212 protein-coding genes, 4 tRNA genes and 2 pseudogenes (1 of these 218 running past the window's edge) are annotated in these 226,301 nt (G+C 67.2%); 134 read left to right on the plus strand and 84 right to left on the minus strand.

From position 1 onward, the window contains the following. Positions 1-97 precede the first annotated feature (97 nt). The 9 genes and pseudogenes from HNO81_RS20040 to HNO81_RS00040 all read left to right on the plus strand — a co-directional run. A pseudogene (locus HNO81_RS20040) lies at positions 98-252 on the plus strand (MBL fold metallo-hydrolase); the annotation flags it as partial. A gap of 50 nt (positions 253-302) precedes the next feature. Next, the gene (locus HNO81_RS00005; RefSeq protein WP_175316129.1) at positions 303-446 is read left to right on the plus strand and encodes a hypothetical protein; all 144 of its coding nucleotides are present in this window, start codon (positions 303-305) and stop codon (positions 444-446) included. 119 nt (positions 447-565) lie between these two features. Next, positions 566-2,587 carry a cellulose biosynthesis cyclic di-GMP-binding regulatory protein BcsB gene (locus HNO81_RS00010; RefSeq protein ID WP_175316130.1) on the plus strand — a complete coding sequence of 674 codons (2,022 nt, stop codon included), beginning with the start codon at positions 566-568 and terminating at the stop codon, positions 2,585-2,587. Next, a complete protein-coding gene (locus HNO81_RS00015) occupies positions 2,577-4,283 on the plus strand; it encodes a glycosyltransferase family 39 protein (RefSeq protein ID WP_175316131.1) in 1,707 nt (568 codons plus the stop codon). The genes HNO81_RS00010 and HNO81_RS00015 overlap by 11 nt, the downstream gene beginning before the upstream one ends. Then, a complete protein-coding gene (locus HNO81_RS00020) occupies positions 4,283-6,304 on the plus strand; it encodes a glycosyltransferase (protein ID WP_175316132.1) in 2,022 nt (673 codons plus the stop codon). The genes HNO81_RS00015 and HNO81_RS00020 overlap by 1 nt, the downstream gene beginning before the upstream one ends. After that, complete coding sequence (locus HNO81_RS00025; RefSeq protein WP_371818121.1) at positions 6,301-6,684, plus strand: Hpt domain-containing protein; 384 nt, start codon at positions 6,301-6,303, stop codon at positions 6,682-6,684. The genes HNO81_RS00020 and HNO81_RS00025 overlap by 4 nt, the downstream gene beginning before the upstream one ends. Before the next feature lie 113 nt (positions 6,685-6,797). Continuing rightward, entirely contained in the window at positions 6,798-6,950 is a 153-nt protein-coding gene (locus HNO81_RS00030) for a hypothetical protein (RefSeq protein WP_175316134.1), read from the plus strand. 357 nt (positions 6,951-7,307) lie between these two features. Then, entirely contained in the window at positions 7,308-8,576 is a 1,269-nt protein-coding gene (locus HNO81_RS00035; protein ID WP_254703231.1) for a MinD/ParA family protein, read from the plus strand. Positions 8,577-8,671: 95 nt separating this feature from the next. Then, entirely contained in the window at positions 8,672-8,878 is a 207-nt protein-coding gene (locus HNO81_RS00040; RefSeq protein WP_254703232.1) for a hypothetical protein, read from the plus strand. A gap of 293 nt (positions 8,879-9,171) precedes the next feature. On the opposite strand, the gene HNO81_RS00045 is transcribed toward HNO81_RS00040, so the two are convergent. From HNO81_RS00045 to HNO81_RS00060, 4 genes are read right to left on the minus strand one after another with little or no spacing between them, the layout of a single operon-like run. Further along, entirely contained in the window at positions 9,172-10,362 is a 1,191-nt protein-coding gene (locus HNO81_RS00045; protein WP_371818123.1) for an alpha-hydroxy acid oxidase, read from the minus strand. A gap of 8 nt (positions 10,363-10,370) precedes the next feature. After that, on the minus strand, positions 10,371-11,135 hold the full coding sequence (locus HNO81_RS00050; protein ID WP_305791412.1) for an amino acid ABC transporter ATP-binding protein: 765 nt from the start codon (positions 11,133-11,135) through the stop codon (positions 10,371-10,373). Next, positions 11,132-12,094: an amino acid ABC transporter permease gene (locus tag HNO81_RS00055; RefSeq protein WP_175316137.1), complete on the minus strand. Its 963-nt coding sequence runs from the start codon at positions 12,092-12,094 to the stop codon at positions 11,132-11,134. Before HNO81_RS00055 ends, HNO81_RS00050 begins: the two co-directional genes overlap by 4 nt. A gap of 4 nt (positions 12,095-12,098) precedes the next feature. Then, positions 12,099-12,929, minus strand: a complete 831-nt coding sequence (locus tag HNO81_RS00060) for an ABC transporter substrate-binding protein (RefSeq protein WP_175316138.1) — start codon at positions 12,927-12,929, stop codon at positions 12,099-12,101. 299 nt (positions 12,930-13,228) lie between these two features. Between HNO81_RS00060 and HNO81_RS00065 the strand changes: the two genes are divergently transcribed. The 4 genes from HNO81_RS00065 to HNO81_RS00080 all read left to right on the plus strand — a co-directional run bounded on the left by HNO81_RS00065 (position 13,229) and on the right by HNO81_RS00080 (position 15,447). Next, the gene (locus HNO81_RS00065) at positions 13,229-13,930 is read left to right on the plus strand and encodes a GntR family transcriptional regulator (RefSeq protein WP_175316139.1); all 702 of its coding nucleotides are present in this window, start codon (positions 13,229-13,231) and stop codon (positions 13,928-13,930) included. 239 nt (positions 13,931-14,169) lie between these two features. Further along, on the plus strand, positions 14,170-14,565 hold the full coding sequence (locus tag HNO81_RS00070; RefSeq protein WP_175316140.1) for an Hpt domain-containing protein: 396 nt from the start codon (positions 14,170-14,172) through the stop codon (positions 14,563-14,565). Positions 14,566-14,917: 352 nt separating this feature from the next. After that, positions 14,918-15,061 (plus strand): hypothetical protein, encoded by a 144-nt coding sequence (locus tag HNO81_RS00075; RefSeq protein WP_175316141.1) that lies wholly within the window; start codon positions 14,918-14,920, stop codon positions 15,059-15,061. 26 nt (positions 15,062-15,087) lie between these two features. Beyond that, a complete protein-coding gene (locus HNO81_RS00080) occupies positions 15,088-15,447 on the plus strand; it encodes a hypothetical protein (protein ID WP_175316142.1) in 360 nt (119 codons plus the stop codon). A gap of 41 nt (positions 15,448-15,488) precedes the next feature. Here HNO81_RS00080 and HNO81_RS00085 read toward each other — a convergent pair whose 3' ends face one another. Beyond that, the gene (locus HNO81_RS00085; protein WP_254703233.1) at positions 15,489-16,766 is read right to left on the minus strand and encodes a glycoside hydrolase family 26 protein; all 1,278 of its coding nucleotides are present in this window, start codon (positions 16,764-16,766) and stop codon (positions 15,489-15,491) included. Positions 16,767-17,444: 678 nt separating this feature from the next. Between HNO81_RS00085 and HNO81_RS00090 the strand changes: the two genes are divergently transcribed. The 3 genes from HNO81_RS00090 (at position 17,445) to HNO81_RS00100 (ending at position 20,713) form a co-directional block, all read left to right on the plus strand. After that, on the plus strand, positions 17,445-18,239 hold the full coding sequence (locus HNO81_RS00090; RefSeq protein ID WP_371818126.1) for a response regulator transcription factor: 795 nt from the start codon (positions 17,445-17,447) through the stop codon (positions 18,237-18,239). Positions 18,240-18,547: 308 nt separating this feature from the next. Then, positions 18,548-19,039, plus strand: coding sequence for a hypothetical protein (locus HNO81_RS00095; protein WP_175316143.1), 492 nt, complete (start codon positions 18,548-18,550; stop codon positions 19,037-19,039). Positions 19,040-19,249: 210 nt separating this feature from the next. Then, positions 19,250-20,713, plus strand: a complete 1,464-nt coding sequence (locus tag HNO81_RS00100) for a DUF4832 domain-containing protein (RefSeq protein WP_371818128.1) — start codon at positions 19,250-19,252, stop codon at positions 20,711-20,713. A 10-nt stretch (positions 20,714-20,723) separates the two neighbouring features. Here the strand turns inward: HNO81_RS00100 and galE are convergent, their stop codons facing one another. From galE to HNO81_RS00145, 9 genes are all read right to left on the minus strand, one after another. Next, on the minus strand, positions 20,724-21,779 hold the full coding sequence (galE, locus tag HNO81_RS00105; protein WP_175316421.1) for a UDP-glucose 4-epimerase GalE: 1,056 nt from the start codon (positions 21,777-21,779) through the stop codon (positions 20,724-20,726). After that, complete coding sequence (locus tag HNO81_RS00110) at positions 21,775-22,857, minus strand: putative glycoside hydrolase family 15 protein (protein ID WP_175316144.1); 1,083 nt, start codon at positions 22,855-22,857, stop codon at positions 21,775-21,777. The genes galE and HNO81_RS00110 overlap by 5 nt, the downstream gene beginning before the upstream one ends. Further along, positions 22,854-24,587, minus strand: a complete 1,734-nt coding sequence (gene pelF / locus HNO81_RS00115; protein WP_175316145.1) for a GT4 family glycosyltransferase PelF — start codon at positions 24,585-24,587, stop codon at positions 22,854-22,856. Before pelF ends, HNO81_RS00110 begins: the two co-directional genes overlap by 4 nt. An 80-nt stretch (positions 24,588-24,667) precedes the next feature. Then, entirely contained in the window at positions 24,668-26,128 is a 1,461-nt protein-coding gene (locus HNO81_RS00120; protein ID WP_254703235.1) for a hypothetical protein, read from the minus strand. 734 nt (positions 26,129-26,862) lie between these two features. Continuing rightward, positions 26,863-27,420, minus strand: a complete 558-nt coding sequence (locus tag HNO81_RS00125; RefSeq protein ID WP_175316146.1) for a copper resistance CopC family protein — start codon at positions 27,418-27,420, stop codon at positions 26,863-26,865. A gap of 9 nt (positions 27,421-27,429) precedes the next feature. Next, positions 27,430-28,164 carry a YcnI family protein gene (locus tag HNO81_RS00130; protein ID WP_175316147.1) on the minus strand — a complete coding sequence of 245 codons (735 nt, stop codon included), beginning with the start codon at positions 28,162-28,164 and terminating at the stop codon, positions 27,430-27,432. A gap of 129 nt (positions 28,165-28,293) precedes the next feature. Next, positions 28,294-28,884 carry a hypothetical protein gene (locus tag HNO81_RS00135; RefSeq protein ID WP_175316148.1) on the minus strand — a complete coding sequence of 197 codons (591 nt, stop codon included), beginning with the start codon at positions 28,882-28,884 and terminating at the stop codon, positions 28,294-28,296. Positions 28,885-29,078: 194 nt separating this feature from the next. Then, the gene (locus HNO81_RS00140; protein ID WP_175316149.1) at positions 29,079-29,285 is read right to left on the minus strand and encodes a hypothetical protein; all 207 of its coding nucleotides are present in this window, start codon (positions 29,283-29,285) and stop codon (positions 29,079-29,081) included. Between the two features lie 324 nt (positions 29,286-29,609). Next, positions 29,610-30,071, minus strand: a complete 462-nt coding sequence (locus HNO81_RS00145) for an Lrp/AsnC family transcriptional regulator (RefSeq protein WP_175316423.1) — start codon at positions 30,069-30,071, stop codon at positions 29,610-29,612. Between the two features lie 160 nt (positions 30,072-30,231). On the opposite strand from HNO81_RS00145, the gene pdhA reads away from it, so the two are divergent. From pdhA to HNO81_RS00175, 6 genes are all read left to right on the plus strand, one after another. Continuing rightward, positions 30,232-31,458: a pyruvate dehydrogenase (acetyl-transferring) E1 component subunit alpha gene (gene pdhA / locus HNO81_RS00150; RefSeq protein WP_175316150.1), complete on the plus strand. Its 1,227-nt coding sequence runs from the start codon at positions 30,232-30,234 to the stop codon at positions 31,456-31,458. Continuing rightward, the gene (locus HNO81_RS00155; protein WP_175316151.1) at positions 31,455-32,567 is read left to right on the plus strand and encodes an alpha-ketoacid dehydrogenase subunit beta; all 1,113 of its coding nucleotides are present in this window, start codon (positions 31,455-31,457) and stop codon (positions 32,565-32,567) included. Before pdhA ends, HNO81_RS00155 begins: the two co-directional genes overlap by 4 nt. Positions 32,568-32,569: 2 nt before the next feature. Next, positions 32,570-34,003 (plus strand): dihydrolipoamide acetyltransferase family protein, encoded by a 1,434-nt coding sequence (locus HNO81_RS00160; RefSeq protein ID WP_175316152.1) that lies wholly within the window; start codon positions 32,570-32,572, stop codon positions 34,001-34,003. Positions 34,004-34,234: 231 nt separating this feature from the next. Continuing rightward, on the plus strand, positions 34,235-34,645 hold the full coding sequence (locus HNO81_RS00165) for a GntR family transcriptional regulator (protein WP_175316153.1): 411 nt from the start codon (positions 34,235-34,237) through the stop codon (positions 34,643-34,645). After that, positions 34,642-35,562, plus strand: a complete 921-nt coding sequence (locus HNO81_RS00170) for an ABC transporter ATP-binding protein (protein WP_175316154.1) — start codon at positions 34,642-34,644, stop codon at positions 35,560-35,562. Before HNO81_RS00165 ends, HNO81_RS00170 begins: the two co-directional genes overlap by 4 nt. Next, entirely contained in the window at positions 35,559-36,293 is a 735-nt protein-coding gene (locus tag HNO81_RS00175; RefSeq protein WP_175316155.1) for a hypothetical protein, read from the plus strand. The genes HNO81_RS00170 and HNO81_RS00175 overlap by 4 nt, the downstream gene beginning before the upstream one ends. Before the next feature lie 261 nt (positions 36,294-36,554). Here the strand turns inward: HNO81_RS00175 and HNO81_RS00180 are convergent, their stop codons facing one another. The 3 genes from HNO81_RS00180 to HNO81_RS00190 form a co-directional block, all read right to left on the minus strand. Continuing rightward, a complete protein-coding gene (locus HNO81_RS00180; RefSeq protein WP_175316156.1) occupies positions 36,555-37,796 on the minus strand; it encodes an RNA polymerase sigma factor in 1,242 nt (413 codons plus the stop codon). Continuing rightward, entirely contained in the window at positions 37,796-38,131 is a 336-nt protein-coding gene (locus HNO81_RS00185; protein WP_175316157.1) for a YciI family protein, read from the minus strand. Before HNO81_RS00185 ends, HNO81_RS00180 begins: the two co-directional genes overlap by 1 nt. Positions 38,132-38,250: 119 nt before the next feature. Next, positions 38,251-38,799 carry a hypothetical protein gene (locus HNO81_RS00190; RefSeq protein WP_175316158.1) on the minus strand — a complete coding sequence of 183 codons (549 nt, stop codon included), beginning with the start codon at positions 38,797-38,799 and terminating at the stop codon, positions 38,251-38,253. 158 nt (positions 38,800-38,957) lie between these two features. Between HNO81_RS00190 and HNO81_RS00195 the strand changes: the two genes are divergently transcribed. Then, positions 38,958-40,406 carry an FAD-dependent monooxygenase gene (locus HNO81_RS00195; protein ID WP_175316159.1) on the plus strand — a complete coding sequence of 483 codons (1,449 nt, stop codon included), beginning with the start codon at positions 38,958-38,960 and terminating at the stop codon, positions 40,404-40,406. 362 nt (positions 40,407-40,768) lie between these two features. Here HNO81_RS00195 and HNO81_RS00200 read toward each other — a convergent pair whose 3' ends face one another. Then, the gene (locus HNO81_RS00200; RefSeq protein ID WP_175316160.1) at positions 40,769-41,506 is read right to left on the minus strand and encodes a GAF and ANTAR domain-containing protein; all 738 of its coding nucleotides are present in this window, start codon (positions 41,504-41,506) and stop codon (positions 40,769-40,771) included. A 230-nt stretch (positions 41,507-41,736) separates the two neighbouring features. Between HNO81_RS00200 and HNO81_RS00205 the strand changes: the two are divergent. After that, positions 41,737-42,651, plus strand: a pseudogene (locus tag HNO81_RS00205) (acyltransferase family protein); the annotation flags it as partial. Positions 42,652-42,853: 202 nt separating this feature from the next. Here the strand turns inward: HNO81_RS00205 and HNO81_RS00210 are convergent. From HNO81_RS00210 to HNO81_RS00225, 4 genes are all read right to left on the minus strand, one after another. Then, on the minus strand, positions 42,854-43,777 hold the full coding sequence (locus HNO81_RS00210) for a cation diffusion facilitator family transporter (protein ID WP_175316161.1): 924 nt from the start codon (positions 43,775-43,777) through the stop codon (positions 42,854-42,856). A gap of 3 nt (positions 43,778-43,780) precedes the next feature. Beyond that, the gene (locus tag HNO81_RS00215; protein ID WP_175316162.1) at positions 43,781-44,539 is read right to left on the minus strand and encodes a cation transporter; all 759 of its coding nucleotides are present in this window, start codon (positions 44,537-44,539) and stop codon (positions 43,781-43,783) included. Further along, positions 44,536-44,862 (minus strand): helix-turn-helix transcriptional regulator, encoded by a 327-nt coding sequence (locus tag HNO81_RS00220; RefSeq protein ID WP_175316163.1) that lies wholly within the window; start codon positions 44,860-44,862, stop codon positions 44,536-44,538. The genes HNO81_RS00215 and HNO81_RS00220 overlap by 4 nt, the downstream gene beginning before the upstream one ends. A gap of 65 nt (positions 44,863-44,927) precedes the next feature. Then, positions 44,928-46,451, minus strand: a complete 1,524-nt coding sequence (locus HNO81_RS00225; protein WP_175316164.1) for an LCP family protein — start codon at positions 46,449-46,451, stop codon at positions 44,928-44,930. Positions 46,452-46,653: 202 nt separating this feature from the next. Between HNO81_RS00225 and ftsW the strand changes: the two genes are divergently transcribed. Further along, positions 46,654-47,964, plus strand: a complete 1,311-nt coding sequence (gene ftsW / locus HNO81_RS00230) for a putative lipid II flippase FtsW (protein WP_254703237.1) — start codon at positions 46,654-46,656, stop codon at positions 47,962-47,964. 28 nt (positions 47,965-47,992) lie between these two features. After that, complete coding sequence (locus tag HNO81_RS00235; RefSeq protein ID WP_175316165.1) at positions 47,993-49,195, plus strand: MFS transporter; 1,203 nt, start codon at positions 47,993-47,995, stop codon at positions 49,193-49,195. Here the strand turns inward: HNO81_RS00235 and HNO81_RS00240 are convergent. Continuing rightward, positions 49,192-49,338, minus strand: coding sequence for a hypothetical protein (locus HNO81_RS00240; protein ID WP_175316166.1), 147 nt, complete (start codon positions 49,336-49,338; stop codon positions 49,192-49,194). The genes HNO81_RS00235 and HNO81_RS00240 overlap by 4 nt on opposite strands. 338 nt (positions 49,339-49,676) lie before the next feature. Beyond that, on the minus strand, positions 49,677-50,429 hold the full coding sequence (locus HNO81_RS00245; protein ID WP_175316167.1) for an ANTAR domain-containing protein: 753 nt from the start codon (positions 50,427-50,429) through the stop codon (positions 49,677-49,679). A 234-nt stretch (positions 50,430-50,663) separates the two neighbouring features. On the opposite strand from HNO81_RS00245, the gene HNO81_RS00250 reads away from it, so the two are divergent. Together HNO81_RS00250 and HNO81_RS20045 are read left to right on the plus strand one after the other, a co-directional pair. Next, entirely contained in the window at positions 50,664-51,182 is a 519-nt protein-coding gene (locus tag HNO81_RS00250) for a MarR family winged helix-turn-helix transcriptional regulator (RefSeq protein ID WP_175316168.1), read from the plus strand. A 62-nt stretch (positions 51,183-51,244) separates the two neighbouring features. Further along, entirely contained in the window at positions 51,245-51,742 is a 498-nt protein-coding gene (locus HNO81_RS20045) for a hypothetical protein (RefSeq protein ID WP_254703238.1), read from the plus strand. Between the two features lie 167 nt (positions 51,743-51,909). On the opposite strand, the gene HNO81_RS00260 is transcribed toward HNO81_RS20045, so the two are convergent. Next, positions 51,910-52,233, minus strand: a complete 324-nt coding sequence (locus tag HNO81_RS00260; protein ID WP_175316169.1) for a hypothetical protein — start codon at positions 52,231-52,233, stop codon at positions 51,910-51,912. A gap of 202 nt (positions 52,234-52,435) precedes the next feature. Between HNO81_RS00260 and trxB the strand changes: the two genes are divergently transcribed. Beyond that, positions 52,436-53,413, plus strand: a complete 978-nt coding sequence (gene trxB / locus HNO81_RS00265) for a thioredoxin-disulfide reductase (RefSeq protein WP_175316170.1) — start codon at positions 52,436-52,438, stop codon at positions 53,411-53,413. Positions 53,414-53,437: 24 nt separating this feature from the next. Here trxB and HNO81_RS00270 read toward each other — a convergent pair whose 3' ends face one another. Next, positions 53,438-53,779, minus strand: coding sequence for a hypothetical protein (locus tag HNO81_RS00270; protein WP_175316171.1), 342 nt, complete (start codon positions 53,777-53,779; stop codon positions 53,438-53,440). Between the two features lie 289 nt (positions 53,780-54,068). Here HNO81_RS00270 and HNO81_RS00275 point away from each other — a divergent pair, with 289 nt between their 5' ends. The 3 genes from HNO81_RS00275 to HNO81_RS00285 all read left to right on the plus strand — a co-directional run bounded on the left by HNO81_RS00275 (position 54,069) and on the right by HNO81_RS00285 (position 56,546). Then, positions 54,069-54,497 carry a hypothetical protein gene (locus tag HNO81_RS00275; RefSeq protein ID WP_175316172.1) on the plus strand — a complete coding sequence of 143 codons (429 nt, stop codon included), beginning with the start codon at positions 54,069-54,071 and terminating at the stop codon, positions 54,495-54,497. Between the two features lie 72 nt (positions 54,498-54,569). After that, positions 54,570-55,787, plus strand: coding sequence for an MFS transporter (locus tag HNO81_RS00280; protein ID WP_175316173.1), 1,218 nt, complete (start codon positions 54,570-54,572; stop codon positions 55,785-55,787). A 57-nt stretch (positions 55,788-55,844) separates the two neighbouring features. Next, the gene (locus tag HNO81_RS00285) at positions 55,845-56,546 is read left to right on the plus strand and encodes a triacylglycerol lipase (protein WP_175316174.1); all 702 of its coding nucleotides are present in this window, start codon (positions 55,845-55,847) and stop codon (positions 56,544-56,546) included. On the opposite strand, the gene HNO81_RS00290 is transcribed toward HNO81_RS00285, so the two are convergent. Continuing rightward, positions 56,515-57,684 (minus strand): NAD(P)/FAD-dependent oxidoreductase, encoded by a 1,170-nt coding sequence (locus HNO81_RS00290; protein ID WP_254703239.1) that lies wholly within the window; start codon positions 57,682-57,684, stop codon positions 56,515-56,517. The genes HNO81_RS00285 and HNO81_RS00290 overlap by 32 nt on opposite strands. Positions 57,685-57,789: 105 nt before the next feature. Here HNO81_RS00290 and HNO81_RS00295 point away from each other — a divergent pair, with 105 nt between their 5' ends. The 7 genes from HNO81_RS00295 to HNO81_RS00325 all read left to right on the plus strand — a co-directional run bounded on the left by HNO81_RS00295 (position 57,790) and on the right by HNO81_RS00325 (position 62,404). After that, a complete protein-coding gene (locus HNO81_RS00295) occupies positions 57,790-58,443 on the plus strand; it encodes a TetR/AcrR family transcriptional regulator (RefSeq protein ID WP_175316175.1) in 654 nt (217 codons plus the stop codon). Between the two features lie 159 nt (positions 58,444-58,602). Beyond that, the gene (locus tag HNO81_RS00300; protein WP_175316176.1) at positions 58,603-59,166 is read left to right on the plus strand and encodes an alternate-type signal peptide domain-containing protein; all 564 of its coding nucleotides are present in this window, start codon (positions 58,603-58,605) and stop codon (positions 59,164-59,166) included. Between the two features lie 75 nt (positions 59,167-59,241). After that, complete coding sequence (locus HNO81_RS00305) at positions 59,242-59,853, plus strand: SipW-dependent-type signal peptide-containing protein (protein WP_175316177.1); 612 nt, start codon at positions 59,242-59,244, stop codon at positions 59,851-59,853. Further along, positions 59,843-60,487, plus strand: coding sequence for a signal peptidase I (locus HNO81_RS00310; RefSeq protein WP_175316178.1), 645 nt, complete (start codon positions 59,843-59,845; stop codon positions 60,485-60,487). The genes HNO81_RS00305 and HNO81_RS00310 overlap by 11 nt, the downstream gene beginning before the upstream one ends. Beyond that, the gene (locus HNO81_RS00315) at positions 60,488-60,976 is read left to right on the plus strand and encodes a hypothetical protein (RefSeq protein WP_175316179.1); all 489 of its coding nucleotides are present in this window, start codon (positions 60,488-60,490) and stop codon (positions 60,974-60,976) included. It begins immediately after the preceding gene. Between the two features lie 398 nt (positions 60,977-61,374). Continuing rightward, positions 61,375-61,752: a VOC family protein gene (locus HNO81_RS00320; protein WP_175316180.1), complete on the plus strand. Its 378-nt coding sequence runs from the start codon at positions 61,375-61,377 to the stop codon at positions 61,750-61,752. 325 nt (positions 61,753-62,077) lie between these two features. Further along, positions 62,078-62,404 carry a hypothetical protein gene (locus HNO81_RS00325; protein WP_175316181.1) on the plus strand — a complete coding sequence of 109 codons (327 nt, stop codon included), beginning with the start codon at positions 62,078-62,080 and terminating at the stop codon, positions 62,402-62,404. Between the two features lie 36 nt (positions 62,405-62,440). Here HNO81_RS00325 and HNO81_RS00330 read toward each other — a convergent pair whose 3' ends face one another. Then, the gene (locus HNO81_RS00330; RefSeq protein WP_175316182.1) at positions 62,441-63,346 is read right to left on the minus strand and encodes a phosphatase PAP2 family protein; all 906 of its coding nucleotides are present in this window, start codon (positions 63,344-63,346) and stop codon (positions 62,441-62,443) included. A 36-nt stretch (positions 63,347-63,382) separates the two neighbouring features. Beyond that, the gene (locus HNO81_RS00335) at positions 63,383-64,567 is read right to left on the minus strand and encodes an MFS transporter (RefSeq protein ID WP_175316183.1); all 1,185 of its coding nucleotides are present in this window, start codon (positions 64,565-64,567) and stop codon (positions 63,383-63,385) included. Between the two features lie 53 nt (positions 64,568-64,620). On the opposite strand from HNO81_RS00335, the gene HNO81_RS00340 reads away from it, so the two are divergent. From HNO81_RS00340 to HNO81_RS00385, 10 genes are all read left to right on the plus strand, one after another. After that, positions 64,621-65,610 (plus strand): ABC transporter ATP-binding protein, encoded by a 990-nt coding sequence (locus tag HNO81_RS00340; protein ID WP_175316184.1) that lies wholly within the window; start codon positions 64,621-64,623, stop codon positions 65,608-65,610. A gap of 1 nt (position 65,611) precedes the next feature. After that, the gene (locus HNO81_RS00345) at positions 65,612-67,234 is read left to right on the plus strand and encodes an ABC transporter permease (RefSeq protein ID WP_254703240.1); all 1,623 of its coding nucleotides are present in this window, start codon (positions 65,612-65,614) and stop codon (positions 67,232-67,234) included. Next, on the plus strand, positions 67,231-67,758 hold the full coding sequence (locus tag HNO81_RS00350; RefSeq protein ID WP_175316185.1) for a GbsR/MarR family transcriptional regulator: 528 nt from the start codon (positions 67,231-67,233) through the stop codon (positions 67,756-67,758). The genes HNO81_RS00345 and HNO81_RS00350 overlap by 4 nt, the downstream gene beginning before the upstream one ends. Beyond that, entirely contained in the window at positions 67,755-68,771 is a 1,017-nt protein-coding gene (locus tag HNO81_RS00355; protein ID WP_175316186.1) for a magnesium and cobalt transport protein CorA, read from the plus strand. Before HNO81_RS00350 ends, HNO81_RS00355 begins: the two co-directional genes overlap by 4 nt. Before the next feature lie 39 nt (positions 68,772-68,810). Continuing rightward, positions 68,811-69,848, plus strand: a complete 1,038-nt coding sequence (locus tag HNO81_RS00360) for an o-succinylbenzoate synthase (protein WP_254703241.1) — start codon at positions 68,811-68,813, stop codon at positions 69,846-69,848. Positions 69,849-70,054: 206 nt separating this feature from the next. Beyond that, positions 70,055-72,133 carry a PhoX family phosphatase gene (locus HNO81_RS00365; protein ID WP_175316187.1) on the plus strand — a complete coding sequence of 693 codons (2,079 nt, stop codon included), beginning with the start codon at positions 70,055-70,057 and terminating at the stop codon, positions 72,131-72,133. A 272-nt stretch (positions 72,134-72,405) separates the two neighbouring features. Beyond that, positions 72,406-73,827, plus strand: coding sequence for an extracellular solute-binding protein (locus HNO81_RS00370; RefSeq protein WP_175316188.1), 1,422 nt, complete (start codon positions 72,406-72,408; stop codon positions 73,825-73,827). After that, on the plus strand, positions 73,824-74,813 hold the full coding sequence (locus tag HNO81_RS00375; protein ID WP_175316189.1) for a carbohydrate ABC transporter permease: 990 nt from the start codon (positions 73,824-73,826) through the stop codon (positions 74,811-74,813). Before HNO81_RS00370 ends, HNO81_RS00375 begins: the two co-directional genes overlap by 4 nt. Before the next feature lie 8 nt (positions 74,814-74,821). Beyond that, a complete protein-coding gene (locus HNO81_RS00380) occupies positions 74,822-75,724 on the plus strand; it encodes a carbohydrate ABC transporter permease (RefSeq protein ID WP_175316190.1) in 903 nt (300 codons plus the stop codon). A gap of 33 nt (positions 75,725-75,757) precedes the next feature. Beyond that, positions 75,758-77,137, plus strand: a complete 1,380-nt coding sequence (locus tag HNO81_RS00385; RefSeq protein ID WP_175316191.1) for a glycoside hydrolase family 32 protein — start codon at positions 75,758-75,760, stop codon at positions 77,135-77,137. Between the two features lie 32 nt (positions 77,138-77,169). Here HNO81_RS00385 and HNO81_RS00390 read toward each other — a convergent pair whose 3' ends face one another. After that, on the minus strand, positions 77,170-78,258 hold the full coding sequence (locus HNO81_RS00390; protein WP_175316192.1) for a LacI family DNA-binding transcriptional regulator: 1,089 nt from the start codon (positions 78,256-78,258) through the stop codon (positions 77,170-77,172). A 273-nt stretch (positions 78,259-78,531) separates the two neighbouring features. Between HNO81_RS00390 and menD the strand changes: the two genes are divergently transcribed. After that, a complete protein-coding gene (gene menD / locus HNO81_RS00395; protein ID WP_371818129.1) occupies positions 78,532-80,292 on the plus strand; it encodes a 2-succinyl-5-enolpyruvyl-6-hydroxy-3-cyclohexene-1-carboxylic-acid synthase in 1,761 nt (586 codons plus the stop codon). A 99-nt stretch (positions 80,293-80,391) separates the two neighbouring features. Here menD and HNO81_RS00400 read toward each other — a convergent pair whose 3' ends face one another. From HNO81_RS00400 to HNO81_RS00415, 4 genes are all read right to left on the minus strand, one after another. Further along, a complete protein-coding gene (locus HNO81_RS00400) occupies positions 80,392-81,168 on the minus strand; it encodes an amino acid ABC transporter ATP-binding protein (protein ID WP_305791413.1) in 777 nt (258 codons plus the stop codon). Then, positions 81,165-82,124, minus strand: a complete 960-nt coding sequence (locus HNO81_RS00405) for an amino acid ABC transporter permease (RefSeq protein WP_175316194.1) — start codon at positions 82,122-82,124, stop codon at positions 81,165-81,167. The genes HNO81_RS00400 and HNO81_RS00405 overlap by 4 nt, the downstream gene beginning before the upstream one ends. A 35-nt stretch (positions 82,125-82,159) precedes the next feature. Further along, on the minus strand, positions 82,160-83,113 hold the full coding sequence (locus HNO81_RS00410; protein WP_175316195.1) for an ABC transporter substrate-binding protein: 954 nt from the start codon (positions 83,111-83,113) through the stop codon (positions 82,160-82,162). A gap of 187 nt (positions 83,114-83,300) precedes the next feature. Further along, positions 83,301-84,701, minus strand: coding sequence for an isochorismate synthase MenF (locus HNO81_RS00415; RefSeq protein ID WP_175316196.1), 1,401 nt, complete (start codon positions 84,699-84,701; stop codon positions 83,301-83,303). A 114-nt stretch (positions 84,702-84,815) separates the two neighbouring features. On the opposite strand from HNO81_RS00415, the gene HNO81_RS00420 reads away from it, so the two are divergent. From HNO81_RS00420 to HNO81_RS00435, 4 genes are all read left to right on the plus strand, one after another. After that, positions 84,816-85,592 carry a demethylmenaquinone methyltransferase gene (locus HNO81_RS00420; protein ID WP_371818130.1) on the plus strand — a complete coding sequence of 259 codons (777 nt, stop codon included), beginning with the start codon at positions 84,816-84,818 and terminating at the stop codon, positions 85,590-85,592. A gap of 3 nt (positions 85,593-85,595) precedes the next feature. Continuing rightward, positions 85,596-86,927: a geranylgeranyl reductase family protein gene (locus HNO81_RS00425; RefSeq protein ID WP_175316198.1), complete on the plus strand. Its 1,332-nt coding sequence runs from the start codon at positions 85,596-85,598 to the stop codon at positions 86,925-86,927. After that, positions 86,924-88,024: a polyprenyl synthetase family protein gene (locus HNO81_RS00430; RefSeq protein WP_175316199.1), complete on the plus strand. Its 1,101-nt coding sequence runs from the start codon at positions 86,924-86,926 to the stop codon at positions 88,022-88,024. The genes HNO81_RS00425 and HNO81_RS00430 overlap by 4 nt, the downstream gene beginning before the upstream one ends. 460 nt (positions 88,025-88,484) lie before the next feature. Next, complete coding sequence (locus tag HNO81_RS00435; protein ID WP_175316200.1) at positions 88,485-89,336, plus strand: type IV toxin-antitoxin system AbiEi family antitoxin domain-containing protein; 852 nt, start codon at positions 88,485-88,487, stop codon at positions 89,334-89,336. Between the two features lie 101 nt (positions 89,337-89,437). On the opposite strand, the gene HNO81_RS00440 is transcribed toward HNO81_RS00435, so the two are convergent. Together HNO81_RS00440 and HNO81_RS00445 are read right to left on the minus strand one after the other, a co-directional pair. Continuing rightward, the gene (locus HNO81_RS00440) at positions 89,438-89,866 is read right to left on the minus strand and encodes a hypothetical protein (RefSeq protein WP_175316201.1); all 429 of its coding nucleotides are present in this window, start codon (positions 89,864-89,866) and stop codon (positions 89,438-89,440) included. A gap of 50 nt (positions 89,867-89,916) precedes the next feature. Continuing rightward, positions 89,917-90,570 (minus strand): trimeric intracellular cation channel family protein, encoded by a 654-nt coding sequence (locus HNO81_RS00445; RefSeq protein ID WP_175316202.1) that lies wholly within the window; start codon positions 90,568-90,570, stop codon positions 89,917-89,919. A gap of 60 nt (positions 90,571-90,630) precedes the next feature. Here HNO81_RS00445 and HNO81_RS00450 point away from each other — a divergent pair, with 60 nt between their 5' ends. The 12 genes from HNO81_RS00450 (at position 90,631) to HNO81_RS00505 (ending at position 103,903) form a co-directional block, all read left to right on the plus strand. Beyond that, positions 90,631-91,488 (plus strand): sirohydrochlorin chelatase, encoded by an 858-nt coding sequence (locus HNO81_RS00450; protein WP_175316203.1) that lies wholly within the window; start codon positions 90,631-90,633, stop codon positions 91,486-91,488. A 54-nt stretch (positions 91,489-91,542) separates the two neighbouring features. Then, positions 91,543-93,288 carry a nitrite/sulfite reductase gene (locus HNO81_RS00455; RefSeq protein WP_175316204.1) on the plus strand — a complete coding sequence of 582 codons (1,746 nt, stop codon included), beginning with the start codon at positions 91,543-91,545 and terminating at the stop codon, positions 93,286-93,288. Beyond that, complete coding sequence (locus HNO81_RS00460; RefSeq protein WP_371818131.1) at positions 93,285-94,130, plus strand: phosphoadenylyl-sulfate reductase; 846 nt, start codon at positions 93,285-93,287, stop codon at positions 94,128-94,130. Before HNO81_RS00455 ends, HNO81_RS00460 begins: the two co-directional genes overlap by 4 nt. After that, entirely contained in the window at positions 94,127-95,071 is a 945-nt protein-coding gene (cysD, locus tag HNO81_RS00465) for a sulfate adenylyltransferase subunit CysD (RefSeq protein WP_175316205.1), read from the plus strand. Before HNO81_RS00460 ends, cysD begins: the two co-directional genes overlap by 4 nt. Continuing rightward, positions 95,071-96,477 (plus strand): sulfate adenylyltransferase subunit 1, encoded by a 1,407-nt coding sequence (locus HNO81_RS00470; RefSeq protein WP_175316206.1) that lies wholly within the window; start codon positions 95,071-95,073, stop codon positions 96,475-96,477. Before cysD ends, HNO81_RS00470 begins: the two co-directional genes overlap by 1 nt. Positions 96,478-96,690: 213 nt before the next feature. Continuing rightward, complete coding sequence (locus tag HNO81_RS00475) at positions 96,691-97,464, plus strand: hypothetical protein (protein WP_175316207.1); 774 nt, start codon at positions 96,691-96,693, stop codon at positions 97,462-97,464. A gap of 190 nt (positions 97,465-97,654) precedes the next feature. Beyond that, on the plus strand, positions 97,655-98,782 hold the full coding sequence (locus tag HNO81_RS00480) for an ABC transporter substrate-binding protein (RefSeq protein WP_175316431.1): 1,128 nt from the start codon (positions 97,655-97,657) through the stop codon (positions 98,780-98,782). A 28-nt stretch (positions 98,783-98,810) separates the two neighbouring features. Next, positions 98,811-99,536 carry an ABC transporter ATP-binding protein gene (locus HNO81_RS00485; protein ID WP_175316208.1) on the plus strand — a complete coding sequence of 242 codons (726 nt, stop codon included), beginning with the start codon at positions 98,811-98,813 and terminating at the stop codon, positions 99,534-99,536. After that, complete coding sequence (locus HNO81_RS00490) at positions 99,526-100,464, plus strand: ABC transporter permease (RefSeq protein WP_175316209.1); 939 nt, start codon at positions 99,526-99,528, stop codon at positions 100,462-100,464. Before HNO81_RS00485 ends, HNO81_RS00490 begins: the two co-directional genes overlap by 11 nt. A gap of 89 nt (positions 100,465-100,553) precedes the next feature. Beyond that, the gene (locus HNO81_RS00495) at positions 100,554-101,000 is read left to right on the plus strand and encodes an SRPBCC family protein (RefSeq protein WP_175316210.1); all 447 of its coding nucleotides are present in this window, start codon (positions 100,554-100,556) and stop codon (positions 100,998-101,000) included. A gap of 86 nt (positions 101,001-101,086) precedes the next feature. Then, entirely contained in the window at positions 101,087-102,349 is a 1,263-nt protein-coding gene (gene cobA, locus HNO81_RS00500) for a uroporphyrinogen-III C-methyltransferase (protein WP_175316211.1), read from the plus strand. Positions 102,350-102,436: 87 nt separating this feature from the next. After that, complete coding sequence (locus HNO81_RS00505; protein ID WP_175316212.1) at positions 102,437-103,903, plus strand: FAD-dependent oxidoreductase; 1,467 nt, start codon at positions 102,437-102,439, stop codon at positions 103,901-103,903. A 75-nt stretch (positions 103,904-103,978) separates the two neighbouring features. On the opposite strand, the gene HNO81_RS20050 is transcribed toward HNO81_RS00505, so the two are convergent. The 3 genes from HNO81_RS20050 to HNO81_RS00520 are packed head-to-tail and all read right to left on the minus strand — an operon-like array spanning position 103,979 to position 106,344. Then, positions 103,979-105,193, minus strand: a complete 1,215-nt coding sequence (locus HNO81_RS20050; RefSeq protein ID WP_254703242.1) for an SRPBCC family protein — start codon at positions 105,191-105,193, stop codon at positions 103,979-103,981. Between the two features lie 29 nt (positions 105,194-105,222). Continuing rightward, the gene (locus tag HNO81_RS00515) at positions 105,223-106,050 is read right to left on the minus strand and encodes a DUF1206 domain-containing protein (protein WP_175316213.1); all 828 of its coding nucleotides are present in this window, start codon (positions 106,048-106,050) and stop codon (positions 105,223-105,225) included. Between the two features lie 3 nt (positions 106,051-106,053). Next, positions 106,054-106,344 (minus strand): hypothetical protein, encoded by a 291-nt coding sequence (locus tag HNO81_RS00520; RefSeq protein WP_175316214.1) that lies wholly within the window; start codon positions 106,342-106,344, stop codon positions 106,054-106,056. 158 nt (positions 106,345-106,502) lie between these two features. On the opposite strand from HNO81_RS00520, the gene HNO81_RS00525 reads away from it, so the two are divergent. After that, a complete protein-coding gene (locus HNO81_RS00525) occupies positions 106,503-107,042 on the plus strand; it encodes a hypothetical protein (RefSeq protein WP_175316215.1) in 540 nt (179 codons plus the stop codon). A gap of 100 nt (positions 107,043-107,142) precedes the next feature. On the opposite strand, the gene HNO81_RS00530 is transcribed toward HNO81_RS00525, so the two are convergent. After that, entirely contained in the window at positions 107,143-107,823 is a 681-nt protein-coding gene (locus tag HNO81_RS00530; RefSeq protein ID WP_175316216.1) for a FadR/GntR family transcriptional regulator, read from the minus strand. Positions 107,824-107,827: 4 nt separating this feature from the next. Next, positions 107,828-109,090, minus strand: a complete 1,263-nt coding sequence (locus HNO81_RS00535) for a CynX/NimT family MFS transporter (protein WP_175316217.1) — start codon at positions 109,088-109,090, stop codon at positions 107,828-107,830. Positions 109,091-109,226: 136 nt separating this feature from the next. Between HNO81_RS00535 and HNO81_RS00540 the strand changes: the two genes are divergently transcribed. Continuing rightward, the gene (locus tag HNO81_RS00540; protein WP_175316218.1) at positions 109,227-110,807 is read left to right on the plus strand and encodes a CYTH and CHAD domain-containing protein; all 1,581 of its coding nucleotides are present in this window, start codon (positions 109,227-109,229) and stop codon (positions 110,805-110,807) included. A 12-nt stretch (positions 110,808-110,819) separates the two neighbouring features. Here HNO81_RS00540 and HNO81_RS00545 read toward each other — a convergent pair whose 3' ends face one another. Next, positions 110,820-112,256, minus strand: a complete 1,437-nt coding sequence (locus tag HNO81_RS00545) for a PucR family transcriptional regulator (RefSeq protein WP_175316219.1) — start codon at positions 112,254-112,256, stop codon at positions 110,820-110,822. Positions 112,257-112,423: 167 nt separating this feature from the next. Between HNO81_RS00545 and HNO81_RS00550 the strand changes: the two genes are divergently transcribed. The 7 genes from HNO81_RS00550 (at position 112,424) to HNO81_RS00580 (ending at position 122,962) form a co-directional block, all read left to right on the plus strand. Next, a complete protein-coding gene (locus HNO81_RS00550) occupies positions 112,424-113,854 on the plus strand; it encodes a gamma-aminobutyraldehyde dehydrogenase (protein WP_175316220.1) in 1,431 nt (476 codons plus the stop codon). A 57-nt stretch (positions 113,855-113,911) separates the two neighbouring features. Beyond that, entirely contained in the window at positions 113,912-115,282 is a 1,371-nt protein-coding gene (gabT, locus tag HNO81_RS00555; protein ID WP_175316221.1) for a 4-aminobutyrate--2-oxoglutarate transaminase, read from the plus strand. Positions 115,283-115,809: 527 nt separating this feature from the next. Further along, positions 115,810-116,253 (plus strand): hypothetical protein, encoded by a 444-nt coding sequence (locus HNO81_RS00560; protein ID WP_175316222.1) that lies wholly within the window; start codon positions 115,810-115,812, stop codon positions 116,251-116,253. A 3-nt stretch (positions 116,254-116,256) separates the two neighbouring features. After that, positions 116,257-117,597: a glycosyltransferase gene (locus HNO81_RS00565; protein WP_175316223.1), complete on the plus strand. Its 1,341-nt coding sequence runs from the start codon at positions 116,257-116,259 to the stop codon at positions 117,595-117,597. Next, positions 117,587-119,401 (plus strand): polysaccharide deacetylase family protein, encoded by a 1,815-nt coding sequence (locus HNO81_RS20335; RefSeq protein WP_175316224.1) that lies wholly within the window; start codon positions 117,587-117,589, stop codon positions 119,399-119,401. The genes HNO81_RS00565 and HNO81_RS20335 overlap by 11 nt, the downstream gene beginning before the upstream one ends. 56 nt (positions 119,402-119,457) lie before the next feature. After that, complete coding sequence (locus tag HNO81_RS00575; protein ID WP_175316225.1) at positions 119,458-121,242, plus strand: polysaccharide deacetylase family protein; 1,785 nt, start codon at positions 119,458-119,460, stop codon at positions 121,240-121,242. A 37-nt stretch (positions 121,243-121,279) separates the two neighbouring features. Continuing rightward, positions 121,280-122,962, plus strand: a complete 1,683-nt coding sequence (locus tag HNO81_RS00580; RefSeq protein ID WP_175316226.1) for an endo-1,4-beta-xylanase — start codon at positions 121,280-121,282, stop codon at positions 122,960-122,962. Positions 122,963-122,991: 29 nt separating this feature from the next. Here HNO81_RS00580 and rarD read toward each other — a convergent pair whose 3' ends face one another. Then, positions 122,992-124,017 carry an EamA family transporter RarD gene (gene rarD / locus HNO81_RS00585; RefSeq protein WP_371818142.1) on the minus strand — a complete coding sequence of 342 codons (1,026 nt, stop codon included), beginning with the start codon at positions 124,015-124,017 and terminating at the stop codon, positions 122,992-122,994. Positions 124,018-124,120: 103 nt separating this feature from the next. Here rarD and HNO81_RS00590 point away from each other — a divergent pair, with 103 nt between their 5' ends. The 7 genes from HNO81_RS00590 (at position 124,121) to HNO81_RS00620 (ending at position 132,931) form a co-directional block, all read left to right on the plus strand. After that, on the plus strand, positions 124,121-125,116 hold the full coding sequence (locus tag HNO81_RS00590; protein ID WP_175316227.1) for a DNA topoisomerase IB: 996 nt from the start codon (positions 124,121-124,123) through the stop codon (positions 125,114-125,116). A 45-nt stretch (positions 125,117-125,161) separates the two neighbouring features. Next, entirely contained in the window at positions 125,162-126,622 is a 1,461-nt protein-coding gene (locus HNO81_RS00595) for an FAD-dependent oxidoreductase (protein ID WP_217508944.1), read from the plus strand. 81 nt (positions 126,623-126,703) lie between these two features. Further along, entirely contained in the window at positions 126,704-128,065 is a 1,362-nt protein-coding gene (locus tag HNO81_RS00600) for a GAF domain-containing protein (RefSeq protein WP_175316228.1), read from the plus strand. 136 nt (positions 128,066-128,201) lie between these two features. Further along, positions 128,202-129,725 carry an aldehyde dehydrogenase family protein gene (locus HNO81_RS00605; RefSeq protein WP_175316229.1) on the plus strand — a complete coding sequence of 508 codons (1,524 nt, stop codon included), beginning with the start codon at positions 128,202-128,204 and terminating at the stop codon, positions 129,723-129,725. Positions 129,726-129,764: 39 nt separating this feature from the next. Then, positions 129,765-130,787: an alcohol dehydrogenase AdhP gene (adhP, locus tag HNO81_RS00610; RefSeq protein ID WP_175316230.1), complete on the plus strand. Its 1,023-nt coding sequence runs from the start codon at positions 129,765-129,767 to the stop codon at positions 130,785-130,787. Further along, positions 130,787-131,194 (plus strand): DUF779 domain-containing protein, encoded by a 408-nt coding sequence (locus tag HNO81_RS00615; RefSeq protein WP_175316231.1) that lies wholly within the window; start codon positions 130,787-130,789, stop codon positions 131,192-131,194. Before adhP ends, HNO81_RS00615 begins: the two co-directional genes overlap by 1 nt. 174 nt (positions 131,195-131,368) lie before the next feature. Then, entirely contained in the window at positions 131,369-132,931 is a 1,563-nt protein-coding gene (locus tag HNO81_RS00620; protein ID WP_175316232.1) for an amino acid permease, read from the plus strand. 70 nt (positions 132,932-133,001) lie between these two features. On the opposite strand, the gene HNO81_RS00625 is transcribed toward HNO81_RS00620, so the two are convergent. The 3 genes from HNO81_RS00625 to HNO81_RS00635 form a co-directional block, all read right to left on the minus strand. Then, positions 133,002-133,637, minus strand: coding sequence for a DUF2461 domain-containing protein (locus HNO81_RS00625; RefSeq protein ID WP_175316233.1), 636 nt, complete (start codon positions 133,635-133,637; stop codon positions 133,002-133,004). Between the two features lie 137 nt (positions 133,638-133,774). Further along, a complete protein-coding gene (locus HNO81_RS00630) occupies positions 133,775-135,271 on the minus strand; it encodes a catalase (RefSeq protein WP_175316234.1) in 1,497 nt (498 codons plus the stop codon). 7 nt (positions 135,272-135,278) lie between these two features. Beyond that, entirely contained in the window at positions 135,279-135,764 is a 486-nt protein-coding gene (locus HNO81_RS00635) for a Fur family transcriptional regulator (RefSeq protein ID WP_141182171.1), read from the minus strand. An 80-nt stretch (positions 135,765-135,844) separates the two neighbouring features. Here HNO81_RS00635 and HNO81_RS00640 point away from each other — a divergent pair, with 80 nt between their 5' ends. Both HNO81_RS00640 and htpX read left to right on the plus strand, forming a co-directional pair. Beyond that, entirely contained in the window at positions 135,845-137,116 is a 1,272-nt protein-coding gene (locus tag HNO81_RS00640) for an MFS transporter (RefSeq protein WP_175316235.1), read from the plus strand. Positions 137,117-137,144: 28 nt separating this feature from the next. After that, positions 137,145-138,011 (plus strand): zinc metalloprotease HtpX, encoded by an 867-nt coding sequence (gene htpX / locus HNO81_RS00645; RefSeq protein WP_175316236.1) that lies wholly within the window; start codon positions 137,145-137,147, stop codon positions 138,009-138,011. 168 nt (positions 138,012-138,179) lie between these two features. Here htpX and HNO81_RS00650 read toward each other — a convergent pair whose 3' ends face one another. Beyond that, positions 138,180-138,671: a YajQ family cyclic di-GMP-binding protein gene (locus HNO81_RS00650; RefSeq protein WP_159631240.1), complete on the minus strand. Its 492-nt coding sequence runs from the start codon at positions 138,669-138,671 to the stop codon at positions 138,180-138,182. 186 nt (positions 138,672-138,857) lie between these two features. On the opposite strand from HNO81_RS00650, the gene HNO81_RS00655 reads away from it, so the two are divergent. From HNO81_RS00655 to HNO81_RS00665, 3 genes are all read left to right on the plus strand, one after another. After that, positions 138,858-139,112, plus strand: a complete 255-nt coding sequence (locus tag HNO81_RS00655) for a hypothetical protein (protein ID WP_175316237.1) — start codon at positions 138,858-138,860, stop codon at positions 139,110-139,112. Positions 139,113-139,278: 166 nt separating this feature from the next. Then, positions 139,279-139,360, plus strand: a tRNA-Tyr gene (locus HNO81_RS00660). Positions 139,361-139,544: 184 nt separating this feature from the next. Next, on the plus strand, positions 139,545-139,970 hold the full coding sequence (locus HNO81_RS00665) for a CBS domain-containing protein (RefSeq protein WP_175316238.1): 426 nt from the start codon (positions 139,545-139,547) through the stop codon (positions 139,968-139,970). A 74-nt stretch (positions 139,971-140,044) separates the two neighbouring features. On the opposite strand, the gene HNO81_RS00670 is transcribed toward HNO81_RS00665, so the two are convergent. Both HNO81_RS00670 and HNO81_RS00675 read right to left on the minus strand, forming a co-directional pair. Further along, positions 140,045-141,061, minus strand: a complete 1,017-nt coding sequence (locus HNO81_RS00670) for a LysM domain-containing protein (RefSeq protein ID WP_175316239.1) — start codon at positions 141,059-141,061, stop codon at positions 140,045-140,047. Positions 141,062-141,405: 344 nt separating this feature from the next. Next, entirely contained in the window at positions 141,406-142,140 is a 735-nt protein-coding gene (locus HNO81_RS00675) for a potassium channel family protein (RefSeq protein ID WP_175316240.1), read from the minus strand. Between the two features lie 72 nt (positions 142,141-142,212). On the opposite strand from HNO81_RS00675, the gene HNO81_RS00680 reads away from it, so the two are divergent. Beyond that, positions 142,213-142,767 (plus strand): acyl-CoA thioesterase, encoded by a 555-nt coding sequence (locus tag HNO81_RS00680; protein WP_175316241.1) that lies wholly within the window; start codon positions 142,213-142,215, stop codon positions 142,765-142,767. A 93-nt stretch (positions 142,768-142,860) separates the two neighbouring features. Beyond that, positions 142,861-143,295, plus strand: a complete 435-nt coding sequence (locus tag HNO81_RS00685; protein WP_175316242.1) for a co-chaperone YbbN — start codon at positions 142,861-142,863, stop codon at positions 143,293-143,295. Between the two features lie 66 nt (positions 143,296-143,361). Here the strand turns inward: HNO81_RS00685 and HNO81_RS00690 are convergent, their stop codons facing one another. Then, positions 143,362-143,640: a putative quinol monooxygenase gene (locus HNO81_RS00690; protein WP_175316243.1), complete on the minus strand. Its 279-nt coding sequence runs from the start codon at positions 143,638-143,640 to the stop codon at positions 143,362-143,364. Between the two features lie 92 nt (positions 143,641-143,732). Between HNO81_RS00690 and HNO81_RS00695 the strand changes: the two genes are divergently transcribed. Continuing rightward, a complete protein-coding gene (locus HNO81_RS00695; RefSeq protein WP_175316244.1) occupies positions 143,733-145,406 on the plus strand; it encodes an AMP-binding protein in 1,674 nt (557 codons plus the stop codon). On the opposite strand, the gene HNO81_RS00700 is transcribed toward HNO81_RS00695, so the two are convergent. The 3 genes from HNO81_RS00700 to HNO81_RS00710 form a co-directional block, all read right to left on the minus strand. Further along, positions 145,403-145,990, minus strand: a complete 588-nt coding sequence (locus HNO81_RS00700) for a hypothetical protein (RefSeq protein WP_175316245.1) — start codon at positions 145,988-145,990, stop codon at positions 145,403-145,405. The two genes, HNO81_RS00695 and HNO81_RS00700, sit on opposite strands and share 4 nt — an antisense overlap. Positions 145,991-146,134: 144 nt before the next feature. Next, positions 146,135-147,121 carry a DNA-3-methyladenine glycosylase gene (locus tag HNO81_RS00705; RefSeq protein ID WP_175316246.1) on the minus strand — a complete coding sequence of 329 codons (987 nt, stop codon included), beginning with the start codon at positions 147,119-147,121 and terminating at the stop codon, positions 146,135-146,137. A 95-nt stretch (positions 147,122-147,216) separates the two neighbouring features. Further along, a complete protein-coding gene (locus HNO81_RS00710; RefSeq protein WP_175316247.1) occupies positions 147,217-148,404 on the minus strand; it encodes an SLC13 family permease in 1,188 nt (395 codons plus the stop codon). 59 nt (positions 148,405-148,463) lie between these two features. Between HNO81_RS00710 and HNO81_RS00715 the strand changes: the two genes are divergently transcribed. Genes HNO81_RS00715 through HNO81_RS00735 form a run of 5 tightly spaced genes read left to right on the plus strand, consistent with a single transcriptional unit; the run spans position 148,464 to position 153,735 of the window. Further along, a complete protein-coding gene (locus tag HNO81_RS00715; RefSeq protein ID WP_175316248.1) occupies positions 148,464-149,849 on the plus strand; it encodes a cystathionine beta-synthase in 1,386 nt (461 codons plus the stop codon). A 25-nt stretch (positions 149,850-149,874) separates the two neighbouring features. Next, positions 149,875-151,038 (plus strand): cystathionine gamma-synthase, encoded by a 1,164-nt coding sequence (locus HNO81_RS00720; RefSeq protein WP_175316249.1) that lies wholly within the window; start codon positions 149,875-149,877, stop codon positions 151,036-151,038. Positions 151,039-151,089: 51 nt separating this feature from the next. Next, positions 151,090-151,596, plus strand: a complete 507-nt coding sequence (locus HNO81_RS00725; RefSeq protein ID WP_175316250.1) for a helix-turn-helix domain-containing protein — start codon at positions 151,090-151,092, stop codon at positions 151,594-151,596. Continuing rightward, entirely contained in the window at positions 151,593-152,939 is a 1,347-nt protein-coding gene (locus HNO81_RS00730; RefSeq protein WP_371818132.1) for an MFS transporter, read from the plus strand. The genes HNO81_RS00725 and HNO81_RS00730 overlap by 4 nt, the downstream gene beginning before the upstream one ends. Positions 152,940-152,964: 25 nt before the next feature. Further along, positions 152,965-153,735 (plus strand): SDR family oxidoreductase, encoded by a 771-nt coding sequence (locus tag HNO81_RS00735; RefSeq protein WP_175316251.1) that lies wholly within the window; start codon positions 152,965-152,967, stop codon positions 153,733-153,735. Positions 153,736-153,764: 29 nt separating this feature from the next. Here the strand turns inward: HNO81_RS00735 and HNO81_RS00740 are convergent, their stop codons facing one another. From HNO81_RS00740 to HNO81_RS00755, 4 genes are read right to left on the minus strand one after another with little or no spacing between them, the layout of a single operon-like run. Continuing rightward, positions 153,765-154,940 carry an acyl-CoA dehydrogenase family protein gene (locus tag HNO81_RS00740; RefSeq protein ID WP_175316252.1) on the minus strand — a complete coding sequence of 392 codons (1,176 nt, stop codon included), beginning with the start codon at positions 154,938-154,940 and terminating at the stop codon, positions 153,765-153,767. Then, positions 154,937-156,430, minus strand: coding sequence for an APC family permease (locus tag HNO81_RS00745; RefSeq protein WP_175316253.1), 1,494 nt, complete (start codon positions 156,428-156,430; stop codon positions 154,937-154,939). Before HNO81_RS00745 ends, HNO81_RS00740 begins: the two co-directional genes overlap by 4 nt. Next, positions 156,427-157,638 (minus strand): glutathionylspermidine synthase family protein, encoded by a 1,212-nt coding sequence (locus tag HNO81_RS00750; RefSeq protein ID WP_175316254.1) that lies wholly within the window; start codon positions 157,636-157,638, stop codon positions 156,427-156,429. The genes HNO81_RS00745 and HNO81_RS00750 overlap by 4 nt, the downstream gene beginning before the upstream one ends. 3 nt (positions 157,639-157,641) lie before the next feature. Continuing rightward, positions 157,642-158,247 carry a Tat pathway signal protein gene (locus HNO81_RS00755; protein ID WP_175316255.1) on the minus strand — a complete coding sequence of 202 codons (606 nt, stop codon included), beginning with the start codon at positions 158,245-158,247 and terminating at the stop codon, positions 157,642-157,644. Positions 158,248-158,426: 179 nt separating this feature from the next. On the opposite strand from HNO81_RS00755, the gene HNO81_RS00760 reads away from it, so the two are divergent. From HNO81_RS00760 to HNO81_RS00785, 6 genes are all read left to right on the plus strand, one after another. Next, positions 158,427-159,080, plus strand: coding sequence for an MOSC domain-containing protein (locus HNO81_RS00760; protein WP_175316256.1), 654 nt, complete (start codon positions 158,427-158,429; stop codon positions 159,078-159,080). A gap of 407 nt (positions 159,081-159,487) precedes the next feature. Next, positions 159,488-161,572, plus strand: a complete 2,085-nt coding sequence (locus HNO81_RS00765; RefSeq protein WP_175316257.1) for a DEAD/DEAH box helicase — start codon at positions 159,488-159,490, stop codon at positions 161,570-161,572. Between the two features lie 302 nt (positions 161,573-161,874). After that, positions 161,875-161,946: transfer RNA gene (locus HNO81_RS00770), tRNA-Thr, on the plus strand. 61 nt (positions 161,947-162,007) lie between these two features. Continuing rightward, positions 162,008-162,081 (plus strand) — tRNA-Met (locus tag HNO81_RS00775). A 93-nt stretch (positions 162,082-162,174) separates the two neighbouring features. After that, complete coding sequence (gene yidC, locus HNO81_RS00780; RefSeq protein ID WP_175316258.1) at positions 162,175-162,972, plus strand: membrane protein insertase YidC; 798 nt, start codon at positions 162,175-162,177, stop codon at positions 162,970-162,972. Positions 162,973-163,044: 72 nt separating this feature from the next. After that, a complete protein-coding gene (locus HNO81_RS00785; protein ID WP_175316259.1) occupies positions 163,045-163,599 on the plus strand; it encodes a dihydrofolate reductase family protein in 555 nt (184 codons plus the stop codon). Here HNO81_RS00785 and HNO81_RS00790 read toward each other — a convergent pair. From HNO81_RS00790 to HNO81_RS00810, 5 genes are read right to left on the minus strand one after another with little or no spacing between them, the layout of a single operon-like run. Continuing rightward, entirely contained in the window at positions 163,584-164,804 is a 1,221-nt protein-coding gene (locus HNO81_RS00790) for an MFS transporter (protein ID WP_175316260.1), read from the minus strand. The genes HNO81_RS00785 and HNO81_RS00790 overlap by 16 nt on opposite strands. A gap of 37 nt (positions 164,805-164,841) precedes the next feature. Next, a complete protein-coding gene (gene narI, locus HNO81_RS00795) occupies positions 164,842-165,639 on the minus strand; it encodes a respiratory nitrate reductase subunit gamma (RefSeq protein WP_371818133.1) in 798 nt (265 codons plus the stop codon). A 2-nt stretch (positions 165,640-165,641) separates the two neighbouring features. Beyond that, entirely contained in the window at positions 165,642-166,292 is a 651-nt protein-coding gene (gene narJ, locus HNO81_RS00800; RefSeq protein ID WP_175316261.1) for a nitrate reductase molybdenum cofactor assembly chaperone, read from the minus strand. Beyond that, a complete protein-coding gene (gene narH, locus HNO81_RS00805) occupies positions 166,289-168,013 on the minus strand; it encodes a nitrate reductase subunit beta (protein WP_175316262.1) in 1,725 nt (574 codons plus the stop codon). Before narH ends, narJ begins: the two co-directional genes overlap by 4 nt. Beyond that, positions 168,013-171,723 carry a nitrate reductase subunit alpha gene (locus HNO81_RS00810; protein WP_175316263.1) on the minus strand — a complete coding sequence of 1,237 codons (3,711 nt, stop codon included), beginning with the start codon at positions 171,721-171,723 and terminating at the stop codon, positions 168,013-168,015. The genes narH and HNO81_RS00810 overlap by 1 nt, the downstream gene beginning before the upstream one ends. Positions 171,724-171,827: 104 nt before the next feature. Here HNO81_RS00810 and HNO81_RS00815 point away from each other — a divergent pair, with 104 nt between their 5' ends. Next, positions 171,828-172,484, plus strand: a complete 657-nt coding sequence (locus HNO81_RS00815; RefSeq protein WP_175316264.1) for an SDR family oxidoreductase — start codon at positions 171,828-171,830, stop codon at positions 172,482-172,484. An 18-nt stretch (positions 172,485-172,502) separates the two neighbouring features. Beyond that, on the plus strand, positions 172,503-174,074 hold the full coding sequence (locus HNO81_RS00820; RefSeq protein ID WP_175316265.1) for a Na+/H+ antiporter: 1,572 nt from the start codon (positions 172,503-172,505) through the stop codon (positions 174,072-174,074). Here HNO81_RS00820 and HNO81_RS00825 read toward each other — a convergent pair. After that, positions 174,061-175,272, minus strand: coding sequence for an ROK family transcriptional regulator (locus HNO81_RS00825; RefSeq protein ID WP_175316266.1), 1,212 nt, complete (start codon positions 175,270-175,272; stop codon positions 174,061-174,063). The two genes, HNO81_RS00820 and HNO81_RS00825, sit on opposite strands and share 14 nt — an antisense overlap. A 96-nt stretch (positions 175,273-175,368) precedes the next feature. On the opposite strand from HNO81_RS00825, the gene HNO81_RS00830 reads away from it, so the two are divergent. The 6 genes from HNO81_RS00830 to HNO81_RS00855 all read left to right on the plus strand — a co-directional run bounded on the left by HNO81_RS00830 (position 175,369) and on the right by HNO81_RS00855 (position 183,375). After that, complete coding sequence (locus HNO81_RS00830) at positions 175,369-177,081, plus strand: glycoside hydrolase family 13 protein (protein WP_175316267.1); 1,713 nt, start codon at positions 175,369-175,371, stop codon at positions 177,079-177,081. Positions 177,082-177,127: 46 nt separating this feature from the next. Continuing rightward, positions 177,128-178,069, plus strand: coding sequence for an aldo/keto reductase family oxidoreductase (locus HNO81_RS00835; protein WP_175316268.1), 942 nt, complete (start codon positions 177,128-177,130; stop codon positions 178,067-178,069). A gap of 111 nt (positions 178,070-178,180) precedes the next feature. After that, positions 178,181-181,147 (plus strand): hypothetical protein, encoded by a 2,967-nt coding sequence (locus tag HNO81_RS00840; protein ID WP_175316269.1) that lies wholly within the window; start codon positions 178,181-178,183, stop codon positions 181,145-181,147. A gap of 113 nt (positions 181,148-181,260) precedes the next feature. Continuing rightward, positions 181,261-182,124: a CoA ester lyase gene (locus tag HNO81_RS00845; protein WP_175316270.1), complete on the plus strand. Its 864-nt coding sequence runs from the start codon at positions 181,261-181,263 to the stop codon at positions 182,122-182,124. Positions 182,125-182,149: 25 nt separating this feature from the next. Then, complete coding sequence (locus HNO81_RS00850) at positions 182,150-183,091, plus strand: DUF2797 domain-containing protein (RefSeq protein ID WP_175316271.1); 942 nt, start codon at positions 182,150-182,152, stop codon at positions 183,089-183,091. A 59-nt stretch (positions 183,092-183,150) separates the two neighbouring features. Then, a complete protein-coding gene (locus HNO81_RS00855; RefSeq protein WP_175316272.1) occupies positions 183,151-183,375 on the plus strand; it encodes a DUF3188 domain-containing protein in 225 nt (74 codons plus the stop codon). Here the strand turns inward: HNO81_RS00855 and HNO81_RS00860 are convergent. Then, positions 183,365-185,053 carry a SulP family inorganic anion transporter gene (locus tag HNO81_RS00860; protein ID WP_371818134.1) on the minus strand — a complete coding sequence of 563 codons (1,689 nt, stop codon included), beginning with the start codon at positions 185,051-185,053 and terminating at the stop codon, positions 183,365-183,367. The two genes, HNO81_RS00855 and HNO81_RS00860, sit on opposite strands and share 11 nt — an antisense overlap. Further along, entirely contained in the window at positions 185,050-185,430 is a 381-nt protein-coding gene (locus HNO81_RS00865) for a metalloregulator ArsR/SmtB family transcription factor (RefSeq protein ID WP_175316273.1), read from the minus strand. The genes HNO81_RS00860 and HNO81_RS00865 overlap by 4 nt, the downstream gene beginning before the upstream one ends. A gap of 128 nt (positions 185,431-185,558) precedes the next feature. On the opposite strand from HNO81_RS00865, the gene HNO81_RS00870 reads away from it, so the two are divergent. The 7 genes from HNO81_RS00870 to HNO81_RS00900 all read left to right on the plus strand — a co-directional run bounded on the left by HNO81_RS00870 (position 185,559) and on the right by HNO81_RS00900 (position 191,127). Continuing rightward, entirely contained in the window at positions 185,559-186,020 is a 462-nt protein-coding gene (locus tag HNO81_RS00870) for a MaoC family dehydratase N-terminal domain-containing protein (protein ID WP_175316274.1), read from the plus strand. Positions 186,021-186,022: 2 nt separating this feature from the next. Continuing rightward, positions 186,023-186,460: a MaoC family dehydratase gene (locus HNO81_RS00875; RefSeq protein ID WP_175316275.1), complete on the plus strand. Its 438-nt coding sequence runs from the start codon at positions 186,023-186,025 to the stop codon at positions 186,458-186,460. 10 nt (positions 186,461-186,470) lie between these two features. Then, positions 186,471-187,751 (plus strand): sugar MFS transporter, encoded by a 1,281-nt coding sequence (locus HNO81_RS00880; protein WP_371818135.1) that lies wholly within the window; start codon positions 186,471-186,473, stop codon positions 187,749-187,751. Between the two features lie 49 nt (positions 187,752-187,800). After that, the gene (locus tag HNO81_RS00885; RefSeq protein WP_175316276.1) at positions 187,801-188,868 is read left to right on the plus strand and encodes a UDP-N-acetylmuramate dehydrogenase; all 1,068 of its coding nucleotides are present in this window, start codon (positions 187,801-187,803) and stop codon (positions 188,866-188,868) included. A gap of 39 nt (positions 188,869-188,907) precedes the next feature. After that, a complete protein-coding gene (locus HNO81_RS00890) occupies positions 188,908-190,011 on the plus strand; it encodes a winged helix DNA-binding domain-containing protein (RefSeq protein WP_175316277.1) in 1,104 nt (367 codons plus the stop codon). Between the two features lie 151 nt (positions 190,012-190,162). Next, positions 190,163-190,366, plus strand: a complete 204-nt coding sequence (locus HNO81_RS20340; RefSeq protein WP_175316278.1) for a type IV toxin-antitoxin system AbiEi family antitoxin domain-containing protein — start codon at positions 190,163-190,165, stop codon at positions 190,364-190,366. Then, positions 190,351-191,127, plus strand: a complete 777-nt coding sequence (locus tag HNO81_RS00900) for a hypothetical protein (protein ID WP_175316279.1) — start codon at positions 190,351-190,353, stop codon at positions 191,125-191,127. The genes HNO81_RS20340 and HNO81_RS00900 overlap by 16 nt, the downstream gene beginning before the upstream one ends. Positions 191,128-191,139: 12 nt before the next feature. On the opposite strand, the gene asd is transcribed toward HNO81_RS00900, so the two are convergent. The 11 genes from asd to HNO81_RS00955 form a co-directional block, all read right to left on the minus strand. Then, positions 191,140-192,270 (minus strand): aspartate-semialdehyde dehydrogenase, encoded by a 1,131-nt coding sequence (asd, locus tag HNO81_RS00905; RefSeq protein ID WP_175316280.1) that lies wholly within the window; start codon positions 192,268-192,270, stop codon positions 191,140-191,142. 104 nt (positions 192,271-192,374) lie between these two features. Next, entirely contained in the window at positions 192,375-192,833 is a 459-nt protein-coding gene (locus HNO81_RS00910; RefSeq protein WP_175316281.1) for a hypothetical protein, read from the minus strand. Between the two features lie 53 nt (positions 192,834-192,886). Then, positions 192,887-193,111, minus strand: coding sequence for an NF038396 family protein (locus HNO81_RS00915; protein WP_175316282.1), 225 nt, complete (start codon positions 193,109-193,111; stop codon positions 192,887-192,889). Between the two features lie 4 nt (positions 193,112-193,115). Next, positions 193,116-193,700 carry a dihydrofolate reductase gene (locus HNO81_RS00920; protein ID WP_175316283.1) on the minus strand — a complete coding sequence of 195 codons (585 nt, stop codon included), beginning with the start codon at positions 193,698-193,700 and terminating at the stop codon, positions 193,116-193,118. Beyond that, on the minus strand, positions 193,697-194,500 hold the full coding sequence (locus HNO81_RS00925; protein ID WP_175316284.1) for a thymidylate synthase: 804 nt from the start codon (positions 194,498-194,500) through the stop codon (positions 193,697-193,699). The genes HNO81_RS00920 and HNO81_RS00925 overlap by 4 nt, the downstream gene beginning before the upstream one ends. Before the next feature lie 9 nt (positions 194,501-194,509). Continuing rightward, positions 194,510-195,007 (minus strand): DUF1648 domain-containing protein, encoded by a 498-nt coding sequence (locus HNO81_RS00930; RefSeq protein ID WP_175316285.1) that lies wholly within the window; start codon positions 195,005-195,007, stop codon positions 194,510-194,512. 2 nt (positions 195,008-195,009) lie between these two features. Continuing rightward, positions 195,010-196,668, minus strand: a complete 1,659-nt coding sequence (locus HNO81_RS00935; protein ID WP_175316286.1) for a hypothetical protein — start codon at positions 196,666-196,668, stop codon at positions 195,010-195,012. A gap of 79 nt (positions 196,669-196,747) precedes the next feature. After that, entirely contained in the window at positions 196,748-197,716 is a 969-nt protein-coding gene (locus HNO81_RS00940; RefSeq protein ID WP_175316287.1) for an NUDIX hydrolase, read from the minus strand. Positions 197,717-197,727: 11 nt separating this feature from the next. Continuing rightward, the gene (locus HNO81_RS00945; RefSeq protein ID WP_175316288.1) at positions 197,728-199,974 is read right to left on the minus strand and encodes an RNA degradosome polyphosphate kinase; all 2,247 of its coding nucleotides are present in this window, start codon (positions 199,972-199,974) and stop codon (positions 197,728-197,730) included. Positions 199,975-200,105: 131 nt separating this feature from the next. Continuing rightward, positions 200,106-201,074 carry a mycothiol synthase gene (mshD, locus tag HNO81_RS00950; protein ID WP_175316289.1) on the minus strand — a complete coding sequence of 323 codons (969 nt, stop codon included), beginning with the start codon at positions 201,072-201,074 and terminating at the stop codon, positions 200,106-200,108. A gap of 32 nt (positions 201,075-201,106) precedes the next feature. Continuing rightward, positions 201,107-201,805 (minus strand): response regulator transcription factor, encoded by a 699-nt coding sequence (locus HNO81_RS00955; RefSeq protein ID WP_159631339.1) that lies wholly within the window; start codon positions 201,803-201,805, stop codon positions 201,107-201,109. Positions 201,806-202,145: 340 nt separating this feature from the next. Between HNO81_RS00955 and HNO81_RS00960 the strand changes: the two genes are divergently transcribed. The 6 genes from HNO81_RS00960 (at position 202,146) to HNO81_RS00985 (ending at position 207,579) form a co-directional block, all read left to right on the plus strand. Next, positions 202,146-202,913 (plus strand): permease, encoded by a 768-nt coding sequence (locus tag HNO81_RS00960; RefSeq protein ID WP_175316290.1) that lies wholly within the window; start codon positions 202,146-202,148, stop codon positions 202,911-202,913. 173 nt (positions 202,914-203,086) lie between these two features. Next, the gene (locus HNO81_RS00965) at positions 203,087-203,695 is read left to right on the plus strand and encodes an FABP family protein (RefSeq protein ID WP_175316291.1); all 609 of its coding nucleotides are present in this window, start codon (positions 203,087-203,089) and stop codon (positions 203,693-203,695) included. Positions 203,696-203,738: 43 nt separating this feature from the next. Beyond that, positions 203,739-204,476: a flavodoxin family protein gene (locus tag HNO81_RS00970; RefSeq protein ID WP_175316292.1), complete on the plus strand. Its 738-nt coding sequence runs from the start codon at positions 203,739-203,741 to the stop codon at positions 204,474-204,476. A gap of 22 nt (positions 204,477-204,498) precedes the next feature. Further along, positions 204,499-205,581: a folate-binding protein YgfZ gene (locus HNO81_RS00975; protein WP_175316293.1), complete on the plus strand. Its 1,083-nt coding sequence runs from the start codon at positions 204,499-204,501 to the stop codon at positions 205,579-205,581. Beyond that, positions 205,581-206,003: an ankyrin repeat domain-containing protein gene (locus HNO81_RS00980; protein WP_175316294.1), complete on the plus strand. Its 423-nt coding sequence runs from the start codon at positions 205,581-205,583 to the stop codon at positions 206,001-206,003. Before HNO81_RS00975 ends, HNO81_RS00980 begins: the two co-directional genes overlap by 1 nt. 52 nt (positions 206,004-206,055) lie before the next feature. Further along, positions 206,056-207,579, plus strand: coding sequence for a DHA2 family efflux MFS transporter permease subunit (locus HNO81_RS00985; RefSeq protein WP_175316295.1), 1,524 nt, complete (start codon positions 206,056-206,058; stop codon positions 207,577-207,579). Here HNO81_RS00985 and HNO81_RS00990 read toward each other — a convergent pair. The 5 genes from HNO81_RS00990 to HNO81_RS01010 all read right to left on the minus strand — a co-directional run bounded on the left by HNO81_RS00990 (position 207,541) and on the right by HNO81_RS01010 (position 211,528). Next, complete coding sequence (locus tag HNO81_RS00990; RefSeq protein ID WP_175316296.1) at positions 207,541-208,257, minus strand: GNAT family N-acetyltransferase; 717 nt, start codon at positions 208,255-208,257, stop codon at positions 207,541-207,543. The two genes, HNO81_RS00985 and HNO81_RS00990, sit on opposite strands and share 39 nt — an antisense overlap. 27 nt (positions 208,258-208,284) lie before the next feature. Beyond that, the gene (locus HNO81_RS00995) at positions 208,285-209,310 is read right to left on the minus strand and encodes a 6-phosphofructokinase (RefSeq protein WP_175316297.1); all 1,026 of its coding nucleotides are present in this window, start codon (positions 209,308-209,310) and stop codon (positions 208,285-208,287) included. Positions 209,311-209,508: 198 nt separating this feature from the next. Further along, the gene (locus tag HNO81_RS01000) at positions 209,509-209,766 is read right to left on the minus strand and encodes a PspC domain-containing protein (protein ID WP_175316298.1); all 258 of its coding nucleotides are present in this window, start codon (positions 209,764-209,766) and stop codon (positions 209,509-209,511) included. A gap of 3 nt (positions 209,767-209,769) precedes the next feature. Further along, positions 209,770-210,027, minus strand: a complete 258-nt coding sequence (locus tag HNO81_RS01005) for a hypothetical protein (protein ID WP_175316299.1) — start codon at positions 210,025-210,027, stop codon at positions 209,770-209,772. Between the two features lies 1 nt (position 210,028). Next, on the minus strand, positions 210,029-211,528 hold the full coding sequence (locus tag HNO81_RS01010; protein WP_175316300.1) for a PspC domain-containing protein: 1,500 nt from the start codon (positions 211,526-211,528) through the stop codon (positions 210,029-210,031). Positions 211,529-211,653: 125 nt separating this feature from the next. Here HNO81_RS01010 and HNO81_RS01015 point away from each other — a divergent pair, with 125 nt between their 5' ends. Next, entirely contained in the window at positions 211,654-212,991 is a 1,338-nt protein-coding gene (locus tag HNO81_RS01015; RefSeq protein WP_175316301.1) for an ATP-binding protein, read from the plus strand. Continuing rightward, positions 212,988-213,668, plus strand: a complete 681-nt coding sequence (locus HNO81_RS01020) for a response regulator transcription factor (protein ID WP_175316302.1) — start codon at positions 212,988-212,990, stop codon at positions 213,666-213,668. The genes HNO81_RS01015 and HNO81_RS01020 overlap by 4 nt, the downstream gene beginning before the upstream one ends. A gap of 139 nt (positions 213,669-213,807) precedes the next feature. Here the strand turns inward: HNO81_RS01020 and HNO81_RS01025 are convergent, their stop codons facing one another. Then, positions 213,808-215,025, minus strand: a complete 1,218-nt coding sequence (locus HNO81_RS01025; protein ID WP_175316303.1) for a pyridoxal phosphate-dependent aminotransferase — start codon at positions 215,023-215,025, stop codon at positions 213,808-213,810. Between the two features lie 277 nt (positions 215,026-215,302). Here HNO81_RS01025 and HNO81_RS01030 point away from each other — a divergent pair. The 8 genes from HNO81_RS01030 (at position 215,303) to rplL (ending at position 220,825) form a co-directional block, all read left to right on the plus strand. Further along, a tRNA-Trp gene (locus HNO81_RS01030) sits at positions 215,303-215,375 on the plus strand. Positions 215,376-215,457: 82 nt separating this feature from the next. Continuing rightward, positions 215,458-215,742, plus strand: coding sequence for a preprotein translocase subunit SecE (gene secE / locus HNO81_RS01035; RefSeq protein ID WP_175316304.1), 285 nt, complete (start codon positions 215,458-215,460; stop codon positions 215,740-215,742). Positions 215,743-215,856: 114 nt separating this feature from the next. Continuing rightward, positions 215,857-216,681: a transcription termination/antitermination protein NusG gene (nusG, locus tag HNO81_RS01040; RefSeq protein WP_175316305.1), complete on the plus strand. Its 825-nt coding sequence runs from the start codon at positions 215,857-215,859 to the stop codon at positions 216,679-216,681. 128 nt (positions 216,682-216,809) lie between these two features. After that, positions 216,810-217,241, plus strand: a complete 432-nt coding sequence (gene rplK / locus HNO81_RS01045) for a 50S ribosomal protein L11 (RefSeq protein WP_018760472.1) — start codon at positions 216,810-216,812, stop codon at positions 217,239-217,241. A 177-nt stretch (positions 217,242-217,418) separates the two neighbouring features. After that, positions 217,419-218,126: a 50S ribosomal protein L1 gene (gene rplA / locus HNO81_RS01050; RefSeq protein WP_175316306.1), complete on the plus strand. Its 708-nt coding sequence runs from the start codon at positions 217,419-217,421 to the stop codon at positions 218,124-218,126. A gap of 251 nt (positions 218,127-218,377) precedes the next feature. Continuing rightward, the gene (locus HNO81_RS01055) at positions 218,378-219,493 is read left to right on the plus strand and encodes a GNAT family N-acetyltransferase (protein WP_175316307.1); all 1,116 of its coding nucleotides are present in this window, start codon (positions 218,378-218,380) and stop codon (positions 219,491-219,493) included. A gap of 295 nt (positions 219,494-219,788) precedes the next feature. Beyond that, complete coding sequence (gene rplJ, locus HNO81_RS01060; RefSeq protein WP_018769122.1) at positions 219,789-220,370, plus strand: 50S ribosomal protein L10; 582 nt, start codon at positions 219,789-219,791, stop codon at positions 220,368-220,370. 77 nt (positions 220,371-220,447) lie between these two features. Then, positions 220,448-220,825, plus strand: a complete 378-nt coding sequence (gene rplL / locus HNO81_RS01065; protein WP_018760467.1) for a 50S ribosomal protein L7/L12 — start codon at positions 220,448-220,450, stop codon at positions 220,823-220,825. Between the two features lie 72 nt (positions 220,826-220,897). On the opposite strand, the gene HNO81_RS01070 is transcribed toward rplL, so the two are convergent. Together HNO81_RS01070 and HNO81_RS01075 are read right to left on the minus strand one after the other, a co-directional pair. Beyond that, positions 220,898-221,395, minus strand: coding sequence for an aminoacyl-tRNA deacylase (locus HNO81_RS01070; RefSeq protein ID WP_175316308.1), 498 nt, complete (start codon positions 221,393-221,395; stop codon positions 220,898-220,900). Continuing rightward, on the minus strand, positions 221,395-222,594 hold the full coding sequence (locus HNO81_RS01075) for an acetyl-CoA C-acetyltransferase (RefSeq protein ID WP_175316309.1): 1,200 nt from the start codon (positions 222,592-222,594) through the stop codon (positions 221,395-221,397). Before HNO81_RS01075 ends, HNO81_RS01070 begins: the two co-directional genes overlap by 1 nt. 268 nt (positions 222,595-222,862) lie before the next feature. On the opposite strand from HNO81_RS01075, the gene HNO81_RS01080 reads away from it, so the two are divergent. Next, positions 222,863-223,348: a hypothetical protein gene (locus tag HNO81_RS01080; protein WP_175316310.1), complete on the plus strand. Its 486-nt coding sequence runs from the start codon at positions 222,863-222,865 to the stop codon at positions 223,346-223,348. A gap of 307 nt (positions 223,349-223,655) precedes the next feature. Then, positions 223,656-226,301, plus strand: the 5' portion of a protein-coding gene (gene rpoB, locus HNO81_RS01085) for a DNA-directed RNA polymerase subunit beta (RefSeq protein ID WP_175316311.1). The gene runs 864 nt beyond the window's last position; only the first 2,646 of its 3,510 coding nucleotides appear in the window; its start codon is at positions 223,656-223,658; its stop codon lies off the right edge, out of view.

Below are 226,301 nucleotides of genomic sequence, written 5' to 3' on the forward strand. Positions count from 1 at the left end.
GCAGGTCAAACCCTAGTTAGAGACCAGACCCTTACACACTCTATGAAACACCCTCTCTCCTTATTGAACCTGTCAGACCCACAAAGCTCTTTAAGAGCTGCCGACTTGCGTCCACCAGGTCCGCCAGTCCATCCGCGACACCCCAAACGGCGCCACCAAAGCCATTCCCGTGCTGCCATACGGACCCGAACAGTCCCGTGGTTCATCAAACGGCTCCAGGAGAGTTGGCGCAGCAGCCACGACGCTTCGTAACAAACCGCCGTTCACAGCCAATCTTGAGGTTTGCTCCCTATGGTCAGCGCATGAGCCGGCACGGGGGAAGTTACGACGTTCGCTATTCGAAGCGGGATGTACGGCAGCGCAGGCTGCGGTTTATCTCCTACGTGGCACTGGCTGCCTTGGCCGTTGCCACTATCGGGGTGGTCCTGATGGCGGTGGAGCGCTAAGCGCGCCACCGGCACGCAGAGCCAAGAAAGTACCCCTGACCTGCGCTAACACCCATTCTTGAGTCAACCTTGAGGGTAGACCGCAGGGTAAATTGAGTTCGCCCCGCCAAGGTGGAGGCATGCTCTCACGTCTCCGGGCAGGGAGCGTTGTTCTCACCTGCGCCCTGCTTGCCGCCGTCCCATTCCAGCCCGCCACCGCCGCAGCCGCCGCTCCCGCCGCAGCACCCGCGGAACGCGTCGCCGCCACCCACACCAACCCGACCACCGCCAACGCCAGCCTGGGCTCCGTCTCGGCCATGCCCGGCCAGTCCGGGCAGGAGCTCGCGGTCCCGGTGGCCCCCGGCCTGCAGCCCGCCCGCATCACCGGCAGCATCGCCGTCACCGGCCAGCCCACCACCGGCACCATCCGCGTCAGCGCTCAGGGCAGGACCCTCCTCGAAGCACCCGCCAAGGGAACCATCGCACTGGACGCCCCCGTCAGCGCGGCGGACCTCACCGACCACCAGCTGGTCCTGGCCCTCGAATACAACCCCGCCGTCCGGGACGTCTGCACCGCCACCCAGTCCACCGCCACCCTCAGCAGCCTCAGCCTCACCACCCAGGGCACCGAAACCGCGCCCACCACCGTGGCCGAATTCCTGGCCCCCTCCGTACCGGCCATCCTCATCCCCGTCCCGGCCGAACCCGCCACGGACGTCTCCGCCGCCGTCCTCGCCGCGTCCGCCGCCATGGCCCACCGTTACCCTGACGCCGCACTCAAGCTCGTGCCGCCGCAGGACGTGGACGCCCAGGCCGCTGCCCTCCCCGCCGGCTCCCGCATCATCACCCTCAGCAGCACGGACGGCCCCGCCAGCACCACGCTCGGCACCCAGGCCGGCCGCCCCGCCCTCACCATCACCGGCACCGGCGAGGGCCTCCGCACCGCTGCCCGCGCCCTGGCAGACACCAAATCCGCCCTGGCGGACAGCGCCACCGTCACCGGCATGACCGCCACCGTCCCCGCCGCCGCCGGACCCGAACAAACCTTCACGGACCTGGGCGCCCAGTCCATCCGGCTGGCCGGCTACGGAACCCAGGAAACGTACCTGGGCGTCAACCAGTCCCAATTCGGCGGCCCCGTCTCCGCCATCAGCCTCCAGCTCCGCGGCACCCACACCGCCATCCCCACCGGCGGGCAGGCCGCACTCTCCGTCTACTGGAACGACTACCTGCTCAGTTCCCAAACCCTGGACGGCGACACCTTCGACCTCACCGCCGACGTCCCCGCCGGCCACATCCAGTCCCGCAACGGACTCCGCCTGCGCCTCACCGCCCTCCCCGCCGGCGGCGACTGCTCCGGCCCCGCGGGCCTGCTCCCCATGGAACTGACCGTGGACACCACCGGCAGCAAACTCACCGCCCAGCGCGGAGACTCCATCAAGCCCGGCTTCGCCCGCTTCCCCCAGGTCCTGGGCACCACCCTCCCCATCGCGTTCGACGCCGGCGCTACCGCCCAGCAAAACACCATCAACGCCGCCACGCTGGCGTTCTCCCTCCAACGCGACAACGACGCCCTCCTGGACGTCCGCCTCACCACCCCCGCCGCCCTGCTGGACTCCAGCGACTCCGGGCTCCTGGTGGGCGCCACCCCCTCCACCGCCGACCAGGCCGGCGCCCCGCTCCGGCTCGCCGGGTTCCGCACCGTCTCCAGCAAGGACATCGAATACGGCGTAGGCACCACCGCCCCCTACGGCGCCCTGGAAGCCTACGAACACAACGGCCGCAACCTCCTGCTCCTGGGCGGCTGGGCCCCGGACACCGCCGACGCCACGGCGAAGGCAGCAGCCACCCCCGGAACCCTGCAGGCCAGCCTGGCCAGCTACATCCAGCAGCAGCCCGGCGGCTGGAGCTCCCTGTCCCGCAACCTCCTGGTCACCCAGACCACCGGCACCCCCGTGCTGCTGGAGACCAACGCCATCACCCCGCAGGCCGAAGTCACCGACGGCTTCCGGCCGCTGGCACTCTGGCTCGCCGCCGCAGCCGCCGCGCTCATCCTGGCCGCAGGCACCCGGGTGCTGCTCCGCCGCAAGCACCGCCGCACCGCCCGGGCCCACGCCGACGCCCTGGAACAGGCCGCCGCGGACACCGCCCATGGTCAGTGACCTGCAGGCGGCGCCCGCACCCCTGACGGTTGCCCCGGCCGGACCGGCCGCACCGGCGGGGGAGCGGACCCCATGGCTGCGCCGCACCTGGACCGCCCTCGGGGCACCTGCTGCCGGGCGCCGCGTCCCCGGGACGGCCGCCATCGCCGTGGTGGCGGCCGCCGTCGGCTTCCTGGCCTGCCTCTACACCACCGGGCAGGGCAGCAACCTGGATTATTCGGACGCGCAAAGCCACCTCACCATCGCAAGGCGCGTGTTCGACAGTAAAGCGCCCGGGTTCGAACAGCTCGGCACCGTGTGGCTGCCCATGCCGCACCTGCTGCTCATGCCGTTCATCATCAATCTCTGGATGTTCAGCAGCGGCTGGGGCGCCTGCGTGCTGGGCATCATCGCCCTCGCCGCCACCGCCTCCGGGCTGTACCGGATCTGCGCCCGCCTGGGCTACGGGCGCACCGGCCGGCTGGCCGCCGTCCTGGTCCTCCTGGCCAACCCCGCCATCCTCTACACCTACACCACCGCCCTCACCGAACCCGTGCTGCTCATGTGCCTGGTGGCCGGCATGGCAGGGCTGGCGCACTGGGCCACCAGCCGCCGCCGCATGAGCGCCGGCGAGCTGGCCGTGTTCGCCGGGATCCCCTCCGGCGCCGCCGTGCTCTCCCGCTACGAAGGCTGGGCGCTGGTCCTCACCGGCACCTTGTTCGTCCTGGTCACCGAGCTCCGCCGCTCCCGCCAATGGCGGGAGGCTACCAAGATGGCCGCCGCCTACGCCATGGTCCCCGCCGCCGCCGTCCTCTGGTGGCTCTCCTACAACTGGGCCATCTACGGCAACCCGCTGGAATTCATGTTCGGCCAGTACTCCGCCTACGCCCAGCAGAAGAACATCACCGACGGCGGCCTGCTCCCCACCAAGGGCAACCTGGGCCTGACCCTCTGGACGTTCCACTGGTCCCTGCTCGAAACCCTGGGCGTGGTGGTGCTCGCCGCCGCGGCGTGCGGTGCCCTGGTGGTGGTGTACCGGCGCGGGCTGGCCACCAGCACCCTGCTGGTGGCCGTCACAGGCAGCGCCTACGCCTTCGCCCTGGTCAGCCTCTACTTGGGCCAGACCGCCATCAACAACGACCATTCGCTCCCCAGCACCTGGTGGAACAACCGCTTCGCCCTGACCGCGCTGCCCCTGGCCGCGGTGCTGGTGGCAGCGTTCGTGCACCAGGTGACCCGCCGCCGTCGGACCCGTTCCTGGGTTGTGGCGTTCCTCCTGCTCGCCCTGGCGGGGCAAAACGCGTGGTGGCTGCAGGACCCCGCCGGCAGGATGGCCATCCTGGCCGAGGGCCGCATGTCCCACGACTCCAACACCTACTCCTTCGCCGCGGCCCGCTGGCTGAAACAGCATTACGACGGCGGCGGGATCCTCCTGGACGAAAGCGCCCGCGGGAACGCCGTGCTCCCCATGATGGGCATCCCGCTCGCCAACATCTTCAACCGGGCCGCCGGCGACCACTTTGGCCCCGCCCTGCAGGACCCGGCCAAGTACGCCAAATGGGTGCTGGTGAACGTCGAAGGCGAGGACGCGCCCCTGGACTCCGGGTTCACGGACCTGGTGCACCAGGCCATCAGCGCCAGCCCCACGTTCAACGCCCGCTACGCCGTGGTGTTCTCCAGCCCCACGCACCGGATCTACGAAAGGACCGTCAACTGATGGCAGAGCACGCCCCGGTCCTCTCCACCGCCCGCGCCGGTGGTCCCGCCGGTTCCTACGACGACGGCGTGGGCGTGCAGTCCGTGGCGCTGGGCCAGTCCCTGCTCCTGGCCGGGCTGATCACCCCGGAGCAGCTGGACCGCGCCCTGGACCGCGCCAACACCGAAGGCGGCCTGCTGGGCCGGCACATCATCCTGGAAACCGGCCTGAACCGCCGGCACGTCTACCAGGTGCTGGCCGAACAATGGGATGCGCCCCTGGTGGACCTGGTGCATCACCCCTCGGACGACGCCCTGCTGGAGCAGCTGAGCTTCACCGAGGTGTCCGAGCCCGGCTGGCTGCCGTGGCACCTGGAGGACGGCGTCCTCACCGTGGCCACTGCCGTCAAACCCAGCGACGAGATCCGCCGCGCCGCGCTCCGCATTCCCGGGGCCGAACAGGTGGTGTTCCGCACCACCACCGACTGGGACATCAACCACTCCATCCAGCGTGCCTTCCGCAACCACCTGCTCTACGAATCCGCCGAACGCCTGGCCGAGGAACAACCGGATGGCTCCGCCCGCACCGCCCTGAACCTGTGGCAGCGGCTCCTGCCCGCCGTCCTGCTCAGCTGCCTGCTGGGCGGGCTGCTCCTCGATGCGCAGCTGACCGTGATCGTGCTGCTCACCGCCGTGAACGTGGTGTTCCTGGTGAGCATCGGCTTCAAGACCCTGGCCAGCCTCCGCCAGCCGTTCGACGCGCTGCATGACAGGGCCGCCGCCAGGGCACAAGCCCGGGAACTGGAACGGCGCGGCGTGGGCACCGGGGCTTTGGGGGACCCGTCCGGGCTGGCGGGGCGGATCCCGGACGGCGAACTGCCCGTGTACACCATCCTGATCCCGGTGTTCCGCGAGGCCAACATCATCAACAAGCTGCTGGCCAACCTGGGGCAGCTGGACTATCCGCGCTCCAAGCTGGACGTGCTGGTGCTGCTGGAAGAGGACGACACCGAAACCATCGAGGCCGCCAAGCGCTCCCGGCCGCCCGAATACGTGCGGATCCTGGTGGTGCCCCGCGGCGAGCCGCAGACCAAGCCCCGGGCCTGCAACTACGGCCTCACCTTCGCGCGCGGCGAGTACGTGGTGATTTACGACGCCGAGGACCGGCCCGACCCGGGACAGCTCCGCGCGGCCATTGACGCGTTCCGGCAGGACGCCTTCGAACGCCGTTACCTGGCCCCGGGCCGGCGCCCGCTGATCTGCGTGCAGGCCGCCCTGAACTACTTCAACGCGGACCAGAACGTGCTCACCCGGCTCTTCGCCATCGAATACACGCACTGGTTCGACTCCATGCTCCCGGGCCTGGACCGCTCCGGCATCCCGCTGCCGCTGGGCGGCACCTCCAACCACTTCGACACCCGGCTGCTGCGGCTCGTGGGCGCCTGGGACCCGTGGAACGTCACCGAAGACGCGGACCTGGGGCTCCGCGCCGCCGTCGAAGGCTACCGGGTGGGCGTCATCAACTCCACCACCTGGGAGGAAGCCTGCTCGCAGGTGCCGGCCTGGATCAAGCAGCGCACCCGCTGGATCAAGGGATACATGGTCACCGCGGCCGTGAACACCCGCAACACCGTCCGGTACGTCAAGCGCACCGGGGTGGCCGGCGCCGTCGGCTTCCTGGGCCTGATCCTGGGCACCCCGCTGGCGTTCCTGGCCTACCCGCTGGTGCTCGGCTTCACCATCGTCACCTATGTGGGCTACAACTTCGTGGGCCTGGTGCTGCCCGAGTGGCTGCTGCTGGGCGGGGTGGTGTCCATGCTGTTCGGCAACGCCATGATGATCCTGGTGTCCGGCATCGCCACCTGGCGGCGGCATGGCTGGCGGATCGCCATCTTCGCGCTGCTCAACCCGGCGTACTGGGTGCTGCACGCCGTGGCCGCGTGGCGTGCAGCCTGGCAAATGCTCAGCAGTCCCCACAAATGGGAGAAGACACCCCACGGCCTGGACGAGGAATACCACGACGATGGGCGGTGGTCCGCGTGAACGAATACCTTCCCATGCAGAGGCTGCCGGTGCTGGACCCTCGACGCCTTGCGGATCTGGGGGAGGAGCTGGAGAGTCACCCGGGGGCGCTTTCCTTCCTGGGCAGCTACCTGGAGCTGCTGCCGGACCGGCTGGCTTCCGTTTCCGCCGCCGTCCGTGCCGGCGACGAAGCAGCCGCCATGGACCGGGCGCTGAGCCTCAAAGTCACCTCCACCATGGTGGGCGCGCTCCAGCTGGCAGCGGTGGCCGAGGCCTTGGAACCGCTGGTCTGTGCCGGTGACTGGAACGCCCTGGACGGGGTGCTCCAGGACCTGGCACCCGCCGTCGCCGCCGTCCAGAAAGCCGGGACCGCCGTCGTGAACGGCGTCCTGCATCCATGAACCGGGGAGCCGCGAGGCAATCAAATCTGTTGACTGGATTTGTCAAATGCATTTACCCGTGATTGGGTGAATAGGGACGGGGATGGAAAGACTGCTTACCAATGGAGGTTTCTGTGGCTTTTTCGGACTACGCCCTTGCACTGACCTCTTTGCTGGGCACCCTGCTGGTTCCCTTCACCGTCCTGTACCACATGCTGCGGCTCAAGCGCCGCGCACTCCGGATCCCCGTCCGGTCCGCTCCCGCACCCAGAGGTTATCAACGCTGACCATGCCGTATGTCGACATCAACCCCCATAAAGGCCGTCCCCGGTGGGTGGGGTACATCATTCTTGCCGTTCTCCTGGTGCTTACGGCAGCGGTGGTCTCCGCCGCGCTCATTCACCACTGACCTGCACTGCTGATCTGACGGATCCTGGCAGGCCCACCTTCCGGACCCCCTAGACTTACTGATTGAACAAGTGCCGCATAACCGTTTGCCGAGAACGTCCGGGGGGACAGACATGCCACATCCGGCGGAACAGAATGCAGGCGCCCCAGCAGAGGATGCAGGGCAGCCGCAGCTGCGCCGACGCCGCGACCTTCGTCGTGCCGACGGCTCAGTGGACGATGCCTGGACAGGAACCATGCCAGCAGTAACCCCCGAAATGTCCAGTTCCAGCGACGCCGGCAAGCCGGTGACACGCCGGTCCTCCTGGGCGGAAGCGGCGGCCGCCGCCGACGCCAACAAGCCGTCCCGCGCACCGTCGGCGGCAGCCCCCACTGCTCCGGCAGGTGCGGCTTCTCCAGCCCCGGCGGCGCCGGGCCCTATCTCTTCCGTTCCCGCTCCCGCTCCCGCGCCGCCGGCCTCCGCCCCCGGTGAGCCAGCCGCCCAAGCTGTTGCCCCGGCGTCGGACGCTCCCGCCGGGACCCCGGCCTTCCGCCGCAGCCGGCCCACCGTGGCTGACACCATCGCTGACAGCCCCATGCCGGACTTCATCAGCTCACCCGGCCTGTTCGTCAAAGAGCAGAAGCCGCGGCCCAAGGGCGGCATCCGCGGCGCCCTTTACAACATGACCGGCGGCGCCTGGAACCTGGGGCCGGGCCCCAAGCAGCGCCAGGAGGACGAGCTGGCCCGCCGCATCTCGCGCCAGCTCCAGGGCAGCTACAACACGGCGATTCTCAGCCTCAAGGGTGGTATCGGCAAGACCTCCACCACGGTGGGTGTGGGCCTGACCCTGGCCGAATACCGCGGGGATGCGCCCTGCGCCATTGATGCCAACCCGGACTCCGGTGACCTGGTGGAGCGGGCCCTGGGTGAGGGCATCTACCAGCAGTCGTCGCCGCGCACCATCACGGACCTGCTGGAGAACATCGAGTCGATCGACTCGCTCACGGCCCTGGCCCGGTACATGCACCACGCCGGCCGGCTGCACCTGATCGCAGGGGAGCAGGACCCTGAAGTCTCGGACTCGCTGACAGCAGAGGAGTACCTGCGGATCCGCAAGCTCATCTCCAGCTATTACTCCGTGGCGCTGACGGACTGCGGAACGGGTGTAACCCACAATGCGATGAGCGGGATCCTGCAGTCGGCGGACAACTTGGTCATCGCCGCCGGCTACGCCGTGTCCGGCGCCAAACGCGCCCGCAGCACCCTGCACTGGCTGGCCAGCCACGGCTACGAGGACCTGGCCCGCAACGCCATCGTGGTGATCACGGACAAGGACGAGGTCTCCTCCCGCGTGGACAAGGACGCCATCGAAGAGCACCTGGCCGGGATCTGCCGCGAACTCATCGCTGTGCCGCACGACCGGGGCGTTGCCGACGGTGACCTGGTGACCCTGGACGTCCTGAAGCCGGAGACGCGGCGGGCCTACAAGGAGATCGCCGCGGCCATTGTGGACGGGTACCGGTAGGACTAAGCCAGCCCGGCCGCGCAAGTAGCCCAGGGTTCCAAATTCAGGTAGCCGATACCGGGGAAAACACCTCTGGCGGGTCCTACCCTCGCATCATGATGGAACTAATGGACGGTGGACGCCGCCGTCGCCGTTTGCCGAAGAGGGAAACGCTGGAGCTTGTTGGATTCACTGCGTTGTCGGTGAGCGCTGCGGCAGTGTTGCTGCCAGCGATTGGTATCAAAGCCGTGGTGGACGCCTTGCCCTTTGTGAAGACACCCGCCGCTTCGGCTACGCCGGAGGATTTCTACCTCATCAACTAGCGCTGCCAGGGCGGCGAGTTCGGCTGATGTCTCAGCTTATCGATGCCCAGGTAACCCCTCGGCGCGCCGGCCTGATCTCGCAGCGTATGTCCTCTTTCGATGCGCGAGCCTGTTACCGCTGCTCGTAGCGCCTGACGCGGCCCGAATGCGGGTGTCGAAAAGGACTGCCCGCGTCAATGGCGACCGTGCGCGTCGCCAAGAGCTGCCACCTGCCGTCGTCCGTCAAACTCGCACCACACGCAAGGTGCCCGCCCCAAACGAACGGGGGCGGGCACCTTCGGTACAGCGGGGGACTAGACGAGCACGCTCTCGGCCGGTGCCCCCTGCGCCTGCCCAGCGAAGATGCTGGGGTCCAGGTCCGCCACCGACGACTTGCCCACGAAGCCCATGGCGCCCTTGAACTCCTCTTGGAGGATCCCGAACACCCGGTCCACCGCAGGCTCGCCTCCGGTGGCCAGGGCGTACGCGAACGGTCGGCCGGCGAGGGCCGCCTTGGCGCCGAGGGCCACGGCCTTGACGATGTCGTGCCCGCGGCGGATGCCGCCGTCGAGGTAGATCTCCGCCCGGCCGCCCACGGCGTCCACGATGGAGGGCAGGACGTCGATGGTGGCGGGCTGGGAGTCGAACTGCCTGCCGCCGTGGTTGGAGACGAAGATGCCGTCCGCGCCCTCGTCCACGGCCCGGGCCGCGTCCTCGGCGTCCATGATGCCCTTGATCACCAGGTTCCCCTTCCACCCGGAACGGAGCCTGGCGAAGTCCTCCCAGTTGGCGCCCGGGTTCTTGTTGGAGGCCATCCAGTTGTTCATCTCATCCATGCGCAGCGGCCGGCCGTTGATCTGGTAGTTCCCGTACGTCATCTTCCGGCCGGTGAGCCACCGCCACAGCCACGCCGGGCGGGTGGCGGCGTTGAAGTAGTCCGCCACCGGCGGGCGCGGGGGCATGGACAGCCCGTGGTGGAGGTCCCGTTCGCGCTTGCTGGAGGACCCGACGTCGCCCGCCACCACCAGCGTCTCCACGCCCACGGCGCGGGCCCGGTTGATGTAGCTGGCCGTCTCCGCCGGGTCCTTCCAGAACGCGATCTGCGCCCACAGGTTGTCCGGCGCCACCTTGGCCACCTCCTCCAGGGAACAGCCCGCCCAGGCGCTGTGGATGAAGATGGACCCCGCCCGGACCGCGGCGCGGGCCACGGCCGGATCGGACCCCGGGTGGAAAATGGTGAGCATGCCCATGGGCGCTACCATCAGCGGCATGGCCAGGGAATGGCCCAGCACGGTGGTGGAGGTGGTCAGGCCGCGGAGGTCCACCATGGAACGCTGGCGGAGCATCAGGGCATCAAACCGGTCCTCGTTGGCGCGCATGGTGGTCTCATCCAGCGCGCCGCCCTCCAGATAATCCGAAATCATCCTGGGCAGCTGCCTCCGGGACGCCCGGCGGTAGTCATCAATGCTGACAATCCATTTGTTTCTCAACGGTCCTGCTCCCACGTGTTGGTCTAAATTACTTTCGCCAGAAATTGTTTGGTGCGTTCATGCCGCGGTTCCCGCAGGACCGTCCGGGGGTCTCCCTGCTCCACGATGCCGCCGCCGTCCATGAAGATCAGGTGGTCTCCCACTTCCCGGGCGAAGCCGATCTCATGGGTCACCACGATCATGGTCATGCCGCCGTCCGCCAGCTTGCGCATCACGTCCAGCACCTCGCCCACCAGCTCCGGATCCAGCGCGGAGGTGGGCTCGTCAAAGAGCATGAGCCGCGGCTCCATGGCCAGTGCCCTGGCGATGGCCACGCGCTGCTGCTGGCCGCCGGACAGGGACGCCGGGTACGCGTGGACCTTCTCGGAGAGCCCCACCCGCTCCAGCAGGATCCGTGCCCGGTCCTGCACAGCCTTCCGGTTCTCCTTCTTCACCCGGACCGGCGCCTCGCAGATGTTCTCCAGCACCGTCATGTGCGGGAACAGGTTGAAGCTCTGGAAGACCATGCCGATGTTCTCGCGCATCCTCGCCGCCTCGGCGTTGTTCTGCGCGTGCAGCCGGCCTTTCCTGACCTTCACGCCAACCGGCTGTCCCTCCACAAGGATGTACCCGCCGTCGAGCGTTTCCAGCTGGTTGATGCAGCGAAGGAACGTCGACTTGCCGGACCCGGACGGCCCGATGATGCAGGTGACGCTGCCCTTGGGGACGGTGAGGTCGATGCCTTTGAGGACTTCAAGGTCCCCGAAGCTCTTGGTGACGCCCTGGGCCTCGATCATCACGTTGCTCATGGCTGGACCTCCTTTGGGGTGATGCCGGGGCTTGCCGGTTTGGCCTTGCGCGGGCGCCTGATGCCGCGGCCCGGCGTGATCCCGCCGCGGTTGAAGTGCCGTTCGATGAAGTACTGCCCCAGGCTCAGGATGCTGGTGACCAGCAGGTACCACATGCTGGCGGCGATGAGCAGCGGGATGGTCTTGAAGTTGGCGCTGTACACGAGCTGCGCTGAGTACAGCAGTTCCGGGAAGGCCAGGACGCTGACCAGGGAGGTGGTCTTCAGCATGGAAATGGTCTGGTTGCCGGTGGGCGGGATGATGATCTTCATCGCCTGCGGCAGCACAACCCGGGACAGGATGGCGAACCGCCGCATGCCCAGGGCCGTGGCCGCCTCCGTCTGCCCGCGGTTAACGCTCAGCAGCCCGGCCCTGACGATCTCCGACATGTAGGCGCCTTCATTCAGGCCCAGGCCCAGGATTGCCGCCATGAACGGGGTAATCAGCACGTTGGCGTCCACCGAGAAGAACTCCGGCCCGAACGGCACTCCCACGGCAATCCGCGGGTAGATGGCGGCGATGAAGCCCCAGAACAGGAGCTGGACGAACACCGGAACCCCGCGGAAGAGCCACACCAGGAACGCGGCGGTCCCGGCCACGATGGCGTTCGGCGCCAGCCGGGCCAACGCCAGCAGGACGCCGACGACGATTCCCACGGCCATGGAGATGGCCGTCAGTCCCAGCGTGCGCAGGAGGCCCGTGAACAGCCGCTCCGAGGTGAACCAGCCGAAGACGATGTTCCACTCGAACCGCGGGTTGGTGACCAGGGAGTAGCCCACCAGGAAGATCGCTGCCAGGACGATCGCGGCAGTGAGCCACAGCCCGCCGTGGCGCTGGTGCGGACGGCCCATCAGGAGCTGCCGGTCCAGTGTTTCGCCGGCCGGTGCTTTGGCGTTTGGTTCCGTGGCGGTGTTGGCCATGGGGCTACTGCGCTTTGTTGAAGGCGAAGTCAGAGATGGCACCGCTGCCTACACCCCACTTGTCCAGGATTTCCTTGTACTTGCCGCTCTTGGCCAGGGACTGCATGCCCAGCTCGATGGCTTTCTCCATGCCCGCGCCCTTCTTGAAGCCGATGCTGACGGGGGAGACGTCCTTCTCGCCGAGCAGTTCAATCTGGCCGCCCTGCTTGATGGCGTAGCCCAGGGTGGGTCCGTCGATGTAGACGGCGTCAATGCGGCCGGCGGTCAGGGCCAGGTTGGGGGCCTGCATGTCCGGATAGGTCATGGCTTCAATGGCCGAATTGCCGGCGTCCGTGCACGCCTTGGAAAGGGCCGGGAGCCGCTTGAGGTCCTGGAAGGAGCCCTTCAGCACGCCCACGCGCTTCCCGCAGAGGGTGTCGATGGTGAGCTTCTGCGGGTTGCCGGGGGCCACGCCGATGCCGCTGCCGGACTGGTAGTAGTCCACGAAGTCGAGCACCTTCATGCGTTCGGTGGAGGGGGACATCTGGGAGATGGCCATGTCGAACTTGCCAGCGGAAATGCCGGGGATGATGCCGTCGAACGGGCCGCTTTTGACCTCCGTCTTCAGGCCGAGGGTCTGCCCCAGGGCCATGGCGATCTCCGGGTCCACGCCGATGGTGGTGGTTCCGTCCGGGGCCATGAAGTGCAGGGGAGGGGAGCTCTGGCTCATGGTCACAGTGAGCGTTCCCTTGTCCTTGACCTCCTTGGGGAGGGCTGCCGCGGCGGCTTCGTCGACCTTGACGGCTTCCGCGGAGGTTGAGGGCTTGGGGGCTTCTGACTGGGGGGTGGAGCTCATCTCGGGATTGGAGCATCCGGAGAGAAGTGCGCCTGCCATGGACATTGCGGCGACGGTCACCAACATCGATCGAAACTGAATCATCTATACGCCTTCGAAAGTGGGGGGTGGTGGGGCTTCCAACCTGGTGGACAGCATCCGTTGTGGTGTAGATCACTTTGCTGTCCGGTATCATGTACCGTACATCATGCACGATTTTCTGCAAACACCCTTTCCGGCCTGAATCGTTTGTGACGGGACGCTTCCGGAGCAGGTGCTGGTGCCGCCTCCGCTGACAAAAATTCACATAGGATTCCGAAATGAACGCCGCTTCGCCCGAAGAAGAAGTCCTGATCCCCGGCCGGCCCATGCTGGTGGACCAGGTGTTCGAGGCCATCCTGTCCCTGCTGCTGGATGACAAGATCTCCACCGGCTCCCCGCTGAGCATTGACGGGCTGGCCAAGCGGTTCAAGGTCTCTTCCACTCCGGTCCGGGAGGCCCTGGCGCGGCTGGAGACCACCGGGATGGTGCGGCGGGAAGCGCTGCGCGGCTACAAGGTGGCGCCGGAGCCCACCGCGGAAGACGTCGCGGCCCTGCTGACCTCGCGGCAGATCCTGGAACCTGCGTGCACCAGCCTGGCCTGCACCAACTCCAGCGAAGAACTGGTGGCGGACCTGGAACGCTTCCACCGCGACCTTGAGGCCTCCCGCCACGGCGGGGACACCTTCGCCGGCTACCGCACCTACTGGCAGGCGGACGAGAACTTCCACCGGCGCATCGTGGAGGCCACCGGCAACGAGTTCCTGCTCCGGGCCTACGGCTCCATCGAAGGGCACATCCAGCGGTTCCGGCTGATGGTGCACAACGACATGAGCGGGGACCACACCGTGCAGGAGCACCAGGCCATCATCGACGCCTTCAAGGCTGGGGACTGCGCCGCCGCCACCGCCGCGATGACCAGCCACATCGAGGGCATCAGGTCCCGCTCGCTGAGCCTGGACAAGTTCGGCCACCAGGGCTGAACCCGGGATTTAGCCCATCAATTTGAATTCGAGTACACACTACTCGTGTGCCCTCCCGCGCCCGCGGCATAGCGTCGGAGTTGGTTCACTAAGGGACTGACACATGCAAGGGGGAGCATAAAAATGGGTGGAAAGCCGTGGGCACCAGGTGCCCGGAATCAAGGACAGTACGACGGCGGCGCGTGCTGCCCGCCGCTGGGCCGCGGAGACATTGCCGGTTGGCGGTCCTGGAGGCATCTGTGATCCAGGGGGACGGCCACGAGTTGCCCCTGCTGGATAGTTCCGTGCTGGCACGGCTGCGCGATGAAACCGATGACGACGACGGGATCTGGCGTCTCTTCGTGCGGAACTTCATTGATCAGATGCCGCCCCGGATCGAGAAGCTGCGCAGCACGCTGACCAGCGGCGACGCCAAGAGCGCGATGACCGCCGTCCTGAGCCTGCGGACATCGGCGCAGATGGTGGGCGCCGAGCTGCTGGCCGGCCTGGCCCTGGAGCTGGAACGTGCGGTGCGCAAAGCCGCCGCCGGGCCCGATCCGGCCGGCGTGCTGCCGCACCTTGCCGCACAGCATCTGCGCAGGATCCTGCATTCCGGGCAGCGGACCAAGGACCATCTGGAGGCGGCCATAGCGTAGCGTTTCCGGCGTCTGGGGGACGGACTATTCGGCAGCCTCTGCCGCCCCGCCGGCAGGTATCCGTGCGGGGAAATTCAGGTATCGCTTACTGGTCACATGCGGCCATGGCGCGCTTAGCCTGCATCCATGTTTAAAAGTGTGATCAGCATCTTTCGGCCTGCACCGAAATGCAGGTACTGCGGCCAGGTGCTGCCCCAGACGCCCGACGCGATGTTTTGCTCCCGTGACTGCTATGACCATTACCAATACCTGGAAAACGCCGCCGGCCCGGACCGCTAGTGTTGGTGCGCCCGCCACTTCACAATGCGAATGTCTTGAGCGAACGTTGAGCTTGCTTTCCTAATGTATGGCCATGGGTAAATATGGGGGAACGTACGATGTCCGCTATTCGCGCCGGGAACTGCGGCGGCGCCGCCTGCGGACGCTGTCCTACATTGGTTTGGTCCTACTGGCCGTTGCCACCGTTGCGGTGGTCCTGATGGCCATGGCGCGCTGACCCGGAGCGGCGATTATGCTCGAAACATGGCGATTCAAGATTCTGTGAAGCCCGGTACCGCCCGGAACCAGGGGCTCTGGCAGCGGCGGACCTGGCTGCTGGTTGTTGTAGCGGGATTCATCGTCTACATCCTCGGCTTTGTCATTGGGCTGCAGCCGTCAGGACCCCTCTGCGGCAGCCCCTTGCTGCGGGACAGCCATGCGGCGGAACTGATGGAACTGCAGCAGGCCGGCATCGGAGCGGCGGCCGCGTGCTACCGCAGCATTGACTCCGAATCGGTCCCGGTGTGGACCCTCATGGCTGTGGGCGTCGCAGTGGTAATGGCAGGGGTGGCCGCACGGATCATCAGCATCCGGCGCGCGCAGGGATCCGCCGGCGTCGAATAATTCCGGGACGTCCGTACCAGCTGTGACTTGGAGAGTAAGTCCTAGGATCCCGCAGGGCGGCAGCTGGTCCCGTTCCCATATTCCAGCCAGTCAGGCAGCGCAGCAATGAACGCGTTGCGGATGGCGGGGGTGTTGGTGGTGGTCCAGTCGATCCGGCCGTTGATCTCAACCTCGTTCTTGTCCCACTCGAACCAGTTGATCATTTTCAGGTTGGGGAACTGGGCGTGGGTCTGGGCGCCGAACACCTGTTCCCACCACGTCCGCTTAATGTCCGCTTCCGCGGCGCCGCCGGCCGTGGGGTTGTAGAGGGCGGCCGTCTCGGGGATGGCGACCGGTTTGTTGTGCTCTGTGCCGTACACGCCATAGAAGTCGGGCAGGAGGCTGTCATCGCCGTTGGCCCCGACATAGTTGCCGGTGAGTTGGTCGGCGAACTTGTTGGCCTCGGGGACCTCGTTTTCGCCCCACGGGTACGTGGCGCCCCAGTGGTACAGGGACATGCCCACCCAGTCCACCACGGCGTCCCCCGGGTAATACGGGGCGTACGGATCGTCCGCCATGGTGAGGGCGCCGTCGTGATCCGTGTCCAGGGCCGCGAAACCGGCGCTGCCCGCCTTGGCCTCGAACTGTCCACCGGCGAACGGGTACCCGCCGGCGTAGTTGGGCGCCCACATCATCGCCGAGCCCGGCGCACCCGTGTGGACAGCGTCGGCGACCTGCTTGAACATGGCCTTGTATTCGACCGGCTGCTGGGACCAGGGGTACCAGGACCCGTTCATCTCGTGGGCCAGGCGGACGATCACCGGGACACCCTGGCCGTTGATCGACGCCAGATCCTTCACCAGGGCGTCGATGACGTCCGGGGTGACGGCGGCCAGGCCCTGCTTGGGTTCCAGGGTCAGGAGCATCATGTGCCCGTCAGCCCGGATCTGGGCGGCGGCCTGCATCAGGTGCGTCCGTTCCTGGGCTGTGTACGGGAAGTCGGCGAAGGACACGCTGACCGCCGGTTTGTGGCCAAGGTCCGACGCGTACTGGGCCAGCGGCTTGGCGTCCAGATTGAGATTCACCCCGAACAACGCGCCCGACGGCGGGACCAGGCTGCTCCGGTCCACCACCTCGCAGGCCGGGGTTGCGGCGTGGCTTTGGCTGTTCGCTTGTTCCTGGGCTTTACGGTCCCGGTCCGCCAGGCCACCGGCGATGCTGGCAGCACCCAGTCCTGCCGCCAGCACGGCAACACCCACCGGCAGCGCCCAGTCCTTCAGCCGGCCCAGAACAAGGTCGCGGCGCGTGGCGACGTTCGTTGAGGATACTCGGTCGGGCAAGGCGGAAACCCCCTGTTGGCCTGCGGCTTTTCCCCGATCATATGTCCCGGTCCATGGCCGCCGTTCCCACCACGCCCGCGGCCAACGCGCAGACCGGTGGGTTGGCTTCCTTCCTGGACGTATTTCATTCTCAATAGAGGGCGAAAATTTATCCGACTAATCAACGCAGAAGGCGTGAAAAAAAATTCCTTTTCGAGGGGAGTTCCCAGCTAATTCCCAGTAACTGAAATGCGGACCCCGGTTGCCCGCGCCGCCGACTGCCGTGGACGCCAGGCCGACATGCTTCCCGTCCGCCCCGTCATATATTTCCCCCAAGTAGTAACCCTGCTTACCATTGTGGTAACTGCTTCCTGACCTGCTGGTTTGCTGGTGCGGCGGGTCCCGGACAGGTAGTGCCCTCTCGGAAAACAGGTAGTCGCTACCGGGGACGTTCCGGGCAAGCGGCCCTTATTCTGCAATTCGATGGAGATCCCTGGCGTGCACCGAACAGGGACTGCGATGGCTGCGGAATGACGAATTGGGTGAGTTGCATAACTTTATACCGATCCACCCCAGGAACGGCTCCGAATACCTACTACCGTATAAAGAGGCCAAAAACGCTTGGCCGCGGGCACATTGGATTTGGAATTTGTGGTTTGCGGTAAAAGCCGGGTTTGGCCAAGGATTTGATCGGGGGCAGTGTTGGAGCGCGGGACGGTAGTGGTTGTCGAGGATGACCCGGACATCAGTGTGGTGGTGTCCGGGATCCTGCGGGAGGCAGGATTCGGCATCCACGCCTTTGACCAGGGGCAGGCCGGTGTTGACGCCGTCAACAGGCACATGCCCGAGGTAGTGGTGGTCGACCTGGGGCTGCCGGATATTGACGGGTTCGAAGTGACCCGGCGCATCCGGACCTTCAGCAACGCCTACGTGCTGATCCTGACGGCCAGCAGCCAGGAACTGGACACCATTCTGGCGCTGGAGGCCGGTGCCGATGACTACCTCACCAAGCCTTTCCGCGCCCGCGAGCTGCGGTACCGGGTGGAGGCACTGCTGCGCCGCCCCCGGCTCCGGACGGACACGCCCCACCTCACGGCGTCGTCCCTCATGCTGACCGCAGCACCGGAACAGGCGCCGGCCGCCGAAACCCCGGACGCGCCGGAATCGCTGGCCCACAACGGCCTGCGCCTGAATGTCTCCACCCGGACGGTGAGCGTTGACGGGGCCGAAGTCCGCGGACTGACAGCCTCCGAATTTGAGCTGCTGCACACCATCCTGGTCAACGGACGGGTTGTCCAGAGCAAGGAGGACCTGGCCCAGTCCATGCGCGGTGGCGTGGAGGACCTGGACCGCGCACCGGATGAACAGGTGATCCAGGTGCACATCGCCAACCTCCGGCGGAAACTCGGCGACAGCGCCGCCAAACCCCGCTGGATCGAGACCGTGCATGGGTTCGGCTACCGGCTCGCGGCACCCCTGGAACCGGAGAACTAAATAACGTTCCCAACGGGCTGCTGGGACTCTGCCTATAGGGCTAGCCTGTGAGTGAGCCGGCAAGTCCATTCGCCTTTCCAACAAATACCTGTGCGGCAGGAGACTGTTCTTCTTCTCGTGGTGGGCCAGAGTGGCAACAGGAGAGCTTTTCCGACGGGGTTTGCGGAGGCTGCTGGAGGTGAACGGGTTCAGCATTGCCGATCTCTCGTGGCGCTGATGGAACCATTCGGTGTGTGCTGATGACGGGTGAAACTGACGAAGCGGTGCCCCTGTGACCGAAAGGGAGCCGGGCGGGGCATAGTTGGAGTATGGCAACCTACGATTCCCGGAGTTTTTACACGCGCGGTGATTCCTTCAGTGTTGGAGCTTCGCGGGAACACGTGGAACGCTCGCTTCTTGACTTCGGGGCAACCGATGTTCTCTTCAGCCAACGTGGCCACCTCAACGCCATCTCGTTCAGAGCCAGTGGAAGGCAATTTCGGATCGTCCTCTCTTTGCCGCAGACCGAGCGAAGCCCCGCTGTTCCGGGTGGAGTGTCCGATGTCCCCGGCGTGGAGGTTAGCGCAAAAGTGCTCGAACTCGATGCCCGGAGGTTCTGGCACGCCTTCGCCCTGTCGACCGACGCTAAACTCGCAGCGGCGGCAGCCGGTGTTGCAACACTCGAATCCGAATTTCTGGCCCATGTGGTGCTCCCCGGGAACCATACGGTGATGGACGAACTCGAACCCGTCATAGCCTCTGCCTACAGGTCCGGGCAGCGTCCCTCCATCAGTGCTGCTGCTGGACCACGAACCGATTGAAAAATGGGCAATGGCCCGGCCAGGAAGGACCACCGGCAGGCCGGAAGGCTCATCTTATTGAGGACCGGGGCGCGTTGAGAGATGACGGAAACCCAGTGGCCTCTTGTGGAGCCCTGCGTTTTCAGCTTGAATTAGCGCCGTCGCACTGGGCGATTTTGTGCAGTTCTTGGTCTCGCAGGTGCCTGGCACCGCCTTTAGGAAGAAGCTTCAGTGAAAGCGTTGCACTGGCTGGGTGCCGTCCGGACAATGGCCCGTCCGCGCGGCAGGGCACGGGTCATGACCAACGCTGCCGCGGCATTGACCCTGCTGGCGGGCCTGTTCTCCCTCAGCCTCACGTCCGCCGCCACCGTTCCGAGCGCCACGGCCGCGGACATCAAGCCGGGGGAGTGGGTTTCCCTGGCCTCCGGCCCGGTCCCGGCCACCAACCCGCTGCAGGGATTCGTCCCGTACGCCGGACAGTACAACTCCCTGCCGTATTCCATGGAATGGTTCTACCTCCCGGTGAACGCAGTGGCCACCGGGCCGGGGACCTACGACTGGTCCGCCCTGGAAGCGCAGCTGAACGCCATTGCCGCGCGCGGCCATCAGGCCGTCTTCAGGTTCTACCTGGACTACCCCGGCAAGCCCACCGGCGTTCCCGCCTACCTGCTGGACGCCGGCCTGGCCACCCACGCCTACACCGACTACGGCAACCAGGGCATCAGCGTTTCCCCCGACTACAACGATCCGCGCCTGGCCCAGGCGGTGGACAGCTTCATTGCTGCCTTTGGGTCACGGTACGACGGCGACCGGCGCATCGGCTTCATCCAGGCGGGCCTGCTGGGCTTCTGGGGCGAATGGCACACCTACCCGCACGACGGGTGGGCTACGCCGGAAAACTGGTCCGCCTCGGCCACGGGACAACAGCTGGTCCTGCAGGCCTACACGGCCGCCTTCACCAAGACCAAGGTGCAGGTGCGGTACCCCTCCACGGCCAACAGCAATATGAACGTGGGGTACCACGACGATTCGTTCGCCGCCGAAACCCTGCCCGGATCCGGCTGGAGCTTCGTGGACAAACTGCAGCAGGCCGGCGCAACGGGTAAATGGCTCACCCAGCCGGTGGGCGGGGAACTCCGGCCCGAACTTCAGCAGTGCCTGTTTGACGCGAATCCGTGCTCCTGGGCCGCTCCGGAGCAGCGGGACTTCACCGGGAGCGTGGCGGCGACGCATGCCTCCTGGCTGCTCAACCAGTACGCCTTCAGCCCGGCCTACGTGGGGACCGCGCAGGCAACTGCCGCCGCGGCGTCCCAGTCCCTGGGCTACCGGTTCCAGGCCACCGGCTTCTCCCTGGCGCCGGGAACGGTGGCTGGGCAAAGCACCCTCAGCGTCACCATCCGGAACACCGGGGCGGCGCCGTTCTACTACGACTGGCCGGTGCAGGTGGCTGCGGTGGGCGGCGACGGGAAGATCGCCAGGACCTGGACCACGTCCTGGCGCCTGACCGCCATCAAACCCGGCATGGCACCCACCCTGGCAACACCGCTTAGTACCGGAGGGCTCCCGGCAGGTCCCTACACGCTGGTCCTGCGGCCGGTGAACCCGTTGGCCAACGGCGTCCCGCTGCGCTTCGCCAACGCCGGCCAGGACCAGACCCTGCCTGGCTGGCTGACGCTGGGGCGCACGTCCGTTTAGGCTTCTTGGGTCAGAGCAGTGCCGGGGCGGCCTGCGGGATGGCGGCTGCCGCCTCTTCGCGGTAGCCGTTGGGATTGTTCTGCTGCCACCGCCAGGCGTCGGCACACATGTTTTCCAGCGTTTCGGACGCCTTCCACCCCAGGTCGCGGAAGGCCGCCGTCGGATCCGCCAGGCTGACCGGGGCGTCACCCGGACGCCGCTCCGCCACGCTGTAGGGGACCGGCGTCTGCGCCGCGTGTTCAAAGGCGCGGATGATCTCCAGGACCGAATGGCCGCTGCCGCTGCCCAGGTTCCAGGTGTGCACACCGCGGTGGGCGGCCAGGTAGTCAAGGGCCGCCAGGTGTCCGGCGGCGAGGTCCATCACATGGATGTAGTCCCGGACCCCGGTGCCGTCCGGCGTGGGGTAGTCCCCGCCGAAGACGTTCAGCTTGTCCCGGCGCCCTACGGCCACCTGCGTGACGTACGGGAAGAGGTTGTTCGGCGGGCCCTGCGGGTCCTCACCGATCAGGCCGGACGGGTGCGCGCCCACCGGGTTGAAGTAGCGCAGGAGGGCCAGCCGCCACCGCGAGTCGGAGGCCTGCACGTCCGTGAGGATTTCCTCGATCTGCTGCTTGGTCCTGCCGTAGGGGTTGGTGGCCCCCAGCCGGCTGTCCTCCGTCAGTGGCATCTGCGGGTTGCTGCCGTAGACCGTGGCGGAGGAGCTGAACACCAGGGTCCGCACGCCGTGGGTGTCCATGGCCTCCAGCAGGTTCAGGGTGCCGGTGACGTTGTTGCGGTAGTAGCGCAGCGGCTGGGACACCGATTCGCCCACGGCCTTCAGGCCCGCGAAGTGGATCACCGCATCAACCTGCGCGGCAGCGAACACCCGGTCCAGGGCCGCCGGGTCCGTGATGTCCGCATGGTGGAAGGCCAGGCTGCGGCCGGCGAGCTGCTGGACGCGCAGCAGCGATTCCTCCTGGGAGTTGCTGAGGTTGTCCACCGCCGTGACGTCATGCCCGGCCTGGAGCAGCTGGAGGATGGTGTGGGAGCCGATGTACCCGGAACCGCCGGTAACCAGAACTTTAATGTCTCTGCCCTCGCTGATAGACAACCCCGCTCTGCGGAGCCAGAACAACATGGTGGGGTGCCGGCTGCCCGGCGGCGTCAACCAGCCCGGAAGGGACCTTGACGCGGCGACGGCTGCGGCCGTCATTGTTGAAGTTCACTGCCGCCCAGCCGCCGCTGAACGTCCGCTGCCACACGTGCCGGCGGCCCTGGGGCTGCCCCTGCGGATCCCCCAGGGGCCAGTCCAGTTCCGCGATGTGCTGGGTGCGGCTGTAGTCGTCGTGGCCCGTGGCCGTGTAGGAGCCCGCGCCGCCGCCGAAGATCCAGAACGCCGCCAGGCCGTACCTGAAGTTGGGGTGGGCGTCGTCGCCGTCGGTGGGGACGCGAAGGATGGACAGGCCGGGCCCGTCCGCCTGGGCCAGCTGCGCCTCGGCCGTGCGGGGATCGAACAGGTGGGCCGGCCCGTAGCCCAGCCACACTTCCTCGAAGCCGCCGCCGTACGCCGCGTGGGAGTCCCAGCGGCCCGGCAGGCGCCGGGATTCGGCAATGTTGGGCACCAGCACCTTGCCAACGCCGTTCAATGCTGCGCCCGCCGCGTGGACCAGCGTGTCCAGGCCGTCCCGGAAGTCGGCCATGGAGGCTGCCTCCTGGACCGGGGGCCGGATACCGTAGTAGTCCTCGAAGACGTCGTTGTCCGCCATGACCCCGTCAAAGGGGGAGCCGTCCAGTTCGGTGGTGACGTTCTGCACCCAGCGGGCACGGTAGGCCGGGTCCCAGACCTTCATCTGCCAGTGCCCGCCGTAGCCGTTCCACTCGATGCGCCCGCCGTTCAGCCGCGTGGCGAACCAGGCGCCGCCGTCGTCCTCTGCCTCCCGGTACGTCACGCCGGAACTGTAGATGGGCCCCGGTTCGTAGGCGCGGGTGGAGGACAGGCACTTGTAGCAGAGGACCGTCATGTCCGGGCGGCGGCGCTTGAGCTCCGCCGCCGCATCCAGCTCCCACGGCTGCAGGATGGCCGCACGGTAGTGCTCCGCCGCGAAGTCGATCTGCTCCCGGGAGATGGGATCCCCGTAGCGGATCCACGCACCCACACCGGTCACAGCGGAACCACGGTGAGGGCCTCGGTGGGAAGCTGGTTGGCCGTGTCCAGGTCCGCCGGTTCCGCTACCGGGAGGTCGCCCAGCGCGCGGTAGATCTGGTTGTAGGAGGACATGACCTCGTGCATCTGGAAGAACTCCTGCACGCGGGTGCGGGCGTTGGCCGCGTAGGTGCCGTAGGCGTCCAGGTTGCCGATCACGGCCTGGACGGCGTCCGCCATCTGCACCACGTTGCCCGGGGTGACCGTTTCGCCGCACGCGCCGATGGTCTTCCCGGCCGTGGTCAGCAGGTCATCGGCGATCAGCTGGGCCACGCCGCCAACATCGGAGCCCACCGTGGGGATGCCGGCCGCCATGGCTTCCAGGATCACGATCGGCTGGCCCTCGTTGTAGCTGGGGAGCACCAGGAGGTCGAACTGGTCCAGCATCTCGCGGACGTTGACGGTGCCGTGGATGGTTACCTTGTCCTGCAGGCCCAGGGCCTCGATCTTGGCCAGGCAGGCCTCGTAGTATTCGGGCACGTGCTCGGTGGGGCCCAGCACGTCCAGGTGCAGGTTGGGGTACCCGCGCTCCACCAGGACCTCCATGCTGGAGAGCAGGTCAAGCAGGCCCTTGATGGGCACCACGCGGGCAATGTAGACCAGCCGCCACACGTGGTCCGCGGCGTTTTCCCCGATGGTCTCCAGGGCCTGCCGGCGGGCCCGGAACTTCTCGTCGAACTCCTCGATGACCATGCCGTTGGGCACCACCACGGACTTGTCGATGTCGGTGCCCAGGCGGGCAGCCTCGGTGATGGCGGTGGGGTACAGGTAGGTGATCAGGCGGGCGCTGGGGTAGCAGAAGCGGCCCATTTCCGTCCACCAGGCCATCCAGGCGCGCTGCTCTGCCGTGACGTCGAAGGTCCGGTAATCCTCTGCCGTGATGGACAGGGCCATGTTCCGGTCCAGCAGGGTGTTCACGGTGTCCCGGACGTACAGGTTGTGCTCGGTCAGCAGGAACGCGGTGTCATGGTCCCGTGCGGCCGCCGCGCCCAGCAGGGAGGCGTAGCCGGTGGTGTGCGCGTGGTAGACCTTGGCCCGGGGCATGGTCTCCCCGGTAATGGCGTAGGCCAGGGAGAAGAAGTTCCGCAGCACCCAGAAGGATTCGGCCAGCGGCAGGTTCAGCTGCGGCATCCGGTCCTGCAGGGCCTGCATGAATTCCCGGGACCCCAGCAGGGCCCACAGGGGGAACTGCCGGGTGCGCCGGTTCAGGCCCTGGTCAATCAGGTCCCACAGCGGCTCCACCTCGCCGCGTTCAGACAGGGCGTAGATGGCGTCGAACAGGCGGTGGGACAGCTCCTCGCGCTGCCTGGAGTCCATGCCCAGGTCCTTGACGGTGGCCGCCATGTAGTCGTGCCGGTGCTCCTCCATGCTGAGGAACACGGTCCGGACCCAGAGCACGTTGGCGGGCATGCCGTAGAGGTCCGTCAGCGGCGCGCTGGAGTCCCAGGTGATGTGGATGATGCCGTAGCTGAGGTCCGGGTTGTGGGTGACGATGTCGTGCACCACGGCCGAGACGCCGCCCTTGAGGTACGGGTAGGTGGACTCCATCACGATGGCCACGTCAACGTCCTGGTACTCGAGCTCCCGGGCCGCGGCAACCGGGCCCGCCGCAGCTGCCGGTGACGCGGAGAGCGCCAGCGGGGCCGGGTTGCTGTTCCAGCGGGTCTTAAGGTTCTTTAGGGTCGAGTACATGGTTGTTTCCTCACCTGGTGTTCTGAAGGCTCAAGAGTTTCGGACTGACGGAGGGACGTGCTGCGGCGGCGGGAGCCGGGTCACCACGTGGTGGCGTGCCGCCAAAAGAGCGTGTATTCGGGCTGGCTCCAGTGCCGCTTGTAGAGCGTCCAGCCGACGGCAATGAGGACGAAGTCCGCAGCGCCCAGGATCAGGTAGCTGGCCGAGTGCAGCGACGAGCCGATCAGGGAGGCGCCGCCGGCGAAGGCTGCGATGCACGCGGCAAGGTGCACGGCGCCCAGGATCTGGGGCGTGACCTGCTCCCCGATGAAGTCCAGCTCGTAGTTCAGGAGCGTGAGCAGCATGAAGGTCCATGAGGCCAGGGCGGCGGCGACCGTCAGGACCGTGTTGGCGGGATCCAGGCCGGATACTGCCAGCGAGACCGTGAGGGTCAGCAGCGCCGCGATGGCTCCGGTGAGCACCACGGAGCGGTCCAGGACGCGGACCAGCCGGTTGGAGCTGCCCTTGAGGACGCTGACCGGGGCGGTGGCGATGTCCTTGTGCAGCCTGCCGAGGGCCCGGTCCACGCCGGGGGCCAGGTGGACGAAGTAAAAGTTGTAGGCGATGACGGCCGGGAGCATGGCGGCGAAGACGGCCACCACCTGGAACGCGCCGCCGGTCACCAGGAACAGGGCGTACTTGTCAGCCCAGAGGACGGCGCCCATGAGCAGGCCGCGGATCAGGTCCGTACCGAAGACGCGGGCGCCCAGGTGCTGGGTGAAACTCATGTGGCGCAGGCCGGAGCGCATGGCCACCAGTTGCGTGGCGGTTCCCACCAGCGGCGGCAGCCACCACAGGGTGGGTGCCAGGAACAGTGCGGCGGCGTAGCCGGACCAGGCGGCAGCCCAGAGGCCGCGGCGGTTGGCCACGTTGGCCAGCACCAGGGACTGGACGAACAGCAGGTGCAGGACGCACAGCACCACGTAATGCATCATGGCGTCCCAGGCCCAGCCGGTGGCCAGCCACAGCGGAACCGCGAACACGGCCACCAGCGGCAGGGACTGGATGAACATCATGGGCCAGAACTGGCAGAACCGGCGCGTGATCTCGCCGATGTTGCGTTCGGCCATGAGATCACCGAGCACGCGGTAGATGGGAAGGCAGGCTGCCTGCGCCAGCCACGGCACCGTAACCGAGGAGGCGAGCACCACGTAGGTCAGCGGCACGCCCGCGACGTCGATGCCGGCCATGGCGGGGCTGACCAGCGGGTAGACCGCGTTCAGCAGCAGCACCGGGGACAGATAGAGGAGCAGGGCCGCACCCAGGCGTTCCTGGGAACCGCCGGCGGCCCGCTGGTCCGCTTTGGAGATGCGGGGCGTGGCGATGAGCGCCACCGCCAGGAGCAACGGCAGGATGGCTGCCGCCAGGACCAGGACGGGGGAGCCGTCCGTCAGGAACCGGCTGCCGAACGGCACCATGCCGGAGAGCACCAGGCCGACGATGACGAACACGAACATTTGGCGGGCATAGGTGTCTTGCAGCAAATATTTCAGTGACGTCATGTCTTCCTTCGGGCGGCAGGCGGGAGCTGAGAAACCGGTTGCCAGGGCACACGCGACCAGTCAGCCGCGCCCAGGGCAGCGGTGACGTCAGCGTCGTGAAGCAGTAGGGGTGTAAACGGGAGACCGGAGATGGGGACCGGCGGCGACTGGGGGAGTGCTGCCCCGTCTCAGAAGGGCGCACACCGCCGCCGGCCCCGGCTAAACCCGGGCAGCCCCTGCTGGGGAACCCGGAACCTTGCGGGGGGCGTAAAAAACGCGTTCCGCTCCACGTAGGAGCGGCCCGCAGATGACACTATGAGGCCAAGATCAAGAACGGACCATTAAATCGGTTAATAAAAATCCAATGATTTGAGCAAAGGTTCATAAGGCTTCCTTAAGAAAATTGGAGCCGTGTTAAGCCGCGCCGAATCCGGTCCTGCCGGAGAGCTACGCAAAAGTGCTCATCATGCTTACTGGTGGTGTTCCCTGCTGAGGCGGGGCGGAGAAGCCGCGGAGCGGCGGGTGTGGGGCGCCCGCGGCGGGCCAGCGTTTCGTGGTGGCCACGGCGGGGGCGCGCCCAGGGCACCGTGGCGGCCCGACGGCGGACGTACCGCCGTGGGGTGGGGCGAACCCGCGCGGGACGCGGGACAGACCGGGATGAAACGGCAGCCTGAAGAGTTCCGGGCCCGGATTGCGGCACAAAAAAGGCCGGTACGCCAGCGGAATCCGCGGCGTACCGGCCTCAGCGGTTGTTGTTAGTCCTCACCCTCCTGGGTCCGCAGGCGGCGCCGGATCAGGAACCCGGCCACCACCAGACCGATGACCAGGACCGCGGCAACGATCCCCACCACAACCAGCTGCGCGGGAACCGCGTTGTCCGCGGTGGCGGTGGTGGAAGCGGGGGCCGCCGCGGGCGAGGAGTTCGGGCCGCCGGCGGTGAAAGTGAACGTCCCTTCAATGGGGTGGCCGTCCGAGGACACCACCCGCCACACCACGGTGTACTTACCCTCCGGAGTGCCCGGCTTGACCGGCTGGCTGACCACGTTGTCCACGATCTGCACCGGCCCGTCCGCCTGGTCGGTGCCGGTGGCGTCCTCCACCCGGACAATCGAGTTGATCGCGATGGGGGTGTGGTCGAAGGTCAGCTCGATCTTCGCCGGCATGGCACTGACCGTGGATCCGTTGGCCGGATTGCTGGAGTCCAGGGAGTCGTGCGCCTGGGCCGGCGCTGACGAAACCAGCAGGAACGCGGCGGTGGCCAGCGGCAGCAGGACGCGTGCCAGCCAGGCCGCCGGGAATGACGTTCGCTTCACGGCCCGGCCCTACTTTCCGGCGGTGCGGGTGCGGCGGCCGGCGAGAACCAGCGCCAGGGCGGCTGCACCGAGCACCAGGCCTGCCGCGCCCAGGACCACGCCCCAGACGGACGTGGCGTCACTGGAAACCTCTGCGGTCCGGGATACTTCCCCGTCACTGTGGGACGCCGTGGAATGGGACGCGGCAGCAGCGTCGTCGGCCGTTGTCACGAACGACGGAGCCGGGTGCTTGGGCTCCGGCTGCCCTTCGGCGCTTTCTTCATCCCACTTCACCACGCTGCCGTCCGTGTACGTCTGCGCAGCCTTCAGGGTCACCGTGGTGCCTTCGGCGGGGAGCCGGCCCACCGAGAGTGAGAACGCCTGGTACTGGTTCTGGCCCAGCTGGTGGGCCTCGTCCGCGGTCCAGACCACCGAGACGGGGGCCTTGGTGACCGTGGCACCTGCGACGGTGACGGGCTTGGGCAGGTCACCGGTGACCACCTGCGCGGTCCAGCCCTCCACCGGCTTGACAGACACGGAGGTGAACGGGGTATCGGTGGGCAGCGAGACCTCGAGCTTGCTGGTCTTCGCAGTGGGGGATTCGTTGGGGACGTTGAACGTCAGGTGGGAGTAGCCGTTGGCGGCGGTGTCGTCCGGGTCCACGCTGACGTGGGCGGACGCGGCGGTGGCGCCTGCGGCGACGATTCCGGCGGCGGCAGCTGCGGCGGTGAGGGTCTTGAGGGTACGGCGGAATGAGGTGTTCAAGGCAAGCCTTCCAAAGGGTGCGCCAAGGGGACCGCGTGTGCGGCGGCGCGAAAAAAGTTGGACAGCGCGGCGGCCCTTCCTGGCCTGGGTGTGGGCAGGTGGGGACGGCGCGGAGGGGTCGGCAGCCGCTTAGAGTGCGGCCTGGAAGGCCGGTGGCCCGCGGAGGGAAGGCAGCCGCAGGTTGCGCCAGCGGAAAGGAATAACGACGGCGGCCGGCGCCGGGATGTGCGGCCACTCCGGGATGGCGATGGCGGCCAGGATCCGGACGAGGGGGCGCAGCCAGGCGGCCAGCGCCCATGCGGCTGCCTCGCCCTTGGCCAGGACCAGCGCCGTGGCCAGGGTTGCCGCGGCGTGCAGGCCCAGCATCAAAGCTCCCGGCACGGCGGCATGCTCAGGCATCAGGGCAGCGGCCGTGGCGGAGTCCGGCAGGGCGCCGTGGACGTGGGCGCCTTCAGCCGGGGTGAAGGATGTGGACACAGAGAAGGCGTCGAAAGCCCAGTGGAGGAACAGTTGGCTGGACGCCAGGAGCCCGACCATTACCGGGGCGGTGATCTTGACCTTCGAGAGAATGGTGACCGGTGCCAGCACCAGTGCCACGATTCCGGCGGCGATGACCGGCTGCGGCAGGACGCCGCCGGCCAGTACGTGGGCACCTGCGGCCAGGACAAGCATGGCGGCGGTGAAGGCCATGGCCCGGGGGAGGCGGAACGGAGCACTCACGCTATTCGCCGCCCTTCCCTCTACAGTTGCCACCTCTACTTTAGGGAACTGCGGGGCCCAGCAGGTAATCCGTGGGGCAGTGGACCGGTGGCCGTGAATTCAGGGTTCGGGGCGCGGCGCGGGAAGGCCCCCGGCCTGCGTGAACTGTCCACCACCGGCCGGGGGCTTTCCTGTGCTGCTGGGGATGCTGCCCGCTACTCCGCGAGCTTGGCCACCGACTGCGCCCAAAGGAAGAACTTGTTGGTGCCCAGGTCCTTGACCGTCTTGATGTTCAGGGCCTCTTTGAGCTTCTGCGCATCGCTTTCGGACAGGCCCTTGAGTGCCTCCACCGGCGCTGCAGCCAGCTCATCGATGCCCTTGTCGAGGTATTCCTTGTCGAACTTCGCGTTGATTCCAGCCATACTGTCCTCCTGGTGCTCGTTGGGGCCTCACTGTGCCGTGGGACACACTCGATATTCAACCACGGCGCCCTTTGAACGGCGCCCTGTTAGCCGGGTGTGGTGCGCGCAGCCGTCGTACGTTTCTGGCCTTGTCCGACGCGCCCCGCCGTTCTCGCTGCGTTGCGTCATTCTCGACGCGCCCCGCCGCCGCCGACCCGCCCCGCATCTTTCGCTGCGCAGATTCCCGGGCGCACCCCAAATGTGGGCCGCGAAAATGAGCCTGCGCGTCGCGGACGGATTTGCGCGTCGAGGAACGGACCCGGGCGCGGGAGCGGGAACCGGCTCCTACCGCGTGTCCACGTCCTCGAACACCAGGAACGTCTGCGTGTCCAGCACGCCGGGCATGGTCTGCAGCTGGTCGAAGATGACCCGGCGCAGGTCGATGTTGTCCACGGCGCGGACCAGCAGGATCACGTCGAAGTCGCCACCCACCAGCGCAATGTGGTGCACCTCCGGGATGGCACCGAGCTGGTCGCGGAGTTCGCGCCAGGAATCCTGCTTCAGCTTCAGCGTGACGTAGGCCGAGGATTTGAGCCCTGCCTTGATGGGGTCCACCAGCGCCGTGAACCGGGTCAGGACCCCATCCGCCGTGAGCCGGTTGATCCGGGAGTAGGCGTGCGCCCGCGAAATGTGCACGTTTTCGGCCACCTGGGTAACCGACATCCGGCCGTCCCTGGTGAGCTCGGCGATGATCCGGCGGTCTATTCCGTCCAGCGGAACCTCGGCAGCAGCATCCTTGCCCGGCATTTTGTCCACGACCCCCGTCGGTAATCCACGTCACAGTGACAAATCGTCTTCCATAGTAGGCACTTCGGAGCAGCTTCTCCACGATTTGCCCATCCTGTAGATACGAAACCAGCCTCAGGACAATACTGGGAGGGAATAGTGGCTACCGAAGGACGGACCAATGACGATCTCCGCAGACCACACCGCGACGGACACCCCCAGCACTGCAGCGCCCGAAAACGCGCTGACGGAAGCTGTGCAGAAGTTCGGCATCACGGTGGAGGACTACATGCTCCCCGCCCGGCACCAGATCCAGATGGTGGACCCGGACGGCAGCCTGAAACCCAAGGGCGAGCAGGGCACCCAGCCCGGCCACGAATACCCCGTGCCCGGCGACAAGGAACTGCTCGAAGCATACGAACAGCTCGTCGTCGGCCGCCGCGTCAACGACCAGAACTCCGCCCTGGTCCGGCAGGGCCGCATGGCCGTCTACCCCTCCAGCCACGGCCAGGAAGCCTGCCAGGTGGCCGCCGCGATGTGCCTCTCCGACGGCGACTGGATGTTCCCCACCTACCGCGACGCCGTCGCCGTGATGACCCGCGGCGTGGACCCCGTCCAGGTGATGACCATCTTCCGCGGCGACTGGCACGGCGGGTATGACCCCCTCAAGTACAAGGTGGGCATCCAGTGCACCCCGCTGACCACCCAGCTGCTGCACGCCGTCGGGGTGGCCCACGCCGCCAAGCTCCGCGGCGAGGACACCGTGGTCCTGGCCATGTGCGGCGACGGCGCCACCAGCGAAGGCGACTTCCACGAGGCCCTGAACTTCGCCGCCGTCTTCCACCTGCCCGTCATCTTCTTCGTGCAGAACAACAAGTACGCCATCTCGGTGCCGCTGGCGCACCAGTCCGTGGCGCCGTCGCTGGCGCACAAAGCCGTGGGCTACGGCATGGCGGGGGAGCGCGTGGACGGCAACGACGTCGTCGCGCTCCTTGCCGTCCTGGACCGCGCCGTGAAGCTGGCCCGCGAAGGCTCCGGCCCCCTGCTGGTGGAGGCCAACACCTACCGCATGCAGGCCCACACCAACGCCGACGACGACACCCGCTACCGGGAAAGCGCCGAGGTTGCCGAGTGGCGGGCCAAGGATCCCGTGAATAGGATGCGCACCTACCTGACGGACCGGGGCCTGCTGGACGACGACGGCGAGGCCCGGATCCGCGAGCACGCTGAAGCGGTTGCCGCGCAGCTCCGCGAAGGCCTCGGCGAGGACGTCCCCGTGGACCCGCAGGAACTTTTCCGCCACGTGTTCGCGGTGCAAACCCCGCAGCTGAAGGAACAGTCCGCCCTGCTCGCCGACGAGCTGGCCCGCGACGCCGCAGCTAACGATTCGAAGGAGGCCGGCAAGTGAGCCCCACCATCACCACCTCGTCCGAGGCCAACGGCAACGTTTCCGCCGCCACCGCCCGGGCCGCCGCCTCCGCCGCGGCATCAGCGGAGGCCACCGGGCCCCAGCCGGTCACCATGGCCAAGGCGCTCAACACCGCGCTCGCCGACGCCATGCACGCCGACTCCTCCGTCCTGGTATTCGGCGAGGACGTAGGGCTCCTGGGCGGCGTCTTCCGCATCACCGACGGCCTCACCGCCACGTTCGGCGAACAGCGCTGCTTCGACACGCCGCTGGCCGAATCCGGGATCGTGGGCATGGCCGTGGGCATGGCCATCAACGGCATGCGCCCGGTCATCGAAATGCAGTTCGACGCGTTCGCCTACCCCGCGTTCGAGCAGATCGTCAGCCACGTGGCCAAGATGCACAACCGCACCAAGGGCACGGTCAAGCTGCCCATGGTCATCCGCATCCCGTACGGCGGCGGCATCGGCGGAGTGGAGCACCACTGCGACTCCTCCGAGTCCTACTACGCCCACACCGCCGGCCTGAAGGTCTACACCCCGGCCACCGTGGCGGACGGCTACCGCATGCTCCGCGAAGCCATTGACTCCGACGATCCCGTGGTCTTCATGGAACCCAAGAAGATGTACTGGACCAAGGACTCCGTGGACCTGGGCGAGCTGCGGCGCCTTCATACGGAAGGCACGACGACGGGACGCACCTCTGAGGGGCGGGCCGCCGTCGCGCGTCCCGGCACGGACGCCACGCTGATCGCCTACGGTCCGTCCGTGCCCACCGCGCTGGCCGCCGCAGAGGCTGCCGCGTTGGAGGGCCGCTCGCTGGAAGTCATTGACGTGCGGACCATTGTTCCGTTCGACGACGAGACCGTGTGCGAGTCCGTGCGGAAGACCGGCCGGGCCGTGGTGATCGCCGAGGCGCACGGCTTCGCGTCGGTGTCATCCGAGATCGTGGCCCGGGTCCAGGAGCGTTGCTTCCACTACCTGGCCGCCCCCATCCGCCGCGTGACCGGGTTCGACGTCCCCTACCCGGCGCCAAAACTCGAAAAGTATTACCTTCCCGGCGTGGACCGCATCCTCGACGCCGTTGACGACCTTCAGTGGGAGAACTGACCATGAGCGAACCACGCGTATTCTTGCTGCCCGACCTGGGCGAGGGGCTCACCGAAGCCGAGCTGGTGGCCTGGCACGTCTCCGTGGGCGATTCCATCGAGGTGGACCAGCCGATCGCCGAGGTGGAGACCGCCAAGTCAGCGGTGGAGGTGCCCTCTCCCTATGCCGGGATCGTGGCCGAACTGCACGGCAAGCCGGGGGAGACCCTCGACGTGGGGAAGCCGCTGATCTCGGTGACGCCGCTTTCGTCTGGCGCTGCCGCGACGGCTGCTTCGGTGGCAGCCGAGACCTACCGGGAAGAGGAGAAGGCCGGTTCCGGGAATGTGTTGATTGGTTATGGCACCCCTGGCGGGCATGGCCAGGCTCGCCGTACCCGGGCCCGGAAGTCTTCCGTGGCCGTGGACGAGCGGACTGAATCTGCTCCCGCCGAGCTTTCCAAAGAGGATGAGCTTGCCCTCCTGCGTAGCCGGGTGCCCGGCAAGCTTGGTGCCGTGATTTCCCCGCTGGTCCGGCGGATGGCGCGGGAGCATGGCGTGGACTTGGGGGACATCTCCGGTTCCGGCGACAGCGGGTTGATCATGCGCCGTGATGTTGAAGCGGCGCTGCGGACCGTGGCTCCGGCACCTGCTCCTGCTCCCGCATCTGTACCTGCGCCGGAAGCCAAACCGGTGGAAGCGCTGGAACGTCCGGTTGAAACCGTTGAAGCCCAGGGGCGCGACGCGCGGACGGGCCTGCCCATTTCCGCCCGCACCCCGGTCCGCGGTGTGCGCAAAGCCGTGGCCGCCAACATGGCCCGCAGCCGCTCGGAAATCCCGGAAGCGACGGTGTGGGTGGATGTTGACGCCACCGCACTGATGGAGCTGCGCGAGGGGATGAAGGCCGGCGGGGCGCAGGTTCCCGGGCTGCTGGCTTTCATCGCCCGGTTCGTCACCGCGGGGCTGAAGAAGTTCCCGGAGCTGAACACCCGCATCGAGACTGCCGACGACGGCTCGCAGGAGATCGTGGCCTTCGACGGGATCAACCTGGGGTTCGCGGCGCAGACGGACCGCGGCCTGGTGGTGCCCTCGGTCCGCGGGGCCGAGAAGCTCAGCGCCAGGGAACTGGACGCGGAGATCCGCCGCCTCACCCAGGTGGCCCGCGACGGCAAGGCGACCCCGGCTGAGCTGGGCGGCGGAACGTTCACGGTGAACAACTATGGCGTGTTCGGCGTCGACGGCTCAGCGGCGATCATCAACCACCCGGAGGTGGGCATCCTCGGTGTGGGCCGGATCATCGACAAGCCGTGGGTGGTCAACGGCGAGCTGGCTGTCCGCAAGGTCACCGAACTCACGCTGACCTTTGACCACCGGGTCTGCGACGGCGGCACGGCCGGCGGCTTCCTCCGCTTCGTGGCCGACGCCATCGAGAACCCCACGTCGCTCCTGGCGGACATCTAGCCCCGCCGGTTTTCGACACGGAAAACCTTCACCGACACGCAAAGAGGCCGGCGCTGCCCACATCTGGGCCGCGCCGGCCTCTTTCCGCGTCGAAAGGTAATTTGCGCGTCACCTATGGGCCCGCCCAGGCGTTCGCGGCGACGGCAACCACTTGACGGAAACCCTGGTCAGGTGGTTAGTTGGTTGAGTAACTAACCATAGAGCCAAAAGCCACTGCACCAGGAGGTCGCGTTGATTGAGGACGGAAAGCCTCTCTTCGTGCAGATCGCCGAACAGGTTGAAGACTTGATTGTGGACGGAACGGTGGCCGAAGAGGCCCGGGCTCCGTCAACCAACGAGCTTGCAACGTTCTATCGCATCAATCCGGCGACGGCAGCGAAGGGGATCAACATGCTCGTCAGCAAGGGAGTGCTTTACAAGCGCCGCGGCGTGGGCATGTTCGTCGCCCCCGGCGCCCGCGAGCTTCTGCTCAAGGAACGCCGCAATGATTTCGCCCTGCGGTACGTACAACCACTGCTGGCCGAGGCGCGCCGGATCGGGCTTGGCCCTGAGGACGTGGCGGACCTGGTCCGCGCAGGCGAGGCCACGGCGGTACCGGCAACTGCAGCACCAATAGACCAGCCCGACAGAAGGACACCATGAGCGCCGTAATCGAGGTCCGGGACCTCACCAAAAGCTACAAGGACGCCGTCGCCCTGGACGGAATCAGTTTCGACATCGAGCAGAACGCCATTTACGGCCTCCTCGGCCGCAACGGCGCGGGCAAGACCACCGCGATGTCGATCCTCACCGCACAGAACCTGCCCAGCAGCGGACAGGTGAAGGTGTTTGGGGAGAATCCCTACGAGAACCCCAAGGTCCTCAGCCGCATGTGTTTTGTCCGCGAAAGCCAAAAGTACCCGGACGACGCCACGGCCCGCCACGCCTTTGCCGCTGCCCGCCTCTTCTTCCCCAACTGGGATCAAGGCCTCGCGGACGAACTCATCGATGATTTCCAGCTTCCCCTGAAGCGGACCATCAAGAAGCTCTCGCGCGGGCAACTCTCCGCCGTCGGGGTCATCATCGGCCTGGCCTCCCGTGCCGAAATCACCTTCTTCGACGAACCGTACCTGGGGCTGGACGCCGTTGCGCGGCAGACGTTCTATGACCGCCTGCTGGCGGATTACGCGGAGCATCCCCGGACCATCCTCCTCTCCAGCCACCTCATCGATGAGGTTTCAAACCTCATCGAACGCGTGCTCCTTATCGACGCCGGCCGCATCATCATGGACCAATCGGCCGAAGATGCCCGCGCCATGGCCACAAATGTGGTGGGTGATGCCGCCGCGATCGACCGGGCCGTGGGCGGACGCGAAGTCATCCACCGTGAAAGCCTTGGCCGCGTTGCCTCCGTGACTTTTCTCGGCCACCTGGACAATGCCGAACGCTCCGTGCTCGCTGCAGAGGGCCTGGAACTGGCTCCCGTCTCGCTGCAGCAGCTCATTGTCCGCCTCACCCAGCAGCGTTCAGCCGGCGCACCCCACGTCGCTCCGGCTGCCCCGGAAGGAAGCCTCCGATGACCACCCTCAACCCCGTTGCCCACCACACGGCCCCGCGCAACCGCATGCTCAACGTGGTCCGCCTGCAGTTCCTCAACAGGCAAACCTTCCTCTGGGTTCCGGCCCTGATCCTCGGTGGGTCCTGGGCGCTGTCGATGCTTATTTTTTGGATCGTGGGCGGTGCAGGCCAGACCGGAGTGAAAGCCGGAGGCGGTGCCCAGGCGCCCCTGTGGTACTTCCTCGCCCTGGGAATCCAGGCAATGACCATGACTTTCCCGTTCTCCCAGGCGATGAGTTTGACACGGAAAGAGTTCTACCTCGGTTCACTCGCTGCGGCCGCCGTGAGCGGGTTGGGCATGTCGGTGGTGTTTGTCCTGCTGGGCCTGCTGGAACAAGCGACCGGCGGGTATGGCTTCAACGCGTACTTCTCATACCTGGAATGGGTGTGGATGGCAGGCCCGCTGGCTGCCTTCCTGACGTACTTTGCCCTGACCATGTTCTTCTTCGTGGTCGGGTTCTGGTTCGCCACCATCTTCAAGCGGTTCGGAGCCGTTGGTTTGGCAAGCTCCCTGCTGGGAACGGGCGCGGTGCTTGTGGCAGTTGTTGCCCTTGTGACGTTCCGGCAGGCCTGGCCGGCTGTTGCTCAGTGGTTCATGGCGACAGGATCATTGGGCCTTACCCTATGGGGGCTGGCTCTCACAACGGTGCTGGCAATCGGGTCCTATCTCACGCTCCGGCGGATGCCAGTCTGAGGGATGAGCGCCTGCGACAAGTCGTCGCCGGGGCCCTGAAAAATTCTTTCAATTAGGGTCTTTACGCACTGGCAGCAGGTTACTAAAGTGGGACGCGTCATAGTCCGGATGGGCGCCAGAGGCGTCTGGGAAGGGGGATTGCGCATCACCGCTGACCGATACCAGAAGACAAATGACCACTACGTTGAAGGCCCCTCCTAGAGGGGCCTTCCCTTTTGCCCAGGCCCCAGGCCCCAGGCACCAGGCACAACGGAACCGGTGCTAACCGCCCAGTTCTTTGATCCGGCCCTGCAAAAAGCGCCGCTCAACCTCGTTGTCCGTGAGGATCAGCGCCTCTTCGAACGCCACCCGTGCCTCTCCGGGGCGGCCAAGCCGGACCAGAAAGTCGCCGCGGGCGGAAGCCAAGTACGGGTAGCGGGCCAGCTGCGGTTCGGCTCCCAGCAGATCGAGTTCCGCCAGGCCCTCCGCGAAACCCGCCGCGAAGCCCAGGGCGATGGCCCGGTTGAGCCGGACCACCGGGGATGGCCACCGGCCCAGAAGCAGGTCGTAGAGGCCCAGGATTTCCTGCCAGTCCGTGTCCTGCCAGGATCCGCTCCCGTCATGGACTGCTGCGATGGCCGCCATGAGGGCGAAACGCCCCGGGGGCCGGGCAGCCAAAGCGCCGCGCAGGAGCGCCACACCTTCCCCGATGGCCTGCCGGTCCCACCGTGAACGGTCCTGGTCTTCCAGCAGGACCACGTTGTCCTGGTCATCGAGCCGGGCACCCCTGCGCGCCTCGGTAAGCAGGATCAGCGCCAGGAGCCCGGCCACATCGCGGTCCAGGGGAAGCAGGACGCGCAGCATCCTTGCCAGCTCCAGCCCGCGGTCGGCGAGGTCCCGGCGCATCAGGTCGGCTCCGGATGGGGCGGTGTGCCCGGTGGTGTACACCAGGTACACCACGGACAGCACGCCATCCAGCCGCTCGGGCAGCTCGTCCGGCGGCGGCACCCGGTACGGGATGTTGGCTGCTGCGATCTTCTTCTTAGCCCGGGTGATGCGGGCCGCCATGGTGGTCTCGGGGACCAGGAATGCCCGCGCCACCTCCGCCGTGGACAGCCCGCACAGCAGCCGCAGCGTCAGGGCCACCTGGGCTTCAGGCGCAAGCGCTGGATGGCAGCAGGTGAAAATGAGCCGGAGCCGGTCATCCGGGATCCCACCAGGCTCCTCCGCAGGGGACTCCTCCCGCCCCACCAGCCGGGGCAGCGCCCGTTCCGCTGTTGCTGCGCGCCGGTGCATCTCCAGGGCCCGCCGTCGTGCCGTCACCGTGAGCCACGCACCTGGGTTCCGGGGAATGCCGCCGTCGCCCCAGGTGGCCAAAGCCGCGGCGTACGCGTCCTGGACGGCTTCCTCGGCGGCGTCGATGCTGCCGGCAACACGGACCGTGGCCGCCAGCACGAAGGCCCACTCGCGGCGGTGGGCGTCCGCGACCGCCGCGGCAACCTCCGGGCCGGCGGTCTCCGGCATCAGGTGGCCACCCGCACGGGCCACACCTCTACTCCGACGCCGGCCGGGACTTCCTTGGCGATCTCGAGCGCCTCATCGAGGTCCGCTGCCTCTACGAGGTAATAGCCGCCCAGGGTTTCCTTTGACTCGGCGAAAGGGCCATCCGTGACCAGGAACCCGCCGGCTCCGTCTCGGCGCACCGACGTGGCCGTGGAAGAGGGGTGCAGGGCTGCTCCGCCGAGGAGGGCAGAACCGCGCCGCTGCTGGAACTCCTGGTAGCTGGCGCTGATGGATTCCCCCTCGGCCTGCCGCGCCACCGCCTCGTCCTGGTAAATCAGGATCAGGTATTTGGACATGTGATGCTCCTTTGCCGTTGTGCGGGGCCCTTCACCGTGCCCCTACCCATACGACGCGCACGGGACGCGCGGATCGACAGCAGGCGGCAACAATTTCCCAGGCAAACCGCCGTCGTCCTTCATCCTTCGGAAACGTCCACGCCCAGACGCTCCGCCAACTGCTCCAGCGTCTCGGGGCGGCCCGCAATCTCCACTGTGCCGCCGTCCGTCAGCAGCGTCAGGGCCTGGACATCGAACTCCTGGATATAGCCGCGGTCCTTGCCGGTCACCTTCCGCCGCTCCGGGAGCACCCCACGGACCTTCAGCGTGACAGGCCGCCCGGACGGCTCCAGTGAGTCATACACCGCAGGCTGGAACAGGAGGGTCCCGTCGCCGGGTGTCAGAATGCCCTGGTTCCAGATGCGTCCCAGCGAACCACTGAGCGTCTCCGGATACCGGATGTAGGCGCGGAGCTGGCCGTGGTCATCCAGCCGTGCTTTCGCCTTGAGCCGCTGCCGCAGTCCAATATAGGCGAAGGCCGCATACCCCAGGGTCCAGATCACGGCTGTGGTCACGGCGTCTTCCAAAGTTCGTCCCACGGCCATCCAGATCCCGGTGCTCAGCACGAAGAAAGCCACGTAGCCCAGGGCGAAGGCTTGGTAAGGGTGCGCCCGGATCCAGTCCTTCATGGGGCCATCCTAAGCAGGGCAGGGATGCCTGGCTATCGGTGTCCACCCAGGCCGCAAGGTCGTTACATTTCCAAGGTACCGCGCCGCGGGGGCCTTGCCGCAAGACCACCACCCGGCCGCATACTGGCGGTCGAATCCAGGCGGGGAACGGGGACAAAATGCATGATGCAGTGATTGTGGGAAGCGGTCCCACGGGGTTGATGCTGGCGGGGGAGCTGCGGCTGGCGGGAGTGGACGCGGTGGTGCTGGATCGCCGCCCGTCCCAGGACCTGGCCGGCTCGCGCGGAGGCGGCATCCATTCGCGCACCATCGAACTGCTGGACCAGCGCGGCATAGCGGACCGCTTCCTTGGCGCCGGCAGGACGGTCCAGACGGCCACCTTCGGCAACACGCAGCTGGACCTGGGCGGGCTGCCCACGCGGCACCCGTACACGCTGGCGCTGTTCCAGAACTACATTGAGCGGCTGCTGCTGGAGTGGGTTGAGGAGCTGGGCGTGGAGATCCGGCGCGGCGTGGAGGTCACCGGGGTGTCAGCGGACGACGACGGCGTGGACGTCCGGCGCGCAGCCGGCGGACCCGTGCGGGCCCGGTATGTGGTGGGAGCCGACGGCGGGCGCAGCGTGGTGCGGCGCTCCGCCGGCATCCCCATGGCGGGGCCGGATGCCACACGGAGCAGCCTTATTGCCGAGGTGAAGGTAGAGGGGGAGCCCGGCCAGCAGGGAAAAGTGGATGGCCGAGGCATCCACGGGCTGTACCCGATGGGGGACGGCCTGGTCCGGGTGGTGGTGACCGAAGCCTCCCTGGGGCCGGCCGCCGAGCCCACCCTGGCGGACCTCCGGCAGGCCTTGGTGGAGGTCTTTGGCACCGACTTCGGCGTCCACAGCCCCACGTGGCTGTCCCGCTTCACGGACGCCACCCGGCAGGCGGAGCAGTACCGCAAGGGCAGGGTCCTGCTGGCCGGCGACGCTGCCCACGTCCATTCACCCACCGGCGGGCTGGGCATCGGCCTGGGGCTGCAGGACGCCGTCAACCTCGGGTGGAAACTGGGACAGGTGCTGCACGGAACTTCGGGTGCCGGGTTGCTGGATACCTACCACGCTGAACGACATCCAGCGGGGGAGCGGGCGCTCAAATACACCATGGCGCAGTCCCTCTTCCAGAAGTCCGATCCCCGGCAGGAGGCGCTGCGGGACCTGCTCGGCGAGGTGCTCCGCGTCGATGGTGCCGGGGCGCCCATCGCGGCCCTCATCACCGGACTCGACGTCGCCTACGCTCCGGCATCGGGCCATCCGCTAGTGGGCCGCCGGATGCCGGACCTGGACATCGCCATAGCTGCCGGGCCGGCCAGGGTGTATGGGCTGCTGCACGGCGCCAATCCGGTGCTGCTGGAATTCGGTGGCCCGGCGCTGGAGCCTGGCCCGTGGGCAGGATACGTCCGCCACGTCAGGGCAACGTACGACGCCGGGTGGCAGCTTCCGGTGCTGGGCGCCGTCCCTGAACCCACGGCAGTCCTGGTCCGGCCCGACGGCTACGTCGCTTGGGTGGGCGAGGCCTCGGCGGACGGGCTCACTACCGCCTTGGGCACGTGGTTCGGCCAGCGCGGCTGAACAAAGTGATCAGCGCTCACCGCGTCACGGATGCATTAATCCGGGGAAATTGATCAAAAACTGCGGAAGAGCCCCCTGTTGCCAGGGACCGGCCCTTTGCTACGCTGATTCCCGGGTCAGGCAGGCGGCCCGTGTGTTGCCGCTTGGGACACCCTTTTCCACCATCACAGCGCCTTGTGGCGCGGCCTTCGGCCATCCATTTCCGGGCGTGCAACGGTCCGCACAGCTGGCGCGGATGTGGCCCAGGGTGATCCATTTTTCGGGGGTGGGCCACATCCCGTCTTGAACTCCGGGGGCCAGCAGCGTGGCTGGCCCCCGGGCCATCTGCCCTGCCGCCGTCCACGGATGCTCAGCCGGGTTCCTCAGTCGTCAAAGTAGGCCTTGGCCTCCTTTGCGCCGGAGAACCTGTCCACCAGCCCTTCGGCGAGTTCGTTGAGTTTCTGGTTCCTGCTGTTGGAGGCGCTGCGGAGGAGCTCAAACGCCTGGTCCTTGCTGCAGTTGTTCTGCGCCATGATGATCCCGCAGGCCACGTCGATGACGGTCCTGGTGTCCATCGCGGCCTTCAGGTTGTCGGCGCGCTGCTCCGCGGAGGCGATCCGCACGGCAAGCCGCAGCGCCTTGTCCGCCATCTGGCCGAACTTCATCCCCTCGGCTATGGCCCGCTCGCTGAAGAGCCCGCTGGCCGGAGCGAAGAAATCGAGGACCGCCCCGGCGTCGTCATCCAGGGTCATGGGTATGCCCAGTGAACTGGCGACGCCGGCGGCGGACAGCGCCGTGCGGTACTCCGGCCACCGCGGATCCGTGGCCACGTCGTCAAGCAGGACCGGAACCCCGGATTCGAGGGCCTCGATGCACGGGCCGTCCCCCAACGACTGTTCGATCCGGTCCAGCACCACGGCCGTTCCGCTGCTGCCGCCGATGGTGGCCGTACGCTTGCGCCGGTGCAGGGTGACGGCACACTCAACGGGTTGTCCGGTGGTGCTGGTCATGGTGGCCGCCGCAAGCCCGGTGAGGTCGTCCAAGACTGATTTGATGTCCTCCATCCCGGCGATGAGGTCCACCAGTTCTTCGAAATCTTCAGCCCGCTCGTGGTCCGCCATGCCCTTAATGTAGGAGCGTCGGCCGGCCTCCACAAGACCGGCTTCAGGCCCTTCCTGCCAGCCTCTGCCCAGCTTCCGTCCAGCGTAGTTATGGAAACGTTATATATGCTTGCTTAGTGGTTTTAACGTCAAGCAGCGGAAATTTGCCAGCATCAACAGGAGCGGCAGCACCCGGAGCGGGGCTCCTGGACGGGCGCAAGCATGCCCTGGACGGGCTCCGGATCGTCGCGGTGGCCGGCGTCTTCTTCTTCCACACGGCAACCGACTCAATGCCGGGTGGCTCCATCGGCGTGGACGTGTTCTTCACGCTCAGCGGGTTCGTGATCACCCTGCTGATCATGAAGGAGCGGATCGCCACCGGCCGGCTGAACTTCGGCATCTTTTACGCCAAGCGCCTGGCCCGCCTCTGGCCGGCGCTCCTGGCGCTCTGTGCCGTGATCGTCACCGCCGGCGTGCTGTTCCCCGAGTCGGGCTGGGGCGGACAGGCAGGATTCGTCCTTCCTGCTGCCACCTACGTGATGAACCTGGCGCACTTTGGCCTGTTCGGCGACTCGATTGCCGGCGAAACGCTCGGCCCCACCTGGACGCTGGCCGTGGAGGAACAGTTCTACCTGGTGTGGCCCGTGCTGCTGATGGTGATGCTGCGGTTCTGGAAGGTGCGCACCACTGCCATTGCCACCGTGGTCCTGGCCGCCCTCTTCGTCCTGAACCGGTTCCTGCTGGTCACCGCGGGCCAGCCGCTGGACCGCATCTACAACGGCCCGGACACCCGGGCCGATGAGCTGCTGCTTGGCTGCGCGCTGGCCCTGCTGTTCACCGCCGTCCGGCAGGGTTCCCGGGCGCACCGCGCCATGGCATCGGCGGCCCGCTGGGGCGCCCCGGTGGCCGGTGCCACCCTGGTGGCGGCACTGTTCCTGCTGAAGGAGCCCGACACCCCCGGGGCCTGGTTCACCACGTTCTGGACGGTGGGCCCCACCGTGCTGGCGCTGCTCTCGGGCGTGCTGATCGGCTCGCTGGTCCTCCAGCCCGCCGGTTTCCTCTCGCGCATCCTCAGCCATCCCTGGCTGGCGCGTCCGGGCCGGGACCTGTCTTATGGCATGTACCTCTGGCACCTGCCGGTTTACCTGCTGCTGATGCCGCTAATCCCGGCGTTGCCGGTCCGCATCGCCCTAACCGCGGTCTTCACCGTGCTGCTGGCGTACGCGTCCTTCCGCTGCGTTGAGCGGCCGCTGCGTCTCTGGGCGAACGGGAAGCTGGAGCCCGTCGTCGTGCCTTCCAACCCGGCCGCCGCCACAGCACCCGTGGGGGCGGCGTCACGCTGACCCCCGGGACGGCCCGGTGCGGCCCTCAGTGCGGGATGTGCTCCTGGTCGCGGTGGGCTGCGGGTTCGATCTGGAACGTGGAGTGCTCCACGCTGACATCGAAGTCCCGCGCCACGCACCGCTGCAGGTCCGCCAGGATGGTGGCCGAGTGGCCGTCCCGCATGCATCCGTCCTCCACGGTCACATGCGCTGACAGGACGGGCACGCCGGACCCCACCAGCGAAGCGTGCAGGTCGTGGACATCAATCACGTGCGGCAGCGCCAGGATGTGGCGGCGCACTTCCGCGAGGTCCAGGCCCGGGGGAGTGTTTTCCATCAGGACGTTGACGGTGTCCCGCAGGAGCGTGAGGGTGCGCGGAATGATCAGTACACCGATCAGGAGGGATACGATGGCGTCGGCCCGGGTCCAGCCGGTCAGGGCAATGACCACCGCGGCCGCAATGACGGCGATGGAGCCCAGGGCATCGTTGAGGACTTCAAGGAAAGCGGCCTTCATGTTGAAGCTGTGATGGCGGCCGGACGCGAGCACCAGCAGTCCCACGGCGTTGCCGGCCAGGCCGATCACGCCGAACCACACCATCAGCGGCCCGCCCACCTCCGGCGGTTCGAGGAGGCGGCGGATGCCTTCGACCATGACGAACCCGGCCACGCCCAGCAGCAGGGCGGCCTGCCCGGCGGCGGCCAGGATCTCGGCACGCTTGTAGCCCCACGTCCGCTTGTACGTGGGTGGTTTGAGGGCCAGCGATGCGGCAATCACGGCAATGAGGAGGCCGGCGGAGTCGGTGAACATGTGTCCCGCGTCAGCCAGCAACGCCAGGCTGCCCGTCAGAACGGTTCCCACGATCTCGGCAACCATCACCGTGAACGTGATGGCGAAAACCAGCAGGAGCTTGCCGCGCTGGCCCTGGGGATCGGCAACATCATGGCTGTGGTCGTGGCCGCTGCCCATGGGTCAGCCCTTCCTGCTGGTTGGCAGGCCCGGCAGCTGCGGTCCGGCAGCATGCGGAACGGCATCAGGCGCTGTGCCGGAGCCGGCGCAGCCCGGGCAGCAGCCCTCCTGGGCATCGGCGGCCTCGGTCCGGTGCGGAACAGCGCAGCAGGCGTCCCCTTGCCAGGCGTTGATGCCCTCACGGACGGCAATCGCGGCAATGGCCAGGGCTGCGCCGGCATCGGCCCACCACCAGCCCAGGGTGCTGTTCAGGACCAGGCCCACCAGCAGCACGGCGGAAAGGTAGGTGCACAGCAACGTTTGCTTGGAGTCCGCCACGGCGGTCCTGGACCCCAGTTCCCGTCCGGCGCGGCGCTGCGCCCAGGACAGAACCGGCATGACGGCCAGGCTGAGGGCGGCAATGATGATGCCAGGCGTCGAGTGCTGCGCTTCGCCGCCGCCGGCCAGGGAGCGGAGGGAATCCGCGGCCACAAAAGCGGCCAGGGCGAAGAAGGAAACGGCGATGATCCGCAGCGTCAGGTGTTCCCGCCGCTCCGGGTCCTTGGCCGCGAACTGCCAGGACAATGCCACGGCGGAGGTCACCTCGATCACGGAATCCAGTCCGAAGCCGATCAGGGCGGAGGAATCAGCCGCGCCGCCGGCCCACAGGGCCACGACGGCTTCAATGACGTTGTACGTGATGGTGGCCGCTGCGAAGAGCCTGATCCGCCGGGTCAGGACGTCCCGGCGGTCCTTGCGGGCTCCAGCGTGTGCCGTGCTCACGCGAAGCACTCCCCGTCGGGCGCGCAGCAGGCCGGATCCACGGCGAGCACCACGCTGAGCAGGTCCTTGATGGCGTGGCCAACCCGGTGGTCCGCCAGTTCGTACCGGCTCCGCCGCCCGTCCGGCACCGCCACCACCAGGCCGCAGCCGCGCAGGCAGGTCAGGTGGTTGGACATGCTTTGCCGGGACACGCCTAATTCGTCCGCCAGGTCCGACGGGTAGGACGGCGACTCCGTCAGCGCCAGCAGCACCCGGGCGCGGGTGGGATCCGATACGGCATAGCCAAAGCGCGCCAGTACCGGCGCATGGGTGAGCGTCTGCATGCTCCCAAAGTACAGCGGTGGCTGTATTCAGGCAAAGCTGGACTCCCGCCCCGGGCGGGAGAGTGTCAGCCCAGCGGGTTGGCGGACTGGCAGGTCTGGTCGCTGCCGGTCTGCGCCACGATGCTGCCGGAGGAGTCCGCGGACGACGGCGGCGCGGCGGGTTTGGTGCCCGTGGCGAAGTCGGATCCGGCGTACAGCTGCACGCCCTGGATGTTCGCCACCTGCTGGACACGGGTGGCGGGCAGGCCGAACAGTGCGGCTACATCCGCTGCGACGTCCTCGAACCCGGCAGAGTAGTACACCATGGTCTGGCTTTGCGGCTGGGCCGGCAGCTTGGCCAGATTGGTGTATCCGGCGTCGGACAGCAGCGCGGCAATCGCGTTGCTCCGCGCCGCGACGCCCGTGCCGTTGGCGACCGAAACGGGCTGCAGCGACTTGTCGTAGGCCGGTGCGGTAGGCGTCTGAGTGGGCGCTGCCGGGGCAGGCTGGCTCAGGTCCGGGCTGTTGCGGAGGGCTGCGAAGAAGTTGGACGCCGCAGGCTCATCGAGCGCCAGCCGGTTGGGATCCTGCGGGGACGGGACCGTGGGCGTGGTGATGAAGTTGATGTTGGCCGGATCGATGTTCTTCAGCCGGTTGGCGATGGTGAGCAGCGACGGGATGGAGGACAGCCCCGAATCAACCGTGAGGTTCCGGGTGATGGTGTCCGCAATGGTCAGCGTCTTCTGCGGGTTGCCCAGCGTGCCCTCGGACTTGAGCTTGCGGCTCAGCGATGCCAGGAAGCCCTGCTGGGCCTGGATCCGCCCCAGGTCTCCGCCGTTGGCGAAGGCGTGCCGGGTGCGCAGGAACGCCAGCGCCTGGTCGCCCTGCACCTGGGATTTGCCGGCCGGCAGGTTCAGGTGCGAGTCGGGATCGTTGACGGCATCGGTGACGCAGACCTCCACGCCGCCCACGGCGTTGGAGAGCTCCTTCACGGCGTTGAAGTCCGCCATCATGAAGTGGTCTACTTCGAGTCCCGTGAGCTTGTTCACCGTGTCCACGGCGCAGCCGATCCCGGCCTGGGCCATGGCGCTGTTGATCATGGCGTCCTGCTGCTCGGGATACTTCTGGTTGGTCTTGGAGTCCGTGCAGGCCGGAACGTCCACCAGCAGGTCGCGGGGGAAGCTGACGACGTTAACGTGCTTGTTGTCCGCCGAGATGTCCAGCAGCATCATCACGTCCGATTGCCCGTAGCCGGTGGACTGGTCCGCCGTGCCGAACTGGCTGTTGTTCCCGTCCCGGGTGTCCGTGCCCAGCACCAGAATCTGCAGCCGGTCCGTGCTGTCATTCACCGCCCCTTCGGTCCGCTGGCCACCGGCGGTCAGCTCCGAGGTGCTGATGTTGGACTGCAGGCGCCAGGCCCAGTAGCCGCCGAACGCCAGGACGCCCAGGAGCAACACGGACACCACGGCGGTGACGGCTTTGACCCATCGGGGGGCACGGCGGAACGGCCGACGGCGGCGCGAACTGGCTTCATACAGCGTGCCTTGGCCAGGGTAGGCAACGGGACCGCTTTCCTGTTCCGGGCCGGGGGATTTTCTGGAACCGAACACGACAAAAAGACCTTCGGGAGGGGACAGGTTTCCGCTACCCTACCGTCCCAAGCTGGCAATTCGCCCGGAACCAGTGGACGGGCGGGTGTCCCGGCGCCGTCGGCGGCCCGCGGGGGCGTACTCTTTCTTCTCGGCGGTACCCGCCCAGGAGATGGGCCCGGCCATGGGGGAAGCCCTGGTGTGAAGGCTGAGGAACGGACAGATGGATACAGGACAACAGCAACGCGGGACGGACCGCCCTGCCCGGCGCGGGTTGGGGAAACTGGCGGTATGGCTTGAGGACGACTCCCCAGGACGCCTCCGCCCCCTGATCCTGGCGGTGGTCCTCACGCTCTCGGCGATCGGACTCGTGGAGGTGGCGTCGGCGTCGTCCGTGGAATCCGTGGCGGCAGGAAACAACCCGTACGATCTTCCCCTGAAGCAGGCCATGTGGACCGTGGCCGGCGTGGTGCTCATGCTGGTGCTGGCGCGCATGTCCGTGCGGCGGATCCGGTGGCTGGGCTGGCCGCTGCTGATCGGCTCCCTGTTCGCCCTGGTGCTGGTGTTTACGCCGCTGGGCATGTCCGTCAACGGCAACCGGAACTGGCTGAGCGTGGGCGGGTTTACGGCCCAGCCGTCCGAGTTCGCCAAACTGGCGCTGATTGTCTGGGCCGCCGGCATCCTGGACCGGAAGCAGGCCCTGCTGGGGCAGTGGAAGCACGCGGTCATTCCGCTGGGCCCCGCCGGCGGGCTGATCATGCTCATCGTGGCCCTGGGGCATGACCTGGGCACCACCATGATCATCATGATGATCCTGGCCGCCACCATGTTCTACGGCGGCGTGCGGATGAAGGTGTTCTCCGTTGCCGGCCTGATCTGCGTGGCCGCAGCCCTGATCCTCGCAGCCACCAGCGGCAACAGGATGGGCCGGATCTCCTCCTGGCTGGGCATGGGTTCCGATGAGGACGCGCAGGGCATGGGCTACCAGGCGCAGCACGGGGCCTACGCCCTGGCCTCCGGCAGCTGGTTCGGCGTGGGGCTGGGCCAGAGCCGGCAGAAGTGGAACTGGATCCCGGAAGCCCACAACGACTTCATCTTCTCCATCCTGGGCGAGGAGCTGGGCTTCGCCGGCTCGCTCCTGGTCCTGGCATTGTTCGCCATCCTGGCCATTGCCGTGTTCAAGACCATTGCCCGCACCACGGACACGTTCTCCCGGATCGTCGCGTGCAGCGTGATCACCTGGATCCTGGGCCAGGCCGTCATCAATATCGCCATGGTCAGCGGGCTGCTGCCTGTGATCGGCGTGCCGCTGCCCTTCATCTCCTACGGTGGCTCGGCCATGGTTTCCTCCCTGGCCGGGATCGGGGTGATCCTCGCGGTGACCCGTCCCGAAGGGGCGGTGCCCCCTTCGCGCGGCGGCACCCGCCGGGGCCGCGGTTTGCTGACTCGCAGCCTGCTGGGCCGCGGCCGGCCTGGCGGAGCTATGGTTGACCCGGCTGTGACGCAGCCCCGGGAGCATGCCTACCAGCGGTAGCGCCGCCGGGAGGGGGCCCGCGGCGCCCATGACTGCCATCCGGTTCATCCTGGTTTTCGGGATTGTCAGCGCGTTGATGGACATGGTCTACGAGGGCGCCCGGAGCGTCACCGGCCCGTATCTGGGTGCGCTGGGTGCCTCCGCGCTCCTGGTCAGCGTGGTCACCGGTGCCGGGGAGGCCGTGGCTTTGGTGCTCCGCCTGGTGTTCGGGCGGCTGGCGGACAGGCCCGGGCTCAGGTGGCCACTGGCCATCAGCGGCTATGCGCTGACGGCCCTGTCCGTGCCGCTGCTGGGAATCACCGACGCGCTCTGGGTGGCCTGCCTGCTGGTCCTGGCCGAGCGGCTGGGCAAGGCTGTGCGGAGTCCCGCCAAGGACACCATGCTGGCCAACGCCGGTTCGGCGATGGGCCAGGGGAAAGCGTTCGCGCTGCACGAAGCACTGGACCAGGTGGGGGCGCTGCTGGGGCCACTGTTGGTGGGTGCTGCCCTGGCCCTGTCCGGCAGTTACGGACCCGGGTTCCTGTTGCTGGCCGTCCCGGGGTTGGCGGCCATGCTGATCCTGTGGTGGCTGCGGCGAAAGGTTCCCAACCCCGGCGCCTATGAGCCGGCGGACATCCCGGCCGCGCCCGGCGCCGCTTTGGACGAGGCCGGTCCCATGCCGCGCCAGTTCTGGCTCTACGCAGCGTTCAGCAGCCTGACCATGTTCGGCTACGCCACGTTCGGGCTGTTGTCCTTCCACCTGGTGGCCACCGGACTCCTTTCCCCGGCAGCCATCCCGGTCCTCTACGCCGCGGCCATGGGGGTGGACGCCGTGGCCGCGCTGGTTTCCGGTTGGCTCTTCGACCGGGTGGGGCTCAAAGTCCTATTGGTCCTGCCCGTCCTGGCCGCCGCCGTGCCGTGGCTGGGCTTCAGCAACAACGCCGCGCTGGCAGTGACGGGAGCGCTTGTGTGGGGAGCGGCCATGGGCGTCCAGGAAAGCACCATGCGGGCAGGCGTGGCGGGGCTGGCTCCGGCTGCCCGGAGGGGGAGCGCCTACGGGATGTTCACTGCCTGCTACGGCGTGGCCTGGCTGGCCGGCAGTTTCCTCATCGGCGTGCTGTACGAATACTCAATTCCTGCCCTGGCCCTCACTGTCGCGGCAGTCCAGGCAGCCGCTTTGGTGGTCTTCGCCGTCGTCCGGCCACATGCCGGCCGTCCCGGACGTCAGTCTTCGGAGAAGGAATCCTCCTAAGCCACCGCTCCGGCAATCTCGGGGCACTCGGCACAGCGGACGTCCGCAACCAGGGAACCGGCGTCGTCCTTTTGGAAATGGGTGACGTGATTGGTGGTCCTGCCGCAGGTGGGGCAGAAGCTCTGGCTTTGTTTAGTCCACATGCATGAATAATACGGAACGTCGTGATAAAGGAAAGGTCACTGACCGAAAATTGTGGATCGCCGCAGTCTCCCGTGATCCGATCTTGACCAAACCTGAGGGCGATTCTTCAGCGAAGGCTGAGATTCACCGCGTAGCTTGGGCGCATCAGGCAGTACGGAAGCAGTACGGAAGGAGCGCAGGACAATGACCATCACCGATTACTTCGCGGCTCTCGGCGGCATGCTGGCTTCACTCGGATGTGCAGGACTGGTGGCAGGCGGCCTTATCCGTGCACGCTCACGCCACCAGTCGTAGACGCCGCGGACACCTGGCCGGCCCGCAGCAGTGCCGGCAGTACCTACGCGATCGCCGGGGGTTCGAAACGCGTCCGGGGCGCACCGCTGGGCATGGCCTTCAGGATGCTGTCCGCCACGCTGCGGACTTTAAGGTTGCGGTTCCGCGAGGTGCCGGCTAGCCGGCTGAAGGCGTCGGCATAGGAGCAGCGGTTCTGCGCCATGAGAACCCCGCAGGCAACGTCGATGCTGGTCCTGCTCTCCAGGACCTGCTTCAGGTTGTCGCCGGCGCGGATCACGCCGTGGACGTCAAGGGCCAGCTTCAGGCTGTGCGACGCCACCTCACCGAACCAGGCCGCTTCCTTTTGCAGGTGGGTGCTGAACCCATCCGTGGCGGTGCCCAGGAAGACCAGCACGGCGGACGATCCCGGCTGCAGCGCCACGGGCAGGACCAGGGCTTCACCGAACCCATGCTCCAACAGCCGCTTCCGGTAGGACTGCCAACGTGCCCCGGTCCGGCCGATCACGGTTGGGTCAGTCAACGCGGAACCCGCTGCGGTGGGGCCGTTGCCGTGCTCCTCCTCCGACGCACACAGGGCGGCCGCTCCGGGGCTGCTCCCCGCCGTGGCAGGGCAGGACCGCTGCCGGTGCAGCACGGCTGCACATTCGATGACGGCGCCTGCCGTGCTGCTCATCCAGCGGGAGGCAGCATCGGCGAGCTTCTGCAGGGACTCGGCCTCGCCGTCAGCCCCCGTCATCAAGTCCAGCAGGAATCCCTGCTGCCGGGACTCGTTATTGATTGCCGGACCAACAGCCACCCTGCACCCCCATCTGCGATTGCCCCCGGCCGTGCTGCCGCGGGTTTCATAAACCTATGGGGCCGGCAGGGCAGCGGCACGAGTAGCCAGTACTCTACTTTTGCCCTCGCCACTCCGCAGGTACGCATCCGCTCTTTGGCTCCGGGAACCCCGTCCGTGGAACCGGCCCGGCAGCAAGTGGGCTACCATTGATTTGTTAGACAGCCAAGCAAGTAGGATATCGAAGGAATTCGCATGAACCCGCACGGTGCAAGCGAAGTCTCCTGGTACCCGCCCCGTGAGGGGGCCCAGCCCGGAGCGGTTGATGTCATCAACGCCCTCCGTGAATTCCGCACTTCCGAAAGCGCCATGCGGCGCCGCACCCGTTCATCCGCCGCGATGGGGGAGACGGACCTCCTGGCCCTGCGGTACCTGATCGACGCGGAGGCCGCCGGCGCCGAGATCCGCCCCACACAGCTCGGGGCTCGCCTTGGCATCACCTCAGCTTCGATGACCAGCCTGGTTGACCGCCTGGTAGCCGCCGGCCACGTGACCCGCGAGCCCCACCCGTCGGACCGCCGGGCTGTTCTCCTCAGGCCCACCCCGGGCGCCGACGAGGAGGTGCGCCACAACCTCAACCAGATGCACAAGCGCATGCTGGAAGCGGCCGAGTCGCTGTCGGCCGAGGAGATCAAGGCCGTCATGCACTTCCTGAGTTCCATGCGGGAAGCGGTGGACGCCGTGGAACCTGCCCCTCTGCTGGGCCGGCGGTAGACAAGAAGCGAATCCTAGTTAGACTAGCTACATTGTTTAGAAACTATCGGATGGCGGATCGCATGACTGCAGTACTTGAACCTCAGGCAGCGGGACGACGGATCCCCGTCCAGGCCCACGATGACTTCCGGCTCCACCCGGTTGCGCCGGCCCTGAACGACGCGCGCGAAGTATCCGCTCCGCTGGAAAGCCCGGTGCCGGCCATGGAGCTTGAGGATCCGGCCGCACCGTTCCACTGCGGGGTGGCCATGACGTCCGGACCCGTTCCCATCGCCTCCCTGGGGTGGGCACCGCTGGAACTGGGGTCATCCGAATGGTCCTGCGCCTGCGGTTACACGATGGACGAAACCCCCGCCGGTGATCCCCTGGAGTCCGTCCGGCTGGCCTCCGCCCGGGTGGAAAGCCTCCAGTGGGAGCTGGACGCCGCGCAGGAGCAGTTTGAAAACGCCCTCAGGAGCGCCTCGAAGCGCGGCGCCGCGCACGACGCCCTGGGCCGGGCCGCAGGGCTTGCCCCCGTGGAGCTGCAGGAATTCCTGGACGGCGGCGCAAAGCTGCCGTAAGTTCCGGCCCGCATACCCGGCGCTGCGGACACATCCTCCCGACAGTCCCGAAGTGCAGCCATCCGTATGTTCAGATGCAGCTGCACTTCGGTAGTTGGGAGTGCAAAGCGAAGTGGTGGCCGGCCTGCTCTGGCCCGAAATGTGGGCGCCGCGAGCGGCCGGGAATCCTATGCGGCCAGGCGCGCCGGCGCGGTCCGGGACTGCCGGCGGTCCGCCAGCACGCTGATGGTGCACCGTGCTTGGTCGGGATCGATCCTCGCGGGCAGGTGCCGCGTCTCGGAAGCGGTACGGAGCATGTCCAGCGCTTCCTGGTCCACCCAGGCGCTGGAGATGTCCAGCTCCAGGTCCAGGCCTCCCTTAAGGGAGTTGGCGCGCTTCGCCACTACATAGAGGGCGTTGATGCTGTGGATGGTGATATGCCCCTTTGCAATCACCTGGGCCTTGCAATGGTCCAGATCGACACGGACCACGATGTTCAGCTTGGAATTCAAGATGTAGAGCCTTCCCCGGCATTGGCTGCGACGCTGCAGCTTCTTGCATGGCCTGTTTGCTTAAGCCTCATCCAGAGTAGGCAACCAATGTGATGTGCGCAACATCGTGATGTTTATTACACCGAGGGAAGTTTTCTCCCAGATTGCCTGGCAGTGAAAGAATCGGACGTAACCCAGCAGCACCGCCACCGAAGGACACGCAATGAGCAAAGAACAGCTGATCATCATCGGCTCCGGCCCGTCCGGCTACACCGCCGCCATCTACGCCGCCCGCGCCGGGCTGAACCCCCTGGTCCTGGCCGGCTCCGTCACCGCCGGCGGCGCGCTGATGAACACCACCGAGGTGGAGAACTTTCCGGGCTTCCCCGCCGGAGTCCAGGGCCCCGAGCTGATGGACGGGCTGCAGCAGCAGGCGGAAAAGTTCGGCGCGCGGATTGAGTACGACGACGCCACCTCCGTTGACCTGAAAGGTCCCGTCAAGCGCGTGGTGACCGGCGCGGGGGAGACTTACGAGGCCAAGGCCGTCATCCTGGCCACCGGCTCCGCCTACAAGGAGCTGGGCCTGCCGGAGGAGAAGAAGTTCAGCGGCCACGGGGTTTCCTGGTGCGCCACCTGCGACGGGTTCTTCTTCCGTGACCAGGACATCATCGTCGTCGGCGGCGGCGATTCCGCTATGGAGGAAGCAACCTTCCTGACCCGCTTCGGGAAGTCCGTCACCGTGGTGGTACGCAAGGACGAACTGCGCGCCTCCCGCATCATGGCGCAGCGGGCCAAGGACAACCCCAAGATCCGTTTCGCCTGGAACTCCGCCGTCACGGCCATCCACGGCGACGGCAAGGTCACCGGCGTAACGCTCACTGACACCCGCACCGGCGAAACCCGCCACCAGGACGCCACCGGCATCTTTGTGGCCATCGGACACCTGCCGCGCACGGAACTGGTGGCCGGCCAGGTGGACCTGGACGAGGAAGGCTACATCAAGGTGGATGCACCCACCACGTGCACCAACCTGTCCGGCGTCTTTGCCTGCGGCGATGCCGTGGACCACCGCTACCGGCAGGCCATCACCGCTGCCGGCACCGGCTGCGCCGCGGCCCTGGATGCCGAGCGCTTCCTGGCCGCGCTGGAAGATGCCGCCAGCATTGCCACAGCCCTGGTGGAAGAGCCCACCCACAGCTAGGTTCTCCGTGGAAGGCTCCCCAGGTCACACGACTTCGGGGAGCCTTCCCGTTAAAACGGAGACGGGGGCGGCAGACCAGCGCTCGCGTTCGGGCTCGTACGAAACCACTATGGACGCATCAGACCCGCGGGCCTCGTCGATGGCCAGCAGCAGGGCGTCCTCCATGTGCCTGGCGTATTCCAGCCGCTCGGGCTGGGAACCCTGCAGACCGCCGTCGTCAATCAGCATGTGGCCCTTGCCGTCCACAATGACTTTCAATGAGTACCCGCTGTCCTCGTGGAGGGACCCCCGGGTGGATGAAATTTCCGTGACCCGGTCTGCCCGGACCAGCCCGTTGCCCAGCGTGCGGATCCACACTTCACCCATGAATGACCTCCCCTTGGATTCGGGACGCGCCGCAGCGCCCCATAAGGCGAACGCTACTCCTCGGCGGCCCGTTTGTGACCCCCACACTTTTGTGGCTCCGGCCTCTGGCGGCCCGGAGGACCTTCGGCACTTCCCCAGAAGCCGGCCCTGCGCGACTCTGGTGCCACATCCCCGACCCGCCAGGATCAATTCCTGGGATCGATTGCTCCGTAATTGCCGTTTTAGCGGCCCAAAAGGGCATTTACGGAGCAATCGATGCGAGGACCGGGGGAGCGGAGAGGAGGGTGGCATGGCGGACAGGACTGCCAGCCGGAGCGGCAGCGTTGGCTCCGCGATCGTCAACGCCCTGCTGCTGTACGGAATCAACGCGTGGCCCGGATGGCAGGTGCTGCCGTTCCTCACTGGCGACATGCCGCGCACCCTGGACCTCATCAATGCCTCCTTGATAACAGGCATCATCGTGAACCTGGTGTGTGCGGTGATCCATTCCAGGGCACTCCTGGCCCTGGGAAACCTGGTGGTCATGGGTGTTGGGGTGGCCGCCATGCTGCGTCTCTGGGACGTCTTCCCCTTCGACTTCGGCACCGGCTGGTCAGGCTGGGCTGTCCTGGTGCGGGTGCTCCTGGTTGTTGGAATCGTGGGCTCAGTCATCGGCGCCATTGTTGAATTGGTCAATCTGTTCCGTGCCCTTGCCGGGCTGGAGCCGCGGGCCCGCTAAGCCGCGGGCTGACACCCCTGGCGCCCTTTCCAATACAGGGGGTCCGGATCCGGCGGCCATAGGATAAATCTGATGACTTCCCCGGACAACGCCGAGCCCTTTAACCTGCGCAGCATTGCGGTGGCTGCTTTCGGCCCCACACTGCTTTTTGGCATCGGCCAGGGTGCCATCCTTCCCGTGGTGGCCTTGTCCGCCCGGGACTTGGGCGCCTCGGTGGCGGTGGCCGCCCTGATCGTCACCCTGATCGGGCTGGGGTCCTGGTTCTTCAACCTGCCCGCGTCCGTGGTGACCCTGCGCTTCGGCGAACGCTGGTCCATTGTGGGGGCCGCCGTCGCTGCCGGCGTGGCCCTGGCCGCCGCCGCCACGTCCTCACTGGCACCGAACGGACTGTGGCTGCTCGCCGTGGCGATGACCGTCGTCGGGATGTCCGGGGCTGTGTTTGGCCTGGCGCGGCAAAAATACCTCACCGAAGCGGTGCCCGTGGCATTCCGTGCCCGCGCGCTGTCCACGCTGGGCGGTGTGAACCGGATCGGCGTGTTCATTGGGCCGTTCGCGGGGGCGGCGGCGATGCAGTTCCTCGGCATCGCCGGCGCCTACTGGGTGGGCGTGGTGGCCATGGCGGCCGCCGCCCTCCTGTCCCTCACCATCCCGGACCTTACGACGCCGGATGTCCGCACAGGTGCGGACGCCGGCCCCCAGCCCACGCTCCGCGGCGTCGCAGTGTCGCATGCCGGGGTGTTCCTGTCGCTGGGGGTGGGCATCCTGCTGCTCAGCGCCCTGCGGTCCTCCCGGCAGGTGGTGATCCCGCTCTGGTCAGACCACCTGGGCATGGATGCCACCTCCGCCTCCCTGATCTACGGGCTGTCCGGCGCCATCGACATGCTGGTGTTCTACCCCGCGGGGAAACTCATGGACCGCAAGGGCCGGCAATGGGTGGCGGTTCCATCCACGCTGATCATGGGAATTGCGCTGCTCCTCATCCCGCTGACGGGGTCCTTCGTGGGGCTGCTGCTGGCCGCGCTGCTGATCGGGTTCGGCAACGGGATCAGTTCCGGCCTGGTGATGACCCTGGGTGCGGATTTCTCGCCGGACCGGGGCCGCGGGCAGTTCCTTGGCCTATGGCGGTTCATGGCTGATGCGGGGTCCACCGGGGGACCGGTGCTCCTTTCCGGGGTGACCGCCCTCGCCTCCCTCGGCCCGGGGATCGCCGCCACGGGCGTCCTGGGCTTCGCGGCGGCCGCCGTCTTCGCCGTCGTCATTCCCCGCCTGAAGCACCGCCGCAACTACTGAGGCGTGTTGGCGGACCCGGTTGGCGGTCAGGGCGCCTGCCGGGGATATTGTCGACTTATGAGTGATCCCGGCGCCGCCGCCCGCATCAGTCCGCTGCAGAAGGCCGTGTGGTGGGCACAGGACTATGCCTACGCCGCGGGCTGGCAGGTCCGGGGATTCTTCTCGCGCGTGCAGCCGGCATCCTTCCGCACCGGGGCCCGGCCGCCCGTGGTGATCATCCCCGGGGTGTACGAAAACTGGCAGTTCATGACGCCCCTCATCCAGGCCATCCACGACGCCGGGCATCCCGTGCACGTGGTTACGGTGCTCCAGCGCAACAAGCTGAAGGTGCCGGACGCCGCCAAACTGGTGGCCCAGCACCTGGAGGAGGCCGGGCTCCACGACGCCATCCTGGTGGGGCACAGCAAGGGCGGCCTGATCGGCAAGTACACCATGTTGTCCCTGGACCCCGAACACCGCATCGACCGGATGATCGCCGTATGCGCACCGTTCTCCGGATCACGCTACGCCCGGTACATGCTGCTGCCCAGCCTGCGGATCTTCTCGCCGCGGAACGCCCTCACCCTCCAGATGTCCCGCGAGATGGCGATCAACAGCCGGATCACGTCCCTCTACGGACCCTTCGATCCGCACATTCCGGAGGGGAGCGTCCTGCCCGGTGCCACCAACATTGAGCTGCCCGTGGCCGGGCATTTCCGCATCCTGGGCGACGCCGCCACCGCCCGCATCATTGTGGAGCAGCTGAGCCTTCCGGCCTGACCTTTCCCGCCGAACGGCCCGGTGAGGCTGCCGCCCGTGGCGCGTCCGCCGCGATGTGCCGGGCGATGAAGGCTGCGTCCCTGCCGACGCCGTGGACCATGGAGGACGCCAGCGACTGCTGGAAGGTGGCGCCCAGGACGTACAGTCCCGGGGTTCTGGTGATCCCGCGGTCTTGGTCCGGCTCCCCGTCCGGCCCGAACACCGGCAGGTTGATCCACGCCAGGTCCGGCCGGAAACCCGTACACCAGATGACGTTGGCGACGTCCAGCGTTCTTCCGTCTGCGAGCAGTGGCCTGCCGTCCTTGGCGCCCTCCGTCCTGGGGACGCGTTCGACGCCGGCACGCACCAGGTCGCGGTTCTTCACCCTGACCAGTGGCCCGCTGTGCGCAAGGATTTGCGGCCGGGCCTTCCGCCCGGCGGGGGTATTGAGGTTCAGGACGTGGGAGAAGGCGAAGAACACGGCGAGGGTGAGGGGCCGTGCTGCCACGGCGTCGATGTGCCAGGGAATTTCGCCGGGGTGCCGGCCGGAGAGGTAGGTCTTGCGGGTGGACGCGAGTTCCAGGGCGATGTCAGCGCCGGAGTTGCCCGCCCCGACCACCAGGACGGGACCCTCGGAGAGGTCCTTCGGGTTCCGGTAGCTGCCCGCCGTCAGCTGCGTGATGCCCGTGGCGAGGTGCTCCGCGAATGCCGGAAGCTTGGGCGTGCGGTCCCAGCCGGAGGCCACCACCACGTTGTCCGCTTCCAACCGCTGGTTGCCGGCATGGATGGTGAAGGTGTGTCCATCGTGGCTGAGGAGGGTGACCCGGGTGCTGTTCCGCACCGGCAACCCGAACTGCTCCGCGTAGCCGCCGAGGTAGTCGGCGAACTCTTCCCGCGAGGGGTAGGACCAGGTGGGGGCGGGGAAGCGGCTGCCCGGCAGGGCATCGTACCTGGCGGGGGTGAACAGCCGGAGGGAATCCCAGCGCGTCCGCCAGCTGTCTCCGGTCCGGGGGTTTTCATCGAGGATGACGAAGGGGCGCTTGAGCCGGGCCAGGTGGTAGCCCATGGCCAGCCCTGCCTGGCCGCCACCGATCACCACGGTGTTGAAGTGCTCCGACATGATGCCCTGCCCTTCCGCCCCGGACCGCTGCGGGTCCATGCCTGCGCTTCCATGCCTGCGCTGGACTCCGGCCTCACTGTGCTGGGGGCTTCCTGCTACAATTCATCCGAATAGCATTCGGATGAAATAAGGTTAGGCCCGGCCATGAGTGGAGTCAATGCCCCCGCCCGCCGCTATTACTCGCCCCGGCGGACGGAGCAGGCGGCCGCCACCCGCGGCGCCGTGCTGGCTGCTGCCCGCGAGCTGTTCATCGGGGAGGGGTACCGGTCCACGACGGTGGCGGGTATCGCGCGGCGGGCCGGGGTGGCCGTCGACACCATCTATGCCACCATCGGGCGGAAGCCTGACCTGCTGCGGGAGGTCGTGGAAACAGCCATCTCCGGGACCGGGCAGGCAGTGCCCGCGGAGCGCCGCGACTACGTAATCCGGCTGCGGGAGGCGAACGGGGCGGCGGAGAAGATCTCCATCTACGCGCATGCCCTGGCCGGCATTCAGCCCCGCCTTGCGCCGGTGTACCTGGCCCTTCGCGATGCTGCCGGCACGGATCCCGACTGTGCGGCGCTGTGGACCGAAATTTCGGACCGGCGGGCGGCCAACATGCTGCTCTTTATCCAGGACCTGGCCGCCACTGGGGAGCTGCGAATTGACCGCCCCGCCGCCGAACTTGCCGACGCTGTCTGGAGCATGAACGGACCCGAGTACTGGGTGCTGCTGGTGGACCAGCGAGGGTGGACCCGGGACCAGTTTGCCGACTGGTTGGCCGATGCCTGGAGCAGGCTGCTGCTGCGCGCTGTTTGAACGGCCTTGTTTGGATAGAAGCGCAGGTCAGGGCGTGGTTGAACTTTCAAATAACTTGAGCTTTTGTTGACGTTTTACCTCCTCACTTCCTGAGGTTGGCCGTGCAAAGTGGAACCCAGTTAGACCACAGCACACCAACCAAGTCTGAGGGGACACATCATGAAGAACAGCACTCTGATCAAGGGCACCGCCGCTATCGCCGTTGGCGCCGCACTCCTGCTGGGCGGCGGAGGAACGCTGGCCGCATGGAACCAGGAAGCCAGCGCCGACGCAGGCCAGATCGTTGCCGGCGATCTGGGACTCCAGGCACAGACCGGCGTCTGGACCGACGGCGGGACCCAGCAGATTGCCGACATCACCAAATACCGTGTGGTGCCGGGTGACAAGCTGACCTTTACCCAGACCCTCACGGTAAAGCTCCGGGGCGACAAGATGGCGGCCCAGATCAAACTCAACGACGTAATTGCCAGTACGTTCAGCAAGAGCAACGTCCAGATTGACCCCATCACCATCAAGAACGCTGCGGGCGAAACGGTCATCGACAACCCGATTCTCAAGCCCGTCGCGAACGATACCCAGACAGTCACGGTTTCCACGACCTTCCACTTCCTGAGCACCACACCTGGTCTCGAGAACGTCAACGCCACCTACGACCTCAGCAAGGTGTCCTACACCCTGCAGCAAGTCATTACCGGTAAAGATGGCCTCGTCGTCACCCCCTAGCACCGAAGCCTGGGCGGGTGGCTGAACAGTCACCCGCCTGGATGCCAAGGACAGGACGACAACCAGGAGGGGACCATGCGCACCAAGCGCAGGCTGCAGGCGGCGGCGCTGACCGCCATCGCAGTGGTCCTTGGCCTGTTCGCCGTGCAGGGAACCTACGCGCTCTGGAATGCCGTAGCCTCGGCGTCGCCGGGGACCATTCAGTCTGCATCGTTTGATACGACTCTCCAGGCCGTCAACACGGGGACCACGACCACCATGACGCTCGCAGACGGGAAGACCGCCGCGAATCTGACGCTCTCGCCCGCGGGAACGCTGGGGCCGGGCACGTCGGTCTACGGCGGCGTGGTGGTCACGAACAACACGAACGCCGGCGGCCAGTTCAACACCGCGATTACGGCGGGACAGCCCAGCGTGGCGAACCTCAACGGCGGATCCCTGGCCAGCTACATCACCGTCACCGCCAAGGTGGCAGCGTCACCCGCCGCGTGCAGCAATGCCAGCGGTTACGCGGCGATTGGGACGGCCGGGCTGGTCTCACCCGCAGTGGCCAAGGCAGGATCAACCGTTTTCTGCTTCCAGGTGGGCCTCATCTCCGGCACTCCATCAACAGTGAAAGGACAAGCAGTGACCATCCAAACCACGCTCACCGCACGTCAGCTCTGCGGGGTGCCCAGTGGCTGCTGACCTTACCGACCGCCTGCTGGGCGGAGGTACCCTGCCCTCCCGGCAGAACACCGAAAATGCGGCAACCGCCAAGCAAAGCGCGGGCATGCGCAACGCCGCATGGGCCGCCGTCGGACGCTTCCTGAGCATGGCCGCCATGCTGGTGGCATTGTTCGCCGCCCTGGTGCTGATCGTGGTACCGGTGGCCACGGGCTCGCAGACCTACACCATTCTGACCAAGTCCATGGCGCAGAAGTACCCGCCGGGAACGTTCATGGTGATGAAGCCCGCTCCGTTCGATGAGCTCAAGTACGGCGACGTCATCACGTTCCAGCTTTACTCCGGCAGGCCGGATGTGGAAACGCACCGGATTGTCGGTTTCGGGTCCACGCAAGAGGGCGAGAAGACGCTGATCACCAAGGGCGACAACAACGGCGCCATCGATGCCAACCCCGTCCGCGCCATCCAGGTCAAGGGCAAGCTGTTCTACGCCGTCCCGTACGTGGGTTTCGTGGCCAACTTCCTGGGAAATTCGGACCGGGAGACGTGGACCGTGATCGCCGCGGTGGCACTGATCGGCTACGGGGCCATCACGGTGTACAAGTCCGTCCGCAAAACCCGCAAGCGCGACGACGCTGCTGCCGGGGTGGCCTAAATGGCACGGTTCCGGAGCCTTCCAGGTGCGGCGCTCGCCGTCGGAGCCTTCGTGCTCATGGTGCTGCTGGGGGCCGGCGGCGCCTCGGCCTCGGCCCTCTGGCAGCAAAGCGCGACGGCGACCATGACGGTCACCGCCTCCGGAACCTGGTCCGCGCCGGTGTTCACCACCCCTGCCTGCAGCAACGTGGACAACGCCAACAAGTACGTGTCCCTGGGGTACTCGGGATTCTCCGAAGCTCCCACCAGGCTCACCTTCTCGGCAGCCGGGACCAATGGGGTTTACGGCCCGAGCGCGGACATGGCCGGCCCGTTCGGCACGTCCGGGACCGTGGCACTGTTCGGAGACTCCACGATCTTCAGCCAGGTCACCACCACCCCGGCCACGGTCAGGATCGTGGCCACATTCTCGAACGGTGTACAGGCAACCACCACAGTGAAGGTGAGCCTGGACATCGGCACGGGAAACAAGAAGATCTACTGCGCCTGAGGTATCCACCGGCCAGCTCGGCGGAAGAAGGTGCCGCTGCATCCCCCCATGCAGTGGCACCGTCTCCTGCCGAGCTGGCTTTTGGGTTGTCGGAGTCGGGATTCGCCCCTGATGACCGGTTTTGCGCAGGATCAGCTGCTCCCCGGAAGTGGCCTGGCGACGCGCAATTTCCCCTCCGACGCGCATCGCCACTTCCGCGCCCGATATGTGGGCCGCGAAAGGGAGGATGCGCGTCGCGAGGGAAGTGGCGCGTCGGGAATGTGCCCCGGCACTGCCCGCCCAGCGGAGGCCCCGCCCGCCCCGCCGTGGCGCCCGGCCTGGGGACGGTGCCTGCCGCCGTCGTAAGTTCTCCATGTGTCCGCCGTCCGGCGGCCCGGGGGACTCCGTACACTGGCTCCATGTCATGCCGAATCAGCGAACTGGTCCTGAACTGTGACGATCCCGAACTGCTTGCGCGGTTCTGGTGCGACGTCCTTGGTTATGTCGAGCTGGACAGGGAAGAGGGGATGGTCGAGATCGGGCCACCGGACGCCGGGTTCGGCGGGTTGCAGCCCACCATGATCCTGAGCGCCAGCACCAATCCGAGGGTGGGGCGGCTCCCACTGCATATCGACGTCAACCCGGTGGACCGGGACCAGGACGCCGAGCTTGAGCGGCTGCTGGCCCTCGGTGCACGGCCGGCGGACGTTGGCCAGGCCGGCGACGAGTCATGGCACGTCCTGCAGGATCCCGAAGGAAACGAGTTCTGCCTTCTGCGCAAGCGGCTCGAGCCCTGACCGGGACCGCGGCGCTCCCTTCCCGAACGGGCTGGAATGCCGGGCGGCGCCCACTTCAAGACGCCGCCCTGGCACCTGCCACTCTTCACGGCGCCGCTCAAGCAGGGGAACCCCAATCCTTCAAGGTTTCCTCAAGACTCCCGGGCAGGACGCTGGGAATCCCGTGCCGGGACGCCTGATCGTGCTGCCGTGGGGGTGCCCCGGGAGCTCCGGCCCCCACCATAAAAACGGGACCGATGACCTTTACGGGAGACGGGGCGGAAACGCTACGTTGTAGCTGCGTATCCGGGCGCATCCCATCCCATCCTGTTGCTAGGGGATTGACGTGGAACTTTTCAGCGACAAACCCGCGCTGGCCGCGGCTGCCCTCACCCGGCTTGTCGCCGCGGATTCCCGGACCAAGGGCAGGCCTGCCGGCCGCCTCCAGGCCTACCTCAGCGACCTGGTGGTGCGCAACGGCCCCAGCATTGTTGAGCAGCTGGCCATCGAGCTGGCGCGCCAGCACCTGGCCACCCTGGACCGGCTGGCCCAGGCCACCGGCAAACCGGCCGCGCGGTACCTGGATGAGCTGGAGCTCGCTGCCGCGATGCAGGAAAGCATCGGCCGTGACAGTGCGCAGCTGGACACCACGGATCCCGACGACGGCACCTGAGGCCCAGCCCGGCACAGGGGAGGTGCCTGGGGGCATTTACCTCCGGGGCGTTCCCCGCCGCCGCGAGGCGAACGCAAACAGCGAAGTGGTGGCCACCGTGGCCAGGTATCCGGCGATCACGATCAGCGAGATGCCGGCCCAAAAGTAGTTGGTGGTACTGGTTTCCTGCCAGGGGCTGGGAGCAATCCGGATCAATGAATACACCGCAACCCCGGCCGACGCCAGCCCGATCAGCACCGGCAGCGTCAGCCAGATCCGGGCCGAGCCGAGGTGCCCGCCAAACCCGTCCCACTCATTCCAGGACCCGCGGCGCAGGATCAGCCAGCCGGCCGGAATCATGAAGGCACCCACCAGCAGGAACGCCGCCACCACGTCCGCCGGGCGGTGCCACTGGTTGATCAGGGTGGACACCCCGGACGCGATGGCGAACGTGCCGCCGATGAAACCGGCCATGGGACGCCAGCGGGGAGAGACCATCAGGAACACGGCCGCCGCGGCGGAGGCTGCCAGCGTGGTGTGGCCGGAGGGCAGCGAGTTCAATTCCAGGGTCAGCACGCCCTTGTCCGGGCGCGGCGGCAGCAGGTCCTTCAGCACCTGTGTGGCCACGTTGGCGCCGATGCACGCTGCCACGGCAATCCCGGCTTCGGCCCAGTGCCGCCGGATCACCGTGACAAACAGGACCACGACGGCGGCCATCACCAGCGAGATGGTGGGCAGCCAGTCCAGGAACCGGGTGGCGGCCTTCCCTGCGGGCCCGTGCATCTCCACGGCTTCCACCAGCGCGGACTCGTCGATGAATTGGCCCGTGGTGGTCTGGACGAAGAAGTAGTAGGTGGCAACCAGTCCGGCAAGGCACGCCATGGTGGACAGCACGAACAGGAACGCCGAGCCCGGGGAAGGCCGTGCCGGAGTCCGGGCGGAGAGTTGCCGTGAAGAAGTCATCGCGGTTAAGGGTGACATAAAAAGCTGGAAGGACGCTCAGCCGGCGGGTTGGGCGGGGTCCAGCCGGGGGAGGGCGGCGGCAGCCACCAGCAGTGCCAGCGCGCCCAGCCCGAACGGCAGGGCGGTGGCAGTGGCGATGGCCCCCACCAGCAGCGGCCCGCCGGCGTCGCCGAGTTCGCGGCCCAGTTCCGCCGAGCCCATGGTCCGGCCCATCCGTTCCGGCGGCGTGGTGTCTGCCAGGTGGGCGAAGCCCAGCGGGGTGGTCACGCCGATGCCGGATCCGATCAGCGCCGCAGCGAGGAAGATGGTGACCACGCCCGGGGCGGCCGCCACCAGGGCGATGCCCGCGGCCACCAGGAGCAGGCCGGTGGTGGTGCCCTTGTTGTCGCTGACGGCGTGCCGGTCCCGGAGCCTGCCGATCCACGGCTGGGTGAGCACCGAGCCCAGTGCCACGACGCTCACCGCGGCGGTGCCCGCGAAGGCGTCCAGGCCGTGGCGCGTGGCCAGGGCGGGGAGGAAGCCGACGGCGGCACCCAGGGCACCGGTCGACGCGGCCAGCACCAGCGTGGGGACCAGGAAACGGCGCTCACCCACCTGCCGGGCCAGGTCCATTACCGTGTAACGTTTCCGCGGCAGCGGTGCCAGGTGCGGTACAGAAGCCAGCACCCAGACAGCCGTGGCCGCCGCCAGCACTGACAGCGTGCCGAACAAGAGGGCGAAACCACCGGCCAGGATCAGGCCGGCGCCCAGCGGCGGCCCAATAATGTAGCCCAGGCTCTTCCAGGACCCGTAACGGCCAAAGTAGGTTCCCGCCTTCCCGCCGCGGGCCAGCCGTGCCACCATGGCGGACGACGACGGCGAGAAGGCCGACGCTGCCGCGCCCTGTCCCAGCCGGGCCAGGGCCAGGATGAGCGGGTCAGCTGCGCCGAGGCCAATCAGGGACAGGGCGGCAAAGGCAAACAAGCCGCCGACAATGACCGGTTTGGCGCCGATGCGGTCGCTGAGGGCGCCAAAGACCGGCTTGAGGAACACCTCGGCCACGTCGTAGAGGGCCAGCAGGATGCCGAGGTTCAGCAGGGTCAGGCCGATGTTGCCGCTCTGTGAGCCCAGCCCTGCCGCGATGCTGTGGGCACCGAAAGCCGTGACGAACCCCGCGGCATAGAGGGGTGCGGTTGCCGGGCGGGTGGCCTGTGCGCCTGGCCCGGCTTTGTCGGGGGTCATAGCTGGGACTTTAGTACCTTCACAAAGTTGTGAAAACTTTACAGACTGGGGCCATGAACACCGTTGTCCAGACAGTAGGGCTGTACAAGCACTTCGGCCGCGTCAGGGCCCTCGACGGGTTGGACCTGGACGTCCAGAAGGGCGAGATCCACGGCTTCCTGGGCCCGAACGGCGCAGGAAAATCCACCACCCTGCGGGTCCTCCTGGGCCTGGCCAGGGCCACCTCCGGCTCCGCAACCGTGCTGGGCTTCGAGCCGTGGACCCAGGCGGTGGACCTGCACCGCCGGCTGGCCTATGTACCCGGCGACGTCCGGCTCTGGCCCAACCTCTCCGGCGGCGAAACGATCGACCTGCTCTCGCGGCTGCGCGGCGGCACGGCGGACGGTGCCGCGTACCGGCGCCGGAAGGACCGGCTCTGCCAGGTCTTCGACTTCGACCCGGCCAGGAAGGGGCGCACCTACTCCAAAGGCAACCGGCAGAAAGTCGCCCTGATCGCAGCCCTCGCCACCGATGCCGAGCTCTACCTCCTGGACGAACCCACCAGCGGCCTTGACCCGCTCATGGAGGAGGTGTTCCGGCGGGAACTGCTGGCCGCCGTCGACCGCGGGGCCACCGTGCTGCTGTCCAGCCACATCCTCTCCGAGGTGGAAGTGCTCTGCCACCGCGTGAGCATTATCCGCGCGGGCAGGATTGTTGACGGCGGCACGCTGGACTCCCTGCGGCACCTCACCAGGTCAGAGGTTTCGTTCGCGGCGGACGGCCTGGACGCGGACGCCCTGGCCCGCCTGGGTGCGGTGCATGACCTGACGCTCGACGCCGGGCGGGTCAGGTTCAGCGCCGACTCGGACCGGATCGCCGAGGTACTTCCCGCGCTGGGTTCCCTGGGCGTGCAGGGCCTGACGATCGTTCCGCCGTCGCTGGAGGAGCTGTTCCTGCGGCACTACGGGGAAAGGGTTGTCGGTGCTGAACCCGGCGCCGCAACGCCGTCCGAACCGCACCACGGGTCCCGCCGGCACCTGCTGGGCGCGAGGGGACGGAACTGACATGGGCGTCCTTGTGGCACTGTGGGGCCAGCGGCTGCGCCGGGACCGCTGGCAACTGGCCAGCTGGATAGCGGCCATCGGGGTATTCGCGCTGTTCGCGGCCGCCGCCGTCACCCAGACCTACGGCAACGTGGCCAGCCGCACCGAGATCCTGCAGGTGGCTATCGCCACGCCCGCCGTCCTGATGCTCCGCGGCCTGCCCCGCGGCGCAGACCAGGGCGCTTTCACGTTCTTCCTGATCTACGCGTTCCTGGCGCTGCTGGCCGGCCTCATGAGCACCTTCCTGGTGGTACGCCATTCCCGGGCTGACGAGGAAACCGGCGGGGCAGAACTGGTGGCCGCAACGCCGGCCGGACGGCTGCTGCCCAACACCGCCACCGTGCTGCACGGAATCACGGCCAACGTCCTGGTGGCGCTCGCAGTCTTTGCCGGCTTCCGCTCGCAGGGCCTGGACGCCCAGGGTTCCCTGACCGCCGGGGCCGCCACGGGCGCCGTCGGGCTCTCCTTCCTGGGGGTGGGGCTGCTGGTGGCCCAGTTCATGGGAACCTCCCGCGGCGCCAACGGCGTCTCTGCCTCGCTGGTGGTCCTGGCCTACCTCCTGCGCGGGATCGGTGACGCCACCGGAACGCCCGGGGCGGACGGGACCACCATGACCGAGGGTGCGGCCAGCTGGTTCTCACCCATCGGCTGGGGCCAGCAGACCTTTGCGTTCTCCGGGGACCGCGGCTGGCCGCTGCTGCTGCCGGCGGGACTCGGCGTGGCCAGCCTCGCCGCCGCCTGGCTCATCCTTGGCGCGCGCGATACCGGCGCCAGTATCTGGGAAGCCCGGCCGGGACGGGCCAATGCCCGCCGGGGACTCCGCAGTCCCGTTGCCCTTGCCCTGCGGTTGCAGGCGGGATCCATCACCGGATGGGGCGTGAGCGGCCTGGCCCTGGGGCTGCTGGCAGGCTCGCTCGGAAAGGCGATTGCCGCCGTCGACACCCCGGACACCAACGTCACGGCCATGCTGCGCGCCATGCTCCAGTCGCAGGGAACCTCGCTCACCCAGCTCATGGTGTCCGTGCTGTTTTCCATGGCCGGGGTCCTGGCCGCTGCGTGTGCCCTGCAGGCCGTGATCAGGCTGCGGCAGGAAGAGGCGGCAGGAACCGCTGAACTCCTGCTGTCCACCCCCGTGGGCCGGATGCGGTGGCTGGCCGGATACCTGCTGCTCGGCGCCGCCGCCGTGGTGCTGGTGGTGGGCCTGGCGGGAGTGGGGGCGTGGACCACCCTCACGGGCACTGGCGATGAATCCATGCCCGCTGACGCACTCTGGCAAACCGCGCTTGCCCAGTTGCCGGCGGCGCTGATCTATCTGTCGGTTCCGGCGCTGGTGTTTGTCCTGTGGCCCGCCGCCACCATCGCCGCCAGCTGGGCCCTGCTGGCCCTCGGGGTGATGCTGGGGATCCTCGGCGCCATGCTGGGCATTGACCAAAGCCTGCGCAACCTCTCGCCGTTCGCGCACACGCCCGTGCCACATGGCGACGCAACGGACTGGAGCGGGGCGTGGTGGATGCTGCTGATTGCCGTGGCGGCCGCCGCGCTGGCTCTTGCGGCGATGCGGCGGCGGGAGGTGGGTCCGGCATGAGTGCCGACACCGGGCTGGTGGCCGGCACGGCGGCTGAACGTGGTGCGTCCGCCGCGGATTCCACCGCGGACGCCACCGCCGCTGCCGCCGAACGCACGGCCGCCGCCTTCGCCGCTGCCGGGTTCCCCAAGATGCCGGCGCGGGCGCTGTTGGCGCTGGTGTCTTCGGAACAGGGGAGCCTCACCGCCGCGGAGCTTTCGGAACGGCTGGGGGCCAGCGCGGCGGCCGTCTCCGGTGCCGTGCGGTACCTGCAGACGGTGGGCTTTGTGCACCGGATCTCACAGCCGGGCAGCCGCCGCGACCTGTACGCGCTGCACCGGGACGAGTGGTACGTGGTGTCTATGCGGACCAGCCCCCTTTACGAGAAACTGGCGGCCCTGACGGACGCGACCGCGGGCACCCTCCCGGAAGGATCTGCTGCCCGGGCCCGGGTGGCGGACATGGCCCGGTTCTACCGGTTCCTCAACTCCCGGATGCCGGCCCTGCTGGACGACTGGGAACGCGAACGGGAGGCGGAGCCGTGACCATCATCGACAACGCGGTGTACGTGAACGGCCTGCGCACGGAAGACCCGGAGGACCTTGACGAGACGTACTTCCTGCTCCGCCAGCGCGAGGGGATGGCGTGGATTGGCCTCTACCGGCCGGACGCTGAGGAATTGCAGTCCGTCGGCGAGGAATTCGACCTCAACGCCCTGGCCATCGAGGACGCGCTCACCGGCCACCAGCGGGCCAAGCTGGAGCATTACGGCGAGTGCCTGTTCCTGGTGCTCCGGCCGGCCAGGTACCGGGATGACGTGGAGAAGGTGGACTTCGGCGAGATCCACGTTTTCGCCGGCGATGACTACGTGGTCACCGTCCGGCACGCCGAATCCCCGGACCTTGCCAAGGTCCGGCGCCGCATGGAGTCCATGCACGAGTTCCTGGCCTTGGGCCCGGACGCAGTACTCTACGGCATCCTGGACCAGGTGGTGGACGAATACGAACCCGTGGTGTCAGGCCTGGAAAACGACATCGACGAAATCGAGGACGACCTTTTCGGCGCCGACCCGGACGTATCCCGCAGGATCTACGAACTGTCCCGGCAGGTCATCATCTTCCAACGGGCCACCAGCCCGCTCGCCGGCCTCCTGCAGGCCCTGATGGCGGGAACCCCGGACCGCGGACAGGCCACGGAACTGCGCGACCACTACCGGGACGTCCTGGACCACGTCCTGCGCATCAACGAGCGCGTGGCCTCGTTCCGCGCCCTGCTCCAGAACGCGCTCGCCGTCAACGCTGCCCTGGTGGCCCAGCGGCAGAATGACGAGATGCAGCGCATGACCGAGTCCAGCTTCGAACAGAACGAGCAGGTCAAGCGCATCTCCTCCTGGGCCGCCATCCTCTTCGCCCCCACCCTGGTGGCCTCCATCTACGGCATGAATTTTGCCACCATGCCGGAGTTGGCCTGGACCTACGGCTACCCGTATGCGCTGGGCCTGATGGTGGCCATGGGCCTGGTCCTCTACCTGGCCTTCAAGCACAACAAGTGGATCTGAGCGTCAAGGCGCTGCCGGGGCCCGCGTACAGTAAACGGCATGCCCAACCCCGGCCTTCCGCCCGCCCCTGACCTGCCTCAACCGGTTCCCCCGCTGGAAGAACTGCTGGCGGGCGCCCACGTGGTGAGCCTGCCCATGCGGGTGAAGTTCAGGGGGATTCTGCAGCGGGAATCCCTCCTGCTCCGCGGCCCCCACGGCTGGGGTGAGTTCTGCCCGTTCCCGGAGTACGAGGACGCGGAGGCGTCCCGGTGGCTGGCGGCAGCCATCGAAGCAGGGTGGCAGGGCTTTCCCGCCCCGCTGCGGACCTCCGTTCCCGTCAACGCCACGGTCCCGGCCGTGTCCGCAGACAGGGTGCCGGACGTGCTGGCCCGGTTCGGCCGGGTGGACGCCGTCAAGGTCAAGGTGGCGGAACGCGGGCAGACCCTTGACGACGACGTGGCCCGGCTCCACGCCGTCCGTGCCGCGTTGCCGGACGCCGCCGTCCGCGTGGATGCCAACGGCGGCTGGGATGTGCCCGCTGCGGTGGCGGCACTGACCCGGCTGGCGCCCGTGGGGCTGGAATACGCGGAGCAGCCGGTCCCGACCATTGAGGGCCTGGCCGAAGTCCGCTCCCGCCTGCGCGATGCGGGGACTCCCGTGCTGGTCGCGGCGGACGAAAGCGTCCGCAAGGAATCCGACCCCCTCCGCGTGGCCAGGGCCGGTGCGGCTGACCTGATCGTGGTCAAGGTGGCGCCGCTGGGGGGAGTGCGGCGCGCGCTGGACATCGTGGCGCAGGCTGGACTTCCCGCCGTCGTCAGCTCCGCCCTGGACACCTCCGTGGGCATCCGCGCTGGGCTGGCGCTCGCCGCCGCACTGCCGGAGCTGCCCTATGCCTGCGGCCTGGGCACGGTGTCCCTGTTCGAATCGGACGTCACGCTGGACCCCCTGGTGGCCGACGACGGCGCCATCCGCCTCCGCGATGTGGCCGCTGGCGCCGGGCTGCTGGAGCGGTTTGCGGCTTCCGCGGAACGGCGGGACTGGTGGCTGGACCGGCTCAGCCGCGTCCACGCCCTCCTCACCCCATCGATTGCTGAGTAAACGTCGTTCTCGCGCCCCAAAACGGCGTTTACCCAGCAATGGATCACGTTTCATGGGCCTCTCGCTGACCGGGAATCTCCCGGCCCACGCCCTCTTCCCGCAGGTCACTGGCGGTTAACCGTAACTTCATCCAATCGATGGGTTCCTGTAGGAAGCGGCTGGAAGGGTGGACGGGCACCCCAGAGAGATTCCTTGGAAGGTTCCCCATGTCTGAAACTGCCCGCAAGTTCACCCTGCTGCCCATGCTCGGCCATACCAAGGGCAAGCGCAGCCCCGTCACCTGCGCGCTTAAGTGCGACAACGCCTGCGCCGGCGACGTCTGCAACACCAGCTCCAACAGCTACTTCCGCGACATCGCCTCCGCCACCTTGTCCCGCCGCGCCGCCCTGGGCCTGGGCGCCGCCGGAGCTCTCGCCGTCGCCCTCGGTTCAGCCGTCAGCTCCGCCGAGCCCGCCTCAGGAGCCGGACTGTCCAAGGCCGCCAAGGAAGGCTTCGGCAAGTCCAAACTGCAGTTCACCGCCATCAAGCCGGTGGACAAGGCCGTCGACGCCTTCACCGTGCCGGAGGGCTTCACCTGGCAGCCGATCATCCGCTGGGGGGACCCGCTGTTCAGCGATTCACCCGAGTTCGACCTGAACAACCAGACTGCCGCCGCCCAGGCACGCCAGTTCGGCTACAACAACGACTACACGGACATCGTGGAAATCCCCGGCAGCAAGGGCCGCCGGGCGGTGCTGTTCACCAACCACGAATACACCAACGAAAACATCATGGTCCCAGCCGGCTACGACCCCGTGGAAACCCGGGCGATCGGCCGCGCCGCCCATGGCCTGGCCGTGGTGGAACTGGAACGCAAGAACACCACCAAGCCGTGGAGCTACGTCAAGGGCGCGCCGCTGAACCGCCGCTACCTCTCCGACACCACCTACGAACTGACCGGCCCCGTTGCCGGCTCGGCGCTGGTCAAGACCGTGGCCGATCCGTCCGGCCGCGCCATCAAGGGCACGTTCGGCAACTGCTCCGGCGGCACCACCCCCTGGGGCACCATCCTCTCCGGTGAGGAAAACTTCAACGGCTACTTCGTGGCCGGCGGAACCTCGGCCGGCGACAAGCGCTACGGCCTCACCGCCAAGCCCACCGCCCGCCAGTGGGAACTGGACGACCCCCGCTTCGACACCCGCAACGCCGGCTACGAGAACGAGAGCAACCGCTTCGGCTGGATCGTGGAAGTGGACCCGTTCGACCCCACCTCCACCCCCAAAAAGCGCTCCGCCATGGGCCGGTTCAAGCACGAGGGCGCCAATGTGATCGTGGCCGAATCCGGGCACGTGGTGGCCTACATGGGCGACGACGAGAAGTTCGACTACCTCTACAAGTTCGTCACGGCGGACACATACCGTTCAGGCACAACGGCTGCCGACCGCAGGCACAACATGAACCTGCTCTCCGAGGGCGACCTCTACGTTGCCAAGTTCACCGGCAACTCGCCCGCCGCGGAAATCACGGGAACCGGTGCGCTTCCGTCCGACGGAGCGTTCGACGGCTCCGGCGAATGGCTTCCGCTGGTGGTCGGCGGAAAGTCCGCAGTGCCCGGCATGTCCGTGGAAGAGGTCCTGGTGTACACCCGCCTGGCCGCGGACAAGGTGGGCCCCACCAAGATGGACCGCTGCGAGGACGTCCAGCCCAGCCTGCACACCGGCAAGGTCTACGTGGTCTGCACCAACAACTCCGACCGCGGCACCGGCACCAAGGAAGGCGCCACCGAGGTCAACCCGCGCACACAGAACCGCGATGGCCACATCGTGGAAATCACCGAAACCGGCGACCAGGCCTCCACCAGGTTCAACTGGACCCTCCTGATGGTCTGCGGCGATCCGGCGCAGGGCGATGTCACCTACTTCTCCGGCTACCCGGCGGACAAGGTCTCGCCCATCTCCTGCCCGGACAACGTGGCCTTCGACTCCGTGGGCAACCTCTGGATCTCCACCGACGGCGCCCCCTCCGGCATCGGCTACAACGACGGCCTCTTCAAGGTCACCCTGGACGGGGCCGAGCGCGGCAAGGTGGAGCAGTTCCTGTCCGTCCCGCGTGACGCCGAAACCTGCGGCCCGGTCATCCACGACGACGAGCGCACCGTGTTCGTCTCCGTGCAGCACCCGGGCGAGGAAGGCACTTTCGAGGCGCCGCACTCCTACTTCCCGGACTACGTCCAGGCAGGTACGACGCCGGCGCCCGGCAAGGTGCGCGCGCCCCGTCCTTCGGTGGTCCAGGTGTTCCGCGGCTAACCCCCGCCCACCCTGGACGCGCTATCACCTTTGGCGGCTTTTCCGGGGACGCGCCATCACCTTTGGCGGCTTTTCCGGGGACGCACCATCACCTTTGGCGGCTTTTCCCTAAACGCCCGCTCACCTTCTGCTCCTTCCGGCGGAATGGTGGGCGGGCGTTTCGGCGTTAATGCCAGCTTGTCCGGCTGCTAAAGAGGCATCGCAGTGTGATGCTTGACACGTGTTAGGCGGTTCATCTACAGTTCCTAACACGTGTTAGGAAGGAAAAGGACATGACCGGAGCCATTGACGGGCACCTGCGGGAGATCACCCGCCGTACTGCCCTGGGTGCCCTCGGCGCGGGAATAATCGGAGCAACCGTGGCGTCGTGGCCGCGGCTCTCCGGAACGGACATTCCGGGCCGCGGAGACGACAGCCTCAGCATCGCCATCATGGGCACCGCCGCGGACGCCGCCGCCCGCCAGCGTGCCATCGACGCATTCACCCGACTCCACCCGGAGATCCGGGTCAAGGTCCAGGCCATCCAGGCCGTGGACTGGAAAGACTTCTTCACCAAGATCCTCACCATGGTGGCCGCCGGCACCCCGCCGGACGTGGTGTACGTGGCCACCGAGGGCGCCCAGCTGTTCGCCGAAAAACTGGCCCACCCGCTGGACGAATACATCCGCCGCGACGCCGCGGACATGCGCGAGTTCTTCGATGACGTCCACCCCAGCCTGGTGGAAGCCTTCATGTACAAGGGCAGCCTCTACCAGCTCCCCATGGACTGGAACGCGGCCAACATGTATTACAACACCGCCGCCTTCGCGCAGGCAGGCCTGGACCGGCCCGCGGACGACTGGACCCACACCGATTTCCGCAACAGCCTCGCCGCGATGCGCAAGGCCCGGACTTCTGACTTCACGCCCTACTACTGGACCAACCGGCTCTTCGGCGGCGTGGTCCCGTGGCTTTACGCCAACGACACCAGCTTCCTCAAGGAAACCAAGTCGGCGGGCGGCGACTGGCTCTGGGACGGTTTCTACGCCAACGATCCCTCCCGCAGCCTCCGCTCCGGCGGCTACCAGTGGCTGGAACCCAACGCCAACGACGACCGCGTGTTCGAGTCCTTCGACTACCTCCGGGGCCTGGTCAAGGACGGCCTGGGCGTCCGGCCGGAAGAAGGCGGCGGCAGTTCCCTGGTGGGCCTGTTCGCCTCCAACCGGATCGGCACCACTCCCGCCGGCGGCTACTGGGTGCAGGGGCTGCATGAAGCCGGCATGGGCGCCAACGACTTCGACGTCCAGTTCTTTCCGCGCTGGAAGACCCAGCGCCACCAGTTCGGCACCGCCGGCTACGCGATCATGAAGACCGCCAAGGACAAGGACGCCGCCTGGGAATGGATCAAGTTCAGCTCCAGCCGTGAGGCCATGGAACTGATCTTCCCCAACCCGATCACCACGCCGGCGCGCCGCTCCATGGTCAACGAACAGCTCTACGCCGGCAAGGGCCCCGCCCACTGGAAGGTCTTCTACGACACCCTGGACCGGTTCCCCACCACAGGCCCCATTCCGGCACCGCCCCAGCAGGCCGCCGTCGAAACCGCTCTGATGAAGAACGTTTCCCTTGCCGTCAGCGGGGACGAGCAACAGCTCAAGCAGGCCCTCGCATCCATGCAGCGCGACCTTGAACTTGCCCTGAGGAGGCAGTCATGAGCACCACCACTCCGCCCCGCGAACGGCCCAGGGGGGCCGCAGGCAGGGCACGTACGACGACGGCCCGCACCCACGGCGCCGGCGGCACCGGCGGTGCCGCCACCACCGGCTCCAGGCACAACCAGCGCTGGCTGGCCTGGATCTTTCTTGCCCCCACCATTTTGGGCATGGGCCTGTTCACCCTGATCCCCATCGTGGCCTCGGTTGTCCTCGCCTTCTTCCGCTGGGACATCATCTCGGCACCAACCTTCGTGGGCTTCAACAACTTCTCCGAGGTGGTCCAGGACCCCACCGTGCGGGTGTCCTTCCTCAACACCATCGTGTTCGTGGTGGTGGCCGTGGCACTCCAATTGGGCCTGGCCCTGGCACTGGCGGTCATGGTGCAGGAGAAGATGCCGGCGTGGCTGCGGGTGTTCTTCCGGTCTGCGTTCTTCTTCCCGCTGATCCTGTCCGCCGCATCGGTGTCCATCTTCATGCGGTACCTCTTCAACGAACAGTTCGGCGTGGTCAACTGGTTCCTGTCCCTGGTGGGCATCCCCGCCGTGCCCTGGCTGACCACCCCCGGCGGATCGGCCGCCGTCGTCATCCTGGTGTACGTCTGGCAGAACTTCGGCTTCTCCTTCCTGCTGTTCATCGGTGGACTGGCCTCCATTCCCGTGGAGACATATGAGGCTGCCGCAATCGACGGCGCCACCGGCTGGCGCAAGCACCTCCACGTGACGCTGCCGCTGCTGAGCCCCACCACGCTTGTTGCCTCGGTCATGGCGATCATCAGCGCCCTGCAGGTTTTCGACCAGCCCTACGTCCTGACCCGCGGCGGCCCCGGCGACTCCACCCGCACCGCCGTCATGGTCATCTTCGAATCGGCCTTCCAACGGCTTGAATTCGGCCAGGCATCCGCGATCGGCGTGCTCCTGACGCTGATCATCATGGCCATCACGGCCGCGCAGTTCCGGCTCAGCAAACGATTCGTCTTCTACCAGTAAGGCCAGCCATGACAACCACCACTGACCGCGGACTGGCCGGACATTCCCCCCGGCTCTCCCAAGGCCTCCCCGTCACCACGCCCAACCGGAAGAAGTTCAACTGGAGCTTCGCCGTCCGGACCCTCCTGCTGCTGCTCGCCGCCGCCCTGACGCTCGGTCCCGTGCTCTGGACCCTGTCCACGTCGCTGCGGTCGCCGTCGGAATCGTTCAAGCTGCCGCCGTCGTTCATTCCCTGGAACCCGGACTTCACCTCCTACGGGGAAGTATTCAAGCAGCTGAATATCTTCCTGCTGGTCCTCAACAGCGCCCTGGTCACCGGAATCATCGCGGTGGGCCAGATGGTCTCATCCGCACTGGCCGGCTACGCGTTTGCGCACCTCAAATTCCGTGGACGCGGGGCGCTGTTCTCGATTGTCCTGGCCACCATGATGGTGCCTGTTCAGGTGACGATCGTGCCCGTCTTCATGCTGATCCGCGGGATGGGCCTGTCCGATACCCTGCTCGCCCTGATCCTCCCCGCCATCCCGACGGCGTTCGGCACGTTCCTGATGCGGCAGTACTTCATGGGGCTGCCGGCCGAACTCGCCGAAGCCGCGTCGATCGATGGCGCCAGCCCCTGGCGGACCTTCCGTTCGGTGTATGCGCCGCTGGCGATGCCCGGCATGGCAATCGTGGGAATCCTGGCGTTCAACTTCCACTGGAACGAGTTCTTCCGCCCGCTCATCCTCACCATCTCCGAACAGAACTTCACCCTCCCGCTGGGCCTTGTCTCACTGCAGGGAAACCTGGGCACCGGCAGCATCTCGGTGGTCCTGGCGGGCGTGGTCCTGTCCATGATCCCCGCGCTGGTGGTCTTCATCTTCGGCCAACGCGCCCTGCAGGACGGCCTCACGGCCGGAACCGGCAAGTAAACCTCCCTCCCCTCAAGCCCGAAAGGCCGTTCCATGACCTCCCCGGACCTCGCCACCGTCAGCTTTGACGACGTTGCCGCCACCCACCCCGACCCCGCCTTCCCGCGCTTCCACCCGCGCCCGGCGCAGGGCTGGATCAACGATCCCAACGGCATCAGCTTTATCAACGGCCGGTACCACGTGTTCTTCCAGTTCAACCCGGACTCGGCCCGGCACCACAGGATCGCCTGGGGACACGTGAGCTCGGCGGACCTGGTCCGCTGGGAGGAGCACCCTGTGGCGCTTCGCCCGCAGGACGGCGGCCCCGATGAGTACGGTTGCTGGACGGGGGTGGTGACGGACGACGGCGGTGTTCCCACCGCTGCGTACTCCGGCGTCCGCAGCGACGGGGGCCACTCCCAGGTGGTTATCGCCCGCGGCTCGGATGACCTTGTCCACTGGGAACAGGGAGGCCACGTTGCCGCCACCATGCCCGCGGACCCACAAGTCACCGCCGTGCGGGACCCCTTCATTTTCCGTTTCAACGGCAAACGGTATGCCATGCAGGGCGCCGGACTGGCCAACGGGCACGCCGCCCTGCTGCTCTACACCGTGGACGACCTGGCCGACTGGACGTACCAGGGCATCTGGTTGACCTCCGAGAACCCGGTCGCGGCGGAGTTCACCCCGGCCGAGATCTGGGAATGCCCGCAGCTGGTACAGGTGCCCGACAACGATGCCGCCGGTGAGGCAACGTGGCTGATGATGTTCTCGCTCTGGCTCTCTGGCGACTCACACGAGCACGCCAACGGTGTGGGCCACCTGATCGGCTCACTGGCCGAAGACCCGGCCACCGGACTGCCCGTGTTCACGCCGCGGTCCGGCGGAAAGTCCGACCTGGGCCGTGACTTCTACGCCCCGCAGGTGGTGTCCCTGGCGGACCGTGCCCTGCTGTGGGGCTGGGCCAACGAAGGCCCGGGGCGGGACGGGCGCCGCGGCCGGAGCCAGGAAGAGATCGACGCCGCCGGCTGGGCAGGGGTCCTGACCTTCCCCCGCGAGCTCTCGATTGTGGACGGCGCCCTGGCGGTCAGCCCTGCCCCGGAAGTTGATGCCTACCGCGGAGAGCTGCGTTCCGCGCACGCCTCCGGAACGGTGCCGGTACCGGCCTTCGCCGAGGCCGTAGTGAGGTCAGCCGCGGAGGGCACGGTGGAACTGGTCCTTGTGGGGAACGGAAGCCGCCAGGTGGTGTTCAGCGGCAGCATTGATGCGGGGGAAGAGCTGCGGGTGTTCGTGGACGCCTCCCTGGTGGAGGTGTACCGGGCCGGCTCGGTGGCCACCACGCTGCGTGCCTACCCGGCTGCGGGGGAGGAGTGGCACCTGAGCCTTCCCTCGGGAGCCACGGCGGACGTCTGGAGCCTGGCCAGGCCCGAGTAGCCCGCGGACCGGGGGCCAGGCCGGCGGGGTGTTTACCGGCCGGCCGGGACCGGGCCGGTGGACTCCCTGGCCACCAGGCGGCAAGGAACCATCGTCTCCCGCGCGGTGCCGGAAACGGCGGCGGCAGCCGGGCCGCCGTCGTCGGGCGTTCCCTCCGGTGCTGACCCCACCTCGGCGAGCAGCGACGTCATCGCTGCCGCCCCCATCTCGCGGAGCGGGAGGGCCATGGTGCTCAGTGCCGGGACCATGGCCTTGGCGATGCGGAATTCGTCGTCGTAACCCATGACGGACACGTCCTGCGGGACGCTCAGGCCCAGGCGGTAGCACGCCAGCACCACGCCGATGGCCAGGCGGTCGTTGGCGCACAGGATGGCGGTAGGCCGGGCGGCCGGTTCCACGCCCTCGAGGAGTTTCATGGCCCCGTGGAAGCCGGCGTCGATGTCCCAGCCCACCTGGATGACGCGGTCCTCGTTGACGGGCATCCCCGCGGAGTTGAATGCTGCGCGGTAACCCTCGATCCGGCGGGGCGCCGCGGGGGTCAGTGAGTCGCCGGCAAGGAACGCGATGTCCCGGTGGCCCAGGGACATCACATGCTCCGCAGCTTCCCGGCCGCCGCGCACCTCGTCCGGAATCACTGCCGGAAGCCCAGCCTCGGGCCGGTCATCAAAGCAGTTGGCCAGGATGGACGGAACCCGCGCCATGTTGGCCGGGACGTGCAGCGGCCTCAGGCCCACCGTCACGTACATCAGGCCATCCACCTGGCGGTCCAGCAGGGTTTCCACGGCGCTCTCGTCCCGGGACTCGTCCAGCTCGGTATCCATCACCACGGTCACGAAGCCGTGCTCCCGGGCCACTGCGTCCGCGCCCGCAATGATGTTGCCGTCGAAGGGGCTGGTGACCACCTGGTCGGACACGATCCCGATGACCCGCGACTGCTGGTTGCGCAGGCTCAGCGCGATCTTGTTGGGGGAGTAGTTGAGCGCAGCCGCCGCGTCCCGGATCCGCTGCTGGCTTTCGAGGGCCACGTTCCCGTCGCCGCGGCCGTTCAGCACCAGGGAGACGGCACTGCGCGAGACGCCCGCCAGCTTGGCGACGTCGAGGGCAGTGGCCTTGCGCTTCATGGGCGGTCCTTCGGGTGCTCGGATGTCCTGCTGGGTGCAGTTTACCTAACGCGTGTGAGCTTCCGCGCTCTCCCGACGCCCGCTCACCTATGGCCGCTCTTCCTGATACGCCGGCTCACCTATGGCCGCTTTTCCTAAAACGCCCGCTCGCTACCGTCCCTCGATGACGGGGGTCAGAGAGCGGGCGTTTCGGCTTGGGGTGTCAGAAGTGAGCGGGGGTGGGTCGATTTGCTGCGAAAGGTGAGCGGGCGTGCGGGATGGCACACTGGGTTGGTGACTTCGTTGAACGAACCAGCCCCGGACACCTCCGGGCTGGGCAGCCCTGACGCCCCCGACGCTGAGCTGGGCGCCCTTGCCGCGGCGCGGATCGCCGTCGACGCCCTGCTCGACGGCGGCGTTCTGCACGTGGTGGTATCGCCGGGTTCGCGGTCGGCCCCCATGGCGTACGCCCTCGCCGAAGCCTCTGCCGCAGGGCGGGTGGACCTGCTGGTCCGGATCGATGAGCGCGCCGCAGGCTTCACCGCGCTGGGACTGGCCCTGTCCAGCGGCTCGCCCGCAGCCGTCCTCACCACGTCCGGGACCGCCGTCGGAAACCTGATGCCGGCGGTGATGGAGGCCAATCACGCCGCCGTCCCGCTGATTGTCCTCTCGGCAGACCGGCCGGATGAGCTGCGCGGGACCGGAGCCAACCAGACCACGGTGCAGCCGGACCTCTTTGGCGAGCAGGTCCGGTTCGCCGCCGATGTTCCCGCCGGCAGCAACCCCGAGCGGGCCATCCAGACCGGACTCTTCGCAGCCACCGGCGCCTTCCCGGACCTTCCGCCCGGCCCGGTCCAGCTCAACCTCGCGTTCCGTGATCCGCTGGTTCCCGCACCCGGGGACCGGCTGCCCGACGCCGTGGATCGGCAGCGCTACCGGGTGGGGGCCGAACCGCTGGTCATGAACCTGCCGCCGGCGCCGGATACCCTGCCGGAGCGGCGGACGGTGGTACTCGCAGGGCACGACGCCGGTCCGGTTGCCGAAGCCTTCGCCCGCGCCCACAACCTGCCGCTGCTGGCCGAGCCTTCCTCCAACTCCCGGTTCGGTCCCAACGCCGTGGGCCCATACCGGCTGCTGCTGGATCATTTCCGGGCCGGTTCCGCGCAGCCCATCAAGCGCGTGGTGCTGTTCGGCCGGCCCACGCTGTCCCGTCCGGTGGCCGCATTGCTGGCCAGCGCCGACGTCGAATCCGCCCTGTACCAGCCCGTTCCGGTGGCCTGGTATGAGCCCGGCCGCCGCACCGAGCTGCCGCTGGAGAACCTGGCAGACTTGGCGGAATTCGCCGGCCGGGGGGCATCAGACTGGCTGGACACCTGGCTGCTGGCGGGATCGGCCGCGCAGCACGCGCTGGACCAGGTGGTGTCCGCCGAAGCCGCCGCCAATGGACCGTCCGTGGCGGCGCTGGTCTGGAAGCACTCACGCGGCCAGCTGCTGCTCGGGTCCTCCAACGGCATCCGCGACGTGGACCTCGCCGGACTTCCCGCCGCGGACCCTGCCGCCACCGTGTACGCCAACCGCGGCCTGGCCGGCATCGACGGCACCATCTCCACCGCCACGGGCATCGCCCTCGGCGGCCGTCAGCAGACCACCGTCCTGCTGGGCGATGTGACCTTCCTGCACGACGCCGGCGGCCTCCTCCTCGGCGCCGGCGAAGAACAGCCGGACCTGCGGATCGTTGTCCTGAACGATTCCGGCGGCGCCATCTTCAGCCTGCTTGAGCACGGGGGAGTGGAGGAAGGCGGCCGCTACGGAGACGCCGTTGAGCGCCTCTTCGGCACCCCGCACTCGGTGGAAATCGCGGCACTCGCCGCAGCGTACGGCGTCGGGCATTCCCTGGTGAGTACGACGGCGGGACTCGCCGAAGCGCTGGACCGGCCTGTGCAGGGGCGCAGCATCGTGGAGGTCCGCACCGACCGCCGGTCGCTGCGGCAACTCCACGCACGGATCAAGGATGCCGTGTCCGCTGCGGTGGAGGCAGTGCTGGCCGGGCAGTAGCCGCCGACGCGCAAGTTAACCCACGACGCGGAAATGCCCTGTCGCTGCCGGAATACCGGCAGCGACAGGGCATTTCCGCGTCGAAAAGGTGGACCCGCGTCAGAGGACGCGGCCCAGGAACTCCTTGGTGCGGGCATGCTGCGGGTTGGCGATGATCTCGCGGGGATCGCCCGACTCCACCACCACGCCGCCGTCCATGAACGTCAGCGTGTCACCCACTTCGCGTGCAAAGCCGATCTCGTGGGTCACCACGATCATGGTCATGCCGGACTTGGCGAGGTCCTTCATCACGTTCAGGACATCGCCTACCAGCTCCGGGTCCAGGGCCGACGTGGGCTCATCGAACAGCATGAGCTCCGGTTCCATGGCCAGCGCACGGGCGATGGCCACGCGCTGCTGCTGGCCGCCGGAAAGCTGGGACGGGTAGTGGCCGGCACGGTCGCCGAGGCCCACGCGGTCTAGCAGCTCCAGCGCCCGCTTCTGGGCCGCAGCCTTGGACTGGCCCTTCACATGGACCGGTGCCTCCATCACGTTCTGGAGCGCCGTCTTGTGCGGGAAGAGGTTGAAGCGCTGGAACACCATGCCGATTTCGCGGCGCTGGGCGGCGATTTCCTTGGTCTTGAGGTCATGCAGCTTGCCGTTGATCTCGCGGTAACCGATGAGCTGGCCGCCCACGGAGATCCGCCCGGCGCTGATGCTCTCCAGAAGGTTCACGCAACGCAGCATGGTGGATTTACCGGAACCGGAAGGCCCGATCACTACCGATACTTCGCCCTGGTTGACGGTCATGTCGATGCCCCGGAGGACATGGTGGTGGCCGTAGTACTTGTGGAGGCCCTCGATCTTGACCAGCGGCTTCTCTGCTGTGACGGTCAACGTGCACTCTCCTCGGGGAAGTCCGTCTTCATGGACCGCTGGGCATCAGCACCGGCGCCGGCGGCTTTGGCGGCTGCCGGGTTGACCGCTGCCGGGGCCGAGTTGTCCACGCCCCTGCCGTAGTACGCCTCAAGGTAGTGCTGTCCGACCATGAGGATGCTGGTGACCAGGAGGTACCAGAATGCCGCAACGATCAGGAGCGGGATCGGGAGGTAGATGCGGTTGGCGAGAGCGTTGGTGGCGAAGGTCAGGTCCAGGGTGAACGGAACGGCGAGGACCAGCGAGGTGGTCTTCAGCATGCCGATCGTTTCGTTGCCGGTGGGCGGAACAATGATCCGCATGGCCTGCGGCAGGATGATTCGCCACATGATCTTGCCCTTGGACATGCCCAGTGCTTCGGCGGCTTCCTGCTGGCCCTTGTCCACGGACTTGAGGCCGGCACGGAAGATTTCCGCCAGGTAGGCGGACTCGTTGAGGCCCAGGCCCAGGATCGCGGGGATCAAGCCCTTGCTCGGATCCGACAGCGCGTAGCTGAACAGCTCGGGACCAAACGGGATGCCCAGGGTAAAGGCGGGGTACAGAACCGTCACGAGGCCCCAGAACACCAGCTGCGTGTAGACAGGGGTGCCGCGGAAGAACCACACCCACACCCAGCTGGTCCAGCGGAACACCGGATTGTCAGACTGCCGCATGACCGCCAGCAGGATGGCCAGGACGATGGCCAGCACCATGGACGCGACCGTCAGCAGGAGGGTCCAGCCCACACCCTGGACCACTTTCACGTCCAGGATGTAGGTGCCCACAACATCCCAGCGGAAGTTGGGGTTGGTGAACAGGCTCTGCAGGAACGCGGCCACCAGGAGAAGGATGATGACGGCGCTGACCCACCGGCCGGGGTGGCGCACCGGCACTGACTTATTCAGTACCGGTGCGTCCCCGTGTTGATGGTGTTCCATGTGCACGCCTGACTTGTCGTCGGTAACGCGAAAACTCAAGACTTAACCGCCGGGTTGACCTCGGACTTCGTGATGGCACCTTCGGAGTTGCCCCAGCCGTCCAGGATCTTCTTGTAGGAGCCGTCCTCCATCAGCTTGGTGACAGCCTTCTGGATGACCTCAGCCCAGGCAGTGTCGCCCTTGGCCACGGCGATGCCCTGCGGAGCGGAGTCATAAACGTCGCCCAGCTTCTCCAGCTGGCCGTTGGTCTGGGTCAGGGCGTAGCCGATGATGGGTGAGTCGGCGGCCATGGCGTCGATGCTGCCGTTGACCAGGCGGGTGGTGACATCGGTCTGGTTCTTCAGGGTGACGATGTCGATGGGCTTCTTGCCGTCGGCGACGCACTTCTTGTTGCGGTCGGCCAGGTCCGGGTCTTCCTGCACGGTGCCGGTCTGCACGCCGATGGACTTGCCGCAGACGTCATCCAGGGAGAATTTGTTGGGGTTGCCCTTCTTCACGGCCCAGGCGGTGCCTGCGTTGAAGTAGCTGACCATGTTCACGGCGCCCAGGCGTTCCGGGTTGATGGTGAACGAAGAGATGCCCAGATCGTACTTGGGGCCGAGGGCCGGAAGGATACCGGTGAACTCAGCCGTCTGCACCTGGACCTTTAGTCCCAGGGTGGCGCCGATGGCCTTGGCGATGTCCACGTCGTAGCCCACCGGGGTCTGGCCGTCCGGACCGAGGAATTCGGCCGGGGCGTAGCTGGTATCGGAACCAACCGTGATGGTGCCCTTGGACTTGATGGCGTCCGGCACCATGGCGGCCAGGGCGTCGTCCTTCTTGACGGTGCTGGGATCAAAGCTGGTGCTGGCGCTACCCGACGGGTTGGCCGCGCTGGTGGGACCCGTTTCCGAGGCGTTGGTGCATGCTGAGAGGGCCAGGGCGCTGATGGCGATCATGGTGGCGGCGGTCAGCTTGGTGGTGCCCAGGAGGGTACGGGGAGTCTGCATTTCTTACCTTTTGTTGCAGGGGCTATGAGGTACTAACGCGGCTTATAGTGTAACGCTCAACAAGAGAGGTACGTCACACGCAACTAAGTTTCACTATTGGATAACTGTATCGATGACAAAATCAAGCCTTCCAAAGCAGCAGCCGTCTGTCATCCCAGACTCCGCGGCCGGACGGCGCAAAATAACCTCAGCTGTTGATGCCCAGGGACTCCAGCATCGGCCGGAACTTGGCCCAGGTCTCGGCCAGTTCAGCTTCCGGCTGCGAGCCGTCCACGATGCCGCACCCGGCATACAGCCGCACGGTCTCGGGGGACTCGATGACCGCACCGCGCAGGGCGATGCCCCACTCGCCGTTGCCGGCCGCGTCCAGCCACCCCACGGGACCGGCGTATGGCCCGCGGTCCAGGTGCTCCAGCTTGCGGATCAGTTCCCCGGCCACCAGCGTGGGTGTTCCGCAGACAGCAGCGGTGGGGTGCAGCGCGTTGATCAGGGCCAGGCAGGTGGGCACGTGGCCTTCCACCTCGGTGAGCTCGGCTTTCACGTCGGAGGCCAGGTGCCAGACGTTGGGCAGCTCCAGGATGAAGGGTTCGTCATGGGCATTCATCGCCTCGGAGAATGGCGCCAGCTGCTTGGTTAACGACTGGATGGCGATCTCATGCTCATGCCGCTGCTTCTCGGAACCGGCCAGGACGCGGGTGGCGTAGTCCATGGGCAGGCCGTCCTCGCCGTGCGCGTCGCGGCGGTCCAGGGTCCCGGCCAGGACGCGTGCCTGGGCGGTGCGCCCCTCCACCTGGATCAGCATCTCGGGGGTGGCACCCACCAGGCCGTCCACGCCGTAGGTCCAGCATTCGCGGTACCGCGCGGCCAGCTCCCGCAGCACATCCGCGGCATGTACGCCGGAGGGAATAGTTGCCACCACATCCCGCGCCAGCACCAGCTTCTCCAGGGCACCCGTGCGGATTTCGGCAACACCGGCGGCCACTGCTTCCATCCAGGCGTCCTCGCTGAGGGAGCCGGTGTGCAGCGTTGCGCCGGCAGCCAGCGAGAGGGGGCGGACGACGGCGCCACCCGCCGCGCCGGGCACGGCACCCACGGACCCGTCCCCGGCTGAGTCTCCTGCCGGCGTCGTGCCTTCCGTGGCGGAGGCAGTGCGGGAACCGCCGCCCAGCCAGCGGTTCAGGGCCGCGAGGGCTGTCTCTTCGGTGAGCCGGCCGTCGTCGAACGTCAAGTGCGTGAGCCACGCCTGGTTGTCCCGCACGCCCACCACAACCTCGGGCACAATCAGCCGGGACTCGTGGGCCGACGTCTTGGAGAAAGCAAAGGAGCCAAAGGCTACGGGCCCGGTGCCTGGCAGCTCCACGGAATCCGCCACCTCGGCCTCCAGGACCAGGTGCCGCCACCAGATGTCCGCCTCAAGGAACCGGTCCGGCCCCGTGGCGGTGAAGCGGGCGATCTCGCCGAAACCGGCCAGCCCGGCTTCGCGGCGGGTCCAGCAGAGGACATCGTCCCGGACCAGAAACGAAGGCAGTCCCCCGGGGAACGCTTTGCCATCCAGGGGGACCGTCAGGGTGCGGAACGTGCTCGTCATGATGAGACAACACTACTCCCGCGTACGCCGGCGCTTTCCCGGCCCCCGGACTCCCTCCAAAGGAGCCCGGCGGGGCTGGTCAGCACCGTCAGGAACATTTGAGACAATGTCATGGTGAACCGAGCATCCTTGGATAAGCGTCCGGACGAAGTAGCCACGATGTTTGACGACGTCGCACCAAAATACGACGTCGTCAACGATGTCCTCTCCATGGGGCAGACCCGCCGCTGGCGGAAGATCGTGGTGGATGCCATGGAAGTCTCCAAGGGCCAGCGGGTCCTGGACCTCGCGGCCGGAACCGGTACCTCCAGCGAGCCGTATGCCGATGCCGGCATAGACGTCGTGGCCTGCGATTTTTCCCTGGGCATGCTGAAGGTAGGCAAGCGCCGCCGCCCGGACATCGACTTCATTGCCGGTGACGCCACCAACCTGCCGTTCGCCGACAACACGTTCGACGCCACCACCATCTCCTTCGGCCTTCGCAACGTCAACGAGCCCAAGAAGGCGCTGGCCGAGATGCTGCGCGTCACCAAGCCCGGCGGCCGCCTGGTCATCGCCGAGTTCTCCCAGCCGGTGGTTCCGCTGTGGCGCACCATGTACACCGAATACCTGATGCGCGCCCTGCCCGCCATCGCCGTCAAGGTCGCCTCCAACCCGGACGCGTACGTCTACCTGGCCGAATCAATCCGCGCCTGGCCGGACCAGGACCACCTGGCCGCGTGGCTGCAGGAGAGCGGCTGGGAAAAGGTCACCTACCGCAACCTCACCGGCGGCATTGTGGCCGTGCACCGTGCGTTCAAGCCTGCCGAGTCCTCGCCTGACGGCGCTGCTGCCGCCATCGCTGCGCATAAAGGCCCGGTGGCCAAGCTGCGCCGCAACATCGTCCGCTGACCTGTGAAGGTACTGATTGTCGGCGCGGGTCCGGCCGGATCCACCGCCGCGTACTACCTGGCCAAGGCCGGCCTTGAGGTCACGGTCCTGGAAAAGACGGCGTTCCCCCGCGAGAAGGTCTGCGGCGACGGGCTGACCCCGCGCGCCGTCCGCGAGATCCAGAAGCTCGGCCTGCCGCACCCGGAGAACGATGGCTGGCGCCGGAACAAGGGCCTGCGCCTGATCGCCGGCGGCCGCACCATCGAGCTGCCCTGGCCCGAGGTGTCCGACTTCCCGCAGTACGGCCTGATCCGGACCCGACTGGGCTTCGATGAGGAACTGGCGCGGCACGCGGAGGCCGCCGGGGCCACCATCCTTGAGCGGCACAGCGTCACCGAAGCACTGCGGGACGACGCCGGCCGGGTCACCGGTGTCCGCGCAGCGCTCCTGGACGAGTCCGGACGCAAGACGGGGGAGACGCGTGACTTCAGCGCCGACGTCGTGCTTGCTGCCGACGGCAACTCCACCCGCACCGCCGTGTCCCTTGGGATCCAAAAGCGTGACGACCGCCCGCTAGGCGTGGCCGTCCGCACCTACTTCACCTCCCCGCGCACCGACGACGACTGGATGGAAGGCTGGCTGGAGCTTCCCGGCCGCGACGGCAAGCTGCTGCCCGGCTACGGCTGGGTGTTCGGCGTGGGCGACGGCACCTCCAACGTGGGCCTGGGCATCCTGAACTCCTCCAAGGAATTCGGCAAGCTCGACTACAAGCAGGTCCTGCGCGAATGGACCGCAGGCATGCCCGCCGACTGGGGCTTCACGCCGGAGAACCAGGTGGGGGAGATCCGCGGCGCCGCGCTCCCGATGGGCTTCAACCGCACCCCCCACTATTCGCCCGGCCTGCTCCTGCTGGGCGACGCCGGCGGCATGGTCTCGCCGTTCAACGGCGAAGGCATCTCCTACGCCATGGAGTCCGCGCGCTTCGCTGCCGAGTTCATCATCGATGCCTCCTCGCGCACGGCTGCTTCCGGCGGAACGTACGACGCCGATGCGCACCTTTCGCGGTACGCGGACTATGTGCGGGACCAGTGGGGCTCGCACTTCACCCTTGGCCGGGCTTTCGCCGCTCTGATCGGGAAGCCGGCCGTCATGAAGCTCGCACTGCGGACCGGCATGCCCATCCCGGTGCTGATGCGGTTCGTGGTTCGGCTCCTTGCCAACCTCACCGATCCCGCCGCGAAGGGCTTCGAGGACCGGGTGATCCGCGTTCTGGAATCCTTGGTCCCGGCCACATCCAATACCCCGTCAGCTCCGAACCAGCGGTATCCGCAACAAAAAGTTAGGGTTAACCCGTGACCAACTCCGCAGACCACAGCTGGACGCACGCCGGGCACGGCCTGCCGGACTCCGAACCCAGCCTCAACACCACCGCCATCGCCACAGGCCTCCAGCTGCCTGCTGGATTTGCGGCCATCGCGGGGGATGACGAGCTGGGCCCGGCCATCACCAACAACCTGGCCAAGGTGGAGAAGAAGCTCCGCGAGGCCATCGCCAACTCCGATCCCCTGGCTGACGCAACGTCGCGCCACCTGGTGGAAGCCGGTGGCAAGCGGATCCGGCCCCTGCTGACCCTGCTCTGCGCCCACCTCGGCGATGCCTCGCTGCCCGCCGTGGTGCAGGCCGCAGTCGTGGTGGAGCTGACGCACCTGGCCACCCTGTACCACGACGACGTCATGGACTCCGCCCCCTTCCGCCGCGGCGCCCCCACCGCGCACGAGGTGTGGGGCAACTCCGTCGCCGTCCTGACCGGGGACCTGATCTTTGCCCGCGCGTCCATCCTGGTGTCCGAGCTCGGAGGCCGCGCACTGGGCATCCAGGCGCGCACCTTCGAGCGGCTGTGCCTGGGCCAGCTGCACGAGACCGTGGGCCCGCGGCCGGATGAAGATCCGGTGGAGCACTACCTCTCCGTCATCGCCGACAAGACCGGTTCGCTGGTTGCCGCCTCCGGCCAGTTCGGTGCCATCTTCTCCGGCGCCGACGAAGCCTACGAGGACGTCCTGGTGGAGTACGGCGAGAAGGTGGGCGTGGCCTTCCAGCTCGCCGACGACGTCATCGATGTCACCGGCGTGAAGGTGAAGTCCGGCAAGTCCCCGGGAACCGACCTGCGCGAAGGGGTTCCCACGCTGCCGGTGCTGCTCCTGCGCAAGGCTGCCGCCGACGGCGACCAGTCCGCCGTCGACCTCCTGACCCTGATCGACGGCGACCTGTCCTCCGATGAGGCCCTGGCTGCAGCCGTTGCCGGGCTGCGCGAGCACCCTGTCACCGCCGAGTCCTGGGTGGTGGCGCGGCAGTGGGCCAAGGAAGCCATTGACGCCCTGGCTCCGCTGCCCGAAGGCGTGGTCAAGGAGTCGCTGTCCAACTTCGCGCTGGCCGTGGTGGACCGCGCCAGCTGATTTCAGTTCTCCAGAAGCCCGGGACCTCTGGTTGATCCAGCCGAGAGGTGCCGGGCTTCTTCGTTGGTCCCGTATTAGTTGCCGTTAAACGGGACAGCCCCGGTCCTCAACAACCGAAGCTGCTGTGGACCGGGGCTATCTCTCCGTTCGCATCAGACCCGCCGGAGGCGTTTAGCGGATCCGTGAATAGCTTATGACAAATCTGTCACAGAGCGCAAGTCCGCTGTAACTGCATCTGTCAAAATGTTTTTCCTGCCGAGTCTCCGCCGTACGCAGTTGAACAGCTCCCGCACGATTGCGTGATTTTTGGCCGGACGGGTGGCTCCGCACCCCGCGGATACGCGGGACAGGCAGCCCGCGAGCCCAGAAATCACGCAATTGCGTCAGCGACTCTGGTGGCGTTATCCACATGGAGAGCATCGTCTGCGTCGTGGCGGGCTGGGCGCAGACACGATGAGGCATGGATATCTGTGACTACCTGGCCAGACACGGGGGCGCAGCCCGCTCCCTTGACCTGCGAAAGGCCGGCTTCACGCGTACCCGGGTGGGCCAGGCCTTGGAGCTGGGCCTGGTGGTGAGACCCACGCGCGGCGTCTATGCGCTGCCCCGCGATGGGCGGATCGCGGGGGCTCTGGCAGCCGGCGGGCGGCTCACAGGTTTGTCTGCCGCGCCCATCTACCAGCTGTGGACTCTCAACAACCCATCCGGCCTGCACCTGAGCCGGAGCCACCCCACGCGCACACCCGGGGTGGTGGACCACGGCCGGCCCAAGCACCCGCGGCATGCCTGGCTGCCCGTACTGGGACTCGCGGACGTTCTTCTTCATGCCTTGCACTGCCTGCCGGAGCTGGACGCGCTGGTGATGGTGCAGTCGGCCGTGGGCAGCGGAGGCATCTCGCCCGATTTCCTCTACGCGCGCTGCCAGGGGCGCCGCAACGGGCGCGCCACATCGGTTCTGGACTTGGTGATTCCCCGTGCGGACTCCGTCCTGGAGGTGCTCGCAAATGTCCATTTCGCACGCGCCGGGCTCCGGGTTCGGCGGCACGTGTACATCGCCGGGGTTGGAGAAGTGGATTTCCTGGTTGAGGAGTGCCTGGTGGTGGAGACGGATGGAGCAACCCACTTCGAACCGAAATCCATCAAGCGGGACCAGCGGCGCAATAACCAGAGCATTATTGGCGGGTACCTGGTGCTGCGCTACTACTACGAGGACGTCATCCACCGTCCCGAGGCCATGGTGGCAGAGGTCCACGCGGTGCTAAGGACGTGGCGGAGGCCAGCGAACACCAGGCTTGGCGGCCTGTTTGCGTGATTTATGGGACGTTAAACGGAGGGTGCCCCTGCAAATGCAGGGGCACCCGTCAACATCCGGTCCATAAGTGACGCATTTACGTCATCGCAGGGAAGGGGCGCCTACTCTTCCTCTTCGTCCTCGAACGCCCACTCGAACATGTCGAAGACGAACTCGGAGAAGGTGCCTTCCTCGGACTTCCACTGACCGCGGGCATTGTTGCGGCGGTACACGATGGGGTCCGGGACGCTGAGGTCGCCCACGCGGAAGCCCCAGGTGAATGCTTCCTCTTCATCCTCGAGGAACATAAGGAAGCCTTCGTCATCGACTTCGAGCTCTTCGGGGTCCCAGAAGTAGTGGTAGGCCTCCATCAGGTCCTCGCAGCCGCCCAGGGCCAGGTAGAACTCGCGCAGGACCAGCGGGATCTCGAACTGGTGGTCCGCGAGGGCCTTGTCCAGCTCCTCCGGAGTCAGGCCGTCAGCTTCCTGCCATTCATCCTCGAGATACTTTGGAACAAGCGCGCGGAACTTCTCGAGGAACATGTCAGTCATGCTCATATCCTAGCTAATCTCCGGGCTCCCAAAATGACATGGAAGCAACGTCACAGCCCGGAATCGCCCGTCCTCCGGTGCCATCCGCGGACGGCCAGGGGAGCCTGCCACGACCGCCGCCACGCCAGAACCCTGAACGTGAACACCAGGGCCGCAATTCCGGCCGCCGTCAACACGTTCAGCACTCCGAAGACCCACAGCACCGCAGTCAACGATGAACCCAAAAAGGCCGGCAGCGCGTAGATGTCCTTCGGGTTGAACAGCTCGGGCACCTCATTGGCGGTGATGTCCCGGAGCAGGCCGCCGCCCACCGCCGTCGTCACACCGAGCAGCACCGATGCCACCGGGTTGAGGCCGGTGGCCAGCGCCTTGAGCGTGCCGGTCATGCAGAAGAGGGCCAGGCCGGCGGCATCGAACAGGATCAGCAGCGACGTGTAGCGCTGGACGCTGGAGAACAGGAAGAACACCAGCACAGTGGCCAGCAGCGGCGGCGCCAGGTACGCCGGATTGGTGAAGGCCGCCGGAACAATGACGAGGATGACATCGCGGATCACACCGCCGCCCAGGCCCACCAGCGAGGCCAGCAGCAGGGAGCCCACAATGTCGATCTGCTTCCGTGCCGCCAGCAGTGAGCCCGATACCGCGAAGAAGAACACGCCCAGCAGATCCAGCCACACCGGGGAGTTGTCAAAGGCGAAGGTCATGGTGCGTCCCGGTATTTCAAAGAGGGCGGACAGGGCGGCTCCAACGTTACGCTAGCCCCTATGAACAGCCCCATCATGATCGCCTGTGCCCATGGGACGTCCAACACACAGGGGGCCGCCGAGGTCAACGCCCTGCGCGCCGCCATCGCGGAACTGCGTCCGGACCTTGATGTCCGGGAGGCCTACGTGGACGTCCAGCAGCCGGACCTGGTGGACGTGGTGGCGGGCCTGCCGGCGGGGGAAACTGCCGTGGTGGTGCCGCTGCTGCTGAGCGTGGGCTACCACGTCAAGGTGGACATCGCACGGGCCGTGAAGAGCCGGCCGGGGAGTGCCGCCGCCGCGCCGCTGGGCCCCGACCCGCGCCTTGCAGCCCTGCTGGACCAGCGGCTGCGGGAGGCGGGCACCACCGATAACGACGTCATCGTCCTGGCCGCAGCGGGCTCATCCAATCCCAATGCCGCGGTGAGTGTCGAGGAGCTCCTGGGCCAGTTGCGGGCACTGCGGTCCAACCGGATGGTGGCCGCCTACGGTGCCTCGGCCCAGCCGTCCGTGCCCGACGCCGTCGCCATGCTGCGCGAGGAGCTCGCCGGGGGTGCCGGGGCGGGGGAGTCCGCCGGAGCGGTCGACGTCGGCGGCCGGGTGGTGATCGCCTCGTACCTCCTGGCGCCGGGCTTCTTCCACGACCAGCTGGCCAAGGCGGGTGCCGACGTGGTCACCCAGCCCCTGCTGCCGTCCCCGACGCTCGCGGAGATCGCGCTGGACAGGTACGACGCCGCCGTCGCCGCCATGCATGAAACACCCGCCGAAGCACCCGCGGCAGCCCCCGCCGACACCCCAAACGAGGCTCCCGCCGATGCACAGCAAGGTGGCTTCTTCAAGGTCCTCCAGCGTTTCGTGACGAAATATTTCCCTAGGTGACTTAGCGTTTCCGGACCTTTGTGACGGTATTCGGCGCCGCCCTACAGTCGATGCATGACTGATACAGCTCTAGCCGGAGCGTCGGCGGATTCCGCTGCACCCAAGCGCCCCGCCCGCCCGTCCCGCCCCGCTGCCAAGCCGCATGGCCAGTGGAAAGTGGACGGCAAGACGCCGCTGAACGCCAACGAAACCTGGAAGCAGGAAGACGACGGGCTGAACGTCCGCGAGCGTATCGAGACCATCTACGCCAAGGAAGGCTTCGACGCCATCCCCGGCCAGGACCTGCACGGCCGATTCCGCTGGTGGGGCCTGTACACCCAGCGCAAACCCGGCATCGACGGCGGCAAGACCGCAACCCTTGAGCCGCACGAGCTCGAAGACAAGTACTTCATGCTCCGTGTCCGGATCGACGGCGGGGCGCTCACCACCGAGCAGCTGCGCGTCATCGGCCAGATCTCCGTGGACTTCGCGCGGGACTCCGCCGACCTCACCGACCGCCAGAACATCCAGCTGCACTGGATCCGGGTGGAGGACATCCCCGAGATCTGGAACCGCCTGGAGTCCGTGGGCCTGTCCACCACCGAAGCCTGCGGCGACGTGCCCCGCGTCATCCTGGGATCGCCGGTGGCCGGCATCGCCAAGGACGAGATCATCGACCCCACCCCGCTGATCGCCGAGCTGGGGGAGCGGTTCATCGGCAACCCGTTGCTGTCCAACCTGCCCCGCAAGTACAAGACCGCCATCACCGGCCATCCCAGCCAGGACGTGGTCCACGAAATCAACGACTGCGCCTTCGTGGGTCTCCGGCACCCGGAACTGGGCGTTGGCTACGACCTGTGGGTGGGCGGCGCGCTGTCCACCAACCCCATGCTGGGCAAGCGCCTCGGCGCGTTCGTCAGGCCGGACCAGGCCGCGGACGTGTGGCTGGGCGTCACCAGCATCTTCCGGGACTACGGCTACCGCCGCATGCGCACCAAGGCCCGACTGAAGTTCCTCCTGGCCGACTGGGGCCCGGAGAAGTTCCGCCAGATCCTCGAGGACGAATACCTCGGCTACAAGCTGGCCGACGGTCCGGCAGCGCCCAAGCCCGCCACCCCCGGCGACCACGTGGGCGTGCACGAACAGAAGGACGGCAGGTTCTTCATCGGTGCCACCCCGCTGGCTGGCCGCCTGTCCGGCGCAGCGCTGGTCAAGCTTGCCGACACGCTGGAGGCCCGCGGCTCCTACCGGCTGCGCACCACCCCGCACCAGAAGCTCGTGGTCCTGGACGTCGAGAAGGACCAGGTGGAGCCGCTGGTGGCTGAACTGGACGAGCTGGGCCTGTCCGCCCGCCCGTCCGTGTTCCGCCGTGGCACCATCGCCTGCACCGGCATCGAATACTGCAAGCTGGCCATCGTCGAAACCAAGATGACGGCCGCCGGTGCTGTTGCCGAGCTGGAACGCCGCCTGGCCGACCTCGCCGAATCCGGCCAGCTGCCGCAGGCACTCTCCCTGCACATCAATGGCTGCCCCAACTCCTGCGCCCGCATCCAGACGGCGGACATCGGCCTCAAGGGCATGATGCTGCCAACGCCCGACGGCGATCCCTCCCCGGGTTTCCAGGTCCACCTGGGCGGCGGGCTGGCCAACAACGACCGCGAGGAAGCAGGCCTGGGACGCACCGTCCGTGGCTTGAAGGTCTATGTCGACGACCTGCCCGACTACGTGGAGCGTGTGGTCCGCCGTTTCGTGGCAGACCGTGCCGAAGGCCAGACCTTCGCCGAATGGGCCCACGCAGCAGACGAGGAGGCGCTCCAGTGAATCCCCAGCCACTCCCCAACCTCGCAAGCTCGGCCGGGGGCCCCGGTGGCCGTGGCCCCTCATTTGGAGTAGATCCGGTGGCAGGCGATGCCGAGGCTTCAGCCCAGGTTGAGGCCACGGTGGCAACCGCCGCCCCGACTGCCCTCCGCTCCAAGGAAGAACTCAAGGCCCTTGCCGAGGCCGGCGCTGCCGAACTCGGCTGGGACGCCTCGGCCAGCGACGTGATCGCCTGGGTGGAACGGAACTTCGACCTCCGTGCCGTCGCCGTTGCCTGCTCCATGGCAGACGCCGTCCTGCCCGCGCTGGTCGCTGACCAGATGCCCGGCGTGGATGTCCTGTTCCTGGAGACCGGGTACCACTTCCCGGAGACCTACGCCACCCGTGACGAGGTGGCCGCCAACCTGCGCGTCAACGTGGTGGACGTCCTTCCCGAGACCACCGTGGAGCAGCAGGACCGGCTGCTGGGCAAGGACCTCTTTGCCCGCGACGCCGCCCAGTGCTGCGCCCTGCGCAAGGTGGCCCCGCTGCAGCGGACCCTCGCCGGCTACGAACTGTGGTTCACCGGCGTCCGCCGCGACGAAGCGCCCACCCGCACCAACACCCCGCTGGTCACCTGGGACGAGAAGAACGGCCTGGTCAAGGTCAACCCCATGGCTGCCTGGACGTTCGACCAGCTGGTCCAGTACTCCGACGACAACCTTTTGCCCGTCAACCCGCTGCTTTCCCAGGGGTACCCCTCCATTGGCTGCCAGCCCTGCACCCGGAAGGTGGCGCCCGGCGAGGACCCCCGCGCCGGCCGCTGGGCAGGATCCGACAAGACAGAATGCGGACTACACGTATGAGCACTTCACTGACCGAGGAGACCAAGGTGACCGACGCCGCCGTATCCACGCGCCTGTCCAGCCTGGACACCCTCGAATCCGAAGCGATCCACATCATCCGCGAGGTTGTTGCCGAATTCGAGAAGCCTGCGCTGCTGTTCTCCGGCGGCAAGGACTCCGTGGTGATGCTGCACCTGGCCACCAAGGCCTTCTGGCCGGGCAAGGTGCCGTTCCCCGTGCTGCACGTGGATACCGGGCACAACTTCCCCGAGGTCATCGACTTCCGCGACCGTACCGTGGAGCGCCTTGGCCTGAAACTGGTGGTGGGTTCCGTGCAGGAGTTCATCGACCGCGGCGAACTCGCCGAGCGTGCCGACGGCACCCGCAACCCGCTGCAGACCGTTCCTCTGCTGGACGCCATCCAGCAGAACAGGTTCGACGCCGTGTTCGGCGGCGGCCGCCGCGACGAGGACAAGGCCCGTGCCAAGGAACGCATCCTGAGCCTCCGGGACGAGTTCGGCCAGTGGGATCCGCGCAACCAGCGGCCCGAGCTGTGGAACCTGTACAACGGCCGGCACACCGTGGGCCAGCACGTCCGCGCGTTCCCCATCAGCAACTGGACCGAGCTGGACATCTGGCGCTACATCGAGCGCGAGAACATCGAACTCCCCGGCCTGTACTACGCCCACGAACGCGAAGTCTTCGCCCGCGACGGCATGTGGCGCGCCGTGGGCGAGGTATCCCAGCCGCGTCCCGACGAGCAGGTCATTACCAAGACCGTCCGTTACCGCACCGTGGGGGACATGTCCTGCACCGGGGCCGTGGAATCCAACGCCTACACGGTGTCCGACGTGGTGGTTGAAGTCGCCGCCTCCACCCTGACCGAACGTGGCGCCACCCGCGCAGATGACCGCATCTCCGAGGCCGCCATGGAAGACCGCAAGAAGGACGGGTATTTCTAATGACCACCGAAGCAGTTCTCCCGGCGGACCTGGAAACAGCCCTGCCCACCACGCTCTTCCGCTTTGCCACGGCCGGATCGGTCGACGACGGCAAGTCCACGTTGGTGGGCCGCCTCCTCCATGATTCCAAGGCGATCCTCGCTGACCAGCTTGACGCCGTGGCCCGGACCTCGGCGGACCGCGGGTTCGGCGGCGACAAGGGCGGCATCGACCTGGCCCTGCTGACCGACGGCCTGCGTGCCGAGCGCGAACAGGGCATCACCATCGACGTGGCCTACCGCTACTTCGCCACCGACCAGCGCAGCTTCATCCTGGCCGACTGCCCCGGGCACGTGCAGTACACCAAAAACACGGTGACGGGCGCGTCTACCGCGGATGCCGTCGTCGTCCTCATTGACGCCCGCAAGGGTGTCCTGGAGCAGACCCGCCGGCACCTGTCCGTGCTGCAGCTGCTGCGCGTGGCGCACGTGATTGTGGCCGTGAACAAGATCGACCTGGTGGACTTCAGCGAGTCCGTGTTCCGCGGCATCGAAGCCGACGTCCAGCAGGTGGGCCGCGAACTGGGCCTGGGCTCCGACGGCATCAGCGACCTGCTGGTCATCCCCGTCTCTGCGCTCGACGGCGACAACGTGGTGGAGCGCTCGGAGCGCACCCCCTGGTACACCGGCCCGGCACTGCTGGAGGTCCTCGAAACCCTCCCCGCCGCCGACGAACTGGAAAGCCACCTTGAAAGCTTCCGCTTCCCGGTGCAGCTGGTGGTCCGGCCGCAGGGTGCACTGGCTCCCGACGCCGTCGCTGCCGGCCTGGATGTGGAGGCCTACCGCGACTACCGCGCGTACGCCGGACAGATAACCGAGGGCTCCGTGAAGGTGGGTGACCAGGTGTCCGTGCTGACCCCGGGCCAGTCGCCGCGGACCACCACCGTGGTGGGGATCGACTTCGCCGGAGCGTCGCTGCAGGAAGCTGCCGCCCCGCAGTCTGTGGCCATCCGGCTGGCGGACGAGTTCGACGTCGCCCGCGGTGACACCATTGCCGCAGCCGGTACCGTCAGGGAAGCTTCCGCGGACCTGTACGCCGCCTTGTGCTGGCTGTCACCGAAGCCGCTCCGCGAAGGCCAGAAGGTCCTGGTCAAGCACGGCACCCGGACCGTCCAGGCGATGGTCCGCAGCGTCTCCGGCAAGCTGGATTTGGCCACCTTCAAGCTCGAAGGTGCCTCAAGCCTGGAGCTCAACGACATCGGCCACGCGCAGCTCCGCCTCGCCGCCCCGCTGCCGCTGGAGAACTACCTGCACCACCGCCGTACCGGTGCGTTCCTGGTGATCGACCCGCTGGACGGCAACACGCTGGCAGCCGGCCTGGTCAAGGACCACCCGGGCGACCACGAGGACGAGCGCTACAGCATATAGGTCCGCCCACACCGCTGGAACCCTGGGGGCCGCCGTATTTTTACGGCGGCCCCGCACTGTTTCCGGCGATTTCGAGGTCCTGCGGGAATCCGCACAAGAAACCACAAAGGTTCCCACCGGCCCTTTCGTGGCCCCGGGAGGCATGGGAAGCTCAGGGATCGCTTCGCCGGTGCCGTGGTTGTGGTTCCGGCCTGTTTCGTCGAGGGGGACACGATGCCGGCCATTTACCGGTGGAACACCAAAGCCACCATCCGTTTTGCACGGGATGCCCGTGAGTGGGGAATCCCCCCGCGCCGCGCGCTCATCATCGCGCTGTTGCCTCTTGCAATCGCCCTCGCAGCCGCGGCCACTGTTGTGCACCCGCCCCTTTTCATCTGGCTCCTCGACGAAGACTCCCTGGTGGAGTGGCTGCAGTTCCTTGCCCTGGGGGCCGCGGGGATTTTCCTGCCCCTCATGGCGTTCCGGCTGGCCAAAACCGGCCACAAAGCCATGGCCCTTTTGTACGGGGTGGTTGCGGCCGGTGTCTGGTTCCTGGCGGGGGAGGAGATCTCCTGGGGCCAGCGCATCTTCGGCTGGCAGACACCGGAGGCTATGGAAGCGATCAACCGCCAGGGGGAGACCACCGTGCACAACATCGGCGGGGTGCAGGAACTGGTACCCGCCGCCATGCTGCTGGCGAGCCTCTACGGCGCCTGTGCTCCCTTGGTGTGGAACGCAGTGCGCGGCCACTGGAGGTACGCCACGCCCGCGCACCTCCTGGTTCCGCCGCTCTGCGTGGTGCCGGCCTTCGGGCTGGCCGCGGCCTACCGCCTCTTCCGCCTGATCGTGTGGCCCGCACCTGATTACGGCATTTCCGAGTACGGCGAAGTGATGGAACTTTCCCTGTACCTGGGGCTGGCTCTGTTCTGCTGGTTCAACCTTCGCCGCGTGGTGCCGGTCCGGCCTGCTGCCCGCACCCCACGCCACCGGCTCACGGCAGCCGCCTAGATCTACCCGTTGACGGTGCGGCACAACTGGCGGCATCTGGTCAATGCCCGGGGCAGCCGAATCCGCCGAACCGGTCAGCGATGCGGCGGAATGTGACGCTGGATGAACGTGCGTGACCCCCCGTTTCCGCGTCATTGAACGGGTTGGGGCCGCTCCCTATGGTGAAACAATGACTAGTTCCAAGCCCGGGATGACCCGCATCGTGGCAGGCGAGAGCGCGGTCCCCACGCGCAGGCGCGCCGTCGAAGCTGCCCTGGCCATCGGCCTGGTCCTGCTGATCGCCGTGGGGGCCATTGTTGCCTCCAACATTTCCCGCAACACCGAAGCGCAGGCCGCCGAACCCACCCCGGCCGCAGAGCTGAAACTGGGCTACTTCGGCAACGTCACGCACGCCCCGGCCCTGGTGGGCGTCGCCAAGGGCTTCCTGGCCGAGGCCCTGGGCGGCACCAAGCTCAGCACCGAGACCTTCAACGCAGGACCTGCAGCGATCGAGGCCCTCAACGCGGGGGCCATCGATGCGGCCTATATCGGCCCGAACCCCGCCATCAACTCCTTCGCCAAGAGCCAGGGCCAGTCCGTGCGCGTCATCGCCGGTGCCGCGGCGGGCGGCGCCCAGCTGGTGGTCAAGCCAGGCATCAATTCCGCAGCGGACCTCCGGGGCAAGACCCTGGCAACGCCGCAGCTGGGCGGGACCCAGGACGTCGCCCTGCGCGCCTGGCTCGCCAGGCAAGGGTACAAGACCAGCGTGGACGGCAGTGGCGATGTGGCCATCAACCCCACGGACAACGCCCAGACCCTCAAACTGTTCCAGGACGGAAAGCTCGACGGCGCGTGGCTGCCTGAGCCGTGGGCCTCGCGTTTGGTGCTCCAGGCCGGAGCCAAGGTCCTCGTGGACGAAAAGGACCTGTGGGACGGCTCAGCCACCGGCAAACCGGGGGAGTTCCCCACCACCGTCCTGATCGTGAACCAGAAGTTCGCCGCCGACCATCCGGACACCGTCAAGGCGCTGCTGGCCGGGCACGCCAAGTCGGTGGCATGGCTCAACTCCGCACCGGCCGACGAGAAGGCCGGCCTGATCAATGACGCCTTGCAGGAATCCGCCGGGGCCGCGCTGCCGGCCGACGTGCTGAACCGTTCCCTCGCCAACATCACCTTCACCCTCGACCCGCTGGCCGGCAGCTACCCCAAGCTGCTGCAGGACGGGGTGGACGCCGGCACCACCAGGAAAGCCGACATCAACGGCCTGTTCGACCTCACCGCGCTCAACCAGGTCAACGGCGCCGGCAAAATCTCCGCAGCCGGCCTCGGCCAGGACTGACTCCCACCCACTACCAAAGGACGCCACCATGCCAGTCGTACTGGAACACCTGGGCAAGCGCTTCGGCGACGGCGCCCCGGTACTGGACGACGTCAACGCCAACATCAAGCAGGGCGAGTTCGTTGCCCTCCTGGGTGCCTCCGGCTGCGGCAAATCCACCCTCCTGAACATCATCGCGGGACTGGAAGCGCCGACGTCGGGCGCCCTGGAAGTGCCCAGCGACGGCGCCGCCTTCATGTTCCAGGACGCCGCACTGTTCCCCTGGCTGACTGCCCGGGAGAACATCGAGCTGGCCCTGAAACTGCGGGGCGTGGGCAAGGCCGAACGCCGCACCAAGGCCCAGGAACTGCTTGAACTGGTGCACCTGGGATCCGCGGGGGACAAGCGCCCGCACGAGCTCTCCGGCGGCATGCGCCAGCGCGTGTCCCTGGCACGATCCCTTGCCCAGGACCGGCAGCTGCTGCTCATGGACGAGCCCTTTGCCGCCCTCGACGCCATCACCCGTGACCTGCTGCACGATGAGCTGGAACGCATCTGGAAGGAAACCGGGCGCACCATCGTCTTCGTCACCCACAACGTCCGTGAAGCCGTCCGCCTCGGCCAGCGGGTGCTGCTGCTGTCCTCCCGTCCCGGCCGCGTGGTCCAGGAATGGGCGGTCACCGAGGAACACCGAACCGACGCCGGGCTCGCCGGCCAGCTGACCGGGGTCATCACCGCCCGGCTGCGGGAGGAGATTCGCCGCCATGCCAAGTAACCCGACACCGCTCGCCGAGGTGACCGAAACCCGTGAGCACGTGCATGCCGCTTTGACGCGAACATCCACCGGGCATGAGGACCTCCGGGAACTTGAGTCCGGCCTGGACTCGCTGCAGTCCGACTCCGACCGCAAGCACCGCATCGACTGGACCCGGATCCTGCTGCCTATTGCCGCGCTGGTGGTCCTGGTGCTGATCTGGCAGTTCTACGTTTCCCTGGGACTCAAGCGCCGCGACCAGGTGCCCGGCCCCCTGGACGTGATGAACCAGATGGCCGTCCTCTGGACCGAAGGGAAAGTCCAGGAATCCGTCTGGACGTCGCTGCAGCGCGGCATTGTGGGGTTCGTGATCAGCGTGGCCATCGCCACCCCGGTGGGCCTGCTGCTGGCACAGGTTGCCCCGTTGAGGCGCGCCTTCGGGCCGTTGATCTCCGGGCTGCAGGTGCTGCCGTCCGTTGCGTGGGTTCCCGCGGCCATCATCTGGTTCGGCCTTACCGACGCCACCGTGTATTTCGTGGTGTTCATGGGCGCCATCCCGTCCATCATCAACGGTCTCATCTCCGGTGTGGACCAGATCCCGCCGCAGTACCGGCGCGTTGGGACCGTCCTGGGCGCGTCCCGGCTGCAGATGGCGCTGCAGGTCATCCTTCCCGCCGCGCTGCCCGGCTACCTGGGCGGCCTCAAACAGGGCTGGGCCTTCTCCTGGCGGTCCCTCATGGCGGCGGAAATCATCGCCGTGGGCGGCACCATCGGCTTCGGCCTGGGCTCGCTGCTGGACCAGGGCCGGGACCTGTCCGACATGGCCATGGTGATGGCGGCGATCCTGCTGATCCTCGCCGTGGGCATCCTGATCGAGCTGCTGGTCTTCGGCCCCATTGAGAAGCGCCTCCTGCGCCGCCGCGGGCTCCTGGCCGGCAGCACCCGCTGACCCAACCCCCTCCCAACGCACGCAAGAGCCCGACGGCGACCTCCCGCCGTCGGGCTCTGCCGTTCCCCGGCGCATGGCAGACTGGCGCCATGACCTTCAGCTTCGTGTGCCGCACCGAATCCCGGCGTCCCGTGGAGCAGCTCTTCGACCGTGCCCGCAGCATCGACCTGCACGTGGACTCCCAGAAGGACTCGGGGGAGCGGGCGGTTGGCGGCGTCACCAAGGGGCTCATCGGAGCAGGCCAGCACGTCACCTGGCGGGCCAAGCACTTCGGCATTCCCCTCACCATGACCAGCCGGGTCACCTCCCTTGACTTCCCCCGCAGCTTCACCGACGAGCAGGTCAAGGGACCCTTCAGGTCCTTCCGGCACGTCCACGAGTTCACCCCCACGGTCGCGGGAAGCATCATGACGGACCGGGTGGAGTTCACCGCCCCGCTGGGAGTCCTGGGCCGCGTCGTCGAGCGCCTCATCCTGGCCCGGTACCTGGAACGGCTGATCACCAACCGGGGCAACTTCCTCGCCGGCCGCGCCTGAAATCCTTTGTGACGCAGCGTTACCTTACGTGAACTGGTGTTGCTGACCCTTTGTAGGCCAATGTGACGCCGCCCTACCGTTGATCCATGGCAATTCAGGACATTTACCCCACGGCGCTGCGGCTCCTCGGCCGCCCCGTGCTGGTGGTGGGCGGCGGCCCCGTTGCTGCCCGCCGCGCCAAGGGACTGCTCGACGCCGGTGCCGTGGTCACCGTCGTGGCCCCGGTTGCCTCGCCCGCGCTGCAGGAAATGGCCGACGCCGGCCTGGTCACCTGGGAAGCGCGGCCCTACCGCTCCAGCGATGTGGACGGCGCCTGGTTCGTCCAGACCGCCACGGGCGTTCCGGACGTGGACGCCCAGGTTTCGGCCGACGCCGAGGCGCAGCGGGTGTGGTGCGTCAACGCCTCCAACCATGAAGCTTCCGCCGCCTGGACCCCCGCCGTCGCCGTGGTGGACGACGTCAAGATCGCCGTCAACGCCGGGGGAGACCCGCGCCGGGCCATGGCCGTCCGCGATGCTGTCGCCACCGCGCTCGAAACCGGGGACCTGCCGCTGCGCCGCCGCCGCGCGCACCGTGGATCCGTCGCCCTCGTTGGTGGCGGCCCGGGCGACACCGGGCTCATCACCGTCCGCGGCCGCCGACTCCTGGGCCAGGCTGACGTCGTCGTCGCCGACCGCCTGGGCCCCCGCGGACTGCTCGCCGAACTCGCCCCGGACGTCCGCGTCATCGAGGTGGGCAAGACCCCCGGCCACCACCCCGTGCCGCAGGCAGAGATCAACCGGATCCTCGTCGAGGAAGCGCTCCAGGGCCACCGCGTGGTCCGGCTCAAGGGCGGCGACCCGTATGTGCTGGGACGCGGCGGCGAGGAAGCCGAGTACTGCCGGCAGCACGGCGTGGAGGTTGAGGTGGTGTCCGGCGTGACGTCCGCCATCTCCGTCCCCGCCGCCGCAGGCATCCCCGTCACGCACCGCGGACTGGCCAAGGGCTTCAGCGTGGTCACCGGCCACGAGGAACTCTCCGAGGTCCCGGCCCGCGCAGACCACACCATCGTCCTGCTCATGGGCGTCGGCCAGCTCCGCGAATCCGCGTCCGCGCTGGGCGAAGCCGGACTGCCCGCAGACACCCCTGTTGGTATCGTGGAAAACGGCTATTTGCCGGACCAGCGCGTCACCATCGGCACGCTCGGTTCCATCGCCGAGCAGGCCCAGGCGGCCGGCGTCGCAAATCCTGCCGTGATTGTCATCGGTGACGTGGTGCGCGTGAGCCCGTTCGCGCCGTCGCACTTCAAAACCGCTGACTACAGCACCACCACCCCGAACAGCCCCCGCAAGACCGTCCTCACCACCTGAAACCCATCGATTGCTCCGTACTTGTCGTTATGAGCCTTCAAAACGACAAGTACTCAGCAATCGATGCAGAAGAAAAGGAACACAGCCGTGTCATCCAGCACTACCGTAGGATCTGCTGCGCGTCCGCTGCGCGTCGCCGTCGTGGGCTCCGGCCCGGCCGGTGTCTACGCCGCCGACATCCTCACCAAGAGCGAAGCCGTCAAGAGCGGCGAGCTGACCGTCAGCATCGACCTCTTTGACCGCTACCCGGCACCCTACGGCCTGATCCGCTACGGCGTGGCCCCGGACCACCCCCGCATCAAAGGCATCGTGAACGCCCTGCACAAGGTGCTGGACCGCGGCGACATCCGCTTCTTCGGCAACGTGGACTATGGCACGGACCTCACCATCGAGGACCTCCGCAAGCACTACGACGCGGTCATCTTCGCCACCGGCGCCATCAAGGACGCGGACCTGAACATCCCTGGCGTCGAACTGGAAGGCTCCTTCGGCGGTGCCGACTTCGTCTCCTGGTACGACGGCCACCCGGACGTCCCGCGGGAATGGCCGCTGGAGGCCAAGGAAATCGCCGTGATCGGCAACGGCAACGTGGCCCTGGACGTTGCCCGCGTCCTGTCCAAGCACGCCGATGACCTGCTGGTCACCGAGATCCCGGACAACGTTTACGCCGGCCTGAAGGCCTCGCCCGTCACCGACGTGCACGTCTTCGGCCGCCGCGGCCCTGCCCAGGTCAAGTTCACCCCGCTGGAGCTGCGCGAGCTGTCCCACTCCAAGGACGTGGACATCATCCTGTACCCGGAGGACTTCGAGTTCGACGAGGAATCGGACCGCCAGATCCAGACGAACAACCAGACCAAAACCATGGTGGGCACGCTCACCAACTGGATCGCCGAGCAGCCCGAGGACCTCTCCGAGCTCAAGGCTTCCCGCCGCCTGCACCTGCACTTCCTGCACAGTCCGGTGGAGATCTACGACGACGCCGAGGCCCCCGGCAAGGTGGCGGGCATCAAGTTCGAGCGCACCGAGCTGGACGGCACCGGCAACGCCCGCGGCACCGGCGAGTACGTGGACTACCCGGTCCAGGCCGTGTACCGCGCCATCGGCTACTTCGGTTCCGCCCTGCCGGACGTCGAGTTCGACCACAAGAAGGGCGTTGTCACCAACGACGGCGGCCGGGTCCTGGACGCCTCCGGCCAGCATGTGCCGGGTCTCTACGCCACCGGCTGGATCAAGCGCGGACCGGTCGGCCTCATCGGCCACACCAAGGGCGACGCGCTGGAAACCGTTACGTACCTGCTGGAAGACCGCGAAAACCTTCCGGTCGCCGAGGCGCCTGCAGCGGAGGCCGTGACTGAACTCCTGGATGCCCGCGGTGTGAAGTTCACCAGCTGGGAAGGCTGGCTGGCATTGGATGCCCACGAGCTGGCCCTCGGCGCCGCAGCCACCGAGGCCGGCGGCTCGCACGGCGTGGAGGTCAAGCGTGAGCGCGTCAAGGTGGTGCCGCGCGAGGACATGGTTTCCATTTCGCGTGACGGTGTCGCCGCCCAGGTCTAGGACCCGGGTACAGGAAGCGCGGGGCCCGGGGGTCCCGCGTTTCCTGCGTTTAACAATCGATGTAGCCCGGCCGGGCTATTTACCCGCACCGCCGATGGCCATGAGCTCCAGCCGCCGCAGCGTTTCCCGGTTGCGGGCCGAGATCAGGGGAACGCGCAGGGCCTTGGGCATCAGTTTGCCGGGGCCGTGGATGGCGTCTTCGGCAATGGTCACCAGGCATTGTGCTCCGCGGTCCTCCAGGGTGATCTCCACTTTGGCCTCACCCAAGGGCCAGCCCCGCGCCACAAGCTCCAGCGAGCGGCCGGGCTCGACGGCGGTCACGCGGGAGCTGTCGTCGAGCACCAGCGGCCAGGCGCCCACCGAGTGGTGGAGATTGGCCCCCACCTGCGGCCATTCAGCGTCCACGTCCCTGATCCGGGAGGCGCCCACCACCCAGCCTGAGTACAGCCAGCCGTTGGCGATGACGCGCCAGACGTCGGCGGCGGGGGCCTTGAACAGCTGAGAGAGGGTGGACATGGGGGTCCTTTCGGTTGCGGGGGTGCTTTCCTGAAGCTGCAGCGCGGGGTCCGTCGCGGGCGCCTTGTGCAGGGGGCGTCCGACGGCGGGAGGTGCGGGCCGCCGAGCGGCCCGGTAGGACGGCTTCCGCAGGCGCCGGGTCCAACTGTAGGCCTGCGCCCCGGGCGGCTGGTGCTCCAGGGGGTCGAAACGCAAGGGGGTGTCGGCGGGGTTGGCCCCTGCCTGCAGCCGCACCTCACCGCATTCCCGCCAACGGCCACCCGGCGCTGCCCAGTACAGTCCCAGTACCCATTCCCCGGATGCCAGGGAACCCGGCGGCAGGCTCCGGGTCCGCAGCCCCAGCAGCACGGGGCCCCGGCTTCCCTGGTAGGGCATGAGCGTAGTCATGGCGGCTCCTGCCACACCCAGCCGCGGCACCAGCAGGAACCGGCCCGGCAGCCCCCACCCGGTGGAGGCAAAGAGGATGTCCGCGGGGCCTGGGCCGGCAGCCGGCGAAACGCGGAGGGCCAGGCCAAGGATGTCCGGCAGTGACTGCGGCAATCCCAGGGACCGGGAAAAGCGGGCCGCCACCTGGTCGGTGCCCGGCGAGTCCAGCCAGTCGATCCCGCTGGGGCCGCCCGGGTTGCCGGTCCTGGTCACAGTTCCGGAGAGCCCCAGTCCGTCGGGGTGGATGGGCCGGTCCGGCCGGGCCAGTTTCAGGAGCCGGAAGAGGCCTGCGAAAGCCTGGCCGGCACCCGAAGTGATGGCGGAACTCACGCGCAGTTGCTGGGTCATATGTCCTTCCTACCCACATCCACCGGAAACTACATGCGGCCAAACCGGGCCCGGACCAGCGCGAAGATCCCGTACGCGATGAAACCGGCACCGATGGCCACCAGCAGGGCGGGACCGAAAGGGTGGTCCTGCAGGGCCTTGAGTCCGCCGTCCAGTCCGGTGGATTCGTCCGGCCGGTGTTTGGCGGCGGCAATGACGAACAGTAGCCCGGTGAGGTTCAGTGCGATGCCCTTGGCCACGTGGCCGGTAACGCCCAGGCCGTCGATGAGCCTGCCACGGCGGGTGCCGTCAAAGTGGAACAGCTCTTCCTTGAATCCACGCCGTACGCCCTTGATGACGAAGTAGACCCCGATGCCAAGGATGGTCAGTCCCAGCGCCACCAGGACCCAGGGCCCCACGGGGTTGGCCATCAGGATGGCGCTGAAGTCCCTGGTCCTGTCGCCCGAGTCGCTGCGCTGCCCCACCGCAAAGCCCGCGAAGGTCAGTCCCACGCTCCCGTACGCGATGGCCAGGAATCCCGAGGACGCCAGCTTGGCCAGCCTTTCCTTCCGCGGGAGGCTCCTGGCCCTCAGCGTGGCCTCGCTGGCCTGCCACAACGCCAGGCCCAGGCACGCCGCCACGCATCCCCAGAGCACGATGGGGCCCCACGGGTTGTCGCCCAGGCGGGCGATGGCCCCGGTGGTCTCCGCATCCCCGGGGTGGCCGAAGGCGATGGCGATGGCGATCACTCCCACGATGATGTGGAGCAGCGCCATCACGGCAAATCCAGACCGTGCCAGGACGTCCAGGGCCTTGGCGTTGGACGCCTCCTCCACAGCGTCCGCTGCCCGGCTGAGGGTGGAGTCGCCGTCGGACATCTGCTAGCCGTTCATGGGACCTTCGGCCCGCAGCTTCTCTGCACCGGGTCCCTCCACGTGGATGGTGCAGCGGACCACCAGCCGGCCGGGGGCGTTGTCGAGTTCCACGAGGGATTCGTCCGCGCTGAGGACGGTGAAGACCTCGGAGCCGGGGACAACGCCAACGCCTTTGGCTTGTGCCGTCTCACGGGCATTCGCCAAGGCCTCCCGCTGCAGCCCGTCCACATAGCCGCCGTCACCTTCACGGGCGGGGTCCCCGAAGGCCCAGCCGAACAATGTCCCTGTGTTTCCCATGGCCACGATATTACGCGGTTGCCCCTGCCAAGGACCGGGTTTCGTAATATTAGTAAGTGTGCTTACCATGGGCGGACCATACCTCGATGGAACACGGCACGTGAAGTCCGCGGCACACCGGTTCCCCGGAACCGATCACAACGTTAGGAACGCACATCATGGCAGGAAATCTCATTGCCCGTTCGGTACACGACCTGACGGCAGCAGCCTGGTTCGGTGGATCCCTGATGGGCGCCATCGGCCTCAACGGGGCAGCAGCCCAGGCCAAGGATCCCGCAGAACGCACCCGGCTCTCCAGTGCCGGCTGGATGAAGTGGGCGCCGTTCCAGACGGCGGCGTTCGCCACCCACCTGGCGGCGGACCTCGCCATTGCCTGGGAAAACAAGGGCCGCATCGCCAAGCAGGAGGGCGTGGCCCGCGATACCGCCATCAAGACGGCGGTGACCGTGGTGGGCGCCGCGGTGACCCTGTATTCAGGCATCCTGGGCAAGAAGGTGGAGAAGCTGGCCGGTGAGGGCGCCGAAGGTGCCACCGAACCGCACGCTGCGGCCTCCGACGAATTGAAGTCAGCCCAGCAGCAGCTCAAGGCGCTCCAGTGGGCCATCCCCGGCTTTGCCGCCCTGGTGATCATCCTGGGCGCCAAGCACGGCGAGATGCAGCGCCCCAAGAACGTGATTTCGGGCCTGCTCCGCGACTAGCGGACCAGCACGACACAGAGCGGACGACGGCGGCCCGGCACCACAGTGCCGGGCCGCCGGCATGTCCGCGGCGAGAAGAGCGCCGGTTCCACGTGCCCGGCTACTCGGCCAGCCACTCCGCGCACGAGTTCAAGTTCCGGTTCACGCTGGCCACGGCGGCGTCCCCGTCCCGCTGCGTGATGGCGTCCAGCAGCGTTTCATGGCCATCGCGGGGGAGTCCATTGAAGCCCGGCCGGGCCTGTTGCTTTAACAGGTCCTGATGGAATGCGGTCCCGAAGCTGGCGTACAGCTCGTGCAGCAGCGGGTTGCCGGATGCCCGGGCGATCCCCTCATGGAAGCTCCAGTCCGCGTCCGCCCAGGCCTCAACGTCGCCGTTGTTCCAGGCCTGGTCCCGGGCGGCGAGGAGCTCGCGCAGGCGGGCGACGTCGTCGTCCGTTGCATTGCGTGCGGCCAGCCGCGCAGCCTGGGTGTCCAGGCCCAGCCGGACTTCCAGGATGTGCTGCTCTGTATGGTCCTGGTACATGCGGCGGGCGGCCCCTGACATCTCGCTCGTGGCGCGCACATAGGTGCCGTCCCCGCGCCGCACCTCCAGCATTCCGCCGTGCGCCAGGGCCTTGATGGCTTCGCGAAGTGTGCCTCGGGAGACCCCCAGCCGGGCCATGAGTTCAGGTTCGGACGGGATGCGCTGGTCCAGCGGCCACTCGCCGGAGTGCACCATGTCCCGCAGTTTGGACGTGACCTCGGCAGCGAGCGGCTGGCGGGTGGACGGACTCAGGGCCATGGCCTTACTTCCTGCCTGCAGGCGTGCCGGCCATCGCAGGACCGGTAATGAGGTGGGACACCACGATCTGCACCAGGGCCAGGGCCAGCAGCAGCACCAGCGGCAGGGACCAGCCGCCGGTGGCGCTGTGCAGCAGGCCCATGCCGAACGGGCCCGCGGTGGCCAGCAGATAACCCGATGACTGGGCCAGGGTGGACAGCGCCGTGGTCTCGGCGGTGCTGGTCCCGCTGCGGCTGATCATCACCATCACCAGGGGGAAGATGCCCAGGCCGAAGCCCAGCAGGACGGCCGGGATGGCCGCCAGCGCTACCGGGAGGGCCAGCAGCGATGCGATCCCCGCCGCCATGGTGATGCTCACCAGGTAGAACGCGGGACGAAGCATCCGGGGCCGGGAGCCCAGGGCAATCAGCACCATACCCGCCGGCACGGACACCAGCTGCATGAGGCCGAACATCAGCCCGCTGTCCGCCGCGCTCAGGCCCATGGTGGTGAGCATGTAGGGGAACCAGCTCAACAGGGCGTAGGCCAGCAGGGCCTGCAGGGTGAAGATCGCGGTGAGGAGCTGGCCCTTGCGGGTGCGCAGCAGCGGCCAGGGGGACACATGCCCGGCAGCGGAGCGGACGGTGTGCCGGTGGGCGTGCAAGGCCACCGGAAGGAAGCCGAGGAAAGCGGCCACGGCGGCGATGCCCACGGCACCCACCGCGGCGGACGGGGAACCCAGCGCGTGTGCCAGCGGAACCACAGCCACCGACGTGAGGGTGCCGCCGGTGGTCATGGTGACCGTGTAGACGGCGGTCATCAGCGACGTGCGGGCCGCGAAGTGCTCGCGGATGAAGGACGGCATGGCCACGTTGCAGATGGCCAGGCCTGACATTCCCACCACGCTGCCGGCCACCAGCATGCCCGTGGCGGGGATGCCGCGGAGGAGGAGACCGCCGGCCAGCAGGGCGAGCGACAGGAGGATGGCCTTCTCCACGCCCATCCTTCCGGTGAGCCAGGAGGTGGCTGCGCCGGCCACTGCGAAGCAGAGGGTGGGGATGGAGGGGATGATCGCGGCCACCAGCACCCCGTAGCCCAGTACTTCCTGCAGATCGTGCAGCAGTGCAGATGCGCCCGTGATACCCGCACGCAGGTTCAGTCCGATCAGCACCAGCGCAACCACGCCGAAGACGACGGCGGATCGCGGCCTGGCAGCGGCGCCGCCGCCATTGGCGAAGGCATCCACGTGGTTGGCCGGGGGAGCGGAAGCGGGGGGAGTGGCGGTCATACCCTCCACCATAAAGGTTAGACGTTTGATGTTTGAAGTTATGTGGCCCACCTCTCCGGCAGCCAGCTGCCTGCCATAGACTGCCAACGGACTGTCAGAGTGCCTGGCGCGGACCAGGCGGTGCGGAAGGACGGCTGTGGAAGCTTCCCGGGGACTCGAGATTGAGAAGAAGTACGACGTCGATGCCGGCGCCGTGGTGCCGCCACTGGAACAGGTCGTGGGGGTGGCCAGGACAGGCAATCCGCACACCGACCTGCTTGAGGCGGTGTATTTCGACACCCCCGGCCAGGTCCTGGCGTCACGCCGCATCACCTTGCGCCGCCGCACCGGCGGAAAGGACGCCGGGTGGCACCTGAAGATGCCGGCCGGGGCCGCAGCCGGCGAAGGGCCGCGGCAGCGGACTGAACTGCACGCGCCCCTGGGCCGGCCCGACGCCGTGCCGGATTCCCTGCTGATCCACCTGCACGCGTACCTTCGGGGCGCCGTTCCCGCGCCGGTGGTGCGGCTGGACACCAGGCGGACCACCTACCCCCTGTACGGGGAGCACGGCACCCACCTCGCTGACCTCGCGGACGACCACGTCAGCGCCGAACGGCTGGGGGAGGGCGGTACGGACGCACGGCAGGAGTGGCGCGAGTGGGAGCTGGAGCTGGTCCATGGCGACCCCGGCCTCTTCGGGCCGGTTGAGGAACTGCTCGCGGCCGCCGGCGCCCGGCCGGCCGGGCATGCCTCCAAACTGGTGCGCGCCCTGGGTGCCGGGACAAAGGCGGGGAAGCGGGCCGCTGCCGGTGAGGCGGATGCCGGACCCGAAGGCACCCCTGCCCTGCTGGCCGGGAAGCGGGCCCCGGCCGCCGCCGTCGTCACCGTGTACCTGGCTGGGCAGATCGACCAGATCCTCGCCGGGGATGCCGCCGTCCGCGCGGAGGAACCCGAGGCCATCCATAACATGCGCTCCGCCACGCGGCGGATCCGGTCCGTCCTGGCGGCCTATGCCAAGCTCTATCGCGCATCACCGGTGCGCAAGCTGCGGAGCGAACTGAAGTGGCTCGGCGGGCTGCTGGGCCAGCCGCGGGACGCCGAAGTCCTGCAGGCCCAGCTGCGGGACCAACTTGGCGGGCTGCCGGCCGGCGACGGCGTGGCCGGTGCCACGGCAACGGTGGAACAGCGCACGGGCGGGAATTACGACGCCGCGTACCGGCTCCTGCTCGAAGCCCTGGGATCGGGCCGATACTTCCGGCTCCTGGACAAGCTCGAGGATTTCCGGGACAACCCGCCCGTGCGCGCCGACGCAGTGGCACCGGGACGGCGGGCGGCGTCGAAAGCCGTGGACAAGGCTGCCAGGCGGCTGCAGCGCTCCCGCAAGGCCGCACGGCGCGCGCGGCGCGGCAGGGACCAGGAACTCGCGCTCCACCGCGTGCGCAAGGACGCAAAACGCCTCCGGCACGTGGCTGAATCGGCGGTCCCGGTCCATGGCAAACGCGCCGGCAAGGTGGCCAAGGCCGCCCGCCGGCAGCAAAAGGTCCTGGGCCAGTTCCAAGACGCGGTGGTGGCCCGCGACCTGCTGGCAGCCATCGCCGACGAGCACAGTGAGCCCGCCACGGCGGACATCTACACGGAACTGCTCAATCAGCAGGAGGAACGGATGGCCGCGGCCAAAGCCGGGTACCGCAAGGCCTGGAAGAAGTCGCGGGACCTGCTGCGCCGCAACGTGATCTGACGCGGACCGGTCCTACTTGCCCTGCCGTGCCGACAACCTGGCCACGGCCAGGGCCAGCCAGAGCTGCACCCGGTCCGCGGTGACGGCGGGGTCGTACCCGGTCAGCTCGGTGATCTGCGCCAGCCGGTACCGGACCGTGTTGCGGTGCAGCGTCAGTTCCTCCGCCACCGCAGCCACCGAACCGTTGTTGTTCAGGTAGCTCTCCAGCGTTCCCATCAGCTCCGAGCCGTGCGCGGCATCGAAGGAGCGCAGGGGATTGAGGGACTCGTGGGCCATGTCGGCCAGCGGTACGTCCTCGCTGGCCAGCAGCAGCGAGGTCAGGCTGAGCCGCTCCGGTTCGTTGACGGGGAGCCCATGGCTGGCGGCGTCGCGGGCCTCAAAGTAGCTCCAGCGCAGCCCGTTGGGTTTGGTGTAGGCCCCGCCGATGCCGATCGTGGCGTGGATCCCAGCTTCGGCGAGGTGGTCGCTCAGCTTCCGTGCCAGCGCCGGCGCCGTCCCGCCGTCGTCGTTGACCACCAGCACCAGGTCCTTGCCCACGACGGCGGCCACCGCCTTCTCCAGTTCCTGCGGCACCGAGGTGCTCCCCAGGGCCGTCCCATGGGCTGCGGAGACGGCCAGCAGCACCACGTTCTTGCGGGTGCTGTTCACGCCCATGCCCGCCAGGCGGCGCTGTGCCTCGCTGGTCTCCAGGGCGCCGTGGATGACGTCCTCCAGCACCTGGCCGCACAGGGCGCGCTGGGCCTGCCGCTGCTTGACCATGTTGTTCAGCTCCACGCTGATCAGGTTCTGCGCGTACCCGATGATGCCCGTGTCCTCGAACGGCTGGCGCACCCACAGCGTGCAGGCGTCCCGCCGCCCGGTGGGCACGGGGTAGCTGGACCACGTATCGGCCGACGGGTGGGCGCCGCCGCTGTTGTACAGCTGCGCGGTGAACTGGGTCAGCGCTATGTCCGTGCGCAGCATGCCGCCCAGGTTCTTCAGCAGTTCCGCCAGGCCGCCGCCGGTCAGCAACGCCCTGGCCAGCACCTGGTGCCCGGCGATCAGGCGTTCCAGCTTGGCGTAGTGGTCTGCCGACTGGGCATCGGCCACCAGTTTGGTAATGGCGATGAACGGGGTTTCGTAGGGCACTTCCACCACCGGCAGGCCCCACCTGTTGGCCTCGGCCAGGAGGGCCGGCGGCACCGCTTCATGGGACAGGCCCACGCCAAACCCGATGCCCACCGCCCCGGCCCGCTGCACCTGGCGGACGAACCGGCGCTGCTCCGGGGCGGACCGCAGCCGCAGCCCCGTGGTGAGGACCAGCTCCCCGCCGTTGAGGAACCGCTGAGGATCCTCCAGTTCGGTCACCGCCACCCAGTTGATGTCCTGGTTCCAGGTGGTTTCCGCTACGCCCGCCTTGGACAGCTTCAGGGACGTCACGCCCACCAGGGCGGCAAGGGAAATGGCCATAAAGCAAGGATAAACGTGAGCTGGGCAACCGCACTAAACCCCCTTGGCAAGGGTGTGCAGGTGGCTATTCACCCCGCTTGGGCGCTGGAATAGGCTCAAGGCAGTTCCATCCATCCGTCCTGGTCTCCGCCAAACGCCGATGGCCCATACGAAAGAGGTTGCACACCGTGGTCCAAACCTTGCAGAACTTCATCAACGGGAAGTTCGTCACCCCAGCCGGCACCACCCTGCTGGACGTGGTCAACCCCACCAACGGCGACGTGGTGGCCCATGCCCCGGTGTCGGTGCAGGCCGATGTGGACGCGGCCATGACGGCAGCCAAGGACGCCTTCAGGACCTGGAAGCACGTCACCCCGGGCCAGCGCCAGCTCATGCTGCTCAAGCTCGCCGACGCCATCGAGGCCAACAGCGACGAACTCGTCGAAGCCCAGCACCGCAACACCGGCCAGGTGCGCTCCCTCATCGCCTCCGAGGAAGTGGCTGCCGGCGCCGACCAGTTGCGCTTCTTCGCCGGTGCCGCCCGCATCCTGGAAGGCAAATCAGCCGGGGAGTACTTCGAGGGCCACACCTCCTACGTCCGCCGCGAACCCATCGGTGTGGTGGCCCAGGTGGCCCCGTGGAACTACCCCTTCCTGATGGCCATCTGGAAGATCGGTCCCGCGCTGGCCGCCGGCAACACCGTGGTGCTGAAGCCCTCCGACACCACCCCCGAGTCCACCCTGGTCCTGGCCCGCCTGGCCGGTGACATCCTGCCCGCAGGCGTCCTGAACGTGGTGCTGGGCACCGGTGAAACCGGGGCCCTGATGGTGGAGCACAAGGTCCCCGGCCTGGTGTCCATCACGGGGTCCGTCCGCGCCGGCATCGCCGTTGCCTCCGGTGCCGCCAAAGGCCTCAAGCGCGCCCACCTGGAACTCGGCGGCAAAGCCCCGGCCATCGTGTTCGCCGACGCCGACATCAAGAAGAGCGCCGCCGCCATCGCCGAGTTCGCGTTCTTCAACGCGGGCCAGGACTGCACCGCGATCACCCGGGTGCTGGTGCAGGAATCCGTGCACGACGACGTCGTGGCCGCCATGGTGGAACACACCAGGACCCTGCACACGGGCTCCCAGAACGACGAAGACAACTACTTCGGCCCGCTGAACAACGTGAACCACTTCAACGCCGTGACCTCCGTGGTGGAGAACCTGCCGGCCAACTGCCGGATCGAAACCGGCGGCCACCGGGCAGGGGAGAAGGGCTACTTCTTCGAGCCCACCATCATCACCGGCGCCAAGCAGACCGACGACGTGGTCCAGAAGGAAACGTTCGGCCCCGTCATCACCGTCCAGAAGTTCAGTACCGAAGAAGAAGCGGTGGAACTTGCCAACGATGTGGACTACGCCCTGGCCTCCAGTGTCTGGACCACCAACCACGGCACCGCCATGCGCCTGAGCCGCGACCTGGATTTCGGCGCCGTCTGGATCAACACCCACATCCTGCTCACCGCCGAAATGCCGCACGGCGGCTTCAAGCAGTCCGGCTACGGGAAGGACCTCTCCATGTATGGCGTGGAGGACTACACGCGCATCAAGCACGTGATGTCCGCCCTCGACTCCTGACCGTTTCCCCGTCCTCCCAGCCTGCCTGGAATTCCGGAATCGTAGAAAGAAAGCACCATGACCACCACCGCATCAGACATCACCTTCCGCCTGGACCAGAAGCGCAACGTCCAGGCCGACTTCCCGGGCCCCAAGTCCGTGGCACTGACTGAGCGCCGCAAGTCCGTGGTGGCTGCCGGCGTCGCCTCCAGCGTCCCGGTCTACGTTGCCGACGCCGACGGCGGCATCATCCACGACGTCGACGGCAACTCCTTCATCGACCTGGGCTCCGGCATCGCCGTGACCAGCGTGGGTGCATCCGATCCCGCCGTTGTGGGAGCAGTCAAGGAAGCCGTGGAGCACTTCACGCACACGTGCTTCATGGTCACCCCCTACGAGGGCTACGTGGCCGTTGCCGAACAGCTGAACCGCCTCACCCCCGGCGACCACGAGAAGCGCACGGTCCTCTTCAACTCCGGCGCCGAGGCAGTGGAGAACGCTGTTAAGGTGGCCCGCCTCGCCACCGGCCGGGACGCCGTCGTCGCCTTCGACCACGCCTACCATGGCCGCACCAACCTGACCATGGCGCTGACCGCCAAGGCCATGCCGTACAAGACCAACTTCGGTCCGTTCGCTCCCGAGGTCTACCGCATGCCCATGAGCTACCCGTACCGCGAGGAAAACCCCGCGATCACGGGCGCCGAGGCTGCCAAGCGCGCCATCACCATGATCGAGAAGCAGATCGGCGGGGACCAGGTCGCCGCGATCATCATCGAGCCCATCCAGGGCGAGGGCGGCTTTATTATCCCGGCCGAGGGTTTCCTGCCGGCACTGGCCGCCTGGGCCAAGGAAAAGGGCATCGTCTTCATCGCGGACGAGGTCCAGTCCGGCTTCTGCCGCACCGGCGAATGGTTCGCCGTCAACCACGAAGGCGTCGTCCCGGACATCCTGACCATGGCCAAGGGCATCGCCGGCGGCATGCCGCTGTCCGCTATCACCGGCCGCGCCGACCTCCTGGACGCCGTGCACCCCGGTGGCCTGGGCGGCACCTACGGCGGCAACCCGGTGGCCTGCGCCGCCGCCCTGGCGTCCATCGGTTCCATGGAGGAGTACGACCTGAACGGCCGCGCCCGCCACATCGAAGCCATCGCCACGGCACGCCTGCGCGACCTGCAGTCCGAGCTGGCCGGCGCCGGCAACGCCGTGATCGGCGACGTCCGCGGCCGAGGCGCCATGCTCGCCGTCGAACTCGTCCAGGCCGGTTCGAAGGAACCCAACCCGGACCTGACCAAGGCCGTCGCCGCCGCCTGCCTGAAGGAAGGCGTCATCATCCTCACCTGTGGCACGTACGGCAACGTCATCCGCCTGCTGCCTCCGCTGGTCATCACCGATGAACTGCTCGAAGACGGCCTGGAAGTCCTCGCCGCGGCCATCAAGGCCAACGCCTAGCAGCCCCACTCCGGAGTACCGGGAAAGGCAGCACCCCGCCGGGGTGCTGCCTTTTTCGTTGCCGGAAAGCCCGCATAGGGGGATACCTAGGCCCCGGCGCCGGACCGTGACAACTACCTAACATCCCGACCGGCGCGGCGGGCAGGCGTCGGTCCCCCAAAAACCCTTTGGTAAGTAGCCCCAAAAATCTTTATAGAGTACCCGTTACTCGTGTCCGCCCTCCGCCGGAATCCGTAATTTTGACCTATAAACGGGTGGGCAGTGCGCGACGCCGGATGCCTGAGGCGCCACCTGCCACCCCACACTGCGGAGCTGCTTTGGCGCTCCCCAAACAAGTCAGCCGCAGGGTAATGACGCTGCCCTGCCATGGCACTGACGACAGGAACTTCCACAACGCCTGGTGCATGGGCACCCCAGGTGGCGACACCCCATAGCCCAAATGACGCTCAACTTGCTCAAGACAGGGGGAAGGCAACGATGCAGCCTTCAGCAATGACGCAAGATTTACGGGGAAACGGGGAGGGCCTGTGGTGACGCACCCGGGGTCCTTCGCCGTGCCTTCAGCCGCAACCTTTGGCAGGGACGGCGCCATGTTCGAGAACCTGCTCAGTTTCGTGGCCCAGATGAGCCTGGTGCTGTGGGCCTTGGTGGTCCTCACCGTGATCATCCGCTTCGTGGGTATCCGGTTCTACCGCCACGCCGCACGCAGGGCCCTGGCCCGGATCACGGCCGCCACGGACATCCCGGCCGTTGCGGGTCCAGCCGCAGCCGCTGGTCCGGCAGGCTCCGCCGGGGTTGGCGTGGCAGGGGCTGCCGGGGCTGCCGCTGCACAAGCCGCCGCTGCAGCCGTCAAGCCGGCCATCGCCGTCGTGCCTGCTATCGCAGCCGGAATCGACCCGCTCCAACCGGCCAACGTCCCGCTGCCCGAAGCCCTCAGGAACGTGCTGGCCGCCAACTCCGCGGACGGGTGAGCGATGGATATCGCGCTCGTGGTCTTCTGGCTCTTCGCGGCCGTCAGCATCCTCTATGTGGTGCACTTTGGCCTGTACCTGGCCGGCGCCAACTTCTACGACATCTGGCAGCAGCGCCGGAAGGGACTCACGGGCGTCCGGCTTCCGTCCCAGTACCAGCCGGAATGTGCTTCCACCGCCACCTGGACCAGGCGGGCGCTCCCCGAGGTGCCGGGCCTGGTTTCCATCGTCATTGCGGCCCACAACGAGGAAGCAGTGATCGTCCGGACGTTGGATTCCATCCGGCGCAGCACCTACCCCGCCTTCGAAGTCCTCGTGGCGGACGACGCCTCGGCTGACCTCACCGGGCGCCTGGTCCGCGACTACCAGCTGCGCCATCCCGGGATGGACCTCCGCGTGGTGCGGATGCACCGCAACGTGGGAAAGGGGGCGGCGCTCAACTCGGTGCTGCGCCGGTTCGCGCGGGGCCAGTTCGTCATGACTCTCGACGCCGACTCGGTCATCCAGCCGGACGCCATCGCCAACGCGCTGTCATACTTCGACGATCCGTACGTGGCCGGCGTGGCAGCCAATGTCCAGATCATGGAGGACACCACGGCCCTTGGCATCCTGCAGCGCTTCGAACACATGATCGGCTACCGGTCCAAGAAGCTCTACTCGCTGCTGAACTGTGAGTTTGTGGTGGGTGGGGTGGCCTCCACCTACCGGATGCGCGTGCTGCGCAAGGTGGACTTCTATGACACGGACACGGTCACGGAGGACATCGGCCTGAGCGCGAAGGTCACGCACCTGGGCAACAGGCGCTTCCGGATGGTCTACGCCGCAGACGTCGTGGCAAAGACCGAAGGCGTACTGACCTTCCGCGCCCTGGTCAAGCAGCGTTTCCGCTGGAAATACGGCAGCATCCAGAACCTCATCAAGTACCGCAGCATGACCCTGAATCCGAGCTGCCGGTACAGCCGGACCCTGGCCTACTACCGGATGCCCATGGCCGTGCTGAGCGAGTTCACCCTGCTGGTCTCACCCCTGGCCTGGACGTACGCCGTGTACTGGTCGCTGGCCACATACACGCCGGCGCTCATCATCGGCTCATACGCAACCATCACGGCCTACACCCTGCTGACGGTCCTCATGGACGAGAACCTCACGCCACGGGAACGGACCCGGCTGTGCATGTACGCGCCCACCGCCTACTTCCTGTTCTACATCATGGACCTGGTCCAACTGTCTGCAGCTGTCCGCTGCATCGCCCGGTCCCGCGGCCTGGTCAGGCGGCCTGAGATCAACACCTGGAAGTCTCCGCAGCGGGCCGGCAGCGTGGCGGTGGCCAGCCGTGCCGCCTAGGGCCAGGCGGGTCCGCCGGGTACTGCTGAATCCGTTTGTCGTCATCTCCGTCGTGGTCCTGTTGATCACCGCGGGGTGGTTCATCTACACGGGCAGGCTGGGCAGCTTCGCCCAGGCGCGGCCCGGGGCCAACCTGCTCCCGGCGCTTTTTCCCGCCGTAGCCGGACCCGTCGCCACACCCGGGCCCGCGCCGTCGGCCGGTTCCTCGGTGGCACCTTCCGGCGCGTGGACCGCGGCGCACAGCGGGGGTGCAAAAACGTCCCTGAACCTGGTGCCCGGGCAGATGGGGGCGCAGGCACTGAAGCTTGACGTCACGGACTATGTATCCGGCGACGTTACCCTGACCAGCCCGCGCGTGGACCTGATCCCAGGGACCACTTATCTCTTCAAGGTGTTCACCACGACTGAATCCGATTTCCGGCTCCTGGCCCGGAAGTACCACAAGGATGGAAGCGCCACCCTGGAGCAGCTGCGGAACCCAGTGGAACGGCCAGGCACCACGGCGTTCACGGTCAGCGACGCCTTCAACAGCGGCGACTCCGTCACTGCGGTGGAATACGTCTTCCGCTTCGCCTCCGCCGGCTCCGCCCGGGTGGAAGGGGCCTACCTCGAAGCAGCGGCCGACGTCCAGCTTCCGCCGCCCGCAGTGGATGGTCCCAACATGGTCCCCAACCCGGGATTCGCAGGCACCGACCCGAACCAACCAGCCTCCTGGTCCCCCTACTCGTCGGGAACGTCAACGGTGGAGTCAGGCCGCGGCGAGGACGGACGCGGCAGCTTCCTGTGGACCCGGATCGGGAACTACCAGAACGGTGAGGCGAAGTGGCAGTACCAGCCCGTCCCGGTGACCCAGGACCGCTATTTCAGGTTCGGCGCGGCTTACAAGGCTGAACGCGAGGTGGACGTGGTGGCCGAGTTCGAGCTGGTGGGCGGCGGACGGACGTTCCGGAACCTCGAGACCGTGCCGCCGGCAGGGGAATGGACCACCATCAGCGAGGCATTCCAGGTCCCGGCCGGCGCCGTCAACGCCATGGTCACCCTGGTGGCACATGGCAACGGGAGCACCGCCGTCCGCAACTTTTCGCTCACGGACATCACCAAGCCAGGTCCGCTGCGGTGGAACCAGCCCATGGTGTCCATCACGTTCGACGACGGGTGGCAGTCCGTATACGACCGGGCGCTGCCGCTCCTGGCCAAGCACGGTTTCCGGTCCACCCAATATGTGAACGCCAGCTCCATCGAGACGCCGGACTTCATCACCGGTGCGGAAGTCCAGCAGTTGCACCAGGCCGGGCACGAGATCGCCGCGCACGCCTACCAGCACGTCGACCTCACATCCGTGGGCGCCGACCGCCTGGACGAGGAACTGCGCAGAAGCGAGGACGCGCTGGCCGCGGCAGGCCTTCCCACGGACGACCTTGCGCCGCCGTACGGCAGGACCGACGCCCAGGTGGACTGGTATGCGGCCCAGTACTTCAAGATCATGCGGGGCACTGATGACGGCATCAACACCAGGCAAAACATCAATCCGCATGACCTGAAAGTCCTCTACGTCACCGACGCGACCACGACGGAAACGCTGAAGGAAGCGCTTGCCGAGACCGCCCGGTCCAACGGCTGGCTGATCCTGGTCTACCACCAGATCGCTGCCCCCGATTCGTCGGGGACCCAGAAAAACACCATTGCGGGGGACAGGAGCACCATCACCAGCGATGTCCTCGCAACCCAGCTGCAGCTCATCGACGACAGCGGGATCCAGGTACAACCGGTCGCGCGGGCGTTCGAGCAGCTGCAGGGCCCGTGACCACCACTGACGCGGTGAAACGCGGCGCCTTCGCCACCCGAAAGAAGGAGAAAGTCATGATCACATCCAGATCCGGCCTGGTGCGCCGCCGCGCCAGGCTCCTGACCATCGGGGTGGCTGTGTGGGCAATAGCCGCCGCGCTGCTGTCCCCCGCGGCCGCGAATGCCGCCGTCGATAACCCCGCACCGACTCCGCTCGTGTCCTTCACCTTCGACGACGGGATGCAGAATGCCCTGACGCAGGCGGCCCCCACCCTCAAGAAGTACGGGCTCACCGGCACCAGCTACGTCATCACCAACTGCGTGGGGATGACCACGGTGCCGAACACCTGCCGCGCCAACACCGACGTTCCGTACATGACGTGGGACCAGGTCACCCAGCTGCAGAACACCTACGGCTGGGAGATCGGCTCGCACACCGTTGACCACCAGTGCCTTGTGAGCGTGGGCAATGACTGCCAGGCCACCAAACTGACGGCCGCCCAGGTGGACGCCGAACTGGCCAACAGCAAGGCAGCACTGGCCGCCCACGGGTTCAACGCCACCGCCTTGGCCACACCTTACGGGGACTACGACATGTCCGCGCTCGCCCGGATAGCGAAGTACTACACCTCGATGCGTGGCTTTGCCGACGTCGGCAACAACATCTGGCCCCTCGGTGACCTGCTGCTCCACAACACCCCGGTGCAGGAAGCCACCACCCCGGTCTCCACGCTGAAGGCGAAGGTTGACGAGGCCATCGCCAACAGGACCTGGGCCATCTTCACGTTCCACGACATCCGGCCATCGCCGAGCCAGAACCCGGACGACTACCAGTACGGCACGGCCGAGCTGGACCAGCTGGCCGCCTACGTGCAGACCAAGGTGGCGGCCGGGCAAATCAGGAACGTCAACGTCAGCAAGGGCCTGGTAAACGGCAGCCCCAACCTGCTTCCCAACCCCACATTCAATAACGGCATCGCCGACGGTTGGCGCACCGACGCCCCGGCCACGATCACCGCGGACTCGGGGACCAACGGCAGCTTCCCGGACCCCGCCAAGTCCGTAAAGCTGGTCTCGGGCGCCGCTGCAGGCCACCTGTTCTCACCGAAGGTAGCGGTCTCGGCGGCCAACAGCTACCTGTACAAGGCGTACCTCAACGTCGCTGCCATTTCCTCCGGGGAAGTGGGCTTCTACGTGGACGAGTACAACGCGGCCGGGCAGTGGATTTCCGGACAGTTCCGCAAGCGGGAAAACAGCCGCTGGGTGGAGTCGATGAACTTCACCTACACGCCAAGCTCCACCAGCGTTGCCACTGCCAGCCTGCAGGTCTACGTGACCGGAACCGGCATCACCGCCTACCTGGACAACATGCAGATGATGGCGCTCGGGGCGGGTTCCACCACGCCGGCGCCGAACCTCGTGGCGAATGGCACCTTTGATGCCGGCATCGGCTCGGGCTGGCGGACGGACTCCGCCACCACCATCGTGGCTGACGCGGCCAACCATGGCAGCCCGGCCAATCCGGTTAACTCGGTCAAGATGACGGCCACCACGGCCAACAAGCACCTGTTCTCCCCGCAGGTGGCCGTGGCTCCAGGCAGCTATAAGATTGCCAGCTACCTCAACATCACGGCGCGGACCAGCGGCGAGATGGGCTTTTACATCGACGAATACAATTCCGCCGGGCAATGGATCTCAGGGCAGTGGAAGCTTGGGGTCTCAACAGCCGGCGTGACCAATGTGGACCTCACGTACTCGCCGAGCAGCACCTCTGTGGCCAAGGCAAGCCTGCAGGTGATCGTCCAGGGCAACTCGGGACTGAAGGCCTACTTCGACGACGTCCGCTGGACCAAGTCCTAGCACCACCAGGTCCCGGCAGCAGGGGAGAGGACGGAGGATGGGCGGGCACCGGCACGCACTGACAGTGGTGCTGGTGTCCGCCCTCCTCGTGATCCTCTCTTCCTGCACACCGCCCAAGCCCGATGTGACGCTGGACCTGCTGGATGGTGACTGGCAGGACGTTCCCGGTGTCCGGGCAGCGGAGGGTGCCCTCCAGGTGACGCCCACCGCCAGGCGCATCGTGGAGCAGAGCGGGGAGGGAGGCCAGCCAAACCCCCCGCTCAACCTCGCCGGCACCCACTTGGTGGTCGGCGGTGATTTTTCGCTTTCCGCCACTTTTGCGCACGTGACAGCGGACGCATCCTGGGCCCTGTATGACCGGCCGCCCGTCATCGCGGATGAGTTCCGGGTGGAGCCGGCCGGCCTGCGGCTAACCCTCCAGGGCAATGACCTCAGGATTGCGGTCTTCGACGGGACACAGAAGAAGGACGTGTCCCAGCCGAAGCCCGTGCACGAGGAACACGTGACCGTGAAAGATCCCGGGGCTCCCCTCACCGTGCGCCGCTCCGGCGACTCCCTGGCCTTTTCCAGCGGCACCGGCACCCTTTCCACGATGCCCCTGGGCAAGGTTTTTTCATCCGGTGAACTGTGGCTGGGGTTCTCCAGCGAATCCGGGGATTTCGACATCACCACGCTCACGGCGGTTGCGCCGGGAAATACCGGACTGCGGACGTCGGGGGCCGCCGTGGCAGATCTCCAGCCGTCAAAGGACGGCCTGCAGGCGCTCGCCGCCAGGACCCGTCCCGACTTCCTGATGGGCGCGGCCGTGGCACTGGGCCCGCTCACCGGCGACGCCGACTATGCCCGGGAGTTCGTGGGGAACTTCGGCGCCCTCACGCCGGAAAACGCCATGAAGCCGCAGTTCCTCTCCCCGCAGCAGGGCGTGTACACCTTCGAGGAGGCTGATGCGATCCTTACCATTGCGCGGAGCAAAGGCATTGCGGTGCACGGCCACACCATCGCCTTCACGGAGGCCATGCCCCGCTGGATGCAGGACCTGCCTGCCGGTTCCGAGGCTGAGCGCCGGGCCAGCGGCGCTGCCCTCCTGGACTACATCGCCACGGTGGTGGGGCACTTCAAAGGCCGGCTGGCGTCCCTCGACGTGGTCAACGAGCCTTTCGACGTGGACCAGGGAACCAGCATGCAGCAAAACATCTGGTACCGCGTCTTTGGGCCGGGCTATCCGGCCGTGGTCTCCAAAGCCGTCTACGCAGCCGATCCGGACGTCAAGCAGTACATCAACGAAAACGGCGCCGACGTGCCGGGACGCCGCCAGGACGCGCTGCTCAAACTCATCCTGGACGCCAACGCGCAGGGCGGCCACATCTACGGCGCAGGCCTCCAGGCGCACGTCTATGACCTGGGAACTGACGCCATTACCGCGGACGGCCTCTCCCGCACGCTCAAACACTTCGGGGACGCCGGGCTGCGGGTCCGGATCTCCGAGAACGACGTCACGGACGACCACGGGACCGAAGCCCAGGCGGAGCAGTACGCCGCGGTGGTGTCCACCTGCCTGCGTTCGCGCTCCTGCATTTCCTACACCACCTGGGGCGTCGATGACCGCTATGACTGGTGGATCGACGACGGCGGGACCCTGCAACAGGGGCACGACCACCTGTTCAACAACGGCAAGCCCACCCCTGCCTACGACGCCGTCAAGCGCGCCCTGGGCGGCTGACGCAGGCGTCTGCCGGACAGGCCCGGAGGTCAGGCGCTTTGGCGGGCCGCCGCCCTGCGGGCCAGGGAATTGCGGCGCGCCGTCCGCAGCATGTCCAGGGTCAACAGCAGCAGGGCCAGCCACACCACGCCGAAACCAATCCAGCGCTCAACCGTCATGGCCTCCCGGAACACCAGCAGTGCCACCAGGAACTGCAGGACTGGAGCAAAGTACTGGAGCAGGCCGATGGTGGTCATGGGCAGCCGCCGGGCGGACGCACCGAAGAAGAGCAACGGAACAGCGGTGATCACGCCTGAGGCCAGCAGCAGCCAGAAATGGCCCGCACCCTGGGACGTCAGGGTTGAGTTTCCTCCTGCAGCCAGGACCACCATGGCCACGGCCGCGAACGGGGCGAGCACCATGGTTTCCACGCTCAGGCTGGTGATGGCGTCCACCCTCGATCCCACCCGGTTCTTGACGAAGCCGTACAAGCCAAAGCTGAACGCCAGGGTGAGTGCGATCCACGGCAGTTTCCCATAGGAGTAGGTGAGGACGCCCACCGCCACGAAGCCGACGCCGACGGCGGTCCACTGGAGCGGCCGAAGCCTTTCCTTCAGGACCAGCACCCCCAGGAGGACGGATACGAGCGGGTTGATGAAATAGCCCAGCGACGTTTCCACGGCCTGCCCGGTGGTGACGCCATAGGTGTACGTCAGCCAGTTGATGGCGATCAGGAACGCCGCCAGCGCCAGGGAACCGAAGACGCGGCGGTCCTTCAATGCCGCCGCCAGCACGCTCCACGCCCTGGTGACCGTGATCAGGAGGGCGCAGAAAATCAGCGACCACACCACGCGGTTGGCCACGATTTCCACTGCGCCGGCGGGCATCAGGACAAAGAAATACAGGGGGAGCAGCCCCCACAAAACGTACGCGCCGACGCCAAACAGCATCCCCGCCGTCGAGTCCTTGGCGGCCTGCCCCGGAGCCCCCGGCCCGGATCCTCCCGGGGCGGCTGCTGCCGGGGTGGCGACGGATGTGGCGTGGGAGGTTCGTTCTGGCGTGGGCACGAAGTCAATAACAGCATCCCCGGGGCAGGTATTCCTGCAGACTGGCGGTATTCCGCAAAATAATCAGTAGGCTTGCTTTCATGACACGTGCGCCTTTCCCGGAACCCGCCCGATGAGGCTCCGGCGCAGCAACGCCTCCGGCCGCGGCTACCGCAGGGTGGCTGCCGGCAAGGGCTTCAGTTACCGGGACTTGGACGGTTCCACCCTGCCACCGGGCCCCATCCGGGACCGGCTGGACAGCATTGGCATCCCGCCGGCCTGGACGGATGTCTGGATCGCCCCATTCGAGAACGGGCACATCCAGGCGACCGGCGTGGACGCGGTGGGCCGCCGCCAGTACATCTACCATCCGGAGTGGCGCGAGCGGAAGGACCGGGTGAAGTTTGACCGGTCCCTCCAGTTGGCCGAATCGCTGCCCACGGCCCGACGGCGGGTCACCATGGACCTGCGCGGTGAGGGCTTCAGCCGCGACCGTGTCCTGGCGGCCGCATTCCGGATGCTGGACAGCGGATCCCTGCGTGTGGGTTCGGAACGGTACACCAACGAGAACGGCAGCAGGGGCCTGGCCACCCTGCTGTGTGCCCACGTCCAAGTGCGGAAGGACCGGATCCTGCTGCGCTTCCCTGCCAAGAGCGGAAAAGACTGGGAATCGGAAATCCGCGATGCCGACCTCGCCGCACTCCTGCGCCTGCTGAAGCGGCGGGGCGGCAATGCCCGGCTGCTGGCCTACAAGGAGGGCAGGACCTGGCGTCCGGTCACCAGTGCCGACATCAACGCCTACGTCAAGGAACGCACCGGCTCCGACTTCACGGCGAAGGACTTCAGGACCCTGCGCGGCACGGTAGCGGCAGCCCAGAGCCTGGCACGGACCGGAGTCCAGCGGACAGTGGCCAAGCGGAAGCGGGCCATCAGCCGCGCCATGGTGGACGCCTCGGAGACGTTGGGAAATACCCCCTCCATTGCCCGCAAAAGCTACGTGGACCCCCGGGTGGTGGACCATTACCACGACGGCGAAACCATCGATCCGAAACGGCTGGACTCGGCGGAGTCTGAACTCCGGGCGCTCCTGTACCGCGAAGGCAAGGTAGTGGCCCTGGCCGCCAACTAGAATGGGGGACTGTGCGCTGCACCATGCCGCGCACCCTCATGAAACATGAGCAGCACCAGTTCAGAAGGGTTCCCGGTGTCCAATCACAGCGAAACCGCCGCCAACCGTCCCCTCCGCGTCGCCATTGTCGGCGCGGGACCGGCAGGAGTCTATGCTGCGGACATCCTCACCAAGTCCAGTGGTGTCAAGGACGGCGACTTCCAGGTCAGCATCGACCTTTTCGAGGCGTACCCGGCACCCTACGGGCTGATCAGGTACGGCGTGGCACCGGACCATCCCCGCATCAAGGGCATCGTCAACGCCCTGCACAAGGTCCTGGACCGGGGTGACATCAGGTTCCTGGGCAACGTGACCTACGGCCGGGACCTCACGCTGCATGATTTCCGGGCTTTCTACGACGCCGTGATCTTCTCCACGGGTGCCATCAAGGACGCCGACCTGGACGTTCCGGGCATCCACCTGCGGGGCTCTTTCGGCGGTGCCGACTTCGTGTCCTGGTATGACGGCCATCCGGACGTGCCGCGGGAGTGGCCGCTGGAGGCCAAGGAAATCGCGGTGATCGGCAACGGCAATGTGGCCCTGGACGTGGCCCGCATGCTGGTCAAGCACCCCGAGGAACTGCTGACCACCGAGATCCCGGACAACGTCTACCAGGGCCTGAAAGCATCCCCCGTCACGGACGTCCACGTCTTCGGCCGCCGCGGCCCCGCCCAGGTCAAGTTCACCCCGCTGGAGCTGCGGGAACTGAGCCACATGAACGACGTCGACATCGTCCTCTACCCCGAGGATTTTGAGTTCGATGACGCCTCGGACGAGGCCATCCGCACCAACAACCAGGTCAAGACCATGGTGAACACCCTCACCAACTGGCTGGTGGAGGAACACGCCGAGTCGGACAACCCTTCCTCCCGCAGGCTGCACCTGCACTTCCTGCACAGCCCCGTCGAAGTGCTCGACGACGGCACGGGCACGGTGGGCGGCATCAAGTTCGAGCGCATGCAGCTGGACGGGACCGGCAACGCCAAGGGCACGGGGGAGTACGTGGAGTACCCGGTCCAGGCTGTCTACCGTGCCATCGGCTACCACGGCTCAGCGCTGGATGAACTGGAGTACGACGCCAAGCGCGGCGTCATCCCGAATGAGGGCGGCCGTGTCCTGGACGCCGACGGCAGCCCGGTTCCGGGCATCTACACCACGGGCTGGATCAAGCGCGGCCCCGTGGGGTTGATCGGCCACACCAAGGGCGATGCGCTGGAAACCATCGGCTTCCTGCTGGAGGACCGGCTGAACCTCCCGCCGGCCACGAACCCGGATCCGCAGGCCATCATCGACCTGCTGGAAGAGCGCGGCATTGAATACACCACCTGGGAAGGCTGGAACAAGCTCGACGCCCACGAGGCGGGCCTCGGTGCCGCCTGGACCGGGCCCGAGGGACTGGACCACATGGTCCGCGAACGCATCAAGGTGGTGCCGCGCGAGGAGATGATCCGCATCTCCCGCGGCTGACACGGGTGGCCCGGTCCGGCTATGCTGGCTGGGCCACCCCCATCCCAGGACAGCCGGTCCACACCCCGGAACGGGAGTTCGATGACGAACCTGCTCCACCCTGAACCACGCCAGCGTGCCGCGCTGGCCGGCCACGAGCGCCTGGGCTCGGACCCCGGCAACCTCACCCCCGAGATCCCCGGGCTGCGCAACCTCATCAAGGAGTCCTGGCAGAGGTCTGCCAGTTTCAAGGCCAACCCCGACAACGCGGCGGCGCCGCTGGCCCTGGACTGGGAAGAGTTGGAGGACTACCGCCGGCAGCATCCCCTGGCGGCAATCATGCCGGTCATCAACAAGCTCCTGGTCCAGCCCAGCCATGACAGCGGGCTGCTGGTTGCGGTGGGCGATGAAGTGGGCAGGCTGCTGTGGGTGGATGGGGACCCCACCCTCCAGCGCCGCGCCGAAGGCATGATGTTCGTTCCGGGTGCCGACTGGTCCGAGGCCAGCGTCGGCACCAGCGCCCCGGGCACCGCCCTCGCCCTCGGCCGGGGCATCCAGATCGCCGGCGCCGAGCACTACCAGCGGACCGTCCATCCCTGGAGTTGCACCGCCGTCCCCTTCCACGACCCCGACTCCGGCGCCGTGCTCGGCGTGGTGGACATTACCGGAACGGCCACCGCGGTGGCGCCGCACACTCTCTCGCTCGTGGAGGCCACTGTTGCTGCCGCACAGGCGCAGCTGCGGGTTGAGCGCCTTCAGCTCGCGGCGGAGCTCGCCAGGAAACCTGCACGACGGCGGTCCCCGTCAGCCGCAGCCAGGCAGGGGCAGGGCGGCACTGAAGGCGGCCGTGTCCAGGAAGGCAGCCTTTACCGGAACAGCCTGCAGTTGCTGGGGCGCGACCAGGCGCTGCTCAGCCTGGGCGGCAGGACGGTTTCCCTGTCCGCGCGGCACAGCGAGATCCTGGCCCTCCTGAGCGCACATCCGGACGGACTCAGTGCCGAGGAACTCTGTTCCCTGCTATACCCGGGGGATGGCTCCACCATCACGCTCCGGGCTGAGATGGTGCGGCTGCGCAAGGTCATCCAGCAGCTGAGCCCGGATGCTGTCCCGGGCTCCCGCCCCTACCGGCTCCCGGTGGACCTGGTGCCGGACACCGGCCAGGTGCTCAGCTGCCTGCAGCGCGGTGCGCACCGGATCGCCCTGGAAATCTACCGCGGCGGCGTGCTCCCGCGCTCGGAGGCACCCGGCATCCTTGACCTTCGGAACCGGGTTTCGTCCCTGCTCAGGGAGGCGGTCCTCACGGACGGCAGCGCCGAGTCCTTGCTCAAGTACGCTGCGCTCCCGGAGGCAAGGGACGACGTCGTTATCCGCCGCGCCGCGCTCCGCCTCCTGCCGCCGCGCTCACCCAAGCGGGCCGCCGTCGTCGCCGACCTGGAACGGCTGGAAGCCGAGCTCCGCGCCTGAAACCCGGCGCAGCCGGCACCTGTTGTGACCTGCGTCGCATCGGTGCAACCTTGCTGCAACCTCCCTGCTCCTACGCTGGCTTCATCGGCGAGCGCCCTTACGGGCCAGCCTTCTGCACAGCAAAGGAGCTAAGCACATGACCGTTTACGCACAGCCGGGAACCGACGGTTCGAAGGTCACCTTCAAGGACCGCTACGAGAACTGGATTGGCGGCGAATGGGTGGCCCCGGTGAAGGGCCAGTACTTCGAGAACGTCACGCCGGTGACGGGCAAGGCGTTCTGCCAGGTGGCCCGCGGTACGGCGGAGGACATCGAGCTCGCCCTGGACGCGGCGCACAAGGCCGCACCCTCCTGGGGAAAGACCTCCGTGGCGGAGCGCGCCGCCATCCTGAACAAGATCGCGGACCGCATCGACGAGAACCTCGAGATGCTCGCCGTGGCCGAAACCTGGGACAACGGCAAGCCCATCCGCGAAACCCTCAACGCCGACCTGCCGCTGGCCTCGGACCACTTCCGCTACTTCGCCTCCGCAGTCCGCGCCCAGGAAGGCAGCCTGTCCCAGCTCGATGACAACACCACCGCCTACCACTTCCACGAACCGCTCGGCGTGGTGGGCCAGATCATCCCCTGGAACTTCCCCATCCTGATGGCTGTCTGGAAGCTTGCTCCCGCGCTCGCCGCCGGCAATACCGTGGTGCTCAAGCCCGCGGAGCAGACGCCGTCATCAATCCTGGTGCTGATGGAGCTCATCGGGGACCTGCTCCCCGCCGGCGTCCTGAATGTGGTCAATGGCTTCGGCGTGGAGGCCGGCAAGCCGCTGGCGTCCAGTTCCCGAATCCGGAAGATCGCGTTCACCGGTGAAACCACCACCGGCCGGCTGATCAGCCAGTACGCCAGCCAGAACCTCATTCCCGTCACCCTGGAACTGGGCGGAAAGAGCCCCAACATCTTCTTCAATGATGTTGCCCAGGAGAACGACGCCTTCTACGACAAGGCCCAGGAGGGCTTCGCCCTCTTCGCCTTCAACCAGGGCGAAGTGTGCACCTGCCCCTCGCGGGCACTGGTGCAGGAAGACATCTACGAGTCCTTCATGGCGGACGCCGTGGCCCGGGTGGAGAAGATGATCCAGGGCAACCCGCTGGACACCGAAACGCAGGTTGGCGCGCAGGCCTCCAACGACCAGCTTGAGAAGATCCTGTCCTACATCGACATCGGAAAGCAGGAGGGCGCCAAGATACTCACCGGCGGCGCCCGCGCAGAACTTCCCGGCGACCTCGCCGGCGGCTTCTACGTCCAGCCCACCGTGTTCGAGGGCCACAACCGGATGCGGATCTTCCAGGAGGAGATCTTCGGCCCCGTGGTGGCGGTGACGAAGTTCAGCGACTACAACGACGCCATGGGCATCGCCAACGACACCCTGTACGGCCTGGGTGCCGGCGTCTGGTCACGCAACGGCAATGTGGCCTACCGCGCCGGCCGTGAGATCCAGGCCGGCCGCGTCTGGGTCAACAACTACCACGCCTACCCGGCAGGTGCTGCCTTTGGCGGCTACAAGTCCTCGGGCATCGGGCGCGAGAACCACGCCATGATGCTGGACCACTACCAGCAGACCAAGAACCTGCTGGTCAGCTACGACGAGAACAAGCTGGGCTTCTTCTAGGCCAGCCCGCACCACTACAACGACGCAAGGATTTCGCCAATGACGACGACAATGCAAGCAGCAGTAGTAACCGAATTCGGCGCCGACCTCACGGTCAAGGACATCGCCATTCCCCAGCCTGGCCCCGGACAGGCGCTGGTGAAGGTCCTGACCACCGGGGTCTGCCACACCGACCTCCACGCCGCGGAGGGCGACTGGCCGGTCAAGCCGTCACCGCCGTTCGTTCCCGGCCATGAGGGCGTGGGCGAAGTGGTTGCCCTCGGCGACGGGGTGTCCGATCTCGCGGTCGGTGACCTGGTCGGCAACGCCTGGCTGTGGTCGGCCTGCGGTGACTGCCAGTACTGCCGGACCGGATGGGAAACCCTTTGCGAAGCGCAGCAGAACGGCGGCTACAGCGTGGACGGGTCCTTCGGCGAATACATGCTGGTGGACTCCCGGTTTGCGGCCCGCATACCGGCGGGATCCGACCCCGTCGAGGTGGCGCCGGTGCTGTGCGCCGGCGTCACCGTCTACAAGGGCCTGAAAGTGACCGAGGCCCGGCCGGGGCAGTGGGTCACCATATCGGGCATTGGTGGCCTGGGGCATATTGCCGTGCAGTATGCCGTGGCCATGGGGCTGCGTGTCGCCGCCGTGGACATCGCCGACGACAAGCTGGCCCTGGCCAAGGCCCACGGCGCCGAGCTCACGGTCAACGCGCTGCACGAGGATCCGGTCGAAGTGATCCAGCGGGAAACAGGAGGGTGCCATGGAGTGCTGGTTACGGCGGTGCACCCGTCGGCGTTCGGACAGGCCATCGGCATGGCCCGGCGCGGCGGAACCATCGTGTTCAACGGCCTGCCGCCGGGGGACTTTCCTGCGCCGATCTTCGAGATTGTGCTCAAGGGCCTGACCGTCCGCGGTTCCATCGTGGGCACGCGGCAGGATCTTGAGGAGGCCCTGGACTTCTATGCCCGGGGCAAGATCCACCCCACGGTGTCCGTGCGGGAGCTGTCCGAGGTCAACGCGGTGTTCGATGAGATGAAGCACGCCAAGATCGACGGCCGCGTGGTGCTGAGGTTCTGATGCCCGCTGAAGCGTTGGCCGCTGCCGTGACGCTGCCCGGGGAAGACTTTTCCCGGGTGGCGCTCACGCCGGCTGCCGTGGACCTGCTGCGGACGCTGTGGGAACAACATGGGCCCCTCATGTTCCACCAGTCCGGCGGCTGCTGCGACGGGTCCTCGCCCATGTGCTACCCGGCCGGGGACTTCATCACCGGGGACGCTGACGTGCTGCTTGGGCTTTTCGACCTGGCCGAGGGGCTGCAGCCCATGCCGCTGGAATTCTGGATGTCCCGGGAGCAGTTCAACTACTGGAGCCACACCCACCTGACCATCGACGTGGTGCCTGGCCGGGGGAGCGGCTTCTCCGTTGAGGCGCCTGAGGGTAAGCGCTTCCTGATCAGGTCAACACTGATGGATTGGCCATCCTAGGAAGTTCGATCAAAACCCGCTCGGGGCTCTCCATTCGGAGGGCCCTGAGCACTTTGGTGGAACAATGTTCGGCCGTGAGGACGTCTCACTATTCGGGACGATTGGGACCGTCCAGTGGATGGACACTATCGTTGATAGGTCTGTTTCCCTCACAAACCAGGATTGTGACCCCCAATGAACCTTCTGCGGACAAAATCCATTGAGCAGTCGATTGCCGACGCTGATGAGCCCGGACGCAAGCTAAAGCGTTCCCTCAGCACCTGGGACCTCATGATCATGGGCGTCGCCGTTGCTGTCGGCGCCGGTATCTTCTCGGTCGGTGCCAAGGCCGCCGCCAACTTTGCAGGTCCTGCGGTGACGCTCTCCTTCGCCATCGCCGCCGTCACCTGCGCGCTGGCCATCATGTGCTACGCGGAGTTCGCCACTGCCATCCCCGTGGCCGGATCTGCCTACGTTTTCACATACGCCACCATGGGTGAGCTCCTCGCCTGGATCATCGGCTGGAACCTGATCCTCGAACTCTTTACGGCCGCTGCCGTGATCGCCAAGTACTGGGGCATCTACCTCAGCAAGGTCTTTGCCCTCACGGGCCTGGACGTTCCGCCGGCCATCTCGCTGGGCGGCGTGGACCTCTACTGGGGCGCGTTCCTGATCGTGGCCATCTTTACGGTGCTGCTGGTGCTGGGCACCAAACTCTCCGCCCGGGTGGGCAACATCTTCACCCTGATCAAGATCGCCGTGGTGCTGTTCGTGATCGTGGTGGGCTTCACCTACGTGAAGATCGAGAACTACAGCCCGTTCGTTCCGGCAGCCGAGCCCACGGCCGGCACCGGCACCGCGGACGTCCTGAAGCAGTCCTTCTTTGGCTTCCTGACCGGTGCCGTCCCCGCCCAGTACGGCACCGCAGGCATCTTTGCCGGTGCCGCCCTGGTGTTCTTCGCCTTCATCGGCTTCGACGTGGTGGCCACCTCCGCTGAAGAGGTCAAGAACCCGCAGAAGACCCTGCCCCGTGGCATCTTCGGCGGCCTGGCGCTGGTGACCTTGCTCTACATCCTGGTGTCCCTGGCCCTGACCGGCATGGTGTCCTACACCCAGCTGGCCGAGGCCAAGAGCCCCACCCTCACCACCGCCTTCGAGGCCGTGGGGGACACCACCGCCGCCAAGGTCATCGCTTTCGGTTCGCTGGTGGGCCTGACCACCGTGATCATGGTGCTCCTCATGGGCCTGTCCCGCGTGGTGCTGGCCATGAGCCGGGACGGACTGCTGCCGCGGTCGCTGTCCAAGACGAGCGACAAGCGTTCGACGCCCGCCCGCCTGCAGATCATCTGCGGTGCCGCGGTGGCACTGGTGGCCGGCCTCACCAATGTGGACCTGCTCGAGGAAATGATCAACATCGGTACGCTGTCCGCATTCGTGGTGGTCAGCCTGGGCATCCTGGTGCTCCGCAGGAAGCGCCCGGACCTGAAGCCTGCGTTCCGCGTCCCGTTCGGCAAGGTAGTCCCCGTGGTGTCCGCGGTGCTGTGCCTGTACCTGATGACCAACCTCGCCGTGGAGACCTGGATCTTCTTCGCGTTCTGGCTGGTGCTGGGCCTGGCCATCTACTTCGCTTACGGCCAGCGGCACTCGCGGCTCAATGAGCGGTTCGCCGATGCGAACGCATCTGTCAACGGGGCACCCACCGCCGCTTCCCGTGAAGCTGCGGAGCCCGATGACGAGGACGAGTTGAGCCGGACCTGACGGTCCGCCGCACGAGTTAGTGACCTGCCCGCCCGGCCTGCGCCGGGCGGGCAGCCGCATTTCCGGGCGGTTACGGCGCCGCGTACCGGCCCACCCACTCCACGAGCGGCCGCAGCTGCCGCCACCGTTCCGCGATGCGGTCCTTCGCGGCCGGCGTGGACACCCACTCCGGCTGGCCCACCTCGACACCCGCGGACAGCGATTTATGCTTGAGCAGTTCGGCGCGGGGGTGGTCCTTGTCGAAACCGCGCGGGACGGTTTTCAGCGTCTCGCCTTCAATGGCAAAACCGGCACCTGCTACGGCATCCACAATCTCCTGCAGGGCAGCGCCGCTGGCGGAAGCGTCGGCGGCCGCGCGGAACCGTGCCAGCTGGGCGGGAGTATGGGAGTGGTAGCCGCCGCCGATCAACAAGCCATCGGCGTTGATGTGGAGATAGAAGCCCACGCCTTCCTGGCGTGTGGCGAAGGCCCCCTGGGCAGTCTTGTACGGTGACTTGTCCAGCGAAAAGCGGATGTCCCGGTTGGGGCGGAACAGCTTGGCAGGTCCAAACTCGGGCTCCAGCTCAGAGAGCAGGAGGGTGAGCGGCTCCTTGACCGACCCGTCATACGTTGCCTTGTGTTCCAGCCACCAGTCGCGGTTGTTGTTGTCCTCCAGCTGCGCGTAGAAGCGGAAGGCTTCCCGGGGAATGCCTGCGAAAGTGTTCATCTACGGAGACTAGGTCCGCCATCGGCAACCGGCCAGATCCCCGGCACCATATGTGCACAACCCGGGCCGGACAGCAGAACACCCCGCCACGGAGGTCCATGGCGGGGTGTTCTTCAGTTCAGCCGGCAGGAAGCTGGTCAGCCGATCTTGTTGGCAGACTCTGCATCCGAGGTGGGAGCCGACGGGGCAGCAGCTGCGCCAAGGTTGGCGCGCAGCTTGGCGCCCAGTTCGGCGTCGACGTTGGTCCAGTACTGGATGGCGCGCTCCTTGATGTCGGGGCTCTGCACACCGCCCACTGCGCCGGTGATGGTCTCCAGGAAGCGGGCCTTGGCCGCATCGTCGTAGACCTCGCGGTACAGCGTGCCGGCCTGGACGAAGTCGCCGTCCTCGGCGTGGAGGGTGTGCGCGGCGAGGGTCAGCTCGCCGTCGTTCTCCCAGCCGCCGGCCGGGTTCTGCGGCTCAACGGCAGCCGGGCCGCCCACGGAGTTCGGCGCGTAGACCGGAACGGAGGGGGCGTTGAACAGGTATCGTCCCTGCCCGTCCTGGCTGTAGTTGTTGACCTGGTTCTTGGGCTGGTTCACCGGGATCTGGGCGTGGTTGGTGCCCACGCGGTAGCGGTGTGCGTCCGCGTAGGAGAAGATGCGGGCCTGCAGCATCTTGTCCGGGGAGGCGGCGATGCCGGGCACGAAGTTCGACGGCGCGAAGGTGGCCTGCTCGATCTGCGCGAAGTAGTTCTCCGGGTTCTTGTTCAGCTCCATGGTGCCCACCTTGATCAGCGGGTAGTCCGAGTGCGGCCACACCTTGGTCAGGTCGAACGGGTTGAAGCGGTACGTCTTGGCATCCTCGTACGGCATGACCTGCACGTGCAGGTCCCAGGACGGGAAGTTGCCGGCGGCGATGTTCTCGGACAGGTCGCGGATGTAGAAGTCCGCGTCGGAGCCGGCAAGCTGTTCGGCCTGCTCGGAGCTCATGGAGTTCACGCCCTGGTTGGACTTGAAGTGGTACTTGACCCAGAAGCGCTCGCCCTCGGCGTTGATCCACTGGTAGGTGTGCGAGCCGTAGCCCTGCATTTCACGCCAGGAGGCCGGCAGGCCGCGGTCACCCATGAGCCAGGTGACCTGGTGGGCGGACTCGGGGGACAGGGTCCAGAAGTCCCACTGCATGTCGGCGTCGCGCAGGTGGGTGCCCGGCAGGCGCTTCTGGGAGTGGATGAAGTCCGGGAACTTGATGCCGTCGCGGATGAAGAAGACGGGGGTGTTGTTGCCCACGAGGTCGTAGTTGCCCTCGCTGGTGTAGAACTTCACGGCGAAACCGCGGGGATCGCGCCAAGTGTCCGGGGAACCGTTCTCGCCGGCCACGGAGGAGAAGCGGATCAGCATCTCGGTCTCGGCGCCGGGCTGCAGGAACGCCGCCTTGGTGTACCTGGAAATGTCCTCGGTGGCCTTGAACGTGCCGAATGCACCGCCGCCCTTGGCGTGCACTACGCGCTCCGGAACCCGCTCACGGTTGAACTGGGCGAGCTTTTCCACCAGGTAGTGGTCAGTCAGGATGATGGCACCATCGGCACCAACTGACTTCGAGTGTGCGTCGGACGTAACCGGTGCACCTGACTGGGTTGTGGAAACGGCAGTCATTGTTCTCCTATTTCTCTTTTTCTTGCGAGGGACTGTGGGGAGGAAGCTGTTGGGCCTGCTGGCATTCCTGGCAGATGCCCTGGTACATGACGTCCGCGATCTGGATGGTCATCGGCTTGGCGTCCGGGTTCCAGTGCGGCGTGAGGCAGGGGGCGTGACCGACGGCGCAGTCCACGTCCTCCACGCGGCCGCAGCTGATGCAGATGGCGTGGTGGTGGTTGTCGCCCACGCGTGTCTCATACAGTGCGGGGGAGTGCGGCGGCTCGAACCGGCGCAGCATGTGCAGGTCCGTCAGGTCGCCCAGGACCACGTACACGGACTGGGCCGTCAGTTCGGGCAGTTCGGTCCGGGCCGCGGCGAGGATGCTTTCGGCAGGGGAATGCGGGTGGCGTTCGACGGCGGCGAGTACAGCGAGCCGCTGCTTGGTCACCCTGCGTCCGTGGGCGCGCAGGGCTGCAGCCCACGCGTCCTGGCCGTCAAAGTGCTCCGTCATGGCTCCATTGAAACACTTATTATTAATAACTCACAATAAGGCTCGGCTTACCTTTCCTCCCTCCCCGCTAGTGTTGCGGGGTGGGGAAAATACTTGCCGATGTCACGCCGCTCAGGGAAAGCCCCGCATTCCGCCGGCTGTGGCTGGGATCGGCGGTGTCCGCCGTCGGCAGCCAGCTGACCCTGGTGGCGGTGAGCCTGGAGGTGTACCGCCTGACCCAGGACAGCTTCTACGTGGGCCTGCTGGGGATCTTCGCCCTGGTGCCCCTGGTGGTTGGCGGCCTGATGGGCGGGTCCATCGCTGACGCGCACGACCGCCGCCGCATCGCACTGCTGGCCTCCACCGTCCTCTGGCTGACCACCGGGCTGATCGCGCTGCAGGCCTGGGTCCAGTTAGGCAACGTGTGGGTCCTGTACCTTCTGGTGGCACTGCAAAGCGGCGCCCAGGCCATCAACCAGCCGGCCCGCAGCGCCATCATCCCCATGCTGATCCGGAAGGAACTCCTGCCGGCCGCCAACGCACTGAGCATGCTGTCTCTGGGCCTTGCCATGACCGCCGGTCCACTGCTGGCCGGAGTCCTGGTGGCCTGGGTGGGGTTCGGCTGGACGTACACCCTCGACTTCGCCAGCTTCGCGTTTGTCCTGTGGGCCGTCTATCTGCTTCCGCCCATGCCGCCGGCCGGCAAACGCAGCAAAGTAGGGATCCGGTCCGTGGTTGAAGGATTCCGCTTCCTGGGAACGCGGCCCAACCTCAGGATGACCTTCATCATCGACCTCGTGGCCATGATCCTCGCCCAGCCCCGGGCCCTCCTTCCCGCCGTTGCCGCGCTGACAATCGGCGGCGGCGAGGCCACCGTGGGCATCCTGCTGGCGTGCACCGCCGTCGGGGCTTTCCTGGCCGGCCTGTTCTCCGGGCCGCTGGGCAGCGTGCGCCGCCAGGGGACCGCCGTTGTGGTGTCTGTCATGGGCTGGGGCGCGTCGATCGGCGCGTTCGGCCTGGTGGTGCTGCTCGCCGGGCCGGCGCCGGACGGGGCGGCGACCCTGTGGCTGCTGCCCGCCGCCGCCTGCTGCGCGCTGGCCGGGATCGCCGACTCCATCAGCAGCGTCTTCCGCAACACCATCCTGCAGGCCGCGGCCCCGGACCACCTGCGCGGACGGCTGCAGGGCGTATTCATTGTGGTGGTGGCCGGCGGCCCGCGGATCGGTGACCTGCTGGCCGGCGGCGCGACTAAGCTCTTGAGTGAGGGCTGGGTCCTGCTGGTTGGCGGTGCGCTGTGTATCGCGGGGGCGTGGCTGGCGGCGAAACTGCAGCCCGGTTTCCGGAAGTACGATGCCCGGAACCCGGTGCCCTAGCAAGCCGTTCCTTAAGCAAGGAGGAAACGTGCACAACCATCACAACGGCCTGAAGACCGCGGCACTGTTCGGCGTGCTGTGGGCGGTGCTGCTGGGCCTGGGCGGACTGATCGGAGTCGGCACCCGCAGTTCGGCACCCATCTGGATCATGGCGCTGATCGGCGTCGGCACCACGTTCTACGGGTACTGGAACAGCGACAAGATCGCCATCCGCTCCATGCAGGCCTTCCCGGTGACCGAAGCCCAGGCGCCGCAGCTGTACCAGATTGTCCGCGAGCTCTCCATGCGCGCCAACCAGCCCATGCCGCGGATCTACGTCTCGCCCACCATGAACCCCAACGCCTTCGCCACGGGCCGCAACCCAAAAAATGCCGCCGTCTGCTGCACGGAGGGCATCCTGCAGTTGCTGGACCCGCGCGAACTCCGCGGCGTCCTGGGCCACGAGCTGATGCACGTCTACAACCGCGACATCCTTACCTCGTCCGTGGCGGCCGCCGTCGCAGGCGTGATCACTTCCGTGGGCCAGATGCTGCTGTTCTTCGGCGGCGGCGACCGGCGCAACGCCAACCCGCTGGCCATGATCGCCATGGCTTTGCTGGCACCCTTTGCGGCATCACTGATCCAGATGGCCATCTCCCGCACCAGGGAGTACGACGCCGACGAGGACGGGTCGCAGCTCACGGGCGATCCGCTGGCGCTCGCCTCAGCCCTGGCCAAGATCGAGCGCGGCGTCAGCATCGCCCCGCTGCCGCAGGACCAGCGGCTGGTCAACGCCTCCCACCTGATGATCGCCAACCCGTTCCGCGGCGGGGCCATGAACAAGCTGTTCGCCACCCACCCGCCCATGCGGGACCGGATCGCCCGGCTGGAGCGGATGGCGGGCCGGCAACCGTAGCCGGGAACCCGCCGTCGGACGTGGCGCGTGGTGACACGCATCTGCCCTGCCGACGCGCCCAGTCGCCCGTGACGCGCAAAAAGGCTGGCGCACCCCGAATCCGGGGTGCGCCAGCCTCTTTGCGTGTCGTCCAACTGGTTGCGCGTCGAAAACGACGGCGGCGGGTGACTAGCTGCGGAAGTTCACAAACTGCAGGTCCGCTTCCTCGAAGTCCTTCAGCAAAGCCATGGTGGCCTGCAGGTCATCGCGGGACTTGGAGGACACGCGCAGCTCGTCGCCCTGGATCTGCGACTTGACCGACTTGGGTGCTTCGTCGCGGATGAGCTTGTTGATCTTCTTGGCCAGGTCCTGGGCGATGCCTTCCTTGATGGAGGCTTCCAGGCGGTACTCCTTGCCCGAGGCGTAGGGTTCGCCCTCGTCCAGGGACTTCAGCGAGATGCCGCGCTTGATCAGCTTGGACTGGAAAACGTCCAGGACGGCCTTGACGCGTTCTTCCGAGTTGGCCTTCATGAGGATCTTCTCGCCGCTGAAGTCGATCTCCGCGCCGACGCCCTTGAAGTCATAACGCTGGGCGATTTCCTTCTGGGACTGGTTGAGCGCGTTGGCCACTTCCTGCTTGTCCACTTTGCTTACGACGTCGAACGTTGACTCGCCTGCCATGACTCTCCTTAGTTGATGGGAGCCCCGTGCGGGTACAGGGCCTGGATGACTGGCATCCAGCCTAGTACGGATGCCTGCGCCGGTGGGGGCCTGCCGATTCACAGTTCCCTCTCAGCGGAAGCACTGTGGGAACGAAGCCGGGCTGGCGAGGGTTGGAGCAGATGCACCGCAGTTGAAGGGAACACCATGCACCGCCAAGCCGCCCGATACGTCACCCGGACCACCAATGCCGCGGCGGGGGCGGTGGCCACGGCGGCATCGTCGGTGGCGGCGGCGGCAGTGGCGGCCTCCATTGTCTTCAGTCCCGTGGCGGATGCCTCTGCGCGGATGGAAGGGGTCCGGGCGGACCTGCAGCGGGCGGTGCAGCTGAACCAGATCACGGCGGAGCAGGCGTTGAGCTTTGAAGCCAAGCTTGCGGGGCGGATCTTCGGCGGGGCGTAGTGCCCGGTTTCCCGCCGCCAGTTCGCGGCGGAAGGGGCTGCGAAGGGCCCGATTCGATTCTTCGCCGGAAGTTCTGTAAAGTGTTCTTGCCCGCGGTTACTGAAGCGGAAAGGACCGGAAACGTTCCTTCCCAACACTGCATCGGCGGGTACTTCCTTTGAAGTTCGGCAGATTACCCGAGCGGCCAAAGGGGGCTGACTGTAAATCAGCTGGCAACGCCTACGGGGGTTCGAATCCCTCATCTGCCACCCAAGGAAAGCCTCCGGAACCATCAGGTTCCGGAGGCTTTTTTGTGCCCGGCACTGCTCGTGGGTACTCCGAAACAAGCCTCCATCCGCCGTCGACACCCTCTTGGTGCGGGCGTAATCTGGCAGCATCGGCGCATGTGCTCCGATGCCCTGCGTCGATATTCCATCGATGAAGGAGGATTCAATGAGTGCCGTACGTGAATTCATGACCACTGATGCGCGATGTGTCGGGGAAAATGAGTCCCTTCTGGAGGCAGCCCGCTTGATGCGGGACCTCGATTGCGGAGCCCTCCCGATCTGCGGTGACGACGGCAAGTTGAAGGGCATGATCACCGACCGTGACATTGTGCTCAAGTGCGTTGCCGCCGGACGCGACCCGGGCCAGACCATGGCCGGCGACCTCGCCGCCGGCAAGCCGTTCTGCATTGACGCCGACGCCAATGTCGATGCAGCCATCGACATGATGGAGCAGCACCAGATCCGCAGGTTGCCGGTGATCTCGGACCACAAGCTGGTAGGCATCATCAGCCAGGGCGATATTGCGCGCAACTACTCGGAACAGCGCGTGGGCGAACTGGTGGAGCATATTTCAGAGCGCCACGGGGTGTAGCGCGTCATGGCCTTGTCCGCGGATCCGGGCCGTGAAGGTCCGGACCCGCGGACAAGCTTACGAATCCCGGCAGTTCAGTTCAGTGCAACCAGGAGCATGGTGCTGGTTCCTGGAATGCAGGTCTGCAGGATCGCCCGCGGAAAGCCGCCGAAGACCGCGATGACGTCGTTGGTGGTTCCGGGATTCGGGACCGTGCCCCGGCCGGTCACCGTGTACGTTCCGTAACCCGGGATGCTCACGGTCTCACGCACGCCGATTCCCGAGAACCGTGCCCAGCCACCGCAGAAATCGTGTTCGGTGATAAAGAGCGAGTAGCCGTCGTTGGGGGTGTAGTGGATCGGTCCGATGCAGGCGTCCACCATGGACTGGCCGCCTGAACCGGCCACGTAGATGGTCCGGACGGCTGGAGCCGCCGGCGCTGGAGCCGCCTGCACCGCCGCTGCCGGGGCGGGCGCCTGGGCGGCAACCGGTGCAGGGGCAGGGGCAGGGGCTGCAACAGCGGCCGGAGCAGGTGCCGGCTGGGCAACTGCGATGGGCGGGCCCGTCAACAGGAGCGTTTCGCCCGGGTAGATGATGCTGAAAGCACTCAATCCGTTGGCCGCGAGCATGGCATTCATGTCCACGCCATAGGCGGCCGCGATCGCCCCGACGGTGTCGCCCGGCACCACCGTATACAGGTTGGGGTCGCCGGCAGGTGCAGGCTCCGCGGCTGGCGCGGGTGCCTCCGGAGCCGGTTCCGCCGGTGCTTCGGCGGCTGGCGCAGGCACCGGTACAGGCGCCTCCGCGGCCACCGCTTCCGCAACTGAAGCCCCACCGGGGGCGGCTGCGGGTGGTGCCGGGGCGGCGGTGCTGACCGGCTGCGGTGCGGGGGCGCCGGTCACGTGGGCCGCCGCCGTCGTGCTGCCGTTGAGGGGCGCGGGCGGCGCCGCTATGGCGCCTACGCCCACCGCGGCCACCACCGCGGCTGTGGCCATGCCGGCCCATAACTTATTGCTGATGGCTGGCCGTCCGGTGGACAGATCGGTCCTGGGTTCGTCGGTGGCGAAGCTCCTGCTGGGGCCTTCGGGGGAGGGGAGGGGAGGCTGGTTCATGGGTTGCCCATCTGGGGTCGGTCCCCGCTGCGGCGTTGCAGTGCCCGCCGGAACGCTGGACGGAGCGCGATGTTGGTGCGCCGCCGGGCCCGGCTGGTGCCGGAAGCCGGGGGCGGCGCGGGTTGGAGGCGTCCGCATACCCAGAAGATGCGGACCTCCGCGTGGTGACAGGTTTTCCCGGAAGCCACCCGGGGACCTGTCGTTGCGTGGTGATCCTAGGAATCCCGAGTCTAGGAATGGCACCAGGCCGGAACATCAGTAGGGCTTACCCGACTTTTTCGGCGCGCTACTCGCCAGGAACGGAACCGCTACTCGATGCCGCGGAAGCTAAGTACCTGCTGCTATTACAGTGGCCGGCGTTCCCGCAATTCCGCGATCTCCCGCCGCAACAGGGCGATCTCGCCGGCCAGCTCAGCCACCTCAACCCGCACCGGTTCCTCCACGGCCTCGGCCACGGTTTCAGCCGTGTCTTCCACCCTCTGGACCAGCCAGGAGGCGATGGAGGCCGTCACCACACCCAGGACGGCGATCCCGCTCATCATGAGGGCAGTTGCCACCAGGCGTCCGATGGGGGTGACCGGGTACATGTCCCCGTAGCCCACCGTGGTGATGGTTGCGGTGGCCCACCAGAGGGCGTCGCCGAACGTGGTGATCTTTGCCTCGGGCGCCCACTGTTCCACATCCAGGACGGCGAGGGCGCCCACGAACACCAGCAGGGCCGCGGACGCCGCCACGTACGTGACCACCCTGCCGCGGAGCGTCTCGCCCACGGTCCGGTGCAGCACGGACAACAGTGTCACCAGGCGCAGCAGCCGCAGCGGCCGGAAGAATGGCAGGGCCACGATCACCAGCTCGTGCAGGTTGCGGACGAACCACTGCCTGCGGTTCTCCGCCAGCCACAGGTTTGCCGAGTAGTCCAGCACGAAGACGCACCACGTGACCCACATGATGCCCTCAAGCCAGTCCGCCCCCGTGCCTTCGATGCGGCCGATCACCTGCCACGCGTAAGCGGCCAGGAACACCAGCGCCGTAGCCATCAATGGCCATTCCGCCAGGTCCCGGTAGCGTTGCTGCGTCATGCACGAAATCCTACGGGGCGGCGGCGCGGACGGCCCTCCCGAAAAATGTTACCGGCGGGTAACATTGGCGGCATGCACCTGCTCCTGAGAACCCTCCTCATGCTTTTCCGCTCCGGCCGCCGCCCGCCCTTGGCCGTATGGGACCCCTCGTCTCTGCCCCTGCGCGTGCTGCCCACGGACATCGACATCGCCATGCACGTCAACAACGGCATGTATCTGTCCCTGATGGACCTTGGGCGGTTCGACCTGATGGTCCGCAGCGGCGTCTGGAAGCGGATGCGCCGCCGCGGCTGGAGCCCTGTGGTGTCCGCGGAGACCATTTCCTTCCGCAAATCGCTGCAGCTGTGGCAGGAGTACGCCATCGAGACCCGCATCATCGGGCTGGACACCAAGGCGATTTTCTTCGAACAGCGCATGGTGGCCGACGGCGAAATTTACGCGCGCGCCTACATCGCCACCCGGCTGGTCACCAAGGGCGGCCCGGTCAGCCAGGAAGATATCCTCGCCGAGTTCGGCACGCCCCCGGAGGATCTGGTCCTGCCCGAATGGATCCACGAATGGCGCGCCTCCAGTGCCCTTCCCGGCAGCCGCACACCGGCCCCGCATCTCTGGGACGCCACCGCCTGACCCGGCCATCCGCCGTCGTCCGTTGCCGTATTCCCAATGACGCGGGGAGCGAACAACCGCGACAGGCCCGTGGCCGGCGCGTACCGTGGACACATGGCTACCCTTGACATCACAGGTGAACAGTTCGCATCGACGATCGAAGGAAACGACATTGTCCTGGTCGATTTCTGGGCTGAATGGTGCGGCCCCTGCAAGCAGTTCGGCCCTACCTACTCAGCAGTCTCCGACAAGCACCCGGACGTCGTCTTCACCAAGGTGGACACCGAAGCCGAGCAGCAGCTCGCCGCTGAGGCAGGCATCACGTCCATTCCCACGCTGATGGCCTTCCGCGAAAAGGTTCTGGTGTTCTCCCAGCCCGGTGCGCTGAACGCCCAGCAGCTGGAACAGGTAGTGGATGCCGTGAAGGCCCTGGACATGGATGAAGTCCACGCGCACGTGGCCAAGCAGCGCGAGGAGGCGGAAGCCGCCGCCAGCAAGCCTGCCGGCCAGAGCGGCCCCCAGGACGGAACGCAGATCCCCGACTTTTAAACCCCATAAACGCAGAATGCGGGTCCTCCGGTGGGAGGACCCGCATTCTGCGTTTAACGGCTGCGGCTAGACGCGTTCCACCGTGACCGGTTTGGCCAGGAGCGCGCTCAGCGATTCATTCAGGTCCTGGACGGCGATGCCCTTGGAGTGCCTGTCCAGGTCCTCCTGGGAGGCCCACTGCTCGGTCAGGACCAGCTTCTCCTCGGTGGCTTCGGTGAGCTCGTACTGGATGCAGCCCGGCTCCTTCACTACCTCGTCGATGGCGATTTCCAGGGCCAGCTTGACGCGGTGGAACTCGCCGGCGTTGGGGATGAACGTTGCTATCAGGTCAATGGGTGCACTCATGGATTTCACAATACCGGCAGCGCGGGAATGAACCGGCTGTGTTGCGGACCTTCTTCCTTCTCCTGCCGGGATCCTGTTGATAGCGTCCTCTCATGCGTGCTTATACAGCCGGGGACACTGACGTCCCGCTCCTGGAGGAAACCATCGGCGCGAACTTCGAGCGCGTCGCCGCGCAGTTTCCGCTTCACGACGCCCTGATCGAGGCTGCACCCGTGCCGGGCGCCGACGCGCGGCGCTGGAGCTACACCAAGATGAACGACGACGTCGACCGGCTGGCGCGCGCGCTTCTCGCCCTGGGCGTCGGCAAGGGTGAGCGGGTGGGCATCTGGAGCCCCAACTGCGCCGAGTGGACGCTGCTGCAGTACGCCACGGCCAAAATGGGCGCCATCCTGGTCAACGTCAACCCCGCGTACCGCAGCCACGAACTCGAATTCGTGGTCAAGCAGAACGGTATGCGCATGCTGGTCACGGCGCCCTCGGACACCAACAGCGACTACGTGGCCATGGCCCGCCAGGCCCTCCTGAACTGTCCGGACCTCAGGGAACTGATCTTCCTGCCGGACCACGGGCTGGACACCCTGAAAGCCGGCAGCCCCCAAAGCGGCGCCGAACTCACGTATGCCGAGCTGCTGACCCGGGCAGACGGCGTCGGGCATGCCGTCCTCAAAGCCCGCATGGCAGAACTCAGCCCGCACGATCCCATCAACCTGCAGTACACGTCCGGCACCACGGGCTTCCCCAAGGGCGCCACGCTGACGCACCACAACATCCTGAACAACGGCTTTGCCATCGGTGAGCTGCTGGGCTACACGGAGCATGACCGGGTGGTGATCCCGGTGCCGTTCTACCACTGCTTCGGCATGGTGATCGGCAACCTGAACGCCCTCAGCCACGGGGCCGCCACCATCATCCCGGGCCGGGGATTCTCGCCCGCCGCGGCGCTTGAGGCCGTCCAGGACTTTGAGGGGACGTCCCTGTACGGGGTGCCCACCATGTTCATCGCCGAGCTGGCGCTGCCCGACTTCGGTTCGTACGACCTCTCCACGCTCCGCACCGGAGTCATGGCCGGGTCCTTGTGCCCCATCGAGGTGATGAACCGGGTGATCGCCGAGATGAACATGGTGGACGTGGCCATCTGTTACGGCATGACCGAAACCTCGCCCGTGTCCACCATGACCCGCAAGGGCGACACGATGCAGCAGCGCACCGAGACCGTGGGCCGCACCATGCCGCAGCTGGAGAGCAGGATCGTGGATCCCGCCACCGGCGAAGACCTGGAACGCGGGCAGATCGGCGAACTCTGCACCCGCGGCTACGCCGTCATGGCCGGATACTGGAACCAGCCGGACAAGACCGCCGAAGCGATCGACGCCGACGGCTGGATGCACACCGGGGACCTGGCCCGCATGGACCAGGACGGGTATGTGGTGGTGGAGGGCCGGATCAAGGACATGGTGATCCGGGGCGGCGAGAACATCTACCCACGCGAGATCGAGGAATTCCTCTACACCCACCCGGACATCCAGGATGTCCAGGTGATCGGGGTCCCGGATGCCCGGTATGGCGAGGAGTTGATGGCCTGCATCATCCTCAAGGGATCGGCCCCCCTGACCGCCGACTCCCTGGCCTCGTTCTGCCGCGGCCAGCTGGCCCACTACAAGATTCCGCGCTACGTGGAGGTCCGCGAAAACTTCCCCATGACGGTTTCGGGGAAGATCCGCAAAGTCCAAATGAGGGAGGAAGCGGTGGCCCGGCTGGGGCTTTAGGCGTCCCTGCCGCGGCGCCCAGCACCGGCGCGGACGGCAACGGCAACGGCAACGGCAACCGCTGCAAGCGCCGCCACGGCAAGGACCATGCGGCCGTTCGATCCCGTCAGGGACAGTGCGCGGCTGCTGCTGGGACCGGCGTCCCTGCGGCCGGGGATGTTCCATTCGTCCTGCGCGGGGAAGATCCCGGCCGGAAGTTTCTCCTGCTGGAGCTCCCGCCGGGCGGCGAGCCGCTCACGGACCTCCTGGTTGGGGGCCGGTTCCAGGTCATCGGCTGCGATGGCCGTGGGGTAGTCGATGATGTAGGGCTCACCGTAATACGCGGAAGACGCCACGGACTCCACCCAGGTCTCCGGCGGCGTGCCAGCGCCCCGCGCAGCAAAGGCGGACAGCAGCAGCTCCCGGATTTCCGCCAGGCTCCTGCCTCCGGCCTGGCGAGTCACGTCGAAAATGGCCAGCTGCAGCCTGAGCTTCTCTTCCGCGTCCTGATCCTTGGCATCCGGGTCCAGGACCGTGGGGTCCTGGGCCGATCCGGGCGCAGCCTCGGGGTTGGGGGATGTGGTGCTGCCTGCTTCGGAGTTCATGGGATCCTTTCGGTCAACGTGTCCTGCCAGCCTAGCGCCGTCCTTCAGGACATGCAGGGGCTCCCCTCGGGTGCCGCCTACCGGCTCCGTACCCCCTGCCGGGGACATCATGCGGTTCCCGCCGCCGGAAAATTGCCGCGCGGGTCAGTGCCGGCGGTGGTCCTGGATGGTCATCCGCGGGCCAAAGGTGGGTTTGCGGAAGCCGGAACTCTGGATCATCCGCACCACCCGCTGCCGGTGCCCCCGCCAGGGCTCCAGCAGCTCCAGCATCCCGGCGTCGTCCGTCCGTCGTCCGGTCAGGGCAGCCCCCACGTAGGCCGCAAGGTGGTAGTCGCCCACGGAGATGGAATCCGGGCACCCGTGGGTGCGCTGCACTACTTCGGCTGCCGTCCAGATCCCGATGCCCGGGATAACCTGCATCTTCTCCGCCGCTTCCAGCGCCGGCAGCGCCGCGAGCCGTTCCAGCGCGACGGCGGAGCGCAGCGCACGCATTACAGTGGCTGAACGCTGGGGGCCCACCCCGGCCTTGTGCCACTCCCAGCTGGGAATCTGCAGCCACTGCGCGGCCGTTGGGGCCACCACCAGGCCGGCCGGCGTCGACGTCCCGGCCAGCGGCGCCGGCGTCCCGTAACGGTGCACCAGGTAGCGGTAGGCGCGACGGGCCTCGATCACCGTCACTTTCTGTTCCAGGATGATCGGCACCAGCTGGTCCACCATGCGGCCGCTGGACGGCAGCCGGAGGGCCAGGCTGCGGCGGCGGGCCTCCCGCACCATGCGCGGCAGCGTTGCGTGGAAGGCGGGCTCATCGAAGCCCGCCCAGTCGTCGCCGGCACCCAGCAGGCGGGGTGCTGCCCGGACGGCGGCCGCTGCCCCGGGGCCCCACGCCTGGATATCCACCAACGGGCCGCACTCCGCGCCGCCCCCGGCAGGGGTGAGCCGCAGGGTGGCCGGACCTTCCGGTGTGGTGAAGGCATTCCAGATAACGTCCCCCTGCACGCAGAAGGACGGATCGCTGTTGCCGCGCAGGAGCGGGCCAAGGGTCCGGGAAAGGCTGTAAGGGCCTTCCGGATACCAGCGCAGGGACTGGTCCGCCGCGGCCGCAAGCCGGGGAGGTGCCGCTGCGATCGTCATGCCTTCCATCGTCCCACGGACCACCGACACCGGCGGGACCATCGGCCCCTCTGCGCTTCCCGCGGAAGGCTGATCCCGCCGCATTTCCAGCTTGGTCAGGGCACCCCGGAGACGGCCCAGAGTGCCACCACGGCCAGCGGCACGGTCAGGACCACGGCCACCAGGCCGGCCAGCGCGAAGCCACCCCACTTGATGGGCACATTCAGCACCCGTAGCCGTTCGTGCCACAGCAGCGTGGCCAGCGACGCCCACGGAGTCACCAGCGGGCCCAGGTTCACCCCGATCAGCAGGGCGGCAAGCCGGACCGGTGAACCCGCCACCGGTTCCAGGGCAAGGTACGCGGGGAGGTTGTTGGCAGCGTTCGCCGCCCCGGCGCCGAGCGCGGCCAGCTGCAGCAGCGCAGGCAAGCTGTCACCGGTCCCGGCCACACCCGCCAGCAGGGTGGTAAGGCCGTGCGCATGCAGGGCCTCCATCAGCATGAACAGCCCCACCGTCAGCATCAGCGGCCGCCACGGGACCATGGACCACCGCAGGGCCGAGGGGCGGCGCCGGAGGAAGACCGCCACCAGGACGGCGGCGGCGGCAAGCGCCGGGTACTGGACCGGCAGCCCGGACACCAGCGCAGGCAGCAGGACCACCAGCGTGATCCCCGCGGCTTTCAGCAGGGTCCGGTCGCGGACCGGACGCGAGGGCTGCGGCCCGTACGTTCCGCGCAGGTCCCGCCGGAAGGCCAGCCAGAGCAGGGCAAGGGGGACCAGCACGCCAACCAGGGCGGGAGCCCACACCAGCCCCGCGAAACGCCAAGGACTCAGGCCCAGCCGGTCCTGCGCCAGGAGGTTGGTCAGGTTGGACACCGGCAGCAGCAGGGAAGCGGTGTTGGCCAGCCAGATGCTGGTGAGCGCGAACGGCAGCGGCGGGATTTTGGCGTGCACGGCCAGCAGCACCACCACGGGGGTCACCAGTACTGCGGTGGTGTCCAGGGACAGGAACACGGTGGACACCGTGGCCACGGCCACCACCAGGAGCCACAGGAGGAAAACCCGGCCCCGGCCCAGGGCGGCAAGGCGGTCGGTCACCACCCGGAAAAGCCCTGCCTCGTCCACCAGTTCGGTGACCAGGGACATGGCGAGCACGAAGGCCAGGATGGGGATGGTGCGGGATGCCAGGTCCCCGAAAGCCGGGACGGGCAGCACACCGGTTGCCAGGGTTACTAGGCCTGCTGCCAGGGTTGCGCCGGGCAGCAGGTAGCTGCGGGCGGCTTTCAGCCATGCGGACTGCTTCACCGGCCTATCCTCCCACCCGCGGCAGGGATCGGCGCGCAGGAAGCGGTAGCTTTGTACCTATGAAGTACGCCCAGTCCATCCTGGACCTCATCGGCAATACCCCGCTCATCAAACTCAACCACGTGACTGAGGGCATCAAGGCCACCGTCCTGGTCAAACTGGAGTACCTGAACCCCGGCGGATCCATCAAGGACCGGATCGCCGCGCAGATGATCGAGGATGCCGAGCGCGAGGGAAAGCTCAAACCCGGCGGCACCATTGTGGAACCCACCTCAGGCAATACCGGGGTGGGCCTTGCCCTGGTGGCGCAGCAGAAGGGCTACAAATGCGTCTTCGTGGTTCCGGACAAAGTGGGCGAGGACAAGCGTGCCGTGCTCCAGGCCTACGGCGCGGAAGTGGTGGTCACGCCCACCTCCGTCCCGCCGGACAGCCCGCAGAGCTACTACGGCGTCTCGGACCGCATCACCCGGGAGACGCCCGGGGCCTATAAGCCTGACCAGTTCTCCAACCCGGCCGCGCCCGGCAGTCACTACAAGACCACTGGTCCGGAGATCTGGCGGGACACTGACGGCAGGGTCACCCACTGCGTCATCGGCGCCGGTACCGGCGGCACCATCACCGGCACCGGCCGGTACCTCAAGGAGGTATCAGCTGACAGGCCGGAGGCCGACGGCGGCGTGGTCCGGATCATCGGCGCCGATCCCGAAGGATCGGTGTACTCAGGCGGCACCGGGCGGCCCTACTTCGTCGAGGGCGTCGGCGAGGACATGTGGCCGGGCAACTACGACAAGTCCATCCCGGACAAGGTGATCGCCGTCAGCGACGCCGACTCCTTCAGCATGACCCGCCGGCTGGCCCGTGAAGAGGGACTGCTGGTGGGCGGATCCTCCGGCATGGCTGTAGTAGCCGCGCTGAAGGCTGCGCGCAACCTGCCCGAAAGTGCCGTCGTCGTGGTGATCCTGCCGGACTCCGGCCGCGGCTACCTGGCCAAAATCTTCAATGACCAGTGGATGCGTTCCTACGGGTTCCTCTCCGGCGGCGAGGAAACCTCCGTGGGGGAAGTCATCAAATCCAAGACCGGCGAGCTGCCGGACCTGGTGCACATCCACCCTAACGAGTCGGTCCGCGACGTCATCAACATCATGAACGAGTTCGGCGTCAGCCACATCCCCGTCCTCTCGCAGGAGCCGCCGGTGGTCATGGGCGAGGTCCTGGGCGCCGTGGACGAACGCACCCTCACCGCCAAACTGTTCCGCGGCGAAGCAAAGCTGACGGACAAGATCTCCGAACACATGGGCCCCAAGCTGCCCGTGATCGGCTCACTGGAAACCATCTCCGCGGCCAGGGAACTGCTCTCTGACACGGACACCCTGATGGTCACGTTTGTAGGCGCGCCCGTGGGCATCCTCACCCGGCACGACCTGCTGGCCTATCTCAGCAACTGATCTGCGCTACCCGTTAGGAGCACCCATGCCTGCCTCTGAAAACCAAGGTTTCAACACCCGCGCCGTCCATGCCGGCCAGGCCTTCGAACCCCGCACCGGAGCCGTGGTCCCGCCGCTGCACTTCAGTTCCACGTACGCGCAGGACGGCATCGGCGGCCTGCGCAGCGGCTACGAGTACGGCCGGGGCGGCAACCCCACCCGGGACGCGTTGCAGGAGCAGTTGGCCGCACTGGAACTGGGCACGCACGCCTACAGCTTCAGCTCCGGGCTCGCCGCGGAGGACGCCCTGATCCGGGCGCTCACCCGCCCCGGAGACCACATCGTGCTGGGCAACGACGCGTACGGCGGCACCTACCGGCTGATCAGCCGGGTGCTGGGGGACTGGGGGATCGGTAACACCCCCGTGGACATGGCCAACCTGGACCGGGTCCGCCATGCAGTGGCGGCGCACAAGACCCGGTTCGTCTGGGTGGAAACGCCGTCCAACCCGCTGATGAAGATCACCGACATCGTGGCGCTCGCCGACATTGCGCACGACGCCGGGGCCCTCCTGGTGGTGGACAACACCTTCGCGTCCCCCTACCTCCAGAACCCGCTCGCCCTGGGTGCGGACGTGGTGGTCCACTCCACCACCAAATACATCGGCGGCCACTCCGACGTGGTGGGCGGCGCCGTCGTGGTCAAAGACGCGGAACTGGCGGAGAAGATCGGCTTCGTGCAGTTCGCCGTCGGCGCCGTGTCCGGACCCATGGATGCCTTCCTGACCACCCGCGGACTCAAGACCCTCGGCGTGCGGATGGACCGCCACAGCGAGAACGGGCAGGCCGTGGCCGAGTGGCTGCTGGAGCGCCCGGAGGTGGAAGCGGTCCTCTATCCGGGGCTGCCGGACCACCCGGGCCACGAGCTCGCCAAAAAGCAGATGCGCAAGTTCGGCGGCATGGTGTCCGTCCAGTTCAAGGGCGGTGAAGCTGCCGCCCGCAAGGTGGCCGAGTCCACGTCCGTGTTCACGCTGGCGGAATCCCTCGGCGGAATCGAGTCACTGATGAACTACCCCTCCGAAATGACGCACGCCTCAGTCAAGGGCACGGAGCTGGCCGTCCCGGTGAACCTGCTGCGCTTGTCCTGCGGCATTGAGGACAAGGAAGACCTGATCGCGGACCTGGACCGGGCGTTCTCCAACATCGCGTAACAACAAACTGGCCTGTGGCTTTCTTGAAGAAAGTCAACTAGCGTTGCCGGTATGCCTCTTCGATCCGACTGGTCCCAACGCACCTGCAGCATGGCCCGCGGCCTGGATGTCCTGGGTGATCCCTGGTCCATCCTGGTCCTGCGCGAGGTCTTCTTCGGCAACGGACGCTTCGACGCGATGAAGAGCCGGCTGGAGGTGGCGGACTCAGTCCTCACCAAGCGGCTGGCAGGCCTGGTGGAGTCCGGACTGCTGGAGAAGAAGGCGTACGACGACGGCGGCCGCACCCGCCAGGAATACGTCCTCACCTCCAGGGGCGAGGACGCCCTGCCGGTCCTGAACGCGGTGACCATCTGGGCAGAGAAGCATCTGCCGGCACCGTCGGACCAGGCGCACCTCCACGTCATCCATTCCGGCTGCGGCAAAGCCACCAGCTCGGCGGACACCTGCACCGAATGCGGGGAACGGCTCACCGCGGCGAACACCAGCTGGCACAGCCGTTCGCGGTCTGAACGGCCCATCCCGTTGTCCACCGCCGCAGGGAACGGACCGGCCGCGTGAGCCCCCCGCTCAAGAAAACAGCGGACGCAGCAGCGCTGCAAGGCGGCCGAGGCCCGCGCCGCCGCCTGCACCCTGCCTGGACCGTCGCCGCCGTTGCTTTCCTGGCGCTGGTGGGTGCGGCAGGTTTCCGGGCCGCGCCCGGCGTCCTCATGGTCCCGCTCCAGCAGGAGTTTGGCTGGTCCACCACGGTCCTGTCGGCGGCGGTCAGCATCAACCTGGTCCTCTTCGGCCTCACCGCCCCGTTCGCCGCCGCCCTCATGGAACGGTTCGGCATCAGGGCCGTCACGGCAACGGCCCTGGTCCTGATCGGCACGGGCAGCGCACTGACCGTCCTGGTAAACCAGTCCTGGCAGATCCTGCTGACCTGGGGCCTGCTGATCGGCCTTGGCACCGGCTCCATGGCCCTGGTCTTCGCCGCCACCATCGCCAACACGTGGTTCACCAAAAGCCGCGGACTGGTGATCGGTATCCTCACTGCCGGCAGCGCGGCCGGGCAGCTGGTCTTCCTGCCGTTCATCGCCTTGCTCGCGCAGGACCCCGGCTGGCGCCAGGCCTCCCTGCTCATCGCTGCCGGCGCCCTGGCCGTGGTCCCGCTGGTGCTGAAGTTCCTCAAGAACTCGCCGGCCGACGTCGGGGTGCTGCCCTATGGTGCTGCGCCTGCGGACGCCGAAACCCAGGAGGCCGCACCGGTCCAGGACAGCGGGCCCCGAGCCAACGCCGCCGTCCGGGCCCTGCAGGTGCTCCGGCGCGCCAGCAAAGTGCGGACCTTCTGGGCCCTCGCAGCGGGCTTCGCCATCTGCGGCGCCACCACCAACGGCCTGATCGGCACCCACTTCATCCCCTCCGCGCACGACCACGGGATGCCGGAAACCACCGCCGCGGGCCTGCTGGCCGTCGTCGGGATCTTCGACATCGCCGGCACCATCGCCTCGGGCTGGCTGACCGACCGCTTCAACCCCCGCGTCCTGCTGGCCGTCTACTACCAGTTCCGCGGCATCGGCCTGCTGGTGCTGCCGCTGCTGCTGAACGCCGAGGTGCAGCCCAGCATGATCGTGTTCGTGGTCATCTATGGCCTGGACTGGGTGGCCACCGTCCCGCCGACGGCAGCCATCTGCCGCGAAACGTTCGGAGCCGACGGCAGCGTGGTCTTCGGATGGGTGTTTGCGGCCCACCAGCTGGGCGCCGCGGCAGCCGCCATCGCCGCCGGAGCCCTCCGTGACGCCACCGGGCACTACACCTACGCCTGGTTTGGCGCCGCGGCCATGTGCACCATCGCCGCCGTCATCAGCGCCACCATCCGCCGGCACCACAGCCCGCGGGAAGCCGAGCCCGCCACGACCTGACACGGGGCGCGGCTAGGCTGGTCGGATGGAACCCCTTGCACCCGTCCCTGCCCGCCCCGTTGCCCTGGTCACCGGGGTGGGCCGGCTGGCCGGCATCGGTGCCGGCATCGCCCGCCAGCTGGCCGCTGACGGGTGGGACCTGGCCCTGTCCTACTGGGCCGACTATGACGCCCGCATGCCGTGGGGGAGCGAGCCCGAGGACGTGGTCCGCCTCACCGCGGAACTGGAAGCCTTCGGCGCGCAGGTCCACGTCCTGTCCGCCGACCTCCAGGATCCCGGAGTTCCGGACCGGCTCATGGCTGAGGCCGCCCAGCTGGCCGGACCGCTGCAGGGCCTGGTGCTCAGCCACGCCGAATCGGTTGACTCCGGCGTGCTGGACACCACGGTGGAATCCTTCGACCGGCATTTCGCCGTCAACACCCGCGGCAGCTGGCAGTTGATCGCCGCGTTTGCGCGGCAGGCCACGGACGACGGCGGCGCGATCGTCGCGCTGACCAGTGACCACACGGCGTTCAACCTTCCCTACGGCGCCTCGAAGGGGGCACTGGACCGGATCGTGATCGCCGCCGCCCGGGAGCTGGGCCCGCAGGGGATTTCCGCGAATGTCCTGAACCCGGGGCCGGTGGATACCGGCTGGATGACCCCCGAGATCCGTGACGAGCTCACGGCGCAGCAGCCGGGCGGCCGCCTGGGCACACCTGCGGACGTTGCCAGGACCGTGGCCTTCCTGCTCTCGCCGGCCGGACGGTGGGTGTCCGGGCAGCTGATCAAGGCCGACGGCGGTTTCTCCGCCTAAGCCGTCATGGCCGCCGTGGCAGCACGACGTCAGTGGAAGGCGCCGAGACCCGTGACGTGCCGGCCCAGGACCAAAGTGTGCACCTCGTCCGTCCCCTCGTAGGTGCGCACCGATTCCAGGTTTGCGGCGTGCCGCAGCGGAGAGTAGTCCGTGGTGATGCCGTTGCCGCCCAGGATGGAGCGGGCCTCGCGGGCGATCCGGATGGCTTCGCGGACGTTGTTCAGCTTGCCCAGCGAGATCTGTTCGGGCCGGAGGGTTCCCGCGTCCTTGAGCCGGCCCAGGTGCAGTGCCAGCAAGGTGCCTTTCTGGATCTCCACCAGCATGTCCACCAGCTTCTGCTGGGTGAGCTGGTAGCCCGCCAGCGGCTTCCCGAACTGCAGCCGCTCCAGCGAATATTCCAGTGCCGCCTCGTAGGAATCGCGGGCGGCGCCCATGGCACCCCAGGCGATCCCGTACCGGGCCTCGTTCAGGCAGGTGAACGGGCCGCGAAGACCCCGCGCACCCGGGAGCAGGGCCTCCGGACCCAGCCGGACGCCGTCAAACACCACGTCGCACTGGATGGATGCGCGCATGGACAGTTTGTTTGTAATGGGCGTGGCCGTGACGCCGGGGGTACCGGCCGGCACCAGGAAACCGTGGACGCCGTCGTCCGTAATGGCCCACACCACCATGACACCGGCCACCGAGGCCAGCCCGATCCAGCGCTTGGCGCCGTTGAGCACCCAGCCGGCGTCGTCGCCGCTGCCGTCCCGGACCGCGGAGGTGGCCATGGAAGCGGGGTCTGAACCGGCCGTGGGCTCGGTCAGGGCGAAGCACCCGATCACCTCGCCGGCAGCCATCCGGGGCAGCCATTCCTGCTTCTGTTCCTCGGAACCCCACGTGTGGATGGCGGTCATGGCCAACGACCCCTGGACGGAGACGAACGTGCGGATACCGGAATCGCCGGCCTCCAGTTCCATCGCCGCGAGGCCGTATTCGACGGCGGACCGGCCCGGACAGCCATAGCCCTCCAGGTGCATGCCCAGGACGCCGAGCTCGCCCAGTTCCGTCGCCAGCTCCAGGGGAAAAACAGCGTCTTCATACCAGCGGGCGATCTCCGGCCGGATCCGCTGGTGGGTGAAGTCGCGGACCTTTTGCCGGAGCTCCAGCTCCTCCGTGGACAGGAGGGCATCAAGGTCCAGGATGTCGGACGGGGAGGCGGTCATCGCTTTACCTCAAAGTAGCCGCGGGTGGAAGGCAGGAACCGGCAGACGGCGGCCAGCACCACGCCCAGGGCCAGCAGCACTACGCCGCTGACAAACGCGCCGCCGACGCCGAAGATCCGGGTGTCGCCGTAGGCCGGGTCCCACATCTGGACTGCCGAGATGAAGAACGCGGCCGTCAGCAGCAGCGCCCCCACAAGAGGAAGGATGCCACGGAACCAGAGGTTGCGGGCCGAATCCCGGAGGGTTCCGCGGAAGTACCAGAAGCACGCGAACCCGGTCAGGGCGTAGTAGAACGCGATGAACAGGCTGATGGCGCTGATGGAGTCCGCCAGCAGGTTTTCGCTGAGCAGGCTCATGGCCACGTAATAGGCGGCTGCGGCGGCACCCATCACCTTGGTGGAAAAACCCGGTGTCTGGTTGCGCGGGTGCACCTCGCCGAACCTGGCCGGTAGGGCGCCGTGGACACCCATGGACAGCGTGCCGCGGGCGGTGGGCAGGATGGTGGTCTGCGTGGAGGACAGGACGGAGGCCAGCACCGCAACCGCGATCAGCCAGCCCCACGGTCCCAGCACCACATCCTTCATGGCCAGGAACACGTCGTCCTGGTTGGCCTCATTGCCCAGCCCGATCCCCTCGGAGCCCACGGTGGCGTACATCATCACCAGCAGCGCCACGGAAACGTAGATTGCCACCAGGACGAAGGCCGAGATCACGGCGCCGCTGCCGGGGGTGGTGGATGGGTCCTCGGTTTCCTCGTTGACGGCCAGGCAGGTGTCCCAGCCCCAGTAGATGAACAACGCCAGGAGGGCCCCATGAACCACGGCTCCGGGGTCGGCAAAGGCACCCACCGGGTTGAACCATTCGAAGTCGAAGGCCTGTCCCTCGGGTGCCCCGCCCACGATCCGCACGACGATGGCCAGGGCGAAGACGCCCAGCGCAATGTACTGGATGTAGGTCAGGACCCGCTGGACGTGCTCGCCCAGCCGGATACCGCGATAGTTCACCAAGGTCATCAGCACGATGAACAGCAGGCCCGTCCCGGTGACCACCAGCTTGTTCTGCGCCAGCGACCCGTCACCCACCAGCAGCCACAGGTACTGGCCCGCCACCTGCGCCAGGTTGGCCAGGACCACGATCCCGGCCAGCGCCACGCCCCAGCCGCCCAGCCAGCCGGCCCAGGGACCGAAAGCCTGCCGTGACCAGGTGAACGTGGTGCCGCAGTCAGGGATGGCGCTGTTGAGCTCGCGGAACGCATAGGCGATGAAGAGGACGGGGATGAAGCCCAGCAGCAGGATCAGGGGAGTGTAGTTGCCGTTGACGGCAACGATCAGGCCCAGGGTGGCAGCCAGTGAATACACCGGGGCGGTGGAGGCCAGCCCCAGCATCACCGAATCGCCCAGGTCCAGGATCCCGGCCCGGAGTCCCTTGCCCGGCACCGGGGCGCCGGCCCCGCCGCCGTGGCTGCCCGCCGTCGTCATGTCCGTGCTCATAGGGTGATTCCTGCCTTGGTGGAGTTGGCCACGGCCGAAAGCGGCGCCGGGGCGTCGATGGTGTTGGGCACAAAGCGGCAGAAGTAGTCCGTGACCGGCCCGTCCGATTCGCGGATGCCGCAGCCTACGGACTCGCCATCCACCACCCACAGGCCCAGGACGGGGCGGTTGCCGTCGAAGTCGGGGAGCGGGTGGTACTGCTGGTAGCACCAGCCCTCGCGGCCGTAGCCGCCGGGCTGCTCCAGCGTGAGGCCGTCCGCGTGGATGCGGATGTTGTCGCCTTCGCGGCCGTGCAGGGGCTTGGCCACCCATTCCTTCAGCGGCCCCGGGTCCGTGAGGTACGCGGGCAGCAGGTTGGGGTGGTTGGGGTAGAGGTGCCACAGTGCCGCGAGCAGGGCCTTGTTGGAGAGCAGCATCTTCCAGGCCGGCTCCACCCAGCGCGGGTTGTGGGCGCGCTCCAGCAGGCGGGGGCCGAATTCCTCCTTCATCATCAGCTCCCACGGGTAGAGCTTGAAGATGGTGCTGATCATGAAGTTGTCCAGGTCCACGAACCGGTTCAGGTTGGGGTCCCAGCCAATATCGGACATGTTGATGCCGATGGTGGTCCAACCTGCCTGGCTGGCGACGTCGCGCATATAGGCGGCCGTCATCCAGTCCTCGCCGGATTCCTCCACTTCCGAGTGGGCAACGTGCAGCGTGCTCATTCCGGTGCGGTACTGGAACTTCTTCCACTGCCGGATCAGGGCCTCGTGGATGCCGTTCCACTGGTCCTTTTCCGGGTAGACATCCTGCAGCCAGAACCACTGCGCGACGGCGGCCTCGATGAGCCCGGTGGGGGTGTCGGCGTTGTATTCGAGCATCTTGGCGGGGCCGCCCTGGCCGTCGTAGATGAAATCGAACCGGCCGTACACGTCCACGTCACCGGCCTGCAGCGATTCGGCGGCAAGCTCAAGGGCCTGCGGACCGATGCCGATGCTCCCCATGGCGCCGGTGGCAAGGAACTTGGCTGCCTCCACGCACATCCGGTGCATGTCCTCGGCCGCGAGCTCAAGGGTTTCCACCTCCTCCGTGGTGAACTCGTAGTACGCCGATTCGTTCCAGTACTCGATCCGGCGCCCGTCATCCATGGTGGTGGTGGAAAAAACCAGGCCCTGCTCTTCGATCTTCTGCTTCCAGCCCGGGCGGGGCTCAGACAACATCCGTTTCATGCTTCAGCCTCCCGAGACCTTGCCGCCGCCGCTTGAGCCGCTCTTGGCGCTGGAACCGAACCCGCCGCGGCTGACCGTGCCGCCCTTGCTGCTGTAGCCCGTGGACGCCTTGGCGCCGGTGGGGACGGTGCGCGTGTAGTTGGGCGCGGTGGACCTGTTCTGCCCGATGGGCGGCACGCTTGCGCCGCGGGAGTAGAAGTACCAGGCATAGATGCCGCCGCTGCGGCCGGCGGAACTGTCGCAGTTGGTGTCGGAGACGCGCTCGCCGGTTTCGTCGTTGAAACAGACCTGTGCGTACTCCGGATCATCCTCGTTGCTGGCAACCACCGCCGTGATGGTGCCGGCCAGGAGCGCCGTCACGCCCAGGCCCACCACCACGGTGCGACGCTGGGAGCGCTTCTTGCGGGCGGCCGCCTGGTTGAGCTGCTTCTCCCGCTCGCGCGCGAACGGGTCCACCGGGGCGACGGGCTCATTGAGGAGTTCCGGACGCAGGTCCGGCTTGGGAACCTGCCAGGGCGGTGGCTTGGCAGTGTTGCCCGCACCAGTGGCGCCTTCCTGTGCCGGCCCGTTCTCCGGATCCTCTTTTGGGTCTTTCTGGTTCGGGTCCACGGCGTCCCCCTCGATTCGTCGCGCGATTTGGGCACAGCACTGCACCCCCAATGCAAGTCTCGATTCAGCGTAGTCCCTGCCGGTCCCGCCTGCGAGCAGGGACGCAGTGCAGGAACAGGGGAGAACTGCCCATTGCGCGCCCGTTCAGATGTGGTTTTGCCGGACCCTAGACTGATGCCATGGAATCAGGTTCTGTGCTCGCCGTCTGCCGCGTCCACCAGCTCGTGGGGGACCAAAGCTCCGTGGGTGTCACAGCCATCGACAAACGTCCGGCCAGTGGTCCGGTCAAGGTGCACAAGCTGGGCCTGCGCGGGGACATCCAGGCCAACAGGGCCCACCACGGCGGGGAGGATCAGGCCGTCTATGCCTATTCCCAGGCCGACGCCGACTTCTGGAGTGCTGAGCTGGGCCGGGAGCTGCCGCCGGGCAGCTTCGGTGAGAACCTCAGGGTGGCCGGCATCGATGCCACCCACGCGGTGATCGGTGAACGCTGGATGATGGGCTCCGGCGTCGAACTCGAAGTCACTTCCCCGCGCACCCCCTGCGCCACCTTCCAGCGCCGGATGAAGGAACCCCAGTGGGTGAAGCGGTTCGCCGACGAGGGGCGGGTGGGGACATACCTCCGCGTCATCCGCACCGGCAGCATCCAGGCCGGGGACACCATCGAACGGACGTTCGTCCCGCGCCACGGGGTCACCATCGGCCAGTGGTTCAGTGCGCCGGACGCAGCGGCCGTTGAGGCACTGCGGGCTGCAGAGGCCGACGGCGAGATCCGGCTCCAGGACGAATACCACGCCAGGTTTGAGGTACTGCTGCGGCGGCTGGGACGGTAGCACCGCCCCGTCCAACAGCCGTGCGGACGGCGGTGTGCGCAAGCTCACCGCCGTCACCGGGCCCTTAATTTCCGGTCCGCGGTGTGGGTGCCCTACACTGGAAACATCCCCCACTCCGGAAATCCCTTTTTCCTGCCCAATTCTTGAGGCAGGACTGGCAAGTGTTGGGGCCCGCGCAAGCGATGCGGGCATTTTCATAGGGAGAGCCGGCTAAAGAAAACGCTGTACAGACTGCTGGGATAGCAGCCAAGAGATGCAGCGCGAAGTCCTGCCACGGGATTGCGAAAGCGCCGGACTTCTGTGACCGGCCGGTCAACGTTTGCCCGGCATCATCGGCACGTGTACTGCGGCTCCGCTCACCTCGGGTAGTGCCGCCTGGCCCCCTATGGATGAGGAATATCTCTCTTATGCCTGAAAATCAGAACGAAACCACCGCTGTTGTCGAGGACGCCCCCGTGGCTGCCGCCGAGGCTCCCGTAACCGCTCCCGCCGCCGAGGCTCCCGTAACCGCTCCCGCCGCCGAGGCTCCCGTAACCGCTCCCGCGGCGGATGCCCCGGCTGCCGACTCAGACGCCGACGAAGACACCGTCAAGTTCGCCGACCTCGGCATCGACGGCCGCGTCCTGGCCGCCCTGCAGGATGTCGGGTACGAAAAGCCGTCCCCCATCCAGGCAGCCACCATCCCGCTGCTGCTTGAAGGCCGCGACGTAGTGGGCCTGGCGCAGACCGGTACCGGCAAGACTGCAGCATTCGCAGTGCCGGCGCTGTCCCGCCTGGCCGAGCTTCACGACCTCAACGGCCCCTCCCGCAAGACCCAGGCCCTGGTCCTGGCTCCCACCCGCGAGCTGGCCCTCCAGGTTGCCGAGGCCTTCACCTCCTACGCCAAGCACATCGATGACTTCACCGTGCTGCCCGTCTATGGCGGCTCCGCCTACGGCCCCCAGCTCGCTGGCCTGCGCCGCGGCGCACAGGTGGTTGTGGGTACCCCCGGCCGCGTGATCGACCACATCTCCAAGGGTTCCCTTGACCTGTCCGAGCTCCAGTACCTGGTGCTGGATGAGGCTGACGAGATGCTGCGCATGGGCTTCGCCGAAGACGTGGAACAGATCTTCCAGCAGACCCCTGAGGACCGCCAGGTGGCGCTGTTCTCGGCCACCATGCCGGGCCAGATCCGCCGGATGTCCAAGCAGTACCTGAACAATCCCGCTGAGGTCCAGGTCAAGTCCAAGACCACCACCGGCGCCAACACCCGCCAGCGCTACCTGCAGATCATGGGCCCGCAGAAGCTGGACGCCATGACCCGCATCCTTGAGGTGGAGGAGTTCGACGGCGTCATCGCCTTCGTGCGCACCAAGATGGCCACCGAGGACCTGGCTGACAAGCTGCGCGCCCGCGGCTTCCAGGCCGCCGCCATCAACGGCGACATCCCGCAGCAGCAGCGTGAGCGCACCGTTGACGCGCTGAAGGAAGGCCGGATTGACATCCTGGTCGCCACCGACGTCGCCGCCCGCGGTCTCGACGTTGAGCGCATCAGCCACGTCATCAACTACGACATCCCGCACGACACCGAGTCCTACGTGCACCGCATTGGCCGCACGGGCCGTGCCGGCCGCTCCGGCGAAGCGATCCTGTTCATGACGCCGCGCGAGAAGTACCTGCTGCGTTCCATTGAGAAGGCCACCCGCCAGCCGGTGGAACAGATGCACCTGCCTACGGCCGAGACCGTGAACACGCTGCGCCTGGGCAAGTTTGCCGACAAGATCACAGAGACCCTCGCGTCCGAGGATGTTGCAGCCTTCCGTGACCTCATCGCTTCCTACGAAGAAGAGCACAACGTTCCCGCTGCCGAGATTGCCGCGGCCCTCGCGGTCATGGCACAGGGCGGCCAGCCGCTGCTGGTCAAGGAACTGGCTGCGGCTCCCGAGTTCCAGAAGCGCGAGCGGTCCAAGGATGGCTTCGGCTCCCGTGGGCCTACCCGTGCGCTGACCGAGGGCAACGCCACCTACCGCATCGCAGTGGGCCGCCGCCAGCGCGTCATGCCCGGGTCCATCGTCGGCGCCATTGCCAACGAGGGCGGCATCTCCTCGGCCCAGATCGGCGGCATCGACATCCGTTCGGACCACTCCCTGGTGGAGCTCCCGGCGGACCTGAGCCCCGAGCAGCTGCGTGCACTGTCCCGCACCCGGATCGGCGGCGAGCTGATCCACCTTGAGCTGGACAACGGCCGCAAGCCCTCGAGTGACCGCGGCGCCTACCAGGGCAACCGTGGCGGAAACTTCAAGGGCAACGGCGGGTTCAAGAAGGAATTCCGGAAGAACGACGGCGAGCGCTCCTCCGCTGACCGTGGTGGCCGTTCCTACAGCGACCGTTCGGAGCGGTCGTTCAGCGACCGTGGCGACTCCCGCTTCGCCGGCCACGGCGACGGTGCCCGCAAGCCTCGCAGCGGCAGCGACAGCGGACACCGCGACTTCAACCGCAAGGGCAAGTGGTAAACACTTCCCCTGCGGTGAGTGATTGACGACGGCGATGGGCCGGCTTTCGAGCCGGCCCATCGGCGTTTAACCGGTACCCGCGTGTGGTGATGGACACATTCCGGCCCCGGCATGAACGGGAGTGGCGTCTGAGACCCTCCTCCCGGCGTCGGGACAACCACCCTCCAGTGCCCCTTCCGCCCCGGAATCACGCGGAAAAGGGCGCCTTCGGGGTGCTGCCAGCGTGCGCCTCCCCGGGCCGGGGGAGTGGCTGGACGCCGATTTGTTGGTGCGTAAATCTTCCGGTAGAGTATTTACTCGTTGCCCCCCTAGCTCAGTGGTAGAGCGCGTTCTTGGTAAGAACGAGGTCACCGGATCGATTCCGGTGGGGGGCTCTGAATGAGGGCCTGCGTCAAGGCGGTTTTGACCGGCTTGACGCAGGTTTTTCTCATTCGTGGCGGTGTAGCTCAGTTGGTTAGAGCGCACGACTCATAATCGTGAGGTCGGGAGATCGAGCCTCCCCACCGCTACAGGCTAAGCCCCCGGAATCCCCCGAGATTCCGGGGGCTTTCCTGTTTCCCGGATCCGCAGTAGCTTGGCACCACCAGGCGGACGGGGATTCGGTGGACATTGTTGCAGCGGTGATGGAGCCGTTCCGGTGGCTGGTCTCGGTCATCATGGTGGCTTTCCACGACGGGCTCAGTGCCGCGGGCATGCCTGCTGCGGACGGTTGGACGTGGACGCTGGCCATCATCGGGCTGGTGCTGGTGATCCGTGCGGCCTTAATTCCTGTGTTCCTGGCCCAGGTCCGGGCACAGCGCCGGATGCGGTTCCTGCAGCCGGACCTGATGGAGTTGCAGGACCGGTACAAGGGCCGCACGGACCAGGCCTCGCGGCAGGCCATGGCCCAGGAGCAGATGGCCCTCTACCGGAAGCACGGCACCAACCCGTTCTCAGCCTGCCTCCCGCTGCTGATCCAGACGCCGTTCTTCCTGGCCCTTTTCCAGGTGCTCTCCGGGATCTCCAACGCGTCGGGGCACGGTGAGGGCATTGGGTCGCTGTCACGGGACCAGGTGGTCCAGTTCGATTCCGCCACAATTCTCGGGGCTCCGCTGTCCGCCTCGCTGCTGCACGGCGGCGGCGACCCCACCGCCGTGGCCGTGCCCGCCGTCGTGATGATCCTGGTGATGACCGCTTCCCAGATCCTGACGCAGAAACTGGTGGCCGCACGCGGCATGGCGGGCATGGCGGGCACAGCGGGCGCCGGTCCTGAGCTGCTGCAGCGGCGGGTCATCCTTGTGGGGCTGCCCCTGGTCTTCGGCGTGGGCGGAATCTTCTTCCCCATTGGCGTCCTGGTGTACTGGACGGTCTCCAACCTCTGGACGCTGGGACAGCAGTTCCTGGCCTCCCGGAACCGCTGAGCACGGCACAGCCCTGGACCCCGTCGCCGGCGGGGCCTGTTCCTGGCGGAATTCCCCCGGCAGAATGGGCCCATGGCGAAGCTGATCTACTCCGCAATCATGTCCATCGACGGCTACACGGCGGACACCGACGGCAATTTCACCTGGTCTGCGCCGGACGAGGAGGTGCATGCCTTCGTCAACGACCTCGAACGGGACGTGGGCACCCACCTCCTGGGCCGCCGCATGTATGAGGTGATGTCCGTCTGGGAAACCATGGACACCCGGGATGAGCCGCCCGTCATCCAGGACTACGCCCGTATCTGGCGCGCGGCGGACAAGGTAGTGTACTCAACCTCGCTGGGCCACGTTGGCACGGACCGTACCCGGCTGGAACGCCGGTTCGATCCCGGTGCCATAAGGGACCTGAAAGGGGACAGCGACCGGGACATCAGCATCGGTGGCCCCACCCTCGCCGCACACGCCCTCAAGGCCGGGCTGGTGGACGAATGCCAGCTCTTCATCAACCCGGTGGCCGTCGGCGGTGGCCTGCGCTTCCTGCCTGACGGGCTGAAGGCGCAGCTGGAGCTGGTGGACCAGCGCAGGTTCGGCAACGGGGTGGCGTACCTGCGCTACCGTGCCCGCTGAACCGCTGCGGTCCCGGCCCTGGGCTGGACCGCGAGGAGGGTGAACAGCAGCGCCGCCAGTGCCGTACCCACCAGCAGGAGCAGGCCGATCGAGTAGCTGCGCGTTGCGGCGTCGTAGGTTGCGCCCATGACCAGCGGCGGGAAGTAGCCGCCCAGGCCGCCGGCGGCGCTGACGATGCCACTGATGCTGCCCACCTTTCCAGCCGGGGACAGGACACCCACCCAGGCGAACACCCCGCCCGTCCCCAGCCCCAGCGCCGCGGCCATGGCAACGAAGGTGGCACCGGCGGGCACCTCGCCGTCGGGCCTGAGGTTGACCACCCAGCCCAGGACGGCGACGGCGGCCAGCGCCACGAGCACCACTGGCTTGGGGCCCAGCTTGTCCGCCAGCACCCCGCCCACCGGCCGCGCAAGGACGGCCGCCAGGGCAAAACCGGCGGTCCGGGCGCCCGCGCCGGCGGGATCGAAGGTATACACGTCCCGCAGGTAGGTGGGCAGGTAGGTGGCGAACGAGACGAAGCCGCCGAAGACCACGGCGTACAGGAAGCACATCTTCCACGTGACGGCGGTCCTGGCAGCGTCCAGGAGCTTGGGCAGCACCGGCGCATGGTTGGGTGCCCAGCCCGGTGCTTCCTTCATGAGGAACCAGACCAGCCCGGCCATCACCACCAGGACACCGGAGATCAGCAGGTGGGTGGGAAAGTAGCCGATCCCGGCCACCAGCCGCGGGTTCAGGAAGGCGGCCAGAGCCGTCCCGCCCATGCCCGCGCCGAACACGCCGGTGGCGAAGCCCCTGCGGGCCGGTTCGTACCAGGCGCTGACGAACGGGATTCCGACGGCGAATACGGTGCCGGCCACGCCCAGGAGCAGCCCGGCCCCCAGCACCAGCGCGAAGGAACCCAGGAGGCCGCCCACGGACACCAGGAGGATGGGAGGGATGGCCGCCAGCAGGACGAAGGTGAACATCGCCCTGCCGCCGTATTTGTCCGTCAGCGTGCCCACCACAATCCGGCCCAGCGAGCCCACGAACACCGGCATGGCCACCAGGATCCCGGTGGTCGCGGGCGTCAGGGACAGGTTCTGGGTATAGAAGGCGCCGAGGGTGGCCACCGAGTTCCACGCCCAGAAACCCGCCACGGAGGCCGCCGTCGCGAGCGTCAGGTTCAGCGCCCTGCCGGCGGCTGGCGTAGGGGTTGTTCCGGCCACTGTTAGCTCCTCCTCATCAGCCAAAATGCTCCGCCGGTCAGCGGTTGCGGGTGTCCCTGTCCGGAGTCCCCACGGCGGACCAGCCCCTGCCCTTGGTCTCCCTGTCCCGGGACCGGTAGACGATGTACGGGCGGAACAGGTAGTGCAGGGGAGCGGTAAAGGCGTGCACGAGCCGTGTGAAGGGCCAGATGACGAACAGCGCCATCCCCACCAGCGTGTGCAGGTGGAACGAGAACGGGGCGGCCGCCATCGCTGCGATGTCCGGCTGGAAGATAAACAGCGACCGGAACCAGGGCGCTACGGTTTCCCGGTAGTTGTGCCCGTGTTCGCCCTCGAAAACGCTGGCCAGCGTGGTCCACAGGCCGAAGACGATGGCGGCGGTCAGCACTACGTACATGGTCTTGTCATTCCTGGTGGTGGCCATGAACACCGGCCCCGTGGTGCGCCGCCGGTAGATCAGCAGCGCGATGCCGCCCAGCGTTCCCACCCCGGCGATGCCGCCCACCAGCAGCGCATTGAAGTGGTAGAACTCCTGGCTCATGCCCACCGCAGCGGTCCAGGCCATGGGAATGACCAGCCCGAAGAAGTGCCCGGCGATCACGGCCAGCAGTCCGAAGTGGAACAGGGGTGAAGCGATCCGCAGGAGCCTGGATTCGTACAGCTGCGAGGACCTGGTGGTCCAGCCAAACTGGTCGTACCGGTAGCGCCACACCAGGCCGCCCACCAGCACCACCACCATGACGTAGGGCAGCACGCCCCACAGGACGGTGTCCCAGGTGTTAAGTACGACGACGCCGCCCGGCTCCGTCTCGAGCATCGCCCCGGGTGCCCTCATGGTCAGCCCCTCCTGACGGGCAGCAGCCGCGGATCATAGGGGTCCAGCCCCACGCGTTCGGTGGGTGGACCGTACCCGGCCATGCGCATCACTTCCTGCTCGTCCTGGGGTGACTTTCCCGGCAGCGTGGCACAGATCGCCGCCAGGATCCGGGCGTGCGGCAGGTTGTCCCGCAGCAGCCCTAACCGGAGCATCTCCAGGCTGGCCCGGTAGCGCTGGAGGAGGTCGCGGCCGGCGGTCCCATCCACCCGGGCCGCGAACTCGAGCACCATGGGCAGGTAGTCGGGGAGTTCCCCGTCCAGGTCCACCAGGACGCCGCTGTGCCGGTAGGCCTCCTTGAAGAAGCCCAGCACCTCACCGCGGCGGCGGGTGTCCCCGTCCGTCCAGTAGCTCAGGTGCAGGGCGTGCCGCCGGCCCAGATCGAATTCGCGGACGTACTGCGCCTGCAGCTCCATGGGCGGGGTGGCTTCGAGCAGGTCCAGCACCGGAGCGAACCCGGGCAGGGCCCCGGGGAATTCGGACAGCGCAGCCCGGAGGAGGGGAACCCGCCCCACCAGCTCATCGTCCGGATAAGACAGGCACCACGCCGCGGCCAGGTACACCACCTGGTCCCGGCGCTCCTGGGCAGGCCCGTTCATGGCAGGCCGCTTCATGACTTGTCCTCGGCGCCGGCCAGGGTGTCCGGTGCCGGGCCCCTGTCCGGGGAATCCGTTTCACCGGTGTGCCGGTCCGGGAACAACCCCGGCGGGGCGCCGCGGCCGTCCCAGTTCAGCAGGTTCACCCTTCCGCGCAGGCTGGTCCCCTCGGCGAGAGTGTCCGAGCTTTGCCGGTCCCGGAGGGCGTTGAACGTGTCCACGGCCACCGGGACGGGCCTGCCGCTCGCTTCACCGAACGGGGCCGAATCCTGCATGCCCGGTCCGCCGTCGAAATCCAGCGAACAGCCCAGCTCCTCCAAATCGTGCGCCTGCTCCAGGTGCGCCGTGGGAATGACGTAGCGCTCGCTGTATTTGGCGATGGCCATCAGCCGGTACATGTCATACATGCTTTGTCCGTCCATGCCAACGGACTCCGGGATGGCCTCGTCCGGGGCCCCGCCCATGCTGATGCCGCGCATGAAGGACCGCATGGCCGCGAGCTTCCGCAGCACGGCCGTGACCCTTTCCGTGTCGCCGGCGGTGAAGAGCTCGGCGAGGTACTCCACGGGAATCCGCAGGGCGTCGATGGCACCGAACAGGGTGCCGGCATCCTCGCCGTCGTGTCCCTGGTCGCGGAGCAGGTCCACCACGGGGGAGAGCGGCGGGACGTACCAGACCATGGGCATGGTGCGGTACTCCGGGTGCAGCGGCAGCGCTACCTTGTAGACCTTGGCCAGGGCGTAGACGGGGGACCGGCGGGCGGCGTCCAGCCAGTCCTCCGGGATGCCCTGTGCCCGGGCGTCGGCCTGGACGCGGGGATCGTGGGGGTCCAGCAGCACGTCCATCTGGGCGTCGTAGAGGTCCTGCGGGTCGGTGACGGACGCTGCCGCGGTGACGGCATCGGCGTCGTACAGGAACAGCCCCAGGTAGCGCAGCCGGCCCACGCACGTCTCGGAGCAGACGGTGGGCAGCCCAACCTCCACCCGGGGGTAGCAGAACGTGCATTTCTCGGCCTTGCCGGTTTTGTGGTTGAAGTAGATCTTCTTGTACGGGCAGCCCGTGACGCATTGACGCCAGCCGCGGCATCGGTCCTGGTCCACCAACACAATCCCGTCCTCCACCCGCTTGTAGATCGCGCCCGAAGGGCAGGACGCCATGCAGGAGGGGTTCAGGCAGTGCTCGCAGATCCGGGGGAGGTAGAACATGAACGTCTGCTCGTAGGCGAACTTGATCTTGTCCTCGGACTCGCGCCGGACTTTCTCCACGATCGGGTCAAGGTGCCCGTGGTCCTGCGCGCCGCCCAGGTTGTCGTCCCAGTTGGCGGACCAGGTGATCTTGGTGTCCTCACCGGTGATCAGGGACTTGGGCCGCGCCACGGGGAAGTCGTCACCCAGGGGCGCGTCCACCAGGGTCTTGTAGTCGTAGGTCCACGGCTCGTAGTAATCCTTGAGTTCCGGCTGCACGGGGCTGGCGAAGATGCCGAACAGCTTCTTGACCCTGCCGCCGGCCTTCAGTGCCAGCTTGCCGCGCCGGTTCAGGGTCCAGCCGCCGTACCAGCGGTCCTGGTCCTCGTAGCGGCGTGGGTAGCCCTGCCCCGGCCGGGTTTCCACGTTGTTGAACCACACGTATTCGGTGCCGGCCCGGTTGGTCCACGCCTGCTTGCAGGTCACGGAGCAGGTGTGGCAGCCGATGCACTTGTCCAGGTTCATCACCATGCCCATCTGGGCCATCACACGCATCAGTACTGCACCTCCTGAGAGCGGCGGCGCACCGTGGCCACCATGTCGCGCTGGTTTCCGGTGGGGCCGAGGTAGTTGAATGCGTAGGCCAGCTGCGCGTAGCCGCCGGCCAGGTGCGAGGGTTTCACCAGCAGCCGGGTCACGGAATTGTGGATGCCGCCGCGCCGCCCGGTTGCCTCCGATTTCGGGACGTCGATGGTGCGTTCCTGGGCGTGGTGGACGTACACCACGCCGGCCGGCATGCGGTGGCTGACCACCGCCCGCGCCACCAGCACCCCGTTGACGTTGGTGCACTCCACCCAATCGTTGTCCCGGACCTTGATCGCGTCCGCATCGGCTGGGCTCATCCAGACGGTGGGTCCGCCCCGGGAGAGGGAAAGCATCAGCAGGTTGTCCTGGTACTCGGAGTGGATGGACCACTTCGAGTGCGGCGTCAGGTACCTGACCGTCACCTCCATGGCGCCGTCGGAGCCCAGCCGCGGCTCGCCGAACAGCCGGTGCATGTCCAGCGGCGGCCGGTAAATGGGCAAGGCCTCCCCGATGTCGATCATCCAGTCGTGGTCCAGGAAGAAATGCATCCGGCCGGTGAGGGTGTGGAAGGGTTTGAGCCGTTCGATGTTGATGGTGAACGGGGCGTACCGCCGGCCGCCCGTCTCGGAGCCGGACCATTCCGGGGACGTGATCACCGGGACCGGACCTGCCTGGGTCTGGGCGAAGGTGATGAACTTTTCCTCGGAACCCTCTGCCAGGTCTGCCAGTTTCCTGCCGGTGCGGACCTCTAGGTCCTTGAAGCCCTGGACGGACAGAGCGCCGTTGGTGGTGCCGGAGAACGCCAGGATTGCCTCGGCCATCTTCGCATCGGTATCCATGGCCGGGCGGCCGTCCGCAGCCCCTCCCAGCATCACCCCGTTGGCGTGGCTGAGCCGGGCCAGCGGTCCGGCCATGTTGTAGGTGACGTTCTTGACGGTGAAGCCGAGTTTGTCGGCCAGGGGTCCGACGGCGGCGAGTTTGTCAGCGATGGCCGTGTAGTCCCGCTCCACCACCGAAAAGACAGGCATGTTCTGCTCCGGCACGGCAGGGATGTCCGGGTCCCGCCAGTCGCGGACCCGGCCGCCGGGCTGGGCGAGCTGGCCGGGGGTGTCATGCTGCAGCGGGATGCTGACGAGGTCGCGGCGGACGCCCAGGTGGGTTTTGGCCTGGCGGGAGAATTCCCGGGCCAGCAGGTGGAAGGCGTCGAAGTCCGTCTTGGTTTCCCACGGGGGATCGATCGCGGGGGTGAAGGCATGGACGAACGGGTGCATGTCCGTGGACGACAGGTCGTGTTTCTCGTACCAGGTGGCGGCGGGGAACACGACGTCGGACAGCAGCGTGGTGGACGTCATCCGGAAGTCCGCGGAGACCAGGAGGTCCAGCTTTCCTTCCGGCGCCTCCTGATGCCAGGCCACGTCCCGGGGCTTGAGCTCCTCCGCACTGTCCCCGCCCAGGACGTTGTTGTGGGTTCCCAGGAGGTTGCGGAGGAAGTACTCGTTGCCCTTGGCCGAGGAGCCAAACAGGTTGGACCGCCACAGCACCAGGGTCCGTGGCCAGTTGGCCGGGGCGTCCACGTCCTCGATGGCAGGGTTGAGGGAGCGGTTTTTCAGCGATTCAGCGATGTAGGCGGGTGTGTCCGCGGCGGTCCCGGCGGCCACGGCCGCCTCCGCCTCGTCCGCGATATCCAGGGGATTGCGGTCGAACTGCGGGTAGAACGGCATCCAGCCCAGCCGGGCGGACTGGGCGATGGCGTCCGCGGTGTGCATGCCGTCCAGCTTGCCGGTGGACAGGGGCGACTTGAGGGCGTCGGCAGAGTACCCGTCCTGCCGCCACTGGTCCGTGTGCATGTACCAGTAGCTGGTGCCGGTCATGGTCCGCGGCGGCCGCGACCAGTCCAGGGCATTGGCCAGGGACACCCAGCCGGTGACGGGCCGGGTCTTTTCCTGTCCCACGTAGTGTGCCCACCCGCCGCCGTTGCGGCCCATGCAGCCGGTCAGCATCACCAAGGCCAGCACCGCCCGGTAGGTGGTGTCGCCGTGGAACCACTGGCAGATGCCCGCCCCCATGATGATCATGGAGCGGCCTTTGGACTGCTCGGCGTTGCGGGCGAACTCGCGCGCCACCCGGATGCAGGCCTGGGCAGGGACGCTGGTGATTTCCTCCTGCCACGCGGGCGTGTACGGGGTGGCGGCGTCGTCGTAGCCGGCGGCCCACTCGCCGGGCAGGCCGTCCCTCCCCACGCCGTATTGGGCCAGCATCAGGTCGAACACGGTGGTGACCAGGTGGCCGCCCACCTCCATCACCGGGACGCCCCTGCGCAGGATGCTGCCTTCCCCGCCCGCGTCCTCGAAGCAGGGCAGCAGGATTTCGGCGTTGTCCCCGGAGACCTCCCGGAGGGACAGCGCGGGATCGATCCCCTCAAGGTCCAGGTTCCACTTGCCTTCCCCGCTGCCGGAATAGCGGAACCCCATCGACCCGTTGGGGACTGCCGGGCCGCCCGCGGCCCGGTCGAACAGGACGGTGCGGAACGCCGCATCCTCAGCCCCGGACTCGCCGGGGACGTCAAGGGCGGTGAGGAATTTCGACGGCGTGAGGGCGCCGTCGTCGGTCTTCTCCAACCTGACCAGGAAAGGCAGGTCCGTGAAGCGCTTCACGTAGTCGGTGAAAAACGGCACCTCCCTGTCCACGAAAAATTCCTTGAGCATGACGTGCCCCATGGCCATGGCCAGGGCAGCGTCCGTTCCTGCCTGCGCCGGCAGCCATTCGTCCGCGAACTTCGTGTTGTCCGCGTAGTCCGGGCTGACTGTGACCACCTTGGTGCCGCGGTACCGGACCTCGGCCATCCAATGCGCATCCGGCGTGCGCGTCACGGGCACGTTGGAGCCCCACATCATGAGGTACCGGGCGTCCCACCAGTCGCCGGATTCCGGGACGTCGGTTTGGTCGCCGAAGACCTGCGGGCTGGCGACGGGCAGGTCGGCGTACCAGTCGTAGAACGATGTCATGACCCCGCCGATGAGCTGGATGAAGCGCGTCCCCACCGCGTGGGACACCATGGACATCGCCGGGATGGGCGAAAAGCCGGCGCACCGGTCCGGGCCGTAGGTCTTGATGGTGTTCACGTGGGCCGCGGCGGCGAGCTCGATCGCTTCCTGCCAGGACACCCGCACCAGTCCGCCCTTGCCGCGGGCCTGCTGGTAGCGGCGGCGCTTCTCCGGGTCCGCGGCGATCTCCGCGAAGGCGAGGACGGGGTCGCCCAGCCGGGCCTTGGCTTCCCGGTACATCTCCACCAGGACGCCGCGGGCGTACGGAAACCGCACCCGTGTGGGGGAGTAGGTGTACCAGGAAAAGGCCGCCCCACGGGGGCAGCCTCTAGGTTCGTACTCCGGGCTGTCGGCCCCCACCGACGGGTAGTCCGTCTGCTGCGATTCCCAGGTGATGATGCCGTCCTTGACATACACCTTCCAGGAACAGGAGCCGGTGCAGTTCACCCCGTGCGTGGAGCGGACCACCTTGTCGTGGCTCCAGCGGTCCCGGTAGAAGATGTCGCCCTTGCGGCCGCCCTCCCGGAACACCGCCCTGCCGTCGTCCGTCTGGTCCCACTTCGTGAAAAAACGGCCCAGCTTCAACATTGCTTCTGATGCGGGTCCATCTAACCCCGCATGGGGTCCGGCAGCCATCCCCCCAAGCTAGGTGGGGGCAGGAAACGTGGGACAGGGCACAAAGTCCCTGTTCAGGGCCATGGTGCTTCTGTGGGCGGGTACCTGGCAGGCAGAATGGGTGCATGACACGCATCGCCATTATCGGCGGCCACGGCAAAGTGGCCCTCCTCCTGTCCGAACTGCTCACTGGCGAGGGACACTCCGTGACCTCGTTCATCAGAAACCCGGAACATGCCGGCGACGTCACTGCCACCGGCGCCACGCCGTCCGTCCTGGACGTGGAGAATTCCACGACGGCGGCCATCGCCGAGGCCCTCGCCGGGCATGACGCCCTGGTCTGGTCCGCAGGCGCGGGCGGCGGCAGCCCCGAACGCACCTATGCCGTGGACCGGGACGCCGCCATCCGTTCCATGGATGCCGCAGCCCAGGCCGGCGTGGACCGGTATGTCATGGTCTCCTACTTTGGTGCCGGCAAGGACCACGGTGTCCCGGAAGACAACAGCTTCTTTGCCTACGCGGAAGCCAAGGCGGCAGCGGACGAGTACCTGCGCGGCACCGGCCTGGCATGGACCATCCTGGGCCCCGGGACCCTGACGGAAAAGCCCGGGAGCGGGCTGATCGACCTTGACCCGTCACCGGAAGGGAGCCGGGACACCTCCCGCGCCAATACGGCGATCGTGGCGGCAGCGGTGCTGGACCTTCCCCAGACGGCGGGCCGGACCATCGAATTCTGTGACGGCACCCTGCCCGTGTCAGCAGCCCTGGAACCCCGCGCGTAGCCGGCGGGGACGAGGCTTATGGACCAGCTGGCACTCATCGTCGGACTGCTGCTGGCCACGGTGGTGGCCGTGGGCCTGGGGGACAGGCTCCGACTGCCCTACCCGGTCCTCATGCTTCTCCTGGCGGCGGCGCTCACCTTCATTCCGGGCTTCCCGGACCTGGAGATTGAACCCGGCCTGATCCTGCCCATCTTCCTTCCTCCGCTGCTGTTCGCCACCGCCCAGCGCAGTTCGTGGGCGGTGTTCCGGGTCCGGTGGCGCACGCTGATCATGCTGGCCGTGGCCCTGGTGGTTATGAGCACGGCGGTGGTGGCCGGTGCGGCGTGGCTGATGATTCCCGGCATCGGGGTTCCCGCGGCCATCGCCCTCGGCGCCATGGTGGCTCCGCCGGATCCCGTGGCCGTGGAATCCGTGGCCGGCCGGGTGCACATGCCCCGCCGGCTCATCACCGTCCTGCAAAGCGAGGGGCTGTTCAACGACGCCGCGGCCATCGTCATCTTCCAGGCGGCGGTGGCGGCGGCCGTGGGCGGCACCAAGGTGGGGCCCGACGTCGTCCCGCAGTTCCTGCTGGGCGCGGCACTTGCCGTCCTGGTGGGCATCGCCATGGGCTGGCTGATTGCGCTGGTCACCCGTCTGGTCACCTCCATGGTGGCCCGGAGCGCGGTGACCCTGGTGGTGCCGTTCGCCGCCTACATCCTCGCCGAGGAGGTGCACGCGTCCGGCGTCATTGCCGTGGTGGTGACGGCCCTGGAGATGCAGCGCCACGCCCGCCCGCAGGATGCCGCCGAGCGCGTTACCCGGAACGCCTTCTGGGACGTGGTGGAGCTGCTGGTCACGGGGCTGGCGTTCGGCCTGGTGGGGCTGGAAATCCGGCATGTCATCCGCGATGAAGGGGCGGAGATCTTCGGCATGATCGGGGTGGCAGCGGTGGTCTGCGTCCTGGTGTTCGCCGTCCGGTTCCTCTGGCTGGCTGTCCTGGCACTGGGCGCCCGGAAACGGAGCAACGTCCTGCAGCCCACGTCCCTTAAGGAAGTCCTGATCCTCACGTGGTGCGGCATGCGCGGCCTGGCCACCCTGGCGTTGGCCCTGGCCCTGCCGCTCACCCTGGCGGACGGCACGCCGTTCCCGGGCCGTGACTACCTCCTGGTCATCGCCTGTGCGGTGTTGCTGGCCACGCTGGTGCTGCCCGGCCTGACCCTGCCGTGGCTGATGCGGGTCCTCAAGGCCTCCGAAGACGGCACGGCGGAACGCGATGCCGTCCGGCTGCTCGCCGCACGGGCCCAGGCCGCCGCCGTCGCCGCCTTGAAGCAGCACGACCTGATGAGGGACCTGCCGCCGGAGAAGGTCACGCTGGTCAAGGACCGGATGCGCCGCCTGCACGCGGAACTGACGGACGGCAGCCTGCGGAACGAACCGCTGGCGGAGAAACGCCAGCGCGGACGCGAACTGGCCATCGCCGTCCAGACCATTGCGCTGGATGCCGCCCGGCAGGAAGTCGTGGCCGCGCGGAGCGAGCCGGACATGGACCCCGAAGTGGCGGACCGGGTGCTCCGTCAGCTGGACCTGCGCACCATGGTCATGCCGGAGTAGCGGGTGCAGCCAGCACCAGGTCAAGGGAATTTTCCTCGACGTAGTCCAGGGCGCGGCGTACGGCACCTACGGTGACAATCGCATCGCCCAGGGGGGAAACCGCCACACGCGCGGGGGTGGCGGTGTACCCGGCCAGGCGCGCACTGATGGGGGCGAGGAGCACGTGGGCGGAATCGGCCACCCCGCCGCCGATCACCACCAGTTCCGGGTTGAGCATGGTGGACACAGTGCCCACCACGCGCGCCATCCGGTCAGCAATCCGGTCCAGGATCCCCGACGCCACGGCGTCGCCGCGGGCCGCGGCCGCGAAAACCTGTTCGGCCTCCACCCGCCTGGGTTGGAATTCGCGGAGGGACGTCGGCCCGGTGGCAGCCAGCGCGTCAGCGGCCCACGTGCGTGCCAGGTGGGCGATGCCGAGCGTATCGCCCACCCCTTCCACCAGGTTCAGGTAGGCGAGCTCGCCGGCGCTGCCCCTCGTTCCGTGCACCAGCCGGCCGCCTTCCACGATGCCGGAGCCCAGCCGCTCGCTGGCCAGGATGACCACGACGTCGTCAACGCCCGCGGCTGCCCCCTGCCACCGGTCGCCCAGGGCGGCGAGGTTGGCGTCATTTTCCAGCAGGACGGTCCACCCCCGGGTTTCCTTCAGTGCCGGGCCCAGTCCCATGTCGAACAGCCCCCAGAATTCCTGCGTGGCCACCACGTCCCCGTGCCTGTCCACGGGCGCAGCCACGCCGGCGCAGACGGCCAGCACCTGTCCGGGGTCCGCGCCGGCGGAGCGCAGGGCGGCCATGGCCACGTCGTCGATGAAGGCGATCCGTTCCCGGGATCCCACCTCCCCGGCCTGGAAGGGGCGGCTGGCCCGGCCGATGGTCCTGCCGCGAAGGTCAGCCGCGACCACGGTGACCTTGGCGTAGCCGATGTCCATGCCCAGCACCACACCGGCCCGCTCGTTGAGTTCGAAGCGCCGCGCCGGGCGGCCCTTCCGGTACCCGCCGAACTCGCGCTGGTTTTCCAGCTCCAGGATCCAGCCGCGCCCTGCCAGGTCTTCGCACACGGCGATGGTGGTGGCCCGCGTCAGGCCGGTCGCCGCCATGATGTCGGTGACCGTGACTGCCCCCGAGGCGCGCATGAACTCCAGCACCGCACCGGCGCTGACCCGCCGCAGGAGCTGGGGGGTCGCGGGAACTGGTTCAGGCATGCTGTTGACCTTCCTGTCCAAAGCACCAGATAATATTCGAGGAAGTAAATTTAGACTCAATATAAATATAGCCGTACTGAAGAAAAGGGTCAGTCCTTGTCCACCACCGCCACTCTGGCAACCCTGTCCGACTCTGACCGTCTGGCCGACCCCAACTGGTGGCGCCAGGCCTCCGTGTACCAGATCTACCCCCGCAGCTTCGCCGACTCCAACGGCGACGGCATCGGCGACCTGAAGGGCATCACCGCCAAGGTCCCGTACCTGAAGACGCTGGGGATCGACGCCGTCTGGCTCAGCCCGTTCTACCCCTCCGCGCTCGCCGACGGCGGCTACGACGTGGATGACTACCGCGACGTCGACCCCAAGCTGGGGACCCTGGCCGACTTCGATGACATGGCCAAGGCCCTGCACGAAGCCGGCATCAAGCTGATCGCGGACATCGTCCCCAACCATTCCTCGAACCGCCACAAGTGGTTCCAGGAGGCGCTGGCGTCCCCCAAGGGCTCCCCGGCCCGGGACCGCTACATCTTCCGTGACGGCAAAGGCCCCAACGGCGAGTTCCCGCCGTCGGACTGGGATTCCGTGTTTGGCGGGCCGGCGTGGGAGCGCATCACCGAACCGGACGGTACGCCCGGGCAGTGGTACATGCACATCTTCGCCAAGGAGCAGCCGGACCTGAACTGGTCCAACCGGGAAATCCGTGACGACTTCCTCAAGACCCTGCGATTCTGGTCGGACCGCGGCGTGGACGGCTTCCGCGTTGACGTGGCGCACGCCCTCACCAAGGACCTCACCGAGCCCCTGCTCTCCAAGCTGGAACTGAGCGCCGCCAACACCGGCGTGGACGGATTCGACGACGGGTCGCACCCGTTCTGGGACCGGGACGAAGTCCACGAGATCTACGCCGAATGGCGCGAAGTGTTCAACGAGTACAACCCGCCGCGGACCGCCGTCGCCGAGGCCTGGGTCCACGCCACCCGGCGGGCCCGCTACGCCAGCCCGCAGGGCCTGGGCCAGGCATTCAACTTCGACCTGCTCCAGGCAGACTTTGACGCCGCCGAGTTCAAGGAAATCATCACCCGCAACCTCGCCGAGGCAGCGGCCACCGGCGCCTCCTCCACCTGGGTGTTCTCCAACCACGATGTGGTGCGCCATGCCACCCGCTACGGCCTGCCGCAGGTGGCCAAGGAGAAGGCCGGTGCCAAGGGCCAGGACGGCAAGGACTGGCTGCTGGCCGGCGGACCCAAGGACCAGCTGGACGTTGAACTCGGTGAACGCCGCGCCCGCGCCGCCACCTTGCTGATGCTGGCTGTCCCCGGCTCCGCATACCTGTACCAGGGCGAGGAACTGGGCCTGCAGGAAGTGGCCGAGATTCCCGAATCGGAGCGCCAGGATCCATCCTTCTTCCGCAACAAAGGTGTGGAGATCGGCCGCGACGGCTGCCGTGTCCCGCTGCCGTGGAAGGTTGAAGGCACGTCCTTCGGATTCGGCGACGGCGGCTCCCACCTGCCGCAGCCGGACTGGTTCAGCAAGTACGCCGTCGAGGCCCAGGACGGTACCGAGGGTTCAACCCTGGAGCTGTACCGCAAGGCCCTGAAGCTGCGTCGCGAGCTGCTGACGGATGAAGGCCTCGAATGGGTTGGGAACGCCAACCCGGACGTCCTGCACTTCAAGCGTGCCAACGGGTGGCAGTCGGTCACCAACTTTGGGGCCACCTCCGTGGACCTGCCTGCCGGGGAAGTCCTGGTCAGCAGCGGCCCGCTGGAGGACGGCAAGCTGCCGGCCAACACCACCGCATGGCTGCGCTGATGGGGCCGGGCCCGACGCCGGCCCACCCGATGCAGGCAGGAGCTTGATGCAGGAGGTCATCTACGGATGCATGGGACTGGGCGGCAGCTGGTCTGACGAGCCGCATGGCGATGACCATGTGGACCAGGCCGCTGCTGCCGTCCAGGCCGCCCTGGAGGCCGGCATCACCTTGTTCGACCATGCCGACATTTACCGGAACGGCAAGTCCGAGGCCGTGTTCGGGGAGGTGCTGGCCGCCACCCCGGGCCTGCGGGAGCGGATCCGGCTGCAGACCAAGTGCGGTATCCGGCTGAACGAGCGCGGCCTGCAGACCCACTATGACCTTAGCCGGGAGGCCATCCTGGAACGGGTCAACGGCAGCCTCGAACGGCTGCGGACCGACTACGTGGACGTGCTCCTGCTGCACCGCCCGGACCCGCTGGCGGACCCGGCGGAGGTGGCAGCCGCCGTCGGGCAGCTCATGGCCGAAGGCAAAATGCGCCAACTGGGCGTGTCCAACATGTCCGCGGCGCAGATCGACCTGCTGCAGGACCGGTTGGAGACCCCCGTGGTGGCCAACCAGCTGGAGATGAGCCTGCTCAAGCGGGCATGGCTGGAAAGCCAGGTCCTGGTCAACCACCCGGAACACCTGGACTACAGCTTTCCGCACGGCACGCTGGAGTACTGCATGCGCCACAACATCACCCTGCAGGCTTACGGGGCGTTGGCCAAGGGCGCTTACACCGGTGCTGAGCCGGAGAGCCCCACGCCGGCCGGGGCCGCCACCGCGGGGCTCGTGGCAGAACTGGCGGAAACCTACGGGGCCACCGGAGAAGCCATCCTCCTGGGCTGGCTGATGAAGCATCCGGCAGGGATCGCCCCGGTCATCGGCACGGCTAACCCGGACCGGATCCGGGCCTGCGCAGGCGCCGGGCAGGCGGCGCAGGACCTGACCCGTGCCGACTGGTACAAACTCTGGGTCACCGCGCGGGGCAGCAACATTCCCTGACCGCCGCTGGCTTGGCAAAGCAGCGGATTGACAGGGCCTCCGGCCCGGCGCACGATTCAAGCACGCGCCGGTATCACTGGTGGTGCAGGGGCGCCCGTCGATGGGGTTTTCATGTCCTCTGTTTTGGCATCCCCCGCACTTCCCGGGTACGCGGGCAGGCTGCTCCGGTGGAAGTCGGCCACGGTTGTTTCGGCCATGGTGGCGCTCTGGGTCACCATGGCCGAAACAGACAGGCTGGTGGCGGGCGCAGTTCCTTCCGGCAGCGGTGCAAGCCGCACGGTGTCCGGGCTCCAGAGCCCGGACGCTGCCGCCCTCGCCGATTCGTGGACCCTCTGGCAAGGGCTTCCGCAGCCGGAGGCCGCTGAACTCGGCCGGTACCTGCAGGCCTATGCGGTGGCGGACGCACTCTTCGCCCTTGCCTACTTCACCCTTCTCTGGCAGACGCTGCGCCAATACAAATGGCTGCGGGGACTGGTGGTTGCCGTGCTGGGATCCGAGCTGGGGGAGTCCGTTGCACTGTCCCATCTGTCCACCCATTTTCATGACGGGGGCGCCGCCCAGGTGCTGGCCGTGCTTGCCATGGCCAAATGGGCCTTGCTTGCCCTTCTGCTCATCTCGGTTTTCTACTACCGCATGCTGCGGCGCCTCATGGCGGTGTGGCTCCGGCGCACCCGCCAGGCCGTCCTCCTGCAGCGCCTGAGCGTCGTCGCGGTCCTGGCCGTTGCAGCCATGGCACTGATCCCCATCCCGGGCGTCAGCGACCAGCTCCCGGACGCCCAGCGTGCGTGGGCGCCGGAAGGGCTGGCTGCGCCGCACTGGTGGCTTGCCGTCCTGGTGGCGCTGGCAGGAAGTGCGGGACTGTTCGTCCTGGGCCGGCGGCGGTCAGAGCTGGCTTGGGCGCTGTATGTCACCCGCGTGCCGAAGCAGCAGGCGGAGCTGGTGTGGTGGTGGTACGGGCCCGCCCTGCTGGTTGGCGGGCTCATCCTGGCAGCGGCAATGGGGCGGATTCCGTTGCCTCCATCCCCGTGGATGCTGCCCTTCCTTGCCGTCCCTGCCATCGTGGCGCTCCTGACGCTGCTGCTGGGCGGAAAGTATCCGTCAACGCTGCCCCGCCCGTGGCCACGGGATGAGCCCCGGGCCATTACCGCCTGGCGCTGCGGGGACGTCCTGGCATGCTCTTTCCTGGTCGTTTCCGGGGTGGCGCTCATCCGCACCTTCACCGGACCGGTGCTGCTGGGGGCCGCGAACGGCGGGCAGGGGCCGTACGGATGGTCGGCACTGTTCCTTGCCATCGGGTGGCTGGTGGTGCTGGCCGCATTCCCCGCCATGTCAGCCTTCCTAGGCCGGACCTGGCGTATCGTGACCGGCACGGTGCTTTCCGGAATTCTTGACCCCACCACCCCCGCAACACCGGCAGCTACCCGCGCGTCCTACCTGACGCTGGTCTTTGCCGCCGTGGCCATGCTGTTCCTCCTGACCCGCCCCGCTGAAACGACGCGCTTCCTCGGCGTGCCGGCCACCGCCGTCGTCTGCGTCCTTGCCTGGACAGTGGTGGTGGGTTTCCTGGTGATCCAGCTGCAGCAGCAGCGGGCCGTGTGGACCTTTGAAAAGCTCGGGCTGCGCGCCAATCCCATTGTCAGCCTGGTCCTGCTGGTCATTACCGTCACGTCACTGGGCGGAGGCGACCCGAGAATCCACTCCATCCGCCAGGCGGAGGGCAGCCCGGTCCGGACGACGCGCCCCGCCGTGCCCACCTACGTGGACCAGTGGCTCGCCGCGAACGGGGGCTGCCAAGTAGCCGTCCCCACTGCCGCAGGCACCGTGAACGTCAGGCCGGTGGTCTTCGTGGCGGCCCAGGGCGGCGGGATCCGCGCCGCGTCCTGGACTGCCGACGCCCTGGGCAGGCTGGCCGGCATTCCCTGCGGAGCCCAGTCCGTCATCCTCTCCAGCGGCGTCAGTGGAGGCTCGCTCGGGCTGGTGGTCACCCAGCTTTACGGACCTGGCGAAAGCGCGGTGGCGGTGGTGGACCGGCTGGCGGGCCCGGAAGCGCTCGCGGCCGGCGTGGCAGGGGCACTGGCCGGGGACCTGGTGGCCGGCGGCACGGATGTCCTGGTGGGCACCGGACCGGCCACCGCTGCGGGGGCCGCCTGGCAGGACAGGGCCGGGGCAATGGAGCGGACCTGGGAACTCGCAGCCGGCCGGCTGGCCGAGGCGTGGGAACCGGCAGACCCAGCCAACGGGCGCACCGGTGCGCTGGTCCTGAATTCCACCGCAGCGGGCATTGGCTGCCGGCTGCTCATCAGCCAGCTGGATCTGTCGGGGGCAGCGGGCACCCAGTCCGGCTACGTGGCCCAGGGTGCCGTGCCCCGGAATGAAAGCTGCCGCGAGGGCCCGGCGCCGCTGTCCATCGACCTCCTTGCCGGCGACGCCTGCCCGCTGCACCTGTCCTGGTCAACCGCGGCCATGCTGTCCGCCCGTTTCCCCATCATTTCCCCGGCCGGCCGCATCCCGTACCGGAACGACGGGGAGTGCGGCCCGGACCACGCCTACCAGGCCATCGACGGCGGATATTCCGAGGGCTCCGGCCTGGGCACCATCCGCGACCTCTGGCCGATGTTCCGGGATGCGCTCACACTGCACAACAGCCGGCTTCCCGACGGCCAGCCGTTTGCCGTACCCGTATTCCTGTATCTGCAGAACTCAGCCGGCTCCGACGTGGTGGCCCGGCCGCCCGCGCTGGCCGGGGAATTCGCCGTCCCGCTGCTGGGCATCAGCGCCAAAAACCTTCAGTCCGAGGCCACCAGCTGGATTCAAAGGCTCGACGCCGACGCGGATGTCTGCCCCTCCGCGGCGGAGCTGTGCGCGGCTGCGGAAGCATCATTCTCAGCGGGCATCGGCGGCAGCACGGTCCGGGTGTCCCCGGCCAGCCGCCCGGCCCTCGACCCGCCGCTGGGCTGGACGCTGTCGCCGCTGAGCCGGGAACGGCTGCAGCAGGCAATGGACGCGGAGACGACCTGCCCTTCTTCCGCTGCGCAGTGCCCGGCTTTTGCGCGGTTGCTGGCTGCGCTGCGGGGCTGATCCGGTCCCCGGGAGCTGCGGCCGGCGGTCACAACCCGTTTAGTTCGTATTGATCCTCACACGCGGGCCGTTTTCTTCGCCGTGCCGCGCGCAGGCCGGATACTGTAGAAACCATGACGTCTACCATCGCCGCCGAAACCGTTAGGCCCGAACGCAACATCCCCGCAGAGATCGCCCGTTCCTGGCTGCTGGTCAATGCAATGAAGCCCGAGCTCTTCGACCAGTCGGCCGTGTCCCGGGCAGACTCGATCATCCTGGACATCGAAGACGCGGTGGACCCGTCGCAGAAGGACCAGGCCCGGGCCAACGTCATCGACTGGCTGACCGCCGGCGGCGAGGCCTGGGTGCGGATCAACGACGCCACCAGCCCCTTCTGGGCCGATGACCTCGCCGGACTCCGCGGCACCCCCGGCCTGCTCGGCGTGATGCTGGCCAAGACCGAGTCCGCGGACCAGGTCACCGAAAGCTACCACCGCATGGACGGCAAGACCCCCGTGATCCCGCTGGTGGAATCCGCCGTCGGCATCGAGGAAGCCAACAACATCGCCAAGGCACAGGGCGCCTTCCGCCTGGCTTTCGGTTCCGGTGACTTCCGCCGCGATACCGGCATGGCCGCCACCCCCGAGGCCATGGCGTACCCGCGCGCCAAGCTCGTCGTCGCCAGCCGCGTAGGCAACCTGCCCGGCCCCATCGACGGACCCACCGTCGGTACCAACCACCCCATCCTGCGCGAGCAGACAGGCATCACGGTGATGATGGGCATGACCGGCAAGCTCTGCCTGGCCATCGACCAGACCCCCGTGATCAACGAGGTCATCAGCCCCACGCCGTCGGACGTTGCCTGGGCCACCGACTTCATGAACGACTTCGAAGCCAACGGCCGCGTCATCCGTGACGGCTCCGACCTGCCCCGCCTGGGCCGCGCCGAGAAGATCATGAAGCTCGCGGTAGCCTTCGGGGTGCAGCCCGCGCTGTAGCGCCACCACCACATCAGGAGACCCCGTGACCGATACCCGCTATCTGGTCCACGGGGTCTTTTGGGATGGTCCGCCGGCGGCCACCCCCATTGACGACGGCGGCGCCCCGGTCCTGCGCCTGCAGTCACCGGCAGGGGACTTCCGGGAGCTCAGCCTCAGGCCGGGGAGCCGGCTCGGCCTCCACGTCGTGGAGCCCGGGAGGTTCTGCCTTGGCCACATCCAGGTCCAGTCAGCACGCTCGCGCCGCCACATCCTGTGCCACTCCGCCGCCCCCGCCGTGCGGGGCAAGCAATGCGAACGATGCTTCGTCCTGGACGAATCGCGCCTGATGCACGACTTCCATCGCGGCGGCAGGGTAACCCCCGGACTGCGGGACTACCTGATGCAGGAACACTGGCTCTACGTCGCCACTTTTGCGGGAGGCACCACCAAGGTGGGAACGGCCTCGGGGCCCCGGAAATGGAACCGCCTTGCCGAGCAGGGAGCCGCGGCGGCCAGATATGTCGCCCGGGCGCAGGACGGCCGCGTGGTGCGGATCCTCGAGGACCTGGTGACGGCCCGGTTGGGGCTGACGCAGCAGGTGCGTTCGGCCGCGAAGGGGGAGGCCCTGCTCCAGCCGCTCCCGGCCGAGGCGCTGGACGCTGTCAATGCCGGAGCTGCCGGTGATGTGCGCGCACTGCTGGCGGGCACCGCCGTCAACGGTTTCCAGACTGTGGAGGAGCAGTGGCTTCGGCCGGGACATGCTGACGCCCTCTTCGGCCGCAGTCCCCGCCACGCCTATCCGCACGCGTTGGACAGGGGACAGCACGGCTTCGATGTTGCGGCCATCAGCGGGGCCAATATCCTGGCCCGCCTGGATGGCACAGATGCCCGGTTCGTGGTCGACCTGTCCCGGCTGGCGGCCCGGACGGTCGTGCTGGGGGAGTACGCCTCGGAGGTGCCGGCGGTGCAGGAATCATTGTTCTGACCTCCGGGGTCCCGCGCCCGGTCCGCACGGGGTGCTTGCGGACTCGGTAGACTTGGACGGTGCTGAACGAATTCTGGGCCACCGCGCCCACCCGCTACAAAGTCCTGGTCTTCAGCGCGATGGGACTGATCGCCGTCGGCATCATCCTCAACCTGGTGGGGAACACCAGCGGCAACCAGACGCTGGCCATGGCTTCCCTGCCCCTGATCGGACTGGGGCTGGTCCTGCATGTTGTGGGCTTGGTGGTCCGCGGCCAGGCCATCCGCAGGAACCTCAGGCGCTAGCTGCCGCTGCGTTCCGCAGGACGTGGCTGCGGGCGTGTTCCACGGCGTCCGGGAGCTCCGCGAACAGGTGCTTGTGGTGGCGGAGGGAACGGATCACGCCCACATTGGTCACCAGGTCGAGATGGTCCGGCCGGACACCCTTGAGCAGGACCGTGATGCCGCGCAGCTCCAGCGCGGAGATGACCTCCACCAGGGCGTGCGCGCCGGTGGCGTCGAGCATCCGCAACTGGGACAGCCTGATGATGGCCACCTGCACGTCCCTGACCTCGCTGATCTCCTGGAGGATGCGTTCCGCGGCGCCGAAGAACATGGCCCCGTCCAGGCGGAAGAGTGCGATGTGTTCGTCTCCCTTGGCCGGTGGACCGGGGATCTCCTCGCGCTGCACGCCGCTGAGTGACGCGAAGGTGCGCAGGGCGAAGAGGGCCGCCGCTGCCAGCCCGATCTGGATGGCGACGATGAGGTCGAAGGCCACGGTAATGACGGCCGTGAGGACGAAGACCGCGGCATCTGCCCGGGTGGAGCGCAGGATGGCTGTGACGGTGCGCCGCGAGACCATCCGGACGGCCGTGACCATGAGAACTCCGCCCAGGGCCGCCAGCGGGATGCGGCTGACCATCCCGGATGCCAGATAGGTGATCCCCAGCAGCACCACCGCATGCACCGCTGCGGCCAGGCGGGTCCTGGCGCCGGACCGGACGTTGACCGCGGTCCGCGCAATGGCTCCCGTGGCCGGCATGCCGCCAAACAAGCCGGCAGCGATGGAGGCCAGTCCTTGTCCCATCAATTCCCGGTCGGGGCTGTAGGCGCCTGTCGGCCTGCCGTCCGGGCCGGCCATCCCGGCAGCCACCCGGGCTGAGAGCAGCGATTCGATGGCGGCGAGGACGGCGACAGCGACGGCGGGCATTGCCAGGCTGCCAAGGGCGGCCGGATCCAGGGCGGGAAGGGCCGGCGCCGGAAGGGAATGCGGCAGTGGGCCAATCCGTGGAACGTCCAGTTGGAGGATTTCGGCCGCGGTTGTTGCCAGGAGGACTGCCAGCAGGCTGGCTGGAAGGGCGCGGAACAACTTCTGCACCAGGACCATCACGACGGCGACTCCGGCCACCAGCGCGAGCGTCAGCACCACCGTTGGCGCGGCGGCGCCCGCTGCCGCCTCCACCGCGGCAAGGAGGGTGTTGTGCCCCGGCGTGCCGGACGTGCCGGTGGCCAGCGGAACCTGCTGGAGGAAAATGATGGCGGCAATCCCCAGCGTGAACCCTTCCACCACGGGCCAGGGGATGAAGGCCACGGCCCGGCCCAGGCCACTGAACCCCAAAGCGCAGACCAGCAGCCCCGCCATCAGGGACAAGAGGGCCACGCTGCCAATGCCGTGGACTGCCACCACCGGTGCCAGCACCACCACCATGGCGCCCGTGGGCCCGGAAACCTGTACCGGGGACCCACCCATGACAGCCGCCACCAGCCCGGCCACGATCGCCGTGATGAGTCCCGCCTCGGCGCCCACCCCGGAACTGACCCCGAACGCGAGGGCCAGCGGCAACGCCACAATGCCCACGGTGGCACCGGCCAGCAGGTCGGTGCGCCACGTGCCGGCTACACCCGCATAGTCCTTCCGCGACGGGAGGAACCGGGTGATGCCCGTGGCGGGTGTGCCGGTGGCCGTGACCTGATGCGCGCTCACGAGGCTGGTCCGCCGGCCAGGTGGTCTGCCGGCAGCTGCTGTGCCAGGCGGAGCTGCTCCCTGGAGCCGGCCAGGCTGTCCAGGAGGAAGGTCCGGGCGATGGCCAGCAGTTGGGAGACGCCCGGGTGCGCGAGCTGGTACGTCACCGCGTTGGCGCTGCGTACGGAGGTCACCACCCTGTGCTTCCGCAGGGTGGCCAAATGCTGGGAAAGGTGGGAGGCCTCCAGCCCGGTCTCTGCGAGGAGATAGCTCACGGGAGCGGACTCGCCGGGTGCCGCGGCCAGCAGCTCCAGGATCCGGATGCGGGCGGGGTGGGCCAGGCCTTTGAAGAGGTTCGCTTTGATCTCATAGAGCGGTGCTTGGGCGGAAGGCAGCATCAGCGGGGGCGCTCCTGTGCGCGATGGCCGCCGGGCAGCCCCGGACAGCGGATTGATGGAATGATGAATCCATCATATCAGTGCGGTGCGACTCTTTGAAAGGGCGGGGCAGCGATAGGCTGGAATCCATGACTATCAATCCGGACCTGCAGGGCCGCAGCTACCCTGCCGCAGAGGTGTACGACGTCGGCCGTGAGAAGATCCGCGAGTTCGCCCGGGCCGTCAAGGCAACCCATCCTGCACATTTCGACGTGGATGCAGCCAAGGCCCTGGGCCACGCAGACCTGGTGGCGCCGCCCACCTTCGCCATCATCATCGCCCAGCGAGCCGACGCCCAGCTGATCGAGGATCCGGACGCGGGCATCGACTTCTCCCGCGTGGTCCACGCAGACCAGCGCTTCACGCACCACCGGCCCATCGTTGCAGGCGACCGGCTCGTGGCCGAACTGCATGTGGACGGCGTCCGGGCCATGGGTGGCGGCGCCATGATCACCACCCGCTCGGAGATTTTCGCCCTTGGCAGCGGCGATGCACGGGAACCCGTCACCACCACCACGTCATCCATCCTGGTCCGCGGAGAGGGACAGTAACCATGAGCCCCAGCTTCAATGAACTCAGCGCCGGCCAGGAAATCGGCAGCCGCACCATCGAGGTCACGCGCACCGACCTGGTCAAGTACGCCGGCGCCTCCGGAGACTTCAACCCCATTCACTGGAACGAAGCCTTCGCCACCGGCGTGGAACTGCCCGGCGTCATCGCGCACGGCATGTTCACCATGGGCTCGGCCGTCCAGTTGGTGACCGACTGGGCGGGCGACCCCGCCGCCGTCGTGGATTTCCAGACCCGCTTCACCAAGCCGGTCCTGGTCACGGACACCACCGGGACCGACGAACCCGGCGCCACCATCGACGTCACGGGAACCATTGGAAAGCTCGACGCCGATGCCGGCACCGCCCGCGTCGACCTCACCGTGGTCGCTGCGGGGCAAAAAGTCCTGATGAAGGCCCAGGCCGTCGTCAAGCTTGCCTGAGCTGGGACCTTTGACCTCTGCGTCCGGGGCCGCCGGGACCGCCGCCCAGGTCACGGCCTGGCGTAACGCCGTCGTGGTGGCCTACGGCGCCAGCGGCCTTGCCTTTGCCTCCTGGGTGTCCAGGCTGCCGGCCATCCGGGATGCACTGGACCTCACCCCTGGCAACATCGGCGTCATCCTGCTGTGCATGACGCTGGGGTCCTTTGCCTCCGTGTCTGCTTCCGGGTTGATTGTGCTGCGGCTTGGCTCCAAGCGGACCATCCGGACCGGCAGCATCATGGTGGGTGCAGGCTTGCTGACCGCGGGTTTTGGCACAACTGTGCTGGCAAGCCCGGTGGCAACCGCCATTGGGCTTGCCATCATCGGGCTGGGCACCGGGAGCTGGAACACGGCATCCAACGTTGAGGGTGCCGCAGTGGAACGCGCCGTAGGCCGCCACATCATGCCGCGGCTCCATGGCGCCTTCAGCCTGGGAACGGTGGCGGGCGCGGGGCTGGGCGCCGGCGCTGCGGCAATTGGCATGCCGGTGCTCTGGCACCTCGCGGCGGCAGGGACGGTGGTGGCGGTGTCGGTCGCGACGGCGGCGTCCTGGTTCCGCGCCGACGTCACCCCGGTGGCGTCGGGCGAGCGCAGCTACACGCCGGACACCTTTGAGGACCCCAGCACGGGTCCCATCCCCGTCATTGCTGCCGGGACCAGCCCAGGCGATGCTCCGCTGGACAACAAGCGGAAGATCACCCAGGCCTGGCGGGACCGGCGGACCCTGCTGCTGGGCGTGCTGGTGTTGGGCCTGGCCCTGGCGGAGGGGGCAGCAGGGGATTGGGTGGCCCTTGCCCTGGCCGACGGCCACGGGCAGAGCGACGCTGCCGGTGCGGCCGGCTACGGTCTGTTCGTCACGTTCATGACCATCGGGCGCTTCGCCGGAACGGTGCTGCTGGACAGGTTCGGCAGGGTCCCGGTCATGCGGTGGTGCGCCGCCCTGGCCGTGCTGGGACTGGGTGTCTTTGTTTTTGCGCCGGTGCCGTGGCTTGCCTATGTGGGGCTCGCTGTGTGGGGCATGGGAGCATCCCTGGGCTTCCCGGTGGGCATGTCGGCCGCGGCCGACGACCCCGCCAAGGCCGCGGCCCGGGTCTCGGTGGTGTCCACCATCGGCTACGGGGCATTCCTGTGCGGGCCGCCCCTGCTGGGCCTGCTGGCCGAGCATGTGGGCATCCTGCATTCGCTGCTGGCCGTCATGGTGATGCTCGCGGTTAGCTTTGTCCTCTCCCCGGTGGCCCGGAAGGCCGACTAGCTACTGCGTTGTACTGCGCCCCCGCAGTATCTTCAAGTAACGTGGACAGGTGACTTCCACGCTTCTTTCCTCCCTGACCACCTCCGCCGTCGGAGGCCCTGCCGGCAAGTACATCGAGGCCCGCACCGAGGCTGAGATCATCGACGCCGTCCGCTCGGCGGATGCCGCCGGGGAACAGGTTCTGATCGTCAGCGGCGGTTCCAACCTCCTGGTGTCCGACGACGGGTTCCCCGGGACCGTCATCAGGATCGCCTCCGAGGGGTTCACGGTCAACGCGGAGGACTCATGCGGGGGAGTGGCGGTGGTGGTGCAGGCCGGCCACAACTGGGACAAGCTGGTGGGGCACGCGGTCCTGCACGCCTGGTCCGGTATCGAGGCGTTGTCCGGCATCCCCGGCTCAACGGGTGCCACGCCGGTCCAGAACGTGGGTGCCTATGGTGCCGACGTCTCCCAGACCATCGCAGCCGTCCGTACCTGGGACCGTGAGCGGAACGCCGTACAGACCTTCACCAACTCCGAGCTGAAATTCGGCTACCGGGACTCCATTTTGAAGCAGACCACGGTCCACGGCTCGCCCCGGTACGTGGTGCTCACTGTTGAGTTCCAGCTGCCGCTGGGGCGGATGAGCGCGCCCGTCCGGTATGCCGAGCTGGCCCGGGCCCTGGGCGTGGACGTGGGCCAGCGTGCCTACGCGAACGACGTCCGCCGTGAAGTCCTCCGCCTGCGTGCCTCCAAGGGCATGGTGTGGGACGTGGCCGACCGGGACACCTACTCCACAGGTTCCTTCTTTACCAACCCCATTGTCCCGGCCGCCGTCGCGGACAAGCTCCCGGAAAACGCACCCCGCTACCCTGCCGGGCAGGACGGGATGGTGAAGCTCTCCGCAGCGTGGCTGATCGACCAGGCCGGCTTCGGGAAGGGCTTCGGCCTGGAAACGGACGGCGTGGCCGGCGGCCGCGCCTCGTTGTCCACCAAGCACACCCTGGCAATCACCAACCGTGGCTCTGCCAGCGCCGCTGACATGGTGGCCGTCGCGCGGGAGGTGCGGGCCGGCGTCGAACGCCGCTTCGGCATTTCGCTGCACCCGGAGCCGCTGCTCATCGGCCTCGAGCTCTAGCCGACCCCGGAAGGCCGCCGCCCGGCCTAGGATGGGCGCATGGCTGCATCAGGCGTCCTCCGCGATCCCAGGACGATCGGCCGGCTCCGGCTGGCGTCCCAGCGGCTCGCCGGAATGGAGGCCGCCTCCGCGCCGGAACTTGTCCGGTGGATGACGGCCATGCAGGCGCAGGACCTTCCGGCGGCACTGTGGGCGGTGGGGGTCCGCGTGCCGGGAGCCGGCCTTTCCCAGGTGCGTGCCGCCATCGATTCCGGCGCTGTGGTCCGCTCCTGGCCCATGCGCGGGACACTGCATCTGGTTGCCGCCGACGACCTGCGCTGGATGCTGGACCTCACGGCCGAGCGGCTCACCAGGAGCATTGCAGCGCGGCACCGGCAGCTGGAGATCACGTGGGCAGACGTGGAGAAAGCCCGTGACCTGGCGCTGGAACACATCTCCGCGGAGGGCCCCGTCAGCCGCGCCGCCCTGTTCAAGGTGTTCGACGACGGAGGCCAGCCAACCCAGGGCCAGCGCGGGATCCATCTCCTGGGTTCGCTCTGCCGCCACGGCTGGCTGGTGCTGGGACCTCTGAGCGGGAACCAGCAGCTGATCGCGGCGTTTGATGACTGGATACCCACCTCCCGGATACTGGAGCGGGAGGAGGCCCTGGCGGAGTTCCTGCTGCGTTACTTCCACAGCCACGGCCCGGCCACGCTCCGCGACTTCGCCTGGTGGACGCAGCTGCCGCTGACCGAAGTGCGAAGGGCGTTTGAGGATGTCCGGCGCGGGTTGGTGGAGCTGGAGTTTGAGGGGACCAGCTACTGGCTGTCCCCGGAGGTTGCGGCGCTTCTGGATGCCGGCCTGCCCGGAGCACGGTCTGTCCACCTGCTGCCCGGTTTTGATGAGTTTGTCCTCGGCTACACGGACCGCAGCCCCGTCCTGCCGCCCGAGCATTCCGACCTGATCGTGCCCGGCGGGAACGGTGTCTTCAAAAAGACCGTGGTGGCCGGGGGACAGGTGGTGGGCACGTGGGCGCTGCAGGGCACGGGGCCGCGTGCCGCCGTCGTCCCCGAACTCTTCGACGAAGCCCGGCCGCTTGGCCCGGCGGCAGAGGCTGCCCTGGCCAAGGCGGGCCGGCGCTACACGACGTTCCTGGCCACCTGAGCCGCCTCCGCCCCCGTACAACCGGCCCTCGCCCGCATAACCGGTGCCGGGCAGCAACGGTTATGCGGGCCAGGGCCGGTTGTACCGCGGGTCATCCACATAGCGGCGTCCCGTGCTTCTGGTTCCCGGTCCCATCGGCGACTGTCGAGTGATGAAAGTCGATACCGCGTTGGCCTTGGTGGACCATCGATGGCCCCGGCAAGTGGTGGCATCCACGTCCGACTTGGCCGCTGCCGGGCTGGACAGCCGTGTGCTGACTGCAGCCGTGCAGAGCGGTGCCGTATTCCGGTTGCGGCGGGGAGCCTACGTCCGGAGCAGTTACTGGAATACGCTCACGCCGTGTACAGCCATGTGAGTGCGGCGCTGCTGCACGGTCTTATTGTCTGGAACGGAGGCTCCGCGGTGCATGTGACAACCCAGTACTCCAATTCAACGGCCAGCGCGGGAAAGGATGTCCGGACCCACAAGCTTCCCCTCACAGATGCCGACATGGCTTCACTGTGGACGCCTGACGGGCGGGAAATCCTGGCCACCAGTCCCGAACGAACCGTGGTGGACTGCGCACGTATCCTGCCCTTGGACAAGGCCGCAGTGATCGGTGACCACGCGCTTCGCAAAGGTGCATCCCTCGAGGCCATGCGGCAGCTGCTGAACGACAGCCCAGTGGTCCGCGGCGGCAGGCGCGCGCTGGCCGTACTGGAGGTCCTGGATGCGCGGTCAGAGTCTCCGGGTGAGACCCGGACCAGGCTGCTGCTGCAGTCTTTTGGTCTGCGCGGGTTCGAACCGGAGGTGGTGATCCCCACCTCCGAGGGTCTATTCCGGGCTGACTTTGCGGATCCAAATGCCTTGGTGATCATCGAGTTCGACGGCATTGCCAAGTACACGGAGTACAAGGCAACGGCCGATGTGCTGCTCGCGGAACGGCGCCGGGAGAACGCGCTGCAGGAGCTTGGTTGGGCGGTCTTCCGCATCAACTGGAAGCAGCTGGACCGGCCGGGCGAGTTGCGGCAGCGGCTGTACGCATTTCTCTCGCGGCACGCCGGAATGCAAAAGCGGCCCTGCCCCGCACAACCGGTGCAGGGCAGCAACGGTTATGTGGGGCGGGGCCGCTCGTGAGGCAGCTAAGCGTTACAGGTTGCCGGTGGCGATGTTGAGCATGCGGCGCAGCGGCTCGGCTGCGCCCCAGAGGAGCTGGTCGCCCACGGTGAAGGCGCTGATGTACTGCGGGCCCATTTCCATCTTGCGGATGCGGCCCACCGGGATGTCCAGGGTGCCGGAAGCGGCCACCGGGGTCAGGTCGGCCATGGAGGCTTCCTTGGTGTTGGGAACCACCTTGGCCCACTGGTTGTCCTCGTCCAGCAGCTTCTCGATCTCGGCCACGGACAGGTCCTCGCGGAGCTTCAGCGTCAGGGCCTGGGAGTGGGAGCGCATGGCGCCGATGCGGACGCAGAGGCCGTCCATGATCACGTGGTTTTCCGCGGAGGTGCCCAGGATCTTGTTGGTCTCCACCCCGGCCTTCCACTCTTCCTTGGACTGCCCGTTGCCCAGGTCCGCGTCGATCCAGGGGATCAGGGAGCCGGCCAGGGGCACGCCGAACTGGGTGACGTCGATGTCGGTGCGCTGGTGGGCCAGGACCTTGCGGTCAATATCCAGGATGGCCGACGCCGGGTCGTCCAGTTCCGTGCTGACCTCGGCGTTGAGCGTGCCGAACTGGCTGAGCAGCTCGCGCATGTGCCGGGCGCCGCCGCCGGAGGCTGCCTGGTAGGTCATAGAGGTACCCCACTCGACCAGCCCGTTCTTGAACAGGCCGCCGAGGCCCATGAGCATGCAGGAGACGGTGCAGTTGCCGCCGATGAAGTCCTTGGTGCCGTTGACCAGGCCCTTGTCGATGACATCGCGGTTAATGGGGTCCAGCACGATGATCGAGTCGTCGTTCATGCGCAGGGTGGAGGCGGCATCGATCCAGAGGCCGTCCCAGCCGCGGCTGCGCAGCTCTCCGTGGACCTGCTTGGTGTAGTCGCCGCCCTGGGCGGTGACAATAATGGGCAGCTTCGCCAGGGTGTCGAGGTCGAACGCGTTCTCGAGTTTGCCGGCGCCGTCAGCGAAGGACGGCGCGGCACCTCCCGCGTTGGAGGTGGAGAAGAACACCGGGTTGATGTTGGCGAAGTCGCCCTCGTCCTGCATGCGCTGCATGAGGACGGAACCGACCATGCCGCGCCATCCGACCAGGCCGACGGAAGGGGTAGCTGCTGTAGTCATTGGTCCAGTTTAGACTTCGCGTCCGGAAGGGCGCAGTCGGTTACGTCACGCCGCAGTTGGGTCTGACGTCCGACGCCGGCACGCACCGGTGCCGTCAGCGGCGGCTAGGTAGACGGTGCGTCCCCGGGAAACGGCTGGGTGCTGTCGGGGAAATTTTCGCGGGTGATGGCTATGGGCGACGGGTTTGATTCGAACCAGGCGCGTGCCTGGTCATCGGTAAGGGCAAACCGCGGTTTCGGCAGCCCGTTCAGCCGGCGCAGCCCGGCGGCCCGCATCTCCCGGCGAAGGCTGCGGATTCCCAGGAGCCAGCCTCCAGTGAAAAGGACAGTGCCCAGCAGTCCGAAAACGGCCACAACGATATTCAGGGTGGCCAGGGCAATGATGAGCATCACGGGTGCGCCAAAAGCCGGAATGGTCATGAGGGCTGTCACCACAACAAGCCCGGTAGCCGTGTGGACTGAGTAATTTCCCGACGGCTGGGAACCACCGATTCCCCATTCGTCCTTTGTGTAGGCGTAGACCGTGGGTCCCATGGCGGTTGCGTAGAAGTACGGTCGGTCCACAAGTAGCTTCTGTACGGCAGGATTCATTGCCGTCAGTGACCTACGCTTTTCGTTCACGGGCGGCTGGAGTCCGACTGCTCCAGTACGGCGGCCTTCCGCGCGCGGAGGGCAAAGAACGCCCCGAAGGTGAACACCTGGGTGACGACAACCAACACGATGGCACCGGCGATCTTGTTGCCGCCCAGGATCATGGTCAGGCCCACGATTGCGGACAGCAGCGCCAGCAGCGGCAGCAGCATGTAGCCCAGGACGAACAGGGTTTCCGGTTTTTTCAGCATGTTCCTAGCCCTCGGTCCGTGACCATTTGGTGAATCGGTAGCGTGTGCCGTTGGCGGCCGTCAGCCAGCCGTCCGGCGGGACGGCGGCGGTGGCCTCCCAACTGGCGCCGAGCTCCGGGGCGAACGTGTCGCCGTCGGCCTTCACATCGATGGTGGTGACCACCGCAACGTTGGCGAGGTCGGTGGACTGGCGGAACACGTCGCCGCCGCCCAGGATCCAGACTGTTTCGCCGCCGTCGACGAACTGCGACTCCAGGAGCGCGTCATCCAGGGAGGGAACCACGACGGCGCCTTCCGCCTCGGGCGTTCCGGCCCAGCTTTCCTGCCGGGTGATGACGATGTTGGTGCGTCCGGGCAGGGGGCGGTACTTGTCCGGGAACGACAACCAGGTCTTGCGGCCCATGATGACCGGGTGCCCGGTGGTGAGCCGGGTGAAGTGCTTGAGGTCCTCGGGCAGGTTCCAGGGCATGTCCCCGTCCTTGCCGATGACGCCGTCGGACGTCTGCGCCCAGACCAGGCCCACACCGGTGATCGAGGCGGCCAGTTCCTCCGTGAAGGACTGGGGATCGGTGAAGTTCTCGATGCTCATACGGCGATCGGTGCCTTAATGGTGGGGTGGTGCTGGTACCCCACCACGTCGAAGTCTTCCAGCGTGTAGTCGAAAATCGAGGCCGGCTTGCGGGTGATCTTCAGCTGCGGGTACTCGTAGGGCTCACGTTCCAGCTGCTTGAGGACCTGGTCCATGTGGTTCTCGTAGATATGCACGTCCCCGCCGGTCCATACGAATTCGCCGGGCTCAAGGCCCACCTGCTGCGCGACCATGCAGGTGAGCAATGCGTAGGAGGCGATGTTGAAGGGGACGCCCAGGAACATGTCCGCGGAGCGCTGGTAGAGCTGGCAGGAGAGTTTGCCGTTGGCCACGTAGAACTGGAAGAACGCGTGGCACGGCGGGAGCGCCATGTCATTGAGCTCCGAAACGTTCCACGCGGAGACGATGTGCCGGCGGGAGTCAGGGTTCGACTTCAGGTTCTCGATCAGCTCGGCGATCTGGTCGATGTGCCCGCCGTCCGGGGTGGGCCAGCTGCGCCACTGCACGCCGTAGACCGGGCCCAGGTCGCCGTCCTCATCCGCCCACTCATTCCAGATGGTGACGCCCTGGTCCGTCATCCACTTGATGTTGGTCTCGCCGCGCAGGAACCACAGGAGCTCCACGGCCACGGACTTGAAGTGGACCCGCTTCGTGGTGATCAACGGGAAGCTTTTCGAGAGGTCAAAGCGGATCTGGCGCCCGAAAACGCTGGTGGTTCCGGTGCCCGTACGGTCCGATTTATGGGTGCCGGTGGCCAGGACATCGCGCAGGAGGTCTTCATAAGGCGTTGGGATGCTCACCCTTCAAGTCTACTTTGAGCGCGGCCCCGGGTGCGGCGGCAGCGCGGCGGCGGCGGAGACCGCGCGGAAGACCAGGCCGATGCCCATGAACATGAACAGCACCGTGGGGATCCAGATGGTGGCGGGTCCCTCCCATCCCAACCACCCGCGGATGCTGAGCCAGCCGATGAGGGCGGCCACCGCCGGGGCAAGCTGGGCAACAACATCTTGCCCCGCACCGATGTCCTGACCAGCCGCAGTCCCGAGTGACCTCGACAGTGCAGGGAGGAACCGGTGAAGCAGCCACAGGAAAGCCACGCAGCCAAGGCCGGTGAGGAGGGGCGCGAACACCGTCCACGCTGTCTTCGGAGCAAAGCGGTCGGGCGATCCGCTGCCGTCCCAGTGCACGGGTACAGGGTCAGGCATCCCGGGATAGAGCACCGCCCCGCTCGCGGCAGTAAGCAGCAGCGCCAGCATTGAAGCGGCAAACCAGCCGGCGGCTTTCCGGTTCGTGACGTTCCGGCCCATGGTCAGCGGCCTGCCTGGCGGGTGTCGTGCTGGCTGGTGTCGTCCTGGCGGGTTTTGGGGGAGAGCGCCGGGGGCTGCGGGAGCCCGGGCGTCCGCGGGAAGGGCCGGGCAGCGCCCTGGACAGGGATAACCGCGATCCCCACGGCGGCAGCGGCCAGGAGAGCCCCGACGGCGGGAGCAGCCTGCCAGAAGGCATCCCACCGTTCCGGACCAAGAGGCGACGCCCGGTGCAGCTTTGGTCCGGCGCTCATCAGAAGGACCCCGGCCTGGCCTGCCAGGAACGCGGCCTGCGTCCGCACCACACGGTGCACTGTGATGGCACGTAGTGCGGCATCCAGTCCCGGGACCGGCCCAGGGACGCTGTTACGACGGCGGGCAAGCACCAGGGGAACCCCGGACGCGACCACAACCGCGGCGCTGCTCCACGCCGTCACCGGCCAGGACTGCTGTGCGCCCAGTTCAACCTGCCGCCCGGCAACAAGGAACAGGACAGCCAGGAGAACGGTCGCAGCGGCAACCAGGGTGCAGGCCAGGGCGGATGAGACCGGTTGGCGGGGCCAGTGCAGGGGCTCGTCCGGGGTCCCGTAATTCCGGTGCACCAGCACTTCGCCGAGCGACACAACGGCCAGGATGGCGCCGGCGGAAACAGCTGCGAAAAGGGCGGGAGGCCCCGTGACGGTTCCCGGGACGAAGATTGCCGCGGGTACGGGCACGAACGCTGCCAGCCCCATCGCGGCACCGATGGACACCGACAACCTGGTGGCGGGCTGGGCCTGCGCGCCGGCGCCCCGGCGGGATGCGGGCCCTCCGGAGAGGCTGGGCGGTGCCCACAGCAGCATCAGCAGCAGCACCGCCAGGTTCAATGCCCCGGCCGGGTTGAACCAGTTCGCGGGGCCAACGGCCGGATCGGGGCGGACTGCGTGATTCCCTGCGATGGCCGCCAGCCCGGAGGCAAGTGTCGCCACCGTTCGGAGCAGGCGGTTTGTGATGATGGCCCGCAGGAGTCTGTCCTGTCCGGGCGCCAGTCCCTTTACCGGCGCCCGGCGGCTGGTCAGCATCAGCACGGCGAGGGTGCCGCCGGCCAGGACGAACAACGCCCCGCCCAGGTACATCGCCAGATCCATGCCGGCAATGCGGCCTTCCCCTCCGAACGAGGCATAACCGCCGGCACCATCCGGACGCGAACCGTAAGGGCGGGCTTCGAAGCCCGGCAGCGTGGACGTCCACACGATCTGGGCGGCGGAGAGGAGGAAGATCACCGCCACCGTCCAGGCGAGGGGACGCGGCACCAGCGCCCGGAGCGCGGGCGGCCTTCCGCCCTGCGCCACCGGCCGGGCGCGTGACCTGGGGTAGGTTGCCTGCCCCAGCACATATGCCGCCAGGCAGCCGAGGACAGGCCAGGCGAGGGCCGGGGCGATGTCCACGGGCCCCGATGATGCCCCGGGTAGTGGCAGGATGCCCGCATTCGCAGCGGGAAGCAAAGAGCTGGCCATCCATCCGATGACGCCGGTGCACAACGCATGCCCGGACGCTGCGGCGGACATGTCCGGGCCCCGGCGGATCAGGAAACGAAGAAGGAAGTACACCCCGCCAATAAGCAGGAGCGGCCACAGGACAGCTGACGGTGGAACATCAAAGGCAAACGTGGTGGCAGCCGGCACGTTATCCCCCCCAGAACTGTGCATCGTTCCCTCAAGTCAAGGGGTATGCGGGCCCAGGGTCAAGCGGGAGTGGAGCCCCTCAGTCGTCGAAAGGCTTGAATTGCTCCACGGCCACGACCCGCCTCTTCCCGCCGTTGGCCACATGGCAGACCACCATTTCGCCCGGGGAAAGGAACGGCTCGTGGGCGGGCAGCAGCTTGGCCAGGTGTGACGGCATGTGCGTGGCCAGCTGCTTGAGGACCGTGGGCAGCGCCGGCCGGTGGGTGCAGACCACCACGGGCCGCTGTTTGTCCACCAGGGACTCGATGACGGCGGCGGTCTTCTTCGGGCTGCGCTGGTGCTTGTGCTCGGTCAAGCCCTCAGCGAGCTTCACTTTGGCGCCCGTGGCCCGCGCATACGGAGCCACGGTGGCCACGCAGCGCAGCCACGGGCTGCTGACCACCCGCATCGGCTTCCAGGCCTGCAGCAGGCGCCCCACGGCCTGGGCCTGACGCGACCCGGTGGCCGCCAGCGGCCGCTCACCCTCGGCCTTGCTCCAGGACGAGCGCGGCTTGGCTTTGGCGTGGCGCAGCACCAGCAGGGGCCAGGTATCCAGCTCCCCGCGCCCATGGGCGTCCTGCAGATGGGTCAGCGGTACGACGTCGGACGGGTTGGACAGCAGGCGGGCCGCCTTTTCGGGGGCGCACCACATGACGCTGTCCACTTCCTTGCCGTCCGGAAGCAGGCTGTCACCGTTGACCTTGACTGCCCAGTAGTGGACAACCTTCAGGCCCGAGGCCACGTGGTAGTGGATGGGCGGCAGCGGGATGCCCAGAGGAGCCTTGAGCCCGATCTCTTCCCACACCTCCCGGACGGCGCATTCGGGAACTGTTTCGCCGGCGTCGAGCTTTCCCTTCGGCCATGACCAGTCGTCATAGCGGGGCCGGTGGATCAGGAGGACCTCCAGGCCGTCCCTGCCGGCACGCCACGGGATGGCACCCGCAGCAGTCACGGCTACGGGTTCCCCCGGGTGGTCAGTCTGGTCGGCTACGAGTGCATCGCTCGACAACGCGGCGGCCCTTATCGCCGGCTCAGGCTGCGTTGCCGCGGCCGGGACGCCAGCAGCCAGGACTGGACGTCTTCCAGCGGCTTTCCATCCTCGGACAGGTGATGCCGGGTCCAGCGGCCCTCGTTGTCAAGGTGCCAGCTGGAGGTGTCCGGATCCATGTAGCGGCGCAGGAGGTCCAGTACATAGGTGACGTCGTCCGGGCTGCTGAGCTGCACCAGCGCCTCTACGCGCCGGTCCAGGTTGCGGTGCATCATGTCCGCGGAGCCGATGTACACCACCGGGTCGCCGCCGTTGGCGAAGGCGAACACCCGCGAGTGCTCCAGGAACCGGCCCAGGATGGAACGGACCGTGATGTTGTCGCTGAGGCCGGGGACGCCGGGCCGCAGCGAGCAGATGCCGCGGACCACCACGTCCACCTTCACGCCGGCCTGGGATGCGCGGTACAGGGAATCGATAATGGCTTCGTCCACCATCGAGTTCACCTTGATCTGGACATGCCCGGGAATGCCGGCGCGGGCATTGCGGATCTCGGTTTCGATCCGGTCGATGAGGCCGGAGCGCACGGAGCGCGGTGCCACCAGCAGGCGCTTGAAGGTCGACTTGGGGGCGTAGCCGGAAAGCTGGTTGAACAGCTTGGAAAGGTCCTGTCCCACCTGGTCGTCGGCCGTCAGCAGGCCCAGGTCCTCGTAGTAGCGGGCCGTGCGCGGGTGGTAGTTGCCGGTGCCGATGTGGCAGTAGCGGCGCAGGCCGTCCACTTCCTGCCGGACCACCAGGGACAGCTTGCAGTGCGTCTTGAGGCCCACGATTCCGTACACCACGTGCACGCCGGCCTGCTCCAGTTTGCGGGCCCAGGAAATGTTGGCCTGCTCATCGAACCGGGCCTTGATTTCCACCAGGGCCAGCACCTGCTTGCCGGCTTCCGCCGCGTCGATCAGGGCATCCACGATGGGGGAGTCGCCGGAGGTACGGTACAGGGTCTGCTTGATGGCCTGGACCTTCGGGTCGGCCGCGGCCTGCTCCAGGAACGCCTGCACGGAGGTGGAGAACGAATCGTACGGGTGGTGCAGCAGGATGTCCCGGCGCCGCATGGCAGCAAACACATTGGCTGCCTTGGACGTTTCGGATTCGTTCAGGTACCGGGAGGTGTGCGGGACGTGCTTGGGGTAGTGCAGGTCCGCCCTGTCGATGCCGGCAATGACGGAGAGACCCCGCATGTCCAGGGGGGCGGGTACCGAGTACACCTCCGACTCCTCAACGCCCAGCTCACGGATCAGCAGCGCCCGGATGTTGGGGTTGATGTCGTTGGTGACCTCCAGCCGGACGGGCGGCCCGAACCGGCGGCGGAGGAGTTCCTTCTCCAGGGCCTGCAGGAGGTTCTCGGCGTCGTCCTCCTCCACCTCCACGTCCTCGTTGCGGGTGACGCGGAAGGTGTGGTGTTCCAGGACCTCCATGCCGGGGAAGAGCTTGTCCAGGTGGACGGCGATGACTTCCTCAAGGGCGATGAACCGTGCCACCCGGCCCGGCACCGCGCCGGCGCGGGGACCGTCAATGGAGATCAGGCGCGGGAGCTGGTCCGGCACCTTGACGCGCGCGAAAAGTTCCTTGTCGCTGACCGGGTTCCGGACCACCACGGCGAGGTTCAGGGACAGGCCCGAAATGTAGGGGAACGGGTGCGCCGGATCCACGGCGAGCGGGGTCAGGATGGGGAAGACCTTTTCCGCGAACATGACGCTGAGCTGCTGCTGGGCGGCGTCGTCCAGTTCGCCCCACTGCATGACGTGAATGTGCTCATAGGCCAGCGCGGGCCGGATCTGCTCGGCGAAAACCTGCGCATGCCGCTGCTGGAGCCGGTGGGCTTCCTCGCTGATCCGTTCCAGCACCTCGACGGGGCTGAGGCCGGCGGGGGAGGGGACGGCCAGGCCGGTGGCGATGCGCCGCTTGAGGCCGGCCACGCGGACCATGAAGAATTCGTCAAGGTTGGAAGCGAAGATGGACAGGAAGCTGACCCGTTCCAGCAGGTGGAGGGTGGGGTCTTCGGCCAGCTCCAGCACCCGGGAATTGAACGCAAGCCAGCTCAGCTCACGGTCCAGGAACCGGTCCGGCCGGATGTCGCCTTCGGGCTGCAGGTTCGGGGCGAATTCGGGAATGTCGATGCGGTCCTGTGTGGCCCTGGATGCCGGTACCTCGGAGGAGCCGAAGCGGGCCCGGGGCACCGCAACATCCTGGGACGTGGCTGTTCCGGACGGTTCCGGGTTCATGGCTTCTCCTTTGGCTGGCGCTTCAGTGCCGGCGCCTGCGCACTGCGCGGCTCCATGTCAACCTTACAAGCATTGACCGGCCCGACGGCCGTTGTTTTACGCCGTGCCAGCCATTGTTCCGCGCACCCTGCCTACCCGCCGGCCGGGCCGTACATGACGTCCATGTCCCACCGCGTAAAGCCGAGCCGGCGGTACAGCGCCACCGCCGCCGTGTTGTCCGCATCCACGTAAAGCATGACGGCCTTTAAACCGGAGTCGCGGAGGTATTTGATGCCGGCTATGGTCAACGCTTTGCCCAGGCCCATGCCCTGGGCCTCCGGCGTCACTCCCACCACGTACACCTCGCCGATCGCGGGGTGTTCGCCGTGCCGGGGGTGGACCTTGGTCCAGTGGTAACCCAGCAGCCGTCCGTCCCGGCCCTCGGCCAGGAGGAAACCAGAGGAGTCGAACCAGTCTTCCGCCATGCGCGCGTCGAGGTCGGCCCTGGTGAGGCCCCCCTGCTCGGGGTGGTGGGCGAAGGCGGCGCGGTTGGCGGCCAGCCAGGCGTCCTCATCCTGGCCGGGGACGAAGGAACGGATGGCCACGCCCTCCGGGAGGGCGGCGTCGGGCAGGTCCACGCCCGTCGTCGTCATCCGCATCTTCCACAGTTCGCGCACCGGCGCGTATCCATAGCGGGCGGCAAGATCGGCCGCGGCCTCGTGGTTGCCGTGGGACCACGCCTTGAGGCCGGCGAAGCCCCTGGCCTCCTTCAGCGCCCCCACCAGCCGGTCCGCCACGCCCTGGTTGCGGTAGGAGGGGTGCACGGCGATTTCCAGGATGCCGTTTCCGTCCGGCTCTTCAACCACGACGGCGAATCCGGCCAGGTCCTGTCCCGTCGCCGGATCGGAGTCCTCATCCGGCGCGTAAAGGGCCAGGGTCAGCAGCGTATGTTCCGCGGAGTCCCCGGCCCGCATGGTCACCAGGGTCTGTTCGGATATTGAAGGATTGCCGTCCGATTCCTCAGCCGCCGCAAGGAGGTCGCGGCAGTCTTTCAGCAGCTGCTGGTCCACCCCGCCCCGGACGGCATGGACGGGCCACTTCTGCGGATGCGCTGGAGTCATGAGCCAAGGCTATACGCCGTCGGCGGTCCAGGTCAGGCCTCGGTGAGTTCATCTTCCTGCTGGCGGACCAGGGTGAGGCGGTAGCCCACGTTCCTGACCGTGCTGATCAGGTTCTCGTGGTCCGCGCCGAGCTTGGCCCGCAGCCGCCGGACGTGCACGTCCACGGTGCGCGTGCCGCCGTAGTAGTCATAGCCCCACACTTCGGTCAGCAGCTGCTGCCGGGTGAAAACGCGGCCGGGGTGCTGCGCCAGGTACTTCAGGAGTTCAAACTCCTTGAAGGTCAGGTTCAACGGCGCCCCGTTGACCCGGGCCGTGTAGCTTGCCTCATCGATCACCACGCCGGCGGCGCGGATTTCACTGGGGGTGTCTTCCTGTTCGGGTACCGCCCGGGCGACGGAGAGCCGGATGCGGGCTTCCACCTCGGCGGGCCCGGCGGAGTCCAGGACGATGTCGTCAACGGCCCAGGCCGAGGACACCGCCGCCATGCCACCTTCGGTAAGGATCAGGACCAGCGGCGCGCTGAGGCCCGTGGCCTTCAGGAGCTGGGTGAGGGAGCGGGCGCCCACCAGGTCCTTGCGGGCATCGAGCAGGACAATGTCGCACGGGTCTGTTTCAAGGAGGGCCGTCGGCTCGGCAGGGAGGATATGGACCCTGTGGTTCAGCAGCTCCAGGGCAGGCAGGATGTCCACCGAAGAACCGGTGCTGTTGGTCAGTAACAGGATGTGCGACATTGTTCCTCCAAGGGCCGTCCGCGCATCGTTGGGCGACTGAACCGGATTCTCACCGGCCGGTACTGGCTTCCTGCGGAAGGTTTTGGTCCGTCAGCGAGCCGCCGGACAGCCACCCCAGCAGGGAGCGTAGCTGAACCTTGAGTATACCTGTGAGGCCCCGTCCAGCCACAGATTCGGGGCGGTGGAAGGCACGTTTTGCGACATATCCAGTTCACATAAGGCAGGATTGGACCAGGGCGCACCTGCCCTGCCGTGAGGGGGCTGACCAGCCTTCCGGCCGATCGCCAGGATGGGAAAACAGCGCAGTGAGTGCACCGACGAAGCACAGGCCGGGCCCCGCATGACGCCGGAACTGCAGGCGCCAGTGCGTTCGCTTGGCTCCTGGACCGTCGGCGTCGTCGGGATTGCCGGCCTCGTCGCCATCATCGCAGGGGTCTACGCCTCGCCGGAAGCGCTCGTGGTGGTGGGCGTCCTGATCGCCGCCGCGGTGGGTATCGGGTGGCCGCATTTCCTTCGGATTCCCGCCAAGAAGACCCTCGCCGCCGTCATTGCGTTGCCTGGCGCAGCGGCCGCCGTGGCCGCCGGCCTGGCGCCGGCCCCCGGGTACCTGGACTGGACGCCGGCTTTCGTCGCCTTGGGAATGATGGCAGTTTTCGTGGTGCAGCTGATCCGGGGCACCGGGCAGGCGCAGCGGCTGGAGTCCACGCTCGGGTGCTGCGCCGGGGTCCTGCTGTCCTGCCTGGGCGCCGGCTGGATTGCCGGCTCCAGGTTCAACGGGGTCCGCGAGATGCTCCTGGTGGCGGCGATCAGCGCCGCAGTGGCCCTGCTGGCCGGACTTATCCGCTGGCCGGACAGCATCGTGGCCCCACTCGGAGTGGTGCTCGCCGGCCTGGCCGGACCGCTTGCCGGGCTGGTCCTGTCGGACATCGCCGTCCTGCCGGCCGCCGTCTTCGGCGTGGTTGTCGGCGCAGTCCTGGCGAGCTTCCGGCGGCTGGCCACGCTCCGCGGCGCTCCGCTGAACATCCCGGCCGCGCTGGGCATGGGCCTTGCCCCTGTCTCGGCGGTCGGATCCCTCGCTTACTTCATAGACAAACTACTCATCTACTAACGGGTTAGGATGGCACCATGTCCGTACTTGCTTTTGAAATCTTCTTCCTTGTCCTGCTCGGCGTTGCGAGCCTCTCCATGGCCTGGTTCGCCGGTTTTGTGGTCTACCGCCTCTTCAAGGGTCAGAAGTAGCCACCCCTTTCCCAGGACCGGCCGTATCTGGAGGTAAGACCAATGCCCATTGAGATTCCTACAGACCTGACCCCCGAACTCGTCCCCCTTTCCTGGCTCATCGGTGAGTGGGAAGGACGGGGCCGGCTGGGCAGCGGCGACGAGGATTCCGAACACTTCCTGCAGCACGTCTCCTTCACCCACAACGGCCTGCCGTACCTGCAGTACCGGGCCGAGAGCTGGCTGACCGACGACGAAGGCACCCGCCTCCGTCCGTTGACGGTGGAGACAGGCTTCTGGGCCCTGGAGCGCAAGCAACTCGACGCCGACGGCGGTCCCGGCCTGGTCCCAGCGGACATCGTGCCGGTGCTGAAAAGTGCCGACGAGGTTGAAGCACTGCGCAACAAGGACGGTGGCTTCGACATTTCGGTGTCCATCTCGCACCCCGGCGGAATCTCGGAGCTGTACTACGGCCAGATCAAGGGCCCCCAGGTCCAGCTGACCACCGACATGGTGATGCGCGGCAGCCACTCCAAGGACTACAGCGCCGCCACCCGTATTTTCGGTTTGGTGGACGGCAACCTGTTGTGGCGGTGGGACGTGGCCACCGGCGGCGAGGCAGGAAAGGGCCTGGAGGCACACGCTTCCGCGTTCCTCCACAAGGTCTCATGACCAGATAAGGGGTCCTCCGGACCCATAAGAGGGGAGCGGAACCTTGGACGGAAGCAATGGCGAAGCAGCAGCATCGCCGGCCGATTACAGCGACCTGAAGGCCGTCTTCTTCAACGGCACGCTTAAGAAGTCGCCCCAGACCTCCAACACCGATGGGCTGATCCGCATCAGCCGCCGGATCATGGAAAAATACGGCGTCAGCACCCGTGTGATCCGTACCGTAGACCACGACATTGCCAGCGGCGTCTACCCTGACATGACCCAGCACGGCTGGGCCACTGACGAGTGGCCGCAGCTTTACCCCGCGGTCCAGGAAGCCGACATCGTGGTGGTGGCCGGCCCCATCTGGCTGGGGGACAATTCGTCCCAGACCAAGAAGCTGATCGAACGCCTCTACGCCCACTCCGGCGAGCTCAACAGCAAAGGCCAATGGGCGTTCTATCCCAAGGTCGGCGGCTGCCTGATCACCGGAAACGAGGACGGCATCAAGCACTGCGCCATGAACGTCCTCTACAGCCTGCAGCACATCGGCTTCAGCATTCCGCCCCAGGCCGACGCCGGGTGGATCGGGCCCGTTGGGCCTGGTCCGAGCTACCTTGATGAAGGCTCCGGTGGTCCGGAAACTGACTTCACCAACCGGAACACGACGTTCATGACCTGGAACCTGCTGCACCTTGCCCGGACCCTGAAGGACGCCGGCGGATATCCCGCCTACGGGAACCTTCCCGGCGAATGGGCTGCCGGCACAAGGTTCGATTTCGAAAATCCGGAATATCGCTGATCTCCAAGGACTTCTACTTCATATGACTACGCCCAGCCCTCTGTTGTCGCGCCCCGGCGCGGTCGAAGCCACCGGCCCTGACGCAGGAGTCGCCGCCCACTACGGCGAGCCGCTGCGCGAGCAGCGTGCCCTCGCAGCCGGAAGCGCCGTCGTCGACCTTTCCCACCGCGGCGTGGTCACCGTCACCGGTCCGGACCGGCTCAGCTGGCTCAATACCTTGTCCTCCCAGCAGGTGGCTGCCCTGAAACCGGGGGAGTCCAGCGAACTGCTGCTCCTCAGCGTGCAGGGCCGCATCGACTTTGACGCCCGCGTTGTTGATGACGGTGAAGCCACCTGGCTGATCGTCGAGGCCGCAGAGGCCGCCCCGCTGGCCGACTACCTTAACCGCATGAAGTTCATGCTGCGGGTGGAGATCGCCGACGTTTCCGCCGACTGGGCGGTTGTGGGCAGCACCCGGGCCGTGCCCGAATGGTCCGGCCACCTCGCCTGGCAGGACCCCTGGCCGCACGTCTCCGCCGGCGGATACTCCTACGCCACCGTCTCCGAGGAGAACCATCCCGGGCTTGAACGCCCCTGGTTCGAGTACCTCATCCCCTCCGCCGGGCTGGAGGACGCCGTTGCCGGCCGCGCGTTGGCCGGCGTGCTCGCCGCCGAGGCTCTCCGGGTTGCCGCGTGGCGCCCCAGGATCGGGGCCGAGACGGATGACAAAACGATCCCGCACGAACTGGACCTGCTGCGCACCGCCGTGCATCTGGCCAAGGGCTGCTACAAGGGACAGGAAACCATCGCCCGCGTCCACAACCTCGGCCACCCGCCGCGCCGGCTGGTATTTCTGCAGCTGGACGGTTCCCAGCACACCCTGCCCGCCGCCGGCAGCCCCGTCATGGCCGGGGAACGGAAAGTGGGCACCGTGACGTCCGTGGCGCAGCACTACGAAATGGGCCCGGTCGCATTGGCAGTCATCAAGCGTTCCGTGGCCCCGGATGACATACTGACGGTCCTGGACGGCGACGAGCCGTACCCCGCCGCCCAGGAACTCATCGTCGCCCCGGACGCCGGCCAGGTAGTGGGGCGCCAGACCGGATTCCTGAGGGGGCCACGCTGATGATTGGAAACACACCTGCAGGCGCGCCAACCGAGGCAGTTGAAGGGCCCGACGACGACGCCCTGGCTTTGGCACACACGCTCTTCCAGGCTGCCCGGGACGGAAGTGACGAGCTGCTGGGTGCCTACCTGGACGCCGGCGCGCCCGCCACCATGACCAACGCCGCCGGTGACTCCCTGCTCATGCTGGCCGCCTACCACGGCCACGCCGGGACCGTGCAGCTGCTCCTGCAGCACGGTGCCGACGCCAACACCGCCAACGACAGGGGCCAGACGCCCCTCGCAGGGGCGGCGTTCAAGGGCTACACGGATGTGGCCGGGGTCCTGCTGGGTGCCGGTGCGGATCCGGACGCCGGTTCGCCGTCGGCACGGGCTGCGGCACAGATGTTTGCGCGCACGGAGATCCTGGACCTCCTGGGCTAGCCTTACCCGGGTTTCCGCCCGGCACCAATAAAAACTCCTGAAGGATGACCGAGTGGAAAACGTAGAAAAGCCCTGGCCGGCGTTGTGGTCCCTGGTGATCGGGTTCTTCATGATCCTGATCGACAGCACCATCGTGTCGGTAGCCAACCCGCGGATCATGGAGGGCCTCAACGCCGATATCAACTCGGTGATCTGGGTGACCAGCGCCTACCTGCTGGCGTATGCCGTGCCGCTTCTCATTACAGGCCGGCTGGGTGACAGGTTCGGGCCCAAGCGGCTCTACCTGCTGGGCCTGGTGGTCTTCACGGCCGCCTCCCTGTGGTGCGGCCTGGCCAGCAACGTGGAGACCCTCATTGCGGCCCGCGTGCTGCAGGGCCTCGGCGCGGCGGTCATGACGCCCCAGACCATGGCCGTCATCACCCGGATCTTCCCGCCTGACCGCCGCGGTGCGGCCATGGCCATCTGGGGTGCCACCGCCGGCATGGCAACCCTCGTGGGCCCCATCCTCGGCGGAGTCCTGGTGGACGGCCTTGGCTGGGAATGGATCTTCTTCATCAACGTTCCCATCGGCGTCGTCGGCTTCATCCTGGCCCTGCGCAATGTCCCGGCCCTGAGTACCCACCCGCACCGGTTCGACATCCCGGGCGTGCTGCTCAGCGCCGTCGGGCTCTTCCTGCTGGTCTTCGGCATCCAGGAAGGCGAGACCTACAACTGGGGCACCATCACGGGGCCCATCAGCGTGTGGGGACTGATCATCGCCGGTCTCGTCGTCCTGGCCGCGTTCGTGGCATGGCAGCGGTTCAACAAGGGCGAGCCCCTGCTTCCGCTGGGCCTGTTCCGCGACCGGAACTTTTCCCTCGCCAACCTGGGCATCACCATGGTGGGCTTCACCGTGACGTCCTTCAGCCTGCCGCTGATCTTCTACTACCAGCTGGTCCGTGGCTTGACTCCCACCCAGTCGGCCCTCCTGATGGTGCCCATGGCGCTGATCTCGGGCGGCATGGCACCGGTCGTGGGCAAAATCGTTGACCGGGTCAACCCGAAATACCTGGCAGCCGGCGGCCTGACGCTCATGGCTGTGGCGCTGGTATGGAATGGCCTGCTGATGCAGCCCGATACGCCCATCCTGCTGTTCCTGCTGCCCAGCGCCGTCCTGGGCTTCGCCAACGCGGGCATCTGGGCTCCCCTGAGCACTACCGCCACCCGGAACCTTCCGCCGCGCCAGGCCGGTGCGGGCTCCGGCGTCTACAACACCACACGCCAGTTCGGCGCGGTGCTGGGCAGCGCCGCGATCGCTGTCCTCATCCAGTCCCGGCTCGCCGCCGAGCTCCCGTCCGGCGGCCCGGCAGGGGAGGGCATGGGCATGGGCGGGGGCACCCTTCCCGAGTTCCTGCACGGAGGATTTTCGACGGCGATGGCACAGTCGATCCTCCTGCCCGCCGCGGTGGTCCTGGTGGCCGCAGCCGTTGCGCTGTTCTTCGCCAAACCGCAGCCCGTCCAGGGCTGGGGCGGCCAGGATGGCCGGCAGGACGAGGGCTCAGCGAAGGTGGACGCTGGTCTGGATTCCGCCGGCTGAGAGACCCATTTTCCGCGCCAGCGCCAGGCAGCCGGTATTGCTGACGTCCGCACGCCACTGGAGCGTGAGGCCGGCGGCGAGGGCCTCGTGCGCGGCGATGGACCCCGCCAGGGACCCCAGGCCGCGGCGACGCCAGTCCGGATCCACCAGCACTCCCATGTTGGCCAGCAGCCCCTCCCATTCCCCATAGGCCCCGCAGGCCAGGGGGACGCGCCTGCCGTCCAGCTCATGCACGATCGTGTAGCGGTTTTCGAGCCCGGACAAGCCCACCTCGTTGACGTCGTCGGGCGGGCACCTGCCCTCCAGCTCGATCGCCTCCGGATTCCCGTGCGAAACCGTCAGTTCCTCGGACGGCTGCTGGAGCGGCAGGTCGTCGGCGAAGAACAGGGCCGCGGCCCCGAGCCCATGGCCGCCCTGCTCCCTGGTGAGTTTCAGGAGCGTGACGTGCTGGGCCATTTCTTCGTCCGGAATAGCGGCCGCGGCGTCGATGACGGCCTGCGGTCCCACCAGCACGGAGCTTCCGAACAGCCTCACGAAGTCGACGGTCCGGGCCGATTCGTCGGCCCGGACGATCCGTTCCCCGGTGGACAGGGCGTCACCGAATGCGTCGTCGTCGAGGCCCAGCCGGCGTGCCCACGCCAACTGGATGATGGCCGCTGAGCCGGGGTCGAGTGTCATGCTCCCAGCCTAGGGCGGCCCGGAGGCTTAGCCGAACAGGACCGCTGCTTCGTCGTAGCGGTTTTGCGGGACGGTCTTGAGCTGGCCCAGCGCCTCCTCGAAGGCGACATGCTGGATGTCGGTGCCCTTGAGTGCCACCATGGTGCCCCAGTAGCCTTCCACCACGGAGTCGATGGCGGCCATGCCCAGCCGGGTGGCAAGGACTCGGTCGAAGGCGGACGGGACGCCGCCGCGCTGGATGTGCCCCAGGATGGTGGCGCGGGTTTCGATGCCGGTGCGGGCCTCGAGTTCGGGGGCCAGCTGGTCCGCGATGCCGCCCAGGCGGGGGCGGCCGAAGGTGTCCAGGCCGCGCTCGGAGTGCGGGCTTTCCATGTGTTCAGGCACGAAGCCTTCAGCCACCACGACCAGGGGCGCGCGGCCGCGGGCCTGGGCTTCCTTAACCCACTCTGTGATCTGTTCGATGCTGACCTTCTGTTCCGGGATCAGGATGGCGTGCGCGCCGGCGGCCATGCCCGCGTGCAGGGCGATCCAGCCCACGTGCCGGCCCATGACCTCCGCGATCATGCAGCGGTGGTGGGACTCGCCGGTGGTCCGGAGCCGGTCGATGGCCTCGGTGGCGATCTGCACGGCGGTGTCGAAACCGAAGGTGTAGTCGGTGGCGTCGAGGTCGTTGTCCACGGTCTTGGGGACGCCCACGATCTTCAGCCCGGCGTCGGTCAGCCGCTTGGCCGCGGCCAGGGTGCCTTCGCCGCCGATGGCGATGATGGCGTCGATGCCCAGCCGGTCCATGTGGGCTTTGATGGCCTCGGGGCCGCCGCCGTTCTCGAACGGGTTGGTGCGGGAGGTGCCCAGGATGGTGCCACCCTGCTTGGCGATGCCGCGGACCATGGTGCGGGGAATATCGATGATGTCCCCTTCCACCACGCCCCGCCAGCCATCACGGAATCCGACGAACTCCTGGCCGTGGACGGCGATGCCTTTCAGCACGGCGCCTCGGATCACGGCGTTCAGTCCGGGGCAGTCGCCACCGCTGGTAAGGATTCCAATTTTCATGTTCGGCTCAAATCCTGGGGAGAAGGTGTACAGGCAGAGCGCCACGCTGAGCTCACCTAGAAGTGTAGTGGGGTGTGTGGGGTACGACACAAACCGGTTACATGGCGAATTCCGGACGCAGGGACATGGAACGGCCCCGGCTCCCGTGGATTCTCTACGGGAGCCGGGGCCGTTCGGCCGGCGGTCAGGGCCGGTCTGTCAGGGCCGGTTCAGCGACCGGCGGTCCAGGAACGCCTGGAGCGGAATGTTGTTTTGCTGGTCGGGCAGGATTACCCAGGCCAGGACGTAGAAGACGAAGGCTGGGCCGGGGAGCAGTGCGAAAAGCAGGAAAGCGATGCGGACGTAGGCCACGTCCACGTTGAGCCTGGCCGCGATGCCGCCGCAGACACCGCCGAGCCACCGCTCGGGGCCGCGCCTCAGGCCGAAGCCCCTGACAATGCTGAAGAACTTATCCATGGTTCAAGACTTCCCTGTCGTTGGTTCGTTGTCACGTTTCCGGGCGGAGAGCAGGCCGCCTACCACCAGGGCCACACCTGCGCCGATCATGAGGCCGATCAGCACGTAGGTGCCGTTGAGGGTCACGATGCCCAGCTGGGCCACGATGATCAGCGCGGCCAGTGCCAGGACGATGAGTCCCCAGACCACGGTGCCCACCCGTGCGGGTGACTGCCCGCCTGTGTCCTGGCCCGCCGTCGTCGGGGTGTTGCTGTTGTCCATGTCAGTTGCCTTCCTGGATGGTGACGTTGCTGAAGGTGCCATCGATCTGCACCACCAAGTGGTTGCCCGGTTTGTCCGTGTTGTAGCTGCTTTCGCGGGTGGTGGTGCCGCCGCGCTGGCCGCTGACTTCGTTCAGGTTGCCCATGGTCATGTCCGCCTTGATGTCGACGGGTACGTTCTGCGGGATCACCACCGTGACGTTGCTTGCGGTGATGTCCAGGGGAACCACGACGTCGGACGTCAGGGGGGCGTTGGGGGAGAGGTCCGTGAGGTCCACGGTTCCCCGCCCGGCGGTGATGTCGATGCCGCCGCGTGCCTCTTCGATGCTGGCCGGGTTCCAGTCCACCTGCTGGAAGCGCACCCGTCCGTCGTCAATGGTGTTGTAGATTCCACCGGTGACCAGGGCGATCACCGCGAAGAGGCTCAGGATCCCGGACGTCCTGCCGCGGAAGCCCGCCACCAGGATGCCCAGGCCAAGGACCGCCGCCGCGCTGCCCCATACGATGGCGTTCGCGGAGCTGCCCAGGGTGATGATGTTCGCCGCGTCCAGGGCCTTGAGTCCGCCCCCAACCAGCAGGGCGGAGCCTGTGGCGATGGCCACTGCCGGAGCGCCGGGACCGGAAGGGCGTGGCTTTGGGGGCCTCGGCGGGACCCACGGGGAGGGGTAGCCGCCCTGTCCGTGGGCGGCTGACCCGGACCCGAAGCCGGAGCCTGGGCCGCCAGGCCCCGCTGGGCCGGCTGTCCCCGCAGTGCTGCTGCCGTAGGGGGGTGCCGCTGCAGGAACCGTCCCGGGAGCGGTGCCCGCGGCGAATGTCGACGCATGGGAGGTATGGGGGCTTCCCATCGGGTAGGTGCCGCCCGGGGCCGCGGTTCCTTGGCCGGCGATGGTGGGGTTGGCCTTGCTGCGCTGGGAAAGGTAGTAGATCAGGTAGATGGCGCCGCCCACCCAGAAGAGCGTCCACAGCAGGCCGCCCAGGCCGTTGTGGTTCCAGCCCCAGAAGCCGCCGCCCAGGCCGGTGAGGCCCAGGACCGTGGCGATGAGGGAGCCCGTCATGCCGCTGGACCAGCGGCCGGCCCCGGCCTCCTGGACATGGATTCTGCCGTCCGGTTCCGGAAGGAAGGCCCAGGCCAGGCCGTACACCAGCACGCCGATGCCGGCCAGGAGGGTGAGGACAATGAAGACGCCGCGGATGATGATCGGGTCCACGCCAAGCCGCTGGGCGATGCCGCTGCAGACACCGCCGATCCAGCGGTCGGTGCCTCGGTGGATCCCGTTGCTGCGGATCCAGCCGAAGAAGTCGGTGGACGGAGCCGGGGCGGGGCCGCCCTGGAATGCGTACCGCGGGGAGTCGCCCGCCGGAGGGGCCTGGGAAGGGTCCGGAGGCGTGGAGCCCGGGGACGGAAGCGGCTCGGTGGGCTGCTCGCCGGAGGTGCCGGACTGCCCGCCGGAAAGGGGTTCGGCCGGGTGACCGTCGTCAGGGGAGGGGGTCTGCGAGTTCATACCTCGATCCTCCCGTCCAGGCGCTCCTTCGCTCTACTGGGGGAAACCCTGAACCGCCCCTGAGCCGTCCCCGGGAACCGGCCGATTGCGGTCCGGGCAACCCTGATCCATGTTTGGATGGACCCATGACAACCCTTCCGGTACGGCCGCCCTTGGCACGGAGCAGCGACCGCGTCATTGCGGGGGTGTGCTCCGGCCTGGCCGTGCATATGGGCTGGCCGGTAAAGAACGTCCGCCTGGGCATGGTCCTTGCGTCCTTCGCGGGTGGTGCGGGCCTGGTCTTCTATGCGTGGCTCTGGATCATGGTGCCCACGGCGGATGAGGCCGCCCGCCGCACTGCCCGCCGTCCGGCGTCGCCCATTGCCCCAGCGGTGAGCCAGCCTGCCCCGGCACAGGCTCCCGACGCCGGAAGCCCGGAAGGTGCCGCGCGTGCGGACGCGGACGGTGGCGGCGGCCCTTCCGGCCCGCCCTGGTTCCGGGTGCAGGGCATGCGGTACGGCAAGGAAATCCTGCTGGGCTGCGGGCTCCTCCTCGTGGCCGGCATCATGGTTGCCCAGCTGCTGGGCGTGGATGTGTCCCTCGGAACCCTGATCCCGGCTGCCGCTGTCCTGGGCGGTGCCTCGATCGCGTGGATGCAGCTGGATGAGACCCGGCGCGCAGGGCTGGTGGACAAGACCAAGGCGGACCAGGCCGGAGGGTGGGGGCGGCTTGCTGCCGGCCTGGCCCTGGTGGTGGCCGGGGTGCTGGTGATGGTCTCCGGTTCGGGTTCCTGGGAGCAGACCTGGCTTGCGCTGCTCGCGTCCGTGGCCGTCCTGGGCGGCGTGGTGCTGGTCCTGCTGCCCTGGGCCCTGAAGTTCTGGCGTGACCTGGAAGCGGAGCGCGCCGGCCGGATCCGGGAGACGGAACGTGCCGAGATCGCCGCCCACCTCCATGACTCCGTGTTGCAGACCCTCGCCTTGATCCAGCGGCGGGCGGGCAACGAGCACGACGTCGTGCGCCTGGCCCGTGCCCAGGAACGGGAGCTGCGTGGCTGGCTGTTCCAGGATCCGGGCCGCGAAAGCGGACAGCTTTCGGACCGGATCAAGGCCGTTGCCGGCGAAGTGGAGGATCTCCTGGGCCACGCCGTGGAGGTGGTCACGGTGGGTGACGCCGCCATGGACGAGGCACACGAGGCCCTCGTCCAGGCAAGCCGGGAAGCCATGCTCAACGCCTCCCGCCACGGCGGCGGGACGGTATCGGTCTACCTTGAAGCCTCGGATGGACAGGCCGAGATCTTCATCAAGGACAGGGGGCCGGGATTCGAGCTGGGGGACGTTCCAGCGGACCGGCTCGGCGTCCGGGAATCCATCATCGGCAGGATGAAGCGGCACGGCGGATCGGCCACCATCCTCAGCACCGGCGAGGGCACCGAGGTCCGCCTCAGGGTCCCGGCCGCAGCGGACCACGCGGAAGGAAAATCATGAACACAGCCCAGGGACCAGGTACCCGGCCGGCCAACTCGGCCCGGGTGGTCATCGTGGACGACCACGCCATCTTCCGGTCCGGACTGAAAGCAGACCTTGACGCCAGCATCCAGGTGGTGGGGGAAGCGGCCACCGTTGAGCAGGCCATCGCCGTGATCGCCCAACAGCGGCCCGACGTCGTCCTCCTGGATGTGCACCTGCCCGGCGGCCTGGGCGGCGGGGGACGGGAAGTCATCGCCGGCTCCGCCGCGCTCCTATCCAGCACCCGGTTCCTGGCCCTCAGCGTCTCGGACGCGGCGGAGGACGTGGTTGCCGTCATCCGGGCCGGGGCGCGCGGCTATGTCACCAAGACCATCTCCGGGGCGGAAATCACCGACGCCGTGTTCCGCGTGGCCGGCGGCGACGCTGTCTTCTCGCCCCGGCTTGCCGGATTCGTGCTGGACGCGTTCGGCACCGCCCCCGCGGACATCGCCGACGATGAACTGGACAAGCTCTCAGCCCGCGAACTGGAGGTCATGCGGCTCATCGCCCGCGGCTACAGCTACAAGGAGGTGGCCAAGGAGCTCTTCATCAGCATCAAGACCGTGGAAACCCATGTGTCGGCGGTGCTGCGGAAGCTCCAGCTTTCCAGCCGCCACGAACTCACCAAGTGGGCGGCTGAACGCCGCCTCCTCTAACCTCGACCCCCGCTCACTTTTGGCAGCCATTTCCCCAACGCCCCATCACCTTTGGCAGCTTAAATCCAAACGCCCGCTCACTTTCTCCAAGAAGGTGAGCGGGCGTTTGGTTTTTCCCTGCGAAAAGTGAGCGGGCGTCTTACTGGGCCTTGCCCAGAAAGTCCTGCAGCCGCTGCACGCCCGTGGCGAGATCCTCGTCGCCCAAGGCGTAGGAGAGGCGGAGGAAACCGGAGGGGCCGAAGGCTTCGCCCGGAACCACTGCCACTTCAACCTCGTCGAGGATCAGCGAGGCCAGCTCTGCGGAGGTCTGGGGCGTGGCCGTGCCGGACGCGGTGGGGAACTCCTTGCCCAGCAGCGCACGGACGTCCGCGTACACGTAGAAGGCGCCCTTCGGCGTCGGGCATTCCACGCCCTCAATGGCGTTCAACCCCGCGACGATGGCCTTGCGGCGGCGGTCGAAGGCGACCTTCATCTCGTCAACAGCGGTGAGGGGACCGGATACGGCGGCAAGGGCAGCGATCTGCATGATGTTGGACACGTTGGACGTGGCGTGGGACTGCAGGTTGGTGGCCGCCTTGATGACATCCGCCGGGCCGATCATCCAGCCCACCCGCCAGCCGGTCATGGCGTAGGTCTTGGCCACGCCGTTGAGGATGACCACCTTGTCGCCCAGTTCAGGTGCAACGGTGGCAATGGAGGTGAACGGGACGCCGTCATAGGTCAGGTGCTCGTAGATTTCGTCCGTGACCACCCACAGCCCCTTGGATGCTGCCCACTTGCCGATCTCCGCAACCTGCTCTGGGGAGTACACGGCGCCGGTGGGGTTCGACGGCGAGACGAACAGCAGGATCTTGGTGCGGTCCGTCAGGGCTGCTTCGAGCTGCTCCACAGTCACCAGGTAATCCTGTTCGGGCCCGGCGAAGACTTCCACGGGGACCCCGCCCGCCAGCCGGATGGCCTCCGGGTAGGTGGTCCAGAACGGGGCGGGGACAAGGACTTCGTCGCCCGGATCCACCAGGGTGGCAAAGGTGTTGTAGACGGCCTGCTTGCCGCCGTTGGTGACCAGTACCTGCGAGGGGTCCACCGTGTAGCCGGAGTCGCGCAGGGTCTTCTCCGCGATGGCCTTCTTCAGTTCGGGCAGCCCGCCGGCGGGGGAGTAGCGGTGGTACTTCGGCTGGCCCGCGGCCTCGATGGCCGCCTGGACAATGTAGTCCGGGGTGGGGAAATCCGGCTCGCCCGCACCGAAACCAATAACCGGCCGGCCAGCTGCCTTCAGCGCCTTGGCCTTGGCGTCGACGGCCAGGGTTGCGGATTCGGCAATTGCGGAAATGCGTTGGGAAACGCGGGCGGAAGACATTGGCAGGTCCGTTCTTCGCTTGCAGCCCGGAGGCTGGAATGTGGGATTCGACGAGTTCTACTCTATGCTGTTCACCGGACCCTCCGGGGTGCCGGTTCTGATTTATGACTGCTCAGTGCAGCACGTGTCGAACCGGACTTTGGATGGGCCGGAACGGGCTGGTTTTACCTACGCGAAGTTCTTGCGTAGACTGGTTCACCGGTGTTGAAACACAGATGATGGCGTGCGCCCCAGCTCCAGCTGGTGGTTGGTCATCACAGAGTGGGATTCACTCCATAGGGTAGTGGCGCAATTGGTAGCGCAGCGGTCTCCAAAACCGCAGGTTGCAGGTTCGAGTCCTGTCTGCCCTGCGCAAGCTGCTCCGGGCGAAAGCCCGGAGCAGGCGCAGCAACCATGGTTCTGATCAGGGCCGGGTAATCCACCATTGCAAAGATGAGCGAGGACCAGGTGACCGAAACAGCTGCCAGCAGCTCCAAGGGCCGCCCAGCTAAGAAGGAAGCCAAGGCAAACTTCTTCGCCCGTGTTGCACTCTTTGTCCGCCAGATCATCGGCGAACTGAAGAAGGTTGTTGCCCCCACCCGCAAGGAACTGATCAACTACACGCTCGTGGTGCTGGTGTTCGTGACCATCATGATGGTCATCGTCAGCCTGCTGGACATCGGTTTTGGAACCGCTGTCAGCTGGATCTTCGGCGGCACCGGCCCCAAGGACAGCTAAGGCTGAACGGTCCGCAGGCCGCGTGTTTCACCCGGGGAACCGGGACGAAGCGCCGGCGTGCGGAATTGAGCCATTTAAATAGGCATGTTAGGCAATGAGGAAGCAGGAGACCAAGTGTCTGAGCAGGAGCTCGAGGTAACCGAGACTGGGCTGGAAGAAACCCCGGACATCGCGGCAGAAGCCGGTGAAGAGTCCGAGGCCGAGTCCTCCATGCCCGAATCCGACGACGCCGCCTCCGACGCAGCAATTGCTGACGCTGACGAAGCCGCGGAATCGGACGTTGACGGTGAAGACGAACCCGCTGACGCCCTAGCCGCCGCTGCAGCCACCGCTGCCGCTGATCCCGCCGAGGAGTTCAAGGCCAAGCTGCGCCGCCAGGAAGGTGACTGGTACGTCATCCACTCCTACGCCGGTTATGAAAACCGCGTGAAGGCCAACCTTGAAACCCGCATCCAGACCCTGGACATGGAAGATTACATTTTCGAAATCCAGGTGCCCATGGAAGAAGTCGTGGAAATCAAGAATGCGCAGCGCAAGGTGATCAACCGCGTCCGCATCCCCGGCTACGTCCTGGTCCGCATGGACCTGACTGACGCTTCCTGGGGCGCCGTCCGCCACACCCCCGGCGTTACCGGCTTCGTGGGCAACGCCCATAACCCGGTCCCGCTGCGCCTCGACGAGGTCTTCTCCATGCTCGCCCCTGTCTTCGAGGAAGAGCAGGCCGAGAAGGGCAAGCCGGTCAACAAGCAGAACCAGGTTCCCGTGGCCGTCGACTTCGAGGTCGGCGAATCCGTCATCGTCAAGGAAGGTCCGTTCGAGACCCTTCCCGCCACGATTTCGGAGATCAAGCCCGAGTCCCAGACCCTCGTGGTGCTGGTCTCCATCTTCGAGCGCGAAACGCCGGTCACCCTGGCGTTCAACCAGGTCACCAAGATCTGAGAATCCTAGAATTCGTCCCGGCGCCGCCCGCTTAGTGGCGCCGGAACGGCCGGCCGCCTTGCCATGGCGGCCAAAAACCTGAGGCACGCTCCTGTGTCCCAGGACGTTATTGAGAGAAGGACCCTACATTGGCTCCCAAGAAGAAGGTCACCGGCCTCATCAAGCTGCAGATCCAGGCAGGTGCCGCCAACCCGGCCCCGCCGATCGGTCCTGCGCTTGGCCAGCACGGTGTCAACATCATGGAATTCTGCAAGGCGTACAACGCTGCAACGGAAGCCCAGCGCGGAAACGTCATCCCCGTGGAAATCACGGTCTACGAGGACCGTTCCTTCACGTTCATCACCAAGACCCCGCCGGCTGCAGAGCTCATCAAGAAGGCTGCAGGCGTTGCCAAGGGTTCGTCCACCCCGCACACCGTCAAGGTTGCCAAGCTGACCCAGGCCCAGGTCAACGAGATCGCCTCCACCAAGATGGAAGACCTCAACGCCACCAGCCTCGAAGGCGCAGCGAAGATCATCGCCGGCACCGCCCGCTCCATGGGCATCACCGTCGAGGGCTAACAGTCCTGACCGCAGCCCAGCGTCGGGCACGTGACGACGACGGGCAGCATCGCCGGGATACCGGCACCAAAAAATTGAAATGTTGGTCATCCGGGGCGGATAACGATCCGGATCACCGACTGTGGCAGGGCCCAGCGCGGTCCGCAGACCACAACTGCACAAGGAGAAATAAGCAGCATGGCAAAGCGCAGCAAAGCATATGAGGCAGCAGCCGCCAAGATCGACGCGGAGAAGCACTACGCACCGTTCGAGGCAGTAACGCTGGCCAAGGACAGCAACCCTTCCAAGTTCGACGCCACCGTTGAGGTCGCTTTCCGCCTCGGCGTCGATCCCCGCAAGGCTGACCAGATGGTCCGCGGCACCGTCAACCTGCCCCACGGCACCGGTAAGACGGCCCGCGTCCTGGTGTTCGCCACGGGTGACAAGGCTGAGGCCGCAATCGCAGCCGGCGCCGACTTCGTTGGCTCCGACGACCTGATCGAAAAGATCGCCGGCGGCTGGACCGACTTCGACGCCGCCGTTGCCACCCCTGACCTCATGGGCAAGGTTGGCCGCCTCGGTAAGGTCCTGGGTCCGCGTAACCTGATGCCGAACCCGAAGACGGGCACCGTGACCCCCGACGTCACCAAGGCCGTCAACGACATCAAGGGTGGAAAGATCGACTTCCGCGTCGACAAGCACTCCAACCTGCACTTCATCATCGGCAAGGTCTCCTTCGACGCCATCAAGCTGGCCGAGAACTACGCGGCAGCACTGGAAGAGGTTCTTCGCCTCAAGCCGTCCGCTGCAAAGGGCCGCTACATCCAGAAGGCAACCGTCGCCACCACGTTCGGCCCGGGCATCTCCGTGGACCCCAACGTCACCAAGGTGCTCACCGAGGCATAGTCCCGCAGTGAAGTTCCTGCTCCCGGATTGATTCCGGAGCAACCGAAGACCGTCCTGGCGCGTAAGCACCGGGGCGGTCTTCTTTTTGCCTGCTTCGCTGTGTTGGATCCGGGCGAAATGGCTGCGGGCCCGGGCGGCCGTGACATGGAATGCGGGCGGAATCCAGCATATGCTGGCGATAAATACCGCCCTTGGATTCAGGCCCGCCGGCCATGAAGGTGAGGGGCAGAAACGGCTGGGATGATGCCCGAATGGCAATAGACGTAAAGATCGAGCAGCTGTATATCCCCGATTCACTGGATGCCCCCGAGGCAGCGGACTTCCTCGCAGCCGTGGAAGTTGGCCGCAAGGTCCGCATGCAGACGTGGGGCAGCGACGACCTCGCCTATGGCCCGGAAGAGAAGCTGCTGGAATTTTCCGACCCTTACGAACGCCAACTGATCCTCGTTGCCAAAATTGACGGTGCCATCGTCGGGACGGTTGATATCGCACTGCCCCTGACCGACCACCTTGACCTCGCCGAGCTCACGCTGGACATCCTGCCTGAGTTCCAGCGTCAGGGAGTGGGGCGCCGCCTGCTGGAGGCCGCGGAACAGCTGGCCCGGGGTGAGGGCCGGACCATGATCCTGGTGGACACCAACCACCCCGGAGCATCGCTGCATGAGTTTGAACGGGCACTGGTTCCAGGCTCCGGGCAGGGGTTCGTGCCCTTGGAGAGCCGCGAAGTGGAGTTCGCCCAGAAGACCGGGTACACGCTGCAGCACATTGAGCAGTTCAGCTCCTGCCTCCTGCCGTTGGACACCAGGCTGGTGGCCGACCTGCAGGCTGAAGCCGAGGAAGCCAACAGCGGCCGCTACCGGCTGCACCACTGGACGGACCGCTGCCCCGACCGCTGGCTGGAAGCCGTGGCCGCGCTGGAGAACCAGGCCGGCGCCGACGTCGATCCGTCCCTGGATGCGCCGATCGAACAGGACATGGTATTCGACGGCGGCATCCTGCGTGAGGCGGAGGAGGTTGCCATCGCGCAGGGACGGAGGACCGTGGTCACCGCCGTCGAGTACATCGCCGCCGGGACGCTGGTGGGCCTGACCACCATCACCGTGCTGGCGCACCGTACGGACGTGGTGTTCCAGGACGACACCCTGGTCCTGCAGGAGCACCGGGGCAACAAGCTCGGGCTTTTGATTAAGCTGGCGAACATGGAACGGCTCAGCGAACAGTTCCCGGATGCGCGCATCATCTACACCTGGAACGCGCCGGAAAACCGGTACCTCCTTACGGTCAACAAGCAGCTGGGATTCCAGACGGCGGGGGTGACGGGCATCTGGCAGAAGGAACTGCCCACGCTGCACACCAGCATCAGCTGAGCGCCGATTTGGTGGACGGGTGACGCCTCGCGTAAGCTTGGAGGACCAAAGACCGTCGGTTGTTGGAAATCCACTCTCCTGAACATGGCTCAACTCTGTAGTTGTGCGCTGGGGACCACAGTGGCTTTCCGGACGAAGGACCCTCAACGCAGGGCGGCCGGCGCAGGTGAACGAAGCAACGCTCCATGGACAACCATGTTGAGCCAAGCCCCGTGCATCTGCGCGGGGCGTTTTTAGTTTTAGCTCTCTTGAGCGGGGACCGTCGAATACCGGCACTATCCCCGGAAGGAGGGTTATGGCAACGCCTACCAAGGTTTCAGCAGTAGCTGAGATCACTAACGATTTCAAGGAATCGAACGCCGCTGTCCTGACCGAATACCGCGGGCTCACCGTTGCACAGCTCAAGCAGCTGCGTGTTTCTCTCGGCCAGGACACCAAGTTCGCGGTCGTCAAGAACACCCTGACCGCCATTGCAGCCAAGGAAGCCGGCGTCGAAGCATTCGACGGCCAGCTTGCCGGCCCCACTGCAATCGCGTTCATCAAGGGTGACGCAGTTGCCGCTGCCAAGAGCCTGACGGATTTTGCCAAGGCCAACAAGCAGCTGGTCATCAAGACCGGCTACTTCGAGGGCAAGGCGCTGGACGCCACCGAGGTCGCCGCACTGGCTGCCCTCGAGTCCCGTGAGCTGCAGCTCGCCAAGGTTGCAGGCGTCCTCAAGGCACCTGCCGCCGCAGCCGCACGCATCATCGACGCACTGCGCCTCAAGCTTGAAGAAGAGAACGGTGCACCGGCAGCTGCCGAAGCGCCCGCCGCTGAAGAAGCCCCTGCCGCTGAAGCTGAAGCTGCCGCTGAAGCTCCCGCTGCCGAAGAGAACTAATTCTCTTTACCCCACCAGACTCCGGTGTCATTCCGGCCACGCGCCGTTGGGACACCACAACAGGAAGGACGCCTACCATGGCGAAGCTCAGCAACGAAGAGCTCATTGAAGCTTTCAAGGAACTGACCATCATCGAGCTCTCCGAGTTCGTCAAGCTCTTCGAAGAGACCTTCGAAGTTACCGCCGCTGCTGTTGCAGTTGCCGGCCCCGCCGGTGGCGGAGCTGCTGAAGAGGTTGAAGAGAAGACCGACTTCGACGTCATCCTCGAATCTGCCGGTGACAAGAAGATCGCAGTCATCAAGGAAGTTCGCGCCATCACCTCCCTCGGCCTCAAGGAAGCCAAGGACCTGGTTGACAGCGCCCCCAAGGCTGTTCTCGAAGGCGCCAACAAGGAAGCTGCCGAGAAGGCCAAGGAGCAGCTCGAGGCTGCAGGCGCCACCGTTACCCTCAAGTAACAACGCCTTTCCTTCGGAAACCCCGTCCACTTCGGTGGGCGGGGTTTCCTGCTTTAACGGCAGCGCTTCGTTTCAGGACGGCTCGCTGATGTCCGCCACCACTGCGCCCAGCGCCGCGGTCAGGGCATCGGCGTCCACGAACGCGCTGTAGCCGTGCGCCCCGGCGCCCATCGAGATGCGCCGCCCGGTGATCGTGGTGTCCGCGTAAACAGGCCACGCGGTGGTACTGCCCAGCGGCGTAATGGTGCCCCGTTCGTATCCGGTAGCCTCCAGCGCAGTTCCCGCGGGCGGCAGCGACAACTTATTCACCCCCACCAGGGCACGGAGCTTGGGCCAGGAAATCTGCCGGTCCCCGGGAATCAGGGCGAAGAGGAACGTCCCGTCCTTGTGCTTGACCACCAGGGACTTGACGATGTCCGCCGGTGTGATCCCAAGGACCTCCGCAGCCTCTTCCAGGCTCTTGGCGGCCGGCCTTTCCACCACATCAACCTGCAGGCCGCGGGCTGCGGCGTCGGCCAGGAACCGTTCCCGTCCGACGCCGTCCGTCCCGTGTCCGGGTTGCCCCGCCATCAGTCGCGGTACAGCAGGAGGGCTTCGCCCTGGCCGCCGCCGCCGCACAGGGACACGGCAGCTTTGCCCGTGCCACGCCGTTTCAGTTCATGGGCCGCATGGGCAGCCAGTCGGGCCCCCGAGGCGCCGATCGGATGACCCAAAGCGATGGCGCCGCCGTGGATATTGCACTTCTCCAGCGGATAATCCAGGTCCTTCAGGGACTGCACGGCCACCGACCCGAATGCTTCGTTGATTTCGATGAAGTCAAGGTCGGACGTGGTCCACCCCGCCTTGCCCAGGGCATTCATGATGGCGTTGGAGGGCTGGGAATGCAGGGAATTGTCGGGGCCGGCCACCTGTCCCGGCTTCCCCACCACCGCAAGGTACTCAAGCCCGTGCTCCTCCGCATAGCTGCGGGAGGCAAGCACCAAGGCGGCCGCGCCATCGGACAGGGGAGAGGAGTTGCCTGCGGTGATGGTGCCATCGGTGACGAACGCAGCGCGAAGGCCGGCCAGTGATTCGATGGAGGTATTGGGGCGGACCCCTTCATCGGTATCCACCACCAGCGGCTCGCCCTTGCGCTGCTTGACGCTGATGGGTGCGATCTCGCCGTCGAAGGTTCCGTTCTTTGCCGCAAGCGCGGCGCGCTGGTGCGACTGGGCGGCGACGTTGTCCTGCGAAATGCGGTCGATCCCCAGCGATAGGTTCCGGGTTTCGGTGGACAAGCCCATGGATTCACCGTCAAAGGCATCGGTCAGCCCGTCATGGGCGGCTGCGTCCAGGGCCTGGATGGAGCCGTACGTCCAGCCCTGGCGTGAGCCGGGAAGCAGGTGCGGTGCACGGCTCATCGACTCCTGGCCGCCGGCAACCACCACCGCGGCCTCACCCGCGCGGATCATCCGGGCGGCATCGATCACCGCGGTGAGGCCGGAGAGGCATACCTTGTTGACGGTCACGCCGGGAACATTCCACCCAACGCCGGCGCCAATGGCACTTTGCCGGGCGGGGTTCTGGCCGGCTCCTGCCTGCAGGACCTGGCCCATGATGACGGCCTCCACATCGGCTGTGCCGACGCCGCTGGCTGCCAGGGCGGCCCTGATGGCGTGGGCGCCAAGATCCACGGCGGTGAGGCTGGACAGCTGGCCGTTGATCCGTCCCTGCGGAGTACGCGCGGCCCCGAGGATGACAACATCGTTGCTGTGTGGGGAGATGTCCATGGTTACCACTTTCAGTCCGGGTTCGGTCTAAGCCACCAAGGCTATCGTGAGCCTGGTCACCCAACTATTCAAACGCTTGGCGGGCTATGTGCATTCCTGGCCCGGCCCCTGCCCCGCCGGGTCCGGTGATGGGGGAGGGGAGGGGTTTCCACCCGCTGGGTTATGCACGACGGCGCGCGCTTGCGTAGGGTGGACGGCGAGGCTTTGCAGGGGGACGCGCTTTGCAGGGGACGCCAGGTCCGGAGCCGGGGATGGACGGAGCGACATCGTGAAGAAGACACTTACTGCGGCGGCCATCGCCGCCTGTACGCTGGCGGGTGGCGCATTGGCAGGGTGCTCGGTATCCGCGCCGGCGCCCGCTGAAACCACCCAGGCGGCCGCAGCGCCGACGCCAACGGATACCGGCAGGGCAGGCAGCAGCGCCGCTGCCACCACCGGGTCGGGAAGCGTTGCTGCCGGGGGCACCAAGGAAGCCTGCGAACTCTTCAACAAGCTGGTGGCCGACTATGCTGCAGTTTCCCCCACCGATTCCCAGGGCTACGAGGACGTCTACTCCAAGGCCCAGGATGCCAAGGACTCTGTTTCGGGGGACCTGAAGGGGCTGTTCGCCTCGCTGAGCCTGCTGGCCATCGACCGCTCCTCGGCTGCTGATTCCGGGGGGAAGCCGTCCCAGGAATCAGAGGATGCGGTGCGGGACGCCGTCTTTGCGAATGCCGGTACCTGCACGGCGGAGGGCGTCACCCTGCGTCTCTAGGGGGCAGGCGTCCGGCAAGGAGGTGCCGGGCAGGGGTGCTTGCAATCCGGCGGGACTTGGGGTAGACACGTAGGTTGTTTTGCCGTATCGTAGATATTTGCGTCTTCCCTGTTTACCTTCAGCCTTCATATAGCGGTGGGCTTTGCCCGGCAGCTGGCAATCAACGTGCCGTAACAACGGTCACAGCATAGCCAGTCCGGGCCCCGGGTCATATAGCGGAACCGGATGGTAGCGCTGCGGAGTCACTCCGCAGGGTGCACAGCGGGGGAGATCTGAAAACGCCTGAAGGTCTGTGGAAGGATCCCTCTTGGTCGCCTCGAGCACCTCTAATAACGAAACCGCTAACACTGCCGACAGCACTGATGGTGCCACTCGCCGGCTCTCATTCGCAAAGATTCACGAACCTCTTGACGTTCCGAATCTGCTTGCCCTGCAGACGGACAGCTTTGACTGGCTGGTCGGCAATGAGCGCTGGCAGGCACGCGTGGCAAAGGCTGTCGAAGAAAACGATCTCAGCGTCGCCACCACGTCCGGCCTGTCGGACATCTTCGAAGAGATCTCCCCGATCGAAGACTTCCAGGGCACCATGTCCCTGAGCTTCTCCGATCCGGAGTTCGCTGACCCCAAGTACACCATGGCCGAGTGCAAGGACCGGGACGCAACGTACTCGGCTCCGCTGTACGTCAAGGCCGAATTCATGAACAACAACACGGGCGAAATCAAGCAGCAGACCGTGTTCATGGGTGACTTCCCGCTGATGACCGAGAAGGGCACCTTCGTCGTCAACGGCACCGAGCGTGTCGTCGTCTCCCAGCTGGTCCGTTCGCCGGGTGCATACTTTGAGCGCGCCGCCGACAAGACCAGCGACAAGGACATCTTCACCGCCAAGATCATCCCGTCCCGCGGCGCCTGGTTCGAACTCGAAATCGACAAGCGCGACCAGGTCGGCGTCCGCCTCGACCGCAAGCGCAAGCAGTCGGTCACCGTCCTGCTGAAGGCCCTCGGCTGGACCGAAGGCCAGATCCTCGAAGAGTTCGGCCAGTACGACTCCATGCGGGCAACCCTGGAGAAGGACGCCACCGAAACCCGCGAAGACGCCCTGCTGGACATCTACCGCAAGCTGCGTCCGGGCGAGCCGCCCACCGTCGAGGCTGCCCAGTCACTGCTGGACAACCTGTACTTCAACTCCAAGCGCTACGATCTGGCCAAGGTTGGCCGCTACAAGATCAACCGCAAGCTGGGCATCGACCGCTCCCTTGGCGACAAGGAAGCCTCGGTCCTGCATGTTGAAGACATCGTCGCCATGATCAAGTTCCTCGTCGCGCTGCACGCCGGCGAGAAGACCATCAAGGGCACCCGCGATGGCCAGGAAGTGGACCTGCGCGTCGAGATCGACGACATTGACCACTTCGGCAACCGCCGCATCCGCGCCGTTGGCGAGCTCATCGAGAACCAGGTCCGCACCGGCCTGTCCCGCATGGAGCGCGTTGTCCGCGAGCGTATGACCACCCAGGACGTCGAGGCCATCACGCCGCAGACCCTGATCAACATCCGCCCCGTGGTTGCAGCCATCAAGGAGTTCTTCGGAACCTCCCAGCTGTCGCAGTTCATGGACCAGAACAACCCGCTCTCGGGCCTGACCCACAAGCGCCGCCTGTCGGCCCTTGGCCCCGGTGGTCTGTCCCGTGACCGCGCCGGCATGGAAGTCCGTGACGTGCACCCGTCCCACTACGGACGTATGTGCCCCATCGAAACCCCTGAAGGCCCGAACATTGGCCTCATCGGTTCGCTGGCTTCATACGGACGCATCAACCCGTTCGGCTTCATCGAGACCCCGTACCGGCTGGTCAAGGACGGCGTCGTTTCCGACGACGTCCAGTACCTGACCGCCGACGACGAGGCCGAGGTCCTGATCGCCCAGGCCAACGCCCCGCTCGATGAGAACAAGAAGTTCGCCGAAGAGACCGTCCTGGTCCGTGCCCGCGGTGGTGGAGGCGAGCCCGTGCTGGTTCCCGCCGCCGACGTCGAGTTCATGGACGTTTCCCCGCGCCAGATGGTGTCCGTGGCTACCGCCCTGATCCCGTTCCTGGAGCACGACGACGCCAACCGCGCACTCATGGGTGCCAACATGCAGCGCCAGGCTGTGCCGCTGGTCCGTTCCGAGGCCCCCTTCGTGGGCACCGGCATGGAGCGCGCCGCCGCCGTCGACGCCGGCGACGTTGTCATCGCCAAGAAGGCCGGTGTGGTCACCGAGGTCTCCGCTGAGCTCGTCATCATGCTCAACGACGACGGCACCGAGACCAACTACCGCATCAACAAGTTCGCCCGCTCCAACCAGGGCAACTGCTACAACCACCGCGTCCTGGTGAACGAAGGCCAGCGCCTCGAAGTTGGCGGCATCATCGCCGACGGCCCGGCAACGGACCAGGGCGAGCTCGCTCTGGGCAAGAACCTGCTCGTGGCATTCATGTCATGGGAAGGCCACAACTTCGAGGACGCCATCATCCTCTCGCAGCGCATCGTTGCCGAGGACGTCCTTTCCTCCATCCACATCGAGGAGCACGAGATCGATGCCCGCGACACCAAGCTTGGTGCCGAGGAAATCACCCGTGACATCCCCAACGTGTCCGAGGAAGTCCTGGCCGGCCTGGACGAGCGCGGCATCATCCACATCGGTGCCGAGGTTGAAGCAGGGGACATCCTGGTCGGAAAGGTCACCCCTAAGGGTGAAACCGAACTGACCCCGGAAGAGCGCCTGCTGCGCGCCATCTTCGGTGAGAAGTCCCGCGAAGTCCGCGACACCTCCCTGAAGGTTCCCCACGGCGAGTCCGGAACCGTCATCGGCGTGCGCGTCTTCGACCGCGACAACGACGACGAGCTGCCCCCGGGCGTGAACCAGCTGGTCCGCGTCTACGTGGCCGCCAAGCGCAAGATCACCGACGGCGACAAGCTC

It is taken from the genome of Pseudarthrobacter sp. C4D7 (genome assembly GCF_013359725.1).
Classification (GTDB): domain Bacteria; phylum Actinomycetota; class Actinomycetes; order Actinomycetales; family Micrococcaceae; genus Arthrobacter.

Excerpts from the sequence above, each read along its gene's own strand:
- HNO81_RS00665 (WP_175316238.1), top strand. The coding sequence starts at position 139,545 with ATGAGTGCCGTACGTGAATTCATGACCACTGATGCGCGATGTGTCGGG.
- HNO81_RS00345 (WP_254703240.1), top strand. The coding sequence starts at position 65,612 with ATGGGCGTCCTTGTGGCACTGTGGGGCCAGCGGCTGCGCCGGGACCGC.
- HNO81_RS00690 (WP_175316243.1), bottom strand. The coding sequence starts at position 143,640 with ATGAGTGCACCCATTGACCTGATAGCAACGTTCATCCCCAACGCCGGC.
- HNO81_RS00545 (WP_175316219.1), bottom strand. The coding sequence starts at position 112,256 with ATGGCCATTTCCCTTGCCGCCCTGGTGGGCGTGACGTCCCTGAAGCTG.
- HNO81_RS00020 (WP_175316132.1), top strand. The coding sequence starts at position 4,283 with ATGGCAGAGCACGCCCCGGTCCTCTCCACCGCCCGCGCCGGTGGTCCC.
- HNO81_RS00575 (WP_175316225.1), top strand. The coding sequence starts at position 119,458 with ATGATCACATCCAGATCCGGCCTGGTGCGCCGCCGCGCCAGGCTCCTG.
- HNO81_RS00840 (WP_175316269.1), top strand. The coding sequence starts at position 178,181 with ATGTCCTCTGTTTTGGCATCCCCCGCACTTCCCGGGTACGCGGGCAGG.
- HNO81_RS00975 (WP_175316293.1), top strand. The coding sequence starts at position 204,499 with ATGACTACGCCCAGCCCTCTGTTGTCGCGCCCCGGCGCGGTCGAAGCC.
- HNO81_RS00360 (WP_254703241.1), top strand. The coding sequence starts at position 68,811 with ATGCCCAACCCCGGCCTTCCGCCCGCCCCTGACCTGCCTCAACCGGTT.
- HNO81_RS00340 (WP_175316184.1), top strand. The coding sequence starts at position 64,621 with ATGAACACCGTTGTCCAGACAGTAGGGCTGTACAAGCACTTCGGCCGC.
- HNO81_RS00350 (WP_175316185.1), top strand. The coding sequence starts at position 67,231 with ATGAGTGCCGACACCGGGCTGGTGGCCGGCACGGCGGCTGAACGTGGT.
- HNO81_RS00435 (WP_175316200.1), top strand. The coding sequence starts at position 88,485 with ATGGATATCTGTGACTACCTGGCCAGACACGGGGGCGCAGCCCGCTCC.
- HNO81_RS01025 (WP_175316303.1), bottom strand. The coding sequence starts at position 215,025 with ATGTCTTCCGCCCGCGTTTCCCAACGCATTTCCGCAATTGCCGAATCC.
- HNO81_RS00470 (WP_175316206.1), top strand. The coding sequence starts at position 95,071 with ATGACCACCGAAGCAGTTCTCCCGGCGGACCTGGAAACAGCCCTGCCC.
- cobA (WP_175316211.1), top strand. The coding sequence starts at position 101,087 with ATGGCAATTCAGGACATTTACCCCACGGCGCTGCGGCTCCTCGGCCGC.
- HNO81_RS00015 (WP_175316131.1), top strand. The coding sequence starts at position 2,577 with ATGGTCAGTGACCTGCAGGCGGCGCCCGCACCCCTGACGGTTGCCCCG.
- HNO81_RS00820 (WP_175316265.1), top strand. The coding sequence starts at position 172,503 with ATGGACCAGCTGGCACTCATCGTCGGACTGCTGCTGGCCACGGTGGTG.
- HNO81_RS00075 (WP_175316141.1), top strand. The coding sequence starts at position 14,918 with ATGGGTAAATATGGGGGAACGTACGATGTCCGCTATTCGCGCCGGGAA.
- HNO81_RS00335 (WP_175316183.1), bottom strand. The coding sequence starts at position 64,567 with ATGACCCCCGACAAAGCCGGGCCAGGCGCACAGGCCACCCGCCCGGCA.
- HNO81_RS00980 (WP_175316294.1), top strand. The coding sequence starts at position 205,581 with ATGATTGGAAACACACCTGCAGGCGCGCCAACCGAGGCAGTTGAAGGG.
- HNO81_RS00485 (WP_175316208.1), top strand. The coding sequence starts at position 98,811 with ATGCCAGTCGTACTGGAACACCTGGGCAAGCGCTTCGGCGACGGCGCC.
- HNO81_RS00055 (WP_175316137.1), bottom strand. The coding sequence starts at position 12,094 with ATGGCCAACACCGCCACGGAACCAAACGCCAAAGCACCGGCCGGCGAA.
- HNO81_RS00190 (WP_175316158.1), bottom strand. The coding sequence starts at position 38,799 with ATGAAGGACTGGATCCGGGCGCACCCTTACCAAGCCTTCGCCCTGGGC.
- HNO81_RS00685 (WP_175316242.1), top strand. The coding sequence starts at position 142,861 with ATGGCTACCCTTGACATCACAGGTGAACAGTTCGCATCGACGATCGAA.
- HNO81_RS00580 (WP_175316226.1), top strand. The coding sequence starts at position 121,280 with ATGGGCGGGCACCGGCACGCACTGACAGTGGTGCTGGTGTCCGCCCTC.
- HNO81_RS00050 (WP_305791412.1), bottom strand. The coding sequence starts at position 11,135 with ATGAGCAACGTGATGATCGAGGCCCAGGGCGTCACCAAGAGCTTCGGG.
- HNO81_RS00060 (WP_175316138.1), bottom strand. The coding sequence starts at position 12,929 with ATGAGCTCCACCCCCCAGTCAGAAGCCCCCAAGCCCTCAACCTCCGCG.
- rplJ (WP_018769122.1), top strand. The coding sequence starts at position 219,789 with ATGGCAACGCCTACCAAGGTTTCAGCAGTAGCTGAGATCACTAACGAT.
- gabT (WP_175316221.1), top strand. The coding sequence starts at position 113,912 with ATGACCACCACCGCATCAGACATCACCTTCCGCCTGGACCAGAAGCGC.
- HNO81_RS00305 (WP_175316177.1), top strand. The coding sequence starts at position 59,242 with ATGCGCACCAAGCGCAGGCTGCAGGCGGCGGCGCTGACCGCCATCGCA.
- HNO81_RS00195 (WP_175316159.1), top strand. The coding sequence starts at position 38,958 with ATGCATGATGCAGTGATTGTGGGAAGCGGTCCCACGGGGTTGATGCTG.
- HNO81_RS00965 (WP_175316291.1), top strand. The coding sequence starts at position 203,087 with ATGCCCATTGAGATTCCTACAGACCTGACCCCCGAACTCGTCCCCCTT.
- cysD (WP_175316205.1), top strand. The coding sequence starts at position 94,127 with ATGAGCACTTCACTGACCGAGGAGACCAAGGTGACCGACGCCGCCGTA.
- HNO81_RS00170 (WP_175316154.1), top strand. The coding sequence starts at position 34,642 with ATGAGCGCCGTAATCGAGGTCCGGGACCTCACCAAAAGCTACAAGGAC.
- HNO81_RS00330 (WP_175316182.1), bottom strand. The coding sequence starts at position 63,346 with ATGACTTCTTCACGGCAACTCTCCGCCCGGACTCCGGCACGGCCTTCC.
- HNO81_RS00235 (WP_175316165.1), top strand. The coding sequence starts at position 47,993 with ATGACTGCCATCCGGTTCATCCTGGTTTTCGGGATTGTCAGCGCGTTG.
- HNO81_RS00680 (WP_175316241.1), top strand. The coding sequence starts at position 142,213 with ATGCACCTGCTCCTGAGAACCCTCCTCATGCTTTTCCGCTCCGGCCGC.
- HNO81_RS00595 (WP_217508944.1), top strand. The coding sequence starts at position 125,162 with ATGAGCAGCACCAGTTCAGAAGGGTTCCCGGTGTCCAATCACAGCGAA.
- HNO81_RS01020 (WP_175316302.1), top strand. The coding sequence starts at position 212,988 with ATGAACACAGCCCAGGGACCAGGTACCCGGCCGGCCAACTCGGCCCGG.
- HNO81_RS00095 (WP_175316143.1), top strand. The coding sequence starts at position 18,548 with ATGGCAACCTACGATTCCCGGAGTTTTTACACGCGCGGTGATTCCTTC.
- HNO81_RS00005 (WP_175316129.1), top strand. The coding sequence starts at position 303 with ATGAGCCGGCACGGGGGAAGTTACGACGTTCGCTATTCGAAGCGGGAT.
- HNO81_RS00480 (WP_175316431.1), top strand. The coding sequence starts at position 97,655 with ATGACCCGCATCGTGGCAGGCGAGAGCGCGGTCCCCACGCGCAGGCGC.
- HNO81_RS00890 (WP_175316277.1), top strand. The coding sequence starts at position 188,908 with ATGGCTGCATCAGGCGTCCTCCGCGATCCCAGGACGATCGGCCGGCTC.
- HNO81_RS00720 (WP_175316249.1), top strand. The coding sequence starts at position 149,875 with ATGCCTGCCTCTGAAAACCAAGGTTTCAACACCCGCGCCGTCCATGCC.
- HNO81_RS00785 (WP_175316259.1), top strand. The coding sequence starts at position 163,045 with ATGGCGAAGCTGATCTACTCCGCAATCATGTCCATCGACGGCTACACG.
- HNO81_RS00120 (WP_254703235.1), bottom strand. The coding sequence starts at position 26,128 with ATGACGTCACTGAAATATTTGCTGCAAGACACCTATGCCCGCCAAATG.
- HNO81_RS00140 (WP_175316149.1), bottom strand. The coding sequence starts at position 29,285 with ATGGCTGGAATCAACGCGAAGTTCGACAAGGAATACCTCGACAAGGGC.
- HNO81_RS00525 (WP_175316215.1), top strand. The coding sequence starts at position 106,503 with ATGGCAGGAAATCTCATTGCCCGTTCGGTACACGACCTGACGGCAGCA.
- HNO81_RS00600 (WP_175316228.1), top strand. The coding sequence starts at position 126,704 with ATGACGAACCTGCTCCACCCTGAACCACGCCAGCGTGCCGCGCTGGCC.
- HNO81_RS00280 (WP_175316173.1), top strand. The coding sequence starts at position 54,570 with ATGACTTCCCCGGACAACGCCGAGCCCTTTAACCTGCGCAGCATTGCG.
- HNO81_RS20340 (WP_175316278.1), top strand. The coding sequence starts at position 190,163 with ATGAAAGTCGATACCGCGTTGGCCTTGGTGGACCATCGATGGCCCCGG.
- HNO81_RS00320 (WP_175316180.1), top strand. The coding sequence starts at position 61,375 with ATGTCATGCCGAATCAGCGAACTGGTCCTGAACTGTGACGATCCCGAA.
- HNO81_RS00365 (WP_175316187.1), top strand. The coding sequence starts at position 70,055 with ATGTCTGAAACTGCCCGCAAGTTCACCCTGCTGCCCATGCTCGGCCAT.
- rplL (WP_018760467.1), top strand. The coding sequence starts at position 220,448 with ATGGCGAAGCTCAGCAACGAAGAGCTCATTGAAGCTTTCAAGGAACTG.
- adhP (WP_175316230.1), top strand. The coding sequence starts at position 129,765 with ATGACGACGACAATGCAAGCAGCAGTAGTAACCGAATTCGGCGCCGAC.
- HNO81_RS00615 (WP_175316231.1), top strand. The coding sequence starts at position 130,787 with ATGCCCGCTGAAGCGTTGGCCGCTGCCGTGACGCTGCCCGGGGAAGAC.
- HNO81_RS00180 (WP_175316156.1), bottom strand. The coding sequence starts at position 37,796 with ATGCCGGAGACCGCCGGCCCGGAGGTTGCCGCGGCGGTCGCGGACGCC.
- HNO81_RS00655 (WP_175316237.1), top strand. The coding sequence starts at position 138,858 with ATGCACCGCCAAGCCGCCCGATACGTCACCCGGACCACCAATGCCGCG.
- trxB (WP_175316170.1), top strand. The coding sequence starts at position 52,436 with ATGAGCAAAGAACAGCTGATCATCATCGGCTCCGGCCCGTCCGGCTAC.
- HNO81_RS00870 (WP_175316274.1), top strand. The coding sequence starts at position 185,559 with ATGACTATCAATCCGGACCTGCAGGGCCGCAGCTACCCTGCCGCAGAG.
- HNO81_RS00455 (WP_175316204.1), top strand. The coding sequence starts at position 91,543 with ATGACTGATACAGCTCTAGCCGGAGCGTCGGCGGATTCCGCTGCACCC.
- HNO81_RS00450 (WP_175316203.1), top strand. The coding sequence starts at position 90,631 with ATGAACAGCCCCATCATGATCGCCTGTGCCCATGGGACGTCCAACACA.
- HNO81_RS00920 (WP_175316283.1), bottom strand. The coding sequence starts at position 193,700 with ATGAGCATCGAGAACTTCACCGATCCCCAGTCCTTCACGGAGGAACTG.
- HNO81_RS00160 (WP_175316152.1), top strand. The coding sequence starts at position 32,570 with ATGAGCGAACCACGCGTATTCTTGCTGCCCGACCTGGGCGAGGGGCTC.
- HNO81_RS00605 (WP_175316229.1), top strand. The coding sequence starts at position 128,202 with ATGACCGTTTACGCACAGCCGGGAACCGACGGTTCGAAGGTCACCTTC.
- HNO81_RS00240 (WP_175316166.1), bottom strand. The coding sequence starts at position 49,338 with ATGTGGACTAAACAAAGCCAGAGCTTCTGCCCCACCTGCGGCAGGACC.
- HNO81_RS00250 (WP_175316168.1), top strand. The coding sequence starts at position 50,664 with ATGAACCCGCACGGTGCAAGCGAAGTCTCCTGGTACCCGCCCCGTGAG.
- HNO81_RS00810 (WP_175316263.1), bottom strand. The coding sequence starts at position 171,723 with ATGGCTGCCGGACCCCATGCGGGGTTAGATGGACCCGCATCAGAAGCA.
- HNO81_RS01000 (WP_175316298.1), bottom strand. The coding sequence starts at position 209,766 with ATGGATAAGTTCTTCAGCATTGTCAGGGGCTTCGGCCTGAGGCGCGGC.
- HNO81_RS00760 (WP_175316256.1), top strand. The coding sequence starts at position 158,427 with ATGGAATCAGGTTCTGTGCTCGCCGTCTGCCGCGTCCACCAGCTCGTG.
- HNO81_RS20050 (WP_254703242.1), bottom strand. The coding sequence starts at position 105,193 with ATGACCCAGCAACTGCGCGTGAGTTCCGCCATCACTTCGGGTGCCGGC.
- HNO81_RS00620 (WP_175316232.1), top strand. The coding sequence starts at position 131,369 with ATGAACCTTCTGCGGACAAAATCCATTGAGCAGTCGATTGCCGACGCT.
- HNO81_RS00270 (WP_175316171.1), bottom strand. The coding sequence starts at position 53,779 with ATGGGTGAAGTGTGGATCCGCACGCTGGGCAACGGGCTGGTCCGGGCA.
- HNO81_RS00375 (WP_175316189.1), top strand. The coding sequence starts at position 73,824 with ATGAGCACCACCACTCCGCCCCGCGAACGGCCCAGGGGGGCCGCAGGC.
- asd (WP_175316280.1), bottom strand. The coding sequence starts at position 192,270 with ATGACTACAGCAGCTACCCCTTCCGTCGGCCTGGTCGGATGGCGCGGC.
- HNO81_RS00065 (WP_175316139.1), top strand. The coding sequence starts at position 13,229 with ATGAACGCCGCTTCGCCCGAAGAAGAAGTCCTGATCCCCGGCCGGCCC.
- HNO81_RS00715 (WP_175316248.1), top strand. The coding sequence starts at position 148,464 with ATGAAGTACGCCCAGTCCATCCTGGACCTCATCGGCAATACCCCGCTC.
- HNO81_RS01015 (WP_175316301.1), top strand. The coding sequence starts at position 211,654 with ATGACAACCCTTCCGGTACGGCCGCCCTTGGCACGGAGCAGCGACCGC.
- ftsW (WP_254703237.1), top strand. The coding sequence starts at position 46,654 with ATGGATACAGGACAACAGCAACGCGGGACGGACCGCCCTGCCCGGCGC.
- HNO81_RS00080 (WP_175316142.1), top strand. The coding sequence starts at position 15,088 with ATGGCGATTCAAGATTCTGTGAAGCCCGGTACCGCCCGGAACCAGGGG.
- HNO81_RS00290 (WP_254703239.1), bottom strand. The coding sequence starts at position 57,684 with ATGGACCCGCAGCGGTCCGGGGCGGAAGGGCAGGGCATCATGTCGGAG.
- HNO81_RS00415 (WP_175316196.1), bottom strand. The coding sequence starts at position 84,701 with ATGACGAGCACGTTCCGCACCCTGACGGTCCCCCTGGATGGCAAAGCG.
- HNO81_RS00535 (WP_175316217.1), bottom strand. The coding sequence starts at position 109,090 with ATGACCGCCACTCCCCCCGCTTCCGCTCCCCCGGCCAACCACGTGGAT.
- HNO81_RS00915 (WP_175316282.1), bottom strand. The coding sequence starts at position 193,111 with ATGCTGAAAAAACCGGAAACCCTGTTCGTCCTGGGCTACATGCTGCTG.
- HNO81_RS00315 (WP_175316179.1), top strand. The coding sequence starts at position 60,488 with ATGGCACGGTTCCGGAGCCTTCCAGGTGCGGCGCTCGCCGTCGGAGCC.
- HNO81_RS00145 (WP_175316423.1), bottom strand. The coding sequence starts at position 30,071 with ATGCCGGGCAAGGATGCTGCTGCCGAGGTTCCGCTGGACGGAATAGAC.
- HNO81_RS00445 (WP_175316202.1), bottom strand. The coding sequence starts at position 90,570 with ATGACCTTCGCCTTTGACAACTCCCCGGTGTGGCTGGATCTGCTGGGC.
- HNO81_RS00695 (WP_175316244.1), top strand. The coding sequence starts at position 143,733 with ATGCGTGCTTATACAGCCGGGGACACTGACGTCCCGCTCCTGGAGGAA.
- HNO81_RS00700 (WP_175316245.1), bottom strand. The coding sequence starts at position 145,990 with ATGAACTCCGAAGCAGGCAGCACCACATCCCCCAACCCCGAGGCTGCG.
- HNO81_RS01055 (WP_175316307.1), top strand. The coding sequence starts at position 218,378 with ATGGCAATAGACGTAAAGATCGAGCAGCTGTATATCCCCGATTCACTG.
- HNO81_RS00815 (WP_175316264.1), top strand. The coding sequence starts at position 171,828 with ATGACACGCATCGCCATTATCGGCGGCCACGGCAAAGTGGCCCTCCTC.
- HNO81_RS00835 (WP_175316268.1), top strand. The coding sequence starts at position 177,128 with ATGCAGGAGGTCATCTACGGATGCATGGGACTGGGCGGCAGCTGGTCT.
- HNO81_RS00725 (WP_175316250.1), top strand. The coding sequence starts at position 151,090 with ATGCCTCTTCGATCCGACTGGTCCCAACGCACCTGCAGCATGGCCCGC.
- HNO81_RS00210 (WP_175316161.1), bottom strand. The coding sequence starts at position 43,777 with ATGGGCAGCGGCCACGACCACAGCCATGATGTTGCCGATCCCCAGGGC.
- HNO81_RS01070 (WP_175316308.1), bottom strand. The coding sequence starts at position 221,395 with ATGGCGGGGCAACCCGGACACGGGACGGACGGCGTCGGACGGGAACGG.
- HNO81_RS00300 (WP_175316176.1), top strand. The coding sequence starts at position 58,603 with ATGAAGAACAGCACTCTGATCAAGGGCACCGCCGCTATCGCCGTTGGC.
- HNO81_RS00410 (WP_175316195.1), bottom strand. The coding sequence starts at position 83,113 with ATGCAGACTCCCCGTACCCTCCTGGGCACCACCAAGCTGACCGCCGCC.
- HNO81_RS00825 (WP_175316266.1), bottom strand. The coding sequence starts at position 175,272 with ATGCCTGAACCAGTTCCCGCGACCCCCCAGCTCCTGCGGCGGGTCAGC.
- HNO81_RS00175 (WP_175316155.1), top strand. The coding sequence starts at position 35,559 with ATGACCACCCTCAACCCCGTTGCCCACCACACGGCCCCGCGCAACCGC.
- HNO81_RS00635 (WP_141182171.1), bottom strand. The coding sequence starts at position 135,764 with ATGACGGAGCACTTTGACGGCCAGGACGCGTGGGCTGCAGCCCTGCGC.
- pdhA (WP_175316150.1), top strand. The coding sequence starts at position 30,232 with ATGACGATCTCCGCAGACCACACCGCGACGGACACCCCCAGCACTGCA.
- HNO81_RS00490 (WP_175316209.1), top strand. The coding sequence starts at position 99,526 with ATGCCAAGTAACCCGACACCGCTCGCCGAGGTGACCGAAACCCGTGAG.
- HNO81_RS00185 (WP_175316157.1), bottom strand. The coding sequence starts at position 38,131 with ATGTCCAAATACCTGATCCTGATTTACCAGGACGAGGCGGTGGCGCGG.
- HNO81_RS01075 (WP_175316309.1), bottom strand. The coding sequence starts at position 222,594 with ATGGACATCTCCCCACACAGCAACGATGTTGTCATCCTCGGGGCCGCG.
- HNO81_RS20045 (WP_254703238.1), top strand. The coding sequence starts at position 51,245 with ATGACTGCAGTACTTGAACCTCAGGCAGCGGGACGACGGATCCCCGTC.
- HNO81_RS00035 (WP_254703231.1), top strand. The coding sequence starts at position 7,308 with ATGCCAGCAGTAACCCCCGAAATGTCCAGTTCCAGCGACGCCGGCAAG.
- HNO81_RS00745 (WP_175316253.1), bottom strand. The coding sequence starts at position 156,430 with ATGAGCACGGACATGACGACGGCGGGCAGCCACGGCGGCGGGGCCGGC.
- HNO81_RS00705 (WP_175316246.1), bottom strand. The coding sequence starts at position 147,121 with ATGACGATCGCAGCGGCACCTCCCCGGCTTGCGGCCGCGGCGGACCAG.
- narI (WP_371818133.1), bottom strand. The coding sequence starts at position 165,639 with ATGAGGGCACCCGGGGCGATGCTCGAGACGGAGCCGGGCGGCGTCGTC.
- HNO81_RS00495 (WP_175316210.1), top strand. The coding sequence starts at position 100,554 with ATGACCTTCAGCTTCGTGTGCCGCACCGAATCCCGGCGTCCCGTGGAG.
- HNO81_RS00650 (WP_159631240.1), bottom strand. The coding sequence starts at position 138,671 with ATGGCAGGCGAGTCAACGTTCGACGTCGTAAGCAAAGTGGACAAGCAG.
- HNO81_RS00530 (WP_175316216.1), bottom strand. The coding sequence starts at position 107,823 with ATGGCCCTGAGTCCGTCCACCCGCCAGCCGCTCGCTGCCGAGGTCACG.
- HNO81_RS00625 (WP_175316233.1), bottom strand. The coding sequence starts at position 133,637 with ATGAACACTTTCGCAGGCATTCCCCGGGAAGCCTTCCGCTTCTACGCG.
- HNO81_RS00370 (WP_175316188.1), top strand. The coding sequence starts at position 72,406 with ATGACCGGAGCCATTGACGGGCACCTGCGGGAGATCACCCGCCGTACT.
- HNO81_RS00630 (WP_175316234.1), bottom strand. The coding sequence starts at position 135,271 with ATGACTGCCGTTTCCACAACCCAGTCAGGTGCACCGGTTACGTCCGAC.
- HNO81_RS00040 (WP_254703232.1), top strand. The coding sequence starts at position 8,672 with ATGATGGAACTAATGGACGGTGGACGCCGCCGTCGCCGTTTGCCGAAG.
- mshD (WP_175316289.1), bottom strand. The coding sequence starts at position 201,074 with ATGACTCCAGCGCATCCGCAGAAGTGGCCCGTCCATGCCGTCCGGGGC.
- HNO81_RS00675 (WP_175316240.1), bottom strand. The coding sequence starts at position 142,140 with ATGACGCAGCAACGCTACCGGGACCTGGCGGAATGGCCATTGATGGCT.
- HNO81_RS00670 (WP_175316239.1), bottom strand. The coding sequence starts at position 141,061 with ATGAACCAGCCTCCCCTCCCCTCCCCCGAAGGCCCCAGCAGGAGCTTC.
- HNO81_RS00590 (WP_175316227.1), top strand. The coding sequence starts at position 124,121 with ATGAGGCTCCGGCGCAGCAACGCCTCCGGCCGCGGCTACCGCAGGGTG.
- HNO81_RS00565 (WP_175316223.1), top strand. The coding sequence starts at position 116,257 with ATGGATATCGCGCTCGTGGTCTTCTGGCTCTTCGCGGCCGTCAGCATC.
- HNO81_RS00735 (WP_175316251.1), top strand. The coding sequence starts at position 152,965 with ATGGAACCCCTTGCACCCGTCCCTGCCCGCCCCGTTGCCCTGGTCACC.
- HNO81_RS00385 (WP_175316191.1), top strand. The coding sequence starts at position 75,758 with ATGACCTCCCCGGACCTCGCCACCGTCAGCTTTGACGACGTTGCCGCC.
- secE (WP_175316304.1), top strand. The coding sequence starts at position 215,458 with ATGAGCGAGGACCAGGTGACCGAAACAGCTGCCAGCAGCTCCAAGGGC.
- HNO81_RS00475 (WP_175316207.1), top strand. The coding sequence starts at position 96,691 with ATGCCGGCCATTTACCGGTGGAACACCAAAGCCACCATCCGTTTTGCA.
- HNO81_RS00865 (WP_175316273.1), bottom strand. The coding sequence starts at position 185,430 with ATGCTGCCTTCCGCCCAAGCACCGCTCTATGAGATCAAAGCGAACCTC.
- HNO81_RS00285 (WP_175316174.1), top strand. The coding sequence starts at position 55,845 with ATGAGTGATCCCGGCGCCGCCGCCCGCATCAGTCCGCTGCAGAAGGCC.
- HNO81_RS00200 (WP_175316160.1), bottom strand. The coding sequence starts at position 41,506 with ATGGCGGACCACGAGCGGGCTGAAGATTTCGAAGAACTGGTGGACCTC.
- pelF (WP_175316145.1), bottom strand. The coding sequence starts at position 24,587 with ATGTACTCGACCCTAAAGAACCTTAAGACCCGCTGGAACAGCAACCCG.
- HNO81_RS00960 (WP_175316290.1), top strand. The coding sequence starts at position 202,146 with ATGACGCCGGAACTGCAGGCGCCAGTGCGTTCGCTTGGCTCCTGGACC.
- narJ (WP_175316261.1), bottom strand. The coding sequence starts at position 166,292 with ATGAAGCGGCCTGCCATGAACGGGCCTGCCCAGGAGCGCCGGGACCAG.
- HNO81_RS00275 (WP_175316172.1), top strand. The coding sequence starts at position 54,069 with ATGGCGGACAGGACTGCCAGCCGGAGCGGCAGCGTTGGCTCCGCGATC.
- HNO81_RS00010 (WP_175316130.1), top strand. The coding sequence starts at position 566 with ATGCTCTCACGTCTCCGGGCAGGGAGCGTTGTTCTCACCTGCGCCCTG.
- HNO81_RS00930 (WP_175316285.1), bottom strand. The coding sequence starts at position 195,007 with ATGGGCCGGAACGTCACGAACCGGAAAGCCGCCGGCTGGTTTGCCGCT.
- HNO81_RS00440 (WP_175316201.1), bottom strand. The coding sequence starts at position 89,866 with ATGACTGACATGTTCCTCGAGAAGTTCCGCGCGCTTGTTCCAAAGTAT.
- HNO81_RS00945 (WP_175316288.1), bottom strand. The coding sequence starts at position 199,974 with ATGAACCCGGAACCGTCCGGAACAGCCACGTCCCAGGATGTTGCGGTG.
- HNO81_RS00995 (WP_175316297.1), bottom strand. The coding sequence starts at position 209,310 with ATGAAAATTGGAATCCTTACCAGCGGTGGCGACTGCCCCGGACTGAAC.
- HNO81_RS00220 (WP_175316163.1), bottom strand. The coding sequence starts at position 44,862 with ATGCAGACGCTCACCCATGCGCCGGTACTGGCGCGCTTTGGCTATGCC.
- HNO81_RS00405 (WP_175316194.1), bottom strand. The coding sequence starts at position 82,124 with ATGGAACACCATCAACACGGGGACGCACCGGTACTGAATAAGTCAGTG.
- HNO81_RS00765 (WP_175316257.1), top strand. The coding sequence starts at position 159,488 with ATGCCTGAAAATCAGAACGAAACCACCGCTGTTGTCGAGGACGCCCCC.
- HNO81_RS00390 (WP_175316192.1), bottom strand. The coding sequence starts at position 78,258 with ATGAAGCGCAAGGCCACTGCCCTCGACGTCGCCAAGCTGGCGGGCGTC.
- HNO81_RS00845 (WP_175316270.1), top strand. The coding sequence starts at position 181,261 with ATGACGTCTACCATCGCCGCCGAAACCGTTAGGCCCGAACGCAACATC.
- HNO81_RS00875 (WP_175316275.1), top strand. The coding sequence starts at position 186,023 with ATGAGCCCCAGCTTCAATGAACTCAGCGCCGGCCAGGAAATCGGCAGC.
- HNO81_RS00520 (WP_175316214.1), bottom strand. The coding sequence starts at position 106,344 with ATGGGAAACACAGGGACATTGTTCGGCTGGGCCTTCGGGGACCCCGCC.
- rplA (WP_175316306.1), top strand. The coding sequence starts at position 217,419 with ATGGCAAAGCGCAGCAAAGCATATGAGGCAGCAGCCGCCAAGATCGAC.
- HNO81_RS00955 (WP_159631339.1), bottom strand. The coding sequence starts at position 201,805 with ATGTCGCACATCCTGTTACTGACCAACAGCACCGGTTCTTCGGTGGAC.
- HNO81_RS01010 (WP_175316300.1), bottom strand. The coding sequence starts at position 211,528 with ATGAACTCGCAGACCCCCTCCCCTGACGACGGTCACCCGGCCGAACCC.
- HNO81_RS00380 (WP_175316190.1), top strand. The coding sequence starts at position 74,822 with ATGACAACCACCACTGACCGCGGACTGGCCGGACATTCCCCCCGGCTC.
- narH (WP_175316262.1), bottom strand. The coding sequence starts at position 168,013 with ATGCGTGTGATGGCCCAGATGGGCATGGTGATGAACCTGGACAAGTGC.
- HNO81_RS00740 (WP_175316252.1), bottom strand. The coding sequence starts at position 154,940 with ATGACCGCCTCCCCGTCCGACATCCTGGACCTTGATGCCCTCCTGTCC.
- HNO81_RS01005 (WP_175316299.1), bottom strand. The coding sequence starts at position 210,027 with ATGGACAACAGCAACACCCCGACGACGGCGGGCCAGGACACAGGCGGG.
- HNO81_RS00750 (WP_175316254.1), bottom strand. The coding sequence starts at position 157,638 with ATGAAACGGATGTTGTCTGAGCCCCGCCCGGGCTGGAAGCAGAAGATC.
- HNO81_RS00295 (WP_175316175.1), top strand. The coding sequence starts at position 57,790 with ATGAGTGGAGTCAATGCCCCCGCCCGCCGCTATTACTCGCCCCGGCGG.
- HNO81_RS00990 (WP_175316296.1), bottom strand. The coding sequence starts at position 208,257 with ATGACACTCGACCCCGGCTCAGCGGCCATCATCCAGTTGGCGTGGGCA.
- HNO81_RS00515 (WP_175316213.1), bottom strand. The coding sequence starts at position 106,050 with ATGTCCGACGGCGACTCCACCCTCAGCCGGGCAGCGGACGCTGTGGAG.